General features: G+C 61.0%; 166 protein-coding genes and 14 pseudogenes (1 of these 180 cut by a window edge). 96 read left to right on the top strand and 84 right to left on the bottom strand.

Annotation, left to right across the window (positions count from 1 at the left end; all coding sequences use genetic code 11):
* Nucleotides 1–199: 199 nt before the first annotated feature.
* Together AB8Z38_RS34485 and AB8Z38_RS34490 are read right to left on the bottom strand one after the other, a co-directional pair.
* Nucleotides 200–418 (bottom strand): annotated as a pseudogene (locus AB8Z38_RS34485) (hypothetical protein).
* 898 nt (nucleotides 419–1,316) lie between these two features.
* The gene (locus tag AB8Z38_RS34490) at nucleotides 1,317–1,502 is read right to left on the bottom strand and encodes a hypothetical protein (protein WP_369721997.1); all 186 of its coding nucleotides are present in this window, start codon (nucleotides 1,500–1,502) and stop codon (nucleotides 1,317–1,319) included.
* Nucleotides 1,503–2,631: 1,129 nt separating this feature from the next.
* Between AB8Z38_RS34490 and AB8Z38_RS34495 the strand changes: the two genes are divergently transcribed.
* Nucleotides 2,632–3,876, top strand: a complete 1,245-nt coding sequence (locus AB8Z38_RS34495) for an AMP-binding protein (protein ID WP_369721998.1) — start codon at nucleotides 2,632–2,634, stop codon at nucleotides 3,874–3,876.
* On the top strand, nucleotides 3,776–5,590 hold the full coding sequence (locus AB8Z38_RS34500; RefSeq protein WP_369721999.1) for a phosphopantetheine-binding protein: 1,815 nt from the start codon (nucleotides 3,776–3,778) through the stop codon (nucleotides 5,588–5,590). The genes AB8Z38_RS34495 and AB8Z38_RS34500 overlap by 101 nt, the downstream gene beginning before the upstream one ends.
* 236 nt (nucleotides 5,591–5,826) lie before the next feature.
* On the opposite strand, the pseudogene AB8Z38_RS34505 reads toward AB8Z38_RS34500, so the two are convergent.
* From AB8Z38_RS34505 to AB8Z38_RS34530, 6 genes and pseudogenes are all read right to left on the bottom strand, one after another.
* A pseudogene (locus tag AB8Z38_RS34505) lies at nucleotides 5,827–6,148 on the bottom strand (PilZ domain-containing protein).
* Between the two features lie 33 nt (nucleotides 6,149–6,181).
* Nucleotides 6,182–6,487, bottom strand: a complete 306-nt coding sequence (locus tag AB8Z38_RS34510) for a hypothetical protein (protein ID WP_369722000.1) — start codon at nucleotides 6,485–6,487, stop codon at nucleotides 6,182–6,184.
* Between the two features lie 1,038 nt (nucleotides 6,488–7,525).
* Nucleotides 7,526–7,786, bottom strand: a complete 261-nt coding sequence (locus AB8Z38_RS34515) for a hypothetical protein (protein ID WP_369722001.1) — start codon at nucleotides 7,784–7,786, stop codon at nucleotides 7,526–7,528.
* A gap of 128 nt (nucleotides 7,787–7,914) precedes the next feature.
* Entirely contained in the window at nucleotides 7,915–8,133 is a 219-nt protein-coding gene (locus tag AB8Z38_RS34520; protein WP_369722002.1) for a hypothetical protein, read from the bottom strand.
* A 709-nt stretch (nucleotides 8,134–8,842) separates the two neighbouring features.
* A complete protein-coding gene (locus AB8Z38_RS34525) occupies nucleotides 8,843–9,490 on the bottom strand; it encodes a tetratricopeptide repeat protein (protein ID WP_369722003.1) in 648 nt (215 codons plus the stop codon).
* Between the two features lie 174 nt (nucleotides 9,491–9,664).
* A complete protein-coding gene (locus AB8Z38_RS34530) occupies nucleotides 9,665–10,285 on the bottom strand; it encodes a FecR domain-containing protein (RefSeq protein WP_369722004.1) in 621 nt (206 codons plus the stop codon).
* A 294-nt stretch (nucleotides 10,286–10,579) separates the two neighbouring features.
* Between AB8Z38_RS34530 and AB8Z38_RS34535 the strand changes: the two genes are divergently transcribed.
* Together AB8Z38_RS34535 and AB8Z38_RS34540 are read left to right on the top strand one after the other, a co-directional pair.
* A complete protein-coding gene (locus AB8Z38_RS34535; RefSeq protein ID WP_369722005.1) occupies nucleotides 10,580–12,520 on the top strand; it encodes a VCBS domain-containing protein in 1,941 nt (646 codons plus the stop codon).
* Nucleotides 12,517–12,795 (top strand): hypothetical protein, encoded by a 279-nt coding sequence (locus AB8Z38_RS34540; protein WP_369722006.1) that lies wholly within the window; start codon nucleotides 12,517–12,519, stop codon nucleotides 12,793–12,795. Before AB8Z38_RS34535 ends, AB8Z38_RS34540 begins: the two co-directional genes overlap by 4 nt.
* A gap of 393 nt (nucleotides 12,796–13,188) precedes the next feature.
* Here the strand turns inward: AB8Z38_RS34540 and AB8Z38_RS34545 are convergent.
* From AB8Z38_RS34545 to AB8Z38_RS34565, 5 genes are all read right to left on the bottom strand, one after another.
* A protein-coding gene (locus AB8Z38_RS34545) for an IS3 family transposase (RefSeq protein ID WP_369722007.1) occupies nucleotides 13,189–14,321 on the bottom strand; the annotation gives its coding sequence in 2 pieces (ribosomal slippage) (nucleotides 13,189–14,066 and nucleotides 14,066–14,321; 1,134 coding nt in all).
* 433 nt (nucleotides 14,322–14,754) lie between these two features.
* A complete protein-coding gene (locus AB8Z38_RS34550; protein WP_369722008.1) occupies nucleotides 14,755–14,997 on the bottom strand; it encodes a hypothetical protein in 243 nt (80 codons plus the stop codon).
* Between the two features lie 266 nt (nucleotides 14,998–15,263).
* A complete protein-coding gene (locus AB8Z38_RS34555; RefSeq protein WP_369722009.1) occupies nucleotides 15,264–15,491 on the bottom strand; it encodes a hypothetical protein in 228 nt (75 codons plus the stop codon).
* A 154-nt stretch (nucleotides 15,492–15,645) separates the two neighbouring features.
* On the bottom strand, nucleotides 15,646–15,900 hold the full coding sequence (locus tag AB8Z38_RS34560) for a hypothetical protein (protein ID WP_369722010.1): 255 nt from the start codon (nucleotides 15,898–15,900) through the stop codon (nucleotides 15,646–15,648).
* Nucleotides 15,901–17,097: 1,197 nt separating this feature from the next.
* Complete coding sequence (locus tag AB8Z38_RS34565) at nucleotides 17,098–17,337, bottom strand: hypothetical protein (RefSeq protein ID WP_369722011.1); 240 nt, start codon at nucleotides 17,335–17,337, stop codon at nucleotides 17,098–17,100.
* Between the two features lie 3,295 nt (nucleotides 17,338–20,632).
* Here AB8Z38_RS34565 and AB8Z38_RS34570 point away from each other — a divergent pair.
* Nucleotides 20,633–20,758: a DUF3606 domain-containing protein gene (locus AB8Z38_RS34570; protein WP_369722012.1), complete on the top strand. Its 126-nt coding sequence runs from the start codon at nucleotides 20,633–20,635 to the stop codon at nucleotides 20,756–20,758.
* Nucleotides 20,759–21,021: 263 nt separating this feature from the next.
* Here the strand turns inward: AB8Z38_RS34570 and AB8Z38_RS34575 are convergent.
* Nucleotides 21,022–21,635, bottom strand: a pseudogene (locus tag AB8Z38_RS34575) (NYN domain-containing protein).
* Nucleotides 21,636–22,080: 445 nt separating this feature from the next.
* Between AB8Z38_RS34575 and AB8Z38_RS34580 the strand changes: the two are divergent.
* Nucleotides 22,081–22,275 carry a hypothetical protein gene (locus AB8Z38_RS34580; protein ID WP_369722013.1) on the top strand — a complete coding sequence of 65 codons (195 nt, stop codon included), beginning with the start codon at nucleotides 22,081–22,083 and terminating at the stop codon, nucleotides 22,273–22,275.
* Between the two features lie 804 nt (nucleotides 22,276–23,079).
* Here AB8Z38_RS34580 and AB8Z38_RS34585 read toward each other — a convergent pair.
* Nucleotides 23,080–23,424 carry a hypothetical protein gene (locus AB8Z38_RS34585; RefSeq protein ID WP_369722014.1) on the bottom strand — a complete coding sequence of 115 codons (345 nt, stop codon included), beginning with the start codon at nucleotides 23,422–23,424 and terminating at the stop codon, nucleotides 23,080–23,082.
* A gap of 727 nt (nucleotides 23,425–24,151) precedes the next feature.
* Entirely contained in the window at nucleotides 24,152–24,319 is a 168-nt protein-coding gene (locus AB8Z38_RS34590; protein WP_369722015.1) for a hypothetical protein, read from the bottom strand.
* A gap of 458 nt (nucleotides 24,320–24,777) precedes the next feature.
* Between AB8Z38_RS34590 and AB8Z38_RS34595 the strand changes: the two genes are divergently transcribed.
* The gene (locus AB8Z38_RS34595; protein ID WP_369726678.1) at nucleotides 24,778–25,170 is read left to right on the top strand and encodes a cupin domain-containing protein; all 393 of its coding nucleotides are present in this window, start codon (nucleotides 24,778–24,780) and stop codon (nucleotides 25,168–25,170) included.
* A gap of 189 nt (nucleotides 25,171–25,359) precedes the next feature.
* Here AB8Z38_RS34595 and AB8Z38_RS34600 read toward each other — a convergent pair.
* Nucleotides 25,360–25,494: pseudogene (locus tag AB8Z38_RS34600) on the bottom strand (GDCCVxC domain-containing (seleno)protein); the annotation flags it as partial.
* Between the two features lie 1,919 nt (nucleotides 25,495–27,413).
* A complete protein-coding gene (locus AB8Z38_RS34605) occupies nucleotides 27,414–27,536 on the bottom strand; it encodes a hypothetical protein (protein ID WP_369722016.1) in 123 nt (40 codons plus the stop codon).
* Nucleotides 27,537–28,189: 653 nt separating this feature from the next.
* Here AB8Z38_RS34605 and AB8Z38_RS34610 point away from each other — a divergent pair.
* Entirely contained in the window at nucleotides 28,190–28,402 is a 213-nt protein-coding gene (locus AB8Z38_RS34610) for a helix-turn-helix domain-containing protein (protein ID WP_369722017.1), read from the top strand.
* A 92-nt stretch (nucleotides 28,403–28,494) separates the two neighbouring features.
* Here the strand turns inward: AB8Z38_RS34610 and AB8Z38_RS34615 are convergent, their stop codons facing one another.
* The 7 genes from AB8Z38_RS34615 to AB8Z38_RS34645 form a co-directional block, all read right to left on the bottom strand.
* Nucleotides 28,495–28,725 carry a hypothetical protein gene (locus AB8Z38_RS34615; protein WP_369722018.1) on the bottom strand — a complete coding sequence of 77 codons (231 nt, stop codon included), beginning with the start codon at nucleotides 28,723–28,725 and terminating at the stop codon, nucleotides 28,495–28,497.
* A gap of 566 nt (nucleotides 28,726–29,291) precedes the next feature.
* Nucleotides 29,292–29,540, bottom strand: coding sequence for a PilZ domain-containing protein (locus tag AB8Z38_RS34620; protein WP_369722019.1), 249 nt, complete (start codon nucleotides 29,538–29,540; stop codon nucleotides 29,292–29,294).
* A gap of 11 nt (nucleotides 29,541–29,551) precedes the next feature.
* On the bottom strand, nucleotides 29,552–29,773 hold the full coding sequence (locus AB8Z38_RS34625) for a hypothetical protein (RefSeq protein ID WP_369722020.1): 222 nt from the start codon (nucleotides 29,771–29,773) through the stop codon (nucleotides 29,552–29,554).
* A gap of 543 nt (nucleotides 29,774–30,316) precedes the next feature.
* Nucleotides 30,317–30,511, bottom strand: coding sequence for a hypothetical protein (locus AB8Z38_RS34630; protein WP_369722021.1), 195 nt, complete (start codon nucleotides 30,509–30,511; stop codon nucleotides 30,317–30,319).
* Nucleotides 30,512–31,113: 602 nt separating this feature from the next.
* Nucleotides 31,114–31,260 (bottom strand): hypothetical protein, encoded by a 147-nt coding sequence (locus AB8Z38_RS34635; protein WP_369722022.1) that lies wholly within the window; start codon nucleotides 31,258–31,260, stop codon nucleotides 31,114–31,116.
* 2,802 nt (nucleotides 31,261–34,062) lie between these two features.
* Complete coding sequence (locus tag AB8Z38_RS34640) at nucleotides 34,063–34,479, bottom strand: cupin domain-containing protein (protein WP_369722023.1); 417 nt, start codon at nucleotides 34,477–34,479, stop codon at nucleotides 34,063–34,065.
* Between the two features lie 1,143 nt (nucleotides 34,480–35,622).
* Complete coding sequence (locus AB8Z38_RS34645; protein WP_369722024.1) at nucleotides 35,623–36,084, bottom strand: hypothetical protein; 462 nt, start codon at nucleotides 36,082–36,084, stop codon at nucleotides 35,623–35,625.
* A 1,111-nt stretch (nucleotides 36,085–37,195) separates the two neighbouring features.
* On the opposite strand from AB8Z38_RS34645, the gene AB8Z38_RS34650 reads away from it, so the two are divergent.
* Both AB8Z38_RS34650 and AB8Z38_RS34655 read left to right on the top strand, forming a co-directional pair.
* Nucleotides 37,196–37,402, top strand: a complete 207-nt coding sequence (locus AB8Z38_RS34650) for a cold-shock protein (protein ID WP_369722025.1) — start codon at nucleotides 37,196–37,198, stop codon at nucleotides 37,400–37,402.
* 1,006 nt (nucleotides 37,403–38,408) lie between these two features.
* Nucleotides 38,409–38,538 (top strand): annotated as a pseudogene (locus AB8Z38_RS34655) (thermonuclease family protein); the annotation flags it as partial.
* Nucleotides 38,539–38,549: 11 nt separating this feature from the next.
* Here the strand turns inward: AB8Z38_RS34655 and AB8Z38_RS34660 are convergent.
* Nucleotides 38,550–39,566 carry a GGDEF domain-containing protein gene (locus AB8Z38_RS34660; protein ID WP_369722026.1) on the bottom strand — a complete coding sequence of 339 codons (1,017 nt, stop codon included), beginning with the start codon at nucleotides 39,564–39,566 and terminating at the stop codon, nucleotides 38,550–38,552.
* A 1,406-nt stretch (nucleotides 39,567–40,972) separates the two neighbouring features.
* Between AB8Z38_RS34660 and AB8Z38_RS34665 the strand changes: the two genes are divergently transcribed.
* Together AB8Z38_RS34665 and AB8Z38_RS34670 are read left to right on the top strand one after the other, a co-directional pair.
* Entirely contained in the window at nucleotides 40,973–41,248 is a 276-nt protein-coding gene (locus tag AB8Z38_RS34665) for a hypothetical protein (RefSeq protein ID WP_369726805.1), read from the top strand.
* Between the two features lie 34 nt (nucleotides 41,249–41,282).
* Nucleotides 41,283–42,566 (top strand): IS256 family transposase, encoded by a 1,284-nt coding sequence (locus tag AB8Z38_RS34670; protein WP_369722027.1) that lies wholly within the window; start codon nucleotides 41,283–41,285, stop codon nucleotides 42,564–42,566.
* Between the two features lie 227 nt (nucleotides 42,567–42,793).
* On the opposite strand, the gene AB8Z38_RS34675 is transcribed toward AB8Z38_RS34670, so the two are convergent.
* A complete protein-coding gene (locus AB8Z38_RS34675) occupies nucleotides 42,794–43,150 on the bottom strand; it encodes a hypothetical protein (protein WP_369722028.1) in 357 nt (118 codons plus the stop codon).
* Nucleotides 43,151–43,947: 797 nt separating this feature from the next.
* Here AB8Z38_RS34675 and AB8Z38_RS34680 point away from each other — a divergent pair.
* Together AB8Z38_RS34680 and ltrA are read left to right on the top strand one after the other, a co-directional pair.
* A complete protein-coding gene (locus AB8Z38_RS34680) occupies nucleotides 43,948–45,147 on the top strand; it encodes an IS256 family transposase (protein ID WP_369721934.1) in 1,200 nt (399 codons plus the stop codon).
* A 458-nt stretch (nucleotides 45,148–45,605) separates the two neighbouring features.
* Nucleotides 45,606–47,015, top strand: a complete 1,410-nt coding sequence (gene ltrA, locus AB8Z38_RS34685) for a group II intron reverse transcriptase/maturase (RefSeq protein WP_369721935.1) — start codon at nucleotides 45,606–45,608, stop codon at nucleotides 47,013–47,015.
* 719 nt (nucleotides 47,016–47,734) lie between these two features.
* Here ltrA and AB8Z38_RS34690 read toward each other — a convergent pair.
* A complete protein-coding gene (locus AB8Z38_RS34690; protein WP_369722029.1) occupies nucleotides 47,735–48,025 on the bottom strand; it encodes a hypothetical protein in 291 nt (96 codons plus the stop codon).
* Between the two features lie 1,345 nt (nucleotides 48,026–49,370).
* On the opposite strand from AB8Z38_RS34690, the pseudogene AB8Z38_RS34695 reads away from it, so the two are divergent.
* The 20 genes and pseudogenes from AB8Z38_RS34695 to AB8Z38_RS34790 form a co-directional block, all read left to right on the top strand.
* A pseudogene (locus tag AB8Z38_RS34695) lies at nucleotides 49,371–59,627 on the top strand (Ig-like domain-containing protein); the annotation flags it as partial.
* Nucleotides 59,620–59,811 (top strand): annotated as a pseudogene (locus AB8Z38_RS34700) (hypothetical protein); the annotation flags it as partial. The pseudogenes AB8Z38_RS34695 and AB8Z38_RS34700, both read left to right, overlap by 8 nt.
* A 106-nt stretch (nucleotides 59,812–59,917) precedes the next feature.
* Nucleotides 59,918–71,047 (top strand): Ig-like domain-containing protein, encoded by an 11,130-nt coding sequence (locus tag AB8Z38_RS34705; RefSeq protein WP_369722030.1) that lies wholly within the window; start codon nucleotides 59,918–59,920, stop codon nucleotides 71,045–71,047.
* Nucleotides 71,048–71,804: 757 nt separating this feature from the next.
* Complete coding sequence (locus tag AB8Z38_RS34710) at nucleotides 71,805–76,688, top strand: beta strand repeat-containing protein (protein ID WP_369722031.1); 4,884 nt, start codon at nucleotides 71,805–71,807, stop codon at nucleotides 76,686–76,688.
* Nucleotides 76,689–77,262: 574 nt separating this feature from the next.
* A complete protein-coding gene (locus AB8Z38_RS34715; RefSeq protein WP_369722032.1) occupies nucleotides 77,263–78,978 on the top strand; it encodes a type I secretion system permease/ATPase in 1,716 nt (571 codons plus the stop codon).
* A gap of 10 nt (nucleotides 78,979–78,988) precedes the next feature.
* Nucleotides 78,989–80,344, top strand: coding sequence for an HlyD family type I secretion periplasmic adaptor subunit (locus tag AB8Z38_RS34720; RefSeq protein WP_369722033.1), 1,356 nt, complete (start codon nucleotides 78,989–78,991; stop codon nucleotides 80,342–80,344).
* A gap of 441 nt (nucleotides 80,345–80,785) precedes the next feature.
* Nucleotides 80,786–80,995 carry a hypothetical protein gene (locus AB8Z38_RS34725; protein WP_279668637.1) on the top strand — a complete coding sequence of 70 codons (210 nt, stop codon included), beginning with the start codon at nucleotides 80,786–80,788 and terminating at the stop codon, nucleotides 80,993–80,995.
* Between the two features lie 85 nt (nucleotides 80,996–81,080).
* Nucleotides 81,081–81,290, top strand: coding sequence for a hypothetical protein (locus tag AB8Z38_RS34730; RefSeq protein ID WP_279668636.1), 210 nt, complete (start codon nucleotides 81,081–81,083; stop codon nucleotides 81,288–81,290).
* Nucleotides 81,291–81,355: 65 nt separating this feature from the next.
* Entirely contained in the window at nucleotides 81,356–81,859 is a 504-nt protein-coding gene (locus tag AB8Z38_RS34735; RefSeq protein WP_369722034.1) for a prepilin peptidase, read from the top strand.
* Between the two features lies 1 nt (nucleotide 81,860).
* Nucleotides 81,861–82,826 (top strand): Flp pilus assembly protein CpaB, encoded by a 966-nt coding sequence (gene cpaB, locus AB8Z38_RS34740; RefSeq protein WP_369722035.1) that lies wholly within the window; start codon nucleotides 81,861–81,863, stop codon nucleotides 82,824–82,826.
* Nucleotides 82,826–84,031 (top strand): CpaE family protein, encoded by a 1,206-nt coding sequence (locus AB8Z38_RS34745; RefSeq protein WP_369722036.1) that lies wholly within the window; start codon nucleotides 82,826–82,828, stop codon nucleotides 84,029–84,031. The genes cpaB and AB8Z38_RS34745 overlap by 1 nt, the downstream gene beginning before the upstream one ends.
* Nucleotides 84,028–85,491: a CpaF family protein gene (locus AB8Z38_RS34750; protein ID WP_369722037.1), complete on the top strand. Its 1,464-nt coding sequence runs from the start codon at nucleotides 84,028–84,030 to the stop codon at nucleotides 85,489–85,491. Before AB8Z38_RS34745 ends, AB8Z38_RS34750 begins: the two co-directional genes overlap by 4 nt.
* On the top strand, nucleotides 85,491–86,417 hold the full coding sequence (locus tag AB8Z38_RS34755; protein ID WP_369722039.1) for a type II secretion system F family protein: 927 nt from the start codon (nucleotides 85,491–85,493) through the stop codon (nucleotides 86,415–86,417). Before AB8Z38_RS34750 ends, AB8Z38_RS34755 begins: the two co-directional genes overlap by 1 nt.
* Nucleotides 86,414–87,310 (top strand): type II secretion system F family protein, encoded by an 897-nt coding sequence (locus AB8Z38_RS34760; RefSeq protein ID WP_369722040.1) that lies wholly within the window; start codon nucleotides 86,414–86,416, stop codon nucleotides 87,308–87,310. Before AB8Z38_RS34755 ends, AB8Z38_RS34760 begins: the two co-directional genes overlap by 4 nt.
* Nucleotides 87,311–87,362: 52 nt before the next feature.
* Nucleotides 87,363–87,962 (top strand): isoprenylcysteine carboxylmethyltransferase family protein, encoded by a 600-nt coding sequence (locus tag AB8Z38_RS34765; RefSeq protein WP_369722041.1) that lies wholly within the window; start codon nucleotides 87,363–87,365, stop codon nucleotides 87,960–87,962.
* Between the two features lie 128 nt (nucleotides 87,963–88,090).
* Nucleotides 88,091–88,525 (top strand): hypothetical protein, encoded by a 435-nt coding sequence (locus tag AB8Z38_RS34770; RefSeq protein WP_369722043.1) that lies wholly within the window; start codon nucleotides 88,091–88,093, stop codon nucleotides 88,523–88,525.
* A 7-nt stretch (nucleotides 88,526–88,532) separates the two neighbouring features.
* Nucleotides 88,533–89,951: a pilus assembly protein TadG-related protein gene (locus AB8Z38_RS34775; RefSeq protein WP_369722044.1), complete on the top strand. Its 1,419-nt coding sequence runs from the start codon at nucleotides 88,533–88,535 to the stop codon at nucleotides 89,949–89,951.
* A gap of 833 nt (nucleotides 89,952–90,784) precedes the next feature.
* Nucleotides 90,785–92,440 carry a type II and III secretion system protein family protein gene (locus tag AB8Z38_RS34780; protein WP_369726679.1) on the top strand — a complete coding sequence of 552 codons (1,656 nt, stop codon included), beginning with the start codon at nucleotides 90,785–90,787 and terminating at the stop codon, nucleotides 92,438–92,440.
* 12 nt (nucleotides 92,441–92,452) lie between these two features.
* Nucleotides 92,453–92,854, top strand: a complete 402-nt coding sequence (locus AB8Z38_RS34785; RefSeq protein ID WP_369722045.1) for a hypothetical protein — start codon at nucleotides 92,453–92,455, stop codon at nucleotides 92,852–92,854.
* 174 nt (nucleotides 92,855–93,028) lie between these two features.
* Nucleotides 93,029–93,577 carry a tetratricopeptide repeat protein gene (locus AB8Z38_RS34790; protein WP_369722046.1) on the top strand — a complete coding sequence of 183 codons (549 nt, stop codon included), beginning with the start codon at nucleotides 93,029–93,031 and terminating at the stop codon, nucleotides 93,575–93,577.
* A 62-nt stretch (nucleotides 93,578–93,639) separates the two neighbouring features.
* On the opposite strand, the gene AB8Z38_RS34795 is transcribed toward AB8Z38_RS34790, so the two are convergent.
* Both AB8Z38_RS34795 and AB8Z38_RS34800 read right to left on the bottom strand, forming a co-directional pair.
* The gene (locus tag AB8Z38_RS34795) at nucleotides 93,640–95,814 is read right to left on the bottom strand and encodes a spermidine synthase (protein WP_369722047.1); all 2,175 of its coding nucleotides are present in this window, start codon (nucleotides 95,812–95,814) and stop codon (nucleotides 93,640–93,642) included.
* Between the two features lie 913 nt (nucleotides 95,815–96,727).
* The gene (locus tag AB8Z38_RS34800) at nucleotides 96,728–97,528 is read right to left on the bottom strand and encodes a sterol desaturase family protein (protein ID WP_369722048.1); all 801 of its coding nucleotides are present in this window, start codon (nucleotides 97,526–97,528) and stop codon (nucleotides 96,728–96,730) included.
* Between the two features lie 741 nt (nucleotides 97,529–98,269).
* Here AB8Z38_RS34800 and AB8Z38_RS34805 point away from each other — a divergent pair.
* Nucleotides 98,270–98,560, top strand: a complete 291-nt coding sequence (locus tag AB8Z38_RS34805) for a DUF5658 family protein (protein ID WP_369722049.1) — start codon at nucleotides 98,270–98,272, stop codon at nucleotides 98,558–98,560.
* Nucleotides 98,561–98,642: 82 nt separating this feature from the next.
* Nucleotides 98,643–99,467 (top strand): sterol desaturase family protein, encoded by an 825-nt coding sequence (locus tag AB8Z38_RS34810; protein ID WP_369722050.1) that lies wholly within the window; start codon nucleotides 98,643–98,645, stop codon nucleotides 99,465–99,467.
* A gap of 138 nt (nucleotides 99,468–99,605) precedes the next feature.
* Here the strand turns inward: AB8Z38_RS34810 and AB8Z38_RS34815 are convergent, their stop codons facing one another.
* The 3 genes from AB8Z38_RS34815 to AB8Z38_RS34825 all read right to left on the bottom strand — a co-directional run bounded on the left by AB8Z38_RS34815 (nucleotide 99,606) and on the right by AB8Z38_RS34825 (nucleotide 102,559).
* The gene (locus tag AB8Z38_RS34815; RefSeq protein ID WP_369722051.1) at nucleotides 99,606–100,583 is read right to left on the bottom strand and encodes an acyltransferase family protein; all 978 of its coding nucleotides are present in this window, start codon (nucleotides 100,581–100,583) and stop codon (nucleotides 99,606–99,608) included.
* Nucleotides 100,584–100,745: 162 nt separating this feature from the next.
* On the bottom strand, nucleotides 100,746–101,675 hold the full coding sequence (locus AB8Z38_RS34820) for a phosphatase PAP2 family protein (RefSeq protein ID WP_369722053.1): 930 nt from the start codon (nucleotides 101,673–101,675) through the stop codon (nucleotides 100,746–100,748).
* A 446-nt stretch (nucleotides 101,676–102,121) separates the two neighbouring features.
* The gene (locus tag AB8Z38_RS34825; protein WP_369722055.1) at nucleotides 102,122–102,559 is read right to left on the bottom strand and encodes a DUF5658 family protein; all 438 of its coding nucleotides are present in this window, start codon (nucleotides 102,557–102,559) and stop codon (nucleotides 102,122–102,124) included.
* Between the two features lie 242 nt (nucleotides 102,560–102,801).
* Between AB8Z38_RS34825 and AB8Z38_RS34830 the strand changes: the two genes are divergently transcribed.
* Nucleotides 102,802–103,002 (top strand): hypothetical protein, encoded by a 201-nt coding sequence (locus tag AB8Z38_RS34830; protein WP_369722056.1) that lies wholly within the window; start codon nucleotides 102,802–102,804, stop codon nucleotides 103,000–103,002.
* 552 nt (nucleotides 103,003–103,554) lie between these two features.
* Here the strand turns inward: AB8Z38_RS34830 and AB8Z38_RS34835 are convergent.
* The 3 genes and pseudogenes from AB8Z38_RS34835 to AB8Z38_RS34845 form a co-directional block, all read right to left on the bottom strand.
* Nucleotides 103,555–104,046, bottom strand: coding sequence for a hypothetical protein (locus AB8Z38_RS34835; RefSeq protein WP_369722057.1), 492 nt, complete (start codon nucleotides 104,044–104,046; stop codon nucleotides 103,555–103,557).
* Between the two features lie 79 nt (nucleotides 104,047–104,125).
* A pseudogene (locus tag AB8Z38_RS34840) lies at nucleotides 104,126–105,285 on the bottom strand (ERF family protein).
* Nucleotides 105,269–106,129 (bottom strand): YqaJ viral recombinase family protein, encoded by an 861-nt coding sequence (locus AB8Z38_RS34845; RefSeq protein ID WP_369722058.1) that lies wholly within the window; start codon nucleotides 106,127–106,129, stop codon nucleotides 105,269–105,271. Before AB8Z38_RS34845 ends, AB8Z38_RS34840 begins: the two are co-directional and overlap by 17 nt.
* 242 nt (nucleotides 106,130–106,371) lie before the next feature.
* Between AB8Z38_RS34845 and AB8Z38_RS34850 the strand changes: the two genes are divergently transcribed.
* Nucleotides 106,372–106,767, top strand: a complete 396-nt coding sequence (locus AB8Z38_RS34850) for a hypothetical protein (protein WP_369722059.1) — start codon at nucleotides 106,372–106,374, stop codon at nucleotides 106,765–106,767.
* Between the two features lie 78 nt (nucleotides 106,768–106,845).
* Here AB8Z38_RS34850 and terL read toward each other — a convergent pair whose 3' ends face one another.
* The 4 genes from terL to AB8Z38_RS34870 form a co-directional block, all read right to left on the bottom strand.
* Nucleotides 106,846–108,285 (bottom strand): phage terminase large subunit, encoded by a 1,440-nt coding sequence (gene terL / locus AB8Z38_RS34855; protein ID WP_369722060.1) that lies wholly within the window; start codon nucleotides 108,283–108,285, stop codon nucleotides 106,846–106,848.
* Between the two features lie 84 nt (nucleotides 108,286–108,369).
* Nucleotides 108,370–108,699, bottom strand: coding sequence for a DUF5681 domain-containing protein (locus tag AB8Z38_RS34860; protein ID WP_369722061.1), 330 nt, complete (start codon nucleotides 108,697–108,699; stop codon nucleotides 108,370–108,372).
* Nucleotides 108,692–110,026, bottom strand: coding sequence for a site-specific DNA-methyltransferase (locus tag AB8Z38_RS34865; protein WP_369722063.1), 1,335 nt, complete (start codon nucleotides 110,024–110,026; stop codon nucleotides 108,692–108,694). The genes AB8Z38_RS34860 and AB8Z38_RS34865 overlap by 8 nt, the downstream gene beginning before the upstream one ends.
* A 281-nt stretch (nucleotides 110,027–110,307) precedes the next feature.
* Nucleotides 110,308–111,150, bottom strand: a complete 843-nt coding sequence (locus AB8Z38_RS34870) for a hypothetical protein (protein WP_369722064.1) — start codon at nucleotides 111,148–111,150, stop codon at nucleotides 110,308–110,310.
* A gap of 1,582 nt (nucleotides 111,151–112,732) precedes the next feature.
* Here AB8Z38_RS34870 and AB8Z38_RS34875 point away from each other — a divergent pair.
* Complete coding sequence (locus AB8Z38_RS34875) at nucleotides 112,733–112,942, top strand: hypothetical protein (RefSeq protein ID WP_369722065.1); 210 nt, start codon at nucleotides 112,733–112,735, stop codon at nucleotides 112,940–112,942.
* 601 nt (nucleotides 112,943–113,543) lie between these two features.
* On the opposite strand, the gene AB8Z38_RS34880 is transcribed toward AB8Z38_RS34875, so the two are convergent.
* Together AB8Z38_RS34880 and AB8Z38_RS34885 are read right to left on the bottom strand one after the other, a co-directional pair.
* Nucleotides 113,544–113,855 (bottom strand): hypothetical protein, encoded by a 312-nt coding sequence (locus AB8Z38_RS34880; RefSeq protein ID WP_369722066.1) that lies wholly within the window; start codon nucleotides 113,853–113,855, stop codon nucleotides 113,544–113,546.
* Between the two features lie 428 nt (nucleotides 113,856–114,283).
* A complete protein-coding gene (locus AB8Z38_RS34885) occupies nucleotides 114,284–114,487 on the bottom strand; it encodes a ribbon-helix-helix protein, CopG family (RefSeq protein WP_369722067.1) in 204 nt (67 codons plus the stop codon).
* 248 nt (nucleotides 114,488–114,735) lie between these two features.
* Between AB8Z38_RS34885 and AB8Z38_RS34890 the strand changes: the two genes are divergently transcribed.
* A complete protein-coding gene (locus AB8Z38_RS34890; RefSeq protein WP_369722068.1) occupies nucleotides 114,736–114,912 on the top strand; it encodes a hypothetical protein in 177 nt (58 codons plus the stop codon).
* Nucleotides 114,913–115,273: 361 nt separating this feature from the next.
* On the opposite strand, the gene AB8Z38_RS34895 is transcribed toward AB8Z38_RS34890, so the two are convergent.
* Nucleotides 115,274–115,528: a hypothetical protein gene (locus AB8Z38_RS34895; protein ID WP_369722069.1), complete on the bottom strand. Its 255-nt coding sequence runs from the start codon at nucleotides 115,526–115,528 to the stop codon at nucleotides 115,274–115,276.
* A gap of 285 nt (nucleotides 115,529–115,813) precedes the next feature.
* Between AB8Z38_RS34895 and AB8Z38_RS34900 the strand changes: the two genes are divergently transcribed.
* The 5 genes and pseudogenes from AB8Z38_RS34900 (at nucleotide 115,814) to AB8Z38_RS34920 (ending at nucleotide 122,663) form a co-directional block, all read left to right on the top strand.
* Nucleotides 115,814–116,047 (top strand): hypothetical protein, encoded by a 234-nt coding sequence (locus AB8Z38_RS34900; RefSeq protein WP_369722070.1) that lies wholly within the window; start codon nucleotides 115,814–115,816, stop codon nucleotides 116,045–116,047.
* Nucleotides 116,048–116,049: 2 nt separating this feature from the next.
* Complete coding sequence (locus AB8Z38_RS34905) at nucleotides 116,050–116,271, top strand: hypothetical protein (RefSeq protein WP_369722071.1); 222 nt, start codon at nucleotides 116,050–116,052, stop codon at nucleotides 116,269–116,271.
* Nucleotides 116,272–120,194: 3,923 nt separating this feature from the next.
* Entirely contained in the window at nucleotides 120,195–120,539 is a 345-nt protein-coding gene (locus AB8Z38_RS34910) for a transposase (protein ID WP_369722072.1), read from the top strand.
* Nucleotides 120,536–120,882, top strand: a pseudogene (gene tnpB, locus AB8Z38_RS34915) (IS66 family insertion sequence element accessory protein TnpB). The gene AB8Z38_RS34910 and the pseudogene tnpB overlap by 4 nt, the downstream one beginning before the upstream one ends.
* Before the next feature lie 44 nt (nucleotides 120,883–120,926).
* Complete coding sequence (locus AB8Z38_RS34920) at nucleotides 120,927–122,663, top strand: IS66 family transposase (RefSeq protein WP_369722073.1); 1,737 nt, start codon at nucleotides 120,927–120,929, stop codon at nucleotides 122,661–122,663.
* Nucleotides 122,664–122,863: 200 nt separating this feature from the next.
* Here AB8Z38_RS34920 and AB8Z38_RS34925 read toward each other — a convergent pair whose 3' ends face one another.
* Nucleotides 122,864–123,655 carry a hypothetical protein gene (locus AB8Z38_RS34925; protein ID WP_369722074.1) on the bottom strand — a complete coding sequence of 264 codons (792 nt, stop codon included), beginning with the start codon at nucleotides 123,653–123,655 and terminating at the stop codon, nucleotides 122,864–122,866.
* Nucleotides 123,656–124,289: 634 nt separating this feature from the next.
* Between AB8Z38_RS34925 and AB8Z38_RS34930 the strand changes: the two genes are divergently transcribed.
* The 3 genes from AB8Z38_RS34930 to AB8Z38_RS34940 all read left to right on the top strand — a co-directional run bounded on the left by AB8Z38_RS34930 (nucleotide 124,290) and on the right by AB8Z38_RS34940 (nucleotide 126,945).
* Nucleotides 124,290–124,499, top strand: coding sequence for a hypothetical protein (locus AB8Z38_RS34930; RefSeq protein ID WP_369722075.1), 210 nt, complete (start codon nucleotides 124,290–124,292; stop codon nucleotides 124,497–124,499).
* Between the two features lie 1,056 nt (nucleotides 124,500–125,555).
* Nucleotides 125,556–125,861: a hypothetical protein gene (locus AB8Z38_RS34935; RefSeq protein ID WP_369722076.1), complete on the top strand. Its 306-nt coding sequence runs from the start codon at nucleotides 125,556–125,558 to the stop codon at nucleotides 125,859–125,861.
* A gap of 685 nt (nucleotides 125,862–126,546) precedes the next feature.
* Nucleotides 126,547–126,945 carry a nuclear transport factor 2 family protein gene (locus AB8Z38_RS34940; RefSeq protein WP_369722077.1) on the top strand — a complete coding sequence of 133 codons (399 nt, stop codon included), beginning with the start codon at nucleotides 126,547–126,549 and terminating at the stop codon, nucleotides 126,943–126,945.
* A gap of 1,091 nt (nucleotides 126,946–128,036) precedes the next feature.
* Here AB8Z38_RS34940 and AB8Z38_RS34945 read toward each other — a convergent pair.
* Nucleotides 128,037–128,231 carry a hypothetical protein gene (locus AB8Z38_RS34945; protein ID WP_369722078.1) on the bottom strand — a complete coding sequence of 65 codons (195 nt, stop codon included), beginning with the start codon at nucleotides 128,229–128,231 and terminating at the stop codon, nucleotides 128,037–128,039.
* 30 nt (nucleotides 128,232–128,261) lie between these two features.
* Here AB8Z38_RS34945 and AB8Z38_RS34950 point away from each other — a divergent pair, with 30 nt between their 5' ends.
* Nucleotides 128,262–128,720 (top strand): cupin domain-containing protein, encoded by a 459-nt coding sequence (locus AB8Z38_RS34950; protein ID WP_369722079.1) that lies wholly within the window; start codon nucleotides 128,262–128,264, stop codon nucleotides 128,718–128,720.
* A gap of 132 nt (nucleotides 128,721–128,852) precedes the next feature.
* On the opposite strand, the gene AB8Z38_RS34955 is transcribed toward AB8Z38_RS34950, so the two are convergent.
* Both AB8Z38_RS34955 and AB8Z38_RS34960 read right to left on the bottom strand, forming a co-directional pair.
* Complete coding sequence (locus AB8Z38_RS34955) at nucleotides 128,853–129,725, bottom strand: Crp/Fnr family transcriptional regulator (RefSeq protein WP_369722080.1); 873 nt, start codon at nucleotides 129,723–129,725, stop codon at nucleotides 128,853–128,855.
* A 606-nt stretch (nucleotides 129,726–130,331) separates the two neighbouring features.
* Nucleotides 130,332–130,667, bottom strand: a complete 336-nt coding sequence (locus tag AB8Z38_RS34960) for a nuclear transport factor 2 family protein (protein WP_369722081.1) — start codon at nucleotides 130,665–130,667, stop codon at nucleotides 130,332–130,334.
* 162 nt (nucleotides 130,668–130,829) lie between these two features.
* Between AB8Z38_RS34960 and AB8Z38_RS34965 the strand changes: the two genes are divergently transcribed.
* The 4 genes from AB8Z38_RS34965 (at nucleotide 130,830) to AB8Z38_RS34980 (ending at nucleotide 136,238) form a co-directional block, all read left to right on the top strand.
* Nucleotides 130,830–131,126 carry a response regulator gene (locus AB8Z38_RS34965; RefSeq protein ID WP_369722082.1) on the top strand — a complete coding sequence of 99 codons (297 nt, stop codon included), beginning with the start codon at nucleotides 130,830–130,832 and terminating at the stop codon, nucleotides 131,124–131,126.
* Between the two features lie 59 nt (nucleotides 131,127–131,185).
* On the top strand, nucleotides 131,186–134,206 hold the full coding sequence (locus AB8Z38_RS34970) for a LuxR C-terminal-related transcriptional regulator (RefSeq protein WP_369722084.1): 3,021 nt from the start codon (nucleotides 131,186–131,188) through the stop codon (nucleotides 134,204–134,206).
* A complete protein-coding gene (locus tag AB8Z38_RS34975) occupies nucleotides 134,203–134,571 on the top strand; it encodes a hypothetical protein (RefSeq protein ID WP_369722085.1) in 369 nt (122 codons plus the stop codon). The genes AB8Z38_RS34970 and AB8Z38_RS34975 overlap by 4 nt, the downstream gene beginning before the upstream one ends.
* A gap of 581 nt (nucleotides 134,572–135,152) precedes the next feature.
* A complete protein-coding gene (locus AB8Z38_RS34980) occupies nucleotides 135,153–136,238 on the top strand; it encodes an IS110 family transposase (protein ID WP_369726680.1) in 1,086 nt (361 codons plus the stop codon).
* Nucleotides 136,239–136,346: 108 nt separating this feature from the next.
* Here the strand turns inward: AB8Z38_RS34980 and AB8Z38_RS34985 are convergent, their stop codons facing one another.
* Nucleotides 136,347–136,901, bottom strand: coding sequence for a hypothetical protein (locus tag AB8Z38_RS34985; RefSeq protein ID WP_369722086.1), 555 nt, complete (start codon nucleotides 136,899–136,901; stop codon nucleotides 136,347–136,349).
* A pseudogene (locus tag AB8Z38_RS34990) lies at nucleotides 136,898–142,776 on the bottom strand (AAA family ATPase). The gene AB8Z38_RS34985 and the pseudogene AB8Z38_RS34990 overlap by 4 nt, the downstream one beginning before the upstream one ends.
* Before the next feature lie 1,260 nt (nucleotides 142,777–144,036).
* On the opposite strand from AB8Z38_RS34990, the gene AB8Z38_RS34995 reads away from it, so the two are divergent.
* Nucleotides 144,037–144,669, top strand: coding sequence for an NYN domain-containing protein (locus AB8Z38_RS34995; protein ID WP_369722087.1), 633 nt, complete (start codon nucleotides 144,037–144,039; stop codon nucleotides 144,667–144,669).
* A gap of 943 nt (nucleotides 144,670–145,612) precedes the next feature.
* Here AB8Z38_RS34995 and AB8Z38_RS35000 read toward each other — a convergent pair.
* Nucleotides 145,613–146,347, bottom strand: a complete 735-nt coding sequence (locus tag AB8Z38_RS35000; protein ID WP_369722089.1) for a hypothetical protein — start codon at nucleotides 146,345–146,347, stop codon at nucleotides 145,613–145,615.
* A 274-nt stretch (nucleotides 146,348–146,621) separates the two neighbouring features.
* On the opposite strand from AB8Z38_RS35000, the gene AB8Z38_RS35005 reads away from it, so the two are divergent.
* The 3 genes from AB8Z38_RS35005 (at nucleotide 146,622) to AB8Z38_RS35015 (ending at nucleotide 150,158) form a co-directional block, all read left to right on the top strand.
* Nucleotides 146,622–146,780, top strand: a complete 159-nt coding sequence (locus AB8Z38_RS35005; RefSeq protein WP_369722091.1) for a hypothetical protein — start codon at nucleotides 146,622–146,624, stop codon at nucleotides 146,778–146,780.
* Nucleotides 146,781–147,443: 663 nt separating this feature from the next.
* Nucleotides 147,444–148,220 (top strand): hypothetical protein, encoded by a 777-nt coding sequence (locus AB8Z38_RS35010; RefSeq protein WP_369722092.1) that lies wholly within the window; start codon nucleotides 147,444–147,446, stop codon nucleotides 148,218–148,220.
* Between the two features lie 1,395 nt (nucleotides 148,221–149,615).
* Nucleotides 149,616–150,158, top strand: a complete 543-nt coding sequence (locus AB8Z38_RS35015; protein ID WP_369722093.1) for a hypothetical protein — start codon at nucleotides 149,616–149,618, stop codon at nucleotides 150,156–150,158.
* A 1,037-nt stretch (nucleotides 150,159–151,195) separates the two neighbouring features.
* On the opposite strand, the gene AB8Z38_RS35020 is transcribed toward AB8Z38_RS35015, so the two are convergent.
* Nucleotides 151,196–151,405: a hypothetical protein gene (locus AB8Z38_RS35020; RefSeq protein ID WP_369722094.1), complete on the bottom strand. Its 210-nt coding sequence runs from the start codon at nucleotides 151,403–151,405 to the stop codon at nucleotides 151,196–151,198.
* Between the two features lie 1,551 nt (nucleotides 151,406–152,956).
* Between AB8Z38_RS35020 and AB8Z38_RS35025 the strand changes: the two genes are divergently transcribed.
* The 5 genes from AB8Z38_RS35025 to AB8Z38_RS35045 all read left to right on the top strand — a co-directional run bounded on the left by AB8Z38_RS35025 (nucleotide 152,957) and on the right by AB8Z38_RS35045 (nucleotide 158,096).
* A complete protein-coding gene (locus tag AB8Z38_RS35025; protein WP_369722095.1) occupies nucleotides 152,957–153,220 on the top strand; it encodes a hypothetical protein in 264 nt (87 codons plus the stop codon).
* Between the two features lie 1,080 nt (nucleotides 153,221–154,300).
* A complete protein-coding gene (locus AB8Z38_RS35030) occupies nucleotides 154,301–154,690 on the top strand; it encodes a hypothetical protein (RefSeq protein WP_369722096.1) in 390 nt (129 codons plus the stop codon).
* Between the two features lie 1,649 nt (nucleotides 154,691–156,339).
* Nucleotides 156,340–156,525 carry a hypothetical protein gene (locus AB8Z38_RS35035; RefSeq protein WP_369722097.1) on the top strand — a complete coding sequence of 62 codons (186 nt, stop codon included), beginning with the start codon at nucleotides 156,340–156,342 and terminating at the stop codon, nucleotides 156,523–156,525.
* 914 nt (nucleotides 156,526–157,439) lie between these two features.
* A complete protein-coding gene (locus AB8Z38_RS35040) occupies nucleotides 157,440–157,661 on the top strand; it encodes a hypothetical protein (protein WP_369722098.1) in 222 nt (73 codons plus the stop codon).
* A 24-nt stretch (nucleotides 157,662–157,685) separates the two neighbouring features.
* On the top strand, nucleotides 157,686–158,096 hold the full coding sequence (locus AB8Z38_RS35045) for a hypothetical protein (protein WP_369726681.1): 411 nt from the start codon (nucleotides 157,686–157,688) through the stop codon (nucleotides 158,094–158,096).
* A gap of 1,262 nt (nucleotides 158,097–159,358) precedes the next feature.
* On the opposite strand, the gene AB8Z38_RS35050 is transcribed toward AB8Z38_RS35045, so the two are convergent.
* Nucleotides 159,359–160,240 carry a hypothetical protein gene (locus AB8Z38_RS35050; protein WP_369726806.1) on the bottom strand — a complete coding sequence of 294 codons (882 nt, stop codon included), beginning with the start codon at nucleotides 160,238–160,240 and terminating at the stop codon, nucleotides 159,359–159,361.
* Here AB8Z38_RS35050 and AB8Z38_RS35055 point away from each other — a divergent pair.
* A complete protein-coding gene (locus AB8Z38_RS35055) occupies nucleotides 160,140–160,490 on the top strand; it encodes a nitroreductase family protein (RefSeq protein ID WP_369722099.1) in 351 nt (116 codons plus the stop codon). The two genes, AB8Z38_RS35050 and AB8Z38_RS35055, sit on opposite strands and share 101 nt — an antisense overlap.
* A 165-nt stretch (nucleotides 160,491–160,655) precedes the next feature.
* Here the strand turns inward: AB8Z38_RS35055 and rhaI are convergent, their stop codons facing one another.
* Nucleotides 160,656–161,951 (bottom strand): L-rhamnose catabolism isomerase, encoded by a 1,296-nt coding sequence (gene rhaI / locus AB8Z38_RS35060; protein WP_369722100.1) that lies wholly within the window; start codon nucleotides 161,949–161,951, stop codon nucleotides 160,656–160,658.
* Nucleotides 161,952–161,975: 24 nt separating this feature from the next.
* Nucleotides 161,976–164,072, bottom strand: a complete 2,097-nt coding sequence (locus tag AB8Z38_RS35065; protein ID WP_369722101.1) for a bifunctional rhamnulose-1-phosphate aldolase/short-chain dehydrogenase — start codon at nucleotides 164,070–164,072, stop codon at nucleotides 161,976–161,978.
* Nucleotides 164,073–164,261: 189 nt separating this feature from the next.
* On the opposite strand from AB8Z38_RS35065, the gene AB8Z38_RS35070 reads away from it, so the two are divergent.
* The 10 genes and pseudogenes from AB8Z38_RS35070 to AB8Z38_RS35115 all read left to right on the top strand — a co-directional run bounded on the left by AB8Z38_RS35070 (nucleotide 164,262) and on the right by AB8Z38_RS35115 (nucleotide 175,905).
* Nucleotides 164,262–165,074: a DeoR/GlpR family DNA-binding transcription regulator gene (locus tag AB8Z38_RS35070; RefSeq protein WP_369722102.1), complete on the top strand. Its 813-nt coding sequence runs from the start codon at nucleotides 164,262–164,264 to the stop codon at nucleotides 165,072–165,074.
* On the top strand, nucleotides 165,071–166,624 hold the full coding sequence (locus tag AB8Z38_RS35075; RefSeq protein ID WP_369722103.1) for a sugar ABC transporter ATP-binding protein: 1,554 nt from the start codon (nucleotides 165,071–165,073) through the stop codon (nucleotides 166,622–166,624). The genes AB8Z38_RS35070 and AB8Z38_RS35075 overlap by 4 nt, the downstream gene beginning before the upstream one ends.
* A gap of 454 nt (nucleotides 166,625–167,078) precedes the next feature.
* A complete protein-coding gene (locus tag AB8Z38_RS35080) occupies nucleotides 167,079–167,609 on the top strand; it encodes an ABC transporter permease (RefSeq protein ID WP_369726682.1) in 531 nt (176 codons plus the stop codon).
* 5 nt (nucleotides 167,610–167,614) lie between these two features.
* Nucleotides 167,615–168,595, top strand: a complete 981-nt coding sequence (locus AB8Z38_RS35085) for an ABC transporter permease (protein ID WP_369722104.1) — start codon at nucleotides 167,615–167,617, stop codon at nucleotides 168,593–168,595.
* 59 nt (nucleotides 168,596–168,654) lie between these two features.
* Entirely contained in the window at nucleotides 168,655–169,761 is a 1,107-nt protein-coding gene (locus AB8Z38_RS35090; protein ID WP_369726683.1) for a substrate-binding domain-containing protein, read from the top strand.
* Between the two features lie 869 nt (nucleotides 169,762–170,630).
* A pseudogene (locus tag AB8Z38_RS35095) lies at nucleotides 170,631–171,235 on the top strand (hypothetical protein).
* 862 nt (nucleotides 171,236–172,097) lie between these two features.
* Nucleotides 172,098–172,253 carry a hypothetical protein gene (locus AB8Z38_RS35100; protein ID WP_369722105.1) on the top strand — a complete coding sequence of 52 codons (156 nt, stop codon included), beginning with the start codon at nucleotides 172,098–172,100 and terminating at the stop codon, nucleotides 172,251–172,253.
* A 1,524-nt stretch (nucleotides 172,254–173,777) separates the two neighbouring features.
* Entirely contained in the window at nucleotides 173,778–174,173 is a 396-nt protein-coding gene (locus AB8Z38_RS35105; protein ID WP_369722106.1) for a hypothetical protein, read from the top strand.
* A 447-nt stretch (nucleotides 174,174–174,620) separates the two neighbouring features.
* A complete protein-coding gene (locus AB8Z38_RS35110) occupies nucleotides 174,621–174,896 on the top strand; it encodes a hypothetical protein (RefSeq protein WP_369722107.1) in 276 nt (91 codons plus the stop codon).
* Between the two features lie 253 nt (nucleotides 174,897–175,149).
* Nucleotides 175,150–175,905 (top strand): outer membrane protein, encoded by a 756-nt coding sequence (locus tag AB8Z38_RS35115; RefSeq protein WP_369722108.1) that lies wholly within the window; start codon nucleotides 175,150–175,152, stop codon nucleotides 175,903–175,905.
* A gap of 79 nt (nucleotides 175,906–175,984) precedes the next feature.
* Here AB8Z38_RS35115 and AB8Z38_RS35120 read toward each other — a convergent pair whose 3' ends face one another.
* Nucleotides 175,985–176,224, bottom strand: coding sequence for a hypothetical protein (locus AB8Z38_RS35120; protein ID WP_369722109.1), 240 nt, complete (start codon nucleotides 176,222–176,224; stop codon nucleotides 175,985–175,987).
* Nucleotides 176,225–176,380: 156 nt separating this feature from the next.
* Between AB8Z38_RS35120 and AB8Z38_RS35125 the strand changes: the two are divergent.
* The 4 genes and pseudogenes from AB8Z38_RS35125 to AB8Z38_RS35140 all read left to right on the top strand — a co-directional run bounded on the left by AB8Z38_RS35125 (nucleotide 176,381) and on the right by AB8Z38_RS35140 (nucleotide 180,348).
* Nucleotides 176,381–177,227, top strand: a pseudogene (locus AB8Z38_RS35125) (HD domain-containing protein).
* 92 nt (nucleotides 177,228–177,319) lie between these two features.
* Nucleotides 177,320–178,441 carry an AI-2E family transporter gene (locus AB8Z38_RS35130; protein WP_369722110.1) on the top strand — a complete coding sequence of 374 codons (1,122 nt, stop codon included), beginning with the start codon at nucleotides 177,320–177,322 and terminating at the stop codon, nucleotides 178,439–178,441.
* A 127-nt stretch (nucleotides 178,442–178,568) separates the two neighbouring features.
* Nucleotides 178,569–179,732: an acetate/propionate family kinase gene (locus tag AB8Z38_RS35135; RefSeq protein ID WP_369722111.1), complete on the top strand. Its 1,164-nt coding sequence runs from the start codon at nucleotides 178,569–178,571 to the stop codon at nucleotides 179,730–179,732.
* 130 nt (nucleotides 179,733–179,862) lie between these two features.
* Nucleotides 179,863–180,348 (top strand): potassium channel family protein, encoded by a 486-nt coding sequence (locus AB8Z38_RS35140; protein WP_369722112.1) that lies wholly within the window; start codon nucleotides 179,863–179,865, stop codon nucleotides 180,346–180,348.
* Here AB8Z38_RS35140 and AB8Z38_RS35145 read toward each other — a convergent pair.
* The gene (locus AB8Z38_RS35145) at nucleotides 180,299–180,982 is read right to left on the bottom strand and encodes a helix-turn-helix domain-containing protein (protein WP_369722113.1); all 684 of its coding nucleotides are present in this window, start codon (nucleotides 180,980–180,982) and stop codon (nucleotides 180,299–180,301) included. The two genes, AB8Z38_RS35140 and AB8Z38_RS35145, sit on opposite strands and share 50 nt — an antisense overlap.
* 363 nt (nucleotides 180,983–181,345) lie before the next feature.
* Between AB8Z38_RS35145 and AB8Z38_RS35150 the strand changes: the two genes are divergently transcribed.
* Both AB8Z38_RS35150 and AB8Z38_RS35155 read left to right on the top strand, forming a co-directional pair.
* Nucleotides 181,346–181,969, top strand: coding sequence for a response regulator transcription factor (locus tag AB8Z38_RS35150; protein ID WP_369722114.1), 624 nt, complete (start codon nucleotides 181,346–181,348; stop codon nucleotides 181,967–181,969).
* Between the two features lie 217 nt (nucleotides 181,970–182,186).
* On the top strand, nucleotides 182,187–182,561 hold the full coding sequence (locus tag AB8Z38_RS35155; RefSeq protein ID WP_369722115.1) for a response regulator transcription factor: 375 nt from the start codon (nucleotides 182,187–182,189) through the stop codon (nucleotides 182,559–182,561).
* 15 nt (nucleotides 182,562–182,576) lie between these two features.
* Here AB8Z38_RS35155 and AB8Z38_RS35160 read toward each other — a convergent pair whose 3' ends face one another.
* The 3 genes from AB8Z38_RS35160 to AB8Z38_RS35170 are packed head-to-tail and all read right to left on the bottom strand — an operon-like array spanning nucleotide 182,577 to nucleotide 185,799.
* Nucleotides 182,577–183,182 (bottom strand): invasion associated locus B family protein, encoded by a 606-nt coding sequence (locus AB8Z38_RS35160; RefSeq protein ID WP_369722116.1) that lies wholly within the window; start codon nucleotides 183,180–183,182, stop codon nucleotides 182,577–182,579.
* Nucleotides 183,183–183,211: 29 nt separating this feature from the next.
* Nucleotides 183,212–184,099 (bottom strand): alpha/beta hydrolase family protein, encoded by an 888-nt coding sequence (locus AB8Z38_RS35165; RefSeq protein ID WP_369722117.1) that lies wholly within the window; start codon nucleotides 184,097–184,099, stop codon nucleotides 183,212–183,214.
* Nucleotides 184,100–184,110: 11 nt separating this feature from the next.
* Nucleotides 184,111–185,799 carry a transporter gene (locus AB8Z38_RS35170; RefSeq protein WP_369722118.1) on the bottom strand — a complete coding sequence of 563 codons (1,689 nt, stop codon included), beginning with the start codon at nucleotides 185,797–185,799 and terminating at the stop codon, nucleotides 184,111–184,113.
* Nucleotides 185,800–185,928: 129 nt separating this feature from the next.
* On the opposite strand from AB8Z38_RS35170, the gene AB8Z38_RS35175 reads away from it, so the two are divergent.
* From AB8Z38_RS35175 to AB8Z38_RS35200, 6 genes are all read left to right on the top strand, one after another.
* Nucleotides 185,929–186,603 carry a YoaK family protein gene (locus AB8Z38_RS35175; protein WP_369722120.1) on the top strand — a complete coding sequence of 225 codons (675 nt, stop codon included), beginning with the start codon at nucleotides 185,929–185,931 and terminating at the stop codon, nucleotides 186,601–186,603.
* Complete coding sequence (locus tag AB8Z38_RS35180) at nucleotides 186,603–188,336, top strand: SulP family inorganic anion transporter (protein ID WP_369726684.1); 1,734 nt, start codon at nucleotides 186,603–186,605, stop codon at nucleotides 188,334–188,336. The genes AB8Z38_RS35175 and AB8Z38_RS35180 overlap by 1 nt, the downstream gene beginning before the upstream one ends.
* A 168-nt stretch (nucleotides 188,337–188,504) precedes the next feature.
* Nucleotides 188,505–191,258, top strand: coding sequence for a decarboxylase (locus AB8Z38_RS35185; RefSeq protein ID WP_369722121.1), 2,754 nt, complete (start codon nucleotides 188,505–188,507; stop codon nucleotides 191,256–191,258).
* Between the two features lie 15 nt (nucleotides 191,259–191,273).
* Complete coding sequence (locus AB8Z38_RS35190; protein WP_369722122.1) at nucleotides 191,274–192,974, top strand: aspartate:alanine exchanger family transporter; 1,701 nt, start codon at nucleotides 191,274–191,276, stop codon at nucleotides 192,972–192,974.
* Nucleotides 192,975–193,005: 31 nt separating this feature from the next.
* Nucleotides 193,006–193,440 (top strand): hypothetical protein, encoded by a 435-nt coding sequence (locus AB8Z38_RS35195; protein ID WP_369722123.1) that lies wholly within the window; start codon nucleotides 193,006–193,008, stop codon nucleotides 193,438–193,440.
* 122 nt (nucleotides 193,441–193,562) lie between these two features.
* Nucleotides 193,563–194,009 carry a hypothetical protein gene (locus AB8Z38_RS35200; RefSeq protein WP_369722124.1) on the top strand — a complete coding sequence of 149 codons (447 nt, stop codon included), beginning with the start codon at nucleotides 193,563–193,565 and terminating at the stop codon, nucleotides 194,007–194,009.
* 62 nt (nucleotides 194,010–194,071) lie between these two features.
* Here AB8Z38_RS35200 and ppk2 read toward each other — a convergent pair whose 3' ends face one another.
* Together ppk2 and AB8Z38_RS35210 are read right to left on the bottom strand one after the other, a co-directional pair.
* Nucleotides 194,072–194,863, bottom strand: a complete 792-nt coding sequence (gene ppk2 / locus AB8Z38_RS35205; protein WP_369722125.1) for a polyphosphate kinase 2 — start codon at nucleotides 194,861–194,863, stop codon at nucleotides 194,072–194,074.
* Between the two features lie 38 nt (nucleotides 194,864–194,901).
* Nucleotides 194,902–195,354, bottom strand: a complete 453-nt coding sequence (locus tag AB8Z38_RS35210) for a hypothetical protein (RefSeq protein WP_369722126.1) — start codon at nucleotides 195,352–195,354, stop codon at nucleotides 194,902–194,904.
* A 180-nt stretch (nucleotides 195,355–195,534) separates the two neighbouring features.
* Here AB8Z38_RS35210 and AB8Z38_RS35215 point away from each other — a divergent pair, with 180 nt between their 5' ends.
* The 6 genes and pseudogenes from AB8Z38_RS35215 (at nucleotide 195,535) to AB8Z38_RS35240 (ending at nucleotide 201,657) form a co-directional block, all read left to right on the top strand.
* Complete coding sequence (locus AB8Z38_RS35215; RefSeq protein ID WP_369726685.1) at nucleotides 195,535–195,945, top strand: hypothetical protein; 411 nt, start codon at nucleotides 195,535–195,537, stop codon at nucleotides 195,943–195,945.
* Nucleotides 195,938–197,170, top strand: a complete 1,233-nt coding sequence (locus AB8Z38_RS35220) for an HlyD family secretion protein (RefSeq protein WP_369722127.1) — start codon at nucleotides 195,938–195,940, stop codon at nucleotides 197,168–197,170. The genes AB8Z38_RS35215 and AB8Z38_RS35220 overlap by 8 nt, the downstream gene beginning before the upstream one ends.
* A gap of 91 nt (nucleotides 197,171–197,261) precedes the next feature.
* A pseudogene (locus AB8Z38_RS35225) lies at nucleotides 197,262–198,586 on the top strand (TAXI family TRAP transporter solute-binding subunit).
* Nucleotides 198,587–198,705: 119 nt separating this feature from the next.
* Complete coding sequence (locus AB8Z38_RS35230; RefSeq protein WP_369722129.1) at nucleotides 198,706–200,292, top strand: DUF3300 domain-containing protein; 1,587 nt, start codon at nucleotides 198,706–198,708, stop codon at nucleotides 200,290–200,292.
* Nucleotides 200,289–201,206 carry a DUF2950 domain-containing protein gene (locus AB8Z38_RS35235; protein ID WP_369722130.1) on the top strand — a complete coding sequence of 306 codons (918 nt, stop codon included), beginning with the start codon at nucleotides 200,289–200,291 and terminating at the stop codon, nucleotides 201,204–201,206. Before AB8Z38_RS35230 ends, AB8Z38_RS35235 begins: the two co-directional genes overlap by 4 nt.
* On the top strand, nucleotides 201,190–201,657 hold the full coding sequence (locus tag AB8Z38_RS35240) for a hypothetical protein (RefSeq protein WP_369722131.1): 468 nt from the start codon (nucleotides 201,190–201,192) through the stop codon (nucleotides 201,655–201,657). The genes AB8Z38_RS35235 and AB8Z38_RS35240 overlap by 17 nt, the downstream gene beginning before the upstream one ends.
* Nucleotides 201,658–202,017: 360 nt before the next feature.
* Here the strand turns inward: AB8Z38_RS35240 and AB8Z38_RS35245 are convergent, their stop codons facing one another.
* From AB8Z38_RS35245 to AB8Z38_RS35295, 11 genes are all read right to left on the bottom strand, one after another.
* Entirely contained in the window at nucleotides 202,018–203,700 is a 1,683-nt protein-coding gene (locus AB8Z38_RS35245; RefSeq protein ID WP_369722132.1) for an MASE4 domain-containing protein, read from the bottom strand.
* A gap of 744 nt (nucleotides 203,701–204,444) precedes the next feature.
* The gene (locus AB8Z38_RS35250; RefSeq protein WP_369722133.1) at nucleotides 204,445–205,155 is read right to left on the bottom strand and encodes an SDR family NAD(P)-dependent oxidoreductase; all 711 of its coding nucleotides are present in this window, start codon (nucleotides 205,153–205,155) and stop codon (nucleotides 204,445–204,447) included.
* Between the two features lie 58 nt (nucleotides 205,156–205,213).
* Nucleotides 205,214–205,996, bottom strand: coding sequence for a 3-hydroxybutyrate dehydrogenase (locus AB8Z38_RS35255; protein WP_369722134.1), 783 nt, complete (start codon nucleotides 205,994–205,996; stop codon nucleotides 205,214–205,216).
* Between the two features lie 31 nt (nucleotides 205,997–206,027).
* Entirely contained in the window at nucleotides 206,028–206,492 is a 465-nt protein-coding gene (locus AB8Z38_RS35260) for a carboxymuconolactone decarboxylase family protein (RefSeq protein WP_369722135.1), read from the bottom strand.
* Nucleotides 206,493–206,520: 28 nt separating this feature from the next.
* Nucleotides 206,521–208,131 carry an MDR family MFS transporter gene (locus AB8Z38_RS35265; protein ID WP_369722136.1) on the bottom strand — a complete coding sequence of 537 codons (1,611 nt, stop codon included), beginning with the start codon at nucleotides 208,129–208,131 and terminating at the stop codon, nucleotides 206,521–206,523.
* A gap of 35 nt (nucleotides 208,132–208,166) precedes the next feature.
* The gene (locus AB8Z38_RS35270; protein WP_369722137.1) at nucleotides 208,167–209,315 is read right to left on the bottom strand and encodes an HlyD family secretion protein; all 1,149 of its coding nucleotides are present in this window, start codon (nucleotides 209,313–209,315) and stop codon (nucleotides 208,167–208,169) included.
* A 35-nt stretch (nucleotides 209,316–209,350) separates the two neighbouring features.
* Nucleotides 209,351–210,526, bottom strand: coding sequence for a DUF3734 domain-containing protein (locus tag AB8Z38_RS35275; RefSeq protein WP_369722138.1), 1,176 nt, complete (start codon nucleotides 210,524–210,526; stop codon nucleotides 209,351–209,353).
* 31 nt (nucleotides 210,527–210,557) lie between these two features.
* Entirely contained in the window at nucleotides 210,558–211,358 is an 801-nt protein-coding gene (locus AB8Z38_RS35280) for an acetoacetate decarboxylase (protein ID WP_369726686.1), read from the bottom strand.
* 78 nt (nucleotides 211,359–211,436) lie between these two features.
* Entirely contained in the window at nucleotides 211,437–212,642 is a 1,206-nt protein-coding gene (locus AB8Z38_RS35285) for an NAD(P)/FAD-dependent oxidoreductase (RefSeq protein ID WP_369722139.1), read from the bottom strand.
* Between the two features lie 108 nt (nucleotides 212,643–212,750).
* Entirely contained in the window at nucleotides 212,751–213,047 is a 297-nt protein-coding gene (locus tag AB8Z38_RS35290) for a hypothetical protein (RefSeq protein WP_369722140.1), read from the bottom strand.
* A 99-nt stretch (nucleotides 213,048–213,146) separates the two neighbouring features.
* On the bottom strand, nucleotides 213,147–214,097 hold the full coding sequence (locus AB8Z38_RS35295) for a helix-turn-helix domain-containing protein (RefSeq protein ID WP_369722142.1): 951 nt from the start codon (nucleotides 214,095–214,097) through the stop codon (nucleotides 213,147–213,149).
* Between the two features lie 483 nt (nucleotides 214,098–214,580).
* Here AB8Z38_RS35295 and AB8Z38_RS35300 point away from each other — a divergent pair, with 483 nt between their 5' ends.
* The 3 genes from AB8Z38_RS35300 to AB8Z38_RS35310 all read left to right on the top strand — a co-directional run bounded on the left by AB8Z38_RS35300 (nucleotide 214,581) and on the right by AB8Z38_RS35310 (nucleotide 216,723).
* Nucleotides 214,581–215,510, top strand: a complete 930-nt coding sequence (locus AB8Z38_RS35300; protein WP_369722143.1) for a helix-turn-helix domain-containing protein — start codon at nucleotides 214,581–214,583, stop codon at nucleotides 215,508–215,510.
* Between the two features lie 248 nt (nucleotides 215,511–215,758).
* Complete coding sequence (locus AB8Z38_RS35305) at nucleotides 215,759–216,304, top strand: hypothetical protein (RefSeq protein WP_369722144.1); 546 nt, start codon at nucleotides 215,759–215,761, stop codon at nucleotides 216,302–216,304.
* A complete protein-coding gene (locus tag AB8Z38_RS35310) occupies nucleotides 216,304–216,723 on the top strand; it encodes a helix-turn-helix domain-containing protein (protein WP_369722145.1) in 420 nt (139 codons plus the stop codon). Before AB8Z38_RS35305 ends, AB8Z38_RS35310 begins: the two co-directional genes overlap by 1 nt.
* A gap of 31 nt (nucleotides 216,724–216,754) precedes the next feature.
* Here AB8Z38_RS35310 and AB8Z38_RS35315 read toward each other — a convergent pair whose 3' ends face one another.
* The 3 genes and pseudogenes from AB8Z38_RS35315 to AB8Z38_RS35325 form a co-directional block, all read right to left on the bottom strand.
* Nucleotides 216,755–217,678 carry a catalase gene (locus tag AB8Z38_RS35315; RefSeq protein WP_369722146.1) on the bottom strand — a complete coding sequence of 308 codons (924 nt, stop codon included), beginning with the start codon at nucleotides 217,676–217,678 and terminating at the stop codon, nucleotides 216,755–216,757.
* Nucleotides 217,679–218,003: 325 nt separating this feature from the next.
* A pseudogene (locus tag AB8Z38_RS35320) lies at nucleotides 218,004–218,386 on the bottom strand (acyl-CoA synthetase); the annotation flags it as partial.
* Between the two features lie 197 nt (nucleotides 218,387–218,583).
* Entirely contained in the window at nucleotides 218,584–219,318 is a 735-nt protein-coding gene (locus AB8Z38_RS35325; RefSeq protein WP_369722147.1) for a spermidine synthase, read from the bottom strand.
* A 261-nt stretch (nucleotides 219,319–219,579) separates the two neighbouring features.
* On the opposite strand from AB8Z38_RS35325, the gene AB8Z38_RS35330 reads away from it, so the two are divergent.
* Complete coding sequence (locus AB8Z38_RS35330) at nucleotides 219,580–219,900, top strand: helix-turn-helix domain-containing protein (protein ID WP_369722148.1); 321 nt, start codon at nucleotides 219,580–219,582, stop codon at nucleotides 219,898–219,900.
* Nucleotides 219,901–220,007: 107 nt separating this feature from the next.
* Here the strand turns inward: AB8Z38_RS35330 and AB8Z38_RS35335 are convergent, their stop codons facing one another.
* The 9 genes from AB8Z38_RS35335 to AB8Z38_RS35375 form a co-directional block, all read right to left on the bottom strand.
* A complete protein-coding gene (locus AB8Z38_RS35335; RefSeq protein ID WP_369722149.1) occupies nucleotides 220,008–220,541 on the bottom strand; it encodes an NADH-quinone oxidoreductase subunit B family protein in 534 nt (177 codons plus the stop codon).
* A gap of 12 nt (nucleotides 220,542–220,553) precedes the next feature.
* Entirely contained in the window at nucleotides 220,554–222,065 is a 1,512-nt protein-coding gene (locus AB8Z38_RS35340) for an NADH-quinone oxidoreductase subunit C (protein ID WP_369722150.1), read from the bottom strand.
* An 18-nt stretch (nucleotides 222,066–222,083) separates the two neighbouring features.
* Entirely contained in the window at nucleotides 222,084–223,535 is a 1,452-nt protein-coding gene (locus AB8Z38_RS35345) for a hydrogenase 4 subunit F (RefSeq protein ID WP_369722151.1), read from the bottom strand.
* Entirely contained in the window at nucleotides 223,532–224,194 is a 663-nt protein-coding gene (locus tag AB8Z38_RS35350; RefSeq protein WP_369726687.1) for a hydrogenase-4 component E, read from the bottom strand. The genes AB8Z38_RS35345 and AB8Z38_RS35350 overlap by 4 nt, the downstream gene beginning before the upstream one ends.
* Before the next feature lie 5 nt (nucleotides 224,195–224,199).
* On the bottom strand, nucleotides 224,200–225,156 hold the full coding sequence (locus tag AB8Z38_RS35355; RefSeq protein WP_369722152.1) for a respiratory chain complex I subunit 1 family protein: 957 nt from the start codon (nucleotides 225,154–225,156) through the stop codon (nucleotides 224,200–224,202).
* Nucleotides 225,147–227,159: a hydrogenase 4 subunit B gene (gene hyfB, locus AB8Z38_RS35360; RefSeq protein WP_369722154.1), complete on the bottom strand. Its 2,013-nt coding sequence runs from the start codon at nucleotides 227,157–227,159 to the stop codon at nucleotides 225,147–225,149. The genes AB8Z38_RS35355 and hyfB overlap by 10 nt, the downstream gene beginning before the upstream one ends.
* A complete protein-coding gene (locus AB8Z38_RS35365; RefSeq protein ID WP_369726688.1) occupies nucleotides 227,159–227,479 on the bottom strand; it encodes a helix-turn-helix domain-containing protein in 321 nt (106 codons plus the stop codon). The genes hyfB and AB8Z38_RS35365 overlap by 1 nt, the downstream gene beginning before the upstream one ends.
* Before the next feature lie 466 nt (nucleotides 227,480–227,945).
* A complete protein-coding gene (locus tag AB8Z38_RS35370; RefSeq protein ID WP_369722155.1) occupies nucleotides 227,946–228,947 on the bottom strand; it encodes an alpha/beta hydrolase in 1,002 nt (333 codons plus the stop codon).
* Nucleotides 228,948–228,964: 17 nt separating this feature from the next.
* Complete coding sequence (locus AB8Z38_RS35375; RefSeq protein WP_369722156.1) at nucleotides 228,965–229,903, bottom strand: MBL fold metallo-hydrolase; 939 nt, start codon at nucleotides 229,901–229,903, stop codon at nucleotides 228,965–228,967.
* 231 nt (nucleotides 229,904–230,134) lie between these two features.
* Here AB8Z38_RS35375 and AB8Z38_RS35380 point away from each other — a divergent pair, with 231 nt between their 5' ends.
* Nucleotides 230,135–230,686 carry the 5' portion of a LysR family transcriptional regulator gene (locus AB8Z38_RS35380; RefSeq protein WP_369722157.1) on the top strand. It continues 393 nt past the right edge of the window, so 552 of the gene's 945 nt are visible here — the first part of the coding sequence; the start codon lies at nucleotides 230,135–230,137; the stop codon falls past the right edge of the window.

The raw sequence follows: 230,686 nt of genomic DNA on the forward strand, positions 1-230,686 counted from the left end.
CAGGACCAGGAGCTTCCTTACGCACCTGCCAGTTGGCGCGGGTCAGCGGTTCGCCGCTCTATGTCGGCTACATACCAGCCACACCTTGCGAGAGCACCCGAGCCGTAAGTCTGGCGGCGTCGATCCGTTCAATTCCACAGATTGAAATCGGGACGGCGGGGGTGGCTAGACTAGGATCCAGTGCGCTCGGAGAGGCTCATCAAGGGAGCCTCAGCCTGGGGAAGAAGAGAGTTTCTTCCGCAGTGGGGTCGAATGATCGGATCTGCGACACCTGACCTGAACCGGTCCGCGGCGGTGAAGCCGACGTTCGTCAGCTTACGGAAGCGCTGCTCCGCCTTGGTCAGTTGTCGTGCATCCGTTCGCGTCGAAAAAAGTGACGGCTGTCGCCGCTACGGTCCATTACAACCTGGATGGGCATGCGGATTTCTCGTGACTGAATGTTGTTGAAGCTCCGAAGTTCCTCGCCGGTACAAAGGTCGTCCTTCGCGCGTCGCAACAAATGCTTATGTTGGGACGCAGACGGCGGCTAGGCATGCGCAGTTTCGTGGCGTTCGGCGAACAGCATCAGCCGCCAGAGGCTCGCCCGAATGCCCACGGTCGAGCGGCGGTCCGCACCTTCCCGTAAAACGGAGTTCGCATTCACATACGATAATCAACCTGATGGGGAGCTCAGTTACACTGACGTGGGCGCGTGCGAGTTCAGAGGCTTTCATGCCGTACTACGAATTCGAGCTTGTCACCGATGCAACATGCCAGCATCAGGGCGGAATGATCTTAGAAGATCAACAGGGAGCGGAGGACCAAGCAGAACGTCTCGCGGCAGAGCTCACGCTCGTGCGACCAGAACTGATGTCCCACAATTCTGCAATCCGGGTTCGAGATCAAAGCAACGCTGAAATCTATCGCGCTCTCGATACTCTTGCAATCCGGAAACGCCACCCCGGTCCGAACAGATCTTCGTACTCACGATAACATAGTTCGTGCTGCTCGAAGACGTCGATCAGGCAGATCATCAACGCCAAAGCTGCAACCGAAGCTCACCGAGGCGGGGTTAACTCCCCTGCCAGCCAGCCGACCGCATCTGTCTTCATTGGATCCACAGCGAAGGATGCCACTTCAGTACATCCGCAGGTCGAGCATTCGAAAGTGCGCTTCTCGAATCCGACTTTGCCGGGAGAGATGCGGGCCAACCTCATCCGGTGCTTACATACCGGACACATCGGCCGTTCGTTAATGGAGGCAGTCCTCCACGACCCCCGAAACATACTCATTTACCCGCCCCGCAATTTGATTTTGAAACGAGAATTGGCGAACGTTTAAGCAGCAGCTAAGCCATCCTGACTAAGGGTGAAGCAGTCTTCGATATGCGCTGGGAGCGCCGTAGCCGCCAAATGCTCCCAGTATTCTGCCTCCGCGAGCAGTTTCCAGCTTCTGTCAGGATGAAGCGCGGCGCTCTGTCGACAAAGCGTGGCCATCGCGCGGAAGCGCTGTGCGGTTTCCATTGTTACCTCCCGTGTTTTCCCCACCTTATTTTTTGTTTTTGCGTTGGAGTCATTATCATTATGCATCAGAACAAATTTTTAATTTTCCCGTCTCCGACAGCGACTCGGTGCGCGCTTGCTGCAGTTGGTTTTCGCTTCCAGCTCCAATCCCGTCTTATGCCGAAATCTTCTGACTGGCCCGCCGTTCTTAGCGCCGACGGGCGGCCCAAAATGTTCAGCAGGAACGCGACCGCGAGCGACTGCAAGGGCGCCTTCTTGGTCAAATGAGCAGTTGATCGGCCAAGCGCAGCTCGAGATCTGACGGAGACGACTGAAGCGCCCGAGGTCCCTTTGCCTTGCAGTTTCGGCGGTCATCTGACGCCGGCAGCCCGTCCGAGTTTGAAATCCATCCCGCACCGGGCTCCGCCATGTAGGCCGGACGCCGTTTCAAGGATCACAGCATGCGTCCGCGGCGGCGGATTGAGCATAGGCCAAGAGCCGAAGGTCAGCTTCAGCATGCGCGTCGCAAAAGCGATCGATGGCTTGCGTCGCCTGCTCGCTATAATCTCGTTGCCAGTGTCCCGGGCAGTGTAGAGCGCTCTCCTGACAAGCAATCGAGTTGAGGTGAAGGATGCGCTCCATCGTACGCAGCGCGCAATCGCGCATATCCGGGCGGCCGCTGGATAAGGCGTCGTACTGGACGCCCTGGCATGCTGCCGCCCACACCAACGCTTGTTCCAGATTTAACTTTTTCTGGCGACATTAAGCTTAATCCGCGGTTTCGATTTCACCGGGGCTGCTGAGCGGTAGCCTCTCTGCACCTGCCATTGCCCCCGTCCGCGTTCACCACGGCGAGGTCGTCGCCCCAACATACTCGGCGCGGCAGCTTTGCTGATCCAGTTCAGCGACAGCTGCGGTGTGACGGAGAGCGACAGGCAAAATGGTGGTGGCGAGTTCAGAGGAAGCAGTGGTGCACGGTCCCGATGACCAGGTTCTTGCGCATTCGCAACTCACGGCCTTCAGGAAATGGTGTGAGGCCCGAACGGGGCGCATCTTGCTCGATCATGCTGCCATGGACGCTTTCTCGGTGCAGGACTTCCGCAGCTTTTGGCGCCTCTTCCTGGAGTGGTCTGAACTGCCGCGGGACGGCTTGGCCGAGCCGGTCTGCGTGGGCGATACGTGCGAGACCGCGCGCTTCTTCCCAGATCTTCGTCTCAACTACGCTGAGTGCCTTCTCTCCGGCAGTCCCGCCCAGCGAGTCCTGACGGCCTGCCATGCTGATGGCACGCGCGACCACTTCACGAGGGACGCACTGCGCGTCGCGGTTGATCGGCTGGCGAGGTCGATGCAGCGGCTCGGTGTGTGCCGTGGCGACCATGTCGTCGCGATCGGACGCAACAATGCCGAGGCGGTCATCGCCTGCCTGGCAACCGCTGCGATCGGCGCGATCTTCGCCAGCTGTGCGCCCGACATCGGCGTGCCCGCCATCCTCATGCGCTTCGTTCCCCTCAAGCCTAAGGTGCTGTTCGGCTGCCTTCGAGCGGAGCCACGGGACCCCGGAGTCCCGGTTGCCAAGCGCGTCCTCGAAACGGCGGCCCGGCTGCCGGGCCTCGCAGCGATCATTGCGCTGGACAATGGCTCGATTGCCGTAGACGAGGACACGACGTCTCTGCTCAGACTTGCGGACTTGCTTTGCGGTGATGATGGTGACAAGGACGGTCCCGGCTGGCCTCGCCACCCGTTCAATCATCTTCTGTTCACGATGTTCTCGTCCGGCACCACGGGCGCGCCGAAGTGCATCCAGCACGGCGCCGGCGGCACTCTGCTGGAACATGTAAAGGAGCACCGGCTGCACTGCGATCTCGGGCCGGGCGACAAGCTGTTCTTCCAGACCTCCTGCGGCTGGATGATGTGGAACTGGCAGCTCTCAGCCCTTGCCTCTGGCGTGGAGATCGTCCTGTACGATGGGCCGCTCGAGGGACCGGATACCTTCTGGCGGATCGTTGCCGAGGAGCGCGTGACAGTGTTCGGAACCAATCCTGCCTATCTACGCTTCTGCGAGCACGCACGCTTTTCGCCAGGCCGCATGTTCGACCTTTCAGCCCTGCGCACTGTGCTCTCCACCGGCTCCATCCTTCATCCCGACCAATACGACTGGGTCCGCGAGCAGGTGAAGGCGGCGATGCCGCTGCAGTCGATCTCGGGCGGCACCGACATCATCGGCTGCTTTGTCCTCGGCAATCCGAACCTGCCCGTCCATCGCGGCGAGATACAGTGCCGCAGTCTCGGCCTCGATGTTCGCTCGCTGCCGCCGCCTGACCATCCGGAGGCGCAGATCGGCGAGCTGGTCTGCGCCAACCCTTTTCCCCTCGCGTCCCCTGGGTTTTCACGGTGATGTCGACGGCACGCGCTTTCATGCCGCCTATTTCGCCCAGACCCCCGGCTTCTGGACGCATGGCGATCTGATCGAGGCCACGCCCCATGGTGGGTGGCGGCTGCATGGCCGTTCCGACGGGGTTCTCAATGTCCGTGGCATCCGTGTTGGCACCGCGGAGATCTACCGCATCCTCGATGATATCGACGAGATCCTCGAGGCAATGGCTGTCGAGCAGCAGGCCGAGGAGGAGCCCGGCGGTACGCGTATGGTTCTTCTGGTCGTGCTGCGCGAAGGCCTCGTGCTCGACAACACGCTGGCGAAGCACATCCGCTCCGAACTTGCCCGCTGCGGCTCTCCGGCCTTCGTCCCGGCGCGCATCGCACAGGTCGAAGCCCTTCCCGTTACCTTCAATGGCAAGCGGTCCGAAGCCGCGGCGCGCGATGCGGTGAATGCCCGACCTGTGCGGAATCGTGACGCCCTGCAAAATCCAGCATGCCTCGATGCCATCGCCATTCATCCAGTTCTTCGCGCACCGGCAGCCGTGAGGGTATCCCGCGGGTCGGCGCCGGACCGTGCCGTGGTCATAGATCGTGACCGACTGCGGCAGGATTTGCAGGATATCTGCGAGCGTGTGCTGGGTGTCGCGCCCATCGCCTGGTCGGATAATCTTCTTGGCTTCGGCGCAGACTCGCTTGCGCTGTTGAACCTACTGCTCGAGATCGAGCATTATACTGGGCATGCGCTACCCCTCTCGGCCTTTCTGGCGGCGCCGTCGATCGAAGGCTTAGCCACGAGCCGGGACCTCGGTGCGGCGGAAATGGCCGCGCAGCAGGATGTTCGGTCGGGCCCGCGTGTCCGTGCCGTGGGTCCGGACGACTGCGAGCCGGTCTGCCACTTCCTTGAGCAAATCTTCCCAGAATCGGGTATCGAGGCGGCCAGCTGGCGCCGCCTGTTCGAGCATGGCTGGTCCGATCACAAGCGCGGTTTTGTGCTCCTCGACGGCAACGCGATCGTGGGCTTCCTTGGCACAATCGTCGCCCGGCGGCAGGTGAACGGGGAGGCAGCGCTCGTCTGCAATCTTTCCTCGTGGTCGGTGCATGCAAAATACCGTGGCTGGGGCATGGCCCTGCTCGCCGCGCTGTTGCGAGACCAGAGCCTGACTTACACGGCGTTCACCCCGCAGCCGATTTCCTGGGCTGCCTTGCTTGCGCAGCGTTTCACGACACTGGATTCGCACAGGATCGTCATGCTGCCATTGCTGCACGCCGAGACGCTGTTGGCGCACCGGCCGGTCATCAGCTTCGATCCAGCCGCAGTCCGCGCGAGGCTGACCAGTCAGCAACGGCAGATCTTTGATGATCACGCACCATATGACTGCCTGCAATTCACCGTCAGCGATGGCCCCGATCATGCCTATCTCGTGGTGAAGCGCCGTGCGCACCGGCTCAATGCAAGGCGACTGGGCGGACCGGACAAAGTCCTGCCGGTGCGGATCCCCTATTCGGATATCCTGCATTGTAGTGAGCCAGAGCTGCTGCTGCGGCATCTCGAGCGCGTCAAGCTGGCAATCCTGCGCCGACAGCGGACGGCGGCGCTCGTCGTGGAAGCGCGACTTTTTCCGGTCCGGCCGCGAGGAGTGATGCTCCCGCTGCGCACCTGTTACCGTTCCTCGCTCCTCGCCGCCGGCGACATCGACAGGCTGTATTCGGAAATCGTGCTCCTGCCGGTTTGAGGCACTGAAATGATGATCCGTGCATTGCGGGTTGCTCGACTTTGCGGACGGATGTTCCACCAGCTCACGAGCGCAACGATCCGCGATGCGACCCAAACTTTCCGCCCGTCGGTTTTGAAAGGGGCGGACAGCTGCCCGGAGTTGCCCGATCACTTCGGCCGTGGTGCCGTTCGCCATGGTTCGCCTTGCATCGCAACGGGGAAGGCATTCTCCAGGAGCTAGTCACACGAGATGTGTCAGGCTTTCTCCGAGAGAGGTCCATTCTTCAGCCGCCCTCTTCTTTTATCCTTCTCAGTTATGAAGCGGATACCAACGTGTGGTCCATGGACCCAAACCAGTTCGCACCGTCGGAATGCCAGCCCCACAGAGGACAGGACCAGGAAAAACTCTTGGGCCTTCAGTGCCTCTGTGGCCCCCTCCACCTCCAGCTTGGCCCCCCCTCTCAGAGACGTCAAGGAGGATGCAGCTTCGTCGCCGCGTGCCATCGACACCCATGACGTTGACGGGACGTTTGTGTTCAAAGGCGACGCGACCTGCTTGTCGCTTGTCCCCAATCATTGTGATTCCCAAAATGCAGGAGCAAGCATGCGGCTAAAACAGATTTCCGGATTCAGTGCGCACGCCCTCGATGAGCTGATCGATCCGCGCGGACTGTCCTAACAATAAATTTCGCGACGCCGGACTATCGATCTGCCGAATAAACAGGCGGATGCAGGTGTTGGCGAGTTCAAGAAGGAAGAAGGCCTGGCGCATGTCGGCGGCCGTATGAATCTCCAGACGCTCAACTTGTGACAAGAGCGCGGCGACGTTGCTCAAGATCTGGGACGCTGAGGGCGGCGAGGGGCTCGCTACGGATGTTCGTTCCTTGCGGCGGCCGAATTTTATGATCGCACCCATCTTAGCGCGCCTCTTTCAAATGTCCGCTTCGTTAGTTGGAAGCGATGATAAAAAATAATGGCCAACGTTAAGCGGCTGAGTTTCACGCCAAAGTTGTTAACATCGCCTTACGTTCGGGACGGTACCGGGTGCTGTGGTACCTAGCCCTCTAAGACGGAAGTCGGAATTCGTCGGCTGCGGCGATACGACCTAATGCTCGAGTTCTTCGGCAAAGTGATGTCGCTCGTGGGGCAAGATGCGCAAGTGAGGCTCGATGCGCGGCGATGCGCCACCAACCCAGCGGCTTACATGCATCAGCGACTCGCGGCGGTTCGGCACACCCTGTCCAACGACACCATCAAGGCCAAGCCGGAGTCGGACATGAACGGCGATGAGGTTGGCAGACTGCTACAAAAGGCTGCGGCGTTGCCACCGAACACGAAGCTCCTCGTCATCGACAACGATAGCGGCGAGCGGTTGTACCCCGGTCCCCAAAATGATTTGTGCCCGCTGTTCTGCAGTTGCTCCCGAGCGTTTGTTCTTGACATGGGACACGTGTCGTCCCCAGCAGCATGCGATGGTCGGCGCTGCGGATGCCCAGCCGAGCGAGTGCATCATGCAAGGCCAGCTCGACTCACCGTCGACCGGCGAGGCGCTGTCCCGCTAATGCGCGCAACACCGGCGTGCCCAGCAGCCACCCTGCAGCCGCAAAGGGACGCCCGGGCCGGGCGCCCAACCACCTGCGCCAGAGGCCCCCGCCCGGCCCAGATTCCGGCCGGTGGTGCGACGAACTCTCGGCCGGGTACCTAACGGGGTGCGCACGTCCCGGAACGCCAGTTCGGCCGGTGCCATGCGTTGCGAGCGCGCCTGCTCGGACCTGCCGGGCGGGCCGGCGAGGTGCTACGGCGTCTTGTGCGGTGGGCGTACTAGGCCTCTCATGGGCGGGGCCACCGCTTGCGGCGGCAGCCCCTAGCCGCGAAGGCGGCCTTTACGCGATACATGGGCACCTCCGCGGGTACAGGTAAGCCTCAACCCGGCGATCCCCTTGCGCAATGTGATCTACTTGTTAGCCTTACCTGAGAGCTCGCCGACGGCTTTCGTGACGTGCCTCTGGACATCCGCGATCGTTCTGGCGAACGCTTCGCGCAGCTTCTGCGCGTGAGCTGCGCTCTCCGGCTCACTGAGATATGCAATCTTGATCAGCAGCCTATTCAACAGATAGGTAATGCGTATATTTTCCGAATGCCGGGATCGCAGGGCCGTGATCTGCCGCCGCATCTCGCCGAGATCGAGCGTCTCGTGTTTCGACGGCCTCTTCAAAATGATACTCGCGCGAGGCCAGCGAACGAACGTGACGCGCCGAGTATGATGCCGCGAAGGCTCGCCGGGGTGAACCCGGACGGGGCAATGTCCGGTGAGCAAACCTAACAGCCCAGTACGCCCCGCAATCAAAGCGTCATATTAAGATTGATGTCCGTGCTGCGGGTTAATTCTGGAACTGCTTGCTCAGGCTCAGTCTGCTCAGCAGGCTTCTCCGGTGCGAGATGGATTCTGCTTCGCCGCGACGCTCGCGAATTGATCCAAAGCAGCACCGCGCCTGCGATGATGAAGAAGACTGTCAGAAAATTCAGCAAAAGCGGGATCATGGAACTGATCTCGATCCTCATGTCCGGCCTATGCACGGCGCTGTGGCCTGTCTAAAATCAAGCATGTTTGCAGTCTAGCAATAACCACTAGCACGTTCTGCCTTCATGATGGCCTTCATCCGGTCAGTCATATGACCAGCGAGACCGGCTAGGTTCGGCACATTGTTTCGGCGCGCCTGTGCCGCGCCGCCTGCTCCCCGCTTGTGCGCGCCACGGAAGCACATTCTCTAGTTGCCGACCAGCCGATGCTGATCGATGAGCCCCAGCGCGGTCCATACGTTCGACGCCTGAGCTATGTAGTTTCCGGCATCGTCTGCCACCTTGAGGGACATGTCGGCGATCAGACGGCTGGTGTCTATTGCTGCGGAATCGTGTCGCGCACCAGACCGGTCTGAACGGCTGTCGTGAGGAGTTCGACAGCGCCAGAGCTGTCCATGCTCCTCTCGACGTGCTGTCGAACGAAGTCAAAGTACTCGCGAGAGACCCCGTTCATGCCTTTGCGGCAGTCGCCGAATACCTAGCGCCGATCAGCGGAGCTAAGGGCCGCTGGGAAAACTACGCTGAGGGAGCTTGCAGCAGCTCTTAAGAACTTTGGCATTCCGACTCGGCGAAAGGGTAAATGGCTGCAGTTCAGTGCAGCTCGGTATGCATCGCCTGCAGCTATGAGCTACCACAGCGCGCGCGTCGGGGCGGCGGTGGCATTCTCCGACGAGCACGCGTTGAGGACGGACTACCGTACGCCGTAGCGCGCGAATTCCTCGCCGATGTCGCTCCGAACAGCTTTCGCGGCCGCAACATCGGCTTCTCCCGAGGCCGTCTCGCCTCTGCTGATCTTCGCCCGGCCGCGGCCATATAGCGCTGCGGCAAACGCCGGGTCGATGCGCAGTGCGGCGTCGTAGTCGGCGATGGCCGCGTCGGTCCGTCCGGCCTTCAGGTGGGCGAGCGCGCGGGAATCGTAGGTCGCGGCCGTATGCGCGCCCGACCCGATCGCCCTGTCGCAGGCTTCCACCGCGCCTTGCGGGTCGCCCGTGCTCGCCCGGATCCAGCAAAGGCCGCTCCAGGCCCCTTCGATGTCGGCGTTCAGACGAGTCGCCGCGGCGTAGTCGCTTTCGGCGCGTACGAGATCGCCCTTCTTCAGCCAGACCTCGGCGCGGTTAACGAAGGCGCCGGGGTAGGCCGGCTGGAGCGCGATGGCCCGGTCGAAATCCTCCATCGCGGCGTCGTAGTCCCCTGTCCTCAGTCTCGCCGCGCCGCGGTTGTTGACGGGCTTGGCAAAGCTCGGATCAATGTCGATGGCCGCGTCGAAGTCGGCGATGGCGCGGTCGTAGTCGGCCTTCGCCGCGTAGGCGATGCCGCGGTTGTTGTGGGCGATGGCCATGGCCTGCGGCCCACCACGGCCGCCTACGATCTAAGGCTGAACAGGCCTCGATCCTGCGGTCGGGCGATGAGGTGGCGTTGCAGAGCTCGACGTTCCGGAATTGACCTTCCGGCTTCTGCGCCGACGCGGGGGCGACCAGTAACAGGATCATCACCGGCGCCGTCCCGAAGACCTTCAGCATCCCCGGCAGACGCCGAGCGCGCGGTCGGCCCTCCGCTGCCGGGGAGGCGCAACAGCCGGACCGGCCTTCCGCTTCATGACGGCGTCCTTGCCCTCCTCGATCAGGGTGGCGAACTTGACCGTGCCGTCGTCGGAGATCTCGATGTGAGGCGTGGTGCCCCGGATCCCCAACGTCGCCACGGGCGTGTCCACCTTCATGCTTCCGGTCTTGGCGACGCTGCCGGCGACGAAGGTGAAGGTGCCTCTGGTCAGGCTGATCAAGGTTGAATTGTCCTTGCCGTCCGGATCGTAGACGAACTCGTTCATTTCCATGCTGGCGTTGCTCGACAGGCTGAAGGAGCTGCCGTCCGCGAAATTGATGCCGAGGCGGCCGTCGGCGCCGGTCCTGACGACGTCGCCCCGATAGATTGGATCGCCGACCTTCGCGCTGGCCCCATCGTCGGACAGTCTCGCCTGCACAACCGCGGCATCGATATGCTCGATCATTGCCTTGCCAGCGACGGTCACGACCTTGCCGATCGGCTTGACGTCCTGCGCCCGAACCGGCGCAGGCGAACACGCCACCGTCACGAGCAAAAGGCCCAGAAGTCCTGCAACCGTCCTTTGTCCGCGCATGCGGCCGCTCCCGTCAGTTGAGAGCCCGATCCACCCCGGCGCCAATGATGCCAGAGCCGCGCCCGGCGCACCATATCGCAAAATGTGACTACCCCTTTTTAGTCAAGGCGGACGGCGGTCCTGACCGCTCCGCGCTAACAAAAGAGCGCATTTGCGCGTACTGAGTTGACATTGCGGTGCAGGGGCGCCGGGACGAGAAAGCCTACTTTGGGGCGTCGATCCGGAAACCCCGACGCGTTGACTCACGCTAGATCGATCTCTTCGGCGGAAGCGGCAGTATGCGAGGCGTTCAGGATGTCGCTCGCACGTGTGTTCAGTGGTCTTTGGCCGGCGCCGGACCAACGCAGTCCGCCGTCCGTCCGCGGCCGCCGCGCTGTGGAGTCGACCGTCGTCGCGGGACTCGGATGGGCCGGAGGGCTGTCCTTCGTCGCGTTGATCCTGTCGGCGGTGAAAGAAGCGTCGGCGGCTGATCCTGATCTCGCCGTGTTCGACGACGCCTCCATCACCTACAAAGGGTTTGAGCATGGCACCTTCGAACTCGTCACGAAGGAGGCGGTGCCGCGACACATCATCGTCGACGATCCAGGGCAGACGGTCGTCCTGAGCAAGACCGGATCGTCCGTCAGCTTCGCGCAGATCGGCAACAACGCGTCACGGATGGAGGACCTGCAGCGCCAGCAGCAGGACGTGCTTGCCAACTACTCGAAGGACCATGGGCCGGCCGGATCGGGCACGCCTCCGGGCGAAGCGGTCGATCAGACGTTGCAGCCGATCGATTTCCAGGCGCCGGACGGGCCCAGTCCCCAACATGCCCTTCCCGGGCTGGTGGTGCCGGCCAGCATCGTGCCGGATGGGCCCTTGATCCATTCGCCACCGACACTAACGCTCGGGTCGGGCCCGGTCGAGATCGACACAGTCGCGTTCGATAAGTTCTCGGCGAGCAGCGGCAGCTTCTCGGCCACGAGCTTCGGCTCCGGCACGACGCCGACCTTTGGCATCGCGGGCGGCGCGGTCGGCCCCTTCACCGTCGCGGGCGCAAGTTATGATGTCGAGAAGGCCGGCTCGTTCGGAATCCTGTACTTGAACAGTGCGACCGGCTCCTACGCCTACGTACCGAACAACGACGCCATCAACGCGCTGAAGGCGCCGAACGCCGACAGCTTCATAATCACGGCGTCCGACGGCTTCGCCTCGGCGAGCCAGACCTTCACGATCGACATCGCCGGCACCGACGACGCGGCGGCGATAAGCGGCGAGACCGGCGGATCCGTCGCCGCGATCGCCATGACTGCCGCCGCAATCGCGGCGGCGGCCATGGCGCACGACGTCCCAACCGCGACCGGCAAGCTCGCCGACACCGATGTCGACGATCCGGCCAACACGTTTACGGCGGTGAGTTCTCCGCAGGCCAGCGACAAAGGCTATGGCAGCTTTACGATGACGTCCGATGGGCACTGGACCTACGCGCTTGATTCCGCCAGCGCCGCGGTGCTGGCGCTTACAGCGCACCAGACCCTGACCGACACCTTCACCGTGACCACGATCGGCGGCACGCCGCAGGTCGTCACGATGACCATCCAAGGCGCCGACGATCCGGCCGTCATCTCCGGGGACACGCATGGTCGCGTGGTCGAAGCGGGCGGGGTCCACAATTCCGCGCAGGGCGTCCCAACCGCGTGCGGCCTTCTGACCGCGACCGACGTCGACGGCCCGTCGAACGCGTTCGTTCCCGTCAAATGTCCAGAGCCGAGCGACCACGGTTACGGCAGCTTCACCATGACCGCGGACGGGCACTGGAGCTTCGCGCTCGACAACGGCAATTGCGCGGTGCAGGCGCTGAACGCAGGTCAGTCGCTCACTGACGATTTCACCGTGAGGGCCGCGGACGGCACGGCACAGACGGTAACCGTCACCATCGAGGGCAGCAACGACGCCGCGGTCGTCTGCGGCGATATTTGCGGACGCGTGACCGAACCAAGCAACTCCTGCGACCCCCCGCCACGCGCCAGCGGCACTCTGTCCGACCGGGACGTCGATAATCCCGACGACACCTTCACAGCCACGACATGCCCGCAGGGGAGCGACCACGGCTACGGGAATTTCACCATGACCACCTGCGGCACGTGGACATATGTCCTCAATTCCGACAACCCTGCGGTCCAGGCCTTGAGGTCTTGTGACGCGCTGACCGACACCTTCACCGTGACCACGATCGACGGCACCCCCAGGTCGTGACCGTGGTCATCCACGGCGCCGACAATCTCGGCTTAGCCGACCGGGTCGAGTCCGCGTTCCATTTCGACACGAGTTTGGAACAACAACATGCAAGCCCGACGTCCCCGGGGGTCGCTTCCTCGGTCCCCGTCTCCGGGCTCGATCCGGAGCACGATTCCGCCGCGGCCGCATGGCCCCATCGGGCCGATCCAACGCCGGAGGGTTGGCGTTTCGGCGAGCAGGAGGCTGCTGGCCAGGGCGGACACCCACCCTTCCAACACGATCTCATCCTCTGAGAGCCGCCGACACCTTCGTCGCGTCCGGGCGGATTTGCGTTTTCCGGAGGCGCTCCTATGGTTTGCGCTGATCACTTTCACGCACACCGCGATCAGCCGCACGGCCATCAGCGATAATTTAAGTGCGTCCGCTAAGGTGAATGAAGCAATCAAAGTGGCAACTGAGCGACATGCTCGTCTTCCGGAGTGCCTTGCCCGGTTTGTTAGTGCGGCGTTGTTGCTGCGATTTCCAATTGGCGATTGGATAACTGAAGGCGCGCAGGAGCTAGAGCGTGCAAGAGCGCTAATGCTAGAAACCGGACGAAGCGTTTCGAAGGCTTCATCATAGGTATAGAGCTGGTCCCGGTTGTCTGAACAGATTTTCGGCGTCGATAAGTGGAGCCTCTGCCGGGGTTAGGCCGCCGCGCGGAGCGGCGGAAGGTTGAAGTAGGCTTGATCCGGGGTCATGTCGTCAAGACTCGAATGCGGACGTCGTCCGTTGTAAAAATCGAGATACCGGCCAATCGAATGTCGTGCCTCGCCGACGGTTTCGTAGGCTCGCAGATAGACCTCCTCGTATTTGATGCTGCGCCACAGCCGTTCGACGAACACATTGTCCCGCCATGCGCCCTTGCCGTCCATGCTGATTGCGATGCCGTTGTCGGCGAGCACGCCGGTGAAGGCCGCACCGGTGAACTGCGAGCCCTGGTCGGTGTTGAAGATGTCCGGCTTGCCGTGACGAGCCAAGGCATCCTCCAGCGTCTCGACGCAGAAGGCTGCTTCCATGGTGATCGACAGCCGCCAGGACAAAACCCGGCGCGTCGCCCAGTCGAGCACGACGGCGAGATAGACGAAGCCGCGCGCCATCGGGATGTAGGTGATGTCCATGGCCCAGACCTGGTTCGGCCGTGTGATCTCCATGCCGCGCAGCAGATACGGATGGACCTTGTGGCCGGGTTCCGGCTTCGTCGTGCGCGGACGGCGATAGAGCGCCTCTATCCCCATCCGCCGCATCAGCGTCTTGACATGCCGGCGGCCGATCTTGCACCCCTCGGCAGCCAGCAGGCCTCTCAACATTCGCGAACCGGCGAAGGGAAACTCCAGATGCAGCCGGTCGAGACGCCCCATGATCGCGAGATCGGCGTCCGGCACCGGACGCGGCAGGTAATAAACGCTGCCACGGCTGATCTGCAAAACCTCCGCCTGCCTAGTGATCGACAGATCGTGCTCACGGTCGATCATCGCTTTGCGCTCAGCAATCCCGCCTTGGTGAGCGCTCCTTCTAAAAAATCGTTCTCCAGCGTCAGTTCTCCGATCTTGGCGTGCAGCGACTTCACGTCGATCGCAGGCGCGGCGGGCGACATGCTGCCCGAGCCGAAAACCCCGGAAGCGCCGCCTTCCAATTGGGCCTTCCAGGCCGTGATCTGATTGGGATGGACATCAAAGTGTTCGGCCAGTTGGGCTATCGTCCGGTCGCCCTTGACCGCGGCAAGCGCCACCTTCGCCTTGAAGGCCGGTGTGTGGTTCCGGCGTGCTCGTCTGCTCATCGTCGCTCCTGATTCGCAGGCATCAGCGTGCCCGCTGTCAGGCAGAAACTCCACTTATCGACCCGTTCAGATTTGCGGAGCCGGCTCTTATTGAACATAGTGACATGGGCCAAATATCGAGGAGGGCTGGCTGACCAGAACGTTTTCGCCTAGTGCAAATGACTCCGCCCTATATGGAGCGCAGGCGCTTCAAGAGGTAAGGCAGTGCGCAAGTGAGCCCTGCTTAGTAGCGTCAAAAATCAAAGCCCGCTGCCTCGCGCTCGGTGGGCGACTCTGCTAGCTCAATGCAGTGATCGGTGCCCGCCGATCGCCAACAATCTCAATCAAACTCCGCCGGCTCCGGAGCCGGCGGGTTTTTGCGTGCCAATTACTGCGGTAAGTCCTTGTTTTGTGCGCTTCGAGACAAGCCCCCTCCAGGCCCATCACCCGCCCGTCAGGTCGGTTTGTCCGGACTTGTGGAGTTGAAGTCCCGCGCAGCGAGCTCCAGCTCAAGTTCGGTAATCCTTTCGAATATGTGGGCAGCAATCGCCTCTGATTCGTCGATGGTCAGCGATCGGATACCCCGCAAGGCAAGCTCGTCTCTGAGGAGTTTCGCCACAATCAAATGCACGGCCACGGATTCAAAATCCCGAAAGCCATGATCCAATCGCACCTTTAGGGTGAGCACAACGGCCATTAAGGGGCACCGACGGCGGCCAGAGCAGCGGGACATTGGCAGCCCTTCAGCCAGGCGGAATGAGCTGTGGATTTTCGGCCGCGCACAACGGCCCTGGTGAATCTTGTCTGGCGCTGCTTGCGATTCCGCGGTTCTAATCAAAGAAAAACACTGACGAACTAATTCACGGGGAAACGGGACATGCTTGAAGCGATCCAGATCAGCTGTGCGCTGTGGGGAATGATCGTCTGCGGCGCCATCAAGGCCGCGCAACTGGCCCAGTATTTCTAGGATATCAGCCAGATCACCAATGCTGCTCCGCCCCAGATCAGACCACCAATCCAGGCGGTCATGGCAACACCGGCCGTAGCAAGATAGACCACGCCGAGCAGGTCGGAGCCCCGACGCGACATCTGCGTGTCGGTGGCTGCTGTGTTGACGTCGTGAGTCATGGTGTCGGGCCCGTCGGGATAGTTGTCGGAGGTATTGCAACCCCCGGTTCCTGGACGGCGCATCCCCCTCGTGTAGCGGAGGAAGCGCACGTCCCCATTTGATGCAATTCACGCCGATGTCGGTGCGGCGTGAACGGGCCGTCAACACGATCCGAGCATCGCCTTTGATCAGGACCGTCCGCAGTCCGTCGATTGCTGGCGACCCGGGTAAACGGCCTCAGGCCGCGCGCTCTGATGTCGGTGGGAGGATGGTCTCCAGTTGTTTTTGCAGGGTGGCGACGGTCGTCTGCAGGTTGTCGCGACGTTCGCGCAAGCTCAGAGCCAGCATCGGGTAGGAATGGTTGGCGTGGTCGAATACGCGAGACTTGCGCTCTTCCTCCTCAATGTCGGCATCGAGGAGTTTGACGCGCCATCGCAGGTCGGAGATCAGCGTATGGAGCTGGGCTGGTGCGGTCGCTTCGAAACGGGGCATCGGTTGCATCGGCTCGCCTCAATATGAAACAGGCCCACCTTGGGTCTGAGGGGTTGGGCATTGCAGAGCAAGGGGAATGCCAGTCCGCACGCGAGGCTCGAAAAGCTGACAGCACAGTTAAAATGGAGATTGCGTCGTCTCGAACGAGAGGCTGCTCACCACACTCAGCTGGAGCGGGCAGATTCATAGAACAGCGTTCCAGAATTAACGTGCAACGCTGACGTCAAGCTTAACAAGGGAGTTAGGTTGTCGGTGATCGCGAGCCTTCTATTGTGCTCACAAACCGTGGCACCATCCGATGTGGCGAAATTTTCCTTACCGTACCAACCGTTGCGGCCAAGTCATTCTGGCTGGGCTCACTCCAGACGAGACTTTCGAATTTGAGTGGTTAGCCAATCAGATTCACAGAACCCCGGCCGACGAAATGCGCTTTCAATCATTGGCTATGAAGTGCGGTGTGGCAGAAGCGGGTCTAGGCGCAACTCCCGTAGAGATCAGGAGCTAGAGAAGCAACACCCAGTCCCGCCCCAGCAAAAGCCGGCGCCCGCCAGCAGGGCCACTGCGATCGAGTCTCGAACCTGGGCTCTCGGTTCCAGATTCCTTAGACTTCGCTGGCCACATAAATCCGGGGGATAAACCAAAGGATGACTTTCGCTCAGTCGCCGGTTTCTCACAAATGGGCGTGTCGCAGGCGGAGCTTGATTCGCAATGCTGGAAAGCATTCTCGTGTTGCTCGGTGGGGTCATGCGTGGCGGATCGAGCAGCCGACTCTGAATCGACCTGGCGCTTCTCGGTTATTGGATAGGAGCTCGGCATGTCGGGATGTTCCTGCTTGAAGCGCGGCGATCCGGTGATGCTGACAGAGGATGGCGTGCGCTGGATGGCGGCTAATCCAAAGCTTCAAGCGCGATGGAGACATCGCCGCGGGGTCATCGAAAGCAATTCTAAGAGCGGCTGGCATCGCGTGCGTTGGGACGGCAACAAATCGTCTACCGAGGCAATACCGGCGAAGTTCCTGCTAACGGAAGCGTTGGAGGCGGCACGAGCGGCATCAGTGTCAATGTTCAATCGAAGTTTTGGGCCGAACTGAGGAAGCAAATCGTCACGGGCCGACCCGCGCGCAAGCTGCGAGCGCTGGCTTCTAGCTTGGCCGGCCTTCTCCTCGAGATCTTGCAAAGCGTTCACCATTGCTTTCGCTCAGATGGCGCCAATCTTCAGGCAGATCACATAAACAACCATGAACACGGTAAGAGCACCGAAAAACCAGACCACATTGTCCGCACCGCGGTCGGATGCAAACTCGCGGTTCGCATCCATCTCTCTAGCATGAGGCACGATCGAGAAGACCTGACTTGCACGCATGCGTTTGGATGCCCGCCTGAGAAGCTGTTTGACAGTGGCTTCTTGCGCGCTCGTGACGTGGGGATGGATGGTCATCGACGTACCCCTCTCACCTAAACTCTGGGAAGATCAAGCCGGCGCTACTGCTTCTCAGCAGGAGCGCTAGCGCCTCTCGGCGGCTCCGGCGGAGCTACGGCCGGACTGTCCAGCGCCGCCGGTGCCGCAGCAATGCAGTCGCCCGCCCAGATCTTGGTGCCTCTGACCGTGCCAACGAGCTTGCATCCCAATGGCGCCTGCTGCTTGGCCTGCGCGGGCGGCTTTTTAGCGGGGTTCGGGGGAGATTGAGCAAGGGCGGCAGTTGTAAAGAGCAGCACGACAAGTCCGATTAGCGGCTTCATGTTTCGTTCCCTCAGCACTTCATTTCCCCTTCGCCTTGGGCTTAAACCATTTCAAAGGGAGCCCGATTGCGTAGGCGCGTGCCTTGACAGCGTGAACTGACCGATTCAGCGCTTCCGCGATCAGTTCAGGGCGAATGTTTGCCTCTGCCATCTTCCGAAAGGTATCGTCCTCTGCTGGTGTCCACCGATTGCTGTGGGCAGACGTCATCTCACCAGCTTTTTGGGTATCTCTCATTTCCCCTTCGCCTTCAGCCCTATCTGGACCAGCCGGCGAATGGCTTCAGGGCGGCCGGGCAGATCGGGCTGTTTCCTGCGCCAATCGTCTAAATGCTGCAGCGCGTCCGTCACCATGCGGACGGTAACCGGCTCACTCTCGACGGGTGGGCGGCCACGCTTGGATTTTTTTAATGTCAGATATTCTTGACGCCATGAATTAATAATGTCATGAGCCGAGCAAGTGTTGGAAACACCTGCCCGGGTCGATCGCCACCCGGTCTTTCCGGCGGCGCGGCTGCATCTCCCGAGCTTGAGGAGGTGCTGTCGTGAAGCACGTTCCCCCATCAGCCGGAGTGCCCGTTGCCGCCACAGAACTGCCCGCGCAGGATAGGATTGCCAGACTGGCACGTCAGGAGCGGCAGCGTGCAAGAGCCGTCATGCGAGTCCGAGAACTGCGGCAAAAGGCCATCGTTTAAATCGATCGGCTGATTGCCTTCCGGACCAATCCGATCCCTACGCGACCGAGCTGGAGGACGCCTGCGATGACGAGGGCGCCGCCATGGGCTACATGGCGCTACGAGGCCAGCCTGCGCTGCGACTGGCAAATCGAGTGATTTGCTTGTTGAGCCGGACCTCTGTTAGAGGCTTTCGAGGTTGGCGGGCATTGGCCAAGCATGACAATTCGGGCAATCACGGAGCACATGATCTGGAGAGAGCACAGTCGATCTCCGAACAGACTGGAGCACGCCCTGCATTTTCGGATCGTTCCGATAAAAGACCGAAACCATTTTGTAATCGACGACGAGCCCGTGATTTTGGGCGTCCACGGATAGGCGTATTGGCCAGACAGGAGATCGCGGATGACCGTCTCGAAGGGCGACGTACGCATGCGCTTACTCCGGATAAGAGAACCGGGCCCGAAGGGTGATCCAGGACCACAACGTCCGGCTGGTCCGCAAGGCGCTCAAAGGCATACAGGGTGTTCCGGGCCCGCAAGGACCTGCCGGCGCGCAAGGCCCGCAGGGACCTCAGGCGACCTTAAAGGCGACAAGGGGGACAAGGGGGACCCGGCGACTGCGAACATCCGCGCTGTGCAAGCCGATGGAGCGGTCAATTGCGACAGCAGCGAAACGCTGGTCTCCGTATTCTGCCCAACCGGTGGAGCGGCGGATGGCGCGAAGTGCGGACCTCGCCGACCGTTGGGCTTTGCTTAAAGAAATGACGATGTGAAGAAATCAAGATGTGGCCCGCCGGTTCACGCTGGCGGGCCGCTCGGCAACCGTCAAAAGAAGACCCCACCGGGGGGCCTCCCGCTAGGGCGCAGTTTTTCCGGCACAACCGTTTGGATAGAAGTGCCAGCTCCTCAAGATTGAACATCACCAATCCGGCCACCGCACGGCAACAGTTTGCCGATTGTGGCTCAACGCTATTGCGAAAGCGGCCGATCGATTGCCGACAAGTACCACGTACGCATGGCATTAAGCCGCCGGCCATTCACGGGACGATTTTTGCTCCCTCATCGACTCCTCCGAGACGGGCGCGAGTTCCGTGCAGCCCCCGGCCTTAATTGCCCCGCATTAATGGTTGAACGAGCCCCATGCGTGCTGCGTATCCTTGGAAGAATTGCAGGTTGATTACTGCGGTTGCCGCGTTGCTTGCATCCGGCCTCACGTTGGGCGGTTGCGCAAGTTCGAGTACCGGCTCTTCATCGATGGAGGCACGAGCGCAGGCGCCGGCCCGTTCTCCAATCTCACAGTATCCCGCCGTAGAAGATGTGCCGCCGAGGCGTGGACCGGCTATCACTCCCGACCAACAGACAATGCTCCACCAAGAGCTAGTTGCAGCGCGCGATCGACAGGCCGCAAAAGCCGCCGGCCAAGGTGCGAGCACTGCACCTACAAAGCCCTGAATGGTCGCCCGCCCGCCCTAAGGCGTCCAACCGCCATCATGCTCTGCGCTGATGACGAGGCTGCGACCGAGTGCATTCTTTGGCGGCGCTAGCATTTTGAAACGCCGTCCATAGGCGTTCAGTGCGCTCGCCGGGTTCACGCCCGCTGGTTTGACAACGGCGCTTTTGACGAATTTTCATCTAAAGTCTTGGTCGTTGAGTCGAGGGGATAGCTGTGGGCATCTACTTGCTCTCGCTCGCCGCGTTTATTGTCGTGATTCTTCTCTTCCTCGCATTCCGATAGGGCCGACAGCGGACGTAACCGTTGCCGCTAATCCTCAGCCAAAGGTCTGCGTTAAGGTTTCCGGCTAATGTTTTTGACTGTGCGCCGATGACCGCGTTCAACTCCGTCCTGGAGGCGAATGTGATCACTTGGCTGCTGACTTTCCTCATAGCCATAAGCGTCGCGATCTTGATCGCACACGCAATCGACGCGATTCGGTCCTGAGGTTTGAACGACGCCGATTCACATGCCATCTTCGTTTATCGGCTCAGATACGTTTGCCAAGACCTCCATCTCGCTTCATCTGTTGGGTCACAACAGGGCCGGGGTGCTGGGAGGCCGGAAGCGGTAATGCATCGGCGACTAACAACATACGCGTTCTCATCCGAAGCCGTCACACGTCTTTGTCACCGGAAGCGCGATCATCCTCCAGAGGACAGGCTCGGGAACACCGCGCGCGTACATCCGTTTCCTCTCGGATTGGAGCGCTGGCAGCTTCGCGGGTACGCGAGCCGTGCGCTAGGAGGACGAATTCGCCAAGACTATGGAGGAAGGCGATGGACGACCCGAAAAAGCGGGGCCGGGGCTGACCGAAGCAAAATCAACATGCAAGAGGATTACGAGGTCAAGTACTGGACACACGAACTCGGCATCACGAGTGATCGCCTGCAGCACTTGGTCGATAAAGTCGGCAACTCTGCCGCCGTCGTCCGGAAAGAATTGCAGCGCTAGGGGCGGTGGGCCGTCTACACCAGAGGAACGGGAGCGCCTGCTCTTCTTGCTCGACCTTGCTATCGCGTGTTGCTTCTCCGCTCTCGTCACCAGCTTTCTTAAGCTTTCGCTGGGGTATGGTAACAGCCGTCCACGTCGTTTCGCATGCGAGCTAAATCGGCGGTTGCGGTCATTGAGCGCCTGAATCTGAAACAAACCATCCCTGTACGGCTTTCGCGCAGTGCAGCCAGAGCCATCGGGCAAAGAGGGCGCCCCGGAGCGCCTCACTGGAGAGGGTCGTTTCCCTTAGGCTCTTGCACGAATTTCGGGGTGTGTCCACGCGCTTCACGGTCGCGCGGGGGCGGTCGGACGGATGGCGGCCAAGCTTGGACTGCAGCTCGACCAGATCGGTGAAGACGTCGGCCTGGCGGCGCAACTCGTCGGCGATCATCGGCGGCTGGCTGGCGATCGTGGAGATCACCGTGACCCGCACGCCGCGGCGCTGCACGGCCTCGACCAGGGAGCGGAAGTCGCCGTCGCCCGAGAACAGGATCATCTGGTCGATGTGCTCGGCGAGCTCCATGGCGTCGACCGCAAGCTCGATGTCCATGTTGCCCTTGACCTTGCGGCGGCCGGAGGCGTCGATGAACTCCTTGGTCGCCTTGGTGACGACGGTGTAGCCGTTGTAGTCCAGCCAATCGATCAGCGGACGGATCGAGGAGTATTCCTGATCCTCGATGATCGCGGTGTAGTAGAACGCCCGCAGCAATGTCCCGCGGCTCTGAAATTCCTTCAGCAGGCGCTTGTAATCGATGTCGAAGCCGAGAGTTTTCGCTGTCGCGTAAAGATTGGCCCCGTCAATAAAGAGCGCGATCTTGTCGGTGGAGGAAGGTGACATTTTGCTCAAGCCATTGGCAGCGCGAGTCGAGGGGCCGGAGCGGCGCAGAACCCGCGCTCCGATGTTCCGGGAGCATTGTGAGGAATAGCTACCTTGATGGTGAGTAGCGCGAACTACTTCAACTTAGTACGCTACGGCCTGACGCGGCAAGTTACACGTTACGAACCTGACATACTTTCTGCTTATTGAAACACACCTCGTTGTTGAAAATGACTTATCTCAGGGCGCGGGGCACGTCATGACCACCTATTTGCTCTCTTTGATTCTGCAATTGGCAAGCGTGGGCGCGCTTGGCGCTGGTCCGTTTCGGACAAACTGAGAACCGCACTTTTTGTCGGCACAGAGCGAAGCAGGCCAGCGGCCCAGTACATGGCCCGAGCGATGTTCAGCTGCTACTGAGACCCTGCTGTCGGAAGCACAAGATGCCGAGCAGAGAAAGCCCGCGTTGGCCGAAACTGTCGCCGCTTTGTCTCCGCGCGAACGTACCATTGTCGAAGCGCGTTTTCTGGCAGAGCAGCCAAGCACGCTCGATGAGCGTGAGCAGATCCGGCAGATCGAGCAGCGCGCACTTCAACGCATCAAGACGAAGATCTCCGAAGCTCTCGCACATCGGGGAGCCGCTCTGGCGTCGTCGTCTTGATCGATTGCACCGGCTGCCGATCGGCCGCGGTCGTTCAGCAGCCATTGCAGATCCAAAAACACAACTCACGCGATGCCTATGGTAGATCACGGCTCTGGCCCAATTCGCGAGGAGGATCGAGCCTATCTCGAATCCCTCATTCGGGAGGATTTCGAGCGATGCCATTCCGGCGACACGCTGGAGGATCTTAAGCGGCGTGCTTCTTTTTCGAAGGAGGACAGGGGATTGTTGCCGGATTGCATGGCGATAGCGGTTCGAGGGGCCACAGCCGATTGAGCTGCGAATTGCGGCGCGCCGGGGTCTGGGTCGGGGCCAAAAGCCGCGGTACAGGGGGCGGCCCTTTTTAAGGAGCATTGTGCTCTCGTAAGCGAATGCGACGGCTTCATGGTCGTTTTGCTCAAAACGCTAGCCGGTTCCAGCCGGAAAGTTTTCTGTTTTGTCACTGGCGCTATTGGTTACGGCCCGTGCCGTTGCGCTGTATGCCAGTGCGACGGTCGCCCGGCCAATGCACGATCGTAAGGATCGAGATCCGATTCTGGCCCTAGCGATTACCGAAGAGTTTCGAGGGAAGCACGGGCATTTGATTGAGCGCGAGCCGGCCACGCGACACGGCTCAACTACTCTTCGCGTTCCAGAATGACTCCAGCGGAAGAGAAAAACTCTCGGGAAATTCGGTGCAAGGTCATTCACCTATGCCGCGCCGTCAGGCTTCACGTCCGGATGGGCGGTGTGACACAGATTCGCGGATAGCAATGAGCAAAATTGTAGTCTGCCTCAGCCCCCGGCCTTATTTGCGCTCTGTATTCAGCCAACCTTCTGATCTCTGGAGCTGCCCGGCAGCCGCGAAGCTTCATCATCAGGCGGGTCGGAAGCGAGTTCAGCACCTTCGGCCTCCGCAGGTGCGGACGTTCGGATCGAAGGGTCTATGCGCGCCCGCAGAGCAATGCCGGCGAATACCCACGCGATGATCCAGGAAACGGACCACAGCAAAAGCCCGAAGCCCTTACCAGCCAGGAAGCCGGCCAAAAGCGAAAATGCATAAGAGAGGAATGGCCATTTTCGGGGCCGCCCTCCAACCGAGAGTCCGATCGAGACCAAAAATGGCACGAACGAGACGGCTATGACCCCAATCAGTTCGAGCGAGTCCATAGGGGAACATCCCTGATAGCAGTTTTTCCTCAGCGTATGATTGAGCGGAAGTGAGCGGAAGCTGGATCCAGAGTTAACCTTGATAGTCGCGATGCGACTGTCGGGCCTTTTATTCAAATTGTGTGAACTCTGACTTCTCTGCTTTCTGCTTCGAAAGGCGCGCGCGCATTCGAGGGAACCGGGGCAAGCCGAGCATTTTATTGCAATGATCAGACTCGGTTTCGGCTTAGCCGCGATTGCGGGTTCGCTTTTTCTGTTTGAGCTTTGGCTCCGCAGCGCGAGATTCAGAAGGGCGTTGAACGGCTGGAGCGTTCTCAAAATGCGCACACACTCTCAATGCTAATGCCCTCAGCTCTGGGTGATTGGCAGGACATCCAAAAATCGGCCCCAACTTCGACGGGGGTGGAAGCTGAGGCCGAGGAGGCGCTGGACCGTGAGGGCCGCTCGCGGACCAGGAATTAAACATGCGCCCCGAACCGCGCTGAAGCGATCGGTGCAGTGGGCTTAACTCCGATTAGTAGGACATTATTCCGCACCGTAATTATCCGGAATCGATCAGGTACCTTGGCGCTTGTAACGTGAGCGCTGCTTGCGACTTCGCGGCTCTAGTCAAAGAAAAACCCAGCACGGGGGAACGGGACATGCTGGACGCCATCCAGATCAGCGTTGCGCTTTGGGGAATGATCGTCTGCGGCGCCATTAAAGCCGCGCAACTCGCCCACTATTTCTAGGGTATCAGCCACATCACCAATGCTGCTCCGCCCCAGATCAGCCCACCGATCCAGGCGGTCATGACAACGCCAGCCGTAGCAAGGAATACCACGCCGAGCAGGTCGGAGCTCCGACGCGGCGCCGGCGTCTGCGTGTCGACGGCTGTGTTGGCCTCTGGATTCATGGTGTCGTGTCCCGTCGGGATGCAGCCCGCGAATTCATAGACGCCGCAAGCTCTGATGGATTGCGGATTATCTCGTCCACCCTCGTAATCTAATGCGGGTCCCGCGTGAGAAGGCCCCAGCGGCAGGTTCCTAGCAGGGAGGCGCGCGCTGGGGCCAAAGGCCTGCCGGTACGCTACGCGGCAGGCGTCTTTGATGGTCCACCCAACAGCGACGGTCCGGCATTAACGTAAGTGAATCTAAGCTGCATACGAAGAGGTACCACTTTCGAAGCTCGAGGGGCTCTGCGACAAGTTGGCTCTTCACATTCCCGGCGAAAAACCGGATTTTGCTAGGGGCGGGAAAACTCGGCAGACCGGCAATACAAAATCAGTGGGAGGTGACACTGATGCCGCTCGCAGCTTTCGATACGACCCATTGCAATGTGGATCTCGAGCCTTCGCCGATCGAACCATCGTGAATCATTGAAGGCCATCCGGAAGCTCGCTCGCGCCTTTTGTCGACGAGCGGATGCAAGACTGCCTGGACCCTGATCTGGTCGTGCACCGAGGGCCGGTTCAACTGGTACTATGATTTTGATGAAACAATCATGATCCTGGAAGGATCGATCGTGCTCGAAGGCGATGGCATGCCGCCGAAACGCTACGGCGTTGGCGACGTAGTCTTCTTCCGCAGCGGTCGCCGCGTCACATGGTATGTGGAGGGTTATGTGAAGAAGGTCGCCTTCTGTCGCCTGAGCAATGCGCCGGGGCTCGGCTATGCCATCCGCGCTCTCAATAAGGTCAGGTCCGTGATCAGGCGGAACAACCCGGCCCTAGTCCCCGCGCTCGCTTGTTTTAACCTGCTCGCCTAAAGGCGCATCTAGTTAGCGCTGGGGCATTTTTGACTCGGAGCCAGAGCGAAGGCTCGGTTCACTCCACGCCATTTTTTGCGCTCGCTTCGTACTTTTCGCTACACCGCGCTTTACGAGTCGACCTCTTTGCCGGGGCGTGCCTTTCTTGGTGTCGAATAAATGAAGAGAGGCCAGCCACCTGAGGCGGTCTCAATGACAAGAGGCCCCTTTGCCGTTCTCTTGGACCGGTGGACAGGGAACGTCGCCGTAAGAGCAGAACACGCAGCAATCGCCCGGCTTGGGCTTTAGCCGGGTGCCGCAGCCAGCGCAGTCATAGAAGAATTGGCGCCTTCGGCGTCAGGTCTGTTGTCGCCTGAGGCCGCCTTTTGAAAGTGGGTCACTGCTTCCTGGGCCTGAGTGAACGGTCAGCCAACGCTTAGGACCGTCCAGCGCGCGACCGTATTTCACGACCATGCCGCGTTCCTTCTTCAACGTCCGCAACCTGGATCCAGGGACTCCTCCACAATCGGTCGACCTGCCCGACGAAGCGGCATGGAACGAAGCGCCCGCTTTGCAGCCGACCTGTTTAGGGACGTTGACGGGAAGATGTGCCCCCGGGGAGAATGGGCCTTGGAAGTCACCGACGACGGCGGGAAGGCAATCTTCAATATTCAGATCAGCACGAAGAAAAAGTAGTAAGGCGGCCTAGCGCTTGCCGTCGAGATGGAACAAACGTGCACTTTGGTATTTGGTGAGTCTCCCAGCGGCGAGGCAAGGCCAGTGGACCGCGATTTTTAAGAACGAAGTCTTTTCCAGCTATCAGCCGAATCCGACCAAGCTCTGCAATCACTGGCCGAAGGCCGGTCCTCGCGGTGAAGATGCTCAACGCCGATACCGGAGGGATCGTTCGCATGTTCAAATGCCAGTGCGGTGAGCAAACTTAGACCGAGACGAACGAGTAAGGCCCCCCTCAGTGGCCGGCCTCTAGCGAACGGGCGAGCCTATCACCTCGTACTCGAGGCCACGCCCTCCGGATCGTTCTCGTCAATCCCAGCCTGCCCGGCCTCCTCATTGGCAAACACCTTCAGGTCCTCGCCTTGATCGTAAATTCATACAGTCATGGTCGCACCGGGAGCTCCGATTTCCGCCTAGGATGAACGCGAGCATCGACCAAGAACTCCGAGATCGCGTCCCCCAGACCCCGGCGACCTTGGTCAGGCTCTGTGGCATGCACCACGAATTCAACTTGTCAAGCCCGCTGGTGTCAGAGGGTATTCCGGATTCCAGACTGGCCACGCTGGGTGACGACGAGGTTGCCATGCCCGAGTACTTCGACGCAATTTGACTGCTACCGAATTGGCCATGGAGGCATGATCATCGCGCCGGCAGCGGCTTGTGGCAAGTTACAAGAGGAGGAACGTTCTGCCCTTGGGCAGAATTCAAAGCTGAACCAAATTGGTCGCTGATGCGCTGCTATATCTTCACGCTCGACGACTTCGGTAGGACACTGAACGCGCAAGAGATCGACTGCAATAACGCAGAAGAGGGCTCTACAGCTTGGGTCTGCCGCGGTGGCTAACGATCCTATCGAGGTTTGGTGTGGTCCACGGCGTCTAGCACGCTTTGAGCCAGAGCAGCGGTCACTTTCGCGGCTGCGCGAGCGCTTGATGGTAGCCGAACGCGGTCTCAGCGAAGGCGAGCGACACATCAGTAAGCAAGAGAGGGTCATCGTGCAGCTCAGGCGCGAAGGGCGCGATCTCGCTCTCGCGTTTTCCATCCTCGACACGTAATCGAAACTCACAAGGCTCATTTGCAGGAACGGGATTTGCTCGTCGACCAGGTGGCAAAGAGGTCTGGATAGAGGGGGCGCGCAGTCACAGGTCACGATTGTTGTTGATCGCTAAATGTTCCGTTCACGACCCGCGGGAAAGCGGCGGTCGATCCTCTTGGCCGGCGGCCCTATTCTTGAGGATTGCCGATGTCGAACGAGCCGAGACGGTAATCGTCACCCAGCGGTTGCTCATCGCTCAGCCGCGCGATTAAGGTGAATGTCGCGCCGGGGTAGCGCGTCCACACCTCAATGTCCTCTGAAGTGACGGTCAGATATCTGAAAAGCACCTGTATCGTTCCGGCTCGGTTACGCGGCGGACTTTGTCCCACGTGATCTTGTTGACGCGCATTCTTATTCAACTCGAGAAAGAAATCCGCTCATGTTCCTTCTTGCGGCCGAGCGAAATGGTCGCAAAAGCTCCGGCGGGATACTCCTAGGTCCACTCGTTTTCGGGCAAGGAGCCGGAAGGCGGTTGGAGTTCTTCCAGGCCGGCTTCGATTACAGCCAGTTCATCTTGGATCGCTTTGACCGCGTTTTCGGGGTTGATGTCGGACACAGCTTGCAGCTCACCGAGCACCGATGCGCCAGCAGGTCCGTCAGCGCGCGTCGTTCCCGCACCTTGACGTAGCCTGCGACGATCAATTCCATCGCCTTTGAAAGTTCGTCGCTTCCTAATCCGCGCCTCCAGTTATCGCGGTTGGCAAAGCTCCGTCAGACCAGTCTCCGTCATGCGGAATTCGATGCCCGTTTTCGTTGATCGCTGTTCGATCCACCCATTTCGCAGAAGCGCAAGCGCAGTTTTGGGGCTATGGGGCAGCTTCGCGCAAGCAATCCAATCGACATCCAGAAATTGGCGGTGATACTGACTAAACATCGGGCTACGCTTTTGGTCCTGCAATATCGCCTCCCGGGCGCTCTGTTTGAATGGAAACCAGTTTTGCATCGCACCCTTGAGGATCAGTTACTAACCGGAAGAATCGGCAATCTATTCTAAATGATTCGAAATTATCCTTTGAACATCGACCACAAGGACGCATCGGCGGCTCGGTTGGTTCCGGCTCTCAGGCGGAGCTACGCTCGTCTAGGAGCGTGGATGGCGCGCGGTGAGCCCAGCCGCTTGCCGTCGTCGCGGCGCTAGCGCCCAGCTCGCTTTCCCGACCCGCCGCTACCGCCAGCGCCGCCGCGCATTTTAGGTGTCTACGATCGCCAATGACGAACAATCGCACATCGACGCGTCCATGGCTGCCGGACGAAGAAGCGGAATTGCTCTCGCTCTTCGCCGAAGGTGCTACAGCTGAAGAGGTTGGCGAACGGCTCCGCCGCACCCGCCAAGCAGTTTACGCTCGCTTGCAGCGCTTTCAAAGGCAGCGGGGGCGAGCGAGCAAAACGAACGGAAAGTCATTCGCGCAGCTGACGGATTGAAGGCCGGGCCGCTAGCTCACGTCTTGGTGCGGCCGCCAACCGCAGCGCCAAAAAGGCCGCGTTGATGAGCTCGCGCGGAGAACGAGCCGCTCTTAAGCCGCCGGAGTGACGAGCGCGTATCCATGTTTGATCGCCGCTTCGAAGACCTGCTTCAAGCCGGCATCCGCTAGGACTTCATCCGCCGCGCTAAAGCCGGTCACCGGTCGCCAATCGAGGCCCTTGGTCGGCTCTGGCAACATAGCGGCATTGAAGGCGTATGCGGTGCGGCCCGGCCGCTCGCCATAGGAGGCACCTTGCTCGACGAACTTCTGAAGTCGGTTCAAGGGCTACCGCCTGGCATCCGGAGTTGAGATCTGCTGGACGAAGGCGCCGGTTTTTCGATCACCCGCACAGACGTAAGAATAGCGCTGGCCGCCTCCCGGACCCTCGGTGTCGATATCGACAATAATAGGTATCGATTGACCTTTCCAGTTCACCAGCTGTCCAGCTGGCATTGGCCGTGTCCCGGATCTCACCACTTTGAGACCGGCAAGTTTTGGAAGGGCTTCCGTAGCTCTGAGAGTACAGAGCTTTTTTATCGGCCGCAGCGAATTGTCGTGACAACGAGAGCGGGCAAAAGGCCGAGCCTCAGTGCCGCGGCGATGGTGCGCTTAGTGCGCATGGATAAATTTCCCCAACGGCAATTCAACCGCGCCACACTCCAAAAGGCAATGCCCCAGCTTTTGCTTCCCTTGCACGGGAGGGCAGGCCGATGAGGACTCTCCCCAAACCGCTTACGGAAATCCGGCTGGCTCTCGCGGCCTTCCGCGCAGTTCGGCGGCACTGCGACGGTTTAGATTCACCTGCCATCACGGCACCTTCGCACCGGGTCGTCGCCGCCAAGGGACCTTTAATCGGTGAACTCAACACCAACCCGATTTGCACTTTTCCAGACCAACCGGCAAGCCCGGACGGTCCGGTCTTTTTCCATGATGAGTTTGAAGCGGTCGCGGAGGAAACCCGCATCAGCGAGCTCGATGGCTGCGCCGTGCTCGGAGATATTGATGACGCAGCATCTGATGCTAGATCCATCGCCGAAGATGTAGGCTGTCTCAATGACCGCCTTGCGCTCTACTCGCCGCCGTTCGTCGGTCATCATGCTGCGCGACACTATGCCGCCCGCTTCATCACAAGACGGCTCTCGCGCTCTACATTTTCTTCGATGAAGGACGGGGCGTCCCAGTCGAGCTCAGACAGTCGAGCGAGCAGATCCTGCAGCCGAACAGGCAAGCTTGCCTCGACGCGCAGCATTTGACCAAGCCGCTCGCCGATCTCGTTGCAGACTGCTTGGATGTGATCTTGTCCCGCTGTAATAGGCGAAGCCGTGCGCATCCGCTGTCCCTGTTTTTGCGTTCCCGCAGTAAAACATCCAGATGGCGTGGGAGACGTTAACGCGATCGGCCAAGTCGGTGAGCTGGTGAACGGGTTGTGAAGTAGAGGGCGATAAAACGCTTCATTCACCTTTCCAGCGCGTTGACACTGCAAAAGATGGCCCTGACCCACTCCTTCGCTGTTGGCCGTTGACTACGAAAATAATGCTCGGGGTTTTTCAGTGTCGCGGGCCACGGCCCAAAAGAAGCGGCGGGTCCAATTGCGGCCGCGCGTACTTAGTCGCTCTGCAACTGCATGCCTCGGGAGCGGCCTCCTTCGGTCCTTCATTGTCTAGCGAAGGACGTCGCAGTGTCCTCTCAGGTTGATGCTGATCGGCTTAAGAGCAACGCTGATGAATGTCGCCAGATGGCGCAAGGCGCCCAGAGCAAAGACGCTGGGGAGCATGGCTGCGCTTGGCTGCCGAATGCATCCGCCTGCGGAACATGAGATTTAAGGCCACCTCAGTCGGCGGCGCCTTTCTGTGCGCCGGTTTACGCTGGCAGCCTAAGCATCAAGGCAGGGGACGGCGAAGTTTTCGCAGATCAACGCGAAGGACTTCTTGGCAGCAGCATCTTCGAAGCGAAAATCGCGTGCCCGTGTCAGCTTGCTCGACCCACCAATAATGCGCGAGACTTCGCCACGCAGCTGATCCAGTTTTCTGCCGTAGGCTCGTACAATCAGACAATTGGTCTTGACCATGGAACACCTGAGCGAAAAGTCGTTCGCGGAGAGACGGGCCTGGCTTAGGGCAGGGGTGGGGTTATCGCCGGGGTCGCTCCGGCAGCTCGCAGTCGAGCCAGCCAGAGCAAACGGCCCGCCGAGCGGACGGTTCCGGGCGGTGGCGTTCGGACGCGAGGGAGAGATGGGCGGCGGCCCCGCCAAGGCCGTTAAATGGCGAGGCCGCCTGCGCTCCGGACTAGCAGGGGCCGGGGCTTTGGGGCCCGGAGGCCGCTCCATCCTACGCCGGACCAATGGGAATGGAGATTGCCCGAACGAGGCACCACTTCAGTGTATCGGGCAACTCAACGAAAGGGGCCGCCTCAGCGACCCTTGCCGGTCGAATCTGTTCGGGATCAAATGTCAGCCCCGGCGACACTCACGTCAGAGGCAGTGAGACTGGAGCGATCCAGATAACTACGGTGTGTATCGCGGATGGATTCGTTCTTCACCTTGTCCCGACTTCAGTGGGCTACCACGGTAGGATTGATTGTCGGGCGCCTGATCGAAAATTGAATCATCAGGAAAGTCCGCGCGAGGATTCCGGGACTATCCGAAACCTCAACGCGCCATGCGTTCGTCTGTCACAACGGACCGTTCGGTCCGCCGTTGAGAATTTCCCCGAACAATTCGATCGCAGCTGCTTCCGCAGCTTCGATGTCCGGAAGTTCCAATCCGACATCGTCGAAGACGGAAATGCCGTTGTGAACGTGGAAAAAGAACCGGGTCATCCACACGACTCCCACTCCAAGGGACGGCAGCGAGAACGCCCGATCTCACTCCGCGAATGTAGCGCCCGACAAATAGACCGGCTGAGGAAGGCAGAACGCCGCCCTTCTGAAGCAGATAAATGCCTTTGTGGGTACGCCTTATCAGAGGCTGAGGCGGCGGACTTCGCCTGGTCGAAGCGTATCTGATTTCACGCGCTGGCGGTGCTGCAACAGCTTTGTGGTGTGCCCGTGGCCGACGACCCGCGCAACCGCTTCAGTCGCCTTCTCAGGTTCGACCGCTGCAACCCAGTACGACCTTTCCCCGTCGGACGAGATGACGGCGACTATGGGTAAGCGAACCATCATCCAAAAAATCCGTATTCACAGCGCAACTTTAAGTTCCGCCCGCAGCTGGTTGTGCCACTGGTCCCTAAACGACACGCCGCTGAGCTCGAATTGCACTGGCCCGGCCGCGGCCTGTCTCAATCTGGGCGTGTGAAATCCCCAGCAGCTAAGCATCAGCAGAGCCCGTGCCGGGATTCGAACCCGCGCTCACGCGGCCGGTGCAGACATCTGGCCTGTTGCTTCAGCCCGGCGCTCTTTCCCGCTGGCTTTTGCGGGCGCCGCCGCCCATCGCAACCGGAAGTGCCTGGCGTTCGCATGCCGAAAGGCCCGCCTATCGTCGTCGGTTCACGCTGGCAGGCTTGCTGTGGTAAAAAGTATTCCTGCGATCGGTGGCCGCCGATGGCCAAAAGGGATTCTTCCAACTCCAGCAAGCTCTCGCAGGTCGGCGGGTCTTCTTGGCTAGCTGTTCGGCAGCGATCGCCAAAGCAGATGCAAAAAGGCCGCAGCACCTTTCGACGCTGCGGCCCAGCCGGGTCAAAAAAGGTGACATATGGACCAGCCCGGCCTGCGCGATGCTATGCGTGTGTGCTTACGGTGCAACGCAAATCGCTGTTTCCATATTGGAAACCGCGCGACTGGTGCAAAATGGATGACAGTTCGTTTGACATAGACAGGATGCACGCCCGTTCGGAAAATCGGACCGCTGGCCTGTCTCGGACGGCGATGGCCTCCTGCGTTGGAATGCGCGGTGGCCGAGTCATGATCAACAAATGATCGGCGACATGATTGACCGAAAGATGCAGGGGGAACTCGCGGGTCTTCCGCGCCTTCTTGCCAATCCCGGGACATGATGGACGTAAGTCGGAGCCTGCTGGAACGGAGCGAACGGTTCATACAACAAACAGCCTCACCCTTCACGCGCCGATGAGGCTCGCCATGTCTTCTCCATCGATTGTGACCGATTTGGTTCACGCTGGCTGACAAAGTACGGGCCGCAGCAGGTGGACCGCTGCGGCCCCGCGCGTGGTCAAAATGAACCGGGTAAAAAGAAAATGGTGAAATATGCAGCCAGCCCCGGTGACGCCTACAATAAGCCAAAAGCGCCGGAGGGTGCAAATTGATTCGAAATGTTCCTTAACGTGTGTCAAGCGCTTTGAGGGAAGGCACCGCCGGGGCTGGCTGTTGGCGGGCCTTCTCCCAAGCACAAGGCCGTGTATGTCCCCCACGGCCCCGTCCCATGAATCACTTTGCGCTGGTGCCGCTAACAGAGTGTTAACCTCGATCTGTTCGAGTTGCCCGGTCGCACGGCGAACTCTCGCGACTTGGCTGGACGTTCGCTACCTAACGCGCCTGGCGGGCTTCTTTCATTGCGGTTCGCGCTGGCGGCCCTTGCGTGCTCTAAGAGCGATACCAGCGATCGTCGCCCGCTGATCGCCAATACATCAGTCAAAAAACTCCCGCCGGCTGCGTCGGCGGGTTTTCTTGAGAGCTTGGAGCCTTGGAAAATTTCGGGTGCCGCCGGTTCGCGCTAGACGCCTTTGTCTCATTAGGCATCAAGACGGCGGAGTTTCGCCGATTGAAGCAAAGTCTTTTTCGCCCGAGCATCCTCGAAGCAAAAGAGCGCGCCTTTGTCACCTTGCTCGATCAACCAGCCAAAGATCAAACGCCGAGGAGGGCGGGGCCGCTCCGCCAGCTGTCTGGAGAGCAAGCCAGCGAGAGAAAACGCAGCGTAGTTAGGATTCCTAGGGTTTTATTCGGCGTGCAATATTGACGCCCCGAATTGCCGCATCATCGAATGTTACCCCGATGGCGCCAATGCACAGGTCGATGCGACCTCGACTGGTCGGCCGCGCCAGGTGGTTTTCCCGGCCTGCTTGACGAAAGCGGCTGTGGGCGGGTCGGGCCCTACGTAGCCCGAGCCCGTCCTACAACCCCGGGCAATGCGGCAGCGGTCGTGGCGTCCGCAAGCGGCTCCTCCGCGAGCAACTGCTCGGCCGTCTTCCAACTAAGCGCCCTCAGCCGGCGCTGCACGATCGAATGCTGTCTGGTCCCGAACTCCTCTGGGTGATTCTCGCTCAGCAGGCCGATGATGGCGAGCGCCGTCAGCTGTGCTGCTCTGACGGCCAGCCCTCGATCGCCGGTCGTCTCTTCACGGCCCTCACCCCCGGGATACGCCAACGCACGCCCATAGGGCGTCGTCGGGAGGTGATAACGCCTGATCACTACCCCTTCGCTTCTGGCAGAACGGCGGCGCTGAGCAAATCGTCCGCGGGCCGCTGGGGACCAGCCTCCTCTGCCTACCGCGAAAATCTAGTATGCTCGACTTCCAGCCCCAGTTAACAGGAATGCTTTCAGAATTTAGCGGGCGTGTTGACTCCCGAAATCATATTCCGGGACGGAACAGCGCGGAGTGTGGCGGGGACGCGACACAGAGTGCACGTTGGTGGGAATATAGATGGCCGCGATGCCCACACGTTGCTACCGCGCGATTAAGGACCTGAGCTTGTTGACGGCGCGGATGGCGAAGCCCAGCGGGAGCGGATTATTCAGACGAAGGAAGGCGACTTTCTTCACGAATCCTTCGACATGCCATTTGGCGTGTGCACCGCGACGAAAAACAATCACGTCACCGACTCCATAGCGTTTAGGCGGCATGCTTTCGCTCTCAAGCACAACCGATCCTTCGATAATCACAATGGTTTCCTCGAGATCGTAGTACCAATTGAACTTGCCCTCAGTGCAGGACCAGATCATGGTCTTGGCAGTACCACATGCACTGGTCGACAACACGTGCGAGCGCGCCTCCGGATTTCCTTCAAGGACCCAGGATGGCTCGACTGGCGAGGCCGTGAGGTCGACGTGGCAATGTCCGGCTTCAATCAGCGGAAGCTGCATGGGTCTCCTCGAAGGCTGAACGGACCGATTCAGAAAAAGCCTAGCGCGAGCAATTGCCGTCGTTTCCCGCCACTAAACCAATCTTTCACAGCACTGTGAAGGGACCATTTTGCCGCAAGCTTGCGCGACCGACGCGGCCGAGCGCCCGCTCCACGAAATTGAAAGCGCTGGGGTTCCTAGCTCCGCGTTTGTAGGGGAACCCGCAATTAGGCCGGCCTCAACATAGATAAATAACGAGCGCGCCGTGGTGGTTCGCAGGCTTGCCGCCGCCCGGCAACTCTCGGGTGACATTTTTGAAGTCCAGGAAGGAGGTCCATCGTGAGTTCGGCAGCCGGATCAGGCGCAGGATCGAGAGCCAAGCTCGTCGATGGCGATTGGATCGGCCGCAAGCAAAATTTGTTCATCACCGGGCCGCCCGAGCCCAGAATGCTCACCTTTCTATCGCGTTAGAGTCCCGGTTCTTTTTGTAGCGGATTGCCAGACGGCGGATGTCGGAGGCGCCGCGCGGTGGCGGCTCGTTTGACGTCAGGACGCTCAAGATCGGCTGGGCGTTCTGCCGCTGAAACGAGCGTTCAACTGTTGCGGCAAATCCTCAGTCTGACGCGGAGTCGACGCGTCAGTCAGGATAGCTTTGACTGTGCAGAGACCGCGCGCTCACTTTCGCTGTTCGGAGGTGCAGCATGCTCAGCTGGATTGCCGTGCTTTTCATGTTGGTGAGCGTAGCGGTGTTGGTTGCGCACGCGATCGATGCCATACGCTCATGGCGACGGCCGAACTAAAGGCAACCGCCGCTCGCCAGCTGGACGCGATGCGGGCCGTTGACGTCTCCCACGCGCGGGCCGCCTATGCAGGCGTGGGAACAGGCTAGTGGCGGCGATCATGCCTTCGCCGGGGCTAGCCGCACATATTCATCGCAAGTTTGATTGAACCGTAGGGCCGCTGTCCCCAAGCAACGGCCCTTGCCTTGGGCTCAATCCACTTCACGGCATCGCCGCCAAGGCGTCGTCCAGCGCTTCTAGCCGGAGGAGACTGCGCGCTCTGAAGCGCCATGCAGTAGGAAGCTGAGCCCCGCCCGTCACGCCTTTTTCTTGTCGAGCGCGACCTAGACGAGCGGCAACTCGCGTCCCTGCTTGCTGCTATGAATTAGGTATCGCAATTGGCAGTCAACCTGAGCTTCCTCAGGAATGGGGCAAATCCATCGGCTGGGCATTCCTTCGCCACACTCGCTTCAATTTTTTCGGTGGATCGCTTGACGGTTTTTTTTGCAGCGCTTGCGCGCTTTTGAGCTTCGGGCTTCGAAGCGTATGGTTCGTGCCAGTGACGAGGAACGAAATCAGGCCCTTGTTTAGGACGGCTGATCGGAGGAGCCGGTTGAGGCTCTTGCTGCGCAGCTACGAAGCTAACTTCTGTGATTTGCTTAGGTAGCTCGAAATCACTTTCCACAAACGTTTGCAGTTTGTCAGACTTGTTGATGGAGGTAGCCCGCGCCGGCGCCACGAACTCCGGCGGCGCATTCGAGTCGGCGCTTGGATCCGACCTATGGCCTCCAGCGGCGATCGCACAGATTGCGACTGCGAAAAGTACTCCAAATATAGCTTTCGGCATTTGCCAGTCCCCGCAATGGCAACGCTAGCAACATTGCCACGAAATGGGTCCGGATTGAGGCCAAACTGCCCAGTTTGGCTAATTCGGGGCGCGCATTGGGATAAATGCGGCGACGGCCAAAATGCTGGTCACGACCGGCGGTCTTCTTGGGAAGTGGCGTGTCAATCGGCCCTTTGATTGCGGGTTGTTGTCAAGCTACCATTCGTTCTCTCCAGTGACACGCCGGTAGCGATTGCTCCGTCGGAGCTGGTCGGGGATTGCGGGGACGGAGCGATCGCGGATGGCGAGACGATCGCCGATCTCGTTGGCGGCTTCAGCGTGATTGGGTTGATGTCGTAGCTGGGATCATGGTCCTTTCCGAGGTCGCGAGCGCCTCATGATGATGTCCGGATCGGGCGCCTCGACGTTTGCAGCGGAGTGCGGACGAACCGCCACCAGCCGATTGACCGAGGTCGCCACGACCACCGTCCCAGCGGGACATCGCCAGTCCGGCGAACCGGACCAGGAACTTGCAAGATTAGGCCTCCTTCGCCTGCCCCCAGTCGAACGATGTGCCGTAGATGCAGTGCAGGATTACGGCGATCTTCCGGGCAATGGCTGCCTTTGCCGTCCTCATGCCAATCCGCTATGCGCGCTTCATGCCCCAGGCCTTGAGGAAGACCATTTCTTTGTTCGGTACAGCACAACGGTTGCGGGCTCGAACGGGTAAGTTCGGAGAAGTCGGTCGCCGCATCGGGATATCTTGCCGTTGGTGTCAGTTTCGCCGAACCAGGGAGGGAGCCGATGTGCACAGCATTGCCTTACGTGGGAATTGGCGTCTGCGTGTCTCTTATGGCGTGGTTGGCGTTGGGACTGGTGCTCTAGGCCAGGAGACGCGCGAATGGGCATGCACCGGCGCGGGAACGCGGCACAAATCGACCGCGGGAGAACGTGTGGTCGTTTGCGATGCGGCGGGATCGCGTCTCAGCCGCAAGCGAGGAGTCGTTCTCGGGTTCAGCGCTAGGCGGAGCAGGCTTCGCGTCTTGCTCGACGGTTCGATGGGGCAGATCGGTCTTGCCGGGCTGGTCTGACCTGAACTACTCTAGCAGTATTGCTTTAATGGGAGACAGACGTGGCGACGGGTATTGTAAAATGGTTCAACGCGACCAAAGGTTTCGGCTTTATTCAGCCCGATGAGGGCGGCCAAGATGTTTTTGTGCACATAAGCGCCGTCGAGCGCGCTGGGCTCTCGGACCTGCGCGAAGGGCAGAAGGTTTCCTATGAAGTCAAAGTTGATCAGAGGCGGGGTAAGAGCAGCGCGGAAAATCTCCGTGTCTGATTTGATGTTGTAACAATCATGGTTTTGGAAGGATCTATCGTGCTCGAAAGCGACGGCATGCGGACGCATTTTTTGAGTGGGTCTTTCCACGCCGAGATGTTCGGCGACCTACGTATTGCGAAACCATCTAACTAGCGACGCAAAACAGGCCGAGCGCATCAACGTGTGGCCCGCTGCCCGGGTGCGCGCCGGGAACGGCATCCTCGGAATGGTTACTGGCATTAGTTAGGTTTTGCCGCTGGTTACGCGGTGCGAGGAGCCATCTCGCGCAAACGTCGGGCAGTCTATCTGAAACTGGCGCCATACACGGAACCGCAGCGTAGCAGGCCGCCCAAACAGGCGAATGTGCGCCACGCCGTCATAAAGCCGATGGCTTCATCGCATTTGCGGGTCGTCGAAGGAAGCGCTGCGGATGATGCCAACCGCCCGCGGTAACAGCGAGAGCGCTAGGACATCACCGCTGATCCATTGATCCTGCTCCAGCTAGAAGAAGAGCGGGATCATATCGGCAAGCTTCAAACCGGCGCAGACAATCATTCCCCAAAGCGCGAAATTGATCAGCAGAGCATCTGCCATGACCGTACCCCCGCCCACACGGAGGCACGCTGCACCCATGCAGCCCAACGCTCTAATTAAAACTCGATGCTGCATCGCGCCGTTGCAGGTTTTTCCCCAATTTTTCCTGTGCCCGTTTCCCAGAATGCACGACGCGCGCGATCAAGCGGCGCCTTCGACGCGCGAAGACCTAATCAGGACGAGCGCGGGCCACGAGTACTACGATGGATGGGGATTAGTGGAAGTCAACGCGGAACTACCTGTCGCATAATCTCCAGCGGTCTCCCCCGCCAGCCTTGCGTGCTTTCTGTCGGCGTGCAGCACGCGAGTCCGGAAATCTCCAAGTCGGCAAGGACGAGTTCTTCGACACGGTCGCGTAGAGCAGCGGCGACGGCCGAGAGCGGCGGCCTAAATGAAGCGCGCTCTGTTTGCATTGCTCTTGCTGGCGGGCATGTCAGGCGCCTTGGCCGCTGATCTAATGGGGGCAAGCGAGCGTCATTGATGGCGACACGCTCGACACTCACGGTAAGCGTATTCGCCTGTGGGGCATTGATGCACTCGAAAGCTCGCAACTCTGCCGATCATGGCCCTGCTAGAGTAGCATGGTACAATTTCTGCCGGCCTGCTTGGCCTGATAGAGAGCCTTGTCGCATCGTTCGAAGAGTGCTTCGTAGCTCTCTCCTGGGATAAACTCGGTGGCTCCTATCGAAACAGTGACCTGTCCAACGTGCTCGCCGGTAGCACGTTTAGTCAACCGCGCGTCCGCTATGCGCTTACGCACTCGTTCGGCGACGTCCTTGCACGTAGCGATCGGAGCACCCGGTAAGACACATATTAGCTCCTCACCTCCGTATCGGGCGGCAAAATCAGCGTCTCGGATAGCCTGTTGGATGCACTGAGCAACAAGCCGGAGAACTTGGTCTCCGATCTGGTGCCCATATTTGTCATTGAATTTTTTGAAATGGTCGACATCGATCAGGAAGACACTCAGCGATTCTCCTTGCTCCATGACCCGAATTTGCTCAGAGCGCAGGAACGACTCCAGAGCACGGCGATTGGCAAGTCCGGTCAGAGCGTCCGTTTTGGATGTTGCTTCAGCTTGCTCGAGATCGGCCCGGAGCTTGTCTAGCTCGTGCGAGGCTTCCGCAAGTTTTCCCTCAAGCGAAGATGCTCGTTCTGTCGCTAGTACTAGCTCTCGGCTTAATTGCTTCAGAGCCAACTCGGAATCTTTGGCATGGAGAGTTGCCTCTACCTGCTTCAATCCGGTTGATTGAACGCCATTTGCCTGAATCGCACCGGACAAATCATGTCTGACATTCCGCAATATGACTCCGAGTTCCTCGTTTATGTTCTGGCCAGCATGGAGCAAGCTGTTGGAGCGCAAAAAAGTGCTGTACAGCTCGCGATTCAGGGGCTTATCGAACGCTCGTTTATTCGAGCATAAAATGTCGATTGTTTTCCGTAGTGCCGGAGAGCGGCCAAGCACGTATGCGAACCAGACGGTGAAGTTCGAAGGAATGACCGGGATACTTAAGTCAGTCATCAGTCGAAGCGCCTCTGTTGAAATTGAGGCGGCATGTTGGGGGCTTAGATCGTCGAGGGTTTCCATAGGCATGGCCTAAAGCGGTTCGAAATTCAAAAAGGTAATGCAAATAGTCGAATCAGGGTGTTCTTCGTCATCGCAGCTTGCAGAGAGAATATTGGTTCATCGTGTGTGAGATTGTCAAAGCTTGAAAATGGCAAGCGAGTAAACGGCCAGATGCTCGCGTCGCTAGCCTCATTGAGATTTTGCCCATAAAAAAAGCATCTCGTGCCGCTCGGCCGATCAGCCAAAGAGGACAGCGGCGCGGTCCAGTACCGCGTCAGAACGCGGTTTCGAGGAAACAGCAGGGGGTGTTCGAGGGGCCGTAGGGCTTAACGGTATTCAGATATTTCGACGCACGGGCGGAATCGCTTTTCCGACATAGCGTCGCCGTCATCTCTCACTCTGTTCGTCGGAGCCGTGCCCTCTCGCAAGATCGCGAGCTCGCTGCATCATGCGGCAAAAATAATCCTCGCGCTCGCGTCGCACACGCTCTTGGTGCGCTTTGAAAGTCGCAACTATCTTGCCGATTTGCTCGCGCTCCGAGGTGTACCAGCTCTGGTGCTGAGCCCCGGGCGGGGAAGCCTGTCCCTGGGCCGTTGCAGTCGGCGCACTGGGCGCTCGCGGCTTCTCAATAGGCACTGCGCCTCCCGCACTATCCACAAGTACCGCGGATTCCCTAACCAGCGCCTCTAATTCTTCTTTCCAGTCCATCGTGCCCACCCTCAACTAAGCGTTGTGGACGGACGATATTGCTGCGTCAAATGGGATCGGTTATTCGTTGGAGGCTTCGCAAGCAGCGCGGGCCCCGCAACATTGATCGGCGGATAGAGAAGCAGGGCGGCGGTACCCAGTTCTGCTTTACATCCAAGAAGTGCTTGGATGCGTTCCGTGCGCTTGCGAGGCCATGGGCGTCGGAGCGGCCCTAGTCCCGAAACGCGCCCTTGCGAGAACTCTTGGTCACAGCGATCGCAGCGGACGCTTTCGGGTATCCTGCATTTGCTCACTCGCTTCTGGCGAAAGTTGGCGCCTTGCACGGTCGCAGGATCGGACACCCCTGGTGTGGGCGTGAGTTACTTTGCAACTGAGCGACTGCCTCGCTAACTCCAGATCACTAACTCCGAGACGCGGGCCTCAGGTCGGGAAACTGACCATGTCGCAAGCCGACTTGGACGAGAGACGCGCTCGCGCCTACAAGCTTTGGGAGGAGGCCGAAGGCCTGAAGGTCGGATAGATGAGTTTTGGTACGCGGCGGAGCAACAATTGAAGAGAGAGAAAAACCCGCCACAAGCTCAGACGCCGGACAGTCTCTGAGGCCCGTAGCTCCCGGTCCCGGTGCGGAGTGCGTGCTGGATTACCTACCCGAGTTTCGGCGACTCGATCAGCTTGAATTGGCGCGTCGGGCAGTCGGGCTGATAGCCGATAGGGACACCATGCAGCGCCTTGAAGCGTTCGCGCGTGAGATCGGCGAGAGGCTGCGCATCCCCGAAGCGGCGTGCCTGGCCGCCCACTCAGGGGTCCTACCTCACGGCTGCATCCGCCGGGGCATCGGCATCGGGTACGACCGCATCAACGCCGTGCTCGCCGCCGCCGGCTACAACTTCAGCCTGCTCCGCCACTGGTTCAAGGAACTTTTGCGCGTCCTGAGCTATCGCCCAAAGTTGGTGACGGCGGGAATCGGAAAGGCGGCATATCGTGGGGGTGCTTGACGCCTCCACTTCTCCACCGAAGGAGCGATATGCCGTGTCCAACGATAACGTCATCCAGCTGATTCAGCCAGGAATCTTCGACGATCAACTCACAGAAGTCTTGCGCAACGGGGCACGTGCCCTTCTCGCCAAGGCGGTCGAGGCCGAAGTCGCAGACTTTCTCGGCCAGCATGCCGATTTGAAGACCGCGGACGGCCACCAGCGCGTCGTGCGCCACGGTCACCTGCCGGAACGCGAGGTGATGACCGGCATCGGTCTGGTCGCCGTCTGCCAGCCGCGTGTACGCGATCGCGAGGCGGCCGCTACCGATCCTGGTCGCATCCGGTTCTCTCCGTCGATCCTACCGCCCTACATGCGCCGCTCGAAATCGATCGAGACGCTGCTGCCGATCCTTTACCTGAAGGGTATCTCCACCGGCGACTTCTCGGAGGCGCTGGCGGCGCTGCTCGGCAAGGATGCTGCCGGGTTGTCGGCATCCGCCATCGGTCGGCTGAAGGACGGTTGGATCGACGAACACGCCGCGTGGCAGGGACGTGATCTGTCGGCGAAGCGCTACGTTTACATCTGGGCCGACGGCATCCATCTGGAGGCGCGGCTCGAAGACGAAAAGCAGTGCATCCTGGTGCTGATCGGTGCGACGCCGGAAGGCCGCAAGGAACTGGTCGGCTTCACCGATGGTTCCCGCGAGAGCGCGCATGACTGGCGCGAGCTGCTGCTTGATCTGAAGCGGCGCGGGCTCGCCGTGCCGCCGTGGCTCGTCATCGCCGATGGAGCGCTCGGCTTCTGGAAAGCTGCCGGCGAGGTCTGGCCGAAAACGCGCGAGCAGCGCTGCTGGGTGCACAAGACCGCGAACGTGCTCGCCAAGTTGCCGAAGAGCCAGCAGCCGAAAGCCAAACGCGCGTTGCAGGAGATCTGGATGGCCGAAACCAAGGCCACAGCCGAGCTGGCGTTCGACGCCTTCATCGAGAGCTACACGCCCAAATACCAGAAGGCGGCCGACTGCCTGAGCAAGGATCGGGACACGCTACTGGCGTTCTACGACTTCCCCGCCGAGCACTGGAAACACCTGCGGACGACCAACCCCATCGAAAGCACCTTCGCCACCGTGCGCCACCGCACCATCCGATCGAAAGGCTGCCTATCCAACAGGACGGCGCTCGCGATGGTCTTCAAACTGCTTGAGGCCGCGCACAAAAGCTGGCGTCGTCTCGATGGCCACAACCAGTTGTCAAAACTCGTTCTCGGTGTGACATTCAATGACGGGATCGAGGTCATCGCCAAGTCGACCGACCGCCAGCCCACAACCGCCGCCGCCTGACCGGCTCAGGCCGTCACCAAAATTTGGCGATAGCTCCGCGTCCTATTGCGGATTCTCTGCCGCCGCGTATCGCATCTACACCTTGCCTAAAACGGCGCTCAGAAACGTTGTTCACGAACGACTAGCTGACAAGGCGGCATCGGCGGCGGATCAACGCTCGCTCAGTCGTTGATCGAAAAGCTTCTGACCGACTAATTGAAGAAGCAGGGACTCCTGAAAAATCAAGACTAGCGACGCGGTCTCAGCGGCACGACCCCGCCGGGAGTTTCCCGCTCCTCGGTGAAAAGCGGCACCCATTCGCCCTCGTCATCGCCAATGCTATAGATCGCCTCCGACCAACTCCATGACACGTCAGCTCCCGACCAAGGTATTTCCGCCTTGGGCTCGTCGCCTTCATCAACCTCGATCGGTACGGCTACGGCCGGCTTGTCCCAATAGATCGCGCCGGATGGAAGTTCTAGGTAATCGCACTCACTAGGATCGGCGCATTCATCTATTAGATCGACCAACTGACCGAGATCGTCAGCGACGAAAAATCCGATAAGGTCATGCGTCTCGGCAACGCGGACTAGGTAAGCGGGCATGACCGATCCCTCCAAACGTGACCAGCCTGCCTCGCTTCGGACGCACTGCCAAGCCCCCTCATGGCCTTTCGCCCGGCACTCCTTTTGCGGACACGAAGCTTGATATCTGAATAAGGAGGACATGCGACCCTGGTTTTATGAGCGGACGAGCGCGCCGCTGCGTGGCACCGCACTCCGTCTTGCCGAGCGTCTTCGCGAAAGTGGCTGCCTCCTTTGGCGTGGTGCTTGTGCAGGCGCGCTGCAGGCCGCCCGCGTGTCCGGCACGACGATCAACGCGATTGCCTAGTTCGTCCTGGCTCGCCCAGATCTCGGCAACAGCACGACCGGATCGAGCGAGCGATACTGTTCCCGCAGCCCTGTCTTGAGGGCCCTCACGGCATGCGCCAATGCACGCTCGTAGTGCGTCGCTGAGAGGTGATAACGCCTGATCACTTACCCTTCGCGCGGGCAAGAAAGGCGGCTCTGCGGAAATCATCCCGAAAAAGGCCGCAGGGGACCACCGTCCTCTGCGGCCTACCGGGAAAATTGAATGTCTAATATGCTCGACTTCCAGCCCCGGTTAACCGGAATGCTTTCAGAATTTAGCGGGCATGTTGACTCCCGAAATCATGTTCCGGGACGGAACATCGTGGAGTGTGGGGTCGTGTCCCCGGTAGTGGTGTAGCTCGGTAGAGCAAAGCCGCCCGGACGCGCGCCCCCCAATAGCGCCGTAGCGGGCGGGCGGCTTTGCGGTGGTCACCGGCAGTTCTCCGGTAGGATCGGGTTGCGATACGCCAACGCAACCAGAGGAACCACCGATGACCGCCGACATGATGAACCTGCGCACGCTCGTGGAGAAGACCCCTGACGCCGATCTCTTGCGCGAGATGATCGGCTTTGCGGCCCAAAGGCTGATGGAGCTGGAAGTGGAAGGCCAGACCGGGGCGGCCTATGGCGAGAAGAACCCCGAGCGTCTGGCCCAGCGCAACGGCTACCGCGACCGGACCTGGGAGACCCGCGCCGGTGCGGTCGAGCTGCGCATTCCCAAGCTGCGCAAGGGCTCCTACTTCCCGGGCTTCCTCGAGCCGCGCCGCATGGCCGAGAAGGCGCTCACCGCCGTGGTTCAGGAAGCCTATGTGCAGGGCGTCTCGACCCGTTCGGTGGACGATCTGGTGCAGGCCATGGGCATGACCGGCATCTCCAAGAGCCAGGTCAGCCGGCTCTGCGCCGAGATCGACGACAAGGTGAAGGCCTTTCTCGCCCGCCCGATTGAAGGCGACTGGCCGTATCTGTGGATCGACGCCACTTACGTGAAGGTGCGCCAGCAGGGCCGCATCGTCTCGGTCGCGGTGATTGTCGCGGTCGGCGTCAACAGCGACGGTCGGCGCGAGGTGCTGGGCATGGACATCGGCCCGTCCGAGGCCGAGACGTTCTGGACCGCGTTCCTGCGCAAGCTCGCCCGCCGCGGCCTGCGTGGCGTCAAGCTGGTCGTCTCCGACGCCCACGAAGGCATCAAGGCCACTGTTGCCAAGGTGCTCAATGCCAGCTGGCAGCGCTGCCGCGTCCACTTCATGCGCAACGCGTTGGCGCATGCCGGCAAGAGCGGACGGCGTGTCGTCTCCGCCTTCATTGCCACAGCATTCGCACAGGACGATGCCGAGGCCGCGCGAACCCAGTGGCGCAAGGTCGCCGACCAGCTCCGGCCAAAGCTGCCGAAGCTGGCCGGCTTCCTCGACGAGGCCGAGACCGACGTGCTGGCCTACATGACCTTCCCGCCGCAGCATCGGACCAAGCTGCACTCCACCAACCCGATCGAACGCCTCAACGGCGAGATCAAGCGGCGCACCGAGGTGGTCGGCATCTTCCCCAACGAGGATGCCATCGTCCGCCTCATCGGCGCGATCCTGCTCGAACAGAACGATGAATGGGCGGTCCAGCGTGCCCGTTACATGACACTGGAAACCATCGCGCCGTTGAGCGATGATCCGAGCGTCAGCCTCACGGCTATCGCCAGCTGACCAGCCCGGCTCTCGCCGGCGAACGCGGTGATCCACCGCCAGCTACACCACGCCACGGGGGTACGTCATGCCAAGCTGATGAATGCTTGTGGGTGCAAGTCCCATCCGGCCAAAGCCGAAGCAGGCAGGCCGGGACCGAGTCTTGCGGGCGTCGCGGCAACGCGGGGTTCGAAGTGTAGACAGGAGCCATGCGGGGTGCGGGAATGAGCCTCGAAAGGTGGATGTTCGCGGAGGCCGAGTGTGTTCCCTAAACACGAAGGCAGCATGAGCATCGTCGTTATGCGAGACGATGCCGCTCCGTCGGGGTCGATGGCCGGATCACGCATGGAAGGTAATCATCGGAACATGAGAGGCCCGACCGGGTCCGTTGGATTGGTCTCCAACGGGGGGCAGCGGCAAGGCAGTGCCAGAGCCGCGGTCCGAGCTGAGGTCGGGAGTCGGACTGGTCCATAGTACCTGTGAAGTCGTCGAAGGAAACGAGACGCATGGAGGGAAGGGGTCAGCCCGAGGGGAGCCCGCGCGAGAAGGCCAGGGTCCGGACACAGAGCCGGGTTGCCTTGCCGCCGAACCTCGAACGGGTGAACACGGCAGCCAAGCAGGCTGCTCAAACCCGGTTCACGGCCTTGCTGCACCACGTCAACGAGGACGCTCTGCGTCGGGCGTTTCGACGACAAAAGCGGCAGGCCAGCGCGGGGGTCGACGGGATAACGGTGGCGAAGTACGAAGAGAGGCTCACGGATAACCTCCGGGAGCTCTGCGGACGCGTCCACACGGGTCGCTACCGGCCACAGCCGGTGCGACGAGTCTACATCCCCAAAGCCGATGGCGGTAAGCGGCCTCTCGGTGTGCCGGCGCTAGAGGACAAGATTGTCCAAAGCGCGGTAGCCGAGGTGCTGAGCTCCGTCTACGAGGTCGACTTCCTCGGGTTCTCCTACGGCTTCCGGCCGGGGCGGAATCCTCATATGGCGCTTGACGCCTTGCACACGGCGATCATGAGCCAGCGCGTCAACTGGGTGCTCGATGCCGACATACGCAACTTCTTCGACTCGGTCGACCACGAGTGGCTGCTGCGGATGGTGGCGCACAGGATCGCCGATCCTCGCATATTGCGGCTCATAGAGCTGTGGCTGCGGGCCGGCATTCTTGAGAGCGGCGAGAAGCAAGAAACGGACAGGGGTACCCCGCAGGGGGCGGGCATCAGTCCGCTCCTCGCCAACATCTTTCTGCACTACATCCTCGATCTCTGGGTCCACCAATGGCGCCGTCGCCGCGCACGCGGTCGCGTTGTGGCCGTTCGCTATGCGGACGACTTCGTCATGGGCTTCGAGAGCAAGGTGGATGCGCAGGAGATGCTCTTGGCCCTCAAGGCGCGGCTGGCCAGCTTTGGCCTGATGCTTCATGAGGGCAAGACGCGGTTGATCGAGTTCGGTCGATTTGCGGCCCTCTCGCGTCAGCGGCGCGGCGAGCGGCGACCCGAGACCTTCGCCTTCCTCGGCTTCACCCACTACTGCGGGCGGACCCGGGACGGCCGGTTTATCGTGAAGCACAAGACGGAAGGGAAACGCCTGACGCGCAAGCTGACGGCGTTGCGCCAGGAGGCCTGGCGGCTCATGCACGAGTCACTGGCCACCCAGCACGAGTGGTTCGCCGCAGTGCTGCGTGGACACTACGGCTACTACGGCAGGCCGCACAATTATCCAGCGCTTAACGGCTTCTACCGCGAAGTGCGTCGGATCTGGCTGCACTGTCTGAGACGGCGCAGTCAGAAAAGTCGGCGCATGGGCTGGTCGGAGTTCGAGGCCCTGACGGCACGCTTCCGTCTGCCCGTTCCACGCATCACTCGCACTTGGGCGCAGGCGCGGATATGACGCGGGTTACCCTCGGGAAGAGCCGGGTGCGGGAAAGCCGCCTGCCCGGATCTGTGAGGGCGAAAGCCAAATGGCTGAGCTACTCGACCACGATCGAGTGTGGCGTTGCCGCGACACAGACTGCACGTTGGCGGGAATATAAATGGCCCGCGACACACGTTGCAGAATAATCGTCCGAGATTCAGGACCTGGCCCATGGGTCGCAATTGCGCGTTCCAGCGCGTACAGGCGCACTGATCGCAAGCACCATGAGAGCGGTCCGAGCGAGAATCCGAGAGATGGAGACGTAGGCCGTAAGACTACGGCGGCTGGTGCGATCGACCTCTTCGATGCTCTGAAAACTCAGTTTGTTGTGCACACCGCCGCTCGCGCGGCTGCGCGCTGAGCGGGACTCAGCCAGAATTGCTCAGATAGATGTCAATCCCGGAGGGGACATGACGACGATAGAGGCTATTGCCTTTGGAATCATGCTAGCTTGGACTCCCGGGCTCATAATTTTGGCGTTTGTGTTGTGGGATCTTCCAGAGCTCGAGGAAGATTAAACTGGCGGGTCTCAAAAGTTGAGGGGGGGACCGTTCGAGCCGAAAAAGCCATCCGAAAGCGGCTTTTCGATTGTTCGAGCTATTGCGCAGCGATCTTTGCCGTCGGGCAGATACCCACGATGCAAAGGCCTCAGCAATGGCCGTCGTGCGCCGCACCGAAGCTCGAAGCGGGTTGGCTCATTTTGTAGCTCCTCCCTCCACCTTTCTGGCAAGAAATCCAAGGCCGAACTCTTTGGCCATTTCTCGAATATCAAAGCTCTTCAAAACATTTCCCTCGTCAGAAATCACTTGAATTTGGTGGCGTGACCCGCGCGAGTCTTCCTCGAGCGGCCAAATGTGGGTGGCGTTTCGCTCGAAGTGCTCGAACATCAAATCAACCGAGAGCCGATGAATCTCAAGCGGCGAAAGGCTTGCCGGAAACTCGACTTCTTTCACAACATGGGATCCACGCAAAAGTCTGATCTTCATTTCGGCCGTCCTGGGCAGAATAGCGAGCCTTGCGCTTTTCGCCTTCTGGGCTGTCGCGACGGGGGGCTCAGCCTGGGCTCGTTTCCCGCAACAGGCAAGGCTCTGACGGAGGGAGCGCCTACAGTACCTCAACCGAGATCGTCGGAGTGGTTCCGGCACGATAGCCCCGGTTCGGGCCCCTGCAACCTTGGCTTGCTCGGCGCGAACTCCGCCAAGCTGCCGCATGGCTCCGCCACGAAAATCAAGAGCGTAGGCCCGCGAACAAAGCGGCGGCGAAGTTCATTTTGCGATCTCCACCGCGACCCTCCTGAGACATCCTCCGCGATGTTGAAGACCACAACGCGAGCACGATGCTCGGTACTGTTCTTCGACGAGGCATCGCATCAGTGTGCGCGACCGAAAACCTCTTCGGCGCTGACCCAAGGGCGCCCGAGCGCAGCTCCGAAGTCTTGCAGCTTCGAGACGGCCATCACCGCCTGTTGGAGCACGAGGTACGATCGATGCGGAGCGAGACACAATCCGAAGCGGGCCTCAACGAAGTATCCGTAGTCCTACGGGCCGCAGAAGGCTCGGAAGGAACACGTTGAACGCAAAGAGAAATAAGGGCCGGGCAGTTAATGTTAAAAATGGATCCTATGCGTAGTGGGTATAGACCGGCGGGCAGTTTTGCGCCAGCCTGCGATTAATTTAGGCAAGGATTTGCCAGCCCCAATTGCAATCACCTGAGCGGGGTTGCGGCAAATCCTAAGACCATACCAAAGAAGATTTCGATAACAGCGGTTTTGCGCAGGTGGGCGGTCGAGTGCCGGTCACCCGCCGGGCAGGGGTCGAAGACAGCGTTCGCAAGCATTTCACGTACATCGCGCCACTGAGCAGATTTTGACAAAACCACTGCTCTGCCAATGCGCTCCAGATTTTTTCGGGCGCGGGGCACTTTCGGTGAAGGCTAGAGGCGAATGCGTTTCGCGCCTGCTCTGCGAGGCAGAGTGGGAGTTGCGCGTTGCGTAGTGTTGTTTTTGCCGGACCGGCCGCCGAGCGGCCGATTGATCGGTCCACAACGGGATCTCGCCTTTCCAGGTTCGCGCACTCTGCGTGCCCGGAAGCCTTTGACTGGCCGTCACTGCCGAGCAGACAGCGCGCCTCGTCTGAGTTCCCGCCGCAATCCCTGGCCGATGCGCTGCCGCGCCAAACGTCCATGAAGCGCCGCGCCGCTCAGCCGCGTCCCGTCAGGAATAGCGACCCGATCGCGGCCTTGTCCGCCACCTTCATCGATATTCATCCGAAGCATTCATCGACCCGATTTGAGAAAGCAGCTTTCATGACCATCCGTTCGCACACGAATGCAATGACGATCTCGAGCGCAATCGATCGCGCCATCGCCACTGCTCATCCCCACGCGCTCGGCAAGAGTTCAGGCCCGGCGAGCACAACATCCAAGACCGAAATCGCCTTTATCGATCCAGGCGTCGACGATCTCGAAACCTTGCTCAAAGGCATCCGACCCGATGTCGAGCCGGTCCTGCTCTCAAGTGACGAGCCTGCGCTGCGGCAGATCGCCGGTGCGCTGAAGGGCAGGGGTGCTCTGGAGGCTGTTCACGTCATCGCGCACGGAAAGCCTGGCGAAATTTGCTTCAGTTCCGGATCCCTGTCGGTTGAAACACTCCCGCGCTTCATCAATGAGCTTCCCCTTATCGGAGCAGCTGTTGCCGATGGGGAACTTCGGCTGTGGTGTTGCCAAACCGCCCGAGGCACGCGCGGCCGATCGCTGATCGCGGCTATGGCGGATTACACACACGCTGAGGTACGGGGCTCGAGCAATCTCGTCGGATCTTCGGAAAGAGGCGGAAGCTGGACCCTCGATGCGCCTGCGTTCGCGCCCGTCACAGGCGATGCCATGGTCAGATACCAGGGCATCATGGATTCCGGCAACGGCACCACCGTCGACAACCTCAATGTGCTCGATGCGATCAAGACCAACGACACCAACGGTGTCGAATACATTTACTGGGCCGATATTTCATCGTTCCTGACCACCAGCACCAACGCGACGCAAACGACAACAATCCAACAGGCATTTCAGGCGGGGCAGCTGCTGCTAACCTTCCAGGTCGGTGCCAACTACTACACGATCGGCTATAATACGGCATCGTCGGTTTATTATCAGAGCAATCTCGGGACCGGCTTCTTTCTCGAGCAAACCGACCAATATGGTAAGGCCATCGGTCAGTTTGACCCAATCACGGGCCAAACCGTCGCCGGGCAGGCAAACGTGCTCCTGAGCGGCAAGGCCGAGTCGATCGCGAGCTTCGTCACTGACGTCAACAATCTTTCGCTGTTCACCGGAACGACCCAGCTCGTGACCGACGCCTTGGACGGCAGTGCCGGTAAGGACAACATCCAGGGCATCGCCAGCAACGCGGCCATTCACAACATCATTCAAGGCGGCGCCGGTGCCGACGTGATGTCGGGCGGATTGGGCTCCGATTATTTTGTGTTCGCGCGGGCAACGGATTCTCCTGCTGCCGGACAGCTGAATCCCGGCGGACAGCTGGCCCAAACCTGGGACCAGATCACCAACTTCCAAGTTGGCGCCGACAAGCTCGATTTTAGCCAGCTTATCAGTGACCAATCCGTCTCGAGCGCGGGAGGCGTGACTGCGTTCGCGGCCGGGCTCGCTGAATTCCGCTGGTTTGGCGCTCAACCTGCCAACACCTCAACGATGGGTACGACGAACGGATACGGGGTCTGGTACACGCCCGACGGATCGGGCGGGGTGTTTGTTTATGTGGATACGAACGGCGACGGTGCCGCCGATCTGAAATTCCAGGTCGCGGGGGTCACCGCCCTCAATCCCACCGACTTCATTGCGGTCGACCCCCCAACCGCGTTCACCGTCCATATCAACCCGATCGAGCCGCAGCAATCAAATCCCTGGCTGATCAATTCCTCGGATGCTGCGAACGGCGTGACCGTGACGGGCACGGTTGCGCATTTCACGCCGAATGCTCACCTGATCGTCACCCTCAATGGGCACAACTACACAGCCGTTGTCGCATCGAATGGTACCTGGACGGCACAGATCCCCGCCAGTGATTTGAAATCTGTGCCGGGGCCGGGCTATATCGCGGACGGCTCCTACACGCTAGGCGCCACAGTTACAGTTGGCAGTGCGACCGTTGCGTCCGATTCTCACTCCGTGACCGTCGACGAGACACCGCCGACGATTGCGATCGGCACGATCTCGGGCGACGACCGGCTCAACCTGGCAGAATCGGCCTCGAACCTGACCATCAGCGGCACCACCACGGGGGTGGAGAACGGCCAGACCGTCAGCGTCGTGCTGAACGGCCATGCCTATACCAGCACGGTGACGAACAACGCCTGGTCGGTGAGCGCGCCGGCGGCGGATCTCGCCCATGCGCAGCTGCCCGACGGCAGCTACACGGTTACGGCCAATGTCTCGGATCTGGCCGGCAACCCGGCGATCCAGGCAACTCATAGCCTCACGGTCGACGAGACCAAGCCGACGATTGCGATCAACCAGATCGCCGGCGACGACCGGCTCAACCTGGCAGAATCGGCCTCGAACCTGACCATCAGCGGCACCACCACGGGGGTGGAGAACGGCCAGACCGTCAGCGTCGTGCTGAACGGCCATGCCTATACCAGCACGGTGACGAACAACGCCTGGTCGGTGAGCGCGCCGGCGGCGGATCTCGCCCATGCGCAGCTGCCCGACGGCAGCTACACGGTTACGGCCAATGTCTCGGATCTGGCCGGCAACCCGGCGATCCAGGCAACCCATAGCCTCACGGTCGACGAGACCAAGCCGACGATTGCGATCAACCAGATCGCCGGCGACGACCGGCTCAACCTGGCAGAATCGGCCTCGAACCTGACCATCAGCGGCACCACCACGGGGGTGGAGAACGGCCAGACCGTCAGCGTCGTGCTGAACGGCCATGCCTATACCAGCACGGTGACGAACAACGCCTGGTCGGTGAGCGCGCCGGCGGCGGATCTCGCCCATGCGCAGCTGCCCGACGGCAGCTACACGGTTACGGCCAATGTCTCGGATCTGGCCGGCAACCCGGCGATCCAGGCAACCCATAGCCTCACGGTCGACGAGACCAAGCCGACGATTGCGATCAACCAGATCGCCGGCGACGACCGGCTCAACCTGGCAGAATCGGCCTCGAACCTGACCATCAGCGGCACCACCACGGGGGTGGAGAACGGCCAGACCGTCAGCGTCGTGCTGAACGGCCATGCCTATACCAGCACGGTGACGAACAACGCCTGGTCGGTGAGCGCGCCGGCGGCGGATCTCGCCCATGCGCAGCTGCCCGACGGCAGCTACACGGTTACGGCCAATGTCTCGGATCTGGCCGGCAACCCGGCGATCCAGGCAACCCATAGCCTCACGGTCGACGAGACCAAGCCGACGATTGCGATCAACCAGATCGCCGGCGACGACCGGCTCAACCTGGCAGAATCGGCCTCGAACCTGACCATCAGCGGCACCACCACGGGGGTGGAGAACGGCCAGACCGTCAGCGTCGTGCTGAACGGCCATGCCTATACCAGCACGGTGACGAACAACGCCTGGTCGGTGAGCGCGCCGGCGGCGGATCTCGCCCATGCGCAGCTGCCCGACGGCAGCTACACGGTTACGGCCAATGTCTCGGATCTGGCCGGCAACCCGGCGATCCAGGCAACTCATAGCCTCACGGTCGACGAGACCAAGCCGACGATTGCGATCAACCAGATCGCCGGCGACGACCGGCTCAACCTGGCAGAATCGGCCTCGAACCTGACCATCAGCGGCACCACCACGGGGGTGGAGAACGGCCAGACCGTCACCGTCGTGCTGAACGGCCATGCCTATACCAGCACGGTGACGAACAACGCCTGGTCGGTGAGCGCGCCGGCGGCGGATCTCGCCCATGCGCAGCTGCCCGACGGCTCCTACACCGTGCATGCCAGCGTTTCGGATGTCGCCGGCAACCCGGCCGCCGCCGACCACAGCCTCGCGGTCGACGAGAGCGCGGCCATCACCATCAACACCATCGCGCTCGACGACGTCGTCAACGCCCTGGAGTCGCAATCCGCCCTGACCATCAGCGGCGCCACCACCGGCGTCGAGGCCGGCCAGACCGTCACCGTCAGCCTCAACGGCCACGACTACACCGGCACCGTTGCCGCCGATCACACCTGGTCGACCTCGGTCGCGCAGGCCGACGTCGCCGCGCTCAGCGACGGCGGCTCCTACACCGTGCATGCCAGCGTTTCGGATGTCGCCGGCAACCCGGCCGCCGCCGACCACAGCCTCGCGGTCGACGAGAGCGCGGCCATCACCATCAACACCATCGCGCTCGACGACGTCGTCAACGCCCTGGAGTCGCAATCCGCCCTGACCATCAGCGGCGCCACCACCGGCGTCGAGGCCGGCCAGACCGTCACCGTCAGCCTCAACGGCCACGACTACACCGGCACCGTTGCCGCCGATCACACCTGGTCGACCTCGGTCGCGCAGGCCGACGTCGCCGCGCTCAGCGACGGCGGCTCCTACACCGTGCATGCCAGCGTTTCGGATGTCGCCGGCAACCCGGCCGCCGCCGACCACAGCCTCGCGGTCGACGAGAGCGCGGCCATCACCATCAACACCATCGCGCTCGACGACGTCGTCAACGCCCTGGAGTCGCAATCCGCCCTGACCATCAGCGGCGCCACCACCGGCGTCGAGGCCGGCCAGACCGTCACCGTCAGCCTCAACGGCCACGACTACACCGGCACCGTTGCCGCCGATCACACCTGGTCGACCTCGGTCGCGCAGGCCGACGTCGCCGCGCTCAGCGACGGCGGCTCCTACACCGTGCATGCCAGCGTTTCGGATGTCGCCGGCAACCCGGCCGCCGCCGACCACAGCCTCGCGGTCGACGAGAGCGCGGCCATCACCATCAACACCATCGCGCTCGACGACGTCGTCAACGCCCTGGAGTCGCAATCCGCCCTGACCATCAGCGGCGCCACCACCGGCGTCGAGGCCGGCCAGACCGTCACCGTCAGCCTCAACGGCCACGACTACACCGGCACCGTTGCCGCCGATCACACCTGGTCGACCTCGGTCGCGCAGGCCGACGTCGCCGCGCTCAGCGACGGCGGCTCCTACACCGTGCATGCCAGCGTTTCGGATGTCGCCGGCAACCCGGCCGCCGCCGACCACAGCCTCGCGGTCGACGAGAGCGCGGCCATCACCATCAACACCATCGCGCTCGACGACGTCGTCAACGCCCTGGAGTCGCAATCCGCCCTGACCATCAGCGGCGCCACCACCGGCGTCGAGGCCGGCCAGACCGTCACCGTCAGCCTCAACGGCCACGACTACACCGGCACCGTTGCCGCCGATCACACCTGGTCGACCTCGGTCGCGCAGGCCGACGTCGCCGCGCTCAGCGACGGCGGCTCCTACACCGTGCATGCCAGCGTTTCGGATGTCGCCGGCAACCCGGCCGCCGCCGACCACAGCCTCGCGGTCGACGAGAGCGCGGCCATCACCATCAACACCATCGCGCTCGACGACGTCGTCAACGCCCTGGAGTCGCAATCCGCCCTGACCATCAGCGGCGCCACCACCGGCGTCGAGGCCGGCCAGACCGTCACCGTCAGCCTCAACGGCCACGACTACACCGGCACCGTTGCCGCCGATCACACCTGGTCGACCTCGGTCGCGCAGGCCGACGTCGCCGCGCTCAGCGACGGCGGCTCCTACACCGTGCATGCCAGCGTTTCGGATGTCGCCGGCAACCCGGCCGCCGCCGACCACAGCCTCGCGGTCGACGAGAGCGCGGCCATCACCATCAACACCATCGCGCTCGACGACGTCGTCAACGCCCTGGAGTCGCAATCCGCCCTGACCATCAGCGGCGCCACCACCGGCGTCGAGGCCGGCCAGACCGTCACCGTCAGCCTCAACGGCCACGACTACACCGGCACCGTTGCCGCCGATCACACCTGGTCGACCTCGGTCGCGCAGGCCGACGTCGCCGCGCTCAGCGACGGCGGCTCCTACACCGTGCATGCCAGCGTTTCGGATGTCGCCGGCAACCCGGCCGCCGCCGACCACAGCCTCGCGGTCGACGAGAGCGCGGCCATCACCATCAACACCATCGCGCTCGACGACGTCGTCAACGCCCTGGAGTCGCAATCCGCCCTGACCATCAGCGGCGCCACCACCGGCGTCGAGGCCGGCCAGACCGTCACCGTCAGCCTCAACGGCCACGACTACACCGGCACCGTTGCCGCCGATCACACCTGGTCGACCTCGGTCGCGCAGGCCGACGTCGCCGCGCTCAGCGACGGCGGCTCCTACACCGTGCATGCCAGCGTTTCGGATGTCGCCGGCAACCCGGCCGCCGCCGACCACAGCCTCGCGGTCGACGAGAGCGCGGCCATCACCATCAACACCATCGCGCTCGACGACGTCGTCAACGCCCTGGAGTCGCAATCCGCCCTGACCATCAGCGGCGCCACCACCGGCGTCGAGGCCGGCCAGACCGTCACCGTCAGCCTCAACGGCCACGACTACACCGGCACCGTTGCCGCCGATCACACCTGGTCGACCTCGGTCGCGCAGGCCGACGTCGCCGCGCTCAGCGACGGCGGCTCCTACACCGTGCATGCCAGCGTTTCGGATGTCGCCGGCAACCCGGCCGCCGCCGACCACAGCCTCGCGGTCGACGAGAGCGCGGCCATCACCATCAACACCATCGCGCTCGACGACGTCGTCAACGCCCTGGAGTCGCAATCCGCCCTGACCATCAGCGGCGCCACCACCGGCGTCGAGGCCGGCCAGACCGTCACCGTCAGCCTCAACGGCCACGACTACACCGGCACCGTTGCCGCCGATCACACCTGGTCGACCTCGGTCGCGCAGGCCGACGTCGCCGCGCTCAGCGACGGCGGCTCCTACACCGTGCATGCCAGCGTTTCGGATGTCGCCGGCAACCCGGCCGCCGCCGACCACAGCCTCGCGGTCGACGAGAGCGCGGCCATCACCATCAACACCATCGCGCTCGACGACGTCGTCAACGCCCTGGAGTCGCAATCCGCCCTGACCATCAGCGGCGCCACCACCGGCGTCGAGGCCGGCCAGACCGTCACCGTCAGCCTCAACGGCCACGACTACACCGGCACCGTTGCCGCCGATCACACCTGGTCGACCTCGGTCGCGCAGGCCGACGTCGCCGCGCTCAGCGACGGCGGCTCCTACACCGTGCATGCCAGCGTTTCGGATGTCGCCGGCAACCCGGCCGCCGCCGACCACAGCCTCGCGGTCGACGAGAGCGCGGCCATCACCATCAACACCATCGCGCTCGACGACGTCGTCAACGCCCTGGAGTCGCAATCCGCCCTGACCATCAGCGGCGCCACCACCGGCGTCGAGGCCGGCCAGACCGTCACCGTCAGCCTCAACGGCCACGACTACACCGGCACCGTTGCCGCCGATCACACCTGGTCGACCTCGGTCGCGCAGGCCGACGTCGCCGCGCTCAGCGACGGCGGCTCCTACACCGTGCATGCCAGCGTTTCGGATGTCGCCGGCAACCCGGCCGCCGCCGACCACAGCCTCGCGGTCGACGAGAGCGCGGCCATCACCATCAACACCATCGCGCTCGACGACGTCGTCAACGCCCTGGAGTCGCAATCCGCCCTGACCATCAGCGGCGCCACCACCGGCGTCGAGGCCGGCCAGACCGTCACCGTCAGCCTCAACGGCCACGACTACACCGGCACCGTTGCCGCCGATCACACCTGGTCGACCTCGGTCGCGCAGGCCGACGTCGCCGCGCTCAGCGACGGCGGCTCCTACACCGTGCATGCCAGCGTTTCGGATGTCGCCGGCAACCCGGCCGCCGCCGACCACAGCCTCGCGGTCGACGAGAGCGCGGCCATCACCATCAACACCATCGCGCTCGACGACGTCGTCAACGCCCTGGAGTCGCAATCCGCCCTGACCATCAGCGGCGCCACCACCGGCGTCGAGGCCGGCCAGACCGTCACCGTCAGCCTCAACGGCCACGACTACACCGGCACCGTTGCCGCCGATCACACCTGGTCGACCTCGGTCGCGCAGGCCGACGTCGCCGCGCTCAGCGACGGCGGCTCCTACACCGTGCATGCCAGCGTTTCGGATGTCGCCGGCAACCCGGCCGCCGCCGACCACAGCCTCGCGGTCGACGAGAGCGCGGCCATCACCATCAACACCATCGCGCTCGACGACGTCGTCAACGCCCTGGAGTCGCAATCCGCCCTGACCATCAGCGGCGCCACCACCGGCGTCGAGGCCGGCCAGACCGTCACCGTCAGCCTCAACGGCCACGACTACACCGGCACCGTTGCCGCCGATCACACCTGGTCGACCTCGGTCGCGCAGGCCGACGTCGCCGCGCTCAGCGACGGCGGCTCCTACACCGTGCATGCCAGCGTTTCGGATGTCGCCGGCAACCCGGCCGCCGCCGACCACAGCCTCGCGGTCGACGAGAGCGCGGCCATCACCATCAACACCATCGCGCTCGACGACGTCGTCAACGCCCTGGAGTCGCAATCCGCCCTGACCATCAGCGGCGCCACCACCGGCGTCGAGGCCGGCCAGACCGTCACCGTCAGCCTCAACGGCCACGACTACACCGGCACCGTTGCCGCCGATCACACCTGGTCGACCTCGGTCGCGCAGGCCGACGTCGCCGCGCTCAGCGACGGCGGCTCCTACACCGTGCATGCCAGCGTTTCGGATGTCGCCGGCAACCCGGCCGCCGCCGACCACAGCCTCGCGGTCGACGAGAGCGCGGCCATCACCATCAACACCATCGCGCTCGACGACGTCGTCAACGCCCTGGAGTCGCAATCCGCCCTGACCATCAGCGGCGCCACCACCGGCGTCGAGGCCGGCCAGACCGTCACCGTCAGCCTCAACGGCCACGACTACACCGGCACCGTTGCCGCCGATCACACCTGGTCGACCTCGGTCGCGCAGGCCGACGTCGCCGCGCTCAGCGACGGCGGCTCCTACACCGTGCATGCCAGCGTTTCGGATGTCGCCGGCAACCCGGCCGCCGCCGACCACAGCCTCGCGGTCGACGAGAGCGCGGCCATCACCATCAACACCATCGCGCTCGACGACGTCGTCAACGCCCTGGAGTCGCAATCCGCCCTGACCATCAGCGGCGCCACCACCGGCGTCGAGGCCGGCCAGACCGTCACCGTCAGCCTCAACGGCCACGACTACACCGGCACCGTTGCCGCCGATCACACCTGGTCGACCTCGGTCGCGCAGGCCGACGTCGCCGCGCTCAGCGACGGCGGCTCCTACACCGTGCATGCCAGCGTTTCGGATGTCGCCGGCAACCCGGCCGCCGCCGACCACAGCCTCGCGGTCGACGAGAGCGCGGCCATCACCATCAACACCATCGCGCTCGACGACGTCGTCAACGCCCTGGAGTCGCAATCCGCCCTGACCATCAGCGGCGCCACCACCGGCGTCGAGGCCGGCCAGACCGTCACCGTCAGCCTCAACGGCCACGACTACACCGGCACCGTTGCCGCCGATCACACCTGGTCGACCTCGGTCGCGCAGGCCGACGTCGCCGCGCTCAGCGACGGCGGCTCCTACACCGTGCATGCCAGCGTTTCGGATGTCGCCGGCAACCCGGCCGCCGCCGACCACAGCCTCGCGGTCGACGAGAGCGCGGCCATCACCATCAACACCATCGCGCTCGACGACGTCGTCAACGCCCTGGAGTCGCAATCCGCCCTGACCATCAGCGGCGCCACCACCGGCGTCGAGGCCGGCCAGACCGTCACCGTCAGCCTCAACGGCCACGACTACACCGGCACCGTTGCCGCCGATCACACCTGGTCGACCTCGGTCGCGCAGGCCGACGTCGCCGCGCTCAGCGACGGCGGCTCCTACACCGTGCATGCCAGCGTTTCGGATGTCGCCGGCAACCCGGCCGCCGCCGACCACAGCCTCGCGGTCGACGAGAGCGCGGCCATCACCATCAACACCATCGCGCTCGACGACGTCGTCAACGCCCTGGAGTCGCAATCCGCCCTGACCATCAGCGGCGCCACCACCGGCGTCGAGGCCGGCCAGACCGTCACCGTCAGCCTCAACGGCCACGACTACACCGGCACCGTTGCCGCCGATCACACCTGGTCGACCTCGGTCGCGCAGGCCGACGTCGCCGCGCTCAGCGACGGCGGCTCCTACACCGTGCATGCCAGCGTTTCGGATGTCGCCGGCAACCCGGCCGCCGCCGACCACAGCCTCGCGGTCGACGAGAGCGCGGCCATCACCATCAACACCATCGCGCTCGACGACGTCGTCAACGCCCTGGAGTCGCAATCCGCCCTGACCATCAGCGGCGCCACCACCGGCGTCGAGGCCGGCCAGACCGTCACCGTCAGCCTCAACGGCCACGACTACACCGGCACCGTTGCCGCCGATCACACCTGGTCGACCTCGGTCGCGCAGGCCGACGTCGCCGCGCTCAGCGACGGCGGCTCCTACACCGTGCATGCCAGCGTTTCGGATGTCGCCGGCAACCCGGCCGCCGCCGACCACAGCCTCGCGGTCGACGAGCGCGGCCATCACCATCAACACCATCGCGCTCGACGACGTCGTCAACGCCCTGGAGTCGCAATCCGCCCTGACCATCAGCGGCGCCACCACCGGCGTCGAGGCCGGCCAGACCGTCACCGTCAGCCTCAACGGCCACGACTACACCGGCACCGTTGCCGCCGATCACACCTGGTCGACCTCGGTCGCGCAGGCCGACGTCGCCGCGCTCAGCGACGGCGGCTCCTACACCGTGCATGCCAGCGTTTCGGATGTCGCCGGCAACCCGGCCGCCGCCGACCACAGCCTCGCGGTCGACGAGAGCGCGGCCATCACCATCAACACCATCGCGCTCGACGACGTCGTCAACGCCCTGGAGTCGCAATCCGCCCTGGACCATCAGCGGCGCCACCACCGGCGTCGAGGCCGGCCAGACCGTCACCGTCAGCCTCAACGGCCACGACTACACCGGCACCGTTGCCGCCGATCACACCTGGTCGACCTCGGTCGCGCAGGCCGACGTCGCCGCGCTCAGCGACGGCGGCTCCTACACCGTGCATGCCAGCGTTTCGGATGTCGCCGGCAACCCGGCCGCCGCCGACCACAGCCTCGCGGTCGACGAGAGCGCGGCCATCACCATCAACACCATCGCGCTCGACGACGTCGTCAACGCCCTGGAGTCGCAATCCGCCCTGACCATCAGCGGCGCCACCACCGGCGTCGAGGCCGGCCAGACCGTCACCGTCAGCCTCAACGGCCACGACTACACCGGCACCGTTGCCGCCGATCACACCTGGTCGACCTCGGTCGCGCAGGCCGACGTCGCCGCGCTCAGCGACGGCGGCTCCTACACCGTGCATGCCAGCGTTTCGGATGTCGCCGGCAACCCGGCCGCCGCCGACCACAGCCTCGCGGTCGACGAGAGCGCGGCCATCACCATCAACACCATCGCGCTCGACGACGTCGTCAACGCCCTGGAGTCGCAATCCGCCCTGACCATCAGCGGCGCCACCACCGGCGTCGAGGCCGGCCAGACCGTCACCGTCAGCCTCAACGGCCACGACTACACCGGCACCGTTGCCGCCGATCACACCTGGTCGACCTCGGTCGCGCAGGCCGACGTCGCCGCGCTCAGCGACGGCGGCTCCTACACCGTGCATGCCAGCGTTTCGGATGTCGCCGGCAACCCGGCCGCCGCCGACCACAGCCTCGCGGTCGACGAGAGCGCGGCCATCACCATCAACACCATCGCGCTCGACGACGTCGTCAACGCCCTGGAGTCGCAATCCGCCCTGACCATCAGCGGCGCCACCACCGGCGTCGAGGCCGGCCAGACCGTCACCGTCAGCCTCAACGGCCACGACTACACCGGCACCGTTGCCGCCGATCACACCTGGTCGACCTCGGTCGCGCAGGCCGACGTCGCCGCGCTCAGCGACGGCGGCTCCTACACCGTGCATGCCAGCGTTTCGGATGTCGCCGGCAACCCGGCCGCCGCCGACCACAGCCTCGCGGTCGACGAGAGCGCGGCCATCACCATCAACACCATCGCGCTCGACGACGTCGTCAACGCCCTGGAGTCGCAATCCGCCCTGACCATCAGCGGCGCCACCACCGGCGTCGAGGCCGGCCAGACCGTCACCGTCAGCCTCAACGGCCACGACTACACCGGCACCGTTGCCGCCGATCACACCTGGTCGACCTCGGTCGCGCAGGCCGACGTCGCCGCGCTCAGCGACGGCGGCTCCTACACCGTGCATGCCAGCGTTTCGGATGTCGCCGGCAACCCGGCCGCCGCCGACCACAGCCTCGCGGTCGACGAGAGCGCGGCCATCACCATCAACACCATCGCGCTCGACGACGTCGTCAACGCCCTGGAGTCGCAATCCGCCCTGACCATCAGCGGCGCCACCACCGGCGTCGAGGCCGGCCAGACCGTCACCGTCAGCCTCAACGGCCACGACTACACCGGCACCGTTGCCGCCGATCACACCTGGTCGACCTCGGTCGCGCAGGCCGACGTCGCCGCGCTCAGCGACGGCGGCTCCTACACCGTGCATGCCAGCGTTTCGGATGTCGCCGGCAACCCGGCCGCCGCCGACCACAGCCTCGCGGTCGACGAGAGCGCGGCCATCACCATCAACACCATCGCGCTCGACGACGTCGTCAACGCCCTGGAGTCGCAATCCGCCCTGACCATCAGCGGCGCCACCACCGGCGTCGAGGCCGGCCAGACCGTCACCGTCAGCCTCAACGGCCACGACTACACCGGCACCGTTGCCGCCGATCACACCTGGTCGACCTCGGTCGCGCAGGCCGACGTCGCCGCGCTCAGCGACGGCGGCTCCTACACCGTGCATGCCAGCGTTTCGGATGTCGCCGGCAACCCGGCCGCCGCCGACCACAGCCTCGCGGTCGACGAGAGCGCGGCCATCACCATCAACACCATCGCGCTCGACGACGTCGTCAACGCCCTGGAGTCGCAATCCGCCCTGACCATCAGCGGCGCCACCACCGGCGTCGAGGCCGGCCAGACCGTCACCGTCAGCCTCAACGGCCACGACTACACCGGCACCGTTGCCGCCGATCACACCTGGTCGACCTCGGTCGCGCAGGCCGACGTCGCCGCGCTCAGCGACGGCGGCTCCTACACCGTGCATGCCAGCGTTTCGGATGTCGCCGGCAACCCGGCCGCCGCCGACCACAGCCTCGCGGTCGACGAGAGCGCGGCCATCACCATCAACACCATCGCGCTCGACGACGTCGTCAACGCCCTGGAGTCGCAATCCGCCCTGACCATCAGCGGCGCCACCACCGGCGTCGAGGCCGGCCAGACCGTCACCGTCAGCCTCAACGGCCACGACTACACCGGCACCGTTGCCGCCGATCACACCTGGTCGACCTCGGTCGCGCAGGCCGACGTCGCCGCGCTCAGCGACGGCGGCTCCTACACCGTGCATGCCAGCGTTTCGGATGTCGCCGGCAACCCGGCCGCCGCCGACCACAGCCTCGCGGTCGACGAGAGCGCGGCCATCACCATCAACACCATCGCGCTCGACGACGTCGTCAACGCCCTGGAGTCGCAATCCGCCCTGACCATCAGCGGCGCCACCACCGGCGTCGAGGCCGGCCAGACCGTCACCGTCAGCCTCAACGGCCACGACTACACCGGCACCGTTGCCGCCGATCACACCTGGTCGACCTCGGTCGCGCAGGCCGACGTCGCCGCGCTCAGCGACGGCGGCTCCTACACCGTGCATGCCAGCGTTTCGGATGTCGCCGGCAACCCGGCCGCCGCCGACCACAGCCTCGCGGTCGACGAGAGCGCGGCCATCACCATCAACACCATCGCGCTCGACGACGTCGTCAACGCCCTGGAGTCGCAATCCGCCCTGACCATCAGCGGCGCCACCACCGGCGTCGAGGCCGGCCAGACCGTCACCGTCAGCCTCAACGGCCACGACTACACCGGCACCGTTGCCGCCGATCACACCTGGTCGACCTCGGTCGCGCAGGCCGACGTCGCCGCGCTCAGCGACGGCGGCTCCTACACCGTGCATGCCAGCGTTTCGGATGTCGCCGGCAACCCGGCCGCCGCCGACCACAGCCTCGCGGTCGACGAGAGCGCGGCCATCACCATCAACACCATCGCGCTCGACGACGTCGTCAACGCCCTGGAGTCGCAATCCGCCCTGACCATCAGCGGCGCCACCACCGGCGTCGAGGCCGGCCAGACCGTCACCGTCAGCCTCAACGGCCACGACTACACCGGCACCGTTGCCGCCGATCACACCTGGTCGACCTCGGTCGCGCAGGCCGACGTCGCCGCGCTCAGCGACGGCGGCTCCTACACCGTGCATGCCAGCGTTTCGGATGTCGCCGGCAACCCGGCCGCCGCCGACCACAGCCTCGCGGTCGACGAGAGCGCGGCCATCACCATCAACACCATCGCGCTCGACGACGTCGTCAACGCCCTGGAGTCGCAATCCGCCCTGACCATCAGCGGCGCCACCACCGGCGTCGAGGCCGGCCAGACCGTCACCGTCAGCCTCAACGGCCACGACTACACCGGCACCGTTGCCGCCGATCACACCTGGTCGACCTCGGTCGCGCAGGCCGACGTCGCCGCGCTCAGCGACGGCGGCTCCTACACCGTGCATGCCAGCGTTTCGGATGTCGCCGGCAACCCGGCCGCCGCCGACCACAGCCTCGCGGTCGACGAGAGCGCGGCCATCACCATCAACACCATCGCGCTCGACGACGTCGTCAACGCCCTGGAGTCGCAATCCGCCCTGACCATCAGCGGCGCCACCACCGGCGTCGAGGCCGGCCAGACCGTCACCGTCAGCCTCAACGGCCACGACTACACCGGCACCGTTGCCGCCGATCACACCTGGTCGACCTCGGTCGCGCAGGCCGACGTCGCCGCGCTCAGCGACGGCGGCTCCTACACCGTGCATGCCAGCGTTTCGGATGTCGCCGGCAACCCGGCCGCCGCCGACCACAGCCTCGCGGTCGACGAGAGCGCGGCCATCACCATCAACACCATCGCGCTCGACGACGTCGTCAACGCCCTGGAGTCGCAATCCGCCCTGACCATCAGCGGCGCCACCACCGGCGTCGAGGCCGGCCAGACCGTCACCGTCAGCCTCAACGGCCACGACTACACCGGCACCGTTGCCGCCGATCACACCTGGTCGACCTCGGTCGCGCAGGCCGACGTCGCCGCGCTCAGCGACGGCGGCTCCTACACCGTGCATGCCAGCGTTTCGGATGTCGCCGGCAACCCGGCCGCCGCCGACCACAGCCTCGCGGTCGACGAGAGCGCGGCCATCACCATCAACACCATCGCGCTCGACGACGTCGTCAACGCCCTGGAGTCGCAATCCGCCCTGACCATCAGCGGCGCCACCACCGGCGTCGAGGCCGGCCAGACCGTCACCGTCAGCCTCAACGGCCACGACTACACCGGCACCGTTGCCGCCGATCACACCTGGTCGACCTCGGTCGCGCAGGCCGACGTCGCCGCGCTCAGCGACGGCGGCTCCTACACCGTGCATGCCAGCGTTTCGGATGTCGCCGGCAACCCGGCCGCCGCCGACCACAGCCTCGCGGTCGACGAGAGCGCGGCCATCACCATCAACACCATCGCGCTCGACGACGTCGTCAACGCCCTGGAGTCGCAATCCGCCCTGACCATCAGCGGCGCCACCACCGGCGTCGAGGCCGGCCAGACCGTCACCGTCAGCCTCAACGGCCACGACTACACCGGCACCGTTGCCGCCGATCACACCTGGTCGACCTCGGTCGCGCAGGCCGACGTCGCCGCGCTCAGCGACGGCGGCTCCTACACCGTGCATGCCAGCGTTTCGGATGTCGCCGGCAACCCGGCCGCCGCCGACCACAGCCTCGCGGTCGACGAGAGCGCGGCCATCACCATCAACACCATCGCGCTCGACGACGTCGTCAACGCCCTGGAGTCGCAATCCGCCCTGACCATCAGCGGCGCCACCACCGGCGTCGAGGCCGGCCAGACCGTCACCGTCAGCCTCAACGGCCACGACTACACCGGCACCGTTGCCGCCGATCACACCTGGTCGACCTCGGTCGCGCAGGCCGACGTCGCCGCGCTCAGCGACGGCGGCTCCTACACCGTGCATGCCAGCGTTTCGGATGTCGCCGGCAACCCGGCCGCCGCCGACCACAGCCTCGCGGTCGACGAGAGCGCGGCCATCACCATCAACACCATCGCGCTCGACGACGTCGTCAACGCCCTGGAGTCGCAATCCGCCCTGACCATCAGCGGCGCCACCACCGGCGTCGAGGCCGGCCAGACCGTCACCGTCAGCCTCAACGGCCACGACTACACCGGCACCGTTGCCGCCGATCACACCTGGTCGACCTCGGTCGCGCAGGCCGACGTCGCCGCGCTCAGCGACGGCGGCTCCTACACCGTGCATGCCAGCGTTTCGGATGTCGCCGGCAACCCGGCCGCCGCCGACCACAGCCTCGCGGTCGACGAGAGCGCGGCCATCACCATCAACACCATCGCGCTCGACGACGTCGTCAACGCCCTGGAGTCGCAATCCGCCCTGACCATCAGCGGCGCCACCACCGGCGTCGAGGCCGGCCAGACCGTCACCGTCAGCCTCAACGGCCACGACTACACCGGCACCGTTGCCGCCGATCACACCTGGTCGACCTCGGTCGCGCAGGCCGACGTCGCCGCGCTCAGCGACGGCGGCTCCTACACCGTGCATGCCAGCGTTTCGGATGTCGCCGGCAACCCGGCCGCCGCCGACCACAGCCTCGCGGTCGACGAGAGCGCGGCCATCACCATCAACACCATCGCGCTCGACGACGTCGTCAACGCCCTGGAGTCGCAATCCGCCCTGACCATCAGCGGCGCCACCACCGGCGTCGAGGCCGGCCAGACCGTCACCGTCAGCCTCAACGGCCACGACTACACCGGCACCGTTGCCGCCGATCACACCTGGTCGACCTCGGTCGCGCAGGCCGACGTCGCCGCGCTCAGCGACGGCGGCTCCTACACCGTGCATGCCAGCGTTTCGGATGTCGCCGGCAACCCGGCCGCCGCCGACCACAGCCTCGCGGTCGACGAGAGCGCGGCCATCACCATCAACACCATCGCGCTCGACGACGTCGTCAACGCCCTGGAGTCGCAATCCGCCCTGACCATCAGCGGCGCCACCACCGGCGTCGAGGCCGGCCAGACCGTCACCGTCAGCCTCAACGGCCACGACTACACCGGCACCGTTGCCGCCGATCACACCTGGTCGACCTCGGTCGCGCAGGCCGACGTCGCCGCGCTCAGCGACGGCGGCTCCTACACCGTGCATGCCAGCGTTTCGGATGTCGCCGGCAACCCGGCCGCCGCCGACCACAGCCTCGCGGTCGACGAGAGCGCGGCCATCACCATCAACACCATCGCGCTCGACGACGTCGTCAACGCCCTGGAGTCGCAATCCGCCCTGACCATCAGCGGCGCCACCACCGGCGTCGAGGCCGGCCAGACCGTCACCGTCAGCCTCAACGGCCACGACTACACCGGCACCGTTGCCGCCGATCACACCTGGTCGACCTCGGTCGCGCAGGCCGACGTCGCCGCGCTCAGCGACGGCGGCTCCTACACCGTGCATGCCAGCGTTTCGGATGTCGCCGGCAACCCGGCCGCCGCCGACCACAGCCTCGCGGTCGACGAGAGCGCGGCCACGCTTGCGGTCACCGCGATTGCGCCGGACAACGGCACCAGCGGCAGCGACTTCATCACCAACACCACGACGGTGTCGGTCAGCGGCACCATCGACGTCGCGGATGCGAGCCGCAGCGTCACGGTGAAGGACGGCACGACCACGCTGGGGACGACCACGGCGGACGCGAGCGGCAACTGGACGCTGGCGGGCGTGACGCTGGCGCCGGGCAGCCACAGCCTGACGGCCTCGGCGACCGACGTTGCCGGCAATCTCGGCACCTCGACGGCGCAGTCGGTGACGATCGACACCACGGCACCGACGCTTGCGGTCACCGCGATTGCGCCGGACAACGGCACCAGCGGCAGCGACTTCATCACCAACACCACGACGGTGTCGGTCAGCGGCACCATCGACGTCGCGGATGCGAGCCGCAGCGTCACGGTGAAGGACGGCACGACCACGCTGGGAACGACCACGGCGGACGCGAGCGGCAACTGGACGCTGGCGGGCGTGACGCTGGCGCCGGGCAGCCACAGCCTGACGGCCTCGGCGACCGACGTTGCCGGCAATCTCGGCACCTCGACGGCGCAGTCGGTGACGATCGACACCACGGCACCGACGCTTGCGGTCACCGCGATTGCGCCGGACAACGGCACCAGCGGCAGCGACTTCATCACCAACACCACGACGGTGTCGGTCAGCGGCACCATCGACGTCGCGGATGCGAGCCGCAGCGTCACGGTGAAGGACGGCACGACCACGCTGGGGACGACCACGGCGGACGCGAGCGGCAACTGGACGCTGGCGGGCGTGACGCTGGCGCCGGGCAGCCACAGCCTGACGGCCTCGGCGACCGACGTTGCCGGCAATCTCGGTACCTCGACGGCGCAGTCGGTGACGATCGACACCACGGCACCGACGCTTGCGGTCACCGCGATTGCGCCGGACAACGGCACCAGCGGCAGCGACTTCATCACCAACACCACGACGGTGTCGGTCAGCGGCACCATCGACGTCGCGGATGCGAGCCGCAGCGTCACGGTGAAGGACGGCACGACCACGCTGGGGACGACCACGGCGGACGCGAGCGGCAACTGGACGCTGGCGGGCGTGACGCTGGCGCCGGGCAGCCACAGCCTGACGGCCTCGGCGACCGACGTTGCCGGCAATCTCGGCACCTCGACGGCGCAGTCGGTGACGATCGACACCACGGCACCGACGCTTGCGGTCACCGCGATTGCGCCGGACAACGGCACCAGCGGCAGCGACTTCATCACCAACACCACGACGGTGTCGGTCAGCGGCACCATCGACGTCGCGGATGCGAGCCGCAGCGTCACGGTGAAGGACGGCACGACCACGCTGGGAACGACCACGGCGGACGCGAGCGGCAACTGGACGCTGGCGGGCGTGACGCTGGCGCCGGGCAGCCACAGCCTGACGGCCTCGGCGACCGACGTTGCCGGCAATCTCGGCACCTCGACGGCGCAGTCGGTGACGATCGACACCACGGCACCGACGCTTGCGGTCACCGCGATTGCGCCGGACAACGGCACCAGCGGCAGCGACTTCATCACCAACACCACGACGGTGTCGGTCAGCGGCACCATCGACGTCGCGGATGCGAGCCGCAGCGTCACGGTGAAGGACGGCATGACCACGCTGGGGACGACCACGGCGGACGCGAGCGGCAACTGGACGCTGGCGGGCGTGACGCTGGCGCCGGGCAGCCACAGCCTGACGGCCTCGGCGACCGACGTTGCCGGCAATCTCGGCACCTCGACGGCGCAGTCGGTGACGATCGACACCACGGCACCGAGCAGTTTGGCGACCAAGACTTTGAGTCTTGCCGCCGGCAGCGACTCCGGTAGCAGCAGCAGTGACAATATTACCAACGTCAATACGCCAAGCGTAACGGTGAGCAGCTTGGCTGGAACGGCGATGGCGGTGGGCGACATTATCAAAATCATCGACACCAGCAATGGCAACGCAGTGGTGGGTAGCTACACGGTCGTTTCTGGTGATTTGACCGGTGGCACCTGGAATGGAACGACCAAGAACATCACCACCAGTACCCTGACGGATGGCGCTCATAACCTGAAAGTGGAGTTGGTGGATTTGGCCGGCAACGTGGGTACGGTCAGCACCGCCGCGCTGGGCGTGACGATCGACACCAGCGCGGGGGCACCGTCGGCGCTTGACCTTGCGGCCGCCGACGATACCGGGTCGAGCAACACCGACAATATCACCAAGAACACGTCTGCCCTAACCATCAGCGGTTCGGGAGAGAACGGGGCGACGGTGACGCTGTTCGACGACGCCAACAACAACGGCGTGGTCAATGCAGGCGAGAGCCTGGGCACAGCAACGGTATCCGGAGGCACGTTCACCCTGGACGTTTCCCTGGCGGCTAGTGCCACCCATAATATCCGGGCGATCCAGACCGACGTTGCGGGTAATGTGAGCATCGCCTCGACCAGCCACGCGCTGGACATCACGGTCGACACTACGGCGCCGAATGCGCCTTCGAGTTTGAGCTACAACCAGACGACACATACGATTACGGGATCCGCAGAAGCGAACTCTACGATCACTGTTACGGTGCAGGGTACCAATGAAGGTACCGGAACAACTGGCACTGGCGGCACTTTCTCGGTTCCGCTTGCCCCGACTTGGCCCGGGACTAAGTCAATTTCTGTTACCGCTACTGACGCGGCTGGGAACACGAGCTCGGCTGGCGCAATATCGTCGCAGTATCCAGCCGGTGTCACAGGATCTGAGATCAATCTCGCACTTGATAATCCGCACGACGGGATTGGCGAGTTTACTGTATCAATCCACGGTTTACCTTCAGGTTGGTCATTAGATGCCGGTAATCGCGTGGACGGAGACACTTGGACGCTAGTGTCCAACGATCTTTCGTCTCTGATGGTTATGCCGGACTCTGGATTTATCGGAGCGCTAGTGCTTCAGGTGCAGGAGACCTGGACATATCAAGACGGCACAGGAGGGTATGCTCTTATTTTAAACAATGTAGAGGCTTATGCCCCCGGCTCGCCTATCTTCGCCATCTCAGGTGACGATAACTTGACCGCCTCAAGCGGCCACGATCTGCTCGTCTTCTCACAACCGATCGGCAACGACGTGGTGCACAGCTTCGATGTATCCGCTGATACCCTCGATTTGATCGGGTACTCAGGCTTTACGACCTTCGTCGATCTCCAGGCCCACACTGCCGATGACGCCAGCGGCAACGCGGTCATCACGGTGACCGATGGCCAGACCATCACGCTCGAGGGCGTGCACGCAGCAGATCTTACATCGTCCAACTTCGAATTCGATGTCACGCCAACAACGGAAAATCCGGGCGCGATGACGATTGGCGACGGCGCAATGCTGCCACTGACCGGCGAAATCCATAATACCGGGACCATCTCGCTGCAGTCGACGGGAGATCAGACCACTTTGGAGCTGATCGAGCACGGCATCACACTCGACGGCGGTGGGCAGCTCGTGCTGTCCGACGATGCTGATAACTACGTGGTTGGATCGGTGTCGGACGTCACGTTTACCAACGTCGACAACACCATCTCGGGTGCCGGCCACCTCGGCGACGGCATGATGATCCTGGTGAACGAGGGCACCATCATTGCCAACGTGACCAATAGTCTCGAGATCGACACCGGTACCAACACCATCGTGAACTCCGGAACACTGGAGGCGACCGGCAGCGGCGGCCTGGTGATCGAGAGCGCGGTCGCCAACTCCGGCCTGCTCTGGGCCAACGGCGGCACTGTGACCGCGCAGGCTGAGGTCACCGGATCGGGCACCGCGGAGATCAGCGGGACTGGAACCATGGAGTTCGGAGCCGCTTCGAGCGCGAACGTCATCTTTGACGCGACCGCCACCGGTCACCTGATCCTGGATGATGCCTTCCATTTCACCGGAACGGTTGGTGGGCTTGCGGCCAACGACGATATCGATCTCAAGGGGTTCGCTTTCGGTGCAGGCACCACCGTGACTTTCGCCGAGAACCAGGCCGGGAGCGGCGGCACTTTGACGGTGTCGGATGGAGGTCACACGGCCAACATTGTCCTGCTCGGGCAGTACGATCCGACGGGCTTCAACGAAAAGGCAGACACCACCACGGGCACGGTGATCAGCTATGATCCGCACCACATCGCCTAGCTGCCAATAAAGCTGGGAGAAGAAGTGACAGTCCATCAACCGAGTAGCGGCAACATCTTAGAGGGTTGCGATTACACAATTTGCCAGCGGACTCGCTCGCCATGAACATCTCGCCAATCAATAACAAAGCGGGATTGCCGTACGGTTCTCAAGGAGATGGAGGGGCCTGATCGCCCGAAGCGCAAACAAACTCAAGCGCGATCATCTCTGGTGACCGATCCGGAGACGGCTAGTAGGTCTCGCTCCGTTAGCTTGAGCTAACTTATGGCTTGCACGCAAGAACAGCGGCGGCCGTTCTGGCGACGCCTTTGATCATTTCAGAAGCGACCGTATCGCGACCGTTGGCACCACGCCGGCTTCGCAAGAGGCATGCGGGGTACCCCTTCTGCGCAGCACGGCGGACGCTAAACCAACGAGATGCCATTGCACTATGGTTAATCACCGTGGTTAGTAAGGCGTCTAATGGTCATAACAATGCCGCTTTTGTGGCAAGTGGCCGAACGCAAAATTACCCCGCTTCAAAGGGCAGACGGCCGAGGGCGTTCTCTTGAAACCTTGCATCACCATTTTTGCATTGCGGAGCCGGAACGCCTGAAGGCAGGCCGGTATTTTTGTGACGCGCGTTCAGGGGCGATGCTCCCCGCTCAACCAGCGCAAAGAAGACTCGCTCTGAGCATTAATAGGGCGGCGACTATTCGGGAGGGGGCGAGCGTTCGCGACAGGCTTTGCGGTTGCGTCATTTCAGGAGGGTTTCGTTATGGCATCATACACTTGGGATCCCATTACGAGCACGTACGTTCTCAGCGCGGATCAATCATTCTCTGTCACTACCGATCAGCTGGATTATTCACCCGGATCGACCGCCAGCATCACCGCCGCGGGTTCTAGCGCCGGCGACGCTATCGAGATCACCGCCCAGGTGATCGAAGCGAACGGCACGCTGGGTGCCATCACCTTCGACACAACGTTGACAATCGGAAGCGATGGCACTGCGGCGACCACCATGTGGATCGATCCCGCGCTCTACACCAACCAGAACATCCTGCTGACGGCAACCGACCTGACCGCCGGCGTCATGGCGACGGAGCGGTTCGCGGATGCGCCGCCGACCGACTTCTTATATGTCGACAACCATATCGACCTCTCTGTGGCGATGGGCACGACTCTGGGAACAACCGCCTTGGTAGCTGGCGCGATCTGGGCCAACGACGGCACGACCCTCGATCCGAACGGCAGCACCGGGTCCGGCGTGTTCTCTACGTTCTCGGAGGTGCAACAGGATAATAGCTCCCAGCTCGGAACGGAGCAGGGGTTCGACACTACCGCAGTCGGTGTGTTGAACGGAGGCAGCGATGACACGCACAATTTCACCATTCATCTAAGCAACCTTGTGGCCGTTGACGCCAGCGGCAACCCGATCACGAGCGCGACGCCCGTCAACACGCCGTCGTATTACGCGTTCAAGCTTGACGTTCATCAGAACACGAATAATTCCTACCTGTCGCTCGACGAGTTGCAGATTTGGCAATCGCACACTGACAATCTCGGCAACGGATCATTTACGGCAAACGACGGCACCGCTGGAACCGCGCCCAGCTTCTCCTTCAATAGCGGCAGCGGCACGCTAGTCTACGATCTCAATTCCACGCAACACGAAACAAGCAATCAGCCTAATTCGGTGCTGCTCAATTCTCAGTTCACGGCCGGTAGCGGCGGCGGCAGCCAAACGGGGTCCGATCTCGTCGTCTTGATCCCGACCGCCGACTTCGATCCGGCAAAAGGCGACAGCGTCTACCTGTACTCCGCCTTTGGTTATCAGGGCGGCAGTTGGGCGGCGAACTCGACTTTTGAAGAGTGGGGCGCCCAGACCGGGACGACCGCCCCCAACGTAACGCCGCTTATCAACGTCGAGAAGCTGGTGTCCGTGAACGGCGGGACGACCTGGTATCTCAACCCCGACGATGGCATCAACGGCGAGTCTGCCGGCGATATCACGGCGGTTACGGCGGCGATCACCGCGGTCCTTCCAAGCGGACAGACGCTCATTTCCGACGGCTCGGTGCCGTCGGCGACGCCGGGTGGGACCGTTGATTACGAAGTGGTAGTCACCAATACCGGCAATGTCACGGATACCAACGTGTCGGTAACCGATAGTCCGTTGCTGCCCGGCCCCTTCACATTTTCCTCCACCATTCTGGCCCCTGGCGCCTCCCTGGTCTCCAGCGTGGTGACCTCGATGGCAGGAGCGGCCGGGTCCGGGTTCGCCGACACGGCGACCGTCACCGCCAACTACGGCAATACTCTGCTGACCGACAGCGATACCGCCAGTTTCACCGTGGCGGCGGCCCAACCGACCGCGGTCCTCTCCGGGTTTAAGTACGAGGATGCAAACGGCAACGGCATGCTCGACCCTGGGACCGACGGCGCCCCGAAGGTAGGCTTTGAAATCTTCCTCTACCAAGACAACGGCACTGTGGCGGGCCAACTGGATGCCAATGATACGCTCGTTGATCACGTGACCACGGACGCTGCCGGCGCGTATAGCTTTGGACCGCTTAACCCGGGCAGCTACATCATCGTCGAGGGGAACCAGGCCGGGTGGGTCCAGAGCCCTGACGTTAACACGATGGTGGTGAACGGCAGCTCTGACGTTGGGTTTGATTCCACCAAGAGCGAGAATGGCTATTTGGAGCAAGTGAGAACTTCGAACGTTGGCGACCTGAACTTCGCAAACTTTCATGAGATCACGATCGAGGGCACGAAGTACAACGACATCAAAGGCGACGACGGGACGGTTGCGGTCGGGACTGCCGACGATATCGGGTTGGCGGGGGTCACGATCGACCTGATCGATGCCAACACCAGCGCGGTCGTGGCGATGACGACGACGGGCACTGGCGGCCACTACGAGTTTGACAACGTGCTGCCGCTGGGAGCCGGCGATACCTATCTGGTCAAGGAGGTGGTGCCGGCTAATTCAACGCAAACCTATGGCTCGGCGGGGTATGTGATCACTCCGACCAGCGGAGCCGATTTGAAGGGCAACGACTTCGCGAATTTCGCGGACTTCAAGATCGAGGGCACGAAGTACAACGACGTCAAAGGCGACGACGGGACAGTTGCGGTCGGGACTGCCGACGATATCGGGTTGGCGGGGGTCACGATCGACCTGATCGATGCCAACACCAGCGCGGTCGTGGCGATGACGACGACGGGCACTGGCGGCCACTACGAGTTTGACAACGTGCTGCCGCTGGGAGCCGGCGATAGCTATCTGGTCAAGGAGGTGGTGCCGGCTAATTCGACGCAAACCTATGGCTCGGCGGGGTATGTGATCACTCCGACCAGCGGAGCCGATTTGAAGGGCAACGACTTCGCGAATTTCGCGGACTTCAAGATCGAGGGCACGAAGTACAACGACGTCAAAGGCGACGACGGGACAGTTGCGGTCGGGACTGCCGACGATATCGGGTTGGCGGGGGTCACGATCGACCTGATCGATGCCAACACCAGCGCGGTCGTGGCGATGACGACGACGGGCACTGGCGGCCACTACGAGTTTGACAACGTGCTGCCGCTGGGAGCCGGCGATAGCTATCTGGTCAAGGAGGTGGTGCCGGCTAATTCGACGCAAACCTATGGCTCGGCGGGGTATGTGATCACTCCGGCCAGCGGAGCCGATTTGAAGGGCAACGACTTCGCGAATTTCGCGGACTTCAAGATCGAGGGCACGAAGTACAACGACGTCAAAGGCGACGACGGGACGGTTGCGGTCGGGACTGCCGACGATATCGGGTTGGCGGGGGTCACGATCGACCTGATCGATGCCAACACCAGCGCGGTCGTGGCGATGACGACGACGGGCCCTGGCGGCCACTACGAGTTTGACAACGTGCTGCCGCTGGGAGCTGGCGATAGCTATCTGGTCAAGGAGGTGGTGCCGGCTAATTCGACGCAAACCTATGGCTCGGCGGGCCATGTGATCACTCCGGCCAGCGGAGCCGATTTGAAGGGCAACGACTTCGCGAATTTCGCGGACTTCAAGATCGAGGGCACGAAGTACAACGACGTCAAAGGCGACGACGGGACGGTTGCGGTCGGGACTGCCGACGATATCGGGTTGGCGGGGGTCACGATCGACTTGATCGATGCCAACACCAGCGCGGTCGTGGCGATGACGACGACGGGCCCTGGCGGCCACTACGAGTTTGACAACGTGCTGCCGCTGGGAGCTGGCGATAGCTATCTGGTCAAGGAGGTGGTGCCGGCTAATTCGACGCAAACCTATGGCTCGGCGGGTTATGTGATCACTCCGGCCAGCGGAGCCGATTTGAAGGGCAACGACTTCGCGAATTTCGCGGAGTTTAGCATCTCGGGCAAGAAATATTTCGACGCCAATTCAAACGGCAAGATTGACTCCGGCGTGGATACGCCAATCGGCGGTGTCACGATCGATCTCTTCACGTGGAAAGACTCTAACCACAACGGCCATGTCGATTCTGGCGAAACAACGTTCCTTGAAGCCACCACGACTGCAACCGACGGGTCGTATTCATTCGGCAATCTTGCGCCGGGAAACTATTTTGTGCAGGAACTCTTGCCAGGGGGATACACGGAGACTTTCGGAACGGCTGGCTACACCGTTGCTGGAACCAGCGGCGTGAACATCACCAATGACAATTTTGCGAACGCGATCAACCAAGCCCTTCCGGGCCTGACCGCGGGCTTCTGGGCACAGCACCAGACCGACTGGGATGGCATCGCATTCAACGACTCCAAGGCAGCAACCTTGGAGAGCGCCGGGACACTCACAAAGGCGTATCTGCCCGGCACGGACGACGTCAACCCGCTGAAGACCGGCCTGCTGCTCGGCGATATTGATCACAGTGGAACTACAAACAGCGGCGAGAAGGCGTTTTTTCTCCCGCTGCTGGCCGCGCAGGAGATCATCACTCAGTCGACTTCGAGCGATGCGCATGTCATCATGTTGAATCAACTGATTGCGAGCCAACTCAATGACTACAACGATGGCGGGCACGAGCCCATTGGCCTCATAGAGACGGCAATCAATTGGGCCGAGACCACGTATACGGCGGGCACGCTAACCGGCGGCAACGCGGACCTCAATCATGATGGCAAGCTTGAAACCACGTTTAGCGCAACGGGAAAAGTCGTCAGCGCTAGCGCAACGATAATCAATGTCACGCCCTCAACGGTTTCGCAGCTCTATGTGGGTGAGAGCGTTACAGGTAGTGGCATTCCTGGAAGCACGACGGTCTCCACTTTTGGGACGAACTCGATCACAATCAACCACAACGCCACGTCCAATGTTAACAGTGACACGCTGACGTTCGGTGCCGTAGGTGCCGAGTACAACACGAGTACACAATTGTTCACCTCTGCGCTTTCCTCAAGCTCGCCGGCTTGGACCGCATTTTCGTCAGTCTTCAACGAGACTACCGCTGGCTACCACCCACACACCGGAAATGCGCTAGTCGACGCCACCCATTACGCTGTGACGGCGGATGGCGAAGGCCTCAAGAATGCGCTGGAAGCTTTCAACGGAGGTCTGGCGGGAGGTCAACTTGACGTCTCGGCGGATGGGAGCTTGGTGTATTGGAAGTCCGGAGGGGGTGATTAGCGATGTACATAGCAATACCGCAGGCGCATTCTGGGGAATATTAGAGGACCAGAACCTGCTCCATCCCAACAGCATTATTGGAATTTCACACGCATGACCTAATTACCGGAATTCTATTCGACAAATGTGCCCCCGCGCCGGAATTCCTGCCGCGCCGGAGCGTTGTTAGAATTGCGCGCAGGACTGGCGGCCATCGCGCTTCATACGCTTTTTGGCATCCGTCACATTTTTTCGACCAGTTGGCCGCGCGATCATGCAATCCTGACCTGAGACAATCAAATCGTTCATGGAGTGCGAGCTTGGCCGGATCCTCGAAATATGCGCGAGATTGCGGCCATGAAAATTATTAATTGCGAGATGGTGCCGCGAGCTCTCCTTACCCTTGTTCCTCGAGGTCGGCTGAAACCCGGCCCCGGAGATTTGCCGGTTTAATCCAGCAGCCGGTTATGTTAAACATTTCCGCAGTTAACGAAAGAAACGCAGCCAATCCCGGCTATACTGAATCACATCGATTGTATTTTGCTCGTACCGCGGAAGATTATTAATTTCAGGGGGACGGTTTCCGTCAGATCGTGTGAGTATTGCTCCGATCAAGAGTAATGACGAACTGCGGCGTCTATTGGACGGCGGCCGGAGCTATTTCGTCACCGCCGCAATCTTCAGCCTGGCCATCAATGTCCTTTATCTGGCTGGCCCGCTTTACATGCTTCAGGTCTATGATCGCGTGATCTCGAGTGGCAGCGAGATCACGCTGCTCATGCTGACCATCGCCCTGTTGCTGGGTTATGGGGCGCTTGCAGGTCTCGATGCGGTACGCGCGCGCGTACTCACGCGCGCCAGTGTTCGCCTCGACCATCAAATGGCACCGCGCGTGATGACAGCAGTGATCGACCGCAACGCAAGGGGCGGCAGCACGCGTAGCCAGCTGCTGCGCGATTTCGACACTTTTCGCCAGTTCATCACGGGCACAGGAGTTCACGCAGTCTTTGATCTGCCCTGGGCCCCGATCTACATCCTCGTGATTTTTGCGCTACACCCGTTGCTGGGCGCCTTTGCACTGGCGTGTTGCCTCATTCTGATCCTGCTGGCCTTTCTCAACGAACTGGCAGTCAAGTCTCCGCTGTCGGAGGCCAACGAGGCGGCGAGCCGAAACTACATTTTTACCGAGATGAGCCTGCGCAACACCGAAGTGGTGCGCGCCATGGGCATGACGCCCGGACTGTTGCGACGCTGGAGTCGGGACCGCATCCGGATGATTGAGCGCCAGGTCACCGCCAGCGACCGTGCCTCCGCCATGCAGAGCCTGATCCGGTTCTCGCGGCTGTCCATGCAATCGCTGATATTGGGAGTAGGCGCCTACCTTGTCATCGAGCGCCTCACCACCGCGGGGGCGATGTTTGCGGCCAGCATCCTGCTCGGCCGTGCGCTTCAGCCGGTGGAGCAGATCGTTGGATCCTGGCGCGGCCTTGTCTCGGCTCGGGGCGCCTTCGTGCGGCTGCGCGAGCTGTTGAGCGCCCATCCACCGCGTGAAACCGGACTGACTCTGCCCCGCCCCGACGGCCAGCTTTCGGTGGACGGCCTATCATTCGCAGCACCGGGAACGTCAAAGGCCATTTTGCGCGGGGTTGCCTTCCGGATTGAACCGGGAGAAGTGCTGGGCATCATCGGTCCGTCCGGCGCTGGTAAATCCACGCTGGCGCGCCACCTCGTCGGAGTACAGACGCCTTCGGCAGGCGCGGCGCGGCTGGACGGCGCCGACATTTCGACCTGGATCAGGTCCTCCCTGGGCCAGCACCTCGGCTACCTTCCGCAGGATGTCGAACTCTTCGCCGACAGCATCGCCGCAAACATTTGCCGGTTCGACGACGGCGACGACAATGCGATTATTGCTGCGGCAAAGCTGGCCGGCGTGCACGAAATGATTGTGCGACTGCCGCAGGGCTACGATACCCAGGTCGGGGAGGGCGGTGCCATCCTCTCCGGCGGCTATCGCCAGCGGATTGGCCTTGCTCGGGCGGTCTATGGCGATCCGAGCCTTGTCGTGCTTGACGAGCCAAGTTCGAACCTCGATGCAGATGGCGACGCCGCGCTTGCCCATTGCATCCTGCAGCTGAAGCAGCGTGGAACGACCGTGGTCCTGATCTCACACCGGCCTGCCACCATTGGCGTTTGCGACAAGATCCTGGTGCTGCGTGAGGGTGTCGCCGAGATGTTCGGCCCACGGAACGAAATTCTATCGCGCCTGACGCGACCGGTGCCGGTCCCCTCCGTTCAGGCAGCGGCGAGTTAGGATAGATTGCATGGCCCTGGTGGATGCCGCAAACCGCTCGAGAACCCCGTTGTCGGCTGCAACCGGCCTACACAACGGCCCAAACGACTCGATTCGACAGACTGCTCTGGTGGGATGGCTAATCATCGCAGCGTTCTTTGGTGGTCTCGGTACCTGGGCAGTGACTGCGCCGCTCAATGGCGCCGTGGTCGCCAACGCGGTGATCAAGGTTGATGGAAACCGCAAGAGCGTCCAGCACCTCGACGGCGGCATCGTCAATGAACTACGCGTCCGGGAAGGCGATCGGGTGCTTGCCGGCGATCTCCTGATCGTACTCGACGAAACCCAGGCCCGTGCCGAATACGACGTCCTGACGCAAGAATATGCTGTGCTGCGGGCAACCGAAATCCGGTTGCTGACAGAGCTCGAGCATGGCTCCGAGCTCGTGATGCCCCCCGATCTCGAGGCTCGAACCGAGGATCGCTATCTCAAGAGCGTCTGGAAAGGTCAACTCAGCCAATTCCAGAGCCGGCGGGCCGCGCTGGAAGGGCAGCGCAGCGTGATCCGGGAAAAGATCAATCAGCTCGGCTCGCAGATCGTGGGCGCCGAGGCGCAGGTCAAATCCTTTACCGACCAGATCAACTCCATTCACAAGGAAGCCGCCGATATTGCCCCGCTGGTCGAGCGCGGCTTGATCGCCCGGCCGCGAATTCTGCAGCTGGAGCGAACCGCCTTTGGTCTTGAGGGGCAGATCGCGGATACGACGGCGAACATTGCTAAGGCCCGCCAAGCAATCGCCGAGCAGGAGCAACAAATCGCCCAGCTCGATAACGATCGGATGACCGACGTCACGAAGGACCTGCGTGACACCCAAGCCAAGCTCTTGGAAGTGATTCCGAAGGCGATGAACGCCAAAGCGGTGTTAGGCCGGATGGAGATCCGCGCGCCTTATACCGGTCGGATCGTGGGCCTGAGCGTATTTTCGGTGGGCGGCGTCATTCAGCGCGGGGATAAAATCCTTGACATCGTTCCGGACGAGGACTCGCTGACCATTGAGGCACAGGTCGGTGTCGATGATATCAGCGACGTGCATCCGGACACGCGCGCGGAGGTTCACCTCACCGCGTACAAGCAGCGCATCGTTCCGATCATTCATGGCGACGTCATTCAGATCTCGGCCGACCGCTTGACCGATCCGAAGACCAACGCACCCTATTACACCGCCTTCGTGCGGATTGACCGCGGTGAGCTCGCTGCGATGCCGAACATTCGGCTCTACCCGGGCATGCCGGCGACAGTCATGATCCCGACGGTGCAACGCACGGCATTTGAGTATATCGTTGGGCCGTTGGTGATGTCATTCAATCAGTCATTCCGGCAGAAGTAGGAGCGGGCGTTCATCGCTGCGACGCTTCGACTGCGCGCAATAGCCGGCTCAACATCATCTTACGTCTGCTGTTTGTGCCTGGTGCTAAGGTGCGGCAACGCGCAGACGCACGACTGGATGCAGTACGCGGCATTCGCGAACGATAGGTCGTTGTTGGCTACGCCTGCCCGGGCGCTACGGGCGGGACTTTCGTGCGCCGGTATCGCAGTATATCGTCCGGCCGTATTTTTACGGGCGGTCGGCGCTTCGATACTCATTCGGGATTAGCTCCAGAAATCCGAAACGCCATGCAGTAGTAGGGTTAACAAACGATTACTGTTGGCAAGTTCGTCGCGATCGATTTAAGGTGCTGGCAATGTTGGGACAAATTTACGTACCAACTTCGTAAATTTGGATGCCAACATTTATCAGTAAATTCATCTTAGTGAGAGGGATTGTACAATGCTTAGCTATTACATCAAAACCACCGAAGCCCTGAAGCAACTGCGCACGGACTCCAAGGGCGTTGTTTCGTTCGAGTACGTCATCGTCGCAGCTTGCATCGTCGCCGCTGTTGCCGCTGCGTTCGGCACCACGACCTCCAGCGGCATCGGCCAGGCGCTGACCACCGCGATTGGCAAGGTCACGACTGCGGTCACCACGGCGGCCTAGAGCAAGCAGATGCCGTTGGCAGTCTTTCTGCCAACGGTGCCCCTTGCAATTTTTGCATCGTTCATTGTCAGTCAGGATAAGTCCAATGCGTAAATATTACATTCTGGCGAAAGAAACCGTGAGACTGCTGCGCCGCGACAGGGATGGCGTTGTGTCCTTCGAGTACGTGATCGTCGCCGCTTGCATCGTCGCCGCTGTGGCTGCCGCGTTCGGCACCACGACTTCCAGCGGCATCGGCCAGGCGCTGACCACTGCGATCGGTACGATCACCACCGCGGTCACTACTGCCGCTTGAGGCAGAGAGACTGTCTGACGCCGGGGCGTTGCAAAGCGTCCCCGTCGCGTCTGAGGTAATTTTTCATGAGCTGGATTGCGTTCACGACCTCGTGTCTGGAAATCGCATTGTTGTTCTATGTTGCAACGATCGATATCGCGACACGATTGATCCGAAACGAAATTTGTCTGGCGCTGGCATTCCTCGGGATCGTCGGCCAATTGGCCAGCCCGATGCAGGTCGCCCAGTCACTAATTGTCGCCGCAATCCTGTTCGTGCTGCTCATCGTGATCTATCAGCGCGGAATGATCGGGGGCGGTGATTTAAAGTTGCTGGTTGCTCTGGCGATCGGTCTTCCGTTAACCGGCGTGATTGAGCTGTTGACGGTAACGGCACTCGCCGGTGGCGTCCTGGCTGCGGTGCATCTGATGATGCGCCGCCTACCGCACCCGAAGCTGGCGGCCGCCGGATCGTCCTTGGCGCGCCGGATCTATGCGGTCGAGCGCTGGCGTCACTTGAGACGTGCGCCGCTGCCCTACGGTGTCGCCATCGCATGCGGCGGTATCTGGACTATTTTGAAAGGATTTTGACATGTCATCCGCATTGCGCGTCTCGATTATCGTGGTGCTATTGCTTGCTGCTACGGCGCTTGGGCTCATTGCATACAGCGTGAACCTGCCGAAAGATCCGGTTGTTGCGGAGGCGGTCGCGGAAAAGCCCCAAGTCGCGCGTGCCACAGTCGGCTACTTTGTTGCGGCACGCTCGCTTTCGAAAGGAACATTGGCGCGGGACGAAGATTTCACCGTGCGCCAGGCGGTGTCTGATCATGTCCCTGCAGGGGCAATCCTCGAAACGCCTGACACCAAGGCCGCACTTCCTGGTTCTCTGGTTCGCAAGTTCGTCGACGCCGGCAGCGCCATTACATTGCAGGACATCCTGCGCCCGAGAGATCGCGGCTTCCTCGCCAGCGTCCTGGCGCCGGACAGCCGCGCGATAAGCCTCAAGGTCGACGAGGAGACTGGCGTCTCGGGTCTGATCAGGCCGGGCGACAATGTCGATGTTGTGTTGACCCAGGTGTTCGAGAAGGCGGATCCGGTGCGTCGGGCTGTCAGCGAAACCGTACTTTCCAACGTGCGCGTCATCGCGATCGATCAGGAGATGGCGCAAGGCGGACGCCCCGTCAGCAATTCTCTTCCCGGTAAGACGGCGCAAACTGTATCGTTGGAGCTTAAGCCGGAACAGGTCAAGAAGGTCTCCGTCGCAAAGCAGCTTGGTACGCTCTCGCTCGTCGTCCGATCTGCGGCCGAGCAGTGGGAGAAGGCCGATACGGGTGCGACTTCCAGCTGCGATGTGTCGCCAGAGCTGGCCCGCCAGAGTGCGGTTGCCGGCCAGAGCACAACGGTCGCGATCTATTCCGGCCGCGAGCTCAAGCAATACTCGGTCAGGAAACAGGACCTGGACGACGACGCTCTTGTCCCCTGCGATGGGGCGACGGAAGCTGCGCGCCTCACGGCTGCTGCGGTGGGCGATGCTAGCAAGATGCCGGAGAAACGTTGATGAGTGTGAACATGGCAGTGGTGGAATCACCTGGAGAGACAACGTCCGCTCTGACACGCAACCGTATCGTCTGCTTTGTGAACGACGAGCTGAGCGCTGCTGCGCTACGCAAGGGGCTCGATGGCAGCAATCTGGTGATCCGGCGGGGCAGCATCCGTCATGCGACGCGCATGCTGGAGACTGAGACCGATCTGTTCGCGCTGGTGACCGACATCAGCGGGATCGATGATCCCTTCACGGAACTGGAACGGCTAGCCAGCGTCTGCCCGCCCGATGTGCGCGTATGCCTGATCGGCGAGAACAGGGAAATCACTTTCTACCGCGAACTGATGGAGACCGGCGTTACCGAGTATCTTCCAACGCCGATCACCCGAGACATGGTGCTGGACCAGCTCCGCCCGAAGCTGCTTGGCGCCGTCGCGCCCGCTCATAATGACCGCGGAGGACATGTGGTCTCGATCTGCGGTGCGCAGGGCGGCGCCGGAGCGACCAGCATCGCCATCAACCTGGCGCTGCAATTGGCCGAGACCACCAAGGCCAAGGTGGCGCTGCTCGATCTTCATCTGCAGGGCGGCGAGACCGCCGTGATGTTGGGTGTGCGCCCGGGCCCCGGGCTGCGCATTGCTCTTGAAAATCCCATGCGGGCCGACACGCTGTTTCTGGAGCGCGCGGCAATCGCGGTTAACGATCGGGTTTGCCTAATTTCCGGCGACGAAGACCTCGATGCCAAGCTCGACATCACCGAAGCTGGCGTCCGCCACGTGCTCGGCCTGCTTCGTCAGAGGTTCAACTACGTCGTTGTCGATGTGCCGGTGCCGTTCCCGGCGTCGATCTATCCGGTCATTCAGATGTCCCGTCAAGTGCTGGTTCTGCTGGAAGCGGAGGTGACCGGTTTGCGCAATGCGCATGCGCTACGCAACGCGGTCACCAACATCGCTGGCAAGGACCGGGTCTTTACCCTGCTCAATCGTGCGGATCGCGCCGGCGGTTTGCCCAGGGCGACGATCGTCAAGGCTCTGGGCGCAGAGCCGGACATGGTGATCCCGGATCTCGGCAAGGGAATGACCCAAGCGGTCAACCTCGGAATTCCGGCCCTCAAGCATGTATCCGCGCTGCGTCGTCACCTTGCTCCGATCGTACGTGAGATCGCCGGCGTGGGGGCGCCCAAGCGAAAGGGACGATGGAGAAGGTGGCTCGGGTTATGAAAAAGTTCGGCAGGCGCGCAGACGAGATGCCAACCCGTTTGCCCACACTGATGGCGAGCTCGTCGACGGTGGCGCCCGGCCTGCCGCCGGTGCTGCTCGCCACGCCGCTAACTGCGCCAAGTCTGGCATCATCCGCATCCGCGTCTAGTTCGGAGGCCCAGGCCCTGTCCGCGTCGGCCCCGAAGCGCGAAGAATCTTCAACCCATACGGTGATGTCGGCGTCGTTGCGCGAACGCGTCATCGAGCAGATCGAGCCGGCAGTGGCTGCGTCGGTCTCGCGCGAGGTCCTGCGGCGGCAGATCGAGGAAATCATCCACGGCATCGCCAACCAGGAGCGGCTGGAGCTGTCCGGTCGCGAGCAGCTCCGATTGGCGGAAGAAATCGCTGATGATATGACCGGGTACGGCCCGCTTCGTCAGCTTCTGCTTGATGAGACGATCAACGACATCATGATCAACGGGCCGAGCAATGTCTATGTCGAGCGGAGCGGTAAGCTGGAGCGTGTCGCGGTGCGGTTCCGGGACAACGACCATATTACCGCGGTCGCGCAGAAGATTGCTGCCCAGGTTGGCCGGCGCGTAGATGAATCCAGTCCGATGGTGGATTGCCGTCTCCCGGACGGCAGCCGGGTCAACATCATCCTGCCGCCGCTGGCCATCCACGGCCCCTGCGTCTCGATCCGAAAATTTCCAAGCCGGCGTTTGAACATCGCTGGAATGATCGAGAACGGATCGATGACCCCCGCACTCGGCCAGCTGTTGGAGATTGCCTCCCGCTGCCGGCTCAATGTCCTGGTCTCCGGCGGCACGGGGTCGGGCAAGACAACTCTGCTGAACGCCCTTAGCCAATTCATCGACCACAGCGAACGCATCGTAACGATCGAGGATGCAGCGGAACTGCAACTGCAGCAGCCGCACGTGATCAGCCTGGAGACGCGGCCGCCCAGCCTCGAGGGTACGGGGCAGGTAACGCAACGTGATCTCCTGTGGAACGCTCTGCGTATGCGCCCGGATCGTATCGTGGTGGGTGAGGTCCGCGGCGCCGAAGCATTCGATATGCTGCAGGCGATGAATACCGGCCATGACGGATCGATCTCAACGGTGCATGCCAATAGTGCGCGCGATGCGCTGACGCGCGTCGAAAACATGGTGCAGATGGGCCAGGTCAATCTGCCGTCGCGCGCAATCCGCGCACAGATTGTCGCCGCCCTCGATCTCATCGTGCAGGTCGAACGCATGCGGGACGGACAGCGCCGGATCGTTCAGATCACCGAGGTAATAGGCCTAGAAGGCGAGGTGATCACCACCAACGATGTTGCGCTGTTCGAGTACAAGGACGAGGATGTGCACGGGCGCATATCGGGCACATACCGATCCACGAACGCAGTTCCGAAATTCAAGAGCCGCCTTGTCTATTACGGGCTTGAGCGGGCCTGGGCAGAGGCGATGAGGCAGATCTGATGACGACACCCTTGATCATCGTTCTGGTGCTTCTGCTGTGTGCAACGGTAAATACTCTGTGGCTCGACGGGCGACAGAGGCGGATGGACCGCCAGCTCGAAATTGCTCTGCCCGCATCTCAGGCTGCAACCTTGGTGTCCATCCGGCGAGCGGCCAAGGCTTCGCGTTGGCAAATGTTCTATCAGCTCGTGAACTACAACGCCGAGATCGTCCACGCTTGGCATCCGGCCTACGTGTTTCTCGCCGGAGCCTTGGCCGCAGGTGGCGTGTTTTATGCCAATCGCATACTGCAACTCTCCGCGCCCACGCTATCGATCAGTGCCGCTGTCATCGCCCTCCTCGTGGTGCGAGGTCTGTTCGGATGGCAACGCAATCGCTTTATCAATCAGCTCTTCCGTCAGCTTCCCGACGCAGTTCAGTTGGTGACCAGCACCGTTCGATCGGGGTTACCCGTCAATGAAGCCTTCCGCGCCATTGCGCGCGAGATGCCACAACCAACATCCGGCCAGTTCGCGATCGTCTGCAGCGAGGTGGCTATGGGGAGGCCCCCGGAAGAGGCGGTCGAAGGTATTTATCGGCGAACCCTGGTTGCTGAATACGCGATGTTTGCAGTAACGCTCGCGGTCCAATTGAAGGCGGGCGGCAGTCTGGCAGAAACGCTGCAGATACTGGCCGACACTGTAAGCCAACGAGTTGCGCTGGCTGCGCGCGCGAAGGCTCTGGCCGGAGAAGTCATCTTCTCTTCGCGTGCCCTTTCGCTAGCGCCGCTCATCGTGGGCGGATTACTGTACCTGGTCAATCCACAGTCGATAGATTTGCTGTTCTATGACCCGACTGGAAACATGCTGCTGGCGTACGCAATCGCATCGGTGGTTGTTGGACACTTCGTGATACGATGGATGATCAAGCGGGAGACGGCGCTATGACTGCCGGTCTCGCATTCGCGGCGCTTGCCACGGTCGTTGCGGCCGCAATGTTTGTCCTGGTCATTCGCGAAGTGCATATTCGCGCGCTGGATACGCGCGTGTCGAACGCGGTGCTCGGCATCCCGGACCGCTCAAGCTCTACGCAGGATCTGGTCGGCTGGCTTTCCTCGATAGGCGCTCGCTACAAGCGCTTCTATGCGGAGGAAAATCTGGAGCAGCTCCGAACGATCATTCAGTCGGCAGGCTTTAACCATTATCAAACCCTTCCGATCTGGATTGGGGTCAAAGCCGTCAGCATGTTCTTGTTTCCGTTTGCGGCCTTCTTTGCGACACAGCTTCTCGGAAAACCGCTCTCCGACGTGATGATTTTCACGCTGATCGGTGTGGTCGTCGGAATCATGGGACCACGCTTAATCCTTTTCTTCATGAAACGGCGCTTTGATACAGCTATTCGGCTGGGGACGCCGGATACCATCGATCTGCTCGTTGTGTGCAGCGAGGCGGGGATGGGCCTCGAGGGCGGGCTTGAGCGCGTGGCGGATGAGATGAAGGAGACCAATCCGGCAATGGCTCAGGTATTGCGCGGACTGCTCGACGATCTCCGCATATTGCCGAGCCGTGGCGAAGCTTTCGAGAAGTTAGGCGCCAAGTCGGACGGGCTTCGCCGATTTGGAACGGTGATCGGTCAAAGCCTGCAGTACGGAACACCGCTGGGGCAGGCTCTGCGCGGTATTGCTGTCGACCTTCGGCGGGAGCGCATCACCAAGCTGGAGGAGCGGGCTCACAAGCTGGGCGCCAAGCTGACAATTCCGATGGTGCTGTTTATGCTTCCGGCCATGTTCGTCATTCTGGGCGCGAGCCCGTTTTTGCATCTGGTTCGTGCATTCAAGTAGGCAATTTATGAGCACCATCACTCTATCGAATAAGTCGACCTACGAGCGGACGATGCAGTTGCTCGGCGGCATGTGGTTCATGCTGCTGGCGCTCGTCTACGCGATCAAAATCGGATTGTTTTCCGATTCTTGGCTGATACTCGTGTCAAGTTTTTGTCTCGCCAGCTTCTACATTCTTCTCGGGGTGCTGGTCATGACCCGGCCACCGGCAAAGGCGCATGCTGATGGCTTGCTGCCGAGAGTGGCCGCCTTCGTCGGCACCTATATGCCATGGACGATCGGCTTCTTCGGCGAGACGGATAAGGCGTTACCAAACCTTGCATCCACGGTTTGCGTGTTGGCGGGCATGAGCATGATGCTCGTCACGATCAGGCATCTTGGCCGGTCGTTCAGCCTGGTGCCGCAAGCCCGTTTGGTGGTCCAGACGGGTCCGTATCGATGGATCAAGCATCCACTTTATTTGGCGGAAGAGATTGTGATATTCGGCGTGGTTCTCAAGGTCCTTTCGCCGCTGACGCTGACGCTGTTTGTGCTGCATATCGGCGTTCAAGTATGCCGGATCTATTACGAAGAAGACCTGCTCCGGCGCAATTGTCCAGAGTACACGAGCTACGAAGCCTCGCGCTGGAGATTGATTCCGTACGTGTGGTGATCGGCTGGCTCGTGAAATTCGTGGTGGACAGTCTATGATGAGATGTATCGGTCTAACTGGAGCGTAAAGGTGCCAACGTGATGCATTCTTTGCTCTGCCGAAAGCGGCTCGTGAGAGGCAGACATAACTTGATCGCGGATCAGCGCGGCGCTGTAGCGTTCGAAATGCCGTTCGTCTACCTTTTCCTGATCATGCTGATCCTGCTGCCGCTGGCCGATCTTGCCGTGGCCGGCTACCGGTACATATCGGCGCTCGCCGCATTGCGTGCGTTCGGGCAGTCCATCCTGTATTCCCCGCCACCTGACGTTACGAACGCCTCCAGTTGGGCGTCGACCGCGCTCGCCAAGGCCGATAGCCGCTTTCCGATCCCAAGCATTCAGCTGATTTGCGGCGACAGCAATGCGGTGTGCGCGTCAGGAAACTCCGATCCTTCGCTGGCGAAATATTATGTGTACTCAACAACGATCACGTTGGCGCCGATCGTGTTGACGTCGGTGTTGTGCACGAGCACCACGGGCAATGCGTGTTCGTTCACACTGACTTATTCAGAGCGATTTCAATAGGTGTCCCATGCGTAACATGCTTCGTTGCCGTCGAGGATCCGCAGCGTTTGCAACTGTGGTTGCCTTGGTACCGTTGATCGGCGTGATGGCGCTCGGCGGAGAGGCCGGCTCCTGGTACGTGACCAGGCAACGCGCCCAGGGGGCGGCTGATGCGGCGGCCTATTCGGGTGCCTTGCGGTTGGCGTGTGACAGCGCGCCACAGCCCGGCACAACCTGCAGCAATACACAGACAGTCGATTGGCGCGCCAAACAGGTCGCAGCCCAGAACTCGTTCTGCAATTCAGGCGACACCTCCTATCCCGGCGCCACCTGCGCGACGAGCCTTCCCGCAGGCGTGTCGAAGTCGGTCCAGATCGCCACGCTGACGTCGTGGAACGGGACTGCGGGAAATTTCGTTCAGGCCACCGTCGGTCAGCAGCAGCCGACATACCTGGCCCAGCTGCTTGGTTTATCGACGATCAACGTGGTCGCGACCGCGGTTGCCGGCGTTGATAGTTTGGCGAAACCTCCATGCGTCTTGGCACTGAAAGACGCTGTCACGTTCCAGGGGAGCCCTAAGGTTTCGTCGCCATCCTGCGGCATTTCGTCGAACAGTACGGCCGACAATGCAATTGGCTTCAAGGGCAATTCGGGCATCCAGGTGAATGCGCCGAGCTACACGGTCGGCGGTTGCTCCCAAACCGGCGGAAGCCAGTGCACGGGCGTGAAAACGTATCAGCAACCTATTCCTAATCCACTGAGTGGATTCGATACGGCAATCTCATCCCTAAAAACGTCTGATTTCCCTGATGGTGCATGCCCGGTCCCATCCACCAATACACCTCTCCCCGCGTACGGATCTCCAAAAAAATGTTACTATGATTTGTCCTCGAAGGTGTCTGGCGCGTTCACGTCTTTTAATAACAATTCGTACACTTTGAGCGGCATTTACTTCTTCGCTGATGGCGCGCTTACTATTGGGGGTAACGCCACTATCACGACTCCGTCCCCTGCAACAGCCACTCTAATATTGTTGCCCCCCAAGTTTATGAGCCCCTCAGATAATGGCGCGACGCTCGCTTTATCGGGGAATCCAACGATTCAGATCAGCGCGCCGTCAATCGTACTCGCGACGCAGGTGCCCGCTCCATTAGCGTCATCGACCGTGTTAAAGCTTATGACTGATCTTCTCATCTACGATCCCGAACCTTGGTCGAAAAAAGGCATCAATATCACGGGCAACTCGAGTAGCTATTTTGACGGCACGGTCTATGTCCCAAATACTCCCGTTACGTACGCTGGCAACAGCTCGTCGAGCGCCCCCGGTTGCTATCAGGTCATAGCCTACGCGGTGAATTTCATAGGCGATACGACGCTGGACAACCGCCAGTGCAAGTCAGATTTGGCCATAACGCCTAATGTTCAAACAGTGCGTTTGGTGCAGTGATGAGAAAACTCGACCAACGCGGGGTGGCAGCTTTCGAGTTTTGCATCGTCGGGGGGCCCTGTTCACTCTGATCTTCGCCATCTTTGATTTCGGGCGATATGCGATCACGGTACAATCGTTGCGCATGCTTGCGAGTGCCGGCGCGCGGGCGAACATCGTCAATTGCTACACGCCTGCTGTAATAGCCGGCACGTCACCGTCCGCTTGCACCACTGACTATCTATCGGCCCCAGAGAAGGAGGCCATTGCTCCCTTCCTGTATGCTGGCGGTTTCACGCCTACAGTGAGTACGAGCGCTGGGCCCTCTGCACTTACCGTGACGGCATCTTCCAACTTCACCATGCTGGCGCCGGTGTGGGGCACGTCCTTCAACGCTCCGAGCGTGTCCACCCAGATTCCGTTCTGAGGACACGATTCTTTGCGGAAGATCGGGAGCAGCGGGGCGCCGAGGCGAGCGCCAGAACGGCCTTGGTCTGTCGGCAGGCCGGCGATTAGCTCAGGCGGGCTATGGAAGTGGTGCCCGCCGGCAACATCTGCGAGTTTTCTCCGGGGTAGCCATACGTCAGCGAAGCTCTTTCCTTGCAATCAAGGCGCGTGGGGGAGGATGATCCCGGAATCGCCATTTTAGCGGCCCTGCACCGGGACATGTCCGGATCGGGCCGACGGGGGTGTACCCTGGCTGGGGGTGCCAGGGAATGGGAATTCGCGAGTAACTATTTGTACTCGGGCACACTGTAAGCTCTGCGGCGTGGTGCGCGAAGGAGAGTGATCAGGAAGTCGGAGGCCGTAAATCTACGGAATTGGCCGTCGGGAATGCGGCGAAGGGGATTCGGATGGTTGGTAGTCGCGTATTGGGTGGCGCGGGACACGCGATTGTGGCCTTGAGCATGATAGCTCTTGGCGCTTCGGTGGCCTTGCTTGATTCTACCGACCGCGCAGGGGCGGCAGAGCGGCGGCTCTCCTCCGGCAGCGTTTTCGTCAGCGAGGCGACGGAGGTCCAGCGGGTCAAGGTGAGCCTCAACAAGTCACGGACCTTCAGGGTCGAATCGGCCTTTGCGACGATCGTGGCCGGTTCGCCCGACATCGTCGACGTGAAATCCCTGAGCGATCACCTGATCTACGTCCAAGGAAAGAAGACCGGCACCACCAACGTCATCCTGTTCGACAGCTCGATGAAGCAGATCGGCATTCTGGATGTCGAGGTGACCCTCGATATCGGCAATCTGCAGCAGAACATCGCCTCGGGCACGGGCACGCGTGGCATTCGCGTCTCTGCGTCTGAAGGCCAGGTGGTGCTGAGCGGAATGGCTGCCGATGCGGTGGCCGCGGAGAAGGCGCTCGCCATTGCCAAAGGCAGCGTTCCCGAGGGGGGCATCGTCGTCAACGCGATGAGCGTTGCGGCGCCGCAGCAAGTGATGCTCGAGGTGCGCTTTCTCGAAGTCAGCCGGCAAGCGGGACGTGACCTCGGCGTGAACCTTTATGCGGCGAACGCCAACGGGACCAATGTCGCAAATACGGGGCTGGGCGGCACCACAAACGTGGGCCGGACTCCCATAGGCGGGATCAATACCAACAACAGCGCCTTGGGTGCCGGGGGAGGAGCGGTTGGCTCTCCTCCCACAGGCAGCCTTCCCGTGCTTGGAACGCTGGGGACGCTCATTGGGTCGGCGGGCGGTGTGGCTCCGGCCCCGTTTGGAAGCCTGCTGACCAGCCTCATCAGGACCAGCAACGGTGGCTCGGTGGATCTTCTCATTAATGCACTTGAGACGAAGGGCTTGGCACGTCGGCTGGCGGAGCCCAACCTGACCACGCTGTCCGGCGACGCCGCGCGCTTCCTGGCCGGCGGAGAATTTCCGGTGCCGATCCCGACGCAGTCGGCAGCCGGCTTTCCGACCGTGTCGATCGACTACAAGAAGTTCGGTGTCGAACTGGCCTTCGTGCCGACCGTGCTTTCGCGTGGCGTTATCAACCTTCGCGTCGAGCCCTCGGTCAGCGAGCTCGACTTCTCCAATGCAGTCACGATCCAGGGCACCACCGTTCCCTCGCTGACCCGCCGCGACGCGCGCACCACGGTCGAATTGCGCGACGGCCAGAGCTTCGCCATCGCCGGCCTGCTGCAGACCCGCAACCGGCAGGACGTGTCGCAATTGCCGTGGATCGGCTCGGTGCCTGTGCTTGGCGCTCTATTCGGCAGCAAGTCTTACCAGCAGGAGGAGACCGATCTGGTCATCATCGTCACGCCGCGCCTGGTCGCGCCGGCCGCGCCCGGCCAGCAATTGGCTTCGCCGCTCGACTCCCGCTTGCCGGCTAACGACGTCGATTTCTTCCTCAATGGCCAGATGGACGTTCGCAAGCGTTACGACGACTACGTCAATTCCGGCGGCGAGGTAAAGGGACCCTACGGTCACATCATCGCGCCGAACGCGATTGTGCCCGCTCCACCACCGGTCGTTGGTGCGAACCAACCGGTCGTGAAGACCCTGAACTAGAGGAGGCGAGGAATGACCATCAGATATCTGGCTCTGCTCGCACCGCTCCTGCTCGGAGGCTGCTACGGAGTTGCGGGGCACGACGAAATGGATCGCTACGTCCAGCGCTCCGACACCATCACGATGAGCGCCGGCAACGCCAAAGAAGTCAACGCCGTTACGCACACGATCCATCCGTGGCCGGCATATGTAGGCGATCGCCGGATCGCGTACGACGCGCGGCGTACGGGCGGTGCGGTGACGCGCTATGGCTATCAGCAACGCCCGCTGGATCAGCTTCCCGACATGGGCGATCCGACCAAGGCGATGGGCCAGGCGCCGCCCGTCACCACAATTCAGAATGTCAACACAACCGGATTGGGAGCGGGGACCGGAGGATCGGTGGCCGTCGGGGTAGGCGGAGGGGGCAGGTAACCAGCTGAAGGTTCAACCTCTCAGGTGCATCCGTCTGCTGGGATAGAGAGTTTGGAAGTGACGCTGTGACGTTGGGTTCTGGCGCTGACAGCGTTCGTCGCGCCGTCTGTTTCTCCTAGGTAGTTTTCACAAATGGTTTGTCGAATGACGCAGGGAAGTTGTCGGAGCTGGAGCGTGGGACGGGGATTACGGCGTCTCATTCCGGCGCTCGCCTGCTGCTGGTTAGCAACGGGCCTCGCGGCCTGCGACTACACGATGCGGGAGGCGGCGATCGTTGCGCCGGTGGATCCGCCGGGCGGCGATCCCGTGCAGGAGCCGACCGACGTCAAATATTATCCCTCCGATGAGCCGGTGCGGATGGGGTTAGAGCAATACAACCGCGGCAATTACGGAATCTCGCAGCGCTATTTCAAGGACGCCGTCGAGAAAGCGCCAAAGGATGTGACGGCCTGGGTCGGGCTCGCGGCTAGCTATGACAAGTTGCGTCGCTTCGATCTTGCCGATCAGGCCTATGCCCAGGCGATCAGGCTTGGCGGCGAGACCGTCCAGATCCTGAACGATCAGGGCTATTCGCTCATGCTGCGCGGTAATCTGGGTGGTGCGCGGCGAAAGTTCGAGAAGGCGTATTCGCTCGATCCGGGCAACCCGGTGATCGCCAACAACCTCGAGCTTCTCAATGGCAGCCGCAGGTTCATCGAGAGGCCGCCGAACAATCAGCCGTAGGCTTGACCACCGCCGCGGAACAGCAGCTTGATCGAGCTTCTGGAACGTAGCGGGTTGCTTGATCAGCGCCTGAGCTTGGCGTCGAGAACGGCACCGAGAATGTTTGCATAATCATCGGTCCATGCAACCCGCGAGCCAGGTTCGAGGCGCGCCCATCCCTGCGCCGGCAACTCGCCAAGATCCTCTACATCGCGGGCAAACACGACCACCTCGGATGCAGCCCGGGCGTCCTCCTGCGCCGTCACTGGAGGAATCTGAAGTTTGCCAAAGGCGACGAGGCCTTCTGTAAAGCCGACCGCGGCCGCCGGCCCCCGCAGCGCCATATGCCGGTTCGAAATGTGCAGAACGATGAGACCGTGAGCGGTGAGGTGCGCCAGATATCCGGCAAACGCTTCGCGGGTCAGCAGGTGCACGGGAATCGCATCGGAGGAGAAGGCGTCGAGCACGATCAGATCGTAGCGCTCCGGTGAGGCCGTTAGGGTGAGCCGCGCATCTCCGAGCACAATGCGGATATCTGGTGCACATTCCGACAGGAAATGGAACAGGAGCGGGTCACGAGCGATGCGGACCACTTGAGGATCGAGCTCGAAGAATGTCCAGTCCTCGCCGTCCTGGCGATGGCAGGCGAGGCTTCCGGTGCCGAGCCCAACTGCCGCTACGTGAGCCAGCGATCCGTGCGCACGGCGGGCAGCTACGATCGCGTCACTGATCGGCCCGCCGACATAATAGTACGTGGTCGGTTCGGGGCGGCCTTTGACCGGCGTCCCATCCGCATTGCGCACGCGCTCGGCGCCGTGCGCGGTCGTTCCATGCATCAGGAGGCGAAATTGTCCGGAGCGGTCCTCGACCACGCGATGCACCCCGAAGAAGCTGCGGACCTGCTCTATGGGCGCGAACAGGGGGTCGAGCTTGGCGATCACGAATGCTAGCGCCGCAAGGCTGAAGAATATGGCCGGTTGCCGACGCACCAGCACCATGATCCCGGCCAGCACAATGAGCGCGATATCGATGGGCAGCGCGGTGTTGGCTGGAATGCGAACGTGCAGCCAGACAATGCCGAACGTCAACGCAGCCAATGCCAGACCGGGGCCACTCTGCCGCAAAAGCCTGCGCAGCCCGCCGTCAAACGCGCCGGGCATTGCCAGCAGTGCGGCCAGCACCAGTATGGGATACTCGGCGACACCGTTGAATATGTGCGGTGCGATCAACCCGGCGAAGATGCCGCCAATCATGCCGCCGAATGAGGTCCACAGGTAGAATTCCGTCAGGCGTGCTGGGTCCGGCCGGCGGCGATAGAGTTCGCCATGGCAAGCCAGCGCTATCACCAGGAAGCTCGCGAGATGCATCACGAGCAGGACACCAAAATACGGCCGCACCACCGTAGACGCGGATGCGACGAGGACCACGGCAGCAAACGGCATCAGTTTCAGCACACGACTGTGCGCCACCCAGGCACGCTCGCGAAAGATCGCCACGAATGTCAAAAGGTAGGCCGACAGTGGCAAGACCCATAGGAATGGCGCTGCCGCCAGGTCGACAGAGATTGCAGCCGTGACGGCGATCATAAGACCCGCCGGGATCGCGGCCAGCACGGTCCACATCGCTCGTTCGGCAGTCGTGGGGACGGTGGCGGTTCCGGGGCTTGCCTGGTTGATCGAATGCTTGGCCGCACCGGCGACGATGACCGCCGCGGCCACGATCAGCAAGGTCAACAGAAAGTAGCCGAGCGACCATAGCTGGATCTGTGTTCGCAACGTCAGCAGCGGCTCGACGACAAAGGGATAGGTCATGAGTGCTGCGAACGAGCCCAGATTGGACGCCGCGTACAGAAGGTAGGGATTGGCAGCCTGCGGATGACCACTCGCCGCGAACCAGTTTTGCAGCAGCGGAGCGGTCGCGGCGAGCGCGACGAACGGCAACCCGATCGAGACGGCAAACAATGCCAGCAGCCAGAGTTCGAGCCCTTGCTGTGGCGCCGTTTCGAACCCTTGAGCGATGCCGACTGGCAATGTCGCGGCGGCAATTGCCAGCAGCCCGAGATGAACCAGAGCCGATGGTCCCGGCGACAGCGTGCGGCTGAGCACGTGGGCGTAGGCGTAGCCCAGCAGCAGCGCCGCCTGGAAGAAGACCATTGCAACCGACCAAATGGCTGCCGCACCGCCAAGCCGGGGCAGCACCATCTTTGCAAACATCGGTTCGATCGCAAACAGCAACAGCGCGGAGAGAAAAAGCGCCACAGGATATATCACAGGCGCAAGACGCAGTGCAGGTGCGGATATCGTTCGAAAATTTACCTGGCCATCAAAATGCATGATGTTTCTGGGACGTTATGCGGCGCGCGGTCCGAAAGTAACGTGTAAAATTTGCTGGCTGAAAACTGAAAGACGACGAAATCGCCGGGAGGTTAACTCGTCCCGGAGGAAAACACGTTCAGTATAGCATGATCGCGTGCGTTCAGGAAAGTTAACCTGAGGGTTGCCAAAAGTAGGTTAAAATCCTGCGGCGTATATCTAGTTTCGGAATCAGCACTGCGTTGAGCCGTAGGCTGTTTCGTTCTCCAATGATGATCGCACTGTTGCGGGTTTAGAATTTCGCGCCGATCGGTCGCGGTACCTCGTTCGTCGCGAGCACGGCACCGAAATCATTCTACCGCGACGCTGCGCGGAGGCTCGCCAACGTCCGCCTAAACGAGCGGCCCTGAAGTACTCTCTGATCAACCGAATCTCCTGCCCGAGAGACTGTTGGCTACGGCACCAGTCCTGTTCGCCTCAGGCCTGTCATGTTGGGGCGGCGTCTCGCTTCATTTCAGTCAAATCTGGCGAGACGTCACCTCATTGAAACCAGCTGGCGCGCCGCAATCGACCGAAATCACCTGCCTACTTCAAACCGACTGGCCGGTTCAGTTTGCGCCTGCGATGTTGATGAGCTTGTTCAGGTGTAGAGCAAAAGCTACTACGAAGCAGATATAGTGAAGGTTGTTGCTGCGCCAAAGCGACCACGTCACGATAAACGTCAAACTATGTTGTAGGGACAAGCCACCAAACACCTAACGACGGCTACATCAAGGGCTTTAACTCACCCAATCTCCGTGCAGGGATTTATGGCACGAGGTCCGCGTAGCCAGGACACGTTGAAGTGCCCAAGAGGCCTTCAGCCAAATTCATTCTTGGACTCCTGATGCCGAAGATGCCGGACCGGCCAGATCACACTGTTGATAATGTCCACTCGTTCAGCAGGCACAAGTCCCGTCGCGGGATACTCGTCTGGTTTCGGCACCCACGCCGTACCAAATAAAAAGTCCCAAAGCGGAAAAAAAGCGGCAAAGTTCTTGTCTCGGTGCTCCATCAGGACCGAGTGATGGATGCGGTGCCATTGCGGGTTGTTTATCCATGTCACGAACCGACCGAGCGGGATACGGAGGTTTAGATGAGCACAAGTGTCGGGGACAAAGAAGATCAATCCGGCGACCAAGGCCATATCCGCTGGGATCCGAAACAAGATCGCCAAAATTGGAAGAAAGGCGTCGGAAAGGACCCTCTCCAGCCAAAAATGCCGGCCAGCCGTGATGAACGTAAGGGCATTCGCGCTGTGGTGAAACGAGTGCATAGCCCAAAGGACGGGAATTGCATGTTGAAGACGATGGAACGTGTACTTGTAGAGATCGAGAGCAACCACAACGAGTGCTAGTGAGGCGTACCACCAATAACCATCAGTCGGTAGTGCAATCCAGCCAAGCCCGGTGAAGCTTGCGATCGTACCTGCGCATATTGCCGCGATCGGACCGAGCAGGTTTTCCAATCCGATGCTCACGATAACGGCTAACCAATCATCGCGAAACTCGGGACCCGGAACGGGCGCAATGGGCCACCATGTCTCCAAGAGACGAGTACCGTAGATGACACCTAAGTATATTGCCGCAAGACGAGCGGCGTCTACGATCTCACCCGACATGACGAATGTCTCGCCGCTTTAACGTTAGGCAGCCCTTTGCTTCGTCAGATCCTAATACAAATGAGAAAAGGGACAAAAATAACAAGCTCTGCCTTCAAAGAACAAGTAGTCCATACTTCCTGAAACGTTGCGCGAGCGCAAGCAGCGTTTTTTGACGAACTTTCCTCGCGTAAACAAGGCATGCACAACGCGCGGTCCCCGGCCGCGGTCGCGAAGGCTCGCGAGTGGAACGAGAGATTTTTGTTCGGACGAAATATCAGAGTTTGTTCGCTGTTTGTTCAAGTTGCCTGGTTTGAATACGAGCCCACTCCGGCGGCGCGTCCATCGGCCGGTGTCGCTTTCTGCAGACCGTGCCGGTAAGCGCAATCAAGATCTGGATGATCCATCAGCTCGACATGCTTGGTTAACGCTGCGCGAGCGGCGAACGTCCACGCGCATGAGGTTTGGCTCCAGACTAACATGGTCGAAAATGCTCTTCAGGGCCGTCGAAGTAATCGCCCGCGAACTCGCCGGCGCGATACGGCGGGAGAGCGGATGTCTTCTGCCTTTGCGCTGCGCGTGAAAAGGAACGATCCGGATGGGATTGAAATTGAAGGAACTGATCCGCGGGTAAAGCGCTCGGAGTTTAAGGAAATATAAAGTTGTTTTGGCTTAGAAAACGAACTTTGGATCGTAACCGAACTTTGGATCTTAAGGGTCCTGTGACCTAGCTTAAGGATCTTCAGCATCGAGGTCTTAATAATGAGCTGGATTAAAGCGTTCTTGCTAATCTTCTGCTTGTTGCTGGGTTGTGCCGACCTCGTAACGACGAACGTGATCCTCGATCTCGGAATGGGCGAGCTGAACCCGTTCATGAGGCTGGCTCAGACCTGGTTCGGCGTGTGGTGGCTCATTCCCAAGCTCGGCTTAACGTTTCTCGTGACGTGGCTGCTTTGGCGCAGCAAGAACGTTTACAACGTGGCTCTTGTCGTGGCTTTCTGCTCCACGCCCGTACTTAACAACCTCATCCTCATTGTCGCAGGCACGAGCTGAACCAATCACTTCGCCTCTTGCAGCGATTGGCGAATGAGGAAGCAAGTGCTAGACTTCCGCCCCTTTAAAGGCGGCTATTTGAATGGACGAGCTTTTTGGACTGAGTAGATTTTTGCTGACGCTTTTGATCTTCGTTCCGATCGAGCGACTATTTGCTGCGAGGCCTCAGAAGTTTTTCAGACGTGGCCTGCTAACCGATATGGCCTTCCAGTTTCTCAATGGATGGCTGATCATCCTCGGCGTGATCGCGATCGTCACGATGGCCATTGTGGTCAACCAATCGATACTGCCGTCAGTAGTGAAGCAGGCGATCGACGGTCTTCCCTATTTGGTCCAAGTCGTCTTGGTGATCCTGATCGGGGACTTCGGGGTCTACTGGACCCACCGCATCCTGCACGCCGTGCCCGCCATGTGGCACATCCATGCCGTTCACCACGCTGTCGAAGAACTGGACTGGCTCGCTGCGGTCCATCAGCACCCGCTGGACGTAGTATTCATGAAGGCCGGCTCGCTGTTTCCGCTCTTCGCGCTCGGCTTCTCCTCAGAAGCAATCGGGACTTACATCCTCGTCTACTACTGGCAGGCCTATCTCGTTCATGCCAACGTGCGCTTGAACTACGGCCCGCTGCGCTACTTCCTGGTGTCGCCGGAATTTCATCATTGGCACCACAGCAGCGAGATGGAAGCCAGAGACAAGAACTTTGCCGGGATGTTCTCATTCTACGATTTGCTGTTTGGAAGTGTTTACCTTCCCAAGGGGCAGAAGCCGAAGACATTTGGCGTCGATCATCCGATGCCATCAGGATATTTGGCACTTTTAGCGCACCCGTTTCTCGAATGGAAATCGAGGCAAAGACGCGGCGATCCTTCGGGTAGGACCGGAAATACAGGAAGCCCTTCTATCTGACACCAAGCCCGCGCGCCTTCGTTTGGCAAATACTTCGACGTGCTGCGGGTCGCCAACGCTATTGTTCGTCAGCATTAATCCGGACCTTCATCGAACCAAATAGCCTTTCGACCTCGCTCAGTCGTCGCTCAGTGCCGGCTAGCTAAACCTACGATAACCAGGGGACTCGATGCGGCTCTGGCAAATCTTCTTTTTTGCGTAGTTGATTAAAGGAGCCTCGATTACGCGCCAACTTATCTCCGCGACGAGGCATACAATTGGAAGCGCGACGAAGCCAGAAAGCGGCCGGCCGAGGTCAAAAAATACGTCGTAGACGACCATGTGGAACAGATATAGTGAGTAGCAGCGGCGTCCCGGCCAGACGAGTGGACGAAGCAACTGGGGCCGCTCGATATTGGCGCCCAGCCAAACGATGACACAGCATGCGAACGCTGTTACCGAAAGAAAGGCGAACGCTTCAGATGTTGCGGCATATGCCACATCGCAAAGCGGTGGCACACAAGCCAGCATTGCCCACACGATAACGGAACGGCAATAGCCGCGCGCGAAACAGGCGAGGAGGACGCCGCCGAACAATTCATCCAAGCGTCCCGGAAGCAAAAATTGCCACGATTGATCCGGCAAATAGGCGTGTAACAGCCAGCGCCAGACCGGCGCAAGCAGAACGCCACCCCATAGAATCCGGACTAACCATTGCCGCGGTAGCCAGTAAATCAGGATCGGCAGGACCAGATAGAATTGCTCCTCGATGGCGAGCGTCCAGGTGACGAATGTCAGATCGGATAGAGGAAAGCCGAAGTGTAACCAAGGGACGGCTTGCATGAAGAGCAGATAGTAACCCCAATGATCAGGCGGCAGGATCGCCAGCAGCAGCCAGTATAATGGCAGGATCCGGAACGCTCGTCGGCCGTAGAACGACGAGAAGTAGCCGGGCTGTTGACGGCTATCGAGCAAAATGCCGCCAACCAGAAAGCCACTGAGAACAAAGAACAGGTCGACGCCCAGCATGCCATACTTGAAGCCGAAGAAGTGGCGGGCGATGACGAGCGAAATGGCCAAGCCACGGAGCGCGTCAAGCGGCTCGGAGCGAGTCGAGGAATCGGCCAAATTGCTCATAAAATCGGTCCGGCCCATGCAATGGGAGTAATGTATCATCATTTCATGGGATCGGAAGGCCACCTATGAACCACAGGAGCAGTCCACCAACGACCGCTAAGACGATCGGCTATTCAAGCTCCGACACTTTTGCAGACGGGAAGGTATTTAGCCATTTCATGATCAACTCGCGGTGTGAGGATCAGGCATGCAGCCCATTAGTCGCAACAAAAGAATTGCGACTGGTACAATCGCAAGTCCAAAGGCGACATCCGTCAGGTAGTGACCGCCGGCAGTTAGCGCCGAGATGATCATTAGTACATTCAAAGGAAGATAAAGGGGAAACAGGAACGTTCCTCTGCTTGACAAGATCAAGATCAAGGCAAGCGCGGCATGGAATGAGGGAAACTGTATGATCCCTGTAGCCTTGGCCAGATCGATGACCATCGATCCGGAACGAATGGCGTAGAACTCGGGCAGGTAGTAGGCGCTTGTCAGGTGTACCACACCGTAGTGTGCCCAAGCACCTTCCGCAGGGAGCGCCATCGATATCGGGATGACGATGAGCAGAGTTACGGCGAACAGCCAACCGAATGCCCTGGTATGCATGAGCCTTTTAGTCGAAAACAGCACAATCAGCAGGATAAAAACCTGAATGATCATGGTGTCGTAAATCAGATCGAGCATCCAGCCGATCGTCGGATGCTCGATCTTCAACCATGTAAATAGCGCCAGCCAATTGAACCCGACCGCGGCATCCATGGCTGCCAGTGCATTGTCGACCAACGGAACGCGTCGAGCGGCAGCAAGGTAGCTCAGAACGATCGCTACGTTAGTGAACGCAACCAGTTGCGCGCATGTCAGGGTAATTGATGCAAAGAGCGGGTTCTTCCTGATCCTCGTGTAAAACAGGTTGAGGCCAACCAGCACGATAAAGCCGAAGATGGTTGGGAAGCCGAGCGAGATCCTTATGTTCAGCAGATAGAGTCCTAACGCAGCGACCGCTGTCATCGCTCCGATGATTAGCCAAAAGTTCGTCGCTTCAGCGGATTCTTGGCAATGGTTTCGTGCCAAACTTGGCGCCTTGCGCTCAACATATTCCGAATAACTCATTAAAACCAGCCTGCCTGAAAATGGAAGTAGCGTATCATTACAACCCAGATCTCTCAATAGGGCTGTCCGCGACAATGGGCACGACCGTTAACGGGCTTGCGCCGGGTCAAGACGCCTTGGACAAGACCAGGATCTAGTTTGGTCTAAGCACGGCGTCAGGCTGAGACTGTGAGTCTCTGTTGGTAGTTGATCCTCCTGCAGACGACGGGTGGCCTGCGCCAATTTCTGCAGCATGCGCTGCGTTACGCCTTGCAGCCCAGAGCCGAATTTGCGGGTGAAGACAGCAGGAGTGTCCAAGGGGATCGCACCAACTGTAGGATGCGCGGAAGGGCGAAAGCGCCACGACGCCGCTCTATAATCGAAGGCGCGGCATCAGTAAGGCATCGTCGCCGGGCAATGGTTCGCGTGACGCCAAGCGTGGGACTGTGAGGTCGCCTGTGAGCGCTTCAATGTGAACTTGCGATGATGAGTAGATTGTTCAGTACCGGCATGCAGCAGAAAGCCACCACGAGAGCGATGTTGTAAGGATTATTGCTACGCCAAAGAAGCCACATCATGAAATAGGTCAAACCAAGCTTCGGGATAAGCCACCAAGAACCTAGCCACGTCTGAGCAATATGCATGAACGGGTTCAACTCGCCGAGGCCAAGGTTGAGGATCATGTTAGTGGTGAATAGATCGGCAATCCCAAGCAGCAGGACCGAGAGCACCAGGAGCGTCTTAGCCAAGTAACGGCGGCCCAACATGATCTCGTAAGCGAATGCGACGCCCTCAGGGTCGTTCTGCTTAAACCAGGGCTGCGCGGCCTCCTTGGTCGCAAAGACCTTCAGGTGCTGTGGGTCGCCAACGTTCTTGCGCGTATTCGTATATATCCAGACTTTCATTTCATCCGCTCAAAGGCATCGTTATTGCTGGACCTACCGTGTGCGCTGCACCGCCGGCAGCCGAAGGGCCGGTGGGAACCAATGACGGCAGGCGCGATTGTTGCGTCAAGGACTCTGACTCATCTAACGAAATAGTGAAGCCGAAAAAATTGATGGCGGCCACAATCAGAGGTATTTCTGAAGAATATTGCTACTGATCTGCGCTTTCTCAAGACGACCTGTTCTCTTTTGCGAGGCAAACCATGGATTTGAAAACAGACAGCATTGCTGCCGGCAATCGTTTCAAGATCAGCAAGCTCGGAACAAGTCGTTGCCCAGAACTGGCTGGCAAGGTTGGCGTCGTTGTCAACGTGAGCCCCCGTACTACGGGCATCACCGTTCTGTTCGATGGTGCCCAACGACCAACTGTCCTGCACAGGGATTACATTAGCCCCGAGATCTGATCACGCATTTACTCCGAATGAGGTACCCCGATTTAAGGGTCGTAGAGGTCACGCATCTTATTTCGCTCTGCGTACAGTCGCAATTTTGTCGCGACTTCGTACCCCATTTCCTCCAGTTTCCCTGCTGCAACCGCGTTGTAATCTCCACCACGGTCACCTTGGATGAGGGGCGGGGTCATGGAAATATTTCGCGCGGAGAAGATTTGCGTTGTCGCGGACAACTCCAGCAGAACCTGCGGCATCTGCGGCAAGAAAATGAAGCTTGTGCGAACAGTGGTGGACTCTGATAGCGGAGGCATCACCCACATGTTCGAATGCGGGTGCGGAAAGCGCCTCTGGGACGACTGAGGCGCACCTCCCCAACGGGCGGGCCAGTAAGGTGTTCACCTCAAGTTCGAGAGCAGCAGTCAACCCGTTCGCCTAGTCGAGACGAGCAAGCGACTATGATCACGCTCCAAACGTTCGAGACGGGAGCGTGGTGTGATATGTCAGGGGAAGTGCTACTCGGTTGCCCACTGCCTGCACGCAGGCTGTGCTTTTCGTTGAGTTGCGTCACTGCCGCGGGCGCATCGCCCCATCCGCGAGGCGCTGATTCCTGATCTCGCGGAGGAGCAGTATGCGTTTGGTTTGGGCGGCATTAAGCAGGCCCTCGAACAGCACGAACATCTCGCGCGCCTGCACATAGACTTCGGTGTTGATGGCGTGTTGATCGAAGCCATAGTTAGCGAGACGCGTGTCGATCTCGGTTGCAGCCGCTGCATCAATCCGCCAGCTGTGGGCGTTTTGCAAAGTGTAGTACTCGGCCTCATCCTCGAACCCGGGAGCGATCCCAACCATGTCGATGCTGCGAAGCGCAGCTTCGATTGCCTTTTGACGATAGGTCTCTAAGACCTTGTGACGCAGCACGCGATAGCGTTGGATTTCCCAGGACAGTTCGGCAACATCGATGGCGAGCAGCCATTCGATGGCGGATCGAGGTGCGAGGTCGGCAAAGATCGCCTGCCGCAGCGCATGGTACTGGTCTAGGCTCTCGCCGGGCAGCAATTGGGGGGCGGCGCCAACATATCGAACTCGACCGGCAGCGCGGTCGGGGTCAGCTGTTGCGCCGTTTGGAAGGGTCCGTTCATTGCGATGCGGCCTCCGAACCGAGGTTTACAGGAAAGACCGCACTTGTGACGCGGGCCGGATTGTGGGCGGGGTTCGCCGCCCACAGCTCTTGCGCGATGGGCAGCGGCGAGATCTGCAGGTTGGACCACCAAGCGCGCTCGTTACCGTGCCGGTGCAGCTCCTGGTGATGAGCGCGGCACAACGGCACCGTGAACTCGTCGCCGACCTTGCGGCCGAGCGCCCGGGGCTGGGCAAACTTCAGGTGGTGGGCATCGCACGGGGTTTGCTGGCAAACCAGGCAAGGCTGCCCGCAGACGAATAGCAGGTGCGCCTTGCTGCGCTTGCGGGGTGGCTCCTTGGGATGGGCCTGCGCGGGCAGAGTCGGCTGCAGCGCAGCCTCTGTCGCTGCCGGGAGCGGCTCTGCCGACGGGCTTGGCTCGCGGTCGGCGGCGGGCGCGTGTTCGCCCCTGCTGGGCCTGGGCCGGCCGGCCTCCTCCAGGCAGGTCTGGTAGGCGGCCTCGACGATCCGGGCGTCCGTCGCCAGCAGGGTGTTCTTGAGCGGCAGGCTGGCCTTGGCCCAGGCCAGCAGCTCCTCTCCCTCGCGCAGGGCTGCGAGCTGGCCTAACAGCTGCTCCCGAAGGTCAGCGGAGTCAGGTGGCCTCAGCACCGGCGCGCGGTTGAGCACGCCCTTGCTGGGCTTGGCTTTCGCAGCAGACGCCGGGTGCGGCACCGCGGCGGGCGGGGCGGCGACCGCGTCGGGGGCGTCGAGATCATCCTCGCCGGTAATCCCGACCAGCGCGAACAGGGCATAGCGGCGCGCATAGGTCAGCGCCGCGCCCATGCGGTGCGGCGCCTCGACGTCCTTGAGCGCGCAGACCGGCCAGTCCGAGGAGATCCACTCGCCGGAGGCATGGGCGAGCAGGGTGGTGAGCTGAATGGTGCCGGTGGCCGTCTCCACTCGGGTGGTCTGGATGGTGGCGATTTCCTGCTGGCTTAAGGTCTTGCGCACGATGTCGAGGCCCGACGCCAGCGAGGCGTAGCGAAAGGACCGATCGTCATCGCGCAGAAAGGGCGAGCGGATCTGAGCCGTCAGGGTTTTTCCGGGTTGGTCAGCTCGGCCTGGGCGCGGGCCAGCGCGGCGGCGATCTGCCCGATATGCTCACTGGCCTGGTGCATGGACGGCCTCCATCTCAACCGGGTCAAAGCTGATGGCGCCGGATTTGGTGCGCTTGGCGCGAACGCCGTGGCCGATCGCCTCCTTGGCGTCTTCGGGCATCAGCTTCTTCAGCTCCGACTTGGCCAGTTCGTGCTCGCCATGGGCGGCGCGGGTGCGCAAATAGGTCGCCGCGCACTCGGCCCACAGATTGGACGCGGTCATGTCGACGACCTTGACCGCGGCCAGCCGCGGCCGCGGCGGCTCGATCCCGAATAGGAGCGGCGGCTCGCCACTCTGCACGCAGCGCCAGAACTTCTTTTCCGCCGTAAGCAGCAGGTGCTGGTAGAGTGGATCGGCGTGGAGGGTGAGCTCAACCCATTTGCCGCCGCCGGTGATGATCGACAGCACTGAAGTGCGGGCGGCGACCACCCACATGTTGTGCTGCAGCTGCGCCATATGCTTCTCGGCGGCGGCCTCCTCGGTGAAGGCCCAGGGCAGCATGAACTTGGCCTCGAACACCGCGCCGGTTTCTGCGACAATGCCATCCAATGTGGCCGCCATCCAGCGGTGGACCGGATGCCGCACCCGCTTCTGAATGTCGGTGACGGTCTGACCCGAGGCGCGCTGGTACCAGGTCCTGTTGAGGTCTTCGGTGACGGTGCCGAGCTGCACGATCAGGTTGTGCGCAAGATCCTGCGGCGCGATCTCGCCGCGCTTTTCCCGCCACAGCCGCGTGAGATCGTCCTGATCGTTGCCCATGATGATGCGGGCATCGGAGCCGCCGATAAAGGCGCGCCGGTCAATGGGGTCGAACTTGATGACGTGATGTGGCGCCTCGGCGCCATGGGCTGCGATCGTGGCCACCGGTATCTCCTTAAGGTCTGACGCGGCTTGCTGCCGCACCACCAAAAGCCCCGCGATCGCGAGGGGAGATACCGGGGCGTTCAGGCGCCCGGTCCGACTCAGTAACGCTCCTTTGGCGTGGGAATGCCAGTGCTTTCTGCAGCAAGATTCTTGCTCTTTTTGGGTCGTAAATCCTTGATATCACGGCGCTTTGGAGCGAGCCTTGGAGGCCGGCAGAAGGCCGCAACCTGAGACCCGCGACGATGGCGTCCAACCGACAAATCGAAGCCAATCGCGCCAACGCCAGGCGCAGCACCGGTCCGAAAACGTTGGCGGGAAAAGCAAAGTCCGGCCGCAACGCTTTGCGTCATGGCCTCGCCAGGAGCTGCGAAGGCGACGACCTCGAGTCCGCGACCCTGATGATGGCAATTCGCGCTGGCCTCGCATCTGAGATCGGATCGGAAGCGGCAGCCGCCGTCGCACAGGCCAAGCGCGACTTGTGGCGGGTACGAACCGTCCGCCAAGCGATGTTGGCCGATCTATTGGACGGCGGCACCAGCGCCATCGCGAAGCGGCTTAATGGGCTGGTGCGCTACGAGCGCAGCGCACTGGCAATGCAGAAGCGCGTACTTCGGTCGCTGAGGTCAAAGGACGGCTAAGCCCGCGAGACCCAACGCAATTGGCTTCGTTCTGGAGAAGAGCGCGACGACGCATGAACACGCATGACAACCGGCTGGCTATGGGTAGCGATAATCATAGTCCTCGCGCCCAACCGAGATGATATTGAGCTCGATATCGTCGAACATGGAATGATTGCCCACCCACTTCAGAAATTGCGAGGTGCTGTCAACCTGGTCGTCGTGTTTGCCGTGCGGAAACGCCAGCAGTTCTAGCAAATAGTCGTCGAGCCATGCGGCATTTGCGGGCAGATGTACTTGTCCCGCCTCGATCCGGAAGGATTGTGCCGCCATGCGATCGGCTTTGCTGCCTTCCGGCTTGATGCCGATCGGACGCGGCATGCCGGCCGGCGTATCCCGTTGCAGGTCTTGCAGCATCATCATGCCGGGACCGGCATCCTCGATCAAAACCGCGTCCGCCCTATGTTTTGCCGCCAGCCCGACCACGGTCCGCCTGAGATCGGGATATTGTTGCCGAACCCTGCATAGCTCGAGCAGGTAGTAGTCCTTTTTCACGACGCGCCAGGTGGTACAGACCGAATAGTCGTTCGTATTTCCCGTCATCATGGCGGTATCCCAGCTTTGGACGACATGGTCGGCTGCGCGAGCGGGCGGCACTTGGTCGTACCAGCGAAACCAGTCCCGCTTGATCAGATTGCCTTCGAGCGGCACCGGCCTTTGCTGGTATTGCGCCGAGAATTGCAGGCTGCCGATTTCGGCCTTGATCCGCTCCAACACCAGCTTGCTTTCGCGCCGCGGGTGCAGAAGGTCACCGGCCCGGCGGCGAAACACCCGATCTCTGCCGACGGCGGTGTCGCTATCTTCGACGGCGATGGCCGGCAGGTCGAGGTGATGCCATCCGCCCGCTTGCAACAGATGACCTGCGAGATCGTCTTCGTGCAGGCGCTGCATCACCACGATGATGCGGCCGGTTTCCTTGTCGTTCAAGCGCGAGACCAAGGTGCCGCCAAACCAGTCGATCACGCGTTTGCGTCCGGGCTCCGACATCGCCTCCTCCGCCTTGAGCGGATCATCGATGATGATGAGGTCCGCGCCCCGGCCGGTCAGCGTGCCCCCGACCGTGGTGGCGTAGCGGCTGCCCCCGGCCGTCGTCACGAGTTCGGTGCCGCTATCCTTGGCCGCGCGCATGGCCGGAAACAGCTCTTGATACCAAGCCGATTCGATCACCATTCTGAACAGGCGGTGCAACTCGGCGGACAGCTCGCTGGCATAGCTGACCACGATGATCCGGCGGCTAGGGTCGTGACCCAGCAGCCAGGCGACGAACGCGACCGAGACCGACAACGACTTGAGCGACCGCGGCGGCTGGTTGATGAGAAGCCGACGGCATTCGTCGGCCTGGACCCGCATGAGCTGGTAGACGATGGCCTCGATGTGCCAGTTCGACAGATATTCGCTGCCGGGAAAAACGGTCGTGAAGGCCCGCTGGATGAAATACCGGAGATCGGTTCGTAGCAGCGCCGCCACAACCGGCATCATGTGCCGTCCTCCTCATCGCGCTGGGTCGCAGCCGCAGCATTCGCATCTGCCAAGATCTGCTGTCGAAAGGCGTCCAGGATGGCCTCATCGTCCGTCGACGGGCTCCTCGTGGTGTCCTCCGCGGCGTTGCTGCTCATGGCCATCGCGTAGGAGAGCAATTTTTCGAGCGCCCTGACGTCGCCTTTCAGGGCTTTTTCCCTGAGGCGAAGCAAGGCCGCCTTTTTGGGTGGTGACGCGTCGTGACTTGCCGCCGTCATTCAACGCGACTGGGGCCAGCAGGGTGTTCTTGAGGTCGGTGGTAAAATTCAAGCTGCCCTTTGGGCGCCCGCGCGGGTTTCCGGACTGACCCGGCTTGAAACGGCTGTGCTGCGGCGGCCGGCCATAGCCAAGGCCCTTGTCCGATTTTTTAGCCACGGGCGCGCTCCAGCTTCGCGGTGCGGGTCTGGCCGAACGGCTCGTCGGTCTCGGCGTGCATCGCCACCTTGCCCGTCAGATGCTGCCAGCGGCGGATCGTGACATCGACGTTGCCAGGATCGATTTCGATCAGCCGCGCCCATCGCCGCGTCCGCTCCGCTGCGATTAGCGTGGTGCCGACGCCGCCGAACGGATCGAGCACGATGTCATGCTCGTTGGTGCAATCGCGGATCGCGTCGGCAATGAGCGCGACCGGCTTGACTGTCGGGTGCAGGGAGAGCTTGGATTTCCGCGATTGTGCCCAGCTGTTTTGGTAATCCCACACGTTACAGCGGTTGCGACCATTGCGGCCGAGCTGAACATTGTTGATGTGCGGTGCGCGGCCCTTCTTGAAAATGGAAATCAGTTCATGTTTGGACCGGTAAAAACTCCCCATGCCAGGGCGTGGCTTGTTCCAAACGCACAAATTGAGCTGTTCATCGTAGATGGGACCGGTTGCGTTGAGCAGTTGGCCTACGCCGCGCCAATCCATGCAAATGAAGTGCAGTGAGCCATCGACCGCGTGCTCACAGGCCAGCGCACAGAATGCGGCCAGGAACGCCTCGAACTCGGCGCTAGACATTTCTCCCGAGGCCATCGCAAAGTCGCGGTGCTTGGTTTTGCCCAATCCGGAGGCATGGCCATCGATCGGCACGTTGTAGGGCGGATCGGCAAAGATCATGCGGGCATGCTCGCGCTCCAGCAGCCGCAGGTAGCTCTGCGCCTGCAGGGCGTCAGCGCAGATGACACGATGCTTTTCCAGAATCCAGATGTCGCCCGGCTGGGTGATTGCTGGGCCAGGCTCGGTTGGCGGCAGCTCATCTTCCAAATCGTCTGAATCCGAAACGGCAACATCGAGTTCTCCGGTCGAAAATCCGGTCAATTGCAGGTCGATTTGAGGGTCGATGGTCAGAAGCTCGGTCAATTCGAGGCGTAGGGCCTGGACATCCCAGCTGGCGTCCTCGGCCAGGCGGTTGAGCGTCAGCTTCAGCATCCGCAGCTGCACCTCGCTGAGATCGACAATGGTCACGGCGGGCACGACGTCCAGACCGAGGAGCTGGGCTGCGAGCACCAGTGCCCAGCCCGCGACCACCCGGCGCATGGCGTCGACGACAATCGGCAGAACGAAACCGAACTCCCGTAAGCTCTCCACCAGCTTGGCGATTTGGTGTTGCGGATGGCGTCGGGATTGACGGCCTAGCGGCTTGAGCTCGCCGATCGGGACGGGAACGGGCTTTAGGTCATGGCGGAGTGCATCGCCATTGGTTGGTCGCGTGCTGTTCGTCAAGAGGGCCTCCACGGTTGCAATATGCCATCAGCATATTGGCGGAAGGCCGGCCTGGCGCACTTAGAAAGTCCTCATCTCCGATCTATCGGGGCGATTTCTATATCTGATCGCCGCGGCCATGATGCTGCTTGCCGCTTGCGGGGTGAGGGGCGTGCAGGTTTGCAAGAATTTCAAAACGAATTGTCCAGCGGGCGTCTGCGGACTGCCATCATACCTTAATCCGTCGTAAGGGCTGTGGCTGAATCTGCAGCCATACCGCTCCACCAGGTCGGCCAGCCAAATCACCACCTGCCGCCGCGTCGGACGCGGAAGCGGGCCGCCTTTTTCTTGCTCTTTTCAAGCGCGGTTCGAGCCGCGAGCTCAAGTCGCTGCGCGATGCGGATCGCATCGGCCAGATGATGCACGTCGTAGTCGTCGTTGTCAGGCAACTCCCGATGAATGTTGTCCTCTGAAGCCTGATCCAGCAGCACCAGCTCGTCTGCGAGATGATCGGCCGCATCCGCCAAACTCAGGAGCTGCGCGTTGTCACCTTGCCGCGCCTTGCGCCTGGCGCTTTCGGAAAGCGCTCGCAGTCGTCCCGGAAACAAGTAGAAGACGCCCAGGCCGCGCGCAGCTTCGGTCGGCGCATGCTGCGTGAGCCAATCGAAGTCAAGCTGCTCCGCGCAGGCGAGGAGATGGCCGACGTGCTGGACGATCCGGCCCAGCGCCTGATGGCTCCGGGCCCGGGTTACTTGCTGCTCACGCTGCCGTTCAGCCTGAATGAAGACTTCGCGCAACCACTCCACTTCGGCGCGAAATTTAGCCTCGCAGTTATCCCGAAGCCGGCCAGGGAGGGTGCTTATCATATCGGCAAATTGGTCGTCGCTGAGCAGAAAGCCTTCGCCGCAATCGGCCCGTCCGGCGTTCGTGTTGTACACTTGTCCATAGCCACGCAGGAGTATCATCGTCCCGTCCGATTTCGCTTCGAGCCCAGGCATCAGCTCGGCCCCCGCATTGCGGGCCGACGTTTGATAGTCGCAACAGCCACAATCGCTCGCGCAATGACGGTTGTGCAACTCCGGGCAACCACGGTCCTCCACTGCGCTGCGGTCGAAATCGAGGTCGCTCCGCGGTCCCGGAGTCACCGGGATTCTCAGTGAGAATTGAACCCTTACGGATTTCCCGTGGAAAATGTCTGCTCCTTGCAGGGGTTTAGGTTATTGGTTGCCAATTCTACAGCAAGAGTTCGTCGAGACGACCGTGCATCATGCGCTGTAGGGATCTATCTGAGCCAGGCATCAGTTCGTTCCGCGGCCCAGCCCAATCCTGAATGCTGGGGCCATCTGGACGCTGCTTGGCGGTCATGGGATCACCGCGCATCTTGAGCCTCGGATAATCCAGCAATCAGGTTGTTCGCTTTTGGACACTGGCGGCACTGGTCCCGCCCAAATGCCTCATCATAGCGAACGCGGCCCCGCTTCTCGGTTGCCGCTCTGGTCTCCTCTCGTCTGCAAATCGAGGCTGAGAACAGATCGCGTCAGGGTTGCGGCGATACCAAGCGTGTGAGAACTGGACGTTCACGGATTTTCCCTGCTCGCGGCGGGCAGATTCCCTGTTCGCTAGCGAAAATTCCCTGCTCCGATTCCGACGCCAGCGCGCCGCGATGCTTCGATTTGTTGGGTTTCTCAAGTACTTCGGCCAATTCCCTTCATCGACGGCTCCCCTCGCAGTGTGGCGTTTTCCCTGTAATTGTCCCTGTTCGCAGGGAAATGATGGTCGGGCGACGTTTGCCCCTTTGCTCTGGATAGCGCGGTCGGGATGATTGACGCTGCCGTTGCGCGGTGATGGGGTGATCCCGGTTCGGAACGGACGGGGATCAGAATGAGCAGCGAGTCGCAGCTGCGCGAGAAGCTTCGGAAGATCGAAGCGTTGTTCGTGGGGGCCGGAACTGCTGGTGAGCGCCTTGCGGCGGAAGCCGCGCTGCGGCGGGTGCGGGCCCGGGTCGAGGACCTCGCTCGCCACGATCCACCGATCGAGCAGCAATTCTCGCTGCCTGACCAATGGTCTCGGCGCGAACCGCGCCGAGCTCGATCTCCATCGCCGCCTGCTCCTCGGTCAGCAATTGGCCTCCGCGGCCAGCGATCGCGACCGGCACAAAGCCAGCTGGCATTGCCTCTGTCCCCGCGCGCCCTGGCGACGCCAGAGAAACAACAGACTTGGAGCCGCGCCACCGCGGACACGCTTGCAGTTTGCACAAAACTCTCCGCAACAATCGCCGCCTTGGCATCGGCCGACCAGCGCCGACGCCGGCCCGTCCCGGTGATAGCGGTAGCGTGCGGCTGGGCCTCTTGGCATCTCGTCGAAAAGCACGCCCTTCTTTCAAGGGGCTAGTATCTAAGCGAGGGGCGTTTCCGAATCCTTAGGCTATCGACACTATTCCGAGCAGCCCCCATCACAGCGCACGGCCGGCCCGTGTCACCGACATCCGCAACCGGCCTCATCGCCGCACTGGCGCGGCTGGCTGAAGCCTGAGGACCGCTGTCTCGTGCAGTTTAAGGTTTATTATTCGGGCTTGCGTCAGCTCGTTCCAAATCCGGAACGCTGGGAGGAAAAATCGCGGGCGTTGCAGATTTACAACCTGCACAGCCATTTGAGATACTAAGCTCATCCATTGAGACGACAAAATATATTTCATTCTTGGTTCAATATAATCAGTGGGGGCGGAAAATGTTTGACATCTATCGCAATGACAAGCGCGACTTGCTTGTTCTAGGTACAGGCTCTGCCGTACCCGTGCTTTACTCGGCACATAAGTGGCGCAAGAGCAGGAAACGAGTTGTCAAGGTCAGCGACGAAATCAAGTCAGCCGTTCAGGCACAAGGCTATTATGTTCGCAGCTTGCGCGCCACCAAAGAGCGGATGATCGAGGTCGAGTAGGTCGCCAGTGAGCTGGTGTTCGCCACGTGCAACCTCAACAGCATCACGATCAGCCAAGCCGCCATTCTCCACTACGGCTGGTACCGCAGTTGAACCTATCCATTTGATGCCAGTGACGCTGAGCATTGATGAGGAGCGGCATGACCTAGCAGGCGCCCTGGGATGGGCAACATGTTTGCAACGGGACGAAGCTGAGGCCGACAACTTCTGCTTGTTAGCGGATCCCGATTTAACCGCCAGAGAAAAGCCGACCCGCCCGTCGCGAGCGGCTCCATATCCATGCGTATGGCACCCGCTAAGTCTACAGCGCAAGCTCTACGACAATCGCGATTGGTGTCGGGCGGGTTACTTGTGGAGGCGGTCGGCGGCGACGAGGAGGAAGCTGCCTCCCGCGGGAGCCTGCGATCATCGGCCAATAAGGTAATTCGTTGAACGCCAATTTTGTTGGTAGCGTGATTGGCGCGATGACCTCAGCTCCGGGCTGAGGAACGGAGCTGAGGCCGTACGCTTTTACCGAAAGGTGTCCGAGTGTGCGACTCGAACGTAAATAGCTTAGTTCGGATTTCCTAATTCATCGTTACTACCGCTCTAACCCGCTGCTTCACGATCGGCTACGATGGCAGAATTGCCGGGTGGCTTTGTCGGCGGTGATCTCCTGATCGCAGACCCGCTTGCAGACTTTGTCGAGGTGCCGGATACGAAACTCGGGGTGACGTTGCTCGAACTTCATCAATCCGCTGGCCTCGCTCTCGGATGCAGTCCCGAGGCACTGCTCGCCGAACTGTCCCGTTTGCTGCGGTCCCTTGGCGCACTCCTGAAAGAACAGCTCCACGAAGTCGCAATCCTGCGAATTCCATGTTGCAGCCTGTGCATGCCCGACCGCCAGTAATACCCACGCGAGCGTGAAACGCATTCCGACTCCTCCTTCACGAGTTGGATGCGAAAGCCACCAGCCTTTGTTCGGAACTTGCGGCTACAGCCTTTCCGTGATCTTGATCCGTTCCCTTATGTTGTCGTCTCGCCTAAGCAAGCTTGCGAGGGCTTGGTTTTAGCTTCGGCGCCATCTTCCTCGACGCTCCTGGAACGCGTTCACGATCATTTCCTTCAGATCCCGCCAATCTTTAGCCAGATCACATAAACGATTACGAACGCGGGAAGAGCAACGGAAAACCAAATCACGTTGTCCGCACCGCGGTCGGATGCAAACTCGCGGTTCGCATCCGTCTCTCTGCCATGAGGCACAATCGAGAAGGCCCGACTTGGACGGATGCGTTTGGAGGCCCCCCCTGAGAAGCTGCTTGACGGCAGCTTCTTGCTCGCTCGTCACGGGACGGATGGCTGTCACCGTTGATCCTCTATCCAAGCCTGCAGCCCGCTTTCAATTAATCGGCGAACGGCGTCGGACCTGCTGATCTTCTGATTTTCGGCCAATGCCTCGATTGCCGTGATGAGGTTTTTGGGTAACCGTGCACTTACCAGCGGATCCTTGCCCGTCGCCGGACGACCGCGCCTCTTGCTTGGGTGCACCTTAATTGGCTTATTCATTAAGACGTACCGAAAATGCAAGCGGAGTCGAAGTGGTACCTTCCGCCGCGGCTCTAACCCACAATTGGGAGTGATCCATGATGCAGGCTATCCAAACACTTACTGAAGGTCATCAATTTTCGAAGTGGGCAAGCGGCGGCGACTGCCCGCGTGGCTCAGCAGAGCAGTTATTGCTCATAACAATGTTTGCTGGGAACTAATCGCACGATTAGGGTCGCCCTCCCTTTGTGATGAGTTTGGGGGTTCTAATGTCTGCTTTCCAAGCCAAGCTGGAACGTTTTGAAAGCCTCGCAATCGAATGCGAGTTGATCGCCGATCGATCGGGCGGAAGTGAGCGCGAGCTATACCAGAAGCTGGCCAAGCGCTACCGCGATTTGGCGCTAGACATGCGGACGTTAATCGCAACATTTGATGTCGCCGCGTAGGCTCGTTTGCAAAAGGGCATCGGCCAAGCGCCGCTCGCCTTTGACGGCTGCTTCCAACGTTCTTGAAGTTTTCAGATGATGCCGAGCAGCGCGTTTCGCTGCCTCGTTCGCACGTGTAGAACGGCAACTTTTTCTAAACGCATCCGAGATATTTTCTTTCGGTATGGATCACGAGGACACGGGCGAATGGTTTTTGCCGACGCTCAGGCGGAGCTACGCCCTCCTGCCGGCATCAATGGTGCGCGGCAATCACACCCCTGAGGCTTCCCGCTTGCTAACCACCCCGCGTACCGAGCGCCCGGGTAGGGTTTCGTGAGAAGCCGCGGCAGCCGGCGCTGCCCCCGTCTAAACAGCGCGCGCACTAAAAACAGCATGATTGCCTGTAGGGCAGCCGATGGCGAATGACCGAACAATAACGCGGCCCTGGTCGCTGGGCGAAGAGGCGAAATTGTTTGCGCTTCTTCGGGAAGGCGCCACAGCCGAGGAGGCTGGCGAACGACTGGGCCGCACGCGGCAAGCGATCTATGGCCGTTTGCAGCGCTTCCACAAGCAGCACGGGCGAGTGAGCAAAAAAGCCGGGATATTCACGCAATGGCCCAGTGATATAGCTCGGCATGGGGCAGAGCCTATCCGAAGTCGCGGGACACCTCCTTTGAAGTCGAACCGTTGAGGCGGCACTCAGACGGAATTACTGTCAGCCGGGCGTAACTGATCCTAAATATTGAGGTGCGACGCTAGCGCCACGAAATTGGCGCTTCTACGAAAATGGGTGGGCCGAGCGACGCGATACCCCCGAGGAAATCGAAGCCAAGCCGGCTTTGCGGCGGTTTGCCTCGCTCGCTAACACGCCAGCATCACGCCCGACAATTTACTTTGAGCCCCTTGCCGAATTGAGAACCCCATGTCGAAGGCAATGGAATTGATCGTCGCGGGCTACGTCAAGGTGCAGGCCCGTCAGGCTCTAACGGACTTGTTGGCGCATCGCCGCGCCATGCTTGCTCAGCTGCAAACTGTATCAGGCATCAACCCGGAAAACGCGATCAGAGCGATCCAGGATGAACTGGCGGTGATCGAAGCCGGCCTCGAAGAACTTAAACCTCCGCCCGGTTCGCTGCCTGAGAACGAGTGGAGCTAGCGATGCGCGTTAACAAGATCAATTGGGACAAAGTCGGCCGTGTAACCGAGCCCGGACGATACAGGTGCTTTTTCGGATATCTGACCGTCACTTCAGATGACATTGAGGTGTGGACGCGCTACCCAGGCGCGACATTCACCTTAGTCGCGCGGCCGACGAGTGAGCAATCGGCGGGTGACGATTACCGTCTAGGCGCGTTCGATATCGGCGATCCTCAACAGTAGGACGGACCACCTTGCCTGCGGGACGGCGTCGACCGAGCGTTCTCTACGACTGGGTCGTGATCGGCGCGTTCCCGTGGCTCGTGAACGGAATCCGTGACGGTCAAGAACCATCGTGAGCTGTGACTGCGCCAGTCTCTTATCCAAACCGCTTTACCACTTCGGCGACCAGCAAATCCCGTTCCTGCAAATAAGCCTTGGGTCTCGATCAGGGTATCCAGAACGGAAAACGCGATTGCGAGATCGCGCTCTTCTCGCTTGAGCTGAGCGATCATCTCCTCTTGCTTGGCGATATGTTGCTCGCCTTCGCGGACGCGGCGTTCGGCTATGATCAAGCGTTTGCGCAGGCGCGGAATTGGCCGCCTCTGGCTCGGGTCCGGCTCAAAACGAGCAAGACGCCGGGCTGCGCACCAAACCTCGACAGGGTCGTCCGCGACCGCGGCGGAGCCCAGCTGTAGAGCCTCTTCGGCGCTATTGCAGTCGATCTCTTGCGCGTTCAGCGTCCTACGCCGCGGGTCAAGTGCTCAAGTTGGGCAATTGAAAGACCGCTTCACAAAGCACGTCCCTGCGAAGAGCAATCCATCCGCCGCGACGCGACCCGCGCCAAGCCGCTAGGCGACGATCTGGAGGGGCTCGCTGGGACGTCGCTGGACAACGGCGCCGAACTTGACCCGCCGGCATGCTGCCGCCGCTTGTTCCAGACTTAACTCGCCGCAGCGACATCAAGCTTAACCCGCGTCTTCGGTTGCATCGGGCCTGAGGAGCGCTACCCTATCCGCACCGGACATTTCCCCCGTCCGGGAGCACCCCAGGCGAAGCTGTCGCGCCATCATATTCGGCGCGGCGGCTTCGTTGTCCGGCAACTGTGTGAGCTTCATTTGTCGAATAAGCGCGACGATGGCCGGTTCGACCTCGTTGAGATGCGACGACAGATCACGAGCTTGCGCTCGCAACACTCGGACAATCTTCTCGTCACATCGCGATTGAACCGCTTCCTCGTGAAGATTGCGTCGTTGTCAGAGCCACAGGATGCGGCCCACGCTCGACGTCTTCAGTCTGAATTCGTTCGGACGCTGCGAACTGTTGATCAAATCGTCTCACGAGGCCGATCCGCGAAGTGGGCAAGTATAGTTTAGGCGGCGGCCCAAGTAACACTAACGCACGGACGTTCTTGCCCGGATCGGGTTCACCGCCGATGCTGAATGCAGTCGCGAAGTCGTCCTCGTTTCGCGTATCGACGCCTTCGCGGCGAGGGGTCGCCGTCCCCTGGGTCGGCGGCCCCGCCATGTGATGCTACTAGCCTCGGAGGCCGAAAGTGGCTGTTGAATGGACGGGTGCTGAGCGGCGACGGGCCAGACGCAAGACGGTCGACCAAATGGTTATGATCTCGCTGCCCAGGCGGTGCGACAGTGACGCCTTGCGCAATGCGAAACCTTTCAGTTCTTGGCGCGGGCATACTACTACAAGTTACTCCGATCACACTGACCGACTTCGACCTATCGTTCGACGATTTTAGAACGAGCTTCGCCTGCCGCCTCGTATGGCATCGCGATGCTTTCGCCGGGGTGGAGTTTGTCCAATAGCGGGCCACGACCCGGGCACGGCGCCGCACGCCCCAAAAAGCTGGACCTCCTCCACAACGGAAGGGATGGCCTGAGCGCATCATTTGCAGTGCCTTCAAATATGTGAGGGCGCTACGCGGAAGGTTTCCCGGGCTCTGGTTGTGGACATGCGTCGTGACCTAACCCGGCTCGCGCTCGGGAACGCTTGCTTGCTCGATGAACCCGAGTGCCGCTTCAAGGTCGCATTGGGAGAATTTGAAGGATCGGCCGGAAGAGCTGAGCGGGATCCCCTCCGCCTCGCAAGTACTGCCGTCGATTCAAATCGCTACCCTTCCACGCCTCGTGGCGCGACCGCCAGACGCTTCACTCTGATGCTCCACGCTCCGTTTACGAACCACCGGAAAAGGGCGCGAGAGAACGCTTATGATCAGCCCGTGCATTTTCCCAACTGCGTTATTGCGCGGCTGATTGTTGCTTTTGTTGGTGCTTAACGTCCGTGCCTGACGTGTATGCGACCAAGGCGAGATTGTAGGCCTGCCAAAGCGTGTGCCGGTCGATATCCGGAAAACACTTCAATACGAGCGATTCAACGTTATCGGCTTGATACGCCTCCAAGCATTGAAGAATAACGCAGCTGACGTCTGCGATGCTGTGATGTTGCATTTCCATTCCTCCCCCTTGTGGGCATCAGTTCGTTCCGCGGCCCAGCCCCAATCCTGAATGCTGGGGCCATCTGGACACTGCTTGGCGGTCGGGATCACCGCGCATCTTGAGCCTCGGATAATCCAGCAATCAGGTCCGTTCGCTTTTGGACACTGGCGGCCTGTTCCGTGGCGCCCGCCCAAATGCCTCCATAGCGAACGCGAGCCCGCTTTTCGGTTGCCGTTCTGGTCTCCTCTCGTCTGCAAATCGAGGCTGAGAACAGACCGCTTCCGGGTGCGGCGATACAAGCGTGTGAGAATTGGACGTTAACGGATTTCCCCTGCTCGCCGCAGAGAATCCCTGTTCGCTAGCGAAAATTCCCTGCTCCGAGTTCGACGCCAGCGCGCCGCAATGCTTGGATTTGTTGGGTTTCTCAAGTATTTCGGCCAATTCTCTTCATCGACGGTTCCCCTGGGAATGTGGCGTTTTCCCTGTCACGCCGTTTCTGATCGCAAACCTCAAAGGCCCGCTAGACCGCGAGGCTTATGCTTTGAACCTCATCGCTTCCCAGACCGACAACTAGAATGGTGTCCCGAGGACCGCCTTAGAATGAGGGTGCCAAATGGTCCCATCGTTTCATAATGCCGATAGACCCACCCACCGGCGCGTGATGGCAGTTGGCTTGGCGTTTTGCCTGGCGTTCGTCGCGATCAGCTTTTGGCTGCGACCGCAGCCGGCTGAGGATCGAGTGCTGGTGAAGGCGGACCGCCTGGTGCGCACCGCGGGCGAACCGACCAAGGCGAGATAGTTTCGCCCAGGGGTCGGGCCGGCTATCTAATTCTCGCGGCCCGACGCGCTTTTGTCCGGTGATCGCGCGCGCCGGGCCTGACCATTCCCCGCTTCCCCCGTGAGGTTTGGCTGAACCAAGCATAAACCGATTCTCCGAACGCTCATATTCGGCTGTGCGATGGCCAGAAGCCAAGCGAGATCCACCCGCGATGCTTACGATGCAGGGGCGGCTCGGCATATAACCCCCGCCGAAACAATCTGCCGAGCCTGGCCGGTCTCTCTGGTCCACTCCTGACGGGGATCACGACCGGCCCAAAGTCTCAGAGCTTGATCTCGCCGCGGCTCGACAAATGGAGCGGCAAGTATCCCCACCTCACTGGCTGGGTCGAGGAGAACATCGCGGAGATGCTGACCTAGTTCTTCCGCCTGCCGCTGGCGCACAAGAAGCCCATGGCCAACGTGCTGAGCGGCTCAAGTCGAGCTAGAACTTGGGAATGCGCCTCAACTTTGCCCGGTTCGCCAAGGTGGGAGACTCTTGGCTCCCCGAAAAATCGGGCGTGCAGGTTTTGACTCGCGCCAAAAGCGATCTCGAGGACCAGCCGGGGTCTCGTTATCGGCCGGGTCCCGGTGCGAAACCAAACGGATCCTCGACGAAGCCAAAAACCTGCAGCGCCAGTCAGCCGAACGAAAGCCCCTTTCCCGTAAGTCTCCAGGATCTCTTCGGTGGGGTGTCCAACCGTGACGCTGGATTGATGCTTGACAGATGGCGGCGATGGCTACCCCTGACATAGATCTTGGCGCCACCGCCTTCATCGACGTCGTGGTTCGCGATTTCAAGGGTACGCCCCGCGATGAAGGCCGCCTTGTTCTGAGACGCGGATTGAGCACTCATAAGCACGTGTTTAAGAGCGAGCTTAAGAGCGGTTGCGGTTGATGGGTCAGATTTCGGTGCTTACGAGGCCGGAACGCCGGCGGCGTTGGAGCGAGGATGAACGGTGTCGGATCGTTGCGGAGGCCTTTGCGCCGGGATCGTGTGTGGCGCAGGTTGCGCGGGCTCACGATATTTCGACGGGTCTGATTTATACCTGGCGGCGTCGGCTTCGGCAGCACCTTGCTGACCAGGGCTTTGTGGAAGCGGCGATTGAGGCGGAGCCGATCAAGGAAGCGGCACCGTCCGGTGAAGTGATCGTGGTGGAATTGACGGGGAGCGGACGGATCAGGATTTGCGGGTCGGCGCCGCCCTTGCTGGTGTCGGCGGTGTTGAAGGCGCTGCGATGATTCCGATCCCCTCTGGCGTGCGGGTGTGGCTGGCGACGGGCCATACCGATATGCGGCGCGGCTTTCCGAGCCTGGCTTTGCAGGTGCAGGAGGTCTTGAAGCATGACCCACTGGGGGGCATTTGTTTTGCTTCAGGGGGCGCCGTTCAGATCTGATAAAAATCATCTGGCACGATTCTCAGGGAGCGTGCCTGTTTACAAAAAGACTCGAAAGAGGAAGATTCATCTGGCCTTCGGCTGCCGGTGAAGCCGTGACGATCTCTCCGGCGCAGCTTTCTTACCTGCTATCCGGGATCGACTGGCGGAATCCTCAAGAAACTTTGCGTCCAACGCGAGTTGGATAGCATTCTGCGATTGAACCTACCGGAAAATCTGATTCACTCGCTTCATGAGTTTGAAGCCGGATGATCTTCCTTCGGATCTTGCCAGCGCCCAGGCGGCGCTGTTGATCGAACGTGAGGCGTTGCGGGCTGAACGCAGATCGCGGCTGAGGGTCGAGATCGAACGCGATGCGGCCGCGGCGAAGGTCACCCGGGTACAGGCCGAAGCCATCAATTGGCAAGCCGAAGCGGCCAACGCGCGGGCGGAGCTGTCGGACAATGCGGCGCTGATCGCGCATCTCGAGCTGCGGATCGAGAAGCTCAAGCGCGAACTGTACGGGCAGCGCTCCGAGCGTACGGCGCGGCTGATCGAGCAGTTGGAATTGGAACTCGAAGAACTCGCCACCACGGCGAGCGAGGATGAGCTTGCAGCTCAGGCCGCGGCGGCGAAGACCCAGAGCGTGCGCGCCTTCACGCGCAAGCGGCCGGTACGCAAGCCCTGGCCGGACGACATCGAACACGAGCGCATCGTTATCGAGGCTCCGACGAGCTGCGCCTGCTGCGGCGGATCGCGGCTGGCGAAGATCGGCGAGGATGTGACCAAGACGCTGGAGGAGATCCCGCGTCGCTTCAAGGTCATCGAGACGGTGCGCGAAAAGTTCACCTGCCGCGATTGTGAGAAGATCAGCCAGCCGCCGGCGCCGTTCCATGCCACGCCGCGCGGCTTCATCGGCCCACAATTGCTGGCGACGATCCTGTTCGACAAGTTCGGCATGCATATCCCGCTCAACCGCCAGAGCACGCGCTTTAAGGCCGAGGGGATCGACCTGCCGTTGTCGACGCTGGCCGACCAGGTCGGCCACGGGACCTTCGCCGTCATGCCGCTCTTCCACCTGATCGAGCGTCATGTGCTCGCGGCCGAGCGCCTTCATGGCGACGACACCACCATCCGCATCCTGGCGAAGGGCAAGTGCAAGACCGGTCGGATTTGGACATATGTGCGGGATGACCGGCCCTTCGCCGGGCCTGCGCCACCGGCGGCGGTCTATTACGCCTCGAGCGACCGTCGAGGCGAGCATCCCCAGAAGCATCTGGCCGCCTTCGCCGGTATCCTGCAAGCCGATTGCTACAACGGCTTCGAGCCGCTGTTCGATCCGCAGAAGAAGGTGCTGCCGATTACGCCGGCGTTTTGCTTCGCCCATGCGCGGCGGGGCTTCTTCGAGCTGGCTGACATCGAGAAAAATGCCCGGAAAGGTAAGAAGGGTAAACCGGTCTCTCCGATCGCGCTGGAGGCGGTCAGACGCCTCGATGCGTTGTTCGAGATCGAGCGCGCCATCAACGGCTGCGGCGCCGACGAGCGGCGCGCCATGCGCCAGGAAAAGAGCAAGCCGCTTCTCGAGGACATGCACGCCTGGTTGCTGCGTGAGCGAGAAACCCTCTCACGCTCCTCCGAGGTCCTGAAGGCTATGAATTACATGCTCAGGCGCTGGGACGACTTCGCCCGCTTCCTCGACGATGGCAGGATCTGCTTGACCAACAATTGTGCTGAGCGCGCATTGAGAGGCATCGCCTTGGGACGGCGAAACTGGACCTTCGCCGGCAGCCTGCGCGGCGCCGCCCGTGCCGCCATCATGCTGACGATGATCACCACCTGTCGCCTCAACGACGTCGATCCCAAGGCCTGGCTCGCCGATATCGTCGCCCGGATCGCCGATCTTCCCGCATCGCGTCTGCACGAACTGCTGCCGTGGGAATGGAAGCTCCTGCGCCAAGGCGACCCGCCCGCCGATCAGCAGGCCGCCTGATCTTCAGGCAATGCCATCATAGAGCTCGTCGTGCCCGCGCGCATGCGTCAATCACGCGGCCTTCATCGTATGCGTACTTTCAAGGAGCGTGGGGTCTTGCTGGACGCGCGCCGCTGCCACGGAAATGATAGCCGGCCTTCACACGCCTTGATTTGCTTGGCGATGGAGGCGAGCCGGCCGGGACGTCGGCCAGCTAAGGCTCAATTCGGTCCAAGCACAGCGTCAGCCTGCCGACTGTCCTTGCTGACGATGATGATCGTGCCGTTTCTGATTGCAAACCTCGCGCCGATCAGTTTCCGCACCTTCTCCGTGACCGGAGACGGAAATGGAATCGTCGGCCCCGTGATGGGATCGCCGACCTTGATGGACTCAGTTGCGGAGCCTGCGATTGGGGCAGGCTTGATATAGTCCCGGATCAACTGAATCTCTTCGCGCGATAGGTTGAGCGAAGCCCGGTCAGGACGAGTTTCCGCCGGCGGCTTCGGTATTTCACTGCTTGGCTTATCACGTGCCTCGTTGGCGCTCGCGATCTGATCAAGTCTGGCTACGCGTAGCTTAAGCGCAATGATATCGCGTTGCAGGATTGCGATGTCCGCTTTGAGCGACTTGACCTGCATGAAGACTATGGTCGCAGAAACGCAGATGACGATGACGACAACGCTCAGCAATGCGAGCAACCATCGCTCGATATTTGCGATCGGCCTTGCGGTCAGCTCGGGAAGTTGTTCGCGCTGGAGGTGCCCACGCCAGATGCGGCGTGCTCGTTGCATCCACATCGCAATTGCGGTTACCCCGGAATCGAAGGTCGCGGACGACAGGGCAGGGGCCTCTTGGGGCGGATGAATTATGGGCGCACTGTCACTTCGATCGGAGAATGGCTGCGTCTCTCGGTCTTCGGCGACGTGATCGTCCGCCGGTGGATGAGCGACGGCGGGCGGAAGAGTGCGGGACAGATCATCCTCCACGTGGTGATTGAGCCGGCCGGTATCCATTCTCGATGGAGCCATCTGTCAACTTCAGCAGTTGTGCCGTCGGGGCATCAAAGAGGGCACCAGACGATCGTTTTGCAAGCTGTGCGTTTGCGGGCGGGCGCCGCGCGGACCTGTAAAACCCTCCCCCAGCATGGATGTGGACGTAAAGCGTGCCCGATAAGCGAGCCCCATGTCAATTGAGGACAAGGGCAGCAGCATTGGATCGGGTTGTCGGGCCAACCGAGATGTCGGCAAACCTGCTGGCAATGCCGGGAGTCTTCCCGGACTATCCGGCTCTGGTGGTCCGCACACCGACGAGTTGACCGCGATGCGTTGCGTCACCACTACCGAGCACGGGCGGCTCGCCTGTCACCAACATCCGCAACGCGCCATCGCCGCACTGGCGCGGCCGGCTGAAGCCTGAGAACCGCTGTCTCGTGCAGTTTAAGGTTTCGCTGAACCGACTGCCTAGCGCGCGCAATTGGCGATGATCCAAGCTTGCATCAGCTCGTTCCAAATCCGGAACGCAGGGAGGAAAAGTCGCGGGGCGTTGCAGATTTACAACCTGCACAGCCATTTGAGATACTAAGCTCGTCCATTGAGACGACAAAATATATTTCATTCTTAGGTTCAATATGATCAGCGGGGGCGGAAAATGTTTGACGTCTATCGCAATGACAAGCGCGACTTGCTTGTTCTAGGTACAGACTCTGCCGTACCCGTGCTTTACTCGGCGCATAAGTGGCGCAAGAGCAGGAAACGAGTTCTCAAGGTCAGCGACGAAATCAAGTCAGCCGTTCAGGCACAAGGCTATTATGTTCGCAGCTTGCGCGCCACCAAGGGGCGGATGATCGAGGTCGAGTAGGTCGCGAGGCTGGTGTTCTCCATGTGCAACCTCAACAGCATCACCACCAGGCATGCCGCCAATCAAGGACGCCTGCATCCATACATCGCGCTGCTTCTCGTCAGTGGTCAGGATAAGTGTTTGGGATAGCCTGCATCATCGAACACTCCCCCGCCGTTGACCGATGATCCCGAGCGTCAGCCTCACGCCTAGCTGACCGGGCTCTCGCCGGCGAACGCGGTGATCCACCGCCAGCTACACCGCGCCACAGGACACGATCGTGTTTACGAAAGCACGGGAAAAGTGTGCGGAGAATGCACGCTTACGACGCTTACGGATTTTCCCTGCTCGCGGCAGATCAGATTCCCTGTTCGCCAGCGGAAAATTCCCTGTTCCGATTTGGACGAAACGCGGCACTAACGCTTGGATTCCTTAGGATTCTCAGGTGCTTATGCGTATTCTCTTGTGTGGACGGTCCCTGGCGATGGGGCGTTTTCCTGCAAATTTCCCTGTTCGCAGGGAAAATGATAGTCGGGCCCTATTGGGGCCTTGGGATGTGCGCTGGTTAGGTTTCCGATGGACTCGGGTTACAGGGAAGGGTTGACCAGCTGCGGGTCAGTTCGCTCCAAGCACGGCATCAGCCTGACGACTGTCTTTTTTGATGATGATGATGATCGCGCCGTCTCTGATCGCAAACCTCGCGCCGACCAATTTGGACATCTTTTCCGTAAGAGCAGACGGGAAGGGGACAGTGGGCCCGGTGACAGGATCACCGATGCTGATGGCTCGCTTGCGACGCCGTGGCCCAGAGCCTGACGAGGGTTTCGCCCGCCCTCCAGGCTATCATCGCCGCCAAATGCCATGAGCCATTTCGACGTTCAGCTCACCCTTGCCGCTGCCCGGCTCCGTTTAATATGCTTGGGCATCAGCGCGGACTAGCGTCAGACGCGCCCACGCGTCAACGTCAGTTCTGCTGACCTCCTTTTTCAGGCCGCCGAATAGATTCCACTAGCTTTTCTTTTGCCGAGACTCCAAACTTCAGGAATTAGACTGCTGGATTTATTGGGGAACATTGCGATGGCAAAACCCGCCGTTTCCCGTGATGCGCTTCGTGGATTGTTTGCTTTTTATGCAGCGAAGTCACATCACGACCACAAGCACGATGGCGAACATCGTTTGTTGAACCTGTTTGGATCGGCTGAAGACATTCCTGATCGATTGCTGGAGCAATGGTCGGGAGGGGCTGAACTGCTCAACCCGGAACCAGTCGGTCACGTAATGGAGCCGCACACCCGTCAAGTCGCGAATGGCAGCGCACGTTATGATCATGCCAGCGACTTTCTCCACGCGCTCTTAAGAGACCTCGGTCAAAAACTGCAGTGACGAATTCCGGCACTCAGATCGCGCTCACCAATGCCAAGCTCGACTTACCACCCCCTCCATGAGAGGCTGCTAACGGAAAGCCGCGAAAGCCTTCGGCTAACCTTTTCAGAGGTCGAATCGATACTGGGAAAGCCTCTGCCGATGTCGGCTTACAGATTCACTGGCTGGTGGAGCACACTAAAGGGGGCAGGTCCACAAGCGAAAGCCTGGTTGTCCGCGGGCTTTCGTGTCCGCGTATCAATGAAGCATCGCGTCGTCGAATTCTATCGTTGTAACCTGGAATACCAATGATTGTTAAGGAGCACCTCGGCCTCACTCCACTGGCTGGTTTGTGGCTTCGTACATTCGAATTGAAAATAGCTCGATCGAAATGGCTCCAGAGTAGAGTTCGGCGGCGTTCTCAAACTGGTAGCCAGGCAATTCATTTCGGCGCGTCCGCTTACGAGGTCGGGCTCGCGTAAACCGAGCTGCTCTGCGGATGCGGCGGAGCACGACTTGCGGTGTGCCGAACACTGGAGATGACTTTCAGCTCCTAGCCTTCATCACCATCTCCCGATTTCGACGGAAGCTACGGCGGATCTCTGCAAATGGGAATCCGAGAATGCTCGCGCTCGCGCGTTGACAGGTTCGCATATCAGTTGTGAAATGACGGCGGTTTCACCCAAAATGCGTTAGGAGGGTGCAGATGAGCGAACATGAGAACCGACAGTTTGTTGAGCAGGCTTACGCCAACTTCAAAGCCGGTGAGATCCCGACGCTGTTGCAATCTATGTCAGAGGACGTCACGTGGCAGTTGCCAGAGGTTGAGAACGTGCCTTTTGCCGGCAAGCGACAGGGGCGCGGTGCGGTCGGCGAGTTCTTTTCGACCCTCGCCACGGTACAGGATCCGCGTTCATTCGAGCCAAGTGAATTCATCGCCCAGGGCGAAAAGGTCGTCGTGCTCGGTCATTACGTCTGGCAGGTCAAAGCCAATGGGCGCACCTACGAGAGCGACTTCGCGCACGTCCTCACCATCCGCGCCGGTCAGATCGTAGCCTTCCACGAGTACACGGATTCAGCTGCGGCCGCCAAAGCGTTTTGTTAGGGTTGAGCACCAAGTTAAGGCGACTCCACCTGGCGGGCAACAGCAGCAGGGGGCTCAATCATGTGGTGCCTCCGAGTGCAGCGGATCGCCGGTATCGTTGTCGAGAACGAGGAACTTCGTGGCAGCAGCGCGCGCTACTATGGGATTGCTCGTCCACGTTGGATCCCCTCAGAACGCATCGAGAATCGCCGTCCCGCGGTGTTTATGACGCACAGCGGCGGCTCGGCACAAGGCCCCGCCGTGACATGTGCCGAGCTTACCCGGTCTCGCTGCTCAAAATACTGACCGGACAAACGCCATCATGAAGGCAGAAGGTGCTGTTCGATATTGTTAGGCTGCAACATACGCAAAATTTTAGATGGGCGCAGGCGCCATGCATCGACGGCCCATGAGGATTGAGATCGGCTCTTCATGATCCCGCTTTTGCTGAATTGTCTGACAGTCTTTTTCATCATTGCAGGTTTGGTGCTGCTTTGGATCAACCTGCGAGCATCGCGACGAAAAAGAATTAACCTCACCCCGCAAGAGCATCGTGAGCAGACCAAGCCTGACCAGTTCCAGAACTAACCCGCAGCGGGGACATCAATCTTAATTTGAGCGTTTGATTGCAGCGGCGCATTGGAGCGTTAGTCTTGCGCATCGGGCATTGCCCGTCCGGCCCCTGCCCAGGCGAAGCCCTCGCGCAACATGCTCGGCGCATCGGCTTCGTTTGTTGGCCACGTGCGAGTGTCATTTTGAAGAGGCCGTCGAAACCGAAACTCTCGATCTCACCGAAATGCGCCGGCAGATCACGTGCGATCCCGGCACTCGGAAAGTCGACGGATCACACATTTGTTGAACAGGCTGCTGATCGAGATTGCACATCGCAGTGAACCGGAGAGCGCAGCTCAGGTGCAGCACTGCGCTAACCGCTCGCCAGAACGATGGCGGATATTGGATATGGAGGAACGCGTCACGAAGAACCTCCGTAGGCCGTTCGGTAAGGCCAACAAGGAGATCAAATCAGGCCGTCGAGAGCTCCCGCCGTTCTCACGTCGGCTGTTGGCGGTAGACGGGATGCGGCATAGCACTCAGTTCTGACCCGTTGCGGACTAGCCGGTAAGTTGGTTACGGGTGCGAAACGGCACGAGAATATGCCTTAGGGGTAATCCGCATTCTCCGTCGGCGACGGCAGCTTGCGGCAAAGTGGTGTCTTCAAAGTCGTATGAAACATTGATTGTGTGAGTGCCGGGAAAGCCCGGCAATTGCTCGCGCCCGGCTGTTTCTCGATCGGTCCGTTCAGCCATTGAGGCACCCATTCAGCTTGGAGGAGACCCATGCAGCTTGCGCTGATTGAAGCCGCCCATTGCGACGTGGACCTCAGGCCATCCCCGATCGACCCATCCTGGATCATTGAAGGCAACCCGGAAGCGCGCTCGCACGTGTTGTCGACCAGCACATGTGGCACTGCCAAGACCCTGATCTGGTCCTGCACTGAAGGCAAGTTCAATTGGTACTACGATGTCGATGAAACCATCATGATCATCGAGGGATCCATTGTGCTTGAGAGCGAAGGCATGCCGCCAAGACGCTTTGGAGTTGGTGACGTGATTTCTTTTCGTCGCCGTGCCCATGCCAAATGGCATGTCGAAGGGTATGTGAAGAAAGTCGCCTTCCTTCGCCTAAACAATCCGCTCCCCCTGGCCTTCGCCATCCGCGTCGTCAACAAGCTCCGGTCCTCGATCGCGCGGTATGCGCCAATGATGGCCACTGCTTGCGTCATACTTGCGCAGTAAAGTCGCACTTGCGCCTGTGGGTCATCGAGCCCGTGGGGCGGTCCAGCAATATGTCTGCCGCCAAGAGTAGCCCGGGTCACGAACTCAGGGCAGATCGACGCGAATGACCGAAGGCCGTCATTGCAAGGGTTTCTATTTTCCCGCCCGTGACACGGCTCCGTCTTCACCGCCCGCTCCGGCGGCGGCCACGATGGCGCTTTCCCGGAGCGGCGCATGGGTAGGCTGCGGCTCCGATAATTCCTGGCAGTACATCCGATCGAGCTTGCGCTGCATGAGCGCATAACAATCGCATGCGATCCTCTCGAGCCGCGCTCGATCGATCTCTACAAATCCGCGCCGGTCGGACGGTACGGCTCCGGTCTCCCGTAGCTTGCTCATCGTCAGAGTCACTGTCGTCCGCCGCACCCCAAGGAGTTGCGCAAGCGCCTCCTGCGTTACCGGAAGAAGGTCATTGGGAACGCGGTCGTGAAGCTGCAGGAGCCACCGCGCCATGCGGCCATCCACCCGGTGCAGCGCGTTGCAAGCGGCTACATGCTGGAGCTGCAATAACACCGCGCGGGCGTGGAGCTGCACGACATTCCTGATGGCTGCGCTCTGCGCGTAGGCATCCCGAAGTTTGGCGGCGGAAATCATTGATGCTGTGCCGCCGATGCGAGCAATCGCGGTCACGGATGAAAGGGAGGGGCCCAGCACGGAGAAAGACGCCAAAGCGCCTTCCCGTCCCATCAAGGTGGTCGCGACCGTTTGCCCGTCCGGCATATCGAGCATGAAGGCGATTGCGCCGCTATGGGGAAAATAAACTGGGTCCATCTCATCGCCCGACCGCACCAGGACGGCGTCGGGTTCAAACGAGACCTTCTGGAAGTAGGGCGTGAGCAAGCCGAGATCCGCCGGCGGCAGCGCTGCCAGTAGCCGATTCCCGATGCCAGTGCGGTGGACGGTCACGATGTTTTCTTGTGAAAGTGCACCCAATGAATGGCGGTATCCATTTAATTCATTTACCATGATTATCCAAAATACGAGTTGCCGAACGGCAACTTATCCAACCAGAGCGGCCAATCGAGATCAAGTATGGACATTTGCGGAGACATTGCCGGCGTCTCGGCGTGCAGACAGGATTAGTCATACCTTTGCCGCTCGGAGAGTGGGGCCTACTTGATCGACCGGTGGCGATTGCAGCGGCGCGGGAGTCCGCCCTTTGGCTGTGTCCGTTTGAAGCTCGCGATCAGAAATGGGTGCTCGAACTTCACCATTTCAGGTCGCGATCGGGTCATCATCATGATCGTCCTCGCCCGTATTCAGCGCTCGAGCGAAAGCGGCTCCACTGCAAACCGAAGCCGGAAACTCCGTCTCGGAGTCTTGCGGGTCCGGATTAATAGTTATCGACCTAATCAATCGGAAGAGCATGATCTCATCGACGGCAAACACAACTCACCAGAAATGTCTCTTCCTGGCCTATCGCTTCAGCTTGCGTGCTACAGCGACATGTCCGGAGTGGGAGTAGACCGGCAGTCGTCCAGCTACGGGCGAACCGACCCGATTGACCCGTTGCGGATGTTGGCACCTTTGGTCGAACACGTGTCCCACTGCGGCTTGGATCACGCCGCGGGCCTAGCGTGAGGGATTGCAATTTAGCTCCTTGATCCTGCCGGCGCCGTCAAACGCAAAAAGCGCACTCATGACACCAAGATTGGTGATGTAGGAGATAATGGTCCCGTCGTTGTGCGAGGGATTGAGATCGTCCAAATTGCCTGCCGGATGGTTTCGGAGGCGATCGGTCCAATAGGCACGAAGTGCCTTGCGGCTGGTAATGGTTTTGACGCCGCTAGCGCTGCAGCCGCAGTGAACCACGGCATCTTCGGCATACATTTCCAAGATCGCCTCGATATTGCCGGCGCGGTAGGCATCGAGCCAGTCAATCGCAATTGCCATCGGGTCAAATGACATGTTTTCTCACCAAAATGCCCTAAAAGCTCGCGGTTCCAATGTCGGTTTTGCCCCGCCAAGCCCCTTTCTTCATTCGATTAATTGTATTTTAATACCTCGGCCGGCCTCGGCCATATGCCAAAGTACATAGATGGCCGGGCCGAGGCAGAGTCCATGCTAGACGTGTCTGCGAAGCAGGGCACCTTCAAGCGCGACCGGCTTGTGATCGTAGATCAACAACCCATCGTTCTGCAGGGCCTGAAATCGATACTCGGAGCACAGCAGGACTTTGACCTTGTCGCATCATGCAGCGATAGGACAAGCTGCCTCGAAGCCATTCGGAATTTGACACCCGACGTCGCGCTTATTGCCGACACCCTGCCAGATCTGACCGCAGCCGAGATCCTGGCGATTGCGAAAGCTGAGAATCTTCCCACGCGCCTCGTGTTCTTTACCGAGTCCGATCCAACCACGATCTAACCCGAGCGATTACTGCTGGCACCTGCAGCGCGATTTCGAAGCACGCCTCCGCCGAGACCATGCTGCGATTGCTGCGGCTGTTGACGAAGCACAGTGTGCCGCCGACGCATGTCGATCTCTCGCCGGCAGGCACGGAAGCTGACGGCATCGGGAAAACTGAAAACAGCCTGGAGCTATTGACGCACCGGGAACGTGAAATCGTGCGACTGGTGTCAGAGGGAATGTCGAACAAGGAGATCGCGCGCCGGCTAAACGTTTCACCAGGGACAGTCAAAGTACACCTGTCGAATATATTTCATAAGCTCGAGATCACCAACAGGACGGTGCTCGCGACCCTCGCGCTGTTAAAACATTCCTCGGGCTTCGGCACGCTCGCGCTGGCGTTTCTGGCGATCACCATTGCGGACGAACTCAAGGCATCGGAAGCGAACAACATGCTTCCGCATGACGACAGCATCGGCCCCGCGGGAGAGCACGCCGGTTATGAGCCCTGGAAAAGAGCCATTCTCCGGCACCTCGTCGCCTGGGAATTGGGCGAGATGCTCCCGCTCAGCCAGAGAGATTCTTTGGCCAAGCTGGGCCAAGCCGCGAAAATTGCGGCGGCAATGGAAGCCCTGCACGTGGCTGAGGACTCCGCAGGATCGAAGCCGTGGAAAAACAACGGTCCTGTCGGATCGAACACGCCCGATCTTGCTGCGCCTCCACACCGGCGAACCAGCGACACACAGACCGGAGGTGACCTGACCGCGGAACATCAATTCCCCCGGCTTACCTCCAATCCGATGCCGATTCAGGGAGGGTATGGCGACTTCGCCATTCTCGCCGGCGCGTTGATCTACGCACTGCACGACCCCCATCTCGCGGCGCAGGCGCATGAGCTGGATCAAGCTTCGATCGACACTGTCGTGGCCGTCGCCGGAGAGAATGCGGCCACAAAACTGGCCGCGATCACTCATGCCGACATCGAGCATGTCGACAACTCGGCCGCGGGCGTCCCTTCGCACGAGTCCCGCCTCTCTTCAGCGCACGTGACCTCTGGAGAAGACGCTCGGAGCCTGGTGAGTCATGGCGCCGAGGGTGACACACTCAGAAAACCCGTTGCCTTGCTTGACGCCGGTCACGATGCCGGTGTTGCCGGATACGACCGCGATCAACTGATGGGCGGCGGCAACGTTGATGGGAACATTGTTCATCGCTCTCCGGCCGATTCGAATCGTACATATTCCCACTCCGATTTCGCATCTGGGTCGAGCAGGATCAATCTTGCGGCTTTCGGAGCGCTTGCGTGGCTGCATATGACAGCGGCAAGCAAGTCCATACCGCCACATACCCTTGCCTGGATCTACGACGCGGCAAGCAATGAAACGGTCGTCTATGTGAATCCGACCGGTCGTGTCCTTGATATCGGGGATCGCGGCGTGCTGGAAATCCATCTGCAGGGGATTGTATCGGTGGCGGAATCGGATTCCGTCGGCCAGCGAGAAGGCACAGCCGTCGCAATCACCCTTGAGAAGCTCGAAGAAGCGCTGACATCGGCGAGCGCCATCGATGACACCGTTCTGAGCAAGGACAAGGTCCACGCCGGCATTGAGGCGAGCGAGAGCACGCCCGGAACGGCCGGCGTTTGGGCCATTCCGGCCGACGACGGCTTGAGGTTCCAGTTCGGGCAGTCCCGGACCGGCTCGGGCGGGACGGCAAGCTTCCGAGCCTCTACTGGCGATTCGGCGGATGCGTCGGATGAGAGCGATGGTGCGTCCGGCGAATTGGTTCGCGTATCATCGACCGACCCGGCTCAGAGCGCGACAGCTGCGGCCGTTGGAAATCTCACATCCAACAGTGAGCCGACCAAAACGGGCACGAGCGTTTCGTCGACTGGGCCGAACGAGATCGTCCAACCGAGCGTCGTAACGGCGGACAGCGCCGACCGCGGTAACTCGCAGCATGCTTCGGAGGCAGGGTCTGCAAAGGCTGCTGCCACGGAATCGACTGAGGCTGACTCCACGCCGGGCAACGGCGCCGAGCATCACGCTCAGGCCTTGGACGCTCCGCAAGGGTCAGCGGACAAGGCGAAATCAAGCGGAGTCGAACACGGCAACTCGCAGCACTCTGCAAACGCGCCGGCCGCAGCCGAGAACGTCGGATCGAGCATCGCAGCGGTCGATAGTGAGGACCATGGTAACTCCCAACACGCTTCGGAGCCAGGATCTGCAAAGGCTGCCGCTACGGAATCGACGGAAGCTGACTCCACGCCGGGCAACGGCGCCGAGCATCACACTCAGGCCTTGGACGCTCCGCAAGGGTCAGCGGACAAGGCGAAATCAAGCGGAGTCGAACACGGCAACTCGCAGCACTCTGCAAACGCGCCGGCCGCAGCCGAGAACGTCGGATCGAGCATCGCAGCGGTCGATAGTGAGGACCATGGTAACTCCCAACACGCTTGGGAGACAGGGTCTGCAAAGGCTGCCGCTGCGGATTCGATTGAAGCTGACTCCAAGCCGGGCAATGGCGCCGAGCATCACGCTTCGGCTTCGGACGCTCCGCAAGGATCAGCGGACAAGGCAGAACCGGGCGAAGTCGAACACGGCAACTCGGAGCACTCAAAGTCTGCAAACGCGCCGGACGCAGCGGAGAACGCCGGATCGAGCGTCGCAGCGGCCGACAGTGCGGACCATGGTAACTCCCAACACGCTTCGGAGCCAGGGTCTGCAAAGGCTGCCGCTGCGGAATCGATTGAAGCTGACTCCAAGCCGGGCAACGGCGTCGGCAATGGCGCCGAGCATCACGCTTCGGCCTTGGACGCTCCGCAAGGGTCAGCGGACAAGGCAGAAGCGGGCGAAGTCGAACACGGCAACTCGCAGCACTTTGCAAACGCGCCGGACGCAGCGGAGAACGCCGGATCGAGCGTCGCAGCGGCCGACTGTGCGGACCATGGTAACTCCCAACACGCTTCGGGTCAGGGTCTGCAAAGGCTGCTGCCACGGAATCGACTGAAGCTGACTCCAAGCCGGACAACGGCGTCGGCAATGGGGCGGAGCATCACGCTCAGGCTTCGGACGTTGCGGGGGCGTCAGCGGCAGTGAAGACGGCAGAACCAGGCGCCGTAGAGCACGGCGATTCGGGGCACTCCTCGCAGCCGGATGCGCAATCTGCTGCAATCGCATCTGAAGACGTGCAGCCGGCCAAAGCCGCGTCCCGGACAGGCAGCGCCGATCAAGAACCGGTGTTCCGGTTCGATAGCGAGGCAGCTCCTTCCACTCTCGTTGCGGTGGCCGAGCTTAAGGATCTTAGTGATCTGTTCGATCCCCACATTCCGCCCGGTCAGAAAGAGGACCTCGAGGCGATAGTCAAAATGGTCCCTAATGCACCGGACGAACACGCGGCCAACCACGGCAATAATGGTCCGTATCACAGCATTGTATCTGCGCCTCATGACTTGCTGATTTGAAGCCTTGCATCGTCATTGACTGAAAATGGTCAGGAGCGTGACAGCGAAGGCCCAATGTTGGGCGGGCTGCGGCCCGCGTACATAGGCCATCGGAACCCTACGCGTCCGCAGCATCGTGAGTTCCGCTTCTCGCCCGCAACGGACGACTATTCAATTCCGTGCCGCGTCAGTCTGTATGAGAATGTCAGCGTGTTTTCCTGATCATTTGAATGGAAGTGGCATGACGGAGAAGTCATCCTCTACAGTCAGTTCATATTCGGTTCACGAAGATCAATTGAAATGGTTCGACGCTCGCCGCGTAGCGGAGGAAGTGTGGGGTACTACACGACGATCCCACCAAAGCAGGCACAGTGGTTTTGCGTGTTTTCTGATTCCGCCCCTAGGACGGTGAAGCCACGCAAGCACGGGGATGGCATCCGCAAACCTCAAGGGAGATGCTATGGGACGGCCGCCGGCGGTGAGGATATGGCATTCGTCGGGGCTGATGTGAACCGATGGAGCACCCCATGCAGAAGTTGAACGATCTAAGCCGATCCCTCGCGCCCCTCAAACCGGACGGCACGCTGATCGCCGTGATCGAGATGAGCCTGTCGAGCTGGCTCGTTGCGGGGATTGTGCCTGGCCTCGAACGGCAACCGTCGAAGAAGCTTGAGGTCGACGAGAACGCCTTGCTGAAGCTGCTCAATCGCTGGCGAGAAGAGGCGCTGAAGGCGGGACACGGAATCGAACGCATCGCGGTCGCTTTCGAGGCCGGCCGTGACGGTTTCTGGCTGGCCCGATGGCTCAGGGCGCGCGACATCGAGGCGCATGTCATTCACGCGTCGAGCGTGGCGGTGTCGCGCGAGCATCGGCGCGCCAAGACCGATCGGCTCGACACCGAACTGCTCAAACGCAGCTTTCTCGGCTGGCTGCGCGGCGAGCGTGATCACTGCAAGATGGTCGCGATCCCGACAATCAAGGACGAGGATGCCAAGCGCCCCAACCGTGAGCGCGAGAGCCTCATCGGAGAACGAAGTCGGATTGTCAACCGAATGAAAGCAGCGTTGATCCGGCTCGGCATCCGCGGCTTCAATCCCAAGCTGAAGAAAGCCGCCGAACGGCTTGATGGCTTGCGCACCCCTGAAGGCGAGCCGATCCCGCCCAACACCCTGGCTGAGCTGCGTCGCGACATGGCGCGCCGGCGACTCGTCAGCGATCAGATAGGGCAGATCGAGGAGGCTCGCCTGGAGCGTCTCACGCAAGCGCCCAGTGTTGGACCACACGCAATGGTGCGGCTGTTGGCGCGGGTGATCGGGGTTGGTGTCGAGACCGCCGACATGCTGGTGCAGGAGGTACTGTCGCGAAGCATGCGCGACCGACGGGCGGTAGCGCGTTATTCCGGCCTCACCGGCTCGCCCGACGAGAGCGGCAGAAAACGACGGGAGAAAGGACTGGCCCGCTCCGGCAATGCTCGAGTGAGACGAGGCATGATCGAACTGGCGTGGCGATTTCTCAGGTTCCAGAAGGACAGCGTCTTGGCGCAGTGGTTTCGAAGCCGTACCGAGAACGCCCGCGGGGCGCGCAAGACCATGATCGTGGCCTTGGCGCGCAAGCTACTGATCGCCCTGTGGCGGCTGGTGCGGGAGGGCGTAGTGCCGGACGGCGTCGTTCTGCGGCCGGCCTCATGAACGGAGGTCACTGAAGGACGCCCAACGGTTTCGGCCTTGTCCGTCCGCTGGTGACGGTATCGCCGATGACGGTTCGAGGTGGCGGGTTCCCGTCGCGTTTCCTTGGCTTCAATGCCGAAAGGGAGAATGGGTCCGCCGCTTCGGAGCTTCGCTGCCGATGCGCATGACTGCATCATGGTTCGGGTCCTTGGACCCACCGGATACAAGGTTGTGGCGCGATTGCTCGCGCCCGCAAGCGGGCTCCCCTCCGATCGTCATCCCGATCGCACCAAGCGTGCCGTCGTGCTCGAAGCTGTCAAGGTGTGGCCTGGCAACGGCGGAGCCTATCGCAAGATTCGTGCGACGGCCAACCTTGACAGCTTCTGCGCGCGTCAGCGCAAGCGAAGTGCAGGTCGGGACGAAGAAACGGCTCTCATCGAACAAAGAAACTGATGAATGAAAAGATGCGTATCGACCTGTCGCCTCTTGAAACGCCGCCTCCTTGACAAACGCCGCCTCCTTGACAAAGACCCATACAAGGAAACCGCGGGAGGGGCACGAGGGCGGCGCGGCCTGAGCCATAGAGACTTGAGTGCTGCGGATCTCGTCTGCGCGCAGCAAGGCCAAGTGAAACCGCTGGATCAATGGGATGCGCGAAATTGGACCTGGCATCGGGCGCATCATTCAGTATTCGCTGGATGGGTCGGCACTGTGAAGCTAAAAATCGCGCCGCGGGGCAAGTTGGCGGTCACCCGCAGGCGCCCAGCATGCGCTTCGATGATCGAACGACAGATCGACAGTCCCACCCCCAAACCATCGGGCTTCGTCGTGTAAAAGGGGGCGAAGGCGCGCTCGAAGCTTTCCGAGCCCATCCCCGGCCCCGAGTCCTTCACCTCGACGAGAACACTGTCAGGTGCAGCCTGCGCGGTGGTGATCAGCACTTGCTTAGCTCCATTCGCGACCGTGCCGATTGCCTGGACCGCGTTGATAATCAGGTTGAGAACCACTTGTTGCAATTGGACGCGGTCGCCCTCCACAAGCGGCACGCTGTCTGCAAGTTCCGCCTGCACCGAGATGCCGTTTCTCATCGCTTCGCCGCGGGTAAGCTCAATGACGTCCCTGATCGCCTCGTTGATATCCAAGCGATCCTTCCGGGGCGGTGCTTTTTTGATGAGATCGCGAATTCGTTGGATGATGTCGCTGGCCCGAGCGGTATCGTTCATGAGCCAGCCCAGCGATTCCCTGACCCTCTCAAGATCCGGCGGATCTCTGTCTAGGAATCGCGCGGCCGCACCAGCATTCATGGATGCCGCGGCAATCGGCTGGCTCACTTCATGGGCGATCGAGGCCGTGAGTTCACCCATAGTGGCGAGGCGGTTGGCATGCGCAAGATCTTTCTGCATCTCGCGCAGGGCCTCTGCGGCCTGCTTCTGTTCGGTGATGTGCCGTCCAACGCCGCGATAACCAATGAAGTGCCCGGATTTGTCGAACACCGGCAGCCCGGAGACAGACACGTAGCGCTTGCCACCGTCGGGCGTAGGGCGCGCGAGCTCGAAATCACGGAACGGCAGGTGGGCATCGAGCGTCTCCCGATGATTGCGCCAGGCCTCCTCGTCGGGCTCTAAATAGGGCACTTCCCAGCGAGTTTTACCGAGTTCAGAGCCCGACCCGGGTGCGTCGACCTCGCCTTCGGCGAACTCCTGGCGAATGAAGCGATGCCGCGCATCCGATTCCCAGTACACGTCGAAAGAGAATTGTACGAGAGTCCGGAAACGCTCCTCGCTCTCTCGCAATGCCTTTTCCGACCGTTTCCGCTCCGTCAGGTCGACGACGAAGGAGACGCCCTGGTCTCGTTGCTCGTCGAACGCAGCCATACCGATCAACACAGGCACGCGGCTTCCATCCTTGCGGAAATACTCTTTCTCGAACGGCTGCACGCGGCCCATCTTCTTTAGTTCCGGGATCCACCACCGCTCGTGGCGATCGAGCCATTCAGTCGGCGTCAGGTCAGTCCAGCGCAGGCGGCCCGAAGCGAGATCCTCACGGTCGTATCCCACGATGCTGAGAAACGCATCGTTGGCTTCCAGAATCGGACCCTCAAGCTCCCAGATGATGATTCCGATAATGTTGGCGTCGACAAGGCGTCGGATCTTCGCTTCGCGTTCTCCGAGATCACGGTACAAAGTCGCATTTTCCAGCGCGATTGCTGCCTGTAAGGCGAGCAGCTTCATCACCGCAATTCGCGCCGGTGCAACAGCGTACGGTGCCAGTGTATTCTCAAGGTAGAGCGCGCCGATAATTCTCGCGTGGTTGATCAGGGGCAAGCAGAGAACGGAACGAGCCTTGCGCTGACTAACGTAAGGGTCCGTGGCAAAGGGAGGCTGGACCGTGGCATCCTCGAGAACGACGCATTCTCTGGTTCGCAGAACGTAATGAAGAACAGATCTGGAATCAGAGCCGCTGTCGCGGCTGTATCGCACAGCTCGACAGCAAGTCTATCTCCGGTTGTGATGGCTTCCGCCTTGATACGCGGCTCGGTGTCGTGCGTCAGGATCAACAGGCCGCGTTCAGCTCCTGCTTGTTCGATGGCGGTGCGCATGAGCGTCTCTATGAGCTTCTCCAGCACCATCTCGCCTGACACCGCTTCCGAGACCTTGATGACGGTGGCGAGGTCGAGATGCTCGACCGGCGCCTCAATCGTGCTCATCGGGCCTGGCTCTGACCTCACCTCCCTGAGGTGCGGATGCATATCCTCAAGTTGCCGCGCTTTGCCATCCGCTCCCCAACGAACATAGCAGTCGCGCGCTCTTCGCAGATAGATGCGAGCAAACTCCTCGAAACCACGTGCGCCGTAAAACCGCGCGGCCAATTCGTAAGCGAGGCCCTCGTGGTGGACGAAGCCGTTGTCGCGGGCGGAGCGGATGGCTTGTTCATAGAGACGCTCTGCGTCGAGTTCTTTCCCTTGTAGGCGGGCGATCTCGGCGCCCGTTAGGACAGCCCGGTCCGCGAAATTCTCCGGGCAATTCTGCGCCCACAAACCGAGCTGCCTGTGGTGCGCGGTCAAGGCCTCAAGGTGCCCTTGACGTTGTTCTGGGGGTGCCGAATCCGAGCATGCAGCGTGCGATAGCGCTGCATAGAACTCGTACTCCGCCGTCTCGAGTAGCTGCGGTGGTGACCACGGCAGTCTCCGCGCCTTGGATGCGGCGTCGACCGCCGGCGAATAATTGCCGGCAAAGAAGCATGCTTGCAGCTTGCGGATCCAGTACCAGCTCTCGGGCAGCGCGAATGCCGGATCGGCGGCCAAACGCCGTTCGAACCGAAGCTCGTCGCACTGGTTGTCGTGAAGGTCGCCGAAGCGACGCGTCACGCCGCGCAGCATCCGGATCAACCCAAGCTGCGGCATCATGATGTCGACTATCAACGCAAACTTTGCCTTCTCGGTGAGCCGCAATCCGTGCTCGACTTCGCGCTGTGCTTCTGCAAGCGGATCGCCCGCCGCAAGGAAATTGGTATTTAGGCTGGCGCAACTGAAGGCCGCGAATGTGACATCACCACTGTTGCTCGCGGCCTCAAATGCGCGGCGAAACGCATCTCGGGCATGCCGGAGGTGCTTGGTCCATGACAGGACAAGGTTGCCATAGTTGAGGTAGGTCCTCGCTTGAACGCGCGAGAATCCGCGCCGCTCGACCAGCTCAGTGCCGATATGGCTGAATCGAAGCCCCGCCTGATGGTCGCCAAAGCGCGCGCCGGCAATGGCGCCTAACATGACGTAAGGAACGCACGAACAATCGCTATTCCCCCACTCAAGGCTAAGATCCACCGCTTTGAGAACCACCAGTGAGCGAAGGTTCGCATCGGTGAAGAACGCCGGCGGCATGAGCGCTGTCAAAAGATCCAGGTTCGCCAGTGCGAGTGCATCGCTCATCAATGGCAGGTGCAGCAGCTGCTCGATCGTCCGATTCCCGAGCCGAGATCGGACGTGCTCGTATTCGCGTTGGACGTCATCATCGCTCGGGTGGGCGACCCATCGAATCCCGAGCTGTTCAAGATACCTGAGACCGACGCCGACCGCACGGTCCGGCTCACTGAGCGCCGTATACAAATCGATCTGCCGGCGCGCGACGACGGCATGATCGGTGGCGTTCATGGTCCGCGTCGTCAGCCTCGACAAGCGCTGCTCTGCCTCCACGATGGAGCCGGTGACGAACTCGCATTCGGCGCGGTGCAAGTCGATCGCGAAAGCAAGCTGCGGGCATCGCTCCCAGCAGTCATCCGGTAGCAAGGCCGCACCGGCAGCGGCATAGTTGAGCGATGACGCGTACGCCGCCGACGCCCTCGCGCGCAGGCTGGCTGTCAAATTGAGCTGTGCGAGCTGCTCGCGTTCGTCTCGCGACGTGATCAAGGCCGCGCCGCGGTTGAGCTGGTTGACGATCTCGAAGATAGCGTTCTCGCGGTTCTCCCCGGGTGTCTGCGCCAGCAGCTCCCGACCGATTCGCAGATGGAGCGCCGCGCGTCGATCATTCGCAATCAAGGAGTAGGCGGCTTCCTGCACTCGATCGTGGACAAACCTGTAGGCTCCCGTCTGGTACTCGACCAGTTCCTGGCGAACGGGTTCCCACAGAGCCGCATGAACCTGTTGCTCGGAGCGCCCGAGGACGATTGAGAGTATCGTAATCTGGGCAATGTTGCCGAGACAGGCCAGCTGCTCCAAGGTCTTCTGTGTGTCGGCTGGCAGGCGGGTGAGCTTTGCGACCATCAGGTCCACGACGTTGTCGGTGTGGCCCATGATGTGAATGTGATCCAGATGCCAGCACCAGCATCCTGCGTCATGATCAAAGTGGACTAGTCCCGCTCCAGCAATGGCGTGAAGGAACTGAACCACGAAAAATGGGTTGCCGGCCGTTTTAGCGTGGATCAGCTGCGCGAGTGGCGCGGCACGTCTCAAATCGCAGCGAAGAGCGTCAGAAATCAAATGAGCGATGTGTTCGCTGCCAAGCGGCCCAAGGATGGTCTGCTGCAAGTTTGCGCCAGCTTCCTTTATGCCGCCAAGCCTCCGCCGTAAGGGATGAGCGTCATCGACCTCGCTGTCCCGATAGGCTCCGATCAGCATCAGGTATTGCAGATCGGCCCGAGTCAACAGGTCCTCAAGCAGGTCGAGCGTGGCGGCGTCGACCCACTGGAGATCGTCGAGGAATAGCGTCAATGGATGCTCCGAGCGTGCAAACACGCCTATGAATCGCCGGAGTACGAGATGGAAGCGGTTTTGCGCCTGCCGCGGGGGAAGTTCGGCAACGGGCGGCTGTTCTCCTATGATCGGCCGCAATTCAGGGATGAGGTCGATAACGAGCCGTCCATTTGGGCCTAGTGCATCATGGAGGGCTTGACGCCAGCTCGTCAGCTCGTTGTCGTTCTTGCTCAGGAGAGATCGCACAAGGCTCTGAAAAGCCTCCACCAGCGTCGAATAGGGAATATCGCGTTTGTACTCGTCAAACTTGCCGGATGCGAACAGCCCGTGGGACGGAACAAGGCGACGATGGAGCTCATTGACCAGTGAGGACTTGCCAACACCGGAATAGCCGGAAACCAGCACCAACTGCGGCGCGCCGCTTTTGATCATGCGGCCAAAGGCGGCCAGCAAGGTTCCAATCTCGCGGCCTCTTCCGTAGAGCTTCTCGGGGATCAGCAGTCGGTCGGGCGTGTCGTATTGCCCGAGTGCAAACTCATCAATGCGACGTCCGGCATCCCATTCACTCAGGCAGCGGCGTAGATCATGCTCGAGGCCTGACGCACTCTGATAGCGTTGCTCGGCAGGCTTGACGAGCAGCTTGAGGACTATGGCTGAGATTACGGCCGGTACAGTGCTCACCCGCTTGTTGGGGCCCACCGGTTTTCTCGCAATGTGGCAATGCACCCACTCCATGGAATGTGCCGCCGTGAACGGCAACGCTCCGGTCAGCATCTGATAGAGCGTAACGCCAAGTGAATAGAGGTCACTACGGGAATCGATCGAGCGGTTCATCCACCCGGTCTGTTCGGGCGCCATGTAGGGCAGCGTGCCCACAATGAACTCGGGCGGCCCGGGCGCGCGTCGCTCGCGGGCGAAGCGCGAGGCGATACCGAAGCCGGTGAACCGGACCCGTCCATCCTCACAGTTCACCATGATATGTGCTGGCTTCACGTCCTTATGGATGAGGCCGCGCTGGTGGACCTTGTTCAGCGCTGTCGCGATGCCGATCGCGAGTTGCAAGAAGCATCCAATCCCCATGGGCGCACCAAGCAACCGCTCCAGCGGCTCGCCGCCAGGATCCTCGAGCAGCAGCACAGGCCGACCACAATCGTATTCGAGGCCGAACGGCCGCAATGCCCAAGCTCCATCCAATTGATCCTTCAGCGCAAACTCGTGAGCGAGACGATCGAGATTGGCGGACGGAGCGTGCTTCACCTTGGTAAGTACGGCCAACACAGCTCTGGAGCCGCCATCCGAGTCCGGGCGAAATGCCCGGCAAACGATCCGGTCATCGTCGTCCCATAGCACTTGGAACCTGCTGTCCATGCGCATCGAACCAAAATCAATGGGTTCAACCCGAAGCCTCCGGGCGGCGCAATGTCGGGTGAGGAGGTACTGTGTTGCGCTCTGCGGCCGCATAGACTCTGCCATAAACGTGAGTCCGTGCCCAGCGTAAGCTGCGGCGGCAGGGAGGCTGCGGTGGGAAGAATAAGCGGTGAGAGGTGCGATCGGCGCAAAAACCTCATCGAGGCTCCAGCCGTGATCGCGCGCGCGAACTGGCGCATGAGACCAGCGGCATTTTTCGGTATCGCAATCTGCCGGCCGGGTGTCCAGACGGGCTCGTATGCCACCGGTTTCTGCGGAGAGGTGTGGAGTGGGAACCGTGGGTATGTGTGCGGCTCACAAGCTGATCGATTACAATGAACCGCGCGCACCGCCTTTGAACCGGCTGTCAGCTTATGTCCGGGATCATTCAGAACTATCGGATGCCAAACCGGATCGCGCTGTGACCTGGCTCTTTGCTCTGCTGTGACAAGCGGCGGCCTCTTAGAGGACGAACTTCGCTTCCTCGAAGTCCAGTCTAAAGAACCAGCTGTGCCCTATGAAGAAGATGATGATGAGGACTGTGAAGGTACCCAGGGGGATCCGAAGCCAGTAGGTCGACGAGCGGCGCCAAGGCGCTTTTAATTTTACAATCACAATTCGAGTGCTGTTTTTCCGCTCTATTTGGAGTGAGCGACCGTCAGCAATCCGGTATTCGTGGATTGTCACCGGCATAAGCTCGTTCATAAGACGGTGAGATGCTTTGACCCAAGTAACCGTGCCTTGGTTCGCTCGGTGGAAACCTCTGTTGACGATCTCACAGATCTGCAGGGACCCGAGAGCAGCATCGGGGAGGGGGCACCCTGGCCGCTTTGTATTCACAGCGGCACGGCTGGTCTCTCGACCGGACAGCACAGCTGTCCCTTTGCTGGTGCACACGCTACCGGGCCATCCTTGGCCCCGTTATTGCAAGGCGATGTCGAAAATGCGAAAATGGTCAGGCGTTGCGCTGCACAAATTTGAGGACGAAACGAGAATAGCCGAATTGGCTGTCCCGATCCACCAGACCTACCCCCTCTGTCGCGCCGGCGGAATTTTCCGAAGCCTAGGGGTGCTACAGATTTAATTTTGGTCAGAGCAAAACGGTTTAAGGTTAGCGGACGCCGGTATAACATTGGACCGTGAGCTTTGATGAAAGCTTTGGAAGTGCAGCCTCTTTGCGGGTTCATAGTCCCGCAGCATGGCCCTTAGTGCTTCCGAGATCACGACATGTCGTCTCCTGCTAAGATTGCGCTCTTTATCGACGGAGCCAATCTCTATGCTACGGCCAAGACGCTCGGCTTCTATATTGACTACAAACGCCTGCTGAGCGAATTTCAGAGTCGCGGTACACTTGTGCGCGCGTTCTACTACGTCGCCGCTATCGAGGACCAAGAGTACGCCTCGATCCGTCCGCTGATCGATTGCCTTGATTATAACGGCTACACCGTCGTCACCAAGCCGACCAAGGAGTTCATCGACGCTGGCGGTCGACGCAAAATCAAGGGCAACATGGACATTGAACTCGCTGTCAATGCCATGGAGCTGGCTGATCATATCGATGAGATGGTGCTATTCTCAGGTGACGGCGACTTCCGATCGCTGGTGGAGACGGTGCAGCGCCGCGCCGTTCGGGTCACCGTCATTTCCACAATGGCGAGCCACCCGCCGTTGATCGCCGACGAACTGCGACGCCAAGCCGACGTGTTCACCGATCTTATCGAGCTCCAAGCGAAGATTCGTCGCAATCCGTCCGATCGCCCACCTCCGCGCCAGCGCGAGCTGCGTTATCGCCCGCAGCAAGTCCCGGAGCGTCAGACCATCGTGGCACCGACGGGAAACGATCGCGTTCTCGAGAACTGATCCCGAGCCAAACGGCCGGATCCGGCTAAGACGGCGGCAGCGCATCTGGTCCTTCGTTGAGCTCGGTCACGGCGGGATAGGGTTGAATAAGCCCGGCATTTGCGCCGGGCTTGGTCGCCAGTAAGGTTCAGGTGCTCAGCAACGAACCAATTAGAGAAGACGCGTCGCGGTCAGTCGGTTCGGATTCCGACATTGCATGCCTACTCTCGCCGCTTCGCATGGTCGTGTTGCCGCCCAACCACGCTCCGTGGCGGTGCGCTCGACCGTGCGGAGCTGCGCAACTGGCGCGCGACAATGCTCATCCAGTAGCATTCGAAACTGATGTGAACCCAAAGCGAAAATGGTTCGCTCAAGAGCGCTGCCGAATCCAATTGCCTGCCGGAAACCAATTTTGGGCCACCGCTTTGGCGCCATGGCGGTCGCTTTGCAGACAGACTGCCGCGCGTCGTGCTGAGAGAAGCTGGAAATTGGTCGCAGGCAGAGTACTGGGAGCATCTGGCGGCTACAGTTTTGGCTCACTGAGCGCGCGACGTCGCCATTATTGGACTTTCTATTTTTCGTCGAGGGCCCAAGCAAGTCCATTTTCTTGGGCAGGTAAGGGCAGATATTCGCCAACCTTATACTGTGCTTCTGCATGAACGTCTGCAACGCTTGGTCGGAGCCTGAAGAAGTCGAGAAGCTTAGAATCGGGCTCCGAAAGGTAGAAGCGAAAACATCGGCAGAAGACGACGGACAAAAACGCGCAGTACAAGAACCGTTGGAAGACGCTGGGTCATACCGGAACCCTGAGTCGCCTTGGCTCGTCTGCGGGGTCTCGATTGGATTACCGGGAAATAATCTCCACAAGCGCGACGACAGGCCCGGTTCACAATCAGGGCGTCGGACGCCAGGACAACCAGGGTCTTTTCTCTGCCTGGTGCGGCCCTGGCGCGCATCGTGGCACTTAGTGGCGCGACAGCACAGCTTCCCGAAGCACGCGGCTTGAGCTTAAGACGGAGACGATACCCAATGCCATTAGCAGCACGCCTATCCAGGTTTCCGTCCAGGCTCTTCCCTCATCGTCCGCCTCCCTAGCACGCAAATCGAGCGGCACAACCGGTGGCACGGTTGCCGCTTCGCTCGCAGCCGGCGCGGCCCCGAGAAGCTTCTCCAACTGGACTGGGCGCGGGACGGGGCGATCGGGCGTGAGTTCGCTGATCGGAAGGTTGGCGAGGGGCGTCGCCGGCGTCAGAGCCGTCATGCCTGTACCGAAAATGGAAGCGGCTTCTGCTATCTTGACTTCGCGCGCAGGCGGCGTCGGCTGAATCCGCTCGACCGGTGCGGAGCGCAGCAACTCCGTGCGGTCATCCGGGCTCCGCCTGCGCCGAGCGCTCTCGCTTTCATCGGGACTTGCGGTGCGGTTGGCAAAGCGACGATGAACGGCCTTTCGCAGCGTCGCGATGCCCTCGGCCAGAAACCAGCATTTGCGGTTGCCAGCCCGACGGTAGACCCAGTGCTGGCCTTCGCCCGTGGAGTTTTGGGGCTGCGGCTGGCATTCCGCTTGCGCGGACGAGATAGCAGCGGGCTCGCGAAGAGCGTTATTGAAGAACTCGGCAAAAGGGGTGGCAGACGCAGGTGTTACTGAGAGACCTCCAACAATGACCAAACCGGCGAGGCTAAATCGCAAATGACCGGACATCGTAAACTCCCGGTGTTGCGCCCGCCCCGTACGACCCTTTGCGCCGAGATGGGCCGCCATGCGGCTCAAATCGGGCGACCAGATGGATTCATTGTGCTCCTGAACGAGACCGCGTCCGAATTGAAGACCAGTTCAGCAGGCCATGGTCGCGAAATGTAGGAGCGGGCTCAACTGGTCGAGCCACCGCGTTGTGCGACATAGCTCGGTGCGGGTCGTGAGATTGCTACTCCCGTTATCCGATTCATTGCGATCTATCTCTTGGCGAGGCGCAACCATGGATTTGAAAATAGACGGGATTGCAGTCGGCGAGCGCTTAACGGTCAGCAAGCTCGGAACGACTCGCTGCCCAGAACTGGCTGGCAAGGTTGGCGTCGTGGTCGCCAAAAGCTCTCATACTACCAGTATTATCGTTCTGTTCGATGGTGCCCAATGACCAACCGTTTTGCACAGGGACTACATAAGATCATCCCCTGATCAGGATTGACGATCGCTCCGTACCATTACTCGGGTCATCCCAACGGGGTACCCCAAAAGGTCGTCAGGACAGCTGGCGCATCTTAATTTGCTCCGGGTATAGGCGCAAAATTGTCGCGGCTTCGTACCCAGTTCTTCCTCTTTCCCTGTTTCATTGGCTTTGTAATTTCCAGTACGGTCACCTCGGACGGGGGCGAGACTCATGGAAATATTTCGAGCGGAGAAGGTCTGCGTTGTCGAGGACAACTCAAGCAGAACCTGTCATATCTGCGGCAAGAAAATGAAGCTTCTACGAACGGTGGTGGACTCTGAGAGCGGAGGTATCACCCACATGTTCGAATGCGGGTGCGGAAAACGCCTCTGGGACGACTAAGGCTCAGCTCCGCAACCTCGGCGGAGGGCAGCAGCGCGTTGCGGCGCAGCACCGGGGGACGCCGCTCGATCTCGGACGTTCCCAGAATGCGTCCTTAACGTCTCGGCCGAAATGTCCCTTCAGCAGCTGCCAGGTTTCCGCGAGTACAGGTCCGATGTGAGGTGCTGGGCCGAAGTGTCCACCAGCGCGCATTCATGAGCGTCACTCCTAACTGGATACTCCCAAATTTCGAGCTGCGGATCGTTGAACATGGATGCCACCACCCTGGACGACGAACTCACGGAACGGCAGTTTGCGACTTTGGAGGAGCAGCTTTCGAATCTGGCTCGCGAAGTGAGGGGCAATCCTTCGGACCCGCCGACCAGCATTGAGGCATTCAGCCCTCCGCCGCCAAGTATTCATGGATTGGCGAATTGGCGTTACGTGGCTTTCGCCGGTTCTCTGTTGGCGGTCTCCATCGGTTTTGCTGCCTGGTGGTGGTCATCCTCCGTTCAAACGGAAATAATGACCCCGTCGGACGCAGCATCTCCCGCACAGGTCGCGCCGATTGCGATCACCCTGTCCGACTTAGCGCAGCAGCTCCAACCGATCGCGCACGAGATCGCTGTCCTGCGCGAAAGGGTTGAACAGCTCAAGGTGAGGCAAGATCAATTGGTCGGCGACAATGAGAATCTCGCGAGGCAACTCAAGGCGAGCCTGGGTGAAAGCGCGCGCAACGACAGGGTCATCGACCAGATCAAGGCGGACCAAATCGAGATGGCACGCGAAAGCCAGACACTTTCCGAGCGGCTCAACGCAAGTCAGGAACAACTGGCCAGCGTGATCGCCAATGCGTCGGAGCCGAAGGTGATCCCTGACGAGCCAAAGGTGAGCCCCGAAGAGCCAAGGGTGATGCCCGATATACCTGTGCCGCGTCCGCGGCCACCGACCGATGTCGCCCAGACGCACAAGCCGGCGGCCATCCCCGCGCGGCCGCTAGCCAAGAAACCGCAACCGTCATCGGCATGGCCGTGGTCTGTGCACTGATCCCATGACGTGCCTGCTTTCTGCACGTCTGATGCTGCCGCAGCCGACACCTTCGATGAGGGTCGCCGGCTGCAAGCAGGGAAGAGCAGAACCGAAGGGGGGATGTCCAGGCCGTCTTTTCTGATGCTGATCCTAAGGACAAAAGCAGACGTTATATAGGCGCGGCTAATTAGGAAAGGCTCCGCCATGTCATTCGCTGTAGGACCGGCGTTGCCCTGTTTCGGCAGCCTCGTTCGACAGCAAGCAACGCCGCGCCCGCTCGATCTGGGCGCCGGTGGCTCCGTGGTTGCGGGCATACGCCTCAGCCAGCGCTGCCGAATACCTGGCTACGTAGTATCTGACCTCTGAGCAAGAAATCCGCTCTCCCGGTCTGTGCTGGCGCGCAGCATAGGCTTCAGAGCTCAGCGTTGTCAGAAACAGGGCAGCCGCGCCAACCGCGCGCGTGACAGTCATTGTTATCCCTCGCACCTACTCGGTCCCATGCAGAGAGCAGACCTGAATCGTCCCGTTCGTGCAAATTAACTGTGGTGTGCTTGTGCAGCGTGTTGTGGACTGTAGCGTTTATGCACCTCTTCGCGGGCACCGACCCGCCCTATACTGCCGACCACCGTACAAATTCGGAATCGGTCCAATGCGGCGCCGCGATCAAAGCCTCGAATTAGCATTGCGGTTGGCGGCGGGAGGCGGACATTCCAATTATCGAACTCCCGTTGGGCCGCACCGTCTCGCAAAGAAGCCTATCAAGACAGTTTCTGCTCGATAGAACGCATCAACCGACCGCACTCATCGTCTCCGACCAGGGTGAGCCTCTCGCGCTTCATCGTACCATCATGGAGCTAATCACCGCCGACCACCTTCCCGCGGGCTATCCTTTCCTGTCGAGGCCGGGGGGCTGGTGTCTCATCCCGTCGATCTTGCTGACCTCCTTCGCCTTATGGCGTCGCAAGTTGCTGAGATTTTCAGGGCTAGAAAAGCGCACTGAATCCCGGTGTACCAGCCAAGGAAGTTCGAGTTAGCCATCAATGCAAGGGCTGCCAAAGCGCTGGGCCTCAACCTATCACCATCCTTCCTTGCACGGGCGGATCAGGTGATAGAGTAAGCTCCCTGGGTGGTGAGCTTCTGGCTTGTGACATTCCGGCGCTGAGGGCTCGCGTCGGCCGTTGGCACCGTTTCGGACATTTCTGCTGGGGCTGACCGCAGCCTGTGCTCCGAAGCAGACTTGATCGTCCGACAAGTGAAGGCGCGCTCCTTGAGCGAGCTAATCATCAAGTCGCAACGTCCGGCAGTGAGGATTGACGAGATCGGAGCGCGATTGCTGTTGTTTCGGCCGCTTTTCAGCCAAATTGTTATTCGTTGGTTGGTGCCCGGGGCAGGACCTCAGTTCGGAGTCCTGCAATGTTCAAGCAAGTATTTTCTGCGTGTCTCTTCGTTGTCATCAGCTCGATCTGTTCGGAAGCAAGATCGTACCGGATCGGCCACGCGCCCGAATGCAATGTCATCATGCCATGTGACTTCTCTTCCACGCAGACGCGCGGCAAAGGAATTTCACAGGACTCACTGCAGGCGTATCGCCCAAAACAACTCGCATTAGGCTCGGCCAACAGCATAACGGAAGTGAGCGCCGGCGCTGACAGCCGGATCGTCGGCGGTCGGCCGGCCGGTTGCCCATCTTCATTCTGCGGTTGTGGCGCAGCGCTACGCGTGTTTGGTCGTATAATCCCTGAATTGAACCTGGCAGCCAACTGGCTACGCTTTCCGCGTACCTCGCCCGCGCCCGGAATGGTCGCGGCGCGGCGCGGGCACGTCTTCGTTCTAGAACAGCATCTCGGAGGCGACATTTGGATCGCGTATGACGCCAACTCAGGCGGACACGCGACGAGGATGCACGCGCGATCATTGCGCGGCTATACGGTTGTCAATCCGCACGGTGCGGGCTGAACCGTTCTTTGCTGCGATCTCGGCGCGCCCGTTCTCGATGTGGATGGTTGGTTGATACTTGCAGACTCAAGTAGGACTGATTCCGGAGAGGTGCCTCTTTTGATCAGTCATTCGTTCTGAAATTCTGGCGTAGACTGGCGCGGCTAACCGGGTTTGACCTGCCCCCCAGCCCCAGCCCGGAGAGCAGGCGGCCCTGCCACAGGTTCCGGAGAGGCGGGGCCGCTGCGCTTTGGAGCGACGTGAGCTTCGGCATTGACGTTTATCGGCCTGCGCTCTGGCAATCCAATCGAGAGCGATCCACGGCAATGGCGCTGCGGCCTCGCGCCCCGGCGAATGCAACTCCGGCAGCGCCGGCCTTCGCGAGCGCACGCGCTGCGTTCTTTGGTTAGATAGGCGGCATTCCGGTCCAAGCGGACCGAGGTTGATTTCGAGAAGGTGGCGGGAAGACTGCTACGTGATCACTAGGAAGGATGATACCGACGATAGCACGATCAGACCCGTTGCGAAGGCTGTCCCGATTGGGACAGCATGTGGCCGCAGTAACTACACGTGGCGGACAACCCGTAAATTTCCCAAGTGCCGGCAACCAGGCGCACTGCTTAAGTGGCGGCAGGGTTCGCATCTTGAAAACACAAAAGCCAAAGCAATGGGCCGATCGCGAGGTGCAGCGGTTGGTCAAGCTCGCCCGGAAGGGCGTTGGCACAACGAAGATAGCCGCCGAACTGGGCCGCCACGCCGGATCCGTGAGGCGAATGGCGCGAACGATCGGAATACTGGTCAAGAAGTAGTGCCAGACCATGCGTGCGGAGGGACGCGCGACATATATGTCGAGCGGTGGAAGCAATGGGCGTTCGATCATCTCGACCGAGGTGATCTTAAAAACGCGGTCGCCTTGTTGTCGGCCATATGAACGCGCGTCCGGACGCGGGGCATCGGCTGTAGATTACTAACGTAGCCGGTTGAGCACTCGGAAGAGCGCCACGATGGCGGCTTGGTTGCTGGTCATGCTTTAAAGGTGGAGGACGCCGGCCGGCGACCTACTCCATCTCGATCATCCGCTCCTTGGTGATCCGCAGGCTGCGGAGGTAATAACCCTGTGCCTGAACGGTTGACTTGATTTCGTCGCTGACCTTGAGAACTCTTTTTCGGCTCTTGCGCCACTTGTGTGCAGAGTAAAGCCCGGGTACGGGAGAACCTGAACTTAGAACGAGCAAGAAGCGCTTGTCATTGCGATAGACATCATACATTTCGCCCTGCCTGATCATACTGAAGTAAGCACGAAAAATTATTCGGTTGCCTCAATGGACGAGCTTAGTGTCTCGGACGGCCGTGCGGGTTGCAAATGTGCAACGCCTGTGACTTTTGCTTTACCGCGTTCCCGGATTGGAACGAGCCGGGAAAAGCTTTCGTGGCCTCACTGATGATCCAGATCAGCGGATATTAATGGTGCACAGCGGCCGAGCTGAACGCGCTTCGATCGTCAGTCGGCGATCTGGCGGAGCGGCCCCGACGTATCCTCAAAGCCACCTGAACCCGGCTCGCGAGCTTCGGAGTGGAGCGCATGCGTATCCGTTGCTCGCTCTCAATCCTGCCGGCCGATCGTGCTCCTAGCGCGACGCCGACGAGCAACACGCCGGCTTTGAGATGGTGCTCCGCGACGTGATCTTCGGCCAATATGCCTATCCGATCCGGATCGTAGCCTTCAATGCGATCGAGCGTCGCGGGATGTCGCGGACACGTTGCACACTGCCGACGAACCCCTGCAGCTCTCACCGGGCGCCGCCCAAGGGTAAACTCTGTTGGTCCTCAGAGGCGGAGCCTCAGGAACGCATCGCGTCGACCGCGTGAGCGATCAGGATTGCAACGCTAACCGCGATGAGGAGGACCAGCAGCCAGGTGATCACGTTCGTCTCCAGCCATGGAGTTGAACGCGCTCAACCGCGCACAGTCAAAAACAACCAGCCGAAAACCTCAATATCGGGCTAGGCTGAGGATTCAAGGCAACTGTTGCGTCCGCTGTCGGCCCTATGGGCGGAATGCTATTAAGAGAAGAACCCCAACAACGCACGCCGCAAGTGAGAGGAAATAGATACCCACGGCAATCCCCCGACTCATTTGGCAGCAGGGATTTAACAGGAACCTATACCATCCCGCGGTCAAACCCAAGTTTCTCCAGACAGATTTGGGCCGTCAACTCGCCGGCGAGATATCCGCATGCTCGCGAAGCATTTAGGACGATCGTCGCCGTTTGCCTACCTGGGCACAAGACGAGCGAGGCGAGATCGGTCCGGACTATTCCGGGCGGCCTTGTTCGTCTGCGGCTCGAGCGGCTGTCTCAATGGGTACCCCACTGGGGCGAGCCCACCGTCGGCCATAACCATAATCGCTCGCAACAATTGAATTACCAGAACTTATAACCTACAGTTGGGCTTTCAGTTTGGATTTCTCTGATGTTGGTCCGCTTACCCATCGTGGCGGTCATTTCGTCGAATGGGAGACGGTCGTAATGGGTGGCAGCAGTGCCACCACAGAAGGCGACTGACGCGGTCGCGCGAGTCGTTCCCCATGCCCGTGTCACCAAGCTCTTGAAGCACCGCTTGCGGGTCAAACCAGATGTGCTGCGGCCAGGAGAAGTTCGGCAGCTTTCGTTCTGACCCAACCAGCTACCTCCTAAGAGACATTCATCTCCCCCAAAAGAGTCGCCCTCCAGCTTTCACCGCCGGTCTATTTATCTGGTCCCCACATTGGCGGACTGAGACGCGCGCGTTCGCCGCGGCTCTTGGAGGGGAGCCGCCTGGATGACCCGCTTCTTCTTCCATGTCCACGCCGGCATTTCTGTCTTGGATGACGTCGGGCTGGAGCTACCGGATATCGACGCTGCACAAGCGGCGGCTATCGAATTGAGCCGCCAAATTCTCAACGAGGAACCAGAAGGTCCGATGTGGCAAGACAATGAATGGCGCGTCCAGGTTAGTGATAGCCCTGGCATTGGCGGGCAGACTTTCCTTCTCCTTCAGTTTTCAGTCTGGCGAGATAATGCAGGGCGGCCTTTCCCTGAATGACGAGCCCGCCAGCGTGAACGAACGAGCGGTCAGGACCGGCCTCCGCTTATCCGTCGGCTCCCCGCTCTTCGTGACTGCCCATTGAGCAGCGCTTAAGTCACGCGACTAAGAACCTCACAAACAATCGGCACTGTCCATTTTGTTTGATCTTCTTTCAGGGGCATTTCCATGGTCAAAACCGATTGTTTGATTGCGAGCCTACGGCAGGCAACTGGATCAACTCCGTGCGGAAGCATCCCGGATTGCGCGGGGAAGCAAGATTGCCTGGTGGATCGAGCAAGCCGACAGGGGCACGCACTTTTGCTTCGAGGATGCTGAAGGCAAGAGGAGCTTTGCCTCCATGTGTCAGAACTTCGGGATCCCATGTCTTGATGCGTAGCGAAGCATCGGCCAGCTAGCGTGCCTGGCCGCCTTTGATCAGGCGAGTTGGCCGCGACTTCAACGAACACTACCGAAGCGATTTGGCTCGTGCTTCACCTAAGCTGGTGCGCGGATATCATTTTCGAGATAATGCGCGGTGCCTGCCGCGTTGCGTACCGGCAGCCCTCTGGCCCCAGCGCTCATCTCCTCCAGAACAATGTGCAACGCGCTGGGGCCTCGCCTGGGCTTTCTCTGCTCAATGGCGAGCGCGAAACGCCGCATTCAAGGGGGCAACCGACTGGCCGACTACTTTCGAAGGCGTCCGCGCTCCAGCCGGTGTGCCCCCGGGCAGGGGCCCTTCTCGTCATGGTGCCGAGTCTCGAACCCGAGTTCTCGGTTCACAGTGCTAGGTTTGAGCGGGTCTTTGGCTGGAATATCAATGCCGTTGCTTCAGGTACCGCGCTGGCGGAGGCCGCGGACTTACACGGCCTTACCTCAAAACTTAAACGGCCCCCCACAAGGGGGCCGCCAACCCGCTGATCGGGTTTTCCTCCAGCAGCCGGGGGGCGACCTGTCTGGCTGGGGGCACCAGACAGACGCGCTGCCAACCCGATAGTTCCACTGCAATCTCCCAGTCGCCACGAACGAGCGTAGCCCCTTCCGGGCATGCGAACGAACTAGAGCTCGCTAAGGCGGACCGCTTTCGTTTGCCGGGCGCTTATGACAACGCCGAAGGGGTACCTCTTTCGGGCAATCATCATTCTTACCGCCGCCCCTTCTCAACGAAGCGGGTGGCCTCCAAAAAGCGAATGGCTGAAACGCGATGCGATCGATGAGCAATCAGGCGACCAGAAGCTCTTCATCGCAGTAGAGGTGGTCGACCGCTTCGCCATTTTCGGCGTGACGATGAAAAAGCTCTCATCTGGCGCGATTTGTCACAGCGAGCTCGAACACCGCATCTCGACCCCGCGAGTCAGCCTGTCATTGAATGGAACTGCGTTCGGGGCGACCGGGGCTAACTTGCTGGCGGTTGCGCGGGTCGAGATCGAAAGTAATTGGCGCCGGGGCGAGGCAAGCGTTGTTCAATGCGGCGACGATAACTGGGGCTAAGCTCGAGTGGTCGACCCGGAGGTATGCTTCAGTCGTCCCACAAGCGCTTGCCGCACGCGCATTCGAACATGTAGGTGATGCTTCCGCTCTCCGCGTCCACGACGGTCCGTAGAAGGTTCATTTTCTTGCCGCAGATACGGCAGGTTCTGCTTGAGTTGTCCTCGACAACGCAAATCTTCTCGGCGCGAAATATTTCCATGGGTCTCGCCCCCGTCCCGAGGTGACCAAGTTGAGCATTACAAGAGGCAGGGAAAATGGAAGAACTGGGTAGGAAGCGCGACGTATTTACGACTGTACACGGGCCAAATCAAGACGCGCCAAGGATTCTGACGACCATTCTCGGCACTGCATAAGGGGCCGAGGCTAAACGGCGCAATCCGTTAATCTGCATCAGAGCTTGGTCTAATGTAATCCCTATGCAAAATGGTTGGCCGCTCGGTACCATCGAACAGAACGGTGGTGCCGGTTGTACGATGGCTTACGGCGAGCACGACCCAACCATGTTGGCCAGCTTTGGGCAACGAATTCTTCCGAGTTGGCTGAGCCTGAAACGCGCGCCGACCGCAAGCCTATCTGTTCTCACATCCATAGTTGCGCCTCGCAAAGAGACAGATCGCGAAAAAATAGCAAAAGGCTTTGTACTGCTTCGCAAGATCCTCGCACGGGACAGCCATAATCACGCGGCTCCGGATCTTGCAAGTAACAATAGATGATTGTAATCACACAACCATCTGAAACGCCATAACTTAGGTTATAGCTATTCGTCATACGCCCGAACCGGATGGTTAACGTCAGACGCGGCTAGCAGGTCGCACCTGATCGGCCGCGTGAACCGGCCATGACCTCCAACGGTTCGCGGGTTAGACCGTTTCTCGGCGCCTGCAACACGTCTCCGCCCCGGCCAAAAGGAACCCGCCGACGTGCAAGTCGGCGCGAGTTTTTGACCCATGATGTTGGCGATCGGTGGACAGCGACCGCCAAAATTACTTACCAGAGTCGCAGTCGCGTGCGGACTTCAGATGCCGGATTACCCGGCGGCGCAATAAGGAGTTCGACACGCTGCGGCAATGCCTAGCACCGACCTACTCCGGCGTCAGTGACGCTCCGCCGTGGCAGGAGGCGCACTCCTGTGATTGCGCGCGCGCCTAGCCATCACGCCGCGATCTAACTTGATCGAGACGTCGCAACCATGCCTCTCGCCCTCGGCCACTTGGCGACCCCAAGTCGCATCCGTTGCGCAAAGTCCCGCCTCAGACGTCGTGCCCGATCAGCCAACCGCCATGCCGGAACGCTGACAGACGTGCGACTTCGTATTTGCTCGCGGCCAACGCCACTCGGCCGAAGTTGAACGCCCCTGTATCGCGGGTTTGAACCTCTCAGTGCGTACGAACTCGGTGCGATCCGCGACATAGTCGACGACATTGGCTTCTGTACGACCGCCTCAAGACGATTGCGTTCTGGGACGAGGTAAGCGTCGCGAAGATTTCATCATGAAAACGGGATTGGAGGTGGAAGCGAAAACCAATCGCAGCAAGCGCGCACCGAGTCGCTGTCGGGGACGGGAAAATTAAAAATTTGTTCTGATGCATAATGATAATGACTCCAACGCAAAAACAAAAAATAAGGTGGGGAAAACACAGGAGGTAACAATGGAAACCGCACAGCGCTTCCGCGCGATGGCCACGCTTTGTCGACAGAGCGCCGCGCTTCATCCTGACAGAAGCTGGAAACTGCTCGCGGAGGCAGAATACTGGGAGCATTTGGCGGCTACGGCGCTCCCAGCGCATATTGAAGACTGCTTCACCCTTAGTCAGGACGACTTAGCTGCTGCTTAACGTTCGCCAATTCTCGTTTGAAAGTCAAATTGCGGGGCGGGTAGATGAGCATCTTTCGGGGCGAATGGAGGACTGCGCGTACGAATGGACGGCCGATGTGTCCGGTATGCAAACACCGGATGGCATTGGCGCGCATCTCTCCAACCAAAGCCGGATTCGAGAAGCCCACTTTCGAATGCTCGACCTGCGGACGTACCGAAATGGCATCGTCCGTTGTGGATCCAATGAAGACAGATGCGGTCGGCTGGCTGGCAGGGGAGTTGAACCCGCCTCGGTGAGTTGGTTGCTTTGCGTCGGTGATGCTGCCTGATGGAGGTCCGATCGAGCAGCACGGACCTTGTGCTATCGTAAGTGCCAAGATGTGCTGGAACCAGGGTGGCATTTCCGGATTGCGAGACTATCGAGAGCGGTGCGATAGACTTCAGCGTTGCTGTGATCTCGAACCCGAATTGCAGAATTGTGAGACATCAGTTCTGGTCGCACCAGCGTGAGCTCTGCCGCGAGACGTTCTGCTTGGTCCGCCGCTCCCCGTTGATCTTCTAAGATCATTCCGCCCTGATGCTGGCATATTGCATCGGTGACAAACTCGAATTCGTAATACGGCATGAAAGCCTCTGACTTCGCAAGGCCCCACCAAAATGTAACTGCGCTCCCGATCAGGTGAATTATCGTATGTGAATGCGAACTCCGGTTTATGGAAGGGTGCGGACCGCAGCTCGATCGGGGTCTTCGGGCGAGCCTCTGGCGGGGTGATGCCGTTCGCCGAAGTCCCCGAAAACTGCGCTTAGCTGGCGGCCATCTGCGTCCGCATACCGAAGCATTGTTGCGCCGCGCCAAGGCAGCAGCTTCAGCACGATCGAGGAACTTCGGAGCTTGAACAACATTCATTGTTGAACCAACAAGGAGGGATACGCATGGCGATCCAGATTGTGATGGACCGTAGCGGCGACAGCCGGCACTTTTTCGACGCGAACGATGCACGAGAACTGGCGGAGGCGGAGCAGCGGTTCCGCAAGCTGACGAAGGTCGGCTTCACCGCCGCGGTCCGGACCGGTCCAGGTCAAGTCTCGCAGACTCAATCCTTCGATCCGACGGCGGAAGAAACGGTGTTCTTTCCTAGACTGGTCGGCGGCTAATTGGTCAGCGCCGTGTTGCGCTTCATGCCATCCCGACCGGGCGAACGCTCACGGCGGAGGGCAACAAAGGCTCTGTTCATTAGATGCGGTGCGGAGAGGACTCCGGAGGGCCGCGCGCTGCTACTGTTGCGGCACTGGCTCTCGCCGGCCCAACGGGGGCAATTCGCGGAAAAGGGCTATTTCGAGGTCCTCGGTGGCGATACCGGCAACCGCTACAGGATCTATGCGGGAGCCGCGACGAATGTCTGCGAGATTGACGAAAACGGTCGACCGAAGATCGGCTTATGTTTCCTGCCGCTGGGCGATCTGCCGATTGGAGACGTGATGCTGGCCCAGAAGATCGCGCTTGAAACGAGCGAGGGCAGCGCGCTCGCAGTAGCCCGAAAATTCAGTCCCGGCGGGTTCTTGTTCAGCCGGTCTCGCCCGCTTCGTTGAGCTACGAAGGCCGTTCGCCGAGCTACGTTCGCGCGCTGAACGCTAGTCGAACTACGGCTCGTTAACACTGTCGCGTGTAGGTTTGGGGCGCCATGCAATACACGGACGGTTCATTTGCCGATGTGAAGTCCATCAGTCAGCAGGCCATTCGTGACGCGTAACGGCGTGTTTGCGGTATTGGTGGTTGGCCGTCGCGGCATTTGCCGAGGCACACAGGGCAATGAGAAAGCCCAAGCTCAATAAGGAACGCATCGCATCATCTCCAGGGACGCTGGCAGGCTCGTTCGGCCCTTGAGTCCTGCCTCGCTTTTGGCTGCTGCCCTTTGCTGATCTGAGCAAGATATTCCTTTGCAATTGCGCGGGCCGCTCAGGTCGTCAACTCGCTGGCATCTCCAATGGAGACCCTGATGGAAGAGGCCCGCTTTCCTCGGTGCCTAAGATCACCTTGAACAGTGAAGGTCCTTCTTCGCTTCCCCACGACCACGAAGAAGCCTTTCAACTCGGTGTCGCGAGCGAGGTACCAGCCGTCTTCAGGAGTCGGTAGCTGAGCGATGGCCTTGTCGCTGAGAGCAATACGAATGTCGGTCATAGAGCGGACGTGAACTGCTAAAACGGTTTTCAAACGGTTTTGGCGAGCCGAGGTGTTTGAAGGCCTAGGTTCGCTGGACTGCGAAGCTATGCGACAAGTCCCTACAAATAAAAGGTCTTCTTGGACGTTGTCGTAGGGTGGCGCAGATTCAGAAATCGTAGAGAGGCGCTGGTCTTGAACTCTTAATCAGCGGGTCCCAGGTTCGAGCCCTGGTGCGCCCACCACTCGTAAGTGATTGCCGCGCAGCGGCATTTTTAATTTCTCCGGCAGACTCTCATCATCAAATAGAGATCGCGTGGCACCGATTTGGCACCGCCAAATGGGTGCCGTCACGCGTCAAAAATGTTTTGCGTCTTGCGTCGTAGTTCTTATTTTGTTCTTATCGAGCGGGATGCGGACGGGCCATGGATCTTGAGTTCATTCGAGGGGACATCGAGCAGCGCCGCCGGCAGACATCCCGGCGACGAAAGGAAATCCGCGATCTCCAACGGGCGGGTATCAGCACGAAGACTGCGGAAGAGCTGTTGGCACGAATGCTGAGCAAAGGGGACGAGCTGTGCGCAGAGCGCGACCTGCTAATCCGGGAGTCCCGTCGCAAATACGTAAATGAACTTTGCCGGAGCAGACCATCCGAACGGCGAGTGGTCGCGTGGCTGTAGACCTCTTCGGCGAATCACGAAAAGTAAGAGTTTAGCTTGTGCGGTCGCGTGATAGCGCCCCGAAAAATTGACATCGTCTTCTCGGCAGTTTGAAGGACAGGGCTGTAGTCCGACAAGCGTTGCACAATTGGTGCCCTTCTTTGCAGAAGGGAGGAAAAAGCTAACGCCGCCGGCGAATTTAGATTCTCTGGTACCCATTTAGGGATGGGATCGTGTGACAGCACGTTCAGCACCTTAGGTTCTTGGCCTGGATCGGCCTTCGCGCACAAATAAACCCCGGAGAGGTGTATCTCGCCCGTGTCCATCTCAAAGTGATCCGTTACGAATCGGCAAACGACGCCTTTCGGAATAAGTAGGGGTCCGTATAGCGCCGGTTCATTATCCGTGACGATACGATCCACTTCGGCAAAAAACGATTTATACATGTCTTGGAGAACGCCGTTTTGTGCGGACGCGTAAACTGGCGGTTCGGTTGGATAATACGCATCGACCATTTGATACGCTTGCGCCCACATACCGACAGAAGCCGAGCAAGAAAAGTAAGTTTGCAACGTCGGAGGTTTTGCGTCGGCACCGGCGTCTGCTGCCGCAAATTGCAATATGGCCTCGTTAACCGCGGCCATTTCACTGCTCAAAACGCTGATGCAGTGTTGCACTGTCGCATTCTGGAGATTGTTGTCGGCCGGCGCCAGTCCGTTAAGAGGCGCGAGCTGATCCTTGATACTTGAGCACGCCCTCTTCATGCTGACGCGATAACTTCGCATTTCATTGACCAGCTGAGCACGTTCAATCTCCTTGACTGCATTTGCCACAGCCGCGATTGGGTCTTCAATTTCCTTTTCGATTAACTCGATCCTATTTGCGATTTCCACTATCTTAGCAAAAGACGACCTCATCAGAGGACGTCGGGCGAAACGTGGCTATACGAATAAGCCTGTTCCAATTGAAGTTGTCAAAGACATCCTGTCGATCGCGAGGCTTGCTCCTAGTTCAAGCAATACTCAACCATGGAAGTGCGCCGTGCTGACCGGGAAGGCCCGCGAACGGATCGTTGCGGCCGCGGTGAAAAACTTCAGCGACAACCATGACACGCTCGCTCTAGAGTATCCATTCTTTCCCGACCCTCGACTATCCCCCGATTTGTAGCGGCCTGATGGCTGCTTGGAGTCCCACGAAATCACGGCTCGACGAAGCTCGGGCTCGCGGCGCCTCGCGAAGCCTGAGAGCTCGATTCCGCTCGTGTCTACCGCGAGAGCCCAGGTTGGAGTGTTTGCGATGGCGGTGAGTTGGCTGCGGCCGAAGTCTGTTACGTCAAACAATCCCCGCCGATGCTCCCGCGACCGGCGGCCGTTCCTTGGCCTTCTGCTTTCGGTAGCCCGCCGTGCGATAGGCTTCGATCGGCGCGATGGCGCCGCCGGCGCGGTACCGTGCCATCCCGAGGATCGGCGAGACATCGGCAGTGTAGGCGCACTTGATCTCAAGATGGGCGGCCAGCGCGTCGTTGGCCTGCTGTGCCGCGGCTAGCGCCGGGCGATCGACGATCAGCGTCTGGGCATAGGCTCGCTGCAACTCGATCGCCGATTGCATCAGGCTCTCGATCGGATCGGTCACGTTGTGCGATTGATCAAGCATAAAGGCCGGTGCGCTCCCGTCGGGATCGCGGTTCTGCGCATCTACTAGTTCATTGAACACCAAGAACAGACGAAACGGTTCAACCGAGCCGGTGTCCAGATCGTCGTCGCCATACTTCGAATCGTGGAAATGGAAGCCACCGAGTTTGTTGAAGCGCACCAGGCGTGCGACGATCTGCTCGATATTCACGTTCGGCGCGTGATGACCGAGATCAATCAGGCATTGCGCCTTGGGTCCAAGTTCTTGCGCCGCGGCAAAGCTGGTCCCCCAGTCGGAAATGACCGTTGAATAGAACGCCGGCTCGTACAGCTTGTGCTCCAGAAACACCCGCCAGTCGCCGGGCAGCTCCGTGTATATCTCGCGCATAGATTCGAGATAGCGGTCGAATGCAGAGGTCAGATTGGACTGGCCCGCGAAGTTGGAGCCGTCGGCGATCCATACCGTCAGTGCTTTTGAGCCGAGTTGACGGCCGATATCGATGCAATCTATGTTGTGCACGATCGCTTGTGCCCGGACCGCGCCATCGACATGCGACAGCGAGCCGAACTTATAGGAATATTTCTGGTTCGGCTGATCCTGAAACGTGTTCGAGTTCACGGCATCGAAGGCGAGACCGCAACTGGCAGCAATCTCGCGCAGCGCCGCGTAGTCGCGGGTCGTGTCCCATGGGAAGTGCGGCGAAACCGTCGGCGTCGCGCGCACCAGCTGGTGGATGGTGGCACAATCCTCAAGCTTGTCGACGATATGGCGGGGTTCGCCGGGACCGGGGAAGCGCGCAAACCGCGTGCCGCCGGTGCCGACACCCCAGGTCGGAATCGCGACGCCAAATGCCATGACCTTTTCGATCACCGCCTCGGTGTCGATGCCGCGGCGCCCCAGCGCACGCGCCAGCGCGGCGTAATCCTCATCGAGCGCAATCTTTCGTCCGGCGTTTTCGCTCTGGAGAAAGTCCTCGCTGATCGAAAATCCGGTCATCGCTGCCTCCCAACGACTAGCGCCTCAGCGCGTGAAAGCCTGCGCGTTGCCGGCATCGATATTGAGAATATTGCCGGTCGATTTGGCGGAACGATCGCTGGCGAAGAAATAAATCCCCTCCGCGATGTCCTCCGGCAGTACCGAAAGCTTGAGCATCGAGCGTTGCCGATAGACCTCCTCGAGCTCGTCTTCGGCCACGTTATTGGAGGCAGCCCGTTGCTGGCGCCATTCGCCAGCCCAGATTTTCGAGCCGCGCAGTACCGCGTCGGGGTTGACGGTGTTGACGCGAATGCCGTGCGGCGCACCCTCCAGCGCGAGACAGCGCGCCAGGTGGATTTCTGACGCCTTGGCCGCGCAATAGGCCGAGGCGCCGGCCGAAGCGGCAAGGCCGTTCTTGGATGCGACGAAAACGATCGCGCCGCCGCACTGCTGGCGTTGCATCAATCGGAACGCCTCGCGTGCCACCAGGAAATAGCCGGTCGCAAGCACGTCCATATTCCTTTGCCAAAGCGTCAAAGTCGTGTCCTCCACCGGCGAGGCAGAGGCAATACCTGCGTTGGAGACGACAATATCGATGCCGCCATAGGCAACGACAGTTTCGTCAAAGCTGGCGATCACGCTCGTCTCGTCGGTGACGTCGAGCTTGAATCCGACCGCGCTGTCACAGCCGAATTTCTGCACGATGGATTCGATGCGCTGATCGAGCGCCGTTTGGTCGACGTCTGCAAGCACAACGCAGGCGCCTTCGCTGAGCAGCCGCAATGCCGTCGCGCTGCCGATGCCGCCGGCGCCACCCGTGATATAAGCGATCCTGCCGGCCAGCGATTTGGCTTTCGGCATGCGCTGTAGCTTGGCCTCCTCGAGCAGCCAGTATTCGATATCGAAGGCTTCCTGCTCGGGTAGGCCGACATAGGCGCCGACGCCGGAGGCGCCGCGCATCACGTTGATGGCGTTGACGTAGAATTCCGAGGCGATGCGCGCCGTCGCCTTGTCCTTGGCGAAAGAAAACATGCCGATACCCGGCACCAGATAGATCACCGCGTTCGGGTCGCGCATATCAGGTGAATTGGGCCGCTTGCAACGCAGGTAATAGGCGGAATAGTCGTTCCGATAGGCCGCAAGTAGCGGGTCCAGGGAGTCAATTACAGCATCGATATTTTCGCTTTGGGGATCATAGCGGATCACGAGTGGGCGGATTTTGGTGCGCAGGAAATGATCCGGGCACGAGGTTCCGAGCGGCGCCAGGGCCTCGAGCGCGTGCGAATTGACGAACTCCAGCACCTCTGGTGCGTCGGTGAAGTGTCCGACCTTGCGCTCGTTGCTCGAAATCTTGCCGCGGATCAGCGGCATCAGCGCCGCGGCGACAGTGCGCCGCTTTTCGGCCGGGGCAGGCGCGACGCGAGCGCCGCCGAATGCGGGTTGCCTTTCATTGGCGCCAAGCCAATCGGCCGCCTGTTGGATGATGCGCAGGGTGGTCTGATAGGCCGCCTTCGATGTCTCGCCCCACGTGAAGAGACCATGACCGCCGAGCACCACGCCTACATATTCGGGGTGTCGCCTCGCCATGTCGCCAAGCTTGAGCCCGAGTTCGAATCCGGGCCGCTGCCAGGGCAGGAAACCGAGCGCGCCGCCGAATACGTCCCGGGTCAGCTGTTCGGCGTCGGAGCAGGCGGCGATGGCGATCACGGCGTCGGCATGGACATGATCGACATGAACGTGCGGCACAAAGCCGTGCAGGGCGGTGTCAATGGACGTCGCGCGCGGATTGAGGCCAAACGTGCAGTGATTGAACAGCCCCACCATCTCGTCTTCGTGGGCAATGCCTCGATAAAGGCCTTTCAAGCTTTCCAACTTGTCGAGATAAAGCGTGGAGAAGCCGTCGCGTTTCATCGAGCCGATGTCGCCGCCGGAGCCTTTGACCCAGAGGACCGTAACCGGCTCTTTGGTCAGCGGATCGGTCATGGCAATCTTGGCCGACGTGTTGCCCCCGCCAAAATTCGTAATGCGAAGATCGCTGCCGAGCAGATTGGAGCGGTAGAGCAACAGGCCCGGTTCATCGAGGCCCGCCGCGTAGGCGTCGTCCCAAAGATCGGGAAGCGGCTCAGCCGCGGCCTTGGTCATCTATCTCGCCTCCAACGCGATGCAGTTTTGGCGGACCATAGGATCGCAGACGATCAGGGTCAATCAAGACATGAGCGATTTTGCGTTCTGGATGATTGGTGCAGCGCGAAACTGGCGGAACTTGAGTGTTTCGCGTTGACCGATCGAAAGGTTCATGACTAGTTATGAATGCTCGGGAGGAACAGCACCGTGCACGAACGCGAGCGCTGGCAGGTCATCAAGGCGATGCTGAAACAGCATCAACTCGTTCGCATCGCTGACGCTTGCCGGGCCACCGGCGCTTCGGAAGCCTCGGTGCGGCGCGATTTTTCGCGGCTGGCCGAGATGGGTTCAGCGATTCGCGTGCACGGTGGATTAGAGGCCATTCCTGGCTCGCAATTGGCTCCGGGCGACGCCCCCGCGCTGGCGACCCGCTCCTTTGAAATCAGCAAGACCCTCAACATCGCCGCCAAGCGGGCGATCGCGCGCGCCGCTGTCGCGCTATGCAGCGATGGTGACGCAATTATTATCAATGGTGGAACGACGACATTCGAGATGGGCGAATTCCTGCGCGATCGCCGCCTCAAGGTCCTGACCAATTCCTATCCGCTTGCCGAGACGTTGATCCGCGATTCGAACTGTCGCGTCGCGCTGCCGGGGGGCGAGGTTTATCGCGACCAGAAACTGATCGTCTCGCCTTTCGAGGAGGACGCGATCCAGCACTATTCGGCCTCGCGCATGTTCATGAGCGCCATTTCGATCGGTCCGCTCGGCGTGATCGAGGGCGATCCGCTGATCGCCCGCGCCGAAACCAAGCTGCTCAAGCGTGCCGAGAAATTGGTGGTCATGGTTGACAGTTCAAAATTTATCCAGCGCGGCAGTCTGGTGGTTTGCCCACTGTGTCGTATTTCGACGTTGATCACCGACGCCGACGCGCCGAAGGAAGCGATCGATATGCTGGGCGATGCGGGCGTCGAGGTCATCATCACAACCGAGCGTTCCGACGAGGTCGTGGCGGCATGAGTGGGGTCCCCAACGCTCCCGCGCGTCAGGACCAGGCGGTCCCGCTGCTGGCGGTGGTCGGCATCGAGAAATCATTCCCCGGAGTTCGCGCGCTTTCGAACATCTCGTTCGAGGTCGCGCCCGGCGAAGTGCATGCGCTGCTTGGCGAGAACGGCGCCGGCAAATCCACGCTGATCAAGATCATCTCCGGGGTCTATCAAGCCGATGAGGGCTCCATTTTTGTCGATGGAAGGCCGGTTCGTTACGAGCGTCCAGACGACGCTCGGCGCGCGGGGATTGCCACGATCTACCAGGAACTGCTGCTGTTTCCGGATTTGACGGTTGCCGAGAATATTTTCATGGGCCACGCGCCGCGCCGGGGCGCCGGTCGTCTCGACTGGAAGGCAATGACCGCGAAGACGGAGGCGCTGCTTGCTTCGCTCGAGATCGGCGATCTGGCCCCGGGCGCTATCGTCGGCACGCTCAGCGTCGGCAACCGGCAGCGTGTTGAGATCTTGCGCGCACTGTCGCAGGATGCGCGGTTGCTGATCATGGATGAACCGACTGCTGCGCTCACCGAATATGATGTGACGCGGCTGTTCGACATCGTGCGGCGGCTCAAATCGCGCGGTGTCGGCATCATCTATATCAGCCACCGCATGGAGGAAATCTTTCGGCTTGCTGACCGGGTCACCGTATTGCGCGACGGCCTGCAGGTGGGCAGCAGGCGCGTCGCGGAGATATCATCCGCAGAGCTAGTTCAGATGATGGTCGGACGCACGATCGAAAGCCTGTTCCCGAAGGTCGCAGCGGCGGTCGGCGCGCCGGTACTGGAAGTGCACGATCTGGTGCGGAGGCCGATGACCAAAGGCGTCAGCCTGACGGTGCGTGCCGGCGAGATCGTCGGACTGGCCGGCCTGATCGGTTCCGGGCGCAGCGAATTGGCGCAGACCATCTTCGGCATTACGCCCGCCGAATCCGGCGAGATTCTTCTGGCGGGCGAGGCAGCGGAGATCCGCTCGCCCGGTCGCGCGCGCGCGCTCGGCGTCGCCTATGTGCCGGAGGACCGCGGCACCCAGGGCCTGGTTCGAGCGATGAATATACGCGAGAATTTTTCGCTGGCTTGCCTGGCCAAAGTGGCGCGCGTCGGCTTCATTGATCGTGCAGCCGAGACGCGATTGGCGAAGGCAGGTATCTCGCGCTTCGGTGTCAGGGCGAGTTCGCTCGATCAGGTGGTCGGCCGATTGTCGGGTGGCAACCAGCAGAAGATCGTTCTAGGAAAATGGCTCGCCAATCAGCCGAGACTGCTTATTCTCGATGAACCGACCCGCGGCATCGACGTCGGCGCCAAGGCTGAAATCCACCGGCTGATGAGCGAGCTCGCCGGGCAAGGGCTGGCCATCCTGATGATATCAAGTGAATTGCCCGAAGTGCTCGGCATGAGCGACCGCGTCCTCGTGATGCGGGAGGGACGACTGGTTGCCGAGTTTTCGCGCGAGCAAGCCACGCCCGAAGCGGTGGGGGCGGCGATGATGGACAGCCACGGCGCGGACACCGGGAGGGCGGCATGAGCACTTTGGCCATGTCGCGTTCTCGGACGGGGGAGGGCGGCGCGCTCGGTATGTTCGCATCGCAGGAGGCATTGCTCGCTTTCGCCATCGTCGGCGTTGCGATCCTCGTCGGCCTCGACAATTCACGTTTTCTGGCCGCCCGCAACCTTGCCGACATCGTGCTTGGCAACGCGTATATCGCGGTGGCGGCGATCGGCATGTCAATGGTGATCGTGTCGGGCAACATCGACATTTCGATCGGCTCTTTGATTGGTGTGCTCGCGACCGTCAGCGGATCGTTGGCGGTCGCGGGCCTGCCGGTCGTCGTGGTATGGCTCGTTCCGCTCGCGGTGGGTATCCTCGTCATGATGCTGCAGGGCGTGGTCATCGCCTATCTGCGCATTCCGTCGATCGTCGTCACGCTCGGAATGTTGTCGATCCTCAAGGGCGGCCTGATCAGCGTCACCGGCGGCCGATGGATTACCGATCTACCGGAAAGCTTTCACCTCGCCGATATCGAACTGTTCGGGTTCCTGCCGATGCCGGTGCTCATCATGGCGACAGCCACGATTTTGGCTGCGCTCTGGATGCGCTATTCGGTGAGGGGCGTGCCATATACGCGACCGGCGGCAATGCGGAAGCCGCCCGGCTTTGTGGCGTCTCGCCCCGGCGCACCGTGGTCATGGTGTTTGCGCTGCATGGCCTGTTTGCCGGAATCGCGGCGCTGCTGTTTGCGACCCAGCTCAAAGTCATTCAGTCCACGGTGCCGCCCAATCTGGAATTGACGGTCATCACCGCCGCGGTGGTCGGCGGCGTCAGTATTCTCGGCGGCGTGGGCACCGTGGTTGGATCAACGCTGGCTGCGATCCTGATCGCCGAGATCGCCAGCGCGCTCGTTTTCATCAACGTGTCGCCGTACTGGATTCACGCCGTACAGGGCGCGTTGATTCTGGTGACGGTCGTCGCCGACATCCTGCGGCGTCGGCGCCGTCAGGCGGGAGGATAAGTCACATGGCCGTGCTCGCGCCCGATATGTGTCGTGCAGCGCCGCGCTGGTTCGTTCGCCACGAGACGCTGCTGGCGGCCATCCTCGTCATCGCGCTGGCAATTCTCGGGCTGTTCAGCGAGCCCTTTCTGACGGTGGACAATCTCTTGAATCAGGGACGCCTGATGACCGAAGTCGGTCTGCTCGCGTTGCCGATGACGTTCATCATCATCACCGGCGGCATCGATCTGTCGGTTGGCTCGATCGTTGGTCTATGTGCGATCATGCTCGGCTACTCCTGGAAAAACCTCGGCTTTCCGCTGCCACTGGCGATCGTGTTTGCGATTGGTGTCGGAGGTGTCGCCGGCTTCATCAACGGCTTGCTGATTACGCGTGTGCGGGTACCACCGCTGATCATGACCATAGCTACCCTGGCGCTGTATCGCGGACTTGCGGAAGGTATCAGCCAGGCTCGTTCGGTACGCAATTATCCCGAATGGTTTTTCTTCACCGGGCAGGGCGAATTGTTCGGGGTGCCGACGCAATTGTGGATTCTGCTCGCGGGGATCATCGTGGCGGGTATAGCCCTCGATCGGACCACATTCGGCCGCACGCTCTACGCGATCGGCAACAACGAGACCGCCGCCCGCTTTTCAGGCCTGCCCGTCGATCGGACCAAGCTCCTGGTCTACACGCTGTCAGGACTTGCCGCCGGCGTGTCGGCGTGGGTGCTGGTCTCGCGCGTGACCACCACCCGCTCCGACATGGGAACCGGCTACGAGCTCGATGTAATCGCCGCCGTCGTTCTCGGCGGCACGAGCATTTTTGGTGGCGCCGGAACGATCTGGGGCACCATCGTTGGTCTGGTCATGATCCAGCTCTTGAAGAATGGGCTGGCCCTGACCGGTGTCAAAGGTGATGCCACGATCATCGTCATCGGCGCGGTCCTGATCGCGTCGACGCTGATTGCAAGTTCTCTCCACGGACGTCGCGAGGTGGCGGGCTGATGGAGTGATAAGCCGCAAAGCGGCGTTTGAGGGAGGACGTAACAATGAAGCATCAGGCGATGACGACGGCTGCGCTCGTAGTTTTGAGCGTGGCGATGGCGGGCGGCTCCGCGCTGGCGGCCGATAAGTGGGATGGCGGCGATGATCTTCCGACCAGTCCGCTGGCGTGCGATGCCGGTCCGGCCGCGGCGGCGGCCGCCAAGCCTTACGATGGTGGTCAACCGACCAACGCGCCCGATAAAGCAGGCAAGCCGGTCACGCTGGTGGACGTGCCGAAGCTGATCGGCATCGGCTATTTCAACGCCACCTCCAAGGGCATGCAGGACGCGGCCAAGGAGCTCGGTAACGTCAAGGTGACGACGGACGGGCCGACCGAGGCCAAAATCGACGAGCAGATCAAGTTCATCGACAATCACATCACTGGGGGCGCGGACGGCATCCTGTTCGCAGCGAACGATCCGGTGGCGATCGCGCCGGTGTTGAAGAAGGCCTTGTCGAAGGGCATTCACGTCGTAGGTTACGATGCCAACTCGCAACCCGACGCGCGGGAATGGTTCGTCAACCAGGCGCAATTCAACGGGATTGCCAAAGCCATGGTCGATTCGATGGCCAAGGAAGCCGGCGAGGACAAGGGCTTTGCGATCGTCACCAGCACGTTCACGACGCCCAATCAGGCGCGCTGGATTGCCGAAATGTCGGCCTATGCCGCTAAATGCCATCCCAAACTGAAATGGCTGGAAACGGTCGAGGCGCAAGAGGATAACGTACTGTCGTTCAACCAGGCGACGACGCTGATCAACAAATATGGTGACCGGCTTTCGGGCTTATTTGGTATGACGTCGGTCGCTACGCCGGCCTCGGCCGAGGCAGTTACCAAGGCCAAACTGTGCGGCAAGGTTGCCGTCGTCGGCCTCGCCACTCCGAATGCGATGAAGCCTTACGTCAATGCCAGCTGCGTCAAATCGGTCGTGCTATGGAATCCGGTCGATCTCGGCTATGCCGCAACCTACGTGATCCGCGCTGCCATCGACGGCAAGCTGAAGCCGGGTGCGACTTCGGTCGATGCCGGCAAGCTTGGCAAGCTGAACGTCATCAACGGGAGCGAAATCCTGCTGGGATCGCCTTTTATCTTCACCAAGGACAACATCAAGGACTTCGACTTCTGATCGTGCCTGCCGGCCTCTTCTGCGGAAGGGGCCGGCGCTCGATCGCGCGCTTGGGACATCGAAGGCGCGAGCCGTGCGAGGGAAAATCCGCTATGAGTGGTGCTACAGCGGTTCTCGATATCGGCAAGACAAATGTCAAGGTCGCGACGTTTGCCGCCGATGGCGAGCTCCTTTGGGAGCGCGTGACGCCCAATCGCGTAGTGCCTGGCCCACCCTATCCGCATGCGGATGTCGAGGCCATATGGGACTTTCTCCTCAAAGCGCTTGCGGAAACCAACAAGGTCAATGAAATCGGCGCCATTGTCGCCACGACGCACGGCTGCGCGGCCGCATTGGTCGACGATGCCGGGCTCGTCTTGCCGGTGATGGATTACGAGTTCGCCGGCGTCGACGACATCGAACCATTCTATGCGCCGCTACGCCCGGCTTTTTCGGAGTCGTTTTCTCCCAAGTTACCCGCAGGCCTGAATCTTGCGCGGCAGCTGGCCTGGCAGAAGCGGCATTGTGCTGAAGCGTTCGCGCAAGCACGGATGTGTTTGACTTACCCCCAATATTGGGCATGGCGACTGTCGGGGATCGCGGCAAGCGAAGTGACGTCGCTGGGCGCTCATTCGGATCTTTGGGCGCCGCTCCAGCAGCACATGTCGAGCTTGGTTGCTGCCCTCGATCTCCGTCGACTGATGCCGCCGTTGCACCCGCCCTATGGACGCCTCGCGCCGATCAAGCCCGAGATTGCTACAGCTACCGACGTTCGATCAGACGTCGTGGTGCTCTGCGGCGTCCATGATTCCAACGCGTCGCTCTTGCCTCACCTGGCATCGCGCAAGTCACCGTTCACCATTGTCTCGACCGGCACCTGGGTGATCCTGATGGCACCGGGCTTGAGTGTCGAGGGGCTCGATCCGACCGACGATACGCTGGCCAATGTCGATGTCGAGGGGCGGCCGGTCGCGACCGCGCGTTTCATGGGCGGGCGCGAATATTCCATGATTGCCGGGGCGCCGACCAGCCCGGACGCTGCCTCCCTGGCGCGTGTGGTCGCCTCAGGCGCCATGGCGTTGCCATGCTTTGCCGGGCAGGGTGGGCCCTTCGCGGCGCGCCAGGGGAAATTCGCGGGCCAACCGCGCCTCGTGATCTGCCGGCGCTCGCGACGCTTTATCTCGCGCTCATGAGCGATCTGATGCTGACCCGACTGGGCGTGACGATTGGGGATCTCATCGTCGAGGGAAGTCTAGCCGCCAACGTCCCGTTTTGCGGGTTGATCGCGGCGTTTCGCCCCTCGCAGAAGGTTTACAGAGGGCCCGACGCGGCCGGGACCGCGCGAGGTGCCGCGCTGCTCGCGCAATGGCCGCCGCGCGACTTTCAGGCACCGCCGCTGATCGCAGCGCCACCTTGCGAAGTCGACGGTTTGCAGTCTTATTGGAGCGCCTGGCTGCGGGCCGTGCGTGAAACCTGCCAGGGAAACAGCTCATGACACCGAAGACGATCCGCGAACCGAGACGGTTCATCAGTCAGTTCATTCACACCGCGCCGCCGTTCCATCCAGCGCACCTGACTTGGACGCTGATATCCCCTCAGGTGCGATGCAAAGCCGACCAAGCGGAGCGGGGGCCGACTGTTTGCTGAAGGTCGCGCTAGCTTGCGCCACTTTGCTGAACCTTGCTCAAACTGGCCCATGATGGATTGGGAGCGAGAGTTTAAGGCTTTCAAGTCTAGAGGGCCGCGTGTGCACGATGTGTGCACCGGAAGATCAAGAAGTATCTCATTAAAGGCTATGTGCGCCTCTCCTGACGAGCTCCGCACGCTGACGCAAACGCAGACATCGAATGCCGGCGCGCAGGAATAGACGAGCAGCCTTACAGCGCGCAGGCGGGAAGCTTCACAATCATTCTGGGCATTGGCGCACCCCCGTACCATCGCGAGTGCGCGTTGCACGAGCCTGGTCGAGTTGCGCATCGCATGCTCCAGAGCTTGTCGGATCGGTAAGCGTGACTGCGAAGGATTGCATTCAACGATCAACTACATTGGTCGCGGGCCGCGCGACACCGCGGATGCCATGATCGAGGCCAGATGCGCGGGCACCCGTAGCCGCGGCCCCAAGTGGCGGAGGGCGGCGGTACACCGGACGGTCTCACGACGTCGAGCGCTTTCGGAACAGCGCGACCGAAATCCTTTTGTGCCCTGAACATAGATAAGACATCGCGTCGGCGGTGCCAGCAGCAGCGGCGTCCTAGCAGTGCAAGGAAACCATGACGGGCCCGCACGTTCATTGTCGTATTCCTTCGCTTCGCGCGATTGGCGTCTCACGGCGTCCGTGACATGCGCGGATCTTCACCTTGTTCGATGCCGATCCGCACGAGTATTCCAGCGGTCCGGCGACGCGTGCCTATGCGGCCCGCCGGCTGTGGCGCGCGATGAATGGACTTCATTTCCAATTTGTAATCGCTCGTCTTCGAACCAATGCACTCATCGACCGCTACAAACAATCGTGAGCGTGGAACTGAATACGGAGAATTGCGGATGAAGCGTCTCGTTCTTGCGGCGATATTGTTGATGAGCGCTGTAGTTGGTGCGCAAGCCGGTTCGAATTGAATCGGCGCGTAGCGCTATGCCGGCGGCTCGCAAGGCAGGATCCGATCAACCGGCATATCTGGACGGCTGAAGCCGAAAGCTGGTCGCGCCTGTCGCAACAGACTCTTCAATGCGAACGCCGTTCGAACGGCGCTATCGTTGTACTGACGAATTTTGCCTCCGCACTCGGCATGTTGTCGCTGAAACAAAGGCGTCGCATTTGCGCGGCCAGTGTTGATTAGATCGCTGCGCTCGGAGAGATGGGCCTAGCTGCGGAGCAGACCTGCGCTCCAATGGCAAGGGATCTGGTAAGATTCGTCACTGAGGGGCTCGCCGCCCGGATCAATACGGAGACAACTGGTGGCACCACGGTCACCGTGCGCTTGCCGATGGCGCCCGGCGGCTGCACCTCCGCAGCGTCCGAGCGCCGTCCTCCAAACTCGCTTCGCCTGATCCGGTAAAACTCGAAAAGCCTCGTGAGACGATTTCTGCATTCCGAGTCATCATCGTCTTCGCTGCCCGAGGTTCGATGTATGCGAGATGAAGTTACGATGCAACGCCCTGCTCTACATATTGCTCTTCTGGTCATTGTCCCAAGGGACATGTCAAGGAAGGGAACCCGCAGGAAGTAAACGAGCCAAGCCGATAAAAACTGATTTCGTTGATCTGGCTCAACGGAGGCAATGCGGAAATGCAACGAGCATGCCCCGCTTCAATGTGTGCGCTTTCGATCGGAGAAGAACATCATGAGACAGAAGTTAGCAAAGCCGGCTCTGGCCGCTTCCGTGCTCGTACTTTCTTCAATGTTATCGTTCGGTTGGTCCCGGCAGAGCGGCCCGTCCGTATCGGTTGAAAAGGCCGAAGCACGCGTGGGCCGCCCGCTCACGCCGGTCAGTGTTGCGGGCGTAGCGCGACGACAGTATCGGCGCACTGCGGTCGGCACCGCGGCTGCCGTCGGCGCTGCGGGCGCGTACTATGCCGGGGGCGACCATCATGGTCCTGCGGTTCGCGCGGCAAGGGCCGCGTATTACGGCGACGGTGCGTCGGCAGCCGGCGTTTCCGAAGGACCTCACTATGCTGTGCGCGCTTACTACGCAGGGGGACCTTGGTATGGCTATAGCGGATGGGACGACTATGCTGGACGCAATGGGATCAAATGCATGCCAGGCGGAACGGTCAAGCTTGACGATGGCCTGATGTATTACTGCCAGTAGATCTTGTCGACGGGAGCGAGGCCGATACGAGCGCCTCGCTCCTGCGTATGCGCACGGGACACCGGGCGCTCGGGCAGACGCAACTCCGGCAGTGTTCAGGCGACGAAGGTCATGCCGTCAGCTTTCTTCCACTGGCTTCGCCCTGGTCCATTGCTCGCCAAACGAAAGTCGTCGCGGGCAATCGAGCGATCCATGCCGCTTTCCGGATATCTGCTCTATGTCGGCGGTTCGTTGCTCGCGCTGCTGTTCGTTGCGGATGCCTGCCTTCCGGATCGGCCTCCCGCGCAAGGCGGAGCGGCTGCATCGGCCACCATCCGCATCCATTCAGACTGGAGATTACCTGAGCGGGTTGTTCTCGACACCAGCGAGCCCACGATCGTTGCAGCTGAACTGTCCAAGGTCGAGCTTGTTGCCCCGCCGGGCGCCGACGTCCCACAGACGCGCATGCGCGAGGCATTTGCGGAATTTGGGTCGGCCGATGCCGAACGACTGCAATCGCGCCAGTCGACAAGGCCTGAGGCAAAGCCGCAGCATCAAAGCAAAATCGCAAGGAGGCACATCGAAAGGCGTGTCCGGCTGGTCGCGCGGCCGCCGCAGTACGGCTGGTTCGGCAACCAGGTTTGGTGAGTGTCTCCGCTGGGTTGCGTCTGCAGAGTGGGACGCCGACCGTTGCCACTGATCAACAGATGCACATCGAGGCATTGCCTACTGAAATGTCGTCAAGATCGGGGTCACTGACATGAGTGAAACGTCAAGGTTTGAACAAATCGATCGTCGCGAGGCTTTTTCACTGCTGGGTTGGGCCGCTGCGCTCGGGCTGGCAGCATCCGGCGCGTTTCTGTTCGGAACAGAAGCGCCGGCGCAGACAGTCGGAATGGAACGACGGCAGGAAAGGCGGGGCGAGCGCCACGAGCGGCGCCATGAGCGGCGTACGGGACGTACCGAACAACGCGAAGACAGACGTGAAGGACGTACCCAGCGTCGCGAAGAGCGGCGCAACTAGGGCGTCAACATGATCTCACGGCCGTCGTTGGCCGACAGATGTCTGCTTGATCGCGATCCGAAAGCTGGCGGATGCCGCAGACCTGGTATGTCACGTTCGAGGTGCACAGGCGTGGGACCTTGCCGAAGCGGCGAAGTCCGCGGGAGACGCGCACATTCGAGAGCGAAGCAGAGGCGCGGACTTTCGCGCGCGAGAAGTTCAATGAGGGATTGATCGTGTTCGCAGGCACGCTCAATCCCTTCTTGCCGCGACGGCTGATTCCCTCGAGCGAGATTCCCGCTTGGATCGAGCGTGGCCAGGGCGAGGAGGCTGCCGGTCAGGACGCCAAGCGCGACCCGGAAAACTAGCGGGCAATCACGAGACTTCCCGACGAGAGCGGGCGGCCCTTCCGCCATTTGGATACCGGGTCGGGCCAGTGCGTCCTGCCACGATGACAAATCACGGCTGAATTTTGCGCCGAGTTCGAAATGCCTTGAGTGTTGCCATTATGGCACGGGGAGATAGCGGGCTCGCCCGTAGAGTTTCAGCTGAAGGTTGGGGGACGATTGCATTGCAACAATCGGCCGTTTCGAAATCAGAAGCGGCCGGCAAGGAGAGAGCATGATGAAAAGGCTTCTGCTAACAACCGTTGGTCTGGTGGCGCTGAGCGCGGCGGGGACCGCGATGGCTGCCGATATGGCCGTGAAGGCGCCGCCACCGGCACCGATTATTCCGATCTACAATTGGACCGGCTTCTATATCGGCGGCAATGGTGGTTGGGCGCAGAACCACAATTGCGTGGATTTCCTTGACGCGGCAGGAGTCGCCGTCGCTTCCGGCTGCCGCGACCGGTCCGGTGGTGTCATCGGTGGCCAGCTCGGTTATCGCTGGCAAGCCAGCCAGTGGGTGTTTGGTCTGGAAGCTCAGGGCGATTGGGCGGACCTCAGCAACCAGCGCGTCAGCCTGATCAATCCGACGCTCTCCACTCGCACCAAAACGAGTGCCATCGGCCTCTTCACCGGTCAGATCGGCTACGCCTGGAATGCATCACTGCTCTACGTGAAGGGCGGCGCGGCAGTGACGGACAACCGCCTCAGCGTCCTTGATACTCCGTCCGGTGCCGAGCTCGCCGCGCAAAGCGCAACCCGCTGGGGTGGTGTCATTGGTGTTGGCTTCGAATATGGCTTCACCCCGAACTGGTCGGTGGGTCTCGAATACGACCATCTGTTCATGGGGCACCGGAATAATTCGTTCACGGTCGCGGATCCGCGACTTGCGGCTTTTGTGAACGACCGGGTCACGCAGGACGTTGATATGCTCACCGTGCGCTTCAACTACCGTTTCGGCTGGGGCAACCAGGTTGTCGCAAAGTACTGACTTCTCCGGGAGTTGACGTCTTATGAGGGCCGACAGCAATGTCGGCCCTCATTTTTTCCGCTTTGTCGCGGCAATCTGGTCAGCGCCTGCCGACGCGATCGACCGGACCGCCGCGGTTCGCCGGAGTGCCGGGCCGCACGGCCTCGCGTGCAGCGGCGCGCGCGACGGGGCGCACTCCCAAAACGACGCCCGGTCTCGCGACGCAATGCGCGGGATAGTCCACGTATTGGCAATATACCACGGCATTGGCGCTCTCAGAGCTCGTGAAGACGAGCCCGATCGTCATCAATGCAGCTGCTAGTCCGATAGGTGACTTCATTTTGGGCCTCCTCTGTTTGGAGCCGTAGTCGAGGCCCATGCGTTACCAGCGAGTTGATCCAGATCAACGGAGGGCTCGCGCTTCCGGAGCTCCTGAAGGTTCGCCGTGGTTGGCTCGATCTGCGTATCGTCGACACTTGCATAGTGGAGCGGCCTGATGATCACAGTTCCGGAACTGGTGTCGCAAGCACTCGGCGCGTTTCTGACATCGGAGACCAGGGACCGGTTCGGCGCCTCGCATGCCGGCCTGACCGAATTACTTCCGTTTGCAGCCAAGCTCACCATGGAGTGCATCGGCAACAGCGATGCTCTATACCACAACATCGAGCATACGTTGCTCGTGACCCTTGCCGGGCACGACATCTTGACGGGGCGCGCGCTGCTCCGGCCCACCACCGCAAACGACTATGCGAATTTCATTCTGGCGTGCCTTGCTCACGACATCGGCTACGTGCGCGGCGTCGTTCAAGGCGACGAGGACGAGGTGTTCATCGCCGACGTGAACGGCGGCACCGTTCGTCTGCCGCGTGGATCGTCCGATGCGGCTCTGGCGCCGTACCACGTCGATCGGTCGAAGCTGTTCGTGCTGGAGCGGCTGGATTCCGTCGAGCAGCTCGATGCCGACCGAGTTGCTCGGGCGATTGAGTATACCCGGTTTCCTTATACCATGTCCTCCAACGACAGCCTCATCGAAGAGGAGGGATTGTTGCTGCGGGCCGCCGATCTGATCGGTCAGCTCGGCGATCCCAACTATCTGAAAAAAATCGAACGCGCTCTTCTACGAGTTCGAAGAGATTGGTCTCAACGAGACCCTCGGCTACGCGACCCCGGCGGACATCGTCTACAAATATCCGCAATTTTATTGGAGCAACGTCGCCACCCAGATCCAGCCGGCGATCCGCTACCTCAACGTGACGTCCCGCGGCCGGCAGTGGATTGCGAGTCTCTACGGCAACGTGTTCAGGGCAGAACGTGAGCTGAACCTGTCCGGACCTCAGCCCTAGAAGAGCCGCGGCAGCTTGATTTGGATCAAGCCCGCCGAACGAGAGCAGGGGCTAGTTCGCCACAGCATGCGCGGCATGACTGAGGCGCGTCCGTGAAAACACTCCGCCAGATATTCTCCGGAGACGAGATCATCCAGCTTCTGATCCGGCTCGCATTGCTGGGCCTGTTGCTCGTCTGGGCGCTACTCCTGGTTCGTCCATTCGTGCCTATATTGGCCTGGAGCGTCGTGCTGGCCGTTGCGTTGAATCCGGTGTTTCGGCGCCTCAGTGACATTCTCGGCGGACGACCGAAGCTTGCGGCGACGATCCTCACGCTCGTCAATCTCGCAGTCGTCATCGGACCCGCGACATGGCTCGGCATGGGCGCGGTCGACGGGATAACCGACATCGCCGCCCAAATGACGGCCGGCGAACTGCATGTTCCCTCGCCGCCGCAGTCGCTTAAGAGTTGGCCTATCGTCGGAGCCCAGCTGTTTGATATTTGGGATCAGGCGACGACCAATCTCCGTTCGCTATTGCGCGAAGTGGTGCCGTATCTGAAGCCGTTCGCGGCAACCTTGCTTGGATTTGCCGGCAATGCCGGCGTGGGAACGGTCAAGTTTCTGCTGTCGGTGGCGGTGGCCGGGGTGCTGTTTCCGTATGGACCGCAGCTCGTGGGTGGGGGACGCAGCTTTCTGTCACGTATCGTTCCGGACCAGAGCGAGCACTTTCTGGACCTGGCGGGCGCGACTATCCGCGGGGTGGCTCAAGGCGTGATCGGGGTCGCCATTATCCAGTCCTTGCTGGCCGGTGTCGGATTCAAGCTGGCCGGCATTGCCAGCGCGGGGCTGTTGGCGTTCGTGGTGCTGTTGCTTTCGATCGTGCAGATCGGGGGAGCGATCATCATCCTTCCGGTCATCATTTGGATATGGACCGACAAGGAGTTTCCGATCGCGCTTTTGTTGACGGTGTTTCTCGTAATCGTGTCCGTGCTCGATAACATCCTGAAACCGCTTGTGATGGGGCGCGGTCTGACCACGCCGGCACTCGTCATTCTGATCGGGGTGATCGGGGGGACTCTCTTCCACGGGATCATCGGCCTCTTCATCGGACCTATCATTCTGTCGGTCGTCTGGGAGCTGACGGTGGCGTGGATTCGCGCCGAACGTGCTGTGCCGGCGAAACTGGCGGTCGACGCGTTGACCCCCATCAACCCGACAGAGGCTTTCAAGTAAGGCGAGGGCGACAACGAGGTCGGAAGATGGCGGAGGAAGTGCCCGGGCCTGGTCGCTCTGCCGCGATGGTCGAGTACGCGGTTGATCCAGGAATCCGGCATGCTCCAACCATAGCGACGTGAGTGCCATGGACACCATCCTTGTCATCAATGCCGGCTCGTCCGACCTCCGGTTTCAGATCTATTCGGTCGAAGGAGAAGGAAGGCTACGGCAGCAGCTCAAGGGCCGGATGGATGGCATCGGGCGTTGTCCACGGCTTCGGGTGGGTAGAGCAGGCGGTAGTCCGCTCGCCAATCGGGCTTATCCGGTCGAAGCAGTGCCCGATATTCCGGCCGCAATGGATATTGCCGGCGCCTGGTTGCGGGATGAGCTTCATATCCACCCCGTTGCTGTCGGGCACCGCGTCGCTCATGGCGGCGCTGAGCATGACCGTCCGGTCCTGATCGATCATGGCGTGATGGACCGATTGGAACGGCTAACTGCGTTCGCGCCGCTTCATCTGCCGCACAATTTGGCACCAATCCGTTCAATCCTGGCCAGTTTCCCGAAGCTCCCACAGGTCGCCTGCTTCGACACCGCATTTCACCGAACCCATGCTGCAGTCGCCGACCATTATGCGATTCCGCGTACGCTCTATGCGGAGGGCGTCCGGCGCTATGGATTTCATGGCCTCTCTTACGAATACATTGCGAAGACGTTGTCGACGGTCGCACCTGACATCGCGATGAAACGGGTGATTGTCGCAGATCTCGGCAGCGCGGCGTCAATGTGTGCGCTCAGTGGAGGACGCAGTGTCGAGAGCACGATGGGCTTCACCGCGATCGATCCGGGAGTTCTGCTCTATCTGATCTCCGAGAAAGGAATGGCGGCGTCCGAGGTGCAGCGGTTTCTCGATGCAGATTGCGGCTTGAAGGGTCTCTCCGGTATCAGCGGTGATATGCGTCAGCTCGAGGCAAGTGAAGACGCCAGTGCGAAGTTCGCTATCGACTATTTCGTTTATCGGATCGGCCTCAACACAGGCATGCTCGTAGCTGCCTTGCAGGGGCTCGACGCGTTCGTCTTCACGGCGGGGGTCGGCGAAAACTCCGCATTGATCCGTTCGCGGGTGGCGGAGCAACTCGGATGGCTCGGTGTCAAGCTCGATCTGACCGAGAACGCGCTGCAATCGCAGCTGATATCGTCTCCCGCGAGTCGCATTCCGGTCTATGTCGTGCGCTCGGACGAGGATCTTATGATCGCCAGGCACACCCTGGCACTGCTGATGAACGGTAGTTCGATGGCGCCAAGCTGAGCCTCAAGATCGGGCTCCATAATGGCCAGCGTGCGGGCGGGGGCCGCACACGCCCGCAGCGCGTTGATCTGCCGCAGGCCGGATAGCAGCGCTGCAACCAAACCGCAGCAGCGTCGGAGGGGAGCGCGCGATGGCAGTCCAATTCCTGCTCGGCACCTTCATCAGCGTGATCAACATCATGATTCACGCGCTGGTGACCGTTGCAGCGATCGACATCGCCCGCAGAGCGGGGTTGAAGCACACGGTATGGCCCCGATCGCATCTCATGGCGGTAATGGTCATGACTGCGGTCATTTTGATGGTTGCGCACACTGTCGAGGTTCTGGTCTGGGCACTGGCCTACGCCTTGGTTGGCGCGGCGCCCGAGGGCAGCGAATTGCTGTATTTCACGTTCGTCAACTACACCACACTCGGCTATGGCGACATCACGCCGGTGCAGGGGTGGCGTCTGACGGGGCCGATCACCGCGATGAACGGGATCCTGATGTTCGGCTGGTCGACTGCCGTCCTCTTTGAGGTACTGCGCAAGACGGTTGAACATCTCGCTTCCATCTCGTCACTCAGAGTCAATTCTGGAGATCAAGGCCGGCGAGTTGATGTCGATCGAGCAGTATGATCTGACGCTGTGTGTTGCCAATGAAGCCCAGAATGCCGAGCTCGTGCAGGCGCGACAGCGCCCGGGACACGGTCTCCAGGGTCAGGCCCAGATAGTCGGCGATGTCGCGCCGCGACATTGGCAGCGCCAGGATGCCTGCGGCGGTTAGCCGCGTGTCCATCTCAATCAGGAACGCAGCCACCCGCTCCAGCGAGGTCTTGCGGCCGAGCAACAGCATGTGGTCTTCCGCATGCTGAAGGTTGCTGGTGGTCATGCTGAGCAGGTTTCGGGCAACCATGGCATCGCCCTCGGCGACCAGTTCGAGGCTGTGCCGCTTGATCAGGCGAACGGTGGTGTCGACGATCGCCTCGGTGGTGAATCGATGTTGGCTGCCGTTTTCGAGTCCGAAGATGTCGCCAACCAGGTGGAACGCGCCGATCTGACGACGCCCATCGGACAGGAGCTTGTAGCTTCGCACAGCGCCTGATTTAACCTGATATACGTACTCTGCCGGCTCCTTCTCGCCGTAGAGTTCGGTGCCCTTCTTATACGAAAATTCGTTTAAACTGATGCTCGGATTTGAATCGGTTTTCATTCCGAGGTCGTGGAGCGAATGAAGCCGCGAGGAAGCGTCGGCAGCGTTACGAACCAACATGACCCACTCCCGAACTGACCAACGGGTATTTTCATTCGTGTGGGAATTGAGGAGCCGCCGAGAAAATCACCTATTCCCGTGAAGGTTGTTTAGGCCAAAAGCAGGCTTTTCAACCATTGTCTGTAGGTGCATTGTACCAAGGTACAGGGAAGCCTTTGGTGCGGCGGGTAAGAAACCTGTCAGAGCTTCTGTCGGATTGGCACGGCAGTGTGGCTTACGTCGTGCATTCCGCTGAGGTCGTGCCATTGCGGGCGGGCCGCTTCCTTTGATGTTGACGGCGGGGTGCGCGGCGCCTTGAGTTGCTTCCAAGGCTTGCGCGAGCAGATGAGGTTTCTGCTTGCAAGAACAGGTCGGGAGGAAACATTGGCTGGCTTTGTCTATGTCGTGGACGACGATCCATCTTTCCGGATGGCGATCCAGCGCCGGCTCAAGCTGGCGGGATACGAGGTGACGGCCTATGCGTCGGCGCAGCAACTGCTGGATGATCCACCACGGCCCGAACATCCAGGATGTATCCTTCTCGACGTGCAGCTTCCGGGACTGAGCGGACCGGAATTGCAAGCATCGCTCGTCCAGCGCAATTCGCCGCTGCCCATCGTCTTTCTGACCGGGCATGCCGATACCGCGACGACAGTCCGGGCTATCAAGGCCGGCGCGGAGGATGTTCTCACCAAGCCGGTCTCGTCGGAACAACTGATCGATGCCATCCAGCGCGCGATGGCTCAACACGAGGCCGTGAGCGGTCAACAGCGCAAGCTCAATTTGATTCGTTCTCGTTTAACGTCTCTTTCGCGGCGCGAGCGACAGGTGTTCGATTTGATCGTTCGCGGAAAAATCAACAAGCAGATCGCCTATGAGCTTGGAACGACCGAGCGCACGGTGAAGGCGCACCGCCATCAAGTCATGACAAAAATGCAGGTACCATCGTTTGCCGAGCTGGTTTCCGCTGCCGAACGGCTCGGCCTTCTGGAGTCGGGAAAGGCGTGAACTGAAGGTCGGTTTCCAAATACTAGCGTTAGGGGCGCGATGAGGACCTGTACGATAGGACAATATGAAATGTTATTGACATAATTCGGCCGGCAATGCCTACATGCCGACGCCGTTGGCCGTTGGCCGTTGGCCAGTTGGATTGGCGCAGGAACAGTTGCCGCGCAGCGTCGTTGCGACGCTAGTTCTAGGTGTCCAATGAGAAAGCCGGGCCGAATTGTTTGCACGTAAATCAATTTACGTCGTGGATGATGATTCATCGATGCGCCGAAGCATGGAGCGGTTGCTTCGGAAGCACGGCTTTGATGCGGTTGCGTTCGACTCCGCCGGTGCGCTGCTTCGTCACGGCTGCCTCGAGGAGGCGTGCTGCATCGTTTTGGATATCAATCTGAACGGCGAGTCCGGCATCGCCCTCCGCCGCAAGCTGGCATTCGAGGGCGCAACTGTCCCCGTTATCTACATCACCGGCAACGACAGCCAAGCGAACCAGGCGGCCGCAATCGAGTCCGGCTGTGCCGCCTACCTCAGCAAGCCTTTCGCGGCGAATGCTCTCATCGAGTCCGTTGAACGCGCCTGCGCCAAGCTCGTCTGATGCAGTGTTGCGTCTTCACTCCTCGATGTTCTGCTCCAGGGTCTGTGCGGGCGCGCCGTTGTGAACCGAAGCGAACTGCGCCAGCGGCAACGACGTTGTCAACGACAGAAGGTTGGAATCGGTGACCTCGAGCACCAGAGCCCTTCCGGCTTCCATGTCCTTGATGAACTTGGGATCCCCAACGTCGGCGGCGATGCAGGCGTTGGTCAGGCACCAGATGTAGGGCAACGATTGGGACTTGTCCTGATCAACGGTCAGCTTGGCGGGCCGCTGCAGGTACATGCCAACCGGGACAAACAGTTGCAGTCGCGCAGTGCGGTCGCCCTCGCGCTCGATCAAATCCAGGCGGACCGCCATCTGGCCCGTCGAAAACTTGCCGGTGATGGAAGTCCGGCACAGCATCGGCGCGCCTCCCGGCTTCACGCACAGTTTCCGCCAATCCCCATAGGTGATGTCCTTGGCTTCGCGTTGTCCCCGAGGCGCGATTTCGGCGGGCTTTGGCTCGCCTGCCTGCTTTTGCACTCCGGCGTTCTCAGCGGCAGCCGGTCCGGCAATGGCCGCTGCGAACAGAAGGCAGACGCGCGCATGCCTTCGCCATGATGGTGTCGCTGGGTTGATCATGTTGCGCCTCCAGGCATTCGCCTCTGCGGCTATTTCTGCGCATCGAGGAATTGTTCGACGAGTGGGGACCACGTCGCGATCGTGTCGGGCGAGCCGAAGAAGAAATGCCCTTCGCTGCCAAAGGCCGCCATCAGATGATATTCGGCCCTGCCGCCAGCAGCGGTGAAGGCGTCGTACATGCGCTTGGATAGAGCCGGGCCGAAGAACGTGTCGTTTTCGATATAGAGCCACAGCATTGGCACCCGCGAGGTCCGGCCGAAATCGGCAGTCGCTTCAACCAGCTTGTCCGGTGCGCAATTGTTGTTGGGTTTGCCGTCGAGTCGCCCGCCGCGTCCTGCTGCGAAGGTAATGATCGCTTTCACCGGCGCAGGGTTCAAGCTGGAGAGCGCAATGGCGGCCCACCCGCCGGCGGACTGTCCGATGACGATGACATCCTTCGGGAGAACGCGCTTCTCGGCGAGCATGTAGTCGATGATCCAGAGATCAAGCTGCGCCACGGCACGTCCGGCATCGTGGAAGTTCGGATTGGTGCATTTTCCGACCTTGGAGAAGAACGGCCCATAGAGCCCGCGCTCCGGAATGTCGATGGCCGCAGCGCCATATCCGGTACCGACCGGCGCCACGACGAAGTAGCCGCGCTTCGCAAACCATCGCGCGGCGTCGCGAAATTCCACAAGTGGAAAAAAGCTGCGGTCGAAAGGTTTGAGTGAGACGCCATGGTTCATGATCGCCAGCGGGAAGGGACCATCACCGACCGGCCGCACTACGTAGGCGAACATCGGCAGGGGGAGCAGCAGGGCCCAGATCTCCTCCTGGATGCGAACGTTGTCATCCGCGCGTGCAGGAGCTAAAAAACCGGCCAGGATGCTCAACGCTGCCCATAGCGCTTTTAGACGCAAAATGTGCCGGGAGTTCACGCGCGCCTCCTTTAGGTGGCGAAAGTGCTGGCCACGATGATCGGGCCGAGCACGGTCAAGACGACGTTGCCGACAGCGTAGGGCACGGCAACGCCGAGCACCGGCGTCTGACTTTCCGCAACCTCACAGGCGCCGGTCACGGCGGCGTCGACCGTCATGGCGCCGGCCAGCGCACCGCAAATGATGACCGGGTTCATGCGCAGCACGCGATGAGCAAACAGAGTTGTCACGATCAGCGGCACCAGCGTGACGACCAGGCCCATGCCGACCAGCAACATGCCGTGCGACTGGATCGCGACCCAGGCCGCGTGGCCGTTGCCGAGCCCGATCGCGGCGATGAAGCCGCCGAGCCCGAGGTCGCTCAGTGTTTGCTGCGCCGCGGGCGGCATTGCGCCCATTGTCGGTCGCCGCGAGCGCAGCCAGCCGCAGAACAGTCCCGCTATCAAGGCACCGCCGCCGCCGCCCAGAGTTAGTGGCACTGAGCCGATCTTGACGCTCGCGAGACCGGCCAGCAGACCTACGGCGATGCCTGCGGCTAGGAATGCGATGTCGGTACGATCTTCGGAGCTTAGGATTTGTCCAACATGCGACGCGGCGCGCTCGATATTTCCTGTGCTGCCGACCAGTGTCATGACGTCACCGACATAGACGCGGGTGTCAGCGCTGAGGGGGACCTCGCGTCCCATCCGTGTCAAGGTGCGCAGGAACACGCCGCGTGCGGCGTCGCCGACACGGTCGGCCATATCCTTGACGGAGCGACCGTGGAGCTTGCGGTTGTCGACGAGGACGTCGACCACATTGCCTGGAAGAGCCTTCAGGATCTCGTCGGCGTCGATTTCGGTGCCAACGATCGGCTTGGCAGCGACGATGGCTGCCGTGCGACCAGCGATGACGACGTCGTCGCTCGCTTCGAGAACCGTGTCGCGATGCGGCTCGACATCAGCTCCTCGGCGTACGATCCGCTCGATCACGCTGCGGCTGCCGATCTCGTCTTCGACGGCGCCGACGGTCCGTCCCGCCGCAGACGACACCCGGTAGGCACGCGCCTGGAATTTGCGATAGTGCAGATTCTCGGTCTGCGGCGGGTTGCCTCCGGATAGCTCGGCTTCAAGCTTCGCGGCCTCCGTCTTCAAATCGATCCGCATCAGCCTTGGCGCGACAAACGGCACGTACAGAAGCGTAAGAATGTAACCAAGGACGTAAGTCACGGCATAGCCGGCGGCGATGTTCGCCTCCTGCTGCTCCAGCATGTCCTTGGCGAGCCCGAGCTGAGCCAGTGCCCCGGACGCGGTGCCGATCACCGAAGACTGCGTCAGGGCTCCCGCAGCGAGACCGGAAGCGGTGCCGGGGCCGAGTGCGAATGCCTTGGCAAATATGAGAACGATAACCAGGCCGGTACCACCGAGCACGAGCGCGAGCGCAACCTGCGCCAATGTCCGGATGCTGAGCGAGGCAAAGAACTCTGGCCCCGACCGGTAGCCGATCGTGAACACGAACAGGCTGAGGAGGATGACTCTCAGCAGGGATGGAAATGTGAAGGTGCCGAGCTGTCCGATCAAGACGGCCACGATGAGCGTGCACGCCGTGGTGCCGATCGAAAAGCCAAAGATGCGGACGCGGCCAAGGATGGTGCCGAGCGCAACTGACAGCAGCAGGAAGATTTCCGGTGCGGCTGAGATGATCCACCTGACCGTGATCATGGCGCATTCCCTCCAGCAGTGCGAGCCAAATCTGGTGGCCGAAACCTGGCGACAGTTGATCCAGATCAATCCTGGTCTGCGGCAAGCCGCTCCCTGTACAGGCTGAGGATACAAAGCCGACGTTCGGACATGAGCACGATGGATACCGCCGCTGCTTCGTCGACAGGCCGCGACGAAACGGTGCTAGTTGCGCTATTGCTGGCCTTCGCCGGCGGCTATATCGACGCCTATACGTGGATCATCCACGGCGTGATGGCCAACGCGCAGACCGCAAATCTCGTGCTGCTATGGGTCTATGGCTCGATCGGCAACTGGACGAAAGCGCTGCACTTCGTCCCGCCGATCCTTGCGTTCGCGGCGGGTATCTTGGTGGCGGCATGGCTGCGCCGGGCAACCGGAGCGCGCGCCAGCGCGATCGCTACGCTGATTGAGATCCTGCTGCTGGTCGCGATCGCCATCCTGCACAACCGCCTGCCGGATCTCGCGGGGACACTCGGCATTTCGTTCGTCGCTGCCATACAGAACGCCGTCTTCACGAGGGTGGAGGGCGTACTCTACAGCTCGGTCATGATCACGGGTAATATGCGGCAGGCGATTGAAGGCCTGTTCGCTGCGGCGTCTGGCGATGGGGCGCTCCGACCGCCCGGCATTTTCGCCACCTTATGCGTCACCTTCGGCCTCGGGGCGGCTGTGGGCGCCTTCGCGACCAAGCAAATCCCGAATCTGGCGCTCGGTCTTCCCGTAATTGCACTCCTGGTGGTGCTGCTGCGTTGCGAAATCGCAAGTGACGAGGCAAGTTTATGATGTCCTCTCAGCGGAAGTCGCGCTGGATCCTCCTCTTTCCGCCCGCGACCTGGCTTGCGAACTACCAGAGCGCCTGGCTGCGTTCGGACGCTATCGCCGGCATCACCCTGGCGGCTTACGCCATTCCGGTGTCGCTGGCCTATGCCACGCTGGCGGGCCTGCCGCCCCAAATCGGCATCTACGGCTACATGCTCGGCGGCATCGGCTATGCGCTGCTGGGGTCGTCGCGCCAGCTTGCAATAGGCCCGACTTCCGCGATCTCACTGATGATTGCGGCCACCGTCGGAGCGCTGGCCGGCGGAGACGCGGCGAAATACGCCGAGATCGCGAGCCTGGCCGCATGCGCGGTGGCGCTGCTTTGTCTGATCGCATGGTTGTTCAAGCTCAGCGTTCTCGTCCGTCTGGTCAGCGACAGTATTCTGGTCGGCTTCAAGGCTGGCGCGGGCCTCACCATCATGATGAGCCAGTTGCCGAGCCTGCTCGGCGTCGCCGGGGGTGGTCACAATTTCTTCGATCGCGCCATCAAGCTCGCCGGCCAGCTCGGCGGCATCAATTGGCTGGTTCTGGCGATCGGAGCCATCGCGCTCCTCTTCCTGCTGCTGGGAGAGCGGCGGCTGCCGGGAAAGCCGGTCGGGCTCACGATCATGGCGCTGTCGATTATCGTGGCGGCAGTGCTTGGCTTTCCGTCACTAGGCGTGCCGGTCACCGGCAAAATTCCCGAGGGATTGCCGGCGATTGGATTACCTAGCTTTGGTCTGTTGGAGCCGGACGAACTCTTCCCCTTGGCAGCGGGATGTGTGCTGCTGGCCTACATAGAAGGTGTCTCTGCCGCCCGCAGCTTTGCTGCCAAGCATGGCTATGCCCTCGATGTCCGGCAGGAGTTTTTGGGGCTCGGCGCGGCAAACCTGGTCACCGCATTCGGCCACGGCTATCCCGTGGCCGGCGGACTGTCGCAATCTGCGGTCAACGACAATGCGGGGGCGCGCACGCCACTGGCTCTGGTGATCTGTTCGACGACACTGGCGCTGTGCCTGCTCTTCTTCACGGGCGCCCTGACAGATCTGCCCAAGGCGGTGCTTGCGGCGATCGTCTTTGCTGCCGTCTACAGGCTGGTGGACATCCGCGAGCTGATGCGGATGTGGCAAGTCAGCCGCATTGACTTTTACGCCGCGGCGATTGCGCTGGTATCGGTGTTGCTCCTGGGAATCTTGCAAGGCGTCCTGCTGGCGGCGATTGCCTCGATTGTCCTGCTGCTGGCGCGGGCCTCTCGTCCGAATGTCGCTTTCCTGGGCCGGCTCCCGGGTACCGGCCGTTACTCCGATGATGCGAGGCACGAAGGCGTCGAGCCATTGGTCGGTATCATCGCGTTTCGACCGGAAGCCTCGCTGCTCTACATCAATGCCGAGACGATCCTTGACGCAGTTTTGGACACGTTGCGGAGGTCAGTCGATATCAGGCTTGTGGTCTGCGATCTCTCCGCATCGCCCTACATCGATTTGGCTGGGGCGCGCATGTTGCACGACCTTCACGACCAACTCGCCTCGGCGCACGTCGGCTTCTGCATCGTCGGCGCGCATGCACAATTGCGCGACCTGCTGCGGGCTGAAGGATTGGCGGAAAAGACCGATAGCGCGGCCTGGCTTCGCTCGGTCGACAGCGTGCTCGGCGAACGCAAGCAATCGCCTGATCACGGACCCGAGGATCCGGCTGGCGGGTTGACCGACCGGCTCTGATCCGATCTCCGCCGTCTGCAATCGGCCGCGCGCAACCACCTCGGATGATATTGCATGGCGAGGTGTTTCGGGCCTCGTCAAGATGCGCGTCCGTTGACTTGGATCAATAAACCGAGGTGCGCGGGCATCACGATCCGGCTGCGACTTCGTAAAGATCCGGAGAGAGACATGTCCAAGGATGCCAAGGCTGCAGAGAAGCGCATCGATCAGTTCATTTCAGGGCCGGGCGGACGGGCGGACGACTGGCGCGATCTGGTCGAAGCAGCCAAGGTGTGGGCCCGCGGCGGCGACCGCGCAAAGTACGATGCGGCCCTGACCGATCTCTCCGTGTCAGAGGAATTTCACGGCTATCCCGGGCTGCAACTGATGGCGGCTTTGCGGGACGCGGCCTCGGCCGGAGATGCGGCGGGTTCACTTGGACTTGCGACACGGATCACGCAGGCCCTGGTGACGAGATCCTTTCGCCAGCATGCCGGCGATTGGAATGCCGAGGATGACGGCAATGGTGATGCCCCAGAGCTCGTGCCTTCGATTTTCGGATCGCATCAGGGCCATCGGCCCTATTTCGAAACCCTGATCGTCACCGGCGTCGCCGCCAACCATTGGCCGGCGCTCGCCGCCGAATGGCGCAAGCTGCGACGTCCGGTGGATTCCTTTGTCTATGAGCCTGTGATCGTCGGCAGCCTCGAAGACGCCTTCTGCGCGACGATGCTCAACCCCAACATTGCGGCCGTCGTCATCAACGAAGGCTTCGGCCTGCGCTCGCGCCACGACGCGCCGATACTCCGCACCATGACCGCCTCCGCAGGCATCACTGAGGAGTCGGACGCGTCCGCCCTGCGGCTCGCGCACATCATCAAACGGGTACGTCCCGAGCTTGACATCTACCTCATGTCAGATCGTGACGTCGAGCAAATGGCGGGAAACCCCGAGGCCAATGTGGCTCGGCGGATCTTCTACTCCATCGAAGAACTCCTCGAGCTCCATCTCTCGATCCTCGAAGGCATCCAGGACCGCTTCGACACGCCGTTCTTCGACAATCTCAAGAAATACGCGCAACGCCCGATCGGAACGTTCCATGCGCTGCCGATCGCTCGCGGCAAATCTGTCTTCAGGTCGGACTGGATCCGCGACATGGGCGAATTCTACGGCTTGAACCTGTTCCTGGCCGAAAGCAGCGCAACCACCGGCGGGCTCGACAGCCTGCTGGAGCCGACCGGCACCATCAAGAGAGCGCAGGACAAGGCGGCGCGCGCGCTCGGCGCGGATCGCGTGTTCTTCGTGACCAACGGCACGTCGACCTCGAACAAGATGGCAGTGCAGGCCCTGCTCGGTCCGGGCGACATCGCGATCGTCGACCGCAACTGCCACAAGTCGCACCACTACGGCATGGTGCTGGCGGGCGCCCAGCCGATCTATGTCGAAGCATTTCCGATGACGGAATATTCGATGTATGGCGCGGTGCCGCTGAAGACCATCAAGCAGGCGCTGTTGAATGCCAGGGCCGATGGCCGGCTGGACCGCGTCAAGATGCTTGACCTGACCAACTGCACCTTCGACGGCCACATCTACAACACCCGGCGCGTGATGGAGGAATGCCTCGCGATCAAGCCCGACTTGATCTTCCTGTGGGACGAAGCGTGGTTCGGCTTTGCACGTTTCTCCCCGTTCCTGCGGCGGCGGACCGCGATGGGCGCCGCCAACGAGATCGAGGCCTGGATGCACGACCCGAAATCGGTCGCGGCTTACGAGAAGCAGCAGGCCGACCTTGGCAAGGCCCCCTCGGACGAGGTGCTGCTCAAGACCCGGCTGATCCCGGATCCGCGCCAGATCCGCTTGCGCGTTTACCAGACCAACTCAACCCACAAGTCGATGTCTGCGATCCGGCAGGGCTCGATGCTATCGGTCAAGGACGTCGAATTCCACACCGTCGAGCAGCAGTTCAAGGAAGCGGTGTTCACGCACGCATCGACCAGCCCCAACCAGCAGCTTATCGCGAGTCTCGATGTCTCGCGGCGCCAGATGGAGCTTGAGGGCTACGGTCTCGTGGCCAATGCGATCGAGATCGCTTTCGCCATCCGCCAGGCGGTCAACAAGAATCCGCTGATCTCAAAATACTTCCGGATACTCGGCGCGGACGCCATGGTGCCGGCGCAATACCGCCAAAGCGGCTTCACCGACTATCTGGCAGCCGGCATGAACTGGGCGAACGTCCTGAAGAGCCTGGACGACGACGAGTTCTGCCTTGACCCGACCCGCATGACCCTGGTGTGCGGTACCGCCGGATACGACGGCACGCAGTTCAAGGGCATCCTGGCCAACGACTACAATATCCAAATCAACAAGACCTCGCGCAATTCGGTGTTGTTCCAGTCCAATATCAACAACACCCGCAGCGACGTGGCGCATCTGGTGAGGGTGCTGGCGGAGATCGCGGGCGAGGTCGACCGCGGACTTGTTCAAGGCGGCGCCAATGCAAAGAAGACGTTCGAAGCGCGCGTCAAGAGCCTGATGACCGACGTGCCCGACCTACCGAACTTCTCCTATTTCCACCAGAGTTTCCGCGGCGATGCCGGCACCAAAACCAATGAGGGCGATATTCGCAGCGGCTTCTACTCGGCCTATGACGCGGCGGGATGCGAATATATCCGGCTCGCCGACCCCGAAATTGACCGTCGTCTGAAGGCCGGTCCCGACCTCGTCTCCGCCAGTTTCGTGATCCCGTATCCGCCGGGCTTCCCGATCATGGTGCCGGGCCAGGTCATCACCCAGGAAACCATCGACTTCATGCGCAAGCTCGATGTGAAGGAAATCCATGGCTACGACGCCAAGGAAGGGCTGAAGCTCGTACGTGCGGAAGCCCTGGCGAAGATCGGCCGGCCCAAGCCCGGCGTCACGCCGAAGCTGAAAGCCGCATCGTAATAAAAGGGGACGGACATGCAGAGCTTTTTCACGTTCTTGCAGCAGAACCCGTTTCTGTTGCTGTTCTTCGTCGTCGGGCTCGCCGTCTGGATCGGCCGGGCCAGCATCAAAGGTTACGGGCTCGGCATGGTTGCCGGCGCCATCGTGGTAGGCGCGGCCCTTTCGGTCTGGGCGTCGACCTACGGCGTCAAGCTTGAGCTCAACACCTTTGCCAAGAGCCTCTTCTACTATCTGTTCATGTATGGCGTCGGCCTGCGTGTGGGTCCGTCCTTCATCAACAGCCTGAAAGGCGACGGCCTCAAGTTCTGCATTCTGGCGCTCGTGTCGAGCGTGCTCGGTTTGGCCCTCGTCGTCATCTGCGCAAAGCTCTTTGCACTCCCGATCGGCGCTGCCGGTGGCATGCTGGCGGGATCGCAGACCATGTCGGCCGCGATCGGTTCGGCCGAGCAGGCCATCACGTCGGGTGTCGTGAAGCTTCCTGAAGGCATGAAGGCAGAGGACGCGTCGGGCATGATCGCACTGTCCTACGGCATTACATATATCTGGGGCACCGTCGGCATCATCCTGATCTGCAAATACTTGCCGCGCTGGTGGGGCGTCGATGCCAAGGCTGCAGCCAAGCAGTACGAGCAGGAGTTTGGCGTCAAGGATCTCGAGGGTGGCGGTCTGACCGGCTATCGGCAGTTCGGCTTGCGCGCCTACCGGCTCGAAAATCTCGCCCAAATCGGCATGAGCATTGCCAAATTCCGCACGATGAATCCCGAATACCGCATCGTCAACGTGGTGCGGAGCGGAGAACCGCAAGGTGCGGATCCCGAACTCGTCCTCCAAAAGGGCGACGTCGTCGCGCTGGGCGGCTCAACCGAGCATCTCACCGACAAGATGGGCCTGATCGGGCCGGAAGTCGCCGACGCCAAGGCGCTCGGCATTCCCATGGACCAGGCTGACATTCTCGTCACCAACAAGGCGATGGCGGGACGCACCTTTGAGTCCTTCCGCGACACGGCCATCGCCGGCCAGTTGCAGGTCACGAAGGTAGAACGCGGCGGCGTCCAGATTCCCGCCGGTCTCAAGACCGAGTTGCAGCGGATGGACATCGTCTCGGTGGTCGGCATCAAGTCGGCTGTCAACGAACTCGGCGACATGTGGGGACGCATTGCGCGGACCAACACCTCGACCGATCTATTGACGCTCGCCTCGGGCATGATCATCGGCTTCCTGATCGGGATGATCGAATTCCCCGCCTTCGGCGCCAAGATCGGGCTCGGAAACGCCGGCGGGCTGTTGCTGTCGGGCGTGATCGTCTCGTCCCTGGTTTCCCGGCTGCGCTTCTTTGGCAACACGCCGAACGCCGCGCGCAACGTGCTTGAGGATCTCGGTCTGGTGGTCTTCGTCGCCATCGTCGGCATCAATGCCGGGGCTGGGTTGTTGGCGCAGCTCACGGGTGCGGTCGCGCTGAAGATCTTTGTCGCGGGCTTCATCGCCTGCACGATCCCACCGTTCATCGTCTGGGCGATCGGCTTCCATGTCTTCAAGATCAACCCGGCCGTGTTGATGGGCGGCGTTGCCGGTGCGCGGTCGCACTCGGGTCCGTGCCGCGAGGCCGCGGTGGAAATCCAGAGCTCCGTGCCCTGGATCGGGTTCCCCGTTGGTTACGCGGTGTCCGGCATTCTGCTCACCGTGTTCGGCTACTTCGCAATGATCCTGGCTCAATAGCTCAGCATCACAACCAGAGGAAACGAGTCTCATGAGAAAAGTCGCCATCTGTGCCGCCCTGGTCGCCGCGCTGACAGGACTGGCCGGCTTCAGCACGCCGTCGCGGGCAGAGACCGGCCAGGTTGCCGTCGTCTTCACCAAGGGCGGATTCGTCATTGGCGTTGGTGGCGGAGAAGGCGTTCTGCTGCTCCGAGGCCACAAATATCCCTTCACCGTCTCGGGCATGAGCGTCGGCTTCACGATCGGAGCCTCGACCACCAAGTTCGTCGGTCGTGCCCTCAATTTGAGGGGGCCGGAGTCCCTTGAAGGCTCCTATGCGGTGGGTGGCGCAGGCGGGGCCATTGCGGCGGGGGCCGGAGCAGTTCAGCTGCAGAATGCCAACGGTGTGATCCTCCAGCTCAGCGGGCCTAAGGTCGGAGCGGAGTTGTCAGCGGCCGTGGGCGGCGTGACGATACGTTTGAAGTAAGGGGCAGGCGAGCGACCGCTTCGGCGGTCGCAACGCTCCAGCGCCAGGTTCGGGTGCCAGCCGCGTTTCGCGAGGCATCGTCGAAAGCGGATCATTGCACCCATATCGAGGGAGGACATGCCATGCTTCGTTATCTTCTAGCTCTTGTTGCGGCCTTCCTTCTTCTCACCACTACGCTCGTTCCCGATGATGCCTATGCCCGCCGCGGCGGCGGCGGTGGCGGCTATCGCGGAGGTGGAGGGGGCATGCGTGCCGGAGGTTTTCACGGCGGCGCCGTTCACGCCGGGCGGATCCATGGTGGAGGCGGACGCCATTACGCAGGGGGGCCGCGGCCGAGCCATCCGATCGCCGGTCGTCCTGGGCGTCCAGGTTATCCCGTTGCGGGCCGTCCCGGCCGTCCGGTCGCCGGCTATCCCGGAGGGCGGTATGGCTACCGCGGCGCGGCTTACGGTGCTGCTGCCGTCGGTGCGGCCGCCGCGGGAGCCTATGGGTACTACAACAACTCCAACAATGGTTGTTATCAGGACACGTACGGCAATTGGGTCTGCCCCAATCAGTATCCGTATTGAGGGAATGCGCTGCTGGCGGACCTAGGAAGTCCGTCAGCAGCGTCGGTCTGACGATCAACTCGTCAATATCGTTCGGCGACGAAGTTCATCCCACGCAAGCTGGCCTGGTCGTTGTAGCGTCCCTTATCGGAACGCTTCGGCAGTTTGACCTTGTCCTTCCGGATCTGCTTGTGGGGGATGGCCCTTAACAGATGCGCGATACAGTTCAGCCGCGCCCGCCGCTTGTCGTCGGAGCGGATGATGTACCAAGGCGCATCTTTCGTGCTCGTCTTCTTGAGCATCAGGTCGCGCGCCCGCGAATAATCATACCATCGCTTGAAGGATTCGAGGTCCATCGGGCTGAGCTTCCATTGCCGCACCGGATCGTCGATGCGGGCGTTGAAGCGGCGCTCCTGCTCGTCCATCCCGACCTCGAGCCAGATCTTGATCAGGATGATGCCGCCGTCGATGGCGTACTTTTCCATCTGCGGACAGAGCGCGAGAAAACGATCGTGCTCGGCGGGCGAGCAGAAGCCCATGACATATTCCACGCCGGCGCGATTGTACCAGCTGCGGTCGAAGATCACGATCTCGCCGCCGGCCGGAAACTGCTTCATGTAGCGCTGGAAGAAAAGCTGCGTCTTTTCGCGATCCGATGGCGCGGGCAGCGCCACCACCCGGAATACGCGCGGGCTGACCTTTTCGGTGATCGCCTTGATCGTGCCGCCCTTGCCGGCTGCGTCGCGGCCTTCGAACAGGACGATGACCCGAAGCTTGTTTTCCTTCACGTAGTCCTGGAGATGGCAAAGTTCGACCTGGAGCTTTTCGAGCTCCTTTTGGTAATCCTTGCGCTTCATCCGCTCCGCGGCTGCCATGCTTCCCCTTCCGCTGCTTCAACTCGGCCGAACGGTGATCAGTCTCCCCAGGCGATGGTGACCCCTATGTCGCCGGGCACGCCGCCGGGGAAGTCGATGACCTGATAACCGATGCGGTAGCCCCGCGGCTTGAGGTATTCGGTCCAGAGCTCGAAGATCTCCTTTGGGATTCCCGTCAGCGTCTTCTCCCAGCCAGCCTCCATCTGGTTGATGGCGCGGCCCTTGTCCGTGCATACCGTATTCGGGAACCGGTAGACCTGCACTTCCGTCAGGCCATTGCGAACCGCACGCTGGATGATGGTCGAGGCGAGCTTGATCTTCTCGTCCTCCGACTTGCCGGACGGCTTGCTCAGCCGCTCGATCAGGGCGCGTTTCTCGGCTTCGGCCGCGGTGGCGAGGCGAACATATTCCTCGGCCTTTCTGGCCTCCTCGCCTGCGGCTTCCTTGCGGATTTGCGCGGCGTTGGGGATGAGATCATCGATGCCGGGCATGACTGACGAGCTCCTGGCTTGCTGTTGGGGCGGAGTCAGGGCTAGGCTAGGTTTCGCGCCGGCCGGACCTTTGATTCATATCAAGCAATTTCTCACCTGCGCGACGAGGGTAACTAACCGGTGCGCAAACCGCCCTGATCCCTTCTGTGGAGGCGACCATTGAGCGATCAACTTCATCCGATGGCCCCGCATCACTTGCCCTTCTATCTCGCCCCAGGAAGCGGCGTCGACACGCTGATGGTGGTGATGGCTATCTTCCTGATCGGCACCGTGCTTTGGGTTGGTACGCTTTACTGGAAGCTGCACAGCCTGCCCGAGCGGATGGCCCACAAATCGCAGAAGCTGCAGTTCGAGTTCGTGGCGGTGCTGGGTATCATCTCGCTGTTCACGCACATGCACATTTTCTGGGTGGCAGGCCTCCTGCTCGCGATGATCGACCTGCCGGATTTTGGAACGCCGCTGCGCAGCATCGCCGGCTCGGTTGAAAGGATCGCTGACGCCGCGCCAAGCGAGGGTCGGGAGCCCGAACTATCTAGCTTGCCGCCGGTCGAGAAGCCGATCGCCAAGGAGAAGGAGCATAGCCATGTTTGAGCTCATGTTCTGCTCTCTTCTGACAATCCTGCCGGACTACCTCTACCGCCGCTATGCGCAGGGCAAGCGGTTCGGCAAGGAGATCACGTTCTTTTCCGTCTGGTACGAACTGCGATGGGGCATCACGGGGTGCCTGATGCTCACGGTATCGCTGATCACCATGATCTTCTACTTTCATCCATCAACGGATTCGGCCACGCTGTACTTTCGCACGGTGCCGATCCTGCCCGAAGGTTCGGGACGCGTCGCGGAAGTCAATGTCGGCTACAGCGAAGCGGTGAAGAAAGGCGATGTGCTGTTCAGGCTGGACAGCTCGAAGCAGAAGGCTGCTTTGGAGACAGCCACGCGCAAGATCGCCGAGGTCGACGCCGCAATGACAAGCGCGGAAAACGACGTCGTCAAGGCCGAAGCTCAGATTCAGGAAGCCAAAGCCAGCCTTCAGCAGGCCCAGGACGAACTCGACGTCAAGACGGAGTTGCAGCGCCGCAACCCCGGTATCGTCCCGCAACGCGACATCGAGAAATTACAGGTCATGGTCAACCAGCGGCAGGCTGGGGTGGACGCGGCCACCGCGTCCAAGACATCGGCCACGTTGCGGCTATCAACGCTGTTGCCGGCCGAAAAGGCGAGCGCCCAGGCAGCACTGGCCGAAGCGCAGGTCGATCTGGACAAGACCGTCGTTCGCGCCGGTGTCGACGGCCGCGTGGAGCAATTCCTGGTCCGCACTGGTGACGTCGTCAATCAGCTGATGCGGCCGGCAGGCGTGCTGGTTCCTGAGGGCGCCGGCCGGCGCGTCTTGCAAGCTGGTTTTGGTCAGATTGAGGCACAGGTGATGAAGGTCGGCATGGTTGCGGAAGCAACCTGCATCTCGAAGCCGTGGGTGATCATTCCCATGGTCGTCACCAACGTTCAGGATTACATCGCGGCCGGGCAGTTCCGAAGTGGCGAGCAATTGATCGAGGCGCAGAATGTCGGGCGACCCGGCACGATCCTGGCGTTTCTGGAGCCGCTCTACAAGGGCGGCCTTGAAGGCGTGACCCCGGGCAGCAGCTGCATCGTCAATGCCTATACCAGCAATCACGAAGAGATCTCGGCCAAAGAGACCGGTACGGGCCGGGCAATTGCCTTGCATGTCGTCGACGGTGTCGGCCTCGTGCACGCCATGCTGTTGCGAATTCAGGCCCTGCTGCTGCCGATCAAGACGCTGGTGCTGAGCGGGCACTGACCGGCTTCGATGTTGTTTGATTGATGTCAAAAGATCCGGCCGCCAGCTGAGCCCGTCCGGCATTGACCTCTTGATCCACCGTGGGCACCGCATGGCCACAGAGAGAATGCCGATCTGGCTCCGGTTCGTCATCGTCGCCGGTGCGCTCGCGCTGGCCGTCGGCGCCGGTCTGTTTGGCTATCATTGGTATTTCCGTCCGACGACACTGACCATTGCGGTCGGATCGCTGGATGGCGAGGCGCCGCGCCTGATATCAGGGCTCGCGAGCCGGCTTGTGGCAGTGAATGCGCCCATACGGCTCAAATCGGTGGAAACCACCAATGCGGTCGATGCGGCCGACCTGTTCGCATCGAACAAGGTCGATCTGGCCGTCGTGCGCGGCGACGTCGGCGATCTCTCGCAGGCCCAGGCCGTCGTGGTCCTTGCCCACGCCGTCGTCCTGCTGGTTGCACCGCCGGGCTCCGCCATCACCGATATCGCTGGCTTGAAGCGCGCCAGCGTTGGTGTGGTCGGTGGCGACATCAATCGCAATCTCGTCGCTGTTCTCACCAGGGAATACGATCTCAGCCGCGCCAATGTGAGCTTTCGCAATCTCGCGCCAGCGGATACCCGGCGTGCACTCGAAGCCAAGGAGGTGCGGGCAATCCTGGTCGCCGTCCCGCTGGCCGAAAAATATCTGACCCTGCTGCGAGGCCTTTTCCCGCAGAACGCCAAGACCGCGCCAACCCTCATTCCGATCGAGGCGGCCGGCGCCGTCGCGGAGAAGCAGCGCGCCTATGAAAGCTTCGACGTCCCGAAGGGCACGTTGCGGGGCTCGCCTCCAGTCCCGGATGATGATCTGACCACCCTGCGTGTTTCCTTCTATGTGGTCGCGAGGAAGCAGCTCAGTGACGACGTCGCTGGCGCCTTGGCGGAAGCGTTGATGAAGGCGCGTCGGGATCTACTCGGGGAGTTGCCGGTCTTGTCGCAAATGACCGCGCCAAGCACGGATTCGGATGCCTTCCTGCCCGTGCATCCCGGCGCCGCCGCGTTCTTCAATGGCACGCAGCAGAGCTTTCTCGACAAATGGGGGAACGCCATCTTCATCACTCCAATGATCATCGGTGGCTTGATTTCCGTCGCCGCTGCAGCCTGGAAATTTCTCAGGGCCGGGGAGCTCTCCAAGGATGAGCGCGGCCTGGATGCCCTCTACGCACTTGGGGCTCGGATACGCATGACGGAGGCGGGTCCGAATTGTCCGACATCGAGACTGAAATCGATCGCGTTCTTCAGGCGCAGCGTGCCAGGACGGCGGCGGGAGATGAAAACGCGCTCGATGTCACGACGCTGAATGTTGCCGCGCACCGCCTGCAGAGCTTGATCCACGATCGCCGCATCCTGCTGTCAGCGCAACCAGAGCGCAAGATCAGGGTCTAGGCGGCCGACAATCGGATCGGCTCTAAGAAGCTGCGTTCCAAGCGAGGATCCTTGATCTTGATCAAAGTCGAGGGACGGCTTGCGCCATTGGCTTTGGCTGTTGGGCAATGGAGAACGGCATGTTGCAATGCAGGAAGCTCCTCTTGGCGTTCGTGATCATGATTGCGGGTCCGGCGCTTGCAGCGGCGCAAACAACGGATAGCAAGCCGCCTCCCGCTGAGCAAACCCTGCTCAAGCCCGAGCAGCTCGAAGCGCTCGTGGCGCCAATCGCGCTCTATCCTGACGAACTGCTCGCCAACGTGCTGGCGGCGTCCACCTATCCTTTGGAAGTTGTGCAAGCCGATCGGTGGCTGAAAGAGCACAAGACTCTGAAGGGTGATGCCTTGAAGACAGAAGTGGAGAAGCAGTCGTGGGATGACAGCATCAAGGCACTGGCCTCCACCCCCGAGGTGTTGACCATGATGAGTGACAAGCTCGACTGGACCAAGGCGCTCGGCGATGCGGTGCTGGCGCAGCAGCCCGACGTGATGGATGCGGTCCAGCGGCTGCGGACCAAGGCCTATGACAACAAGAAGCTGGTCACCACTAGCCAGCAGAAGGTCAGCGTCCAGACCCAGGAAAGCAGGCAGGTGATCGTGATCGAGCCGGCCGTGCCCGACACGATGTACGTGCCATACTACGAGCCGGCGACTGTTTACGGCGCGTGGCCCTACGCCGAGTATCCGCCGTATTACTTCGGGTATCCCTCCTACATCGGTGCAGGCGTGGTCGCGGCGGGCCTTGCGTTCGGTACCGCCTGGGCCATCGGCCGCTGGGGCAAATATTGGGGCGGCGGCTGTAACTGGGGCAACCGCAACGTCTATATCAATCACCGGACGACGAATATCGGAAATGGCTGGCAGCACAATCCGTCGCATCGCCAGGGGGTGCGGTACAACAACGCCAACGTTCAGCAGCGCTTCGGAAACAGCAACATCAAGGCTGGTGCCGCGGATCGGATGGATTTCCGTGGCCGCGACGGACAGCAGGTCTTGAAGCCGGGGCAGGATCGGCCCGGTGGCGCAGATCGCGCTGGGGACCGAGGTGGCGACCGTCAAGGCGCCGGGGATCGTGCGAAAGGTGGCGGCGATCGCGCGGTCAAGGCGGGTGGTGCCAAGAATGCAGGTGCGAAGAACGCAGGTGCCAAGAACGCCGGGAATAAGGGCGGCGGTGCCAAGGCCGCGAACCGAGGTGGCGGCAGCCCTCGCGGCGGGAGTGCGCTGAACGTATCGTCTGGCCGCTCGGCGGCCGCGGCATCGGCCCGCGGTCACGCCAGCATGGCGAGCATGGGACCGCGGGGCGGCGGTGGAGGCGCGAGCTTTGCCGGTCGTGGCGGCGGCAGTGGTGGATTCCATGGTGGCGGCGGCGGCGGCCGCGGCGGCGGCGGAGGTGGCGGGCGCCGCTCGGACATCGCACTGAAGCACGATGTCGTTTTGCTCGGCCATCTCGCCAGCGGCCTTGGTTACTACCGCTTCAGCTATATCGGTAGCGATCGGGCCTATGTCGGCGTGATTGCGCAGGAAGTCGAAGTCGTGACGCCGGAAGCCGTCACGCGCGGAGCCGACGGTTATCTCCGGGTCTATTACCAAAAGATCGGGCTGAAATTCCGTACCTATCGCGACTGGCTCGAGAGCGGCGCGCGGATTCCTGCTAAGGTGACGCCATGATCAGTTCGAAGGCGCTTCATCGTGCGGCGTTGCCGGCTATCATGGCGCTGGCGCTCATCAGTTCACCATCCCGCGCGCAGCAGTCTTATCCGAGACCAGAGGATGCAGCAGCGGCGCTCGCTGCCGCCATCAAAAGCGGGCCGGACCGGGCCATCTTGAAAGTGCTCGGCAGCGCCGCCGCGGACATCGTCTCGTCCGGCGATGAAGTCGATGACATCGACATCCGCCAACGCTTCACCTCGATGTACGAGACCAAGCATTCGATCAAGGCGGAGGGCAACAAGAACGCAACGCTGATGCTGGGCCCGGACGACTTCCCGTTCCCGATCCCGCTCGTCAACACCAAGTCCGGCTGGGAGTTCGATACCGCCGAAGGCCGCATCGAAGTGCTGTATCGCCGCATCGGCCGCAACGAACTCGACGCGATCCAGACCAGTCTCGCCTTTGTGGATGCCGAGAACGAATACGCCGACAAGGATCGCGGCGAGGGGGCCGGCGTGTACGCACAGCGCATCGTCAGCAGTGCCGGCAAGAAGGATGGGCTGTTTTGGCGCGACGACAACGACCCGAGCCCGCTCGGTGCATTGGCGGCGCAGGCTTCGGCTGAGGGCTACAAGGCCGAGGAGGGTCCGGCGCCCTTTCACGGCTACTATTTCCGCATCCTAAAGGGACAGGGGTCAAACGCGCCAGGCGGCGCACTCAACTATGTCGTCAAGGGCAAGATGATCGGCGGTTTCGCGCTGATCGCCTGGCCTGCCGAGTACGGCAATTCCGGCGTGATGACCTTCCTAGTCAACCATGCGGGCGTCGTCTACCAGAAGGATCTCGGACCTCGAGCCGAGGCCCTCGCTACCCGCGTCACCGCCTTTGATCCGGACCAAACCTGGAAGAAGGTCGATGTTGCAAAACCCTGAACGACGGACCGAGCTGTTGGGCCATTTCCTTTGTCGTCTTGCAGCCGTTATGCTGCTCGCACTCCTTGTCCCCGCGACGCCCTCTTTTGCGCAGGCCTCGGGTCAGGTCCGCGTCAAGATCGTCAAGGCGGGGCTGCTGGTGGGCGGCGGCGCCGGGAATGGCGTACTGACTTATCGCGGCCGCAATTACCCGTTTCGCGTCAGTGGATTGAGCTTGGGCGTTACTGTCGGCGCCACGGTCAGTCGACTCAAGGGCTGGGCTTCGGGCATTCGTGAGATCAGCGACTTCACGGGCATGTACAGCTCGGTCGGCGGCGGGGCTGCCATGATCGGTGGCATCAACGGCGTCCACTTGCGCAACGACAAAGGTGTTACGATGGTGCTGCAGGGTCCAAAAGCCGGGCTCGAGTTCGCCGCCAACCTCAGCCAGATCATGATCTCCCTAAGGTGAGCGTGTATCCCTCGGCGCACCAAATATCGAGGCTTCTTGGACGTGCTGGTCTCGCGCTTGGGCTGGTCGTCCAAGGCGGAATCGAGACCTCACATGCAGGACCGCTGACGCCATTTCGGTACGAGGGGCAGGCGCAACGCCACTGCCCCGATGACGAAGTGGTCTGGCTCGATTTCCGCGTGGGCCGGTACTATTCTCGAAAGCAAAAGCGCTACGGCTCTGGCCTTGAGGGCAGCTACGTTTGCCGGAAAGAGGCCAAAGCAAGTGGCTTTAGCCGGTCGTTGCTGGGGCTGCGGTAGAGTATTGCGATTGGGGTGAAACGCGGAACAGAATCGTGATGGTGTCAAACCGTTATTGCGCCTAAGACTGCGCGGAGACAGGCATTTCCAGCTCGAAAACGGAGCCCTTGACGTTCGATTTGACCAGCCTCAGCTTTCCTCCACACCTTGCGGCCAAGTTGGAGGAGATAGCCAGCCCCAACCCCATACCCTCTTGTTTCGTCGTGAAGAACGGGTCGAAGATGCGCTGTTGATGCTGCGGTGAGACGCCGGCGCCCGAATCTTCGACGGACAAATGGACCGTCGTGCCGCCATCAAGGCCGGTTCTTATGCGTAGCCTTCGCTGGTCGGCGGGGACAGAGTTCATTGCGTCAATCGCGTTTTTGCAGAGGTTCAAGACGATCTGCTGAAGCTCGGTGCCGTCCATGGCGACTGGAGGAATGTTGCCCTGAAACTCCGTAGCTAGCGATACCCTATTGGCCAGGAGATCGTGCTTCAACAGTCTCAGCGCAAGCTCTGCGACATCCTCGACGTTTGTCGAAGCGCCGCTGTGCGCCGTTTTGATTGTCATCTCGCGAATGCTCGATATGATGACAGCCGCCCGATTGGCGTCGGCTTCGATGTCACAAAGGATGTTCTCGAGGTCCTCCAGTTCAGGGAAGGCAGCTTGCAGGTAACTCAGGCCTGTCGAAGCATTGAGCGAGATGGCGCCCAGGGGCGATCTCAGCTCGTGTGCGATCGCCCCAGTGACCGCGTCAATGCTGAGAAGCCGGTTCGCTCGTTCGCGACGCTGCAGAGCGATGACGCTGGCGAGACGAGAATATAGAAACATTGTTTCGATGAGCAAGACGGTCAGCAACATGCAGCTGCCGATCAGAACAAACCCGCGTGCTGCATACCAACCGATGGTGAATCGAACTGAGCTGCCGATGATCGCCACTAGGAAATTGGGCAAGTAGGCGAGCAAAGTGACCATCAGCCAGAGGTCAAGAATGGTGCGCATGCGCACAAACAGGAGGGTGAGAGCAGTCATGTTCCATAGCAAAAGTATCAGGTTGACCTGATTGCCGAGAGCAGTCTGATGCCTGACGTCGCTCAGGTAGAAACTAGGGAGATATTCGGCTTTCTCCGTCACGATCCACGTCAGTCCTGCTAACGCGATGGCGATACAGCCGATCGTAATTGCGATCGCCACTATTGCAGGTCGGCCTGGTCTGCCGGCCCTGGAATGATCCTTCGTGAACCCGTAGACCAGGATCGCTGCGGGAAAGGCTGTGTGCCAAAGCACATAAAGCCAAGCAGGACTATCCAGTCCATCCCCAATGACACCTGCGGGAGCGTACCCATTCGGAAAGGCGAGCGTCTGCAAGAACGCAAACGATCCGCTGGAAACGTATCCACTGGCGAGGGCGAGAAGCGCCCGCTGAGGTTGGATCGCAAATTGAGCAAACAGCAGGGCTGCCGTGATGAGCTCGGCCAGGGCCAATGCGGTCTGCAATACTGGAACGAAGCCGTTGATCTGGCCCAATTGGATCCGGGCGAACGGCGCGATGAGCGCTGCAACGACAAGGAGCAAGACGGCTACACCCACCGCCCAGGCCTTTTGGCGAGGGGTTGCGGGCATGTTTGCGATGACCAATGGGAATTCTTGCTCATCGTCTTGAGCCTCGGCGGCCGCGTTGGCCGATTGCTGGCCCGCTTGCGCAATGTCCGGCCCTGATGCTGGCGCACCGCCGACAAGTCCCACGAACTGGCGCTGCCTCATGCCGCCTCCCAAAAAGGGTACCGCGAGATCCATCTTACCCGTCAAAGCGCCCTCAGTGAAGCGCCTGATAGGGCGGTGGATATACTCGAGGGGAATAGCGCAGTTCACGCCTTGCGAATGGTGTGCTTCCGATCGACGCGCTCTGCATACCGGCCCGAGAATTATCTCGGACTTCACCCTCACCGGGCCTCCCCGCGTTCATCTAGCGTCAAAACGATCGCGTTTGGAAGGCCATCAAGGCGCTGCTATCTTGGCAACGCAACGAAGCGCTACATCGTGCGACGAATGCCCGTTTTCGCCGGACAAGGCCTGGGATGCGATCAGTAAGTCGTTGACTATTCTCAACTTGCAGCTGACTCTTAATCAGCGGGTCCCAGGTTCGAGCCCTGGTGCGCCCACCAAACAAATCAAGACCTTAGCGAGAGAAACCGTTTGAGAAGCTGACTTTTCAAACGGTTGTTATGAACACCGACCCGCCAGCACACTAGGATGCTGTGGACAACATCCCGTAGTTTGCGTCTCAAGTTCGGACGTCGATCATCTGTACGACAGCTGACGTGCCGCATGAGCTCGTGCTCGCTAGAACCTCTCGCGACGATCAGGCTACAGCCACGCGCAAACAGTGTTGACCGGATCGCAAACGACCCGGCGACGACGGGAGACTGCAGCAGTTTCGCCGCGCACTGCCCTTGACTTGGTTCAAGCCCAACCCAGTCGGGATCGCCGCGATGCGCTGCGCCCGACCTAATGTCCGGCACTCTGTCCGCCGTCGACGTGCAGGATCTCGCCAGTGGTGAAGGCGGCGCCTTCGAGGTACAGCACCGCATCGATGACATCGCGCACCTCTCCCATCCGCCCGACCGGATGCAATTTGGCCAGGAAGTCGTACATATGGGGTTCATGCATCGGCGTCTTGATCGCGCCCGGCGCCACGGCGTTAACGCGGATTCCCTTGCTCGCATATTCGATCGCGAGCGATTTGGTTGCCGCGTTCAAACCGCCCTTAGTGAGGGCGGCCAGCGCCGACGGCACGCTACTGACCGCATGCTCATCGAGGCTGGTCGTGATCTGGACGATATGCCCGGACCCCCGCTTCAGCATTGCCCTGGCTGCGCGCCGGGTAATATGAAAGAAACCATCGAGATTGATGCCCAGCATGCTGGCATAATCTTCGTCCGTATATTCGGTGAATGGCTTGGCGATGAAAATGCCGACGTTGTTGACGAGGGTGTCTACGCGGCCGAAGCGCTCAAGCGCCTGTGACACAATGCGTTCTGCGGTCTCTGAATCCCTGATGTCGCCGGCAATCGCCAGGATATCGGGATCAGAGGACGGCCTAATCGAGCGGGAGTTCGCGACAACGCAAAAATTGCGATCCCGATACGCCCCGACCAGGGCTTCGCCGATACCCTGCGACGCGCCGGTGATGATAGCGACTTTCTGCTGTGCACCCATGATGAGACCTCCATGTTCTCTGTTGAAGCGGCGGGCAGCGCCCGCGGTGCTTGCTTCGTTACTGCGCTGTCCAGCCGCCATCGACCGAGATTGTCGTGCCGGTGATCTGGTCTGCCGCTGGCGAACAGAGGAAGGCCACGGTGCCGCCAAGCTGCGAGGGAGAGACAAAATCCAGAGACGGCTGTTTCTCAGCCAGAAGCTCCTTAGCGGCTTCCTTCTGATTTTTGCCTCTTTGCGCAGCGATGTCGCTGATCTGCTTTTCGACCAAAGGGGTCCTCACCCAACCCGGACAGACCGCGTTGCAAGTGACGCCACTGCCGGCGGTCTCCAGGCCGACCACCTTTGTCAGACCGACCAAACCGTGCTTGGCGGCGACGTAAGCGGCCTTATGAGTTGAGGCGACGAGGCCGTGGGTCGATGCGATGTTGACGATCCGGCCCCAATGCTGCTCTTTCATCCGAGGCAGCGCAGCGGCAATCGCGTGGAACGCAGCCGACAGATTGATCTCGAGGATCGCGTTCCACTTGGCAATTGGAAACTCCTCTACAGGAGCTGTGAACTGGATACCCGCGTTGTTCACCAAGATGTCCAGACGTCCGAATTTCTCGACCGTCGCGGCAATTAACCCGCGGACGGCATCTGACTTTGACATATCGGCGCCGTCGTATGCAACGCGGTGGCCGTGTTCACGTTCGATGCCACTGCGGATCGTCTCGATCTCGCCGGCGTCGCCAAAGCCGTTCAGCACCAGGTCGGCGCCGAGCCTTGCCAGCTCTTTTGCGATGCCGAGTCCGATGCCGCTGGTCGACCCGGTGACGATTGCTACTTTTCCCTTCAACATGGGGCTTCCCTTCTAGGTTTGTGACAAGCAATCAGGCGGCCGTGGCTGCCTTGGCCTTGACCGGCGGGACGGCGCGGAAGGCGATTGCGAGCCTGTTCCACGCGTTGATGGTTCCGATCAGCATCGTCAGGTTCACCGCCTCGGCTTCGGAGAAGTGCTTGCGAAGCTCGTCATAAGCGTCATCGGGCGCGTGGGTCTTGGAGATGAGCGTCACCGTCTCGGTCCAGGCCAGCGCGGCACGTTCGCGATCGGTGTAGAGTGGCGCCTCGCGCCAGGCGTTCAGGAGATAGAGCCGCTGCTCGGTTTCGCCGCGCTTGCGCGCATCCTGCGTGTGCATGTTGATGCAGAAGGCGCAGCCGTTGATCTGCGAGGCGCGGGTCCTGACCAGCTCGATCAGGGATTGCTCGAGCCCGGAGGACTGGATCTGGTTCTCTAGGTCGGAAAGTGCCTTGATGCTCTCAGGTGCAGCTTGGAAGAAGTTCAAACGGGGCTTCATGGTCGTTCTCCTCTTGGGTTGACGATGACTAGTGTGCGCCGCCGGCGCCGAGACGGTCCGGTTTCGTCAGCATGAGCGCTGCGGCCAGGGCGACGATCTGCGAGATGCCGAGCAGATAGAAGGTGTCGCTGAAGCCGAGGATGAAGGCCTGCTTCTGGATGATCTTGCCAATCGCGACATAGGCGTGGTGGAGGGCATCGAGGCGATCGATCACGCCATGGCTCATGAAATATTGGGTGAGCTGGTCGAGGCGAGTGCGTGTGGCCTGCTCGAACATCGATACCGACTGCATCAGGACGTTGGAATGGTACTGCTCGCGCTTCGTCAGCAGCGTCTGCAGCGCAGCAATTCCGATCGCGCCGCCGAGATTGCGCATCATGTTGAACAGGGCCGATGCCGATCCGGCGTTCTCCTGCTCAATTCCACTGGTGGCGACCGCCGAGAGCGGCGCAAAGACGAGGGCTTGACCAAGCGCGCGGATCACGTTCGGCCAGAAAAGCTGATCGGCCGCATAATCGTTGGTCATGTAGATGTTTAGAAAATTAGAGCCACCAAACAGCACAAAGCCGATGCCGATCACGAGGCGCGGATCCAACCGCTGCATCAGGCGAGGTACCAGCGGGATCAGGACGAGCTGCGGCAGGCCGGTCCATGCCAGCACCAGGCCGATCTGCTCGGAGTTGTAGCCTTGGATGCGGGATAGGTAGACCGGCAGGATATAGACGGAGCCATATAGCGATACGCCGAGCAAAAAGTTCGCGAGCACGCCGAAACCAAAATTGCGACGGAACAGAATTCGCAAGTTGAGCAGCGGCGTTCTTGCGGCTAGTTCGATGGCGAGGAACAGCGTCAACGAAACCGCGGCGACGATGGCCAGCCGAACGATGAAGGGGGAGCCGAACCAGTCATCCTTGTTGCCTTCTTCCAAAACAGTCTGGAGTGCGGCGAGCCCGATCGCCATGGTGACGATGCCGGCCCAGTCGCCTTGCGCGAGCTGCGACAGCTTCATGGGCGCCGCTTCCAGCGAGAAGAACAGCATGGTGATCATGACAGCGCCGGGTGCGATGTTGACATAGAACACGTACTCCCAGCCGAAGTTCTCGGTGAGATAGCCGCCGATGGTCGGGCCGATCGCCGGCGCGAACGTCGCGGAGATCGCGAACATCGCGAGCCCGATCGGCTGCTTCGCCTTCGGCAGGAGCGTTATAATGAGTGTGAATGCCATGGGGATCAGCACGCCGCCGGTGAAGCCCTGCACCGCGCGCAGCACGATCATCTGAGGCAGGTTCTGCGCGAGCGCGCACGCCGCCGAGAACACCAGGAACAGGAAGGCGTTGGTGAGGAGATAGGTGCGGACCGAGAACACCTGCGCCAGCCAGCCGCTCAGGGGGATCACCACGATCTCGGCAACCAGATAGGAGGTCGAAATCCAGCCGCCATCATCGATGCCTGCGCCGATCCCGCCCTGGATGTCGGCAAGCGAGGCGTTGACGATCTGGATGTTTAGCACCGCCATGAAGGCGCCCAGGGTGGCCCCGATCACCGCGAGCCACGTCTTTGCTGAGACGGCAGGAGCCGCAACGCGCAAATGGCTCTGACCGGCGGGAACGGCATCAAGGGTAGATTGAAGTATCGTCATGGCGGTCTCCTCGCGACCGGGGAGGGAAATGTTGCTCAGGTGCGGGGTTCGGCCCGACGAGCGGCAAGCCTCTTCTTGGCGTCACGCTCGGCGACGGCTTCCGACTTGGTGTTGACGGTCGGCTCCGCCGACATTCCGGGACGCAGGAGGCCGTTGAGGTGCTGGTCGTCGAGCACGATCTTCACGGGCACGCGCTGTACGATCTTGGTGAAATTGCCGGTGGCGTTGTCCGGCGGCAGCAGTGCAAACTCGAGGCCGCTCGCCGGCGCTAGGCTGTCAACATGACCTTTCAGCCTGGCCGCGTGGAAGCTGTCGATCCGCAGCTCGACGGGCTGGCCGTTACGCACGTTAGTGAGCTGGGTCTCCTTGAAATTGGCGACCACATAGACCTGGTCGAGCGGTACGACCGCCATCAGCTGCGTTCCGGCCTGCACATACTGGCCGACGCGGAGCGATCGCGCGCCGACGGTGCCGTCGACCGGCGCCGTAATCCGCGTGTAAGAGAGGTTCAAGGCAGCCTGCTGTTCGACGGCGCGCGCGCGGTCGAGCTGTGCGGCTGCCTGAGCGCGCTGGGTGGAGAGAACCTCGATCTTCTTGTTCGCGGCGAGCAATCCCGCTTTGCCCTGTTGAAGCTGCGCGATCTGGGAGCGCAACGCCGCGTCGGTCTGCTGGGCCCGTTGAATCGTTCCCGAGCCCGATCTCATGAGATCGTCGTAGCGGGCGCGCTCCTGCTGCGCGAACTTCAGAGTTGCTTCGGTCGCATCGACCTCGGCCGCTTGCTGCTGAATGAGAGGCCGCTGCAGCTCGATCTGGGCGTTGAGGTTGGTTACCGCGGCCTCGGAGGCCGCTACGTCGGCCTTGGCCTGGTTCAGCGCGGCCTTGAAGTCGCGGTCGTCAATCCGCGCCAGGAGCTGACCGGCCTTCACCGGTTCGTTGTCTTTGACCTGCACCTCGGCAATGTAGCCCGAGACCTTCGGAGCGATGATGGTGGAGTCCGCTTTGACATAGGCATCATCAGTCGTCTCCAGGTAGCGGCCGGTGGTGAGATAGTAGTGGCTGAAGTCGGCGGCTCCAGCGACGCCGAGGGCTGCGGCGAACGCCAGCGCCGCCCGCCGGATCGCCTGTCGCGATGGAGACAGATAGGTCTTGGCGTTCTCTTCAGGGGCATAGGACAGCGTTGACATGGCTTGCTCCGGGGTCTGCAGGGGGCGATCAAATCTCAATCGCGGCGATGGACGTCATGCGTGACGATGCCGAGATCGGGATCCGGCGGGTCCAGGCGACCAGGGTCGGCGAGCGTGCGGCGGATGTCGTCCAGTCCACTCTGCCAATGCGCGCGCATTGCGCTCAGCCCGAACTCGTAGTCCTTTGACTGGCCCTCGTAGATCTTGGATTGATAGATCAGGTGGACGATGTTGTAGGAGCGGTGGCGGGCCATGTCCGCGATGGCGCGGATTTCCGGGTCCTGCCTTGCTCTTTCGGGCAACTCCTGGATCGTCCGCTGCAATGCCTGACGCATCTTCTGCATGCGTAGCGCCTGGTCCGTGATGGCGCGTGTGCGGCTCGAATATTGGATGTCCTTCTGCCGGCTCGACACCTCCATCATGTCATGGGGAACGCGACCCTTGGCCGACCAGAGATCGACCTGGAAGGTCAGCGTGTCGCGCGGCTCGCTGGAGAGCACGCGTGAAAGCGGGGTGTTCCAGACGACGCCGCCATCCCAATAGTGTTCTCCGTCGATCTCGACGGCAGGGAAGCCCGGCGGCAAAGCGCCGGACGCCATGAAATGCTTCGGCCCCAGTCTGCGTTCGGTCGTGTCAAAGTAGGTCAGGTTACCGGTACGGACGTTGACCGCGCCGACGCTGACGCGCACCCCGCCCGAGTTCAACCGGTCGAAATCGACGAGTCTTTCAAGCGTTCGCTGCAGTGGCGCGGTGTCGTAGAAGCTGGTCGCCGAATCGCCCGAGAAGGGCGACAAAAATGGCGACGGGAAGCGAGGCTTGAAGAAGCCGGGCTGCCCTTGGAACAAGGCTCGCATCGCGGCAAACGTGTTGTGTAGCGACCGAAGATCGAACGCGAACGGCAAGGCATCAGCGAGCCCTTCGCCGGCGGGCCATCCCGCCGGGGCTGCACAGATGGTTTCCCAAAACTCGCGCAGCCGTTCGACCCGCTTGGCTTCGGGCGAGCCGGCGATAATGGCGGCGTTGAGCGCCCCGATCGAAATGCCGGCCAGCCAGTTCGGCCGGATCCCGGCCTCGTGCAGGCCCTCATAGACACCAGCCTGATAGGCTCCCAGAGCCCCGCCGCCCTGCAGCACCAGCGCGACGACGTCGTAGGGCAACGGCCTGGATTGCTCCGGCACAGGACTGATTTGCTCGCGCATGACCTTCAGCATTTTCCAAACTCCCGATGTTGTGGCCGTTCGATCAACCGGCGTTCGCTTCGATGAGGACTTCGGACCTCGATCCGCGTCGTTGCGCGGCTGCGCCCGGCGACAGGTAGTCGTGGACCACGGTGCCGAGGCCGAGGGTCAGATCGGCGACCAGGTGTTTGGCCGAGAGCACCTGAAGGACGGGCAGCTCGGCGACCGGAGCCAGGGCATGCGAGTACAGGTCCAGCGCAACCGGCCCGGTCCATGCGCCCTTTACGGTGATATCTTCGAGGTGGTAGCGGACCAGCTCGCAGATGCGCGCCGAGCCGTCGACGTGCGGGATGATCTTGAGCAGGAAGTTGGGTGCGGTGAGCTTCCTTGCCTCGACCTCGATGTCGAGGGCGCGATGCTTGTAACCCATGGTACCCGTCGCGATGCGAACCGAGCCGTAGTTCAGGGTGCCGACCAGCGTATCGATCTCGACCGCGAGCTTCGGTTGCGCCAGCTTCTTGGGAAAGCCCCACAGCTCGCGGCCGCCCGCGATTGGCGGATGATCGTTGAGAAACATCTGATGGGTAAAGCTGCCGGCCTGCCCCTGGTAGGAGACCGGGATGACCTGGCCGCTTTCGGTGTAGTCGCCGAAGCCGGTCGAGTCCGGCATGCGGATGAACTCGTAGTTCACCACCGGTTCAGTCAGCTCGAGCGGTGCCGGCACGATCCGGCGCAGCGCCTCGGGATCCGTCCGGTACTGGATGATGAAGTACTCACGGTTGATGAAGCGGTAGGGGGCCGGTGGAAAGGCCGGATTTGTCAGCGGCATGGCGAACGCTGTCGCGCGCACGGACTCGTGTTTCATCTTGGTCGGCTCCAAATGAAGGAAGGTGATCGGGCCGCGCTGATGCGTCTATTGGCGCGGCCCGTAGATGTGCGGCATCTACACTTCGCCAACGCGCTCCGGGTCGGCCGAGGCGAGCGCGGCGGCACGCTCGGCCCGCGGCGGATAGATCCACACCGTGTTGATCTGCTGCTTGGTCCTCTTCGCCTCGTCGCCGACGAGCTCGAGCTTTCGATGCCAGCCGCGCGTGAAGATTGCACCGGCTTCGCCGAGATCGAGACAGGTGGCATAGGCCTTTTGGTGATAGGAGTTGGTCGGAACGCCCAAGAGCTCGGCGGCCGCATTGTGGCCGGCGAAGGCGCCCATCCGCGTAGCGTGCTGGCAGGACATCAAGGCGTAATTGCCAAGATCGTCGCATGCTGCCTTGGCGGCATCGCCGGTGGCAAAGACGCCGGCGACTCCCGGCACGCGCAAGTCCCGGTCGACAAGCAGCCGACCCAGGTTGTCACGCTCGGCGGGGATTTGCGTGGTCGATGGTGCAGCCCGCATACCCGCGGCCCAGATCACGGTCTCGGCGTCGATGTGTTCGCCGGTGGAAAGCGTGATGCCGGACTTGTCGAGTGCCTCGACGCCGGCCCCGAGCCGGGTCTCCACGCCGAGCTTGCGCAGTGCTTCCTCGATAACGGGACGGGGCCCGGACCCCATATCAGGAGCAATCGCAGGGTTGCGGTCGACGATGACGACGCGCGGCTTTGCGTCCTTGCCGAGGATCGCGCGAAGCCGCGCAGGAATCTCCGTAGCTACCTCGATCCCGGTGAAGCCACCGCCGGCAACGACGACAGTGTCGCGTCCGTTCCTGGCCGGCCGGCGAACGAGATTGTGTAGATGCCGATCGAGCGCAATCGCGTCATCGAGCTTGTCGACGCTGAAGGCGTGTTCGGCGAGACCGGGAATGTTCGGACGGAACAGTCGGCTGCCGGTGGCCAAGACAAGTCGATCGTAGGAGAGGCGCTTCTTCGTGCCGTCGCCCGCCTCGATATCCACTGCGCGCGATCGGGTGTCGATCGTCTCGGCGCTGCCCTGCACGTAGACAACGTCGATGGCCTTGAGGACGTCCTGGAGAGGCGCTGTCAGGGTCTCGGGCTTGTGTTCATAGAGCCGCGGGCGAACGACCAGCGTCGGCTCCGGTGCAACCAGCGCAATCTCGAGGTCTTCGGGCGAAGCGCCCTGAATGTCGCGCAGGCGAGCGGCGGAAAGTGCGGCGTACATGCCGGCGAAGCCGGCGCCGATGATGACTAGTCGCATGTGGTCTACTCCTCTGGTTGATGTTCGAGCATAGGCGCGTTGTCGCCGCCGCTCCTGTTGCGGTTTCGTGGTCGATGGCGCGAAAACGTGAAAACGAGAATGTTAGGTCTAAGGGGAGGCGCAGCTCTGCATCGACGCGGCTCGCAGCGGCCAGCGTCGGCGGAAGAGAATCGGCTCGGCGGCATTCGGACCTCCCCAGTTGACGTAGGGAAGCTGCGCGTCGTCGTTGGCCATGAAGGTCATCCCAGAGTTTATTCTCTGCAGCGACTGCGTTGGAATTTCCACTTCCTCTCCCGTTGCGGAGGTGAAGCGGACCGCCAACGACAGTCCGTAAACGATTGTGCTTGCAATGAGCCGGCGGCGCGGTGCGATTGAAAAGAGGCTGACGAAGGTCTTCGAGGTCATCATTCGTCTCCATCTCTTGAGTGTTGGTAGGTTGGTGATTTAGTGGAAGTGAGCTTCAATTGCGCCAGAGCGATTGCGGCCCTTGTAGAGCGATTGCCACTACCGCATGCGCCGCCGCCAATCGCTCGGCGTTTCTCCGGTCAGTCGCCTGAACGCTGCCGCGAAGGCGGCCTGAGAGGCATAACCAAGCTCCGCCGCTACCATGGCGATCGATGCTTCGGTCCCTCGCAGCATGTTCATCGCCTGTTCGAGCCGGTGCTGACGCAGCCAGGCGTGAGGTGAAAGACCGGTGCTCTCCTTGAAGGATCGGCAGAAATGGAAACGCGACAAGCCCGCGTCCGCGGCGAGCGCCGATAGCGACACGTCCGCATCAATATCGGAGCGCAAGCGCTCGATGGCGCGACGCAGGACGGTTGGTGACAGGCCGCCTGTGACCGGCTGGAAAGTGGTTGGTGCGTCCACGTGCGCAGCGAGCAGGCGCGTGGCCAAGAGCTCTGTGAGCTGGTGCCTGAACAAGGCGTCGAGCGCCGCGTTCTCCTCCATGGCATCCGCCGCACTCATAAGCAGACGGGACGTGATGATGTCGGAATGAGCGGTTCGCTCCAGGAGAGTGCCGGCGCTCGCTTGGTCCGCTTCACCTGCAATCCGCTCCAGTGTCGTGTGCGGCAGATAGAGCTGCACCACGTCAACCACTCCGGGGATGTCCCATCGTGCGCTTGAGCCGGCCGGGATGATCGTCACCACGCCGGAACGCGCAGTACCAATGGCAACTGATTTCCCGGTGCGCTGCTCCAGTCGCTGCATCCCCGTGGGATAGGTCATGATGACGTGGTCAGCCATCGGCTGGACCACATCGTGCAAGGCGCCATGCTTCCAATGGGCGATTGCGCCATTGGATGGGTCAGACGCCATACGGAGCGGCGCGGTTTTGAGGACGCGCGCCATTTCCATATCGGCGGGACGCCGGTCAGTGGCTGACATGTCGCTCTGGTGGGCGCCGGGTGCAGACAGCAAAGCCTGCAATGGATCGTGCGAGATTGAGTTGCTCATGGCGTGTGCTCGCGTTGGGGACCAAGACTCGCGCTGCTCGGCGTAACTAGCGGGCTGGTGCGAAGCGGAGGCTTCCTGGCTGCCCTTGATTGCGCGTGAGCGCCGCGAACTTTCGCTGCGCGTTCTAGGCGCGGAGAACTACGGAGGCTTTCCTAAACCCGCTGGGCTTTGCCTATTCCTGCTCAAAGTCGCTGCGGGCGCTGGACGGGTCCGAAATCGGCCATCGAAACGGGCCACTCCCAATGTTCACAAATGCACGATGGACCGATCAGGGCTGGCGGAGCGGGGGACCCGGGAAAGACGATAACACATTGTAATTGCTTAGAAAATTTATGGTCGGGGTTTGGTCGAGCCGAGGTCGACGCCGCTACTTCTTACCTTTAGGTCTGGACGGTCGCTTGCCGAGGCCCGACAATGCAGTGCGAACCTCGCGCGGGCGCAGCAATGGGCCGCCGAGCCGAATTTCACTGATAAGTGCAACAGATGATGCAGACGGGCGTCTACGGACAGAGGCTCGGGCGACCCTTGTTTCTGAAGGAGGCGCCTTCTCTGATCACGCGCTCGCTGCGCAGCGCCGAACTCGCGGTCACCGAAACCCGGAATGATGATCCGGTGTGCGATCTTTCGGGCCCCTTTCCCTCCGAGGATGCCTACCTCGTCAGTCTCAAGCTTCGCGACTACCCCGACTGCGAATGTTGGGAACGGGGCAGGTGCGTCATCAAGACGGATGTCCGCGCCGGCGCGACGTATCTTTATGATCTCAAGCGCGATCCTCGCTTCGTGATCGACAAGCCGTTCCACTCCACCTTCTTCTATCTGCCACGCTCCGCGCTGGACGACATGGCCAAACAGGCTGGGGCGCCGCGCATCGGAGAACTCACCTATCAGCCCGGTATCGGACATGACGATCCGGTCGTCAGCCATCTGGGTGCGTCGCTCCTGGCGGCGCTGCATCGTCAGGAAGAAACCAATCAGCTCTTCGTCGATCACATGATGCTCGCGTTCACCGCGCACATTGCGCGGGCCTATGGCGGCCTGCAGCGCATCACCAAATCGGCGAGCGGCGGTCTTGCACCATGGCAAGTGAAACGAGCCTGCGAAAGGCTGGACTCCGATCTGGGCGGAAAGCTTTCCTTGCAACAAATCGCGGCTGAATTCGATCTCTCGGTCAGTCATTTTTCGCGCGCGTTTCGGATCTCGACCGGTCTGCCGCCGCACCAGTGGTTGCTCCAGCAGCGACTGAAGGCGGCCAAGCAGTTGATGACGGTCCGCGCGTTGCCGCTGGCGGAGATCGCGCTATCGGCCGGGTTTGCTAATCAAAGCCATTTCACGCGAGTTTTCTCGGCCGTGGTCGGTGTCAGCCCAGGCGCGTGGCGCCGCGAAACGCAAGGCGCCGCGAGACGCGAAACGTAATCCAGGCACGTCAGGACGGTGCCGGGGAGTGCGCGTCGGCGTCTTCACAAGCGCTCGATGGAACCGCTCGAGGCCCTTGGGATCGAGCGGAGCTCTTTGCCGGACGATCCAGATCATCTTGAAAATGCTCTTGAAATAGCTTTGCGAAAACTGCTTTGGGGGCCGCGGGAGCGACTACTCGCTCCGCCGGCCGACCTAGACGGTCGAGCCCGATCTCCGGTAGTAAATTGCCACTTGCAAGGCGAACATTGCCGGCTCCGGCTGTCACCGTTGAGATCGACCCTATGGCACAAGCAAGCACCTTCGGGCAGAGGGTCGGCCAGTACTTGCATCTCAGGGATGCGCCACCCTCGCTGATCACCCGTTCGATGCGCGGCGTCGACCTTGCGGTCACCGAAACGCAGAATGACAACCCCGTGCCGGGCCTTTCCGGCTCGCTGGCTGACGAGGCTTATCTCGTCAGCCTGAAACTTCAGGACTACGCGGAATGTGAGCTCTGGGCGCACGGCAAGTGCGTTACGAAGGCCGATGTCAAAGCCGGTACCACTTGGCTGTATGACCTCCGGCACGACCCGCGCTATATCATCGACAAGCCGTACCATTCCCTGCAGTTCTATCTTCCGCGCTCGGCGCTCGACGGCATCGCCGATCGTCCCGCGCGTCGCGCGTTGGCGACCTCGCGTGCCAATTCGGCTTCGGCCATGACGATGGGATCATGCGTCACATCGGCGCCTCGCTGCTGGAAGGGCTGCGTCGGCCGGAGGAGCCTAACCAACTGTTCATCGATCACATGATGCTCGCATTCACCGCGCACATTGCGCGGGCCTATGGCGGACTGCAGCGCATCAACAAATCGGCGAGCGGCGGTCTTGCCCCGTGGCAGGTGAAGCGCGCTTGTGAAAAGCTCGACTCCGATCTGGGCGGCAAACATTCGTTGCAACAAATCGCGGCTGAATTCGACCTGTCGGTCAGCCATTTTTCGCGCGCATTTCAGATCTCCACCGGGCTGCCGCCGCATCAATGGCTGCTGCGTCAGCGACTGAAAGCGGCCAAACAGTTGATGACCGTCCGTGACCTGCCGCTCGCAGAGATCGCGCTATCTGCCGGGTTTGCCAATCAAAGCCACTTTACACGGGTGTTTTCGGCTGCGGTTGGCGTCAGCCCAGGCGTATGGCGCCGGGAAACAGAAGGTGCTCGGGAGGGGGAGACATAGTTCGGGACGATGTCGGGCAAATTTCGTCTGATCAACGACGTCTTGCCAGTGAGATGGCGTAGGCGGCACTTCGGGCCGCGAAAATCTCATCAGGCGGATGATCGATGCCTTCGGCGAGACTTGCCGGATCGAACAATGTGGCGTCGCACGCTTCATTTGGCTCGAGGCCTGTAATGACGATCGTTCCTAGCCGAACGGCTTCTCGTCTGTCCTCATCAGGCCAACGGATGGTCACGTCCAGGGTGGGATCGCCGGGACGATCGAGCAGTGTCATCACGCTGAACCGGACATCACCTACCGCGATCCGATCTTTGAGGTCATCGTGCAGGAAGTCGCCGGACCTTGCCTTGGCCTCGTGCTCCGTCAGCCTGATGTCGCCGCCGACGGGAGTGACCTTGAACTTGATGAATCGCGTCTCGCCGCCTGAATTCGTCGCGCGAAAAGCGTGCACGCCCCAATAGGTCGTGCCGGCAAAGCTCATCGGCACAGGATGTGCTGCGACGTAGTTGGCTTGATTCAGCGTTTCGGGATTGGCGGCGGAGAACGCCTTGATGGCCTCCATGTCTGGCTTGCCGTGCGGTCCCGGCACTCGTGTTTTGAGGAGGGTCAGCATCTGATCGAGTGTTCTCGCGAAATGGACCGGAGCACTTTGCGCGACAACATTCGAAAGATGGTGCTCGTCGCCAAGCCTGAAGCTGAAGCCGAGCAGCATGAGCTTATCGCCTTCTCCCACTGCGGGGCTTTCGTCGATTGAGAAGCGCGCCAGCACGCGTGATGGCCCAGTGAAGCTGCGGGATTTGGTAATCTCTTTTGCTTCATCCGACGGAATGTAGGCGCCGCGGACGCATCGGCCTTTGGCAAAGCTCGCGCGTTCCCTTGGGGAATTGACGGCGACCGATCTCAGGCAGTCTACGATCGACGCAGGCGTGGCGCCGCCGCTCGGGTACTTGGACATTGCAGGGTCTCAACTTAACCCGACACGAACTAGCGAACCTCTTGTCGGTTTACTCCAGAGCGATTGCGGTCGTTATGGCGCGATTGCTGCTATTTCGTGCTGCGTGCAGTGCGGCAATCGCTTCAATTGTGGCAATCGCAGAAACGCCTGGCTGAACGGAATGACGGAATGGCCGCTGATGCTCCCAAATCGTCTCAGGGATCAGGGGTGGCATCGGCACCAATCATTTGGAAACGAGCGCTGCTACGCGACGGTGCCAAGTGACCTTAGCCCGCCGGCAGCGCGCGGAGTGCAATCGAGAGTGGCTCTCGTACGCCAGCCGGGTTCAGACCGAAATCGCCTTCGCCGACTCCATCTGATTGCGCAATAGGAATTTCTGGATCTTGCCAGTCGACGTCTTTGGAAGCGTCCCGAACACCACAGTTTTTGGAGACTTGAAGCCGGACACCTGCGAGCGACAGAAGGCAATGATCTCTGCCTCAGTCGCACTCGCGCCTTTCTTCAACTCGACGAAGGCGCAAGGCACCTCTCCCCATTTTTGATCTGGCTTCGCCACTACTGCCGCAAGCAATACGGCCGGGTGCCTATAGAGCACATCCTCGAGCTCAACGGACGAGATGTTCTCGCCACCTGAGATGATGATGTCTTCGAGCGGTCCTTGATGATGATGTAGCCGTCCTTGTCGAGGACTCCGAGATCGCCCGTGTGTCGTAGTGCTGCGTGCATTTGGAAACTGTAGAGAAGCGGTAGTATTGAACTCTTCGTGCGACGATTTTGTGTGGGCGGACGCGGCTGGATCGCTGTTCGGCTTCTCCCTTGTGTCGGCATCTTCGCCGCATCCGATACCGCGCGCGGATCTGATGGGACAGCTCGATTACGTGCTCCCTCAGCTGCAAACTGCAACCTTAGCGCTGTCCACAAGCGAGATCGCGGCTTCGCATGCGTCCCCGACGAATCGCCCACCGCTCATGGCTGTGGTGCAACACGCGATCAAGCGCTGCCCGTGGGCCCAACTGTTTCTCGGGAACACAGATGATAACCGCATTACGATCCTCCATGCATTGCTCATCGACGATCCATGTCCGCAGTTCTCGCCCGGCAAGTCTGGCGGCAATCCGGTCAGGTGTCGGATCAATGTCGTTCGCCACCGTCACGTTCATCACAATCCGGCCGCCGGGTGCCAGACGAGCGCGGATGGCGTCGCAGGTCTCGGCATCAAATTCTTCGGTGAAACGGAATCCCGGTCCACCGACGTCGATTGCGATACCGTCGTAATATCCGCCATCATCGAATACGAATTGTCGAAAGTCGGAGACAATGCAGGGGAGTTCGTTCGGCAGATCGAAATATCTTTGCGCGAGCACGAAACTGATCGGGTTGATGTCGACGACGGTGACTTTATTGCCGAGACGCCATAGCCGTGTCGCAAGATTCCCGCCGCCGCAACCCAGGACGAGGATACGTTCGGACCGGGACAGCAGTTCATCCATGAGTTTGACGTAGGTGAACACGCTTTCGCCGTTTGGCGTCGCCTGGCTTTGTCTGATCCCTTCCTCGAAATACACGCGTGTACCGTCCCAGGAACACTCGACGATCTCGATCTGGCCATTCATCCCTTGATAGCGACCAAGCAACTTCACGACACATCACCATATTAACTTAGAGCATCAGAACACAAGTGTCAGACATCTCTGTCATGTAGCGTACGCAGCGCCAGTCTTTCGGGATGTCTCGCTAAACTTGCCGCATCCATCGCAAAAATTCGGTAAAGTCCAAGGCCCGCTATCCGATGCCATCGACCGACTTCGCTGCTGATATATTTTGCTTCTGAACTGATGGTTGAAGCGGTAACTTGTATGGTATGGATCCCTGGATGAGAACGTCACCGGAGGTCGCCATTCATGATTACGGCCAACCAGCTCAGGGCCGCCCGTGCGCTCCTGAACATCGATCAGCGCCAGATGGCCGAGCTTGCGGATCTTTCGGTTCCTACCATCCAGCGCATGGAGGCGAGCGACGGGGTTATCCGCGGCAACGTCGATTCTCTGATGAAGTTGGTCTCCGCACTGGACCACGCCGGAATCGAATTGATCCCGCCCGGAGGGCAGAGCTCGTCCGGTGGTCGGGGCGTCCGTCTCAGGGAGCACGTCGCGAAACCGAAAACCAAAAACGTGAAGCAACCCAAGTCTGGTTCGTCCCGCACGCTGCAACGCGCGCGATGAATCGCCGGTCTGTCGGAGCCGAATGGCGGCGCCACGAAAATGGCCGACAATCATGATTGTCGGCCAAGGGTCGTGCGTCGTCTCATCAAGCTTGCTCGGAGCGCTGATCAATTGGAAGTAGCGCTGTCGGCCGTCTGATCGAGCAGAGCAAGAAGTCCTTGCAAGATCGCAAGCGGCGGCGGCGGGCAACCGGGGATGTGAAGATCGACCGGTATGACCTGCGAGACTCCGCCGGCCACCGCGTAACTGCCGGCAAAACACCCTCCGTCCTGGGCGCAATCACCCACAGCGACAACCCATTTCGGATTTGGGACCGCATGATAGGTGCGCTCCAACGCATGGCGCATGTTCTTGGTCACGGGCCCGGTCACCATCAGCACGTCCGCATGGCGAGGTGAAGCGACGAACCTGAGGCCGAAGCGCTCCACATCGTAGTAGGCATTGTTGACCGCGTGGATCTCGAGCTCGCATCCATTGCAGGATCCGGCGTCGACTTCGCGTATCGAGAGACTGCGGCCGAGGCGCCGCCGCGCAGCGCGACCAACGGTTGCTGCGAGCTCTGTCAGCGCGGCCTCGTTCGGCGACGGCGCCTGCTCCGTAAATGGTCGGCGAAACAGGCTTTCAAAAAGCAGCTTGCGCATCCTGTGCTTCCGTTAAAGATCCTGGCCCGAATAGGAGCAGTTGAAGGACTTGTTGCAGAGCGGAAAATCCGCGACGATATTGCCCTCGATTGCAGCCTCCAGAAGCGGCCATTGAAACCACGAGGGGTCGCGCAGGTGGCATCGGTCGACCCGGCCGTCCCGCAGGCGGAGCCAGACCAGGACGTCACCCCGAAATCCTTCCACGATCGCCATGCCTTCCCGCGCCTCCCGCCGATGTCCCGCATGTGTGCCCAACGGGCCGTCGGGAAGGCGCTCCAGGATCTGGTCGATTAGCAGGAGTGACTGTTCGACCTCGCGCACGCGAATCCAGACGCGGGCGTTGACGTCACCCTCGTTCAGGACCGGCGCGTCGAAGCGCAGCGTGTCATATGGCGGATATCGAAGCGTAATTCGCGCGTCGAAAGACCGGCCCGATGCGCGGCCTATGTAGCCTCCGGCGGCATATTGTCTTGCCAGTGCCGGTTTGAGAACGCCGGTATTGACCGTACGATCCTGCAGCGACGCCGTGTTGTCATAGAGCTCGACCAACTGCGGAAACCGCAGGCGGATAATGTCTAGCGCCGCCTGGATGACGTCCTTGCCGTCATCGTCGAGGTCGCGGGTCACGCCGCCAGGCACGATGATATCCCGCATCAACCGGTGGCCGAATGCGGCATCGGAGGCGCGCAGAATGCTCTCGCGCAGCACGCTGCAATGAGCGTGCATCAGCGCGAAGGAAGCGTCGTTGCAGATTGCCCCGATATCGCCGAGATGGTTGGCAAGCCGCTCCAGTTCGCCAAGCAGCGCTCGCAGCCAAACCGCACGATCAGGCACGACGAGTTGCAAGGCTGCTTCGGCCGCACGCGAAAACGCAAAGGCATAGGCTACCGTGCTGTCGCCGGAGACGCGTCCGGCAAGCTTGGCCGCCTGTTCAAGACTGGCTCCAGCCATGAGACTCTCGATACCTTTGTGGGTATATCCAAGCCGCTGCTCCAGACGGACCACGGTCTCGCCGCTTGCCGTGAACCGAAAATGTCCGGGCTCGATAGTTCCGGCGTGCACCGGACCAACAGCGATCTCGTGCAGGCCAGGTCCCTCCGCCGGCAGGAAGGGATAAGGCGACGCCTCCGACGAGGCGACGGCGCGATCTCCCAATGGGAAGCGCTCGCCCCAACGATTGTGATCGAGCCAGGGGCGGTTATCGGGCAGGCCTTCTGCAGTCAAGCCGAACAGATCGTTGAGGGTGCGCTCCAGTCGAAGCGCCGGCGGGTGATGCTTGCCGACCGAGGGATAGCGCTGATCGGGACAATCCAGGCTGATGTTGGCGATTTCTGCCGTTTGCTCGTCCATGATCGCCATGTGCACCGTTGAGGGTTCTCCCCAAAGGCCGAGCAGGCTCCAGCGCCCGTGTGCCAGCTCGCTTGCTGCAAAGGTCCAAACCGAAGCATCAACGATAACCCGCGGCCATGGGCTGTGTTGCTCAACCTGGTGGCCCTCGAGCATGAGATCGATCAGCGATGGCATATCCGGCTAATCCCCCAACTATCCCAACAGGCGAGCGACATGCTGGAACCAGACCACGAGCGGCGCGGGAAGATAAATTCCCGCCATCAGTACCAGGGCAAGATGCGTGAACATCGGCACATAGGACGCCTCGGCTGACTTGGTGCTGCCGCGCGGCTCGCCGAATGCGACGCTTGTCAGGCGCAGCGTCAATGCGCCGAACGCCAGCAGCAGTCCGAACACCAGCACGATCGCGAGCAGAGGTTGGCGTGCGAAGGTCGAGCTTACCACCAGGAATTCGCTCATGAAGATGCCGAGCGGCGGCAGGCCAGCGATCGCGACAACGCCCGTCACCAGACCCCAGCCGAGCGCCGGATGGGTTACGGTCAGCCCCCTTATACGGCTGATCCGCTGCGTTCCCTTGATCTGGGAGATATGACCGACAGCGTAGAAGATGGCCGACTTGGTGAGGCTGTGCATCACCATGTGCAGAAGTCCGGCGAAATTGGCCAGCGGTCCGCCCATCCCGAACGCAAACACGATGATGCCCATGTGCTCGATCGAGGAATAGGCGAACAGGCGCTTGATGTCGCGCCGGCGGTAGAGCATGAACGCAGCGAACACGAGCGAAACCAGGCCCATCGTCACCATCAGAGGCCCGGGCGCAATTGCGGCCGGATTTGCCGCAAGCAGGATCTTGAAGCGCAGCAGGGCATAGAGCGCGACGTTCAGAAGCAGGCCTGACAGTACCGCCGATATCGGCGTCGGACCTTCGGCGTGGGCGTCGGGCAGCCATGCGTGCAGCGGCGCCAGACCGACTTTGGTTCCGTAGCCGAGAAGCAGGAATATGAACGCAACGTTGAGCAGAGCGGGATCGAATTTGGAAGCGTGTTCGATCAGAAGCGTCCAGACCATACCGTCCTGACCTTCGCCAACGATCGGACGCGCGGCCATGTAAACCAGGATCGTGCCGAATAGCGCAAACGCGATGCCGACACTGCCCAGGATGAAATATTTCCAGGCGGCTTCGAGCGCGGCATGCGATCGATAAATCCCGACCATCAACACAGTCGTCAGCGTGGCGATCTCGACCGCGACCCACATCAGACCGATGTTGTTCGACACGAAAGCGAGGTTCATGCCGAACATCATGGTCTGGTACATGGAGTGATAGAAGCGCAGGTATACGGGCGTCAAACGGCCCGTTTCGAGTTCGTGGGCGATGTAGCTGGCGCTGAAGATGCTCGTCGTGAATCCCACAAAAGTATTGAGCACGATAAAGACGATGTTCAGATCGTCGATCAGCATGTACGGCCCTGGCGGCGGACGCTCGACGACCAGCAACGAGAGGGCAGCAAGAAAAGTCCCCAGGCTTGCGACGACGTTCAACTGCGCCGTCAGCCGGTAGCCCGGCAATATGGCCAGCAACGCTGCCGAGCCGATCGGAATCAGAAGGACGGCCGCCACCGGATCGAGGAAATGCGCGCTCATCGCCGTTCGCCCCGGTAGTCGTCGAGTGCGGAGACATCGACGGAATCGAAGCGTTCGCGGATCCGGAACAGGAATATGCCGATGACAATGAAGGCGATTAGGATCGAGAAGGCAACGCTGATCTCGACAACCAGCGGCATGCCTTTGGCGCCCGTTGCGGCCAGCACCAGTCCGTTCTCGAGCGACATAAATCCGACGACCTGACTGACCGCATTGCGGCGAGTCACCATCACCAGAAGTCCGAGCAGCACCACCGACAGCGCGAAGGCCAGGTCCTCGCGCGCCAACGGGTCTGCTTCCGCGGTCACCCTCAGCATCAGGACCATGGAGAGGGCGACCAGTCCCATTCCGGCCAGCATGGTCAGGCCTATCCCCACGGCCGACTCGATGTCACGATGAATTCCAAGCTGCATGACGATGCGGTGAAGCGCTACCGGAATGACGATCGCCTTGAAGACGAGGGCAATTGCCGCGGTGACGTACAGATGAGGCGCATCCTGGATAAAGGCCTGCCAGGCCACGGACAGCGCCAGCACCAGTGCGTGCAGCGCAAACACGTTCAGTAGCGAGTAGAGCCGGTCCTGGTACAGCATCATGAAGCTGATCAGGACGAGCCCGCCGGCCAGCGTATGCGAGACGTCGAAGGCGAGGCTGTGCATCTGCATCAGAAGCTCTTTGACACGAACAGAAGGAGGGTGCCGAGCAGGCCCAGCATGAGCGCGGCGCCTAGAAATTGCGGAACGCGAAACACCCGCATTTTCGCCGTCGCGGTCTCGAACAGCGCGAGGAAAAAGCCGGCAGCCGCGAGCTTGACGAGGTAGGCGACGGCTCCGACGGCGTAGGACAAGGGACCGGTGCCGAAGACGGCTATCTTCCAGGGCAGGAACACGCACGCGATCAGCGAGATATAAAGCAACAGCTTGAGGAAGGCGCCAAATTCGATCATCGCGAGGTGACGGCCCGAATACTCGAGGACCATCGCTTCATGCACCATGGTGAGCTCCAGGTGCGTGGCTGGATTGTCGACCGGAATTCGCGCGTTCTCCGCCAGGGCCACCATGATGAGCGCGATCACCGCCATTCCCAACGATACCCGCAAGCCGACATAGGATGAGGCCACGAAATTTGCGACCGTCGAAAGTTGGGTCGAGCCCGCAACCAGGGCAATGCAAAATACAACCAGCAGCATCGCCGGCTCCGCCAGCGCAGCGATCATGACTTCGCGGCTGGCGCCGATGCCGCCGAAACTGGTGCCGACGTCCATGCCGGCCAGCGCCAGAAAGAAGCGTGCGCTTCCGAGCAGCGACACGATGGCGATCAGGTCCGCGGTCCAGTTGAACAACAGCCCGGTGGCAAAGGTCGGCACCAGCGCGGCGGCGACCCAGATCGCGGCAAAGGTCACGTAGGGGGTGACGCGGAACAGCCACGAGGCGTTGTCCGCCAGCACCACTTCCTTGCGGAGCAAGCGCAGGAGATCCCGGTATGGCTGAAAGACCGACGCTCCCTGGCGGCGCACCAGGCGGGCCTTCATTTTGCGAACGAAGCCGGTGAGCAGCGGGGCGAGTAGCAGCACCAGCAGCATCTGCATGCCCTGCACAAATATGTCGGACATCACGACCATATCGCGAGCACCAGAAGCAGCGTGACGAGCGTGACAAAGACTAGGCTGAGATAGCGCCGGATGGTCAGGAATTGCAGGCGATTGAGCTTATCGGCGGAGAAGCCGACCGCGCCTGCTATCGGCTGATACATTGCCTCCCAGATCAGATCGTGCAATTCGATGCGCAGGCGTGCCGGCCTGACATCTCCTGGAGCCGGCATCTCGACATGGTCGCGGGCATGGAACACGAGCGTGCCGAAAACGCGGCGGATAGGCTGCGCGAAGCTCGCGCCCGAGTACTGGGCCGCCGGTGTCGGGTCGGAAAAGCCGCAGCCCCAGGCCGGTCCCCGCCGCAACGCCCGAGAGGCAAAGCGATGAATGAAGACGACCGCCGCCGAGGCGGAAATCGTGATGAACAGCATCACGAGCAATCCGTTGTATGAACTGCGGCTCTCGGCAATCGGCGCGATCGAAAGCCAGGATTCGTTGGACTGAATCGGCATGTGGCCACCGAGAATCTGTACCGAGATCGGCGCCAGCGCATCGATCACTGGTCCCGGCAGAATTCCAGCCAGCAAGCAGAGTGCGGCGAGGATGACCATCGCTGAAAGCGAGTAGCGGTCGACTTCCCCGGAGGTTTCCGCGGCCACGCTGCGCGGGCGCCCGAGAAAGGTCACGCCGTATGCCTTGACGAAGCACGCCGCGGCTAAGGCGGCAGCGAGGGCCAACAGCGCGCCGACCGCAGGCACCGTGATCTTCAGCCCCCATTGCGGCAATTCCGGACTCTGCAGCACGGCCTGAAATATGAGCCATTCCGAGACGAAGCCATTGAACGGCGGAAGTGCCGAGATCGCGACACAGCCGACCAGAACGGCGAAGCTCGTAACGGGCATGCGGTGAATGAGGCCACCCAGCTTCTCCATGTTCCGTTCGCCCGTCGTTGTCAGAACGGCGCCGGCGCCGAAGAAAAGCAGGCTCTTGAAGAAGGAATGATTGAGGACGTGGAACAACGCTGCGGTGAAGGCGAGCGCTGCCAGCAGCTTCAGCCCATTGGCCTGGAAGGCCAATGCAAGGCCGAGGCTCGCGAATATGACGCCGATATTTTCGATCGTGCTGTAGGCGAGCAAGCGCTTGAGATCGTTCTCCATCATCGCGTACAAAATCCCCATGACGGCGGTGATGCCGCCAAGAATGAGGACGATCACGCTTGCGGACCACGACGGCTCTCCCAACAGATCGAACACGACGCGGATGAAGCCATAGATCGCAACCTTGGTCATGACCCCGCTCATCAATGCCGAAATGTGGCTCGGAGCGGCCGGATGGGCGAGCGGAAGCCAGACGTGCAACGGCACCAGGCCGGCCTTTGAGCCGGCTCCGAGCAGCATCAGGATCAACACCAACATAGCGTACGGCGTATGGTGGGCCGCGCGGATGGCTGCAAACCCGTAATCGCCCGCCGGTCCCGCGAGCAGGCCAAAGGCCAGCAGAAGTGATAGCGTACCGAAGCTCGCCATCACGAGATAGACATAGCCGGCCTTTGCGTTACCCGCCTCACGATGGTGCGCCATCACCAGCGCCCAGGACGCCAGCGACATGAATTCCCAGCACAGGAGATAGGAAAACGCATCATCCGCCAGCACCACGAGATTCATGCCGGCCAGAAAAGCGGGGAAGAAGGGGAGCACGCGGGTCGGCACCGGCTCATGGTGGCCGTAGCCGAGACCATAGAGGCTTGCCGCGGCTCCCCCGAGATTGATGACAACAAGGAAAAACGAGGCGAGCGGGTCGAGGCAGAAATGGGCACCAAGCCACGGCAATCCGATCGGCAGCACCAGACCGGCGGCGGTTGTCGTGTCACCAAGTAGCGACCGGAGCGATCCGATCAATGCGACCGTGGCGACGGCCAACGTCGCGCCGTAAATGACGGCCGTATTGAACTTCGAGCGGCTCAGACATATGGCCAGCACCGCCAGTCCAAGCAATCCGGCAGCACACGCCATTTGCAAACTGACGCTGGACATCATGTGCGCGCCCTTGTTCTGCCTGATGCCTTGTTTTCCGATCGGACGCCCGGGGCGAGCCTGACCGAACCCGCATCCGATTTCAGTCGAACGCCACGGCCCTGTGAATTGCTGACCGCGCCTTCGTCGATCAACTCGATGCCGGCAGCGTCAAGAGCTGAGATCAGCTTCACCAGCGAATCGACATTGCCGCGAATCATCGCCTCACTCGCTTCCATACGCTGGATCGTCGGCACCGAAAGGCCGGCCAGTTCTGCGAGCCGGCGCTGATCGATGCCGAGGAGCACCCTGGCCGCCCGCAATTGAGCCGCTGTGATCATTGAATGGCCCCACTCCCCGGACCGCACGAACACCAAACATCACCATTCCATCCTAACTTATCATGTTAAAATGTCAATTAGTGATATATAAAACATCTAATCTAAATATTCCCATTTCTCCCGCGAACGACCGGCATCCGATCTTCATGCGTTCAGAGCCAATTTGTTCTCCAGCTGGCAGCTGGCCGCCGGAGCCGGGAGCTATGACAAGCGCGCTTTCGGCCGGTACCGCAAGGAAGCGGCCCGCCTCGGCGGGCCACTGTTGTTTCGGAAGGGCGTGCCGCTCAGAATCTGCGCAATCGACTTCCGTTCCGCCCGACCAGGGTCGACGGCGCGTCGCTGAACCCCAGCCCGTCCGGCCGAAAGTTGATCGTTGTTCCGCCCTCGACGAACTCGGCGAACATTGCGCGGGATCGCCGAGTGCAGGCCGTTGGCCAGCCAGCGCATTACTGCGAGTCCAAACCGACTAGTCATGCTCATACCGTTCCGAGAGAAACTGGTTGATCGCGTCGAATGCCTGCAGTCGGTTCTTCTCCAGCAGAACCATGTGCGTGCCTTCGCCGATTTCGACCCATCGCCGATATGGCGCGTGTTTCAACGAGAGGAACAAATCCTGCGCCGAGCTGATGGGCACGTCCCGGTCCCATTCGGCGTGGACCAGGAGCACCGGCGTGCAGATCTCGCCGGCATCGTAAAGGGCTTTGCCGGCCGCCCAATATTCGCGGATGTCGAGGATCGGGCCGTTCACCGCACGCATGAGCGGAGGGGTTCCGGCGCTGGCTTTCGGATCCGTTGCGAGCGAGATGTTCGCCCATAGTTCGAATCCGCCTGCTGGAATCAGACTTGGCCGCGCTGCTTCCGGCGCTGCCGAAAGCCAACGCTCTCTAAAGTCCAGAACAGGGACGTTTCGATACGCCCCGAGGCGGCCGCCTGCATCGATCGGAGCTGGGGCCTTCAGCAACCACAATGGCGCGAGCAGCGCGAGCTTCGCGACCTTGTCGTTATTGCTTGCGGTGTAAGCACCGGCCACAGAGCCGCCCCAGGACATGGCAACCAGATTGAGCCGCGTGATGTCGCGGGACTTCAGGATGTATTGGACTGCGCTGCCGAGGTCACGCACACCGACCTCGGTGCGCACAAGCGGTTCAGAATCTTCCGGCGGCGCGTCCATCTGCGGCGGGCGGGTCGATCCGCCGTAGCCGCGCACGTCGAGTGCAAAGACATCGTAGCCATGCCCGGCGAGATAATCCATGAAGGAGACGCCGCCGAGCGGCGCGTCGAAAAGGCTTCCCGACGAATAGGTCGCGCCATGCATCATCAGGATGGTTTGCTCGGCGGAGAAGGTCTTGAGCGTCGCTTTTCGCTTGTTGCGCAAGTGAAGGGAAATTCCGGCCGTGTCGCTCGGGATCATGAGGTCTTCGACCACGAGCTCTTGTCTGTCTGCGCGTGCGTAAGCGTGCTGGTTCATGATCGGTTTCCCTTTCGTCAGAGGAAATGCCAGGCGAAGCCATCGCCGCGGCGGTCGATGCGTCCGACGGACGATTCTGCGAAATGGGTGGTAAAGACCGTTGCGCCACGCTCGGCTGCGTCCTCCAGGACGAACGCGCGAGAGCGCAAGGCTGCATCAGGGAATTCGCAAAAGCAGGAATTGAGCGAAGGCTCATACACCTGCAGCGGATGGTGCATCACGTCGCCGGCAAAAAGCGCCTGCTCGCCCCGTGATACGAAGCGGATGGACGCGTGATCGACGCTGTGGCCGGGCGTCGGAACAAAGGAGATGCCCTCGAGGACCTCGTCCCCATTCACGGCGATGAGCTTGGCAAGACCGGCCTCGATCACCGGCCTCACACTGTCGTCGTAGACGCGGTCGGCCGGCTTGCGCACGGCCGCGCCGAGGGCCGGGTCCGGCCGGGCTGCTCCGATCGGCTCCGTGCCCACTGCAAGGCTCGCGCCATAGGCGTGCTCGATCCGGGAGAGGACGTAGGTCGCATTCGGGAAGGTCGGAATCCAGCGGCCGTCGACGAGGCGTGTGTTCCAGCCGACGTGATCGGCATGGACGTGGGTGAGCAGCACGTAATCCACCTGCTCGGGGGTGACGCCCGCCGCCGCCAGTCGCGCCAGGAAGGGCTCGTTCAGACGATGGAGCGGCGGGATGTCGGGCCGGTTCTTGTCGTTTCCGGTCGCCGTGTCGATCAGGATGGTGTGGTGCGGGGTTTTGACCAACCAGCTGTGAATGCTTTGAATGAAAGTCCCGGTCGCAGGATCGAAAGAGCCGGCGTCGAGCCGGTCGCGATGGTGCTCCAGCGCCTGCGGGTCGGCTCCCGGATAGAGTGCGTCGAGCTGAAATGCTGCAAGCCTCAGCTCGTCGATCCGTATGATGGATGCATCGCCGATGCGATAGGTTTTCGTCGCTTGCGTCACCATGATGTCCTCCGTTCCAGGCACTGGCTGAGCCGGCCTCATTGCCGGCGCCGCCCTGACCGTGACGTACGAAGCGCGACAGGCCGCCGGGAGGGCCGTGGGCTCGATAGGTCCCATCGACGCCATCGATGTCGAAGGGCTGTCAGCCTGGCTTTTCAGACCGCCATTTTGGCTTTACCTCTCTCATCGCGGCTCGTCCGGCCGCGATCATGTGCCTTGAACGGAGGAGGACCGATGCTGGATGCGGAACACGGTCCAGGTCGGCTGGCCGATGACACCGATCTCGCGGACATCGACCTTGGCCTATTGCTCGCCCTGGAGGCCCTGCTGCGCGAGCGGAATGTTACACGCGCGGCGTTGCGCCTCAGTATCGGCCAGCCAGCGCTATCGGCACGGCTGAACCGATTGCGACAGGTCTTTGCCGACCCGCTTTTCGTACCTGCGGCGGCCGGGCGCGGGGTGGTGCCGACGACGAGGGCGGTGGAGCTGCAGGCCGAACTGGTGGACGTGCTCGGCAAGCTACGTCGCATGGTCGAGGGACCGGCCGTATTCGACCCCGCCCGGAGCCAGCGCACCTTCGTCATTGCCATCCATGAGAATCCAGCCGTGACGCTGGCGCCGGGTTTTGTCGCGCGATTGACCGCCACCGCCGCGCGGGCGAGGCTCGCCTTGGTCCATCCCACGCGCGACGTCGTCGATCGGCTCGAACGGGGTGAGATCGACATCCTTGTGACGGGGGCTGATGGGGCACACGGTGACCTGATGCAGCGCCCGCTGTTCGACGAC

The sequence above is a fragment of the Bradyrhizobium sp. LLZ17 genome, assembly GCF_041200145.1.
Lineage (GTDB): Bacteria > Pseudomonadota > Alphaproteobacteria > Rhizobiales > Xanthobacteraceae > Bradyrhizobium.

Excerpts from the sequence above, each read along its gene's own strand:
- AB8Z38_RS34490 (WP_369721997.1), bottom strand. The coding sequence starts at position 1,502 with ATGGAAACCGCACAGCGCTTCCGCGCGATGGCCACGCTTTGTCGACAG.
- AB8Z38_RS34500 (WP_369721999.1), top strand. The coding sequence starts at position 3,776 with ATGTTCGCTCGCTGCCGCCGCCTGACCATCCGGAGGCGCAGATCGGCG.
- AB8Z38_RS34510 (WP_369722000.1), bottom strand. The coding sequence starts at position 6,487 with ATGGGTGCGATCATAAAATTCGGCCGCCGCAAGGAACGAACATCCGTA.
- AB8Z38_RS34520 (WP_369722002.1), bottom strand. The coding sequence starts at position 8,133 with ATGAGGATCGAGATCAGTTCCATGATCCCGCTTTTGCTGAATTTTCTG.
- AB8Z38_RS34525 (WP_369722003.1), bottom strand. The coding sequence starts at position 9,490 with ATGGCCATCGCCCACAACAACCGCGGCATCGCCTACGCGGCGAAGGCC.
- AB8Z38_RS34530 (WP_369722004.1), bottom strand. The coding sequence starts at position 10,285 with ATGCGCGGACAAAGGACGGTTGCAGGACTTCTGGGCCTTTTGCTCGTG.
- AB8Z38_RS34535 (WP_369722005.1), top strand. The coding sequence starts at position 10,580 with ATGTCGCTCGCACGTGTGTTCAGTGGTCTTTGGCCGGCGCCGGACCAA.
- AB8Z38_RS34550 (WP_369722008.1), bottom strand. The coding sequence starts at position 14,997 with ATGGCCGTTGTGCTCACCCTAAAGGTGCGATTGGATCATGGCTTTCGG.
- AB8Z38_RS34555 (WP_369722009.1), bottom strand. The coding sequence starts at position 15,491 with ATGCGCCGTCCAGGAACCGGGGGTTGCAATACCTCCGACAACTATCCC.
- AB8Z38_RS34560 (WP_369722010.1), bottom strand. The coding sequence starts at position 15,900 with ATGCCCCGTTTCGAAGCGACCGCACCAGCCCAGCTCCATACGCTGATC.
- AB8Z38_RS34565 (WP_369722011.1), bottom strand. The coding sequence starts at position 17,337 with ATGACCATCCATCCCCACGTCACGAGCGCGCAAGAAGCCACTGTCAAA.
- AB8Z38_RS34570 (WP_369722012.1), top strand. The coding sequence starts at position 20,633 with ATGCAAGAGGATTACGAGGTCAAGTACTGGACACACGAACTCGGCATC.
- AB8Z38_RS34585 (WP_369722014.1), bottom strand. The coding sequence starts at position 23,424 with ATGGACTCGCTCGAACTGATTGGGGTCATAGCCGTCTCGTTCGTGCCA.
- AB8Z38_RS34590 (WP_369722015.1), bottom strand. The coding sequence starts at position 24,319 with ATGAATCCAGAGGCCAACACAGCCGTCGACACGCAGACGCCGGCGCCG.
- AB8Z38_RS34610 (WP_369722017.1), top strand. The coding sequence starts at position 28,190 with ATGACGAACAATCGCACATCGACGCGTCCATGGCTGCCGGACGAAGAA.
- AB8Z38_RS34620 (WP_369722019.1), bottom strand. The coding sequence starts at position 29,540 with ATGATGACCGACGAACGGCGGCGAGTAGAGCGCAAGGCGGTCATTGAG.
- AB8Z38_RS34625 (WP_369722020.1), bottom strand. The coding sequence starts at position 29,773 with ATGCGCACGGCTTCGCCTATTACAGCGGGACAAGATCACATCCAAGCA.
- AB8Z38_RS34630 (WP_369722021.1), bottom strand. The coding sequence starts at position 30,511 with ATGGTCAAGACCAATTGTCTGATTGTACGAGCCTACGGCAGAAAACTG.
- AB8Z38_RS34635 (WP_369722022.1), bottom strand. The coding sequence starts at position 31,260 with ATGACCCGGTTCTTTTTCCACGTTCACAACGGCATTTCCGTCTTCGAC.
- AB8Z38_RS34640 (WP_369722023.1), bottom strand. The coding sequence starts at position 34,479 with ATGCAGCTTCCGCTGATTGAAGCCGGACATTGCCACGTCGACCTCACG.
- AB8Z38_RS34645 (WP_369722024.1), bottom strand. The coding sequence starts at position 36,084 with ATGCCGAAAGCTATATTTGGAGTACTTTTCGCAGTCGCAATCTGTGCG.
- AB8Z38_RS34660 (WP_369722026.1), bottom strand. The coding sequence starts at position 39,566 with ATGGAAACCCTCGACGATCTAAGCCCCCAACATGCCGCCTCAATTTCA.
- AB8Z38_RS34665 (WP_369726805.1), top strand. The coding sequence starts at position 40,973 with ATGCAGCGCCTTGAAGCGTTCGCGCGTGAGATCGGCGAGAGGCTGCGC.
- AB8Z38_RS34675 (WP_369722028.1), bottom strand. The coding sequence starts at position 43,150 with ATGCCCGCTTACCTAGTCCGCGTTGCCGAGACGCATGACCTTATCGGA.
- AB8Z38_RS34680 (WP_369721934.1), top strand. The coding sequence starts at position 43,948 with ATGACCGCCGACATGATGAACCTGCGCACGCTCGTGGAGAAGACCCCT.
- AB8Z38_RS34690 (WP_369722029.1), bottom strand. The coding sequence starts at position 48,025 with ATGAAGATCAGACTTTTGCGTGGATCCCATGTTGTGAAAGAAGTCGAG.
- AB8Z38_RS34705 (WP_369722030.1), top strand. The coding sequence starts at position 59,918 with ATGTCGCCGGCAACCCGGCCGCCGCCGACCACAGCCTCGCGGTCGACG.
- AB8Z38_RS34710 (WP_369722031.1), top strand. The coding sequence starts at position 71,805 with ATGGCATCATACACTTGGGATCCCATTACGAGCACGTACGTTCTCAGC.
- AB8Z38_RS34720 (WP_369722033.1), top strand. The coding sequence starts at position 78,989 with ATGGCCCTGGTGGATGCCGCAAACCGCTCGAGAACCCCGTTGTCGGCT.
- AB8Z38_RS34725 (WP_279668637.1), top strand. The coding sequence starts at position 80,786 with ATGCTTAGCTATTACATCAAAACCACCGAAGCCCTGAAGCAACTGCGC.
- AB8Z38_RS34730 (WP_279668636.1), top strand. The coding sequence starts at position 81,081 with ATGCGTAAATATTACATTCTGGCGAAAGAAACCGTGAGACTGCTGCGC.
- AB8Z38_RS34735 (WP_369722034.1), top strand. The coding sequence starts at position 81,356 with ATGAGCTGGATTGCGTTCACGACCTCGTGTCTGGAAATCGCATTGTTG.
- cpaB (WP_369722035.1), top strand. The coding sequence starts at position 81,861 with ATGTCATCCGCATTGCGCGTCTCGATTATCGTGGTGCTATTGCTTGCT.
- AB8Z38_RS34745 (WP_369722036.1), top strand. The coding sequence starts at position 82,826 with ATGAGTGTGAACATGGCAGTGGTGGAATCACCTGGAGAGACAACGTCC.
- AB8Z38_RS34750 (WP_369722037.1), top strand. The coding sequence starts at position 84,028 with ATGAAAAAGTTCGGCAGGCGCGCAGACGAGATGCCAACCCGTTTGCCC.
- AB8Z38_RS34755 (WP_369722039.1), top strand. The coding sequence starts at position 85,491 with ATGACGACACCCTTGATCATCGTTCTGGTGCTTCTGCTGTGTGCAACG.
- AB8Z38_RS34760 (WP_369722040.1), top strand. The coding sequence starts at position 86,414 with ATGACTGCCGGTCTCGCATTCGCGGCGCTTGCCACGGTCGTTGCGGCC.
- AB8Z38_RS34765 (WP_369722041.1), top strand. The coding sequence starts at position 87,363 with ATGCAGTTGCTCGGCGGCATGTGGTTCATGCTGCTGGCGCTCGTCTAC.
- AB8Z38_RS34775 (WP_369722044.1), top strand. The coding sequence starts at position 88,533 with ATGCGTAACATGCTTCGTTGCCGTCGAGGATCCGCAGCGTTTGCAACT.
- AB8Z38_RS34780 (WP_369726679.1), top strand. The coding sequence starts at position 90,785 with ATGGTTGGTAGTCGCGTATTGGGTGGCGCGGGACACGCGATTGTGGCC.
- AB8Z38_RS34785 (WP_369722045.1), top strand. The coding sequence starts at position 92,453 with ATGACCATCAGATATCTGGCTCTGCTCGCACCGCTCCTGCTCGGAGGC.
- AB8Z38_RS34800 (WP_369722048.1), bottom strand. The coding sequence starts at position 97,528 with ATGTCGGGTGAGATCGTAGACGCCGCTCGTCTTGCGGCAATATACTTA.
- AB8Z38_RS34805 (WP_369722049.1), top strand. The coding sequence starts at position 98,270 with ATGAGCTGGATTAAAGCGTTCTTGCTAATCTTCTGCTTGTTGCTGGGT.
- AB8Z38_RS34810 (WP_369722050.1), top strand. The coding sequence starts at position 98,643 with ATGGACGAGCTTTTTGGACTGAGTAGATTTTTGCTGACGCTTTTGATC.
- AB8Z38_RS34815 (WP_369722051.1), bottom strand. The coding sequence starts at position 100,583 with ATGAGCAATTTGGCCGATTCCTCGACTCGCTCCGAGCCGCTTGACGCG.
- AB8Z38_RS34820 (WP_369722053.1), bottom strand. The coding sequence starts at position 101,675 with ATGAGTTATTCGGAATATGTTGAGCGCAAGGCGCCAAGTTTGGCACGA.
- AB8Z38_RS34825 (WP_369722055.1), bottom strand. The coding sequence starts at position 102,559 with ATGAAAGTCTGGATATATACGAATACGCGCAAGAACGTTGGCGACCCA.
- AB8Z38_RS34830 (WP_369722056.1), top strand. The coding sequence starts at position 102,802 with ATGGATTTGAAAACAGACAGCATTGCTGCCGGCAATCGTTTCAAGATC.
- AB8Z38_RS34850 (WP_369722059.1), top strand. The coding sequence starts at position 106,372 with ATGGCGTCCAACCGACAAATCGAAGCCAATCGCGCCAACGCCAGGCGC.
- terL (WP_369722060.1), bottom strand. The coding sequence starts at position 108,285 with ATGATGCCGGTTGTGGCGGCGCTGCTACGAACCGATCTCCGGTATTTC.
- AB8Z38_RS34875 (WP_369722065.1), top strand. The coding sequence starts at position 112,733 with ATGTTTGACATCTATCGCAATGACAAGCGCGACTTGCTTGTTCTAGGT.
- AB8Z38_RS34880 (WP_369722066.1), bottom strand. The coding sequence starts at position 113,855 with ATGCGTTTCACGCTCGCGTGGGTATTACTGGCGGTCGGGCATGCACAG.
- AB8Z38_RS34885 (WP_369722067.1), bottom strand. The coding sequence starts at position 114,487 with ATGAATAAGCCAATTAAGGTGCACCCAAGCAAGAGGCGCGGTCGTCCG.
- AB8Z38_RS34890 (WP_369722068.1), top strand. The coding sequence starts at position 114,736 with ATGTCTGCTTTCCAAGCCAAGCTGGAACGTTTTGAAAGCCTCGCAATC.
- AB8Z38_RS34895 (WP_369722069.1), bottom strand. The coding sequence starts at position 115,528 with ATGCCGAGCTATATCACTGGGCCATTGCGTGAATATCCCGGCTTTTTT.
- AB8Z38_RS34900 (WP_369722070.1), top strand. The coding sequence starts at position 115,814 with ATGTCGAAGGCAATGGAATTGATCGTCGCGGGCTACGTCAAGGTGCAG.
- AB8Z38_RS34905 (WP_369722071.1), top strand. The coding sequence starts at position 116,050 with ATGCGCGTTAACAAGATCAATTGGGACAAAGTCGGCCGTGTAACCGAG.
- AB8Z38_RS34910 (WP_369722072.1), top strand. The coding sequence starts at position 120,195 with ATGGGTCAGATTTCGGTGCTTACGAGGCCGGAACGCCGGCGGCGTTGG.
- AB8Z38_RS34920 (WP_369722073.1), top strand. The coding sequence starts at position 120,927 with ATGAGTTTGAAGCCGGATGATCTTCCTTCGGATCTTGCCAGCGCCCAG.
- AB8Z38_RS34925 (WP_369722074.1), bottom strand. The coding sequence starts at position 123,655 with ATGGATACCGGCCGGCTCAATCACCACGTGGAGGATGATCTGTCCCGC.
- AB8Z38_RS34930 (WP_369722075.1), top strand. The coding sequence starts at position 124,290 with ATGTTTGACGTCTATCGCAATGACAAGCGCGACTTGCTTGTTCTAGGT.
- AB8Z38_RS34935 (WP_369722076.1), top strand. The coding sequence starts at position 125,556 with ATGGCAAAACCCGCCGTTTCCCGTGATGCGCTTCGTGGATTGTTTGCT.
- AB8Z38_RS34940 (WP_369722077.1), top strand. The coding sequence starts at position 126,547 with ATGAGCGAACATGAGAACCGACAGTTTGTTGAGCAGGCTTACGCCAAC.
- AB8Z38_RS34945 (WP_369722078.1), bottom strand. The coding sequence starts at position 128,231 with ATGGCTGAACGGACCGATCGAGAAACAGCCGGGCGCGAGCAATTGCCG.
- AB8Z38_RS34950 (WP_369722079.1), top strand. The coding sequence starts at position 128,262 with ATGCAGCTTGCGCTGATTGAAGCCGCCCATTGCGACGTGGACCTCAGG.
- AB8Z38_RS34955 (WP_369722080.1), bottom strand. The coding sequence starts at position 129,725 with ATGGTAAATGAATTAAATGGATACCGCCATTCATTGGGTGCACTTTCA.
- AB8Z38_RS34960 (WP_369722081.1), bottom strand. The coding sequence starts at position 130,667 with ATGTCATTTGACCCGATGGCAATTGCGATTGACTGGCTCGATGCCTAC.
- AB8Z38_RS34970 (WP_369722084.1), top strand. The coding sequence starts at position 131,186 with ATGCTGCGATTGCTGCGGCTGTTGACGAAGCACAGTGTGCCGCCGACG.
- AB8Z38_RS34980 (WP_369726680.1), top strand. The coding sequence starts at position 135,153 with ATGAGCCTGTCGAGCTGGCTCGTTGCGGGGATTGTGCCTGGCCTCGAA.
- AB8Z38_RS34985 (WP_369722086.1), bottom strand. The coding sequence starts at position 136,901 with ATGATGCGCCCGATGCCAGGTCCAATTTCGCGCATCCCATTGATCCAG.
- AB8Z38_RS34995 (WP_369722087.1), top strand. The coding sequence starts at position 144,037 with ATGTCGTCTCCTGCTAAGATTGCGCTCTTTATCGACGGAGCCAATCTC.
- AB8Z38_RS35000 (WP_369722089.1), bottom strand. The coding sequence starts at position 146,347 with ATGTCCGGTCATTTGCGATTTAGCCTCGCCGGTTTGGTCATTGTTGGA.
- AB8Z38_RS35005 (WP_369722091.1), top strand. The coding sequence starts at position 146,622 with ATGGATTTGAAAATAGACGGGATTGCAGTCGGCGAGCGCTTAACGGTC.
- AB8Z38_RS35010 (WP_369722092.1), top strand. The coding sequence starts at position 147,444 with ATGGATGCCACCACCCTGGACGACGAACTCACGGAACGGCAGTTTGCG.
- AB8Z38_RS35015 (WP_369722093.1), top strand. The coding sequence starts at position 149,616 with ATGTTCAAGCAAGTATTTTCTGCGTGTCTCTTCGTTGTCATCAGCTCG.
- AB8Z38_RS35020 (WP_369722094.1), bottom strand. The coding sequence starts at position 151,405 with ATGTATGATGTCTATCGCAATGACAAGCGCTTCTTGCTCGTTCTAAGT.
- AB8Z38_RS35025 (WP_369722095.1), top strand. The coding sequence starts at position 152,957 with ATGACCCGCTTCTTCTTCCATGTCCACGCCGGCATTTCTGTCTTGGAT.
- AB8Z38_RS35030 (WP_369722096.1), top strand. The coding sequence starts at position 154,301 with ATGACAACGCCGAAGGGGTACCTCTTTCGGGCAATCATCATTCTTACC.
- AB8Z38_RS35035 (WP_369722097.1), top strand. The coding sequence starts at position 156,340 with ATGGAAACCGCACAGCGCTTCCGCGCGATGGCCACGCTTTGTCGACAG.
- AB8Z38_RS35040 (WP_369722098.1), top strand. The coding sequence starts at position 157,440 with ATGGCGATCCAGATTGTGATGGACCGTAGCGGCGACAGCCGGCACTTT.
- AB8Z38_RS35045 (WP_369726681.1), top strand. The coding sequence starts at position 157,686 with ATGCCATCCCGACCGGGCGAACGCTCACGGCGGAGGGCAACAAAGGCT.
- AB8Z38_RS35050 (WP_369726806.1), bottom strand. The coding sequence starts at position 160,240 with ATGAGGTCGTCTTTTGCTAAGATAGTGGAAATCGCAAATAGGATCGAG.
- rhaI (WP_369722100.1), bottom strand. The coding sequence starts at position 161,951 with ATGACCGGATTTTCGATCAGCGAGGACTTTCTCCAGAGCGAAAACGCC.
- AB8Z38_RS35065 (WP_369722101.1), bottom strand. The coding sequence starts at position 164,072 with ATGACCAAGGCCGCGGCTGAGCCGCTTCCCGATCTTTGGGACGACGCC.
- AB8Z38_RS35075 (WP_369722103.1), top strand. The coding sequence starts at position 165,071 with ATGAGTGGGGTCCCCAACGCTCCCGCGCGTCAGGACCAGGCGGTCCCG.
- AB8Z38_RS35080 (WP_369726682.1), top strand. The coding sequence starts at position 167,079 with ATGGATTACCGATCTACCGGAAAGCTTTCACCTCGCCGATATCGAACT.
- AB8Z38_RS35085 (WP_369722104.1), top strand. The coding sequence starts at position 167,615 with ATGGCCGTGCTCGCGCCCGATATGTGTCGTGCAGCGCCGCGCTGGTTC.
- AB8Z38_RS35090 (WP_369726683.1), top strand. The coding sequence starts at position 168,655 with ATGACGACGGCTGCGCTCGTAGTTTTGAGCGTGGCGATGGCGGGCGGC.
- AB8Z38_RS35110 (WP_369722107.1), top strand. The coding sequence starts at position 174,621 with ATGCCGCAGACCTGGTATGTCACGTTCGAGGTGCACAGGCGTGGGACC.
- AB8Z38_RS35115 (WP_369722108.1), top strand. The coding sequence starts at position 175,150 with ATGATGAAAAGGCTTCTGCTAACAACCGTTGGTCTGGTGGCGCTGAGC.
- AB8Z38_RS35120 (WP_369722109.1), bottom strand. The coding sequence starts at position 176,224 with ATGAAGTCACCTATCGGACTAGCAGCTGCATTGATGACGATCGGGCTC.
- AB8Z38_RS35135 (WP_369722111.1), top strand. The coding sequence starts at position 178,569 with ATGGACACCATCCTTGTCATCAATGCCGGCTCGTCCGACCTCCGGTTT.
- AB8Z38_RS35140 (WP_369722112.1), top strand. The coding sequence starts at position 179,863 with ATGGCAGTCCAATTCCTGCTCGGCACCTTCATCAGCGTGATCAACATC.
- AB8Z38_RS35145 (WP_369722113.1), bottom strand. The coding sequence starts at position 180,982 with ATGTTGGTTCGTAACGCTGCCGACGCTTCCTCGCGGCTTCATTCGCTC.
- AB8Z38_RS35160 (WP_369722116.1), bottom strand. The coding sequence starts at position 183,182 with ATGATCAACCCAGCGACACCATCATGGCGAAGGCATGCGCGCGTCTGC.
- AB8Z38_RS35170 (WP_369722118.1), bottom strand. The coding sequence starts at position 185,799 with ATGATCACGGTCAGGTGGATCATCTCAGCCGCACCGGAAATCTTCCTG.
- AB8Z38_RS35175 (WP_369722120.1), top strand. The coding sequence starts at position 185,929 with ATGAGCACGATGGATACCGCCGCTGCTTCGTCGACAGGCCGCGACGAA.
- AB8Z38_RS35180 (WP_369726684.1), top strand. The coding sequence starts at position 186,603 with ATGTCCTCTCAGCGGAAGTCGCGCTGGATCCTCCTCTTTCCGCCCGCG.
- AB8Z38_RS35185 (WP_369722121.1), top strand. The coding sequence starts at position 188,505 with ATGTCCAAGGATGCCAAGGCTGCAGAGAAGCGCATCGATCAGTTCATT.
- AB8Z38_RS35190 (WP_369722122.1), top strand. The coding sequence starts at position 191,274 with ATGCAGAGCTTTTTCACGTTCTTGCAGCAGAACCCGTTTCTGTTGCTG.
- AB8Z38_RS35195 (WP_369722123.1), top strand. The coding sequence starts at position 193,006 with ATGAGAAAAGTCGCCATCTGTGCCGCCCTGGTCGCCGCGCTGACAGGA.
- AB8Z38_RS35200 (WP_369722124.1), top strand. The coding sequence starts at position 193,563 with ATGCTTCGTTATCTTCTAGCTCTTGTTGCGGCCTTCCTTCTTCTCACC.
- ppk2 (WP_369722125.1), bottom strand. The coding sequence starts at position 194,863 with ATGGCAGCCGCGGAGCGGATGAAGCGCAAGGATTACCAAAAGGAGCTC.
- AB8Z38_RS35210 (WP_369722126.1), bottom strand. The coding sequence starts at position 195,354 with ATGCCCGGCATCGATGATCTCATCCCCAACGCCGCGCAAATCCGCAAG.
- AB8Z38_RS35215 (WP_369726685.1), top strand. The coding sequence starts at position 195,535 with ATGGCCCCGCATCACTTGCCCTTCTATCTCGCCCCAGGAAGCGGCGTC.
- AB8Z38_RS35220 (WP_369722127.1), top strand. The coding sequence starts at position 195,938 with ATGTTTGAGCTCATGTTCTGCTCTCTTCTGACAATCCTGCCGGACTAC.
- AB8Z38_RS35230 (WP_369722129.1), top strand. The coding sequence starts at position 198,706 with ATGTTGCAATGCAGGAAGCTCCTCTTGGCGTTCGTGATCATGATTGCG.
- AB8Z38_RS35235 (WP_369722130.1), top strand. The coding sequence starts at position 200,289 with ATGATCAGTTCGAAGGCGCTTCATCGTGCGGCGTTGCCGGCTATCATG.
- AB8Z38_RS35240 (WP_369722131.1), top strand. The coding sequence starts at position 201,190 with ATGTTGCAAAACCCTGAACGACGGACCGAGCTGTTGGGCCATTTCCTT.
- AB8Z38_RS35245 (WP_369722132.1), bottom strand. The coding sequence starts at position 203,700 with ATGAGGCAGCGCCAGTTCGTGGGACTTGTCGGCGGTGCGCCAGCATCA.
- AB8Z38_RS35250 (WP_369722133.1), bottom strand. The coding sequence starts at position 205,155 with ATGGGTGCACAGCAGAAAGTCGCTATCATCACCGGCGCGTCGCAGGGT.
- AB8Z38_RS35255 (WP_369722134.1), bottom strand. The coding sequence starts at position 205,996 with ATGTTGAAGGGAAAAGTAGCAATCGTCACCGGGTCGACCAGCGGCATC.
- AB8Z38_RS35260 (WP_369722135.1), bottom strand. The coding sequence starts at position 206,492 with ATGAAGCCCCGTTTGAACTTCTTCCAAGCTGCACCTGAGAGCATCAAG.
- AB8Z38_RS35265 (WP_369722136.1), bottom strand. The coding sequence starts at position 208,131 with ATGACGATACTTCAATCTACCCTTGATGCCGTTCCCGCCGGTCAGAGC.
- AB8Z38_RS35270 (WP_369722137.1), bottom strand. The coding sequence starts at position 209,315 with ATGTCAACGCTGTCCTATGCCCCTGAAGAGAACGCCAAGACCTATCTG.
- AB8Z38_RS35275 (WP_369722138.1), bottom strand. The coding sequence starts at position 210,526 with ATGCTGAAGGTCATGCGCGAGCAAATCAGTCCTGTGCCGGAGCAATCC.
- AB8Z38_RS35280 (WP_369726686.1), bottom strand. The coding sequence starts at position 211,358 with ATGAAACACGAGTCCGTGCGCGCGACAGCGTTCGCCATGCCGCTGACA.
- AB8Z38_RS35285 (WP_369722139.1), bottom strand. The coding sequence starts at position 212,642 with ATGCGACTAGTCATCATCGGCGCCGGCTTCGCCGGCATGTACGCCGCA.
- AB8Z38_RS35290 (WP_369722140.1), bottom strand. The coding sequence starts at position 213,047 with ATGACCTCGAAGACCTTCGTCAGCCTCTTTTCAATCGCACCGCGCCGC.
- AB8Z38_RS35295 (WP_369722142.1), bottom strand. The coding sequence starts at position 214,097 with ATGAGCAACTCAATCTCGCACGATCCATTGCAGGCTTTGCTGTCTGCA.
- AB8Z38_RS35300 (WP_369722143.1), top strand. The coding sequence starts at position 214,581 with ATGATGCAGACGGGCGTCTACGGACAGAGGCTCGGGCGACCCTTGTTT.
- AB8Z38_RS35310 (WP_369722145.1), top strand. The coding sequence starts at position 216,304 with ATGCTCGCATTCACCGCGCACATTGCGCGGGCCTATGGCGGACTGCAG.
- AB8Z38_RS35315 (WP_369722146.1), bottom strand. The coding sequence starts at position 217,678 with ATGTCCAAGTACCCGAGCGGCGGCGCCACGCCTGCGTCGATCGTAGAC.
- AB8Z38_RS35330 (WP_369722148.1), top strand. The coding sequence starts at position 219,580 with ATGATTACGGCCAACCAGCTCAGGGCCGCCCGTGCGCTCCTGAACATC.
- AB8Z38_RS35335 (WP_369722149.1), bottom strand. The coding sequence starts at position 220,541 with ATGCGCAAGCTGCTTTTTGAAAGCCTGTTTCGCCGACCATTTACGGAG.
- AB8Z38_RS35340 (WP_369722150.1), bottom strand. The coding sequence starts at position 222,065 with ATGCCATCGCTGATCGATCTCATGCTCGAGGGCCACCAGGTTGAGCAA.
- AB8Z38_RS35345 (WP_369722151.1), bottom strand. The coding sequence starts at position 223,535 with ATGAGCGCGCATTTCCTCGATCCGGTGGCGGCCGTCCTTCTGATTCCG.
- AB8Z38_RS35350 (WP_369726687.1), bottom strand. The coding sequence starts at position 224,194 with ATGCACAGCCTCGCCTTCGACGTCTCGCATACGCTGGCCGGCGGGCTC.
- AB8Z38_RS35355 (WP_369722152.1), bottom strand. The coding sequence starts at position 225,156 with ATGGTCGTGATGTCCGACATATTTGTGCAGGGCATGCAGATGCTGCTG.
- hyfB (WP_369722154.1), bottom strand. The coding sequence starts at position 227,159 with ATGTCCAGCGTCAGTTTGCAAATGGCGTGTGCTGCCGGATTGCTTGGA.
- AB8Z38_RS35365 (WP_369726688.1), bottom strand. The coding sequence starts at position 227,479 with ATGATCACAGCGGCTCAATTGCGGGCGGCCAGGGTGCTCCTCGGCATC.
- AB8Z38_RS35370 (WP_369722155.1), bottom strand. The coding sequence starts at position 228,947 with ATGAACCAGCACGCTTACGCACGCGCAGACAGACAAGAGCTCGTGGTC.
- AB8Z38_RS35375 (WP_369722156.1), bottom strand. The coding sequence starts at position 229,903 with ATGGTGACGCAAGCGACGAAAACCTATCGCATCGGCGATGCATCCATC.